This window comes from Bacillus solitudinis, assembly GCF_002797395.1.
GTDB lineage: Bacteria > Bacillota > Bacilli > Bacillales > Bacillaceae_D > Halalkalibacter_A > Halalkalibacter_A solitudinis.
In genome coordinates this window covers 3,182,651-3,413,336 of the sequence record NZ_KZ454943.1, presented here as the reverse complement: position 1 = coordinate 3,413,336, position 230,686 = coordinate 3,182,651, and the positions used below count along the sequence as shown (strand labels likewise).

At 36.4% G+C, this 230,686-nt stretch carries 226 protein-coding genes, 7 pseudogenes and 8 riboswitches (2 of these 241 cut by a window edge); of the genes and pseudogenes, 45 read left to right on the top strand and 188 right to left on the bottom strand.

Features of this window, described 5'->3' with window-relative positions:
- From CEF19_RS16755 to CEF19_RS16690, 14 genes are all read right to left on the bottom strand, one after another.
- On the bottom strand, nt 1-588 hold the start of the coding sequence (locus CEF19_RS16755; protein ID WP_100407110.1) for a spore germination protein. It extends 888 nt beyond the left edge of the window; 588 of the gene's 1,476 nt are visible here — the first part of the coding sequence; its start codon is at nt 586-588; its stop codon lies beyond the left edge, outside the window.
- Complete coding sequence (locus CEF19_RS16750) at nt 572-1,147, bottom strand: stage V sporulation protein SpoVABEA (protein ID WP_319830080.1); 576 nt, start codon at nt 1,145-1,147, stop codon at nt 572-574. Before CEF19_RS16750 ends, CEF19_RS16755 begins: the two co-directional genes overlap by 17 nt.
- A gap of 8 nt (nt 1,148-1,155) precedes the next feature.
- Nucleotides 1,156-1,506 (bottom strand): stage V sporulation protein AE, encoded by a 351-nt coding sequence (spoVAE, locus tag CEF19_RS16745; RefSeq protein WP_100407108.1) that lies wholly within the window; start codon nt 1,504-1,506, stop codon nt 1,156-1,158.
- A gap of 3 nt (nt 1,507-1,509) precedes the next feature.
- Nucleotides 1,510-2,517 (bottom strand): stage V sporulation protein AD, encoded by a 1,008-nt coding sequence (spoVAD, locus tag CEF19_RS16740; protein ID WP_100407107.1) that lies wholly within the window; start codon nt 2,515-2,517, stop codon nt 1,510-1,512.
- A gap of 11 nt (nt 2,518-2,528) precedes the next feature.
- Nucleotides 2,529-2,981 (bottom strand): stage V sporulation protein AC, encoded by a 453-nt coding sequence (gene spoVAC, locus CEF19_RS16735; protein WP_198510374.1) that lies wholly within the window; start codon nt 2,979-2,981, stop codon nt 2,529-2,531.
- Nucleotides 2,982-2,998: 17 nt separating this feature from the next.
- A complete protein-coding gene (locus tag CEF19_RS16730; protein ID WP_100407105.1) occupies nt 2,999-3,418 on the bottom strand; it encodes a stage V sporulation protein AB in 420 nt (139 codons plus the stop codon).
- Nucleotides 3,408-4,016 carry a stage V sporulation protein AA gene (locus tag CEF19_RS16725; RefSeq protein WP_100408350.1) on the bottom strand — a complete coding sequence of 203 codons (609 nt, stop codon included), beginning with the start codon at nt 4,014-4,016 and terminating at the stop codon, nt 3,408-3,410. The genes CEF19_RS16730 and CEF19_RS16725 overlap by 11 nt, the downstream gene beginning before the upstream one ends.
- A gap of 133 nt (nt 4,017-4,149) precedes the next feature.
- Entirely contained in the window at nt 4,150-4,881 is a 732-nt protein-coding gene (locus CEF19_RS16720; protein WP_100407104.1) for a ZIP family metal transporter, read from the bottom strand.
- 174 nt (nt 4,882-5,055) lie between these two features.
- Entirely contained in the window at nt 5,056-5,823 is a 768-nt protein-coding gene (gene sigF / locus CEF19_RS16715; protein WP_100407103.1) for an RNA polymerase sporulation sigma factor SigF, read from the bottom strand.
- A gap of 14 nt (nt 5,824-5,837) precedes the next feature.
- Entirely contained in the window at nt 5,838-6,278 is a 441-nt protein-coding gene (gene spoIIAB, locus CEF19_RS16710; protein WP_100407102.1) for an anti-sigma F factor, read from the bottom strand.
- Nucleotide 6,279: 1 nt separating this feature from the next.
- Nucleotides 6,280-6,630, bottom strand: a complete 351-nt coding sequence (gene spoIIAA, locus CEF19_RS16705) for an anti-sigma F factor antagonist (protein WP_100407101.1) — start codon at nt 6,628-6,630, stop codon at nt 6,280-6,282.
- A gap of 133 nt (nt 6,631-6,763) precedes the next feature.
- A complete protein-coding gene (locus tag CEF19_RS16700; RefSeq protein WP_100407100.1) occupies nt 6,764-7,939 on the bottom strand; it encodes a D-alanyl-D-alanine carboxypeptidase family protein in 1,176 nt (391 codons plus the stop codon).
- A 188-nt stretch (nt 7,940-8,127) separates the two neighbouring features.
- On the bottom strand, nt 8,128-9,807 hold the full coding sequence (locus CEF19_RS16695; RefSeq protein ID WP_100407099.1) for an alpha-L-rhamnosidase-related protein: 1,680 nt from the start codon (nt 9,805-9,807) through the stop codon (nt 8,128-8,130).
- A gap of 51 nt (nt 9,808-9,858) precedes the next feature.
- Nucleotides 9,859-10,104: an ABC transporter permease family protein gene (locus tag CEF19_RS16690; protein ID WP_100407098.1), complete on the bottom strand. Its 246-nt coding sequence runs from the start codon at nt 10,102-10,104 to the stop codon at nt 9,859-9,861.
- Between the two features lie 209 nt (nt 10,105-10,313).
- On the opposite strand from CEF19_RS16690, the gene CEF19_RS16685 reads away from it, so the two are divergent.
- Complete coding sequence (locus CEF19_RS16685; RefSeq protein WP_100407097.1) at nt 10,314-10,634, top strand: helix-turn-helix transcriptional regulator; 321 nt, start codon at nt 10,314-10,316, stop codon at nt 10,632-10,634.
- An 80-nt stretch (nt 10,635-10,714) separates the two neighbouring features.
- On the opposite strand, the gene CEF19_RS16680 is transcribed toward CEF19_RS16685, so the two are convergent.
- The 24 genes from CEF19_RS16680 to cobJ all read right to left on the bottom strand — a co-directional run bounded on the left by CEF19_RS16680 (nt 10,715) and on the right by cobJ (nt 36,337).
- On the bottom strand, nt 10,715-11,200 hold the full coding sequence (locus CEF19_RS16680) for a metal-dependent hydrolase (RefSeq protein ID WP_100407096.1): 486 nt from the start codon (nt 11,198-11,200) through the stop codon (nt 10,715-10,717).
- Nucleotides 11,201-11,301: 101 nt separating this feature from the next.
- On the bottom strand, nt 11,302-12,072 hold the full coding sequence (locus CEF19_RS16675; RefSeq protein ID WP_100407095.1) for a DeoR/GlpR family DNA-binding transcription regulator: 771 nt from the start codon (nt 12,070-12,072) through the stop codon (nt 11,302-11,304).
- A gap of 264 nt (nt 12,073-12,336) precedes the next feature.
- Complete coding sequence (locus tag CEF19_RS16670) at nt 12,337-14,406, bottom strand: bifunctional aldolase/short-chain dehydrogenase (protein ID WP_100407094.1); 2,070 nt, start codon at nt 14,404-14,406, stop codon at nt 12,337-12,339.
- A gap of 114 nt (nt 14,407-14,520) precedes the next feature.
- The gene (gene rhaA, locus CEF19_RS16665; RefSeq protein ID WP_100407093.1) at nt 14,521-15,777 is read right to left on the bottom strand and encodes an L-rhamnose isomerase; all 1,257 of its coding nucleotides are present in this window, start codon (nt 15,775-15,777) and stop codon (nt 14,521-14,523) included.
- A gap of 21 nt (nt 15,778-15,798) precedes the next feature.
- Nucleotides 15,799-17,202 (bottom strand): rhamnulokinase, encoded by a 1,404-nt coding sequence (gene rhaB / locus CEF19_RS16660; protein WP_100407092.1) that lies wholly within the window; start codon nt 17,200-17,202, stop codon nt 15,799-15,801.
- Nucleotides 17,203-17,354: 152 nt separating this feature from the next.
- On the bottom strand, nt 17,355-18,314 hold the full coding sequence (locus CEF19_RS16655; RefSeq protein WP_100407091.1) for an AraC family transcriptional regulator: 960 nt from the start codon (nt 18,312-18,314) through the stop codon (nt 17,355-17,357).
- A gap of 331 nt (nt 18,315-18,645) precedes the next feature.
- Nucleotides 18,646-19,431, bottom strand: coding sequence for a VLRF1 family aeRF1-type release factor (locus tag CEF19_RS16650; RefSeq protein ID WP_100407090.1), 786 nt, complete (start codon nt 19,429-19,431; stop codon nt 18,646-18,648).
- Between the two features lie 70 nt (nt 19,432-19,501).
- A complete protein-coding gene (locus CEF19_RS16645) occupies nt 19,502-20,359 on the bottom strand; it encodes a class I SAM-dependent methyltransferase (RefSeq protein WP_100407089.1) in 858 nt (285 codons plus the stop codon).
- A gap of 35 nt (nt 20,360-20,394) precedes the next feature.
- A complete protein-coding gene (locus CEF19_RS16640) occupies nt 20,395-21,171 on the bottom strand; it encodes an ABC transporter ATP-binding protein (protein ID WP_100407088.1) in 777 nt (258 codons plus the stop codon).
- Nucleotides 21,168-21,875 (bottom strand): ATP-binding cassette domain-containing protein, encoded by a 708-nt coding sequence (locus CEF19_RS16635; protein ID WP_100407087.1) that lies wholly within the window; start codon nt 21,873-21,875, stop codon nt 21,168-21,170. Before CEF19_RS16635 ends, CEF19_RS16640 begins: the two co-directional genes overlap by 4 nt.
- Nucleotides 21,872-22,672, bottom strand: coding sequence for a nickel transporter permease (gene nikC / locus CEF19_RS16630; RefSeq protein WP_100407086.1), 801 nt, complete (start codon nt 22,670-22,672; stop codon nt 21,872-21,874). The genes CEF19_RS16635 and nikC overlap by 4 nt, the downstream gene beginning before the upstream one ends.
- Before the next feature lie 14 nt (nt 22,673-22,686).
- Entirely contained in the window at nt 22,687-23,616 is a 930-nt protein-coding gene (gene nikB, locus CEF19_RS16625; protein WP_100407085.1) for a nickel ABC transporter permease, read from the bottom strand.
- A gap of 18 nt (nt 23,617-23,634) precedes the next feature.
- The gene (locus CEF19_RS16620; RefSeq protein WP_100407084.1) at nt 23,635-25,185 is read right to left on the bottom strand and encodes an ABC transporter substrate-binding protein; all 1,551 of its coding nucleotides are present in this window, start codon (nt 25,183-25,185) and stop codon (nt 23,635-23,637) included.
- Between the two features lie 144 nt (nt 25,186-25,329).
- Nucleotides 25,330-26,076 (bottom strand): uroporphyrinogen-III C-methyltransferase, encoded by a 747-nt coding sequence (cobA, locus tag CEF19_RS16615; RefSeq protein WP_100407083.1) that lies wholly within the window; start codon nt 26,074-26,076, stop codon nt 25,330-25,332.
- Nucleotides 26,077-26,090: 14 nt separating this feature from the next.
- Entirely contained in the window at nt 26,091-27,473 is a 1,383-nt protein-coding gene (locus CEF19_RS16610; protein WP_100407082.1) for a cobyrinic acid a,c-diamide synthase CobB, read from the bottom strand.
- A gap of 11 nt (nt 27,474-27,484) precedes the next feature.
- On the bottom strand, nt 27,485-28,567 hold the full coding sequence (locus CEF19_RS16605) for a cobalt-precorrin 5A hydrolase (RefSeq protein WP_100407081.1): 1,083 nt from the start codon (nt 28,565-28,567) through the stop codon (nt 27,485-27,487).
- Nucleotides 28,560-29,354, bottom strand: coding sequence for a precorrin-4 C(11)-methyltransferase (cobM, locus tag CEF19_RS16600; protein ID WP_100407080.1), 795 nt, complete (start codon nt 29,352-29,354; stop codon nt 28,560-28,562). The genes CEF19_RS16605 and cobM overlap by 8 nt, the downstream gene beginning before the upstream one ends.
- A complete protein-coding gene (gene cobI / locus CEF19_RS16595) occupies nt 29,341-30,072 on the bottom strand; it encodes a precorrin-2 C(20)-methyltransferase (protein WP_100407079.1) in 732 nt (243 codons plus the stop codon). Before cobI ends, cobM begins: the two co-directional genes overlap by 14 nt.
- Nucleotides 30,069-31,283 carry a precorrin-6y C5,15-methyltransferase (decarboxylating) subunit CbiE gene (cbiE, locus tag CEF19_RS16590; protein WP_100407078.1) on the bottom strand — a complete coding sequence of 405 codons (1,215 nt, stop codon included), beginning with the start codon at nt 31,281-31,283 and terminating at the stop codon, nt 30,069-30,071. Before cbiE ends, cobI begins: the two co-directional genes overlap by 4 nt.
- Nucleotides 31,268-32,377, bottom strand: coding sequence for a cobalt-precorrin-5B (C(1))-methyltransferase (locus CEF19_RS16585; protein ID WP_100407077.1), 1,110 nt, complete (start codon nt 32,375-32,377; stop codon nt 31,268-31,270). The genes cbiE and CEF19_RS16585 overlap by 16 nt, the downstream gene beginning before the upstream one ends.
- A 3-nt stretch (nt 32,378-32,380) precedes the next feature.
- Nucleotides 32,381-33,031: a precorrin-8X methylmutase gene (locus tag CEF19_RS16580; RefSeq protein ID WP_100407076.1), complete on the bottom strand. Its 651-nt coding sequence runs from the start codon at nt 33,029-33,031 to the stop codon at nt 32,381-32,383.
- Nucleotides 33,032-33,805: a precorrin-6A reductase gene (cobK, locus tag CEF19_RS16575; RefSeq protein WP_100407075.1), complete on the bottom strand. Its 774-nt coding sequence runs from the start codon at nt 33,803-33,805 to the stop codon at nt 33,032-33,034.
- 15 nt (nt 33,806-33,820) lie between these two features.
- The gene (locus CEF19_RS16570) at nt 33,821-34,693 is read right to left on the bottom strand and encodes a sirohydrochlorin chelatase (RefSeq protein ID WP_100407074.1); all 873 of its coding nucleotides are present in this window, start codon (nt 34,691-34,693) and stop codon (nt 33,821-33,823) included.
- A 24-nt stretch (nt 34,694-34,717) separates the two neighbouring features.
- Nucleotides 34,718-36,337: a precorrin-3B C(17)-methyltransferase gene (cobJ, locus tag CEF19_RS16565; protein ID WP_100407073.1), complete on the bottom strand. Its 1,620-nt coding sequence runs from the start codon at nt 36,335-36,337 to the stop codon at nt 34,718-34,720.
- Nucleotides 36,338-36,524: 187 nt separating this feature from the next.
- A riboswitch (cobalamin riboswitch) is annotated at nt 36,525-36,703 on the bottom strand.
- A gap of 287 nt (nt 36,704-36,990) precedes the next feature.
- Between cobJ and CEF19_RS24315 the strand changes: the two genes are divergently transcribed.
- Nucleotides 36,991-37,152: a histidine kinase N-terminal 7TM domain-containing protein gene (locus tag CEF19_RS24315; protein ID WP_227522105.1), complete on the top strand. Its 162-nt coding sequence runs from the start codon at nt 36,991-36,993 to the stop codon at nt 37,150-37,152.
- A gap of 182 nt (nt 37,153-37,334) precedes the next feature.
- On the opposite strand, the gene CEF19_RS16555 is transcribed toward CEF19_RS24315, so the two are convergent.
- The 11 genes from CEF19_RS16555 to CEF19_RS16505 form a co-directional block, all read right to left on the bottom strand.
- Complete coding sequence (locus CEF19_RS16555; RefSeq protein WP_100407071.1) at nt 37,335-37,757, bottom strand: organic hydroperoxide resistance protein; 423 nt, start codon at nt 37,755-37,757, stop codon at nt 37,335-37,337.
- A 76-nt stretch (nt 37,758-37,833) separates the two neighbouring features.
- Nucleotides 37,834-39,144, bottom strand: a complete 1,311-nt coding sequence (locus tag CEF19_RS16550; protein ID WP_100407070.1) for a pyrimidine-nucleoside phosphorylase — start codon at nt 39,142-39,144, stop codon at nt 37,834-37,836.
- Nucleotides 39,145-39,165: 21 nt separating this feature from the next.
- Nucleotides 39,166-39,993 carry a purine-nucleoside phosphorylase gene (locus tag CEF19_RS16545; protein WP_100407069.1) on the bottom strand — a complete coding sequence of 276 codons (828 nt, stop codon included), beginning with the start codon at nt 39,991-39,993 and terminating at the stop codon, nt 39,166-39,168.
- A gap of 15 nt (nt 39,994-40,008) precedes the next feature.
- Nucleotides 40,009-40,824, bottom strand: a complete 816-nt coding sequence (locus CEF19_RS16540) for a purine-nucleoside phosphorylase (RefSeq protein WP_100407068.1) — start codon at nt 40,822-40,824, stop codon at nt 40,009-40,011.
- Nucleotides 40,825-40,841: 17 nt separating this feature from the next.
- Entirely contained in the window at nt 40,842-42,017 is a 1,176-nt protein-coding gene (gene deoB, locus CEF19_RS16535) for a phosphopentomutase (RefSeq protein WP_100407067.1), read from the bottom strand.
- Between the two features lie 104 nt (nt 42,018-42,121).
- Nucleotides 42,122-43,018, bottom strand: a complete 897-nt coding sequence (xerD, locus tag CEF19_RS16530) for a site-specific tyrosine recombinase XerD (RefSeq protein ID WP_198510308.1) — start codon at nt 43,016-43,018, stop codon at nt 42,122-42,124.
- A 20-nt stretch (nt 43,019-43,038) separates the two neighbouring features.
- Nucleotides 43,039-43,269: a YqzK family protein gene (locus tag CEF19_RS16525; protein WP_100407066.1), complete on the bottom strand. Its 231-nt coding sequence runs from the start codon at nt 43,267-43,269 to the stop codon at nt 43,039-43,041.
- Nucleotides 43,270-43,602: 333 nt separating this feature from the next.
- Nucleotides 43,603-44,061, bottom strand: a complete 459-nt coding sequence (gene fur, locus CEF19_RS16520; protein WP_100407065.1) for a ferric iron uptake transcriptional regulator — start codon at nt 44,059-44,061, stop codon at nt 43,603-43,605.
- Between the two features lie 131 nt (nt 44,062-44,192).
- Nucleotides 44,193-44,834 (bottom strand): stage II sporulation protein M, encoded by a 642-nt coding sequence (gene spoIIM, locus CEF19_RS16515; protein WP_100407064.1) that lies wholly within the window; start codon nt 44,832-44,834, stop codon nt 44,193-44,195.
- A 193-nt stretch (nt 44,835-45,027) separates the two neighbouring features.
- Entirely contained in the window at nt 45,028-46,203 is a 1,176-nt protein-coding gene (locus CEF19_RS16510; protein WP_100407063.1) for an endonuclease Q family protein, read from the bottom strand.
- A gap of 4 nt (nt 46,204-46,207) precedes the next feature.
- Complete coding sequence (locus CEF19_RS16505; protein WP_100407062.1) at nt 46,208-46,741, bottom strand: NUDIX hydrolase; 534 nt, start codon at nt 46,739-46,741, stop codon at nt 46,208-46,210.
- A 76-nt stretch (nt 46,742-46,817) separates the two neighbouring features.
- Between CEF19_RS16505 and mciZ the strand changes: the two genes are divergently transcribed.
- Nucleotides 46,818-47,039 (top strand): Z-ring formation inhibitor MciZ, encoded by a 222-nt coding sequence (gene mciZ, locus CEF19_RS24140; protein ID WP_100407061.1) that lies wholly within the window; start codon nt 46,818-46,820, stop codon nt 47,037-47,039.
- Here mciZ and CEF19_RS16495 read toward each other — a convergent pair.
- Together CEF19_RS16495 and CEF19_RS16490 are read right to left on the bottom strand one after the other, a co-directional pair.
- Nucleotides 46,937-48,007, bottom strand: a complete 1,071-nt coding sequence (locus CEF19_RS16495; protein WP_100407060.1) for a DUF3866 family protein — start codon at nt 48,005-48,007, stop codon at nt 46,937-46,939. The genes mciZ and CEF19_RS16495 overlap by 103 nt on opposite strands.
- 245 nt (nt 48,008-48,252) lie before the next feature.
- Nucleotides 48,253-48,774 (bottom strand): TlpA family protein disulfide reductase, encoded by a 522-nt coding sequence (locus tag CEF19_RS16490; protein WP_227522015.1) that lies wholly within the window; start codon nt 48,772-48,774, stop codon nt 48,253-48,255.
- A gap of 183 nt (nt 48,775-48,957) precedes the next feature.
- Here CEF19_RS16490 and uppP point away from each other — a divergent pair, with 183 nt between their 5' ends.
- Nucleotides 48,958-49,791 (top strand): undecaprenyl-diphosphatase UppP, encoded by an 834-nt coding sequence (gene uppP / locus CEF19_RS16485; RefSeq protein WP_100407059.1) that lies wholly within the window; start codon nt 48,958-48,960, stop codon nt 49,789-49,791.
- A gap of 42 nt (nt 49,792-49,833) precedes the next feature.
- Here uppP and CEF19_RS23260 read toward each other — a convergent pair whose 3' ends face one another.
- The 12 genes and pseudogenes from CEF19_RS23260 to CEF19_RS24300 all read right to left on the bottom strand — a co-directional run bounded on the left by CEF19_RS23260 (nt 49,834) and on the right by CEF19_RS24300 (nt 64,884).
- Complete coding sequence (locus CEF19_RS23260) at nt 49,834-50,010, bottom strand: hypothetical protein (RefSeq protein WP_157800986.1); 177 nt, start codon at nt 50,008-50,010, stop codon at nt 49,834-49,836.
- 234 nt (nt 50,011-50,244) lie between these two features.
- Nucleotides 50,245-50,360: pseudogene (locus CEF19_RS23825) on the bottom strand (carbohydrate kinase); the annotation flags it as partial.
- Nucleotides 50,361-50,447: 87 nt separating this feature from the next.
- Nucleotides 50,448-51,938 carry a glycoside hydrolase family 32 protein gene (locus tag CEF19_RS16475; protein ID WP_100407058.1) on the bottom strand — a complete coding sequence of 497 codons (1,491 nt, stop codon included), beginning with the start codon at nt 51,936-51,938 and terminating at the stop codon, nt 50,448-50,450.
- Between the two features lie 102 nt (nt 51,939-52,040).
- Nucleotides 52,041-53,654, bottom strand: a complete 1,614-nt coding sequence (locus CEF19_RS16470) for an ABC transporter substrate-binding protein (RefSeq protein WP_100407057.1) — start codon at nt 53,652-53,654, stop codon at nt 52,041-52,043.
- 20 nt (nt 53,655-53,674) lie between these two features.
- On the bottom strand, nt 53,675-54,550 hold the full coding sequence (locus CEF19_RS16465) for a carbohydrate ABC transporter permease (RefSeq protein WP_100407056.1): 876 nt from the start codon (nt 54,548-54,550) through the stop codon (nt 53,675-53,677).
- Nucleotides 54,551-54,565: 15 nt separating this feature from the next.
- The gene (locus CEF19_RS16460; protein WP_100407055.1) at nt 54,566-55,531 is read right to left on the bottom strand and encodes an ABC transporter permease; all 966 of its coding nucleotides are present in this window, start codon (nt 55,529-55,531) and stop codon (nt 54,566-54,568) included.
- Nucleotides 55,532-55,783: 252 nt separating this feature from the next.
- A complete protein-coding gene (locus CEF19_RS16455) occupies nt 55,784-57,121 on the bottom strand; it encodes an ABC transporter substrate-binding protein (RefSeq protein WP_100407054.1) in 1,338 nt (445 codons plus the stop codon).
- Nucleotides 57,122-57,145: 24 nt separating this feature from the next.
- The gene (locus CEF19_RS16450) at nt 57,146-58,741 is read right to left on the bottom strand and encodes a response regulator transcription factor (RefSeq protein ID WP_227522014.1); all 1,596 of its coding nucleotides are present in this window, start codon (nt 58,739-58,741) and stop codon (nt 57,146-57,148) included.
- A gap of 136 nt (nt 58,742-58,877) precedes the next feature.
- Entirely contained in the window at nt 58,878-60,638 is a 1,761-nt protein-coding gene (locus CEF19_RS16445) for a cache domain-containing sensor histidine kinase (RefSeq protein WP_100407053.1), read from the bottom strand.
- 318 nt (nt 60,639-60,956) lie between these two features.
- Nucleotides 60,957-62,459 carry a glycoside hydrolase family 32 protein gene (locus CEF19_RS24310; RefSeq protein WP_406565393.1) on the bottom strand — a complete coding sequence of 501 codons (1,503 nt, stop codon included), beginning with the start codon at nt 62,457-62,459 and terminating at the stop codon, nt 60,957-60,959.
- A 1,449-nt stretch (nt 62,460-63,908) separates the two neighbouring features.
- Nucleotides 63,909-64,505, bottom strand: a pseudogene (locus CEF19_RS24305) (glycoside hydrolase family 32 protein); the annotation flags it as partial.
- Nucleotides 64,506-64,689: 184 nt separating this feature from the next.
- Nucleotides 64,690-64,884, bottom strand: a complete 195-nt coding sequence (locus CEF19_RS24300) for an ABC transporter permease subunit (protein ID WP_406565364.1) — start codon at nt 64,882-64,884, stop codon at nt 64,690-64,692.
- 735 nt (nt 64,885-65,619) lie between these two features.
- Between CEF19_RS24300 and CEF19_RS23250 the strand changes: the two genes are divergently transcribed.
- Nucleotides 65,620-65,910: a hypothetical protein gene (locus CEF19_RS23250; RefSeq protein ID WP_157800985.1), complete on the top strand. Its 291-nt coding sequence runs from the start codon at nt 65,620-65,622 to the stop codon at nt 65,908-65,910.
- A gap of 292 nt (nt 65,911-66,202) precedes the next feature.
- Nucleotides 66,203-66,565, top strand: a pseudogene (locus tag CEF19_RS16425) (diguanylate cyclase domain-containing protein); the annotation flags it as partial.
- Between the two features lie 41 nt (nt 66,566-66,606).
- Here CEF19_RS16425 and CEF19_RS16420 read toward each other — a convergent pair.
- Entirely contained in the window at nt 66,607-67,245 is a 639-nt protein-coding gene (locus tag CEF19_RS16420; protein ID WP_100407049.1) for an SDR family oxidoreductase, read from the bottom strand.
- Nucleotides 67,246-67,409: 164 nt separating this feature from the next.
- On the opposite strand from CEF19_RS16420, the gene CEF19_RS16415 reads away from it, so the two are divergent.
- Nucleotides 67,410-67,976 (top strand): MSMEG_1061 family FMN-dependent PPOX-type flavoprotein, encoded by a 567-nt coding sequence (locus tag CEF19_RS16415; protein WP_157800984.1) that lies wholly within the window; start codon nt 67,410-67,412, stop codon nt 67,974-67,976.
- Between the two features lie 227 nt (nt 67,977-68,203).
- Here CEF19_RS16415 and CEF19_RS16410 read toward each other — a convergent pair whose 3' ends face one another.
- Genes CEF19_RS16410 through CEF19_RS16395 form a run of 4 tightly spaced genes read right to left on the bottom strand, consistent with a single transcriptional unit; the run spans nt 68,204 to nt 71,244 of the window.
- Nucleotides 68,204-68,725, bottom strand: coding sequence for a 1,2-dihydroxy-3-keto-5-methylthiopentene dioxygenase (locus CEF19_RS16410; protein ID WP_100407047.1), 522 nt, complete (start codon nt 68,723-68,725; stop codon nt 68,204-68,206).
- A gap of 13 nt (nt 68,726-68,738) precedes the next feature.
- A complete protein-coding gene (locus tag CEF19_RS16405; protein WP_100407046.1) occupies nt 68,739-69,350 on the bottom strand; it encodes a methylthioribulose 1-phosphate dehydratase in 612 nt (203 codons plus the stop codon).
- Nucleotides 69,347-70,012 (bottom strand): 2-hydroxy-3-keto-5-methylthiopentenyl-1-phosphate phosphatase, encoded by a 666-nt coding sequence (locus CEF19_RS16400; RefSeq protein ID WP_100407045.1) that lies wholly within the window; start codon nt 70,010-70,012, stop codon nt 69,347-69,349. Before CEF19_RS16400 ends, CEF19_RS16405 begins: the two co-directional genes overlap by 4 nt.
- Entirely contained in the window at nt 70,009-71,244 is a 1,236-nt protein-coding gene (locus tag CEF19_RS16395; protein ID WP_100407044.1) for a 2,3-diketo-5-methylthiopentyl-1-phosphate enolase, read from the bottom strand. The genes CEF19_RS16400 and CEF19_RS16395 overlap by 4 nt, the downstream gene beginning before the upstream one ends.
- A 388-nt stretch (nt 71,245-71,632) precedes the next feature.
- A riboswitch (SAM riboswitch) is annotated at nt 71,633-71,763 on the top strand.
- Between the two features lie 76 nt (nt 71,764-71,839).
- On the opposite strand from CEF19_RS16395, the gene mtnK reads away from it, so the two are divergent.
- Nucleotides 71,840-73,054 (top strand): S-methyl-5-thioribose kinase, encoded by a 1,215-nt coding sequence (gene mtnK, locus CEF19_RS16390; RefSeq protein WP_100407043.1) that lies wholly within the window; start codon nt 71,840-71,842, stop codon nt 73,052-73,054.
- Nucleotides 73,051-74,109, top strand: a complete 1,059-nt coding sequence (mtnA, locus tag CEF19_RS16385; RefSeq protein ID WP_100407042.1) for an S-methyl-5-thioribose-1-phosphate isomerase — start codon at nt 73,051-73,053, stop codon at nt 74,107-74,109. The genes mtnK and mtnA overlap by 4 nt, the downstream gene beginning before the upstream one ends.
- Nucleotides 74,110-74,191: 82 nt before the next feature.
- On the opposite strand, the gene CEF19_RS16380 is transcribed toward mtnA, so the two are convergent.
- Nucleotides 74,192-75,142 carry a CobW family GTP-binding protein gene (locus CEF19_RS16380; RefSeq protein WP_100407041.1) on the bottom strand — a complete coding sequence of 317 codons (951 nt, stop codon included), beginning with the start codon at nt 75,140-75,142 and terminating at the stop codon, nt 74,192-74,194.
- 362 nt (nt 75,143-75,504) lie between these two features.
- Complete coding sequence (locus CEF19_RS16375) at nt 75,505-76,053, bottom strand: DUF2179 domain-containing protein (protein ID WP_100407040.1); 549 nt, start codon at nt 76,051-76,053, stop codon at nt 75,505-75,507.
- Nucleotides 76,054-76,261: 208 nt separating this feature from the next.
- Here CEF19_RS16375 and CEF19_RS16370 point away from each other — a divergent pair, with 208 nt between their 5' ends.
- Together CEF19_RS16370 and CEF19_RS16365 are read left to right on the top strand one after the other, a co-directional pair.
- Nucleotides 76,262-77,290, top strand: coding sequence for a permease (locus CEF19_RS16370; RefSeq protein ID WP_100407039.1), 1,029 nt, complete (start codon nt 76,262-76,264; stop codon nt 77,288-77,290).
- 110 nt (nt 77,291-77,400) lie between these two features.
- Nucleotides 77,401-78,360 carry a TIGR03943 family putative permease subunit gene (locus CEF19_RS16365; protein ID WP_100407038.1) on the top strand — a complete coding sequence of 320 codons (960 nt, stop codon included), beginning with the start codon at nt 77,401-77,403 and terminating at the stop codon, nt 78,358-78,360.
- A 147-nt stretch (nt 78,361-78,507) separates the two neighbouring features.
- Here CEF19_RS16365 and CEF19_RS16360 read toward each other — a convergent pair whose 3' ends face one another.
- Together CEF19_RS16360 and CEF19_RS16355 are read right to left on the bottom strand one after the other, a co-directional pair.
- Nucleotides 78,508-79,446, bottom strand: a complete 939-nt coding sequence (locus tag CEF19_RS16360; RefSeq protein WP_100407037.1) for an aminoimidazole riboside kinase — start codon at nt 79,444-79,446, stop codon at nt 78,508-78,510.
- 113 nt (nt 79,447-79,559) lie between these two features.
- Nucleotides 79,560-80,081 carry a PTS sugar transporter subunit IIA gene (locus CEF19_RS16355; RefSeq protein WP_100407036.1) on the bottom strand — a complete coding sequence of 174 codons (522 nt, stop codon included), beginning with the start codon at nt 80,079-80,081 and terminating at the stop codon, nt 79,560-79,562.
- A 320-nt stretch (nt 80,082-80,401) separates the two neighbouring features.
- Between CEF19_RS16355 and CEF19_RS16350 the strand changes: the two genes are divergently transcribed.
- From CEF19_RS16350 to CEF19_RS16335, 4 genes are all read left to right on the top strand, one after another.
- The gene (locus tag CEF19_RS16350) at nt 80,402-80,485 is read left to right on the top strand and encodes a YjcZ family sporulation protein (protein ID WP_100407035.1); all 84 of its coding nucleotides are present in this window, start codon (nt 80,402-80,404) and stop codon (nt 80,483-80,485) included.
- Between the two features lie 110 nt (nt 80,486-80,595).
- Nucleotides 80,596-80,697, top strand: a riboswitch (purine riboswitch).
- A gap of 102 nt (nt 80,698-80,799) precedes the next feature.
- Nucleotides 80,800-81,393, top strand: coding sequence for a xanthine phosphoribosyltransferase (locus CEF19_RS16345; RefSeq protein WP_100407034.1), 594 nt, complete (start codon nt 80,800-80,802; stop codon nt 81,391-81,393).
- A 17-nt stretch (nt 81,394-81,410) separates the two neighbouring features.
- On the top strand, nt 81,411-82,928 hold the full coding sequence (locus tag CEF19_RS16340) for a permease family protein (RefSeq protein WP_227522013.1): 1,518 nt from the start codon (nt 81,411-81,413) through the stop codon (nt 82,926-82,928).
- 143 nt (nt 82,929-83,071) lie between these two features.
- Nucleotides 83,072-84,034: a D-2-hydroxyacid dehydrogenase gene (locus tag CEF19_RS16335; protein ID WP_100407033.1), complete on the top strand. Its 963-nt coding sequence runs from the start codon at nt 83,072-83,074 to the stop codon at nt 84,032-84,034.
- A 183-nt stretch (nt 84,035-84,217) separates the two neighbouring features.
- Here the strand turns inward: CEF19_RS16335 and CEF19_RS16330 are convergent, their stop codons facing one another.
- Entirely contained in the window at nt 84,218-84,958 is a 741-nt protein-coding gene (locus tag CEF19_RS16330) for an SDR family NAD(P)-dependent oxidoreductase (RefSeq protein ID WP_100407032.1), read from the bottom strand.
- 202 nt (nt 84,959-85,160) lie between these two features.
- On the opposite strand from CEF19_RS16330, the gene CEF19_RS16325 reads away from it, so the two are divergent.
- Nucleotides 85,161-85,604, top strand: a complete 444-nt coding sequence (locus tag CEF19_RS16325; RefSeq protein ID WP_100407031.1) for a GNAT family N-acetyltransferase — start codon at nt 85,161-85,163, stop codon at nt 85,602-85,604.
- 103 nt (nt 85,605-85,707) lie between these two features.
- Here CEF19_RS16325 and CEF19_RS24135 read toward each other — a convergent pair whose 3' ends face one another.
- The 26 genes from CEF19_RS24135 to CEF19_RS16200 all read right to left on the bottom strand — a co-directional run bounded on the left by CEF19_RS24135 (nt 85,708) and on the right by CEF19_RS16200 (nt 113,619).
- Nucleotides 85,708-85,881, bottom strand: a complete 174-nt coding sequence (locus tag CEF19_RS24135) for a hypothetical protein (RefSeq protein WP_157800983.1) — start codon at nt 85,879-85,881, stop codon at nt 85,708-85,710.
- Nucleotides 85,882-85,884: 3 nt separating this feature from the next.
- Nucleotides 85,885-86,244 carry a hypothetical protein gene (locus CEF19_RS24130; RefSeq protein ID WP_157800982.1) on the bottom strand — a complete coding sequence of 120 codons (360 nt, stop codon included), beginning with the start codon at nt 86,242-86,244 and terminating at the stop codon, nt 85,885-85,887.
- Nucleotides 86,245-86,247: 3 nt separating this feature from the next.
- On the bottom strand, nt 86,248-86,607 hold the full coding sequence (locus CEF19_RS24125) for a hypothetical protein (protein WP_157800981.1): 360 nt from the start codon (nt 86,605-86,607) through the stop codon (nt 86,248-86,250).
- Nucleotides 86,608-86,838: 231 nt separating this feature from the next.
- On the bottom strand, nt 86,839-87,039 hold the full coding sequence (locus CEF19_RS16310; protein ID WP_227522012.1) for a spore coat protein: 201 nt from the start codon (nt 87,037-87,039) through the stop codon (nt 86,839-86,841).
- A gap of 110 nt (nt 87,040-87,149) precedes the next feature.
- Complete coding sequence (locus CEF19_RS16305; protein ID WP_100407028.1) at nt 87,150-87,350, bottom strand: hypothetical protein; 201 nt, start codon at nt 87,348-87,350, stop codon at nt 87,150-87,152.
- A 113-nt stretch (nt 87,351-87,463) separates the two neighbouring features.
- Nucleotides 87,464-88,393: an ectoine hydroxylase gene (thpD, locus tag CEF19_RS16300; RefSeq protein WP_319830079.1), complete on the bottom strand. Its 930-nt coding sequence runs from the start codon at nt 88,391-88,393 to the stop codon at nt 87,464-87,466.
- A 417-nt stretch (nt 88,394-88,810) separates the two neighbouring features.
- Entirely contained in the window at nt 88,811-89,194 is a 384-nt protein-coding gene (locus CEF19_RS16290) for a PilZ domain-containing protein (RefSeq protein ID WP_100407026.1), read from the bottom strand.
- Between the two features lie 32 nt (nt 89,195-89,226).
- Entirely contained in the window at nt 89,227-89,538 is a 312-nt protein-coding gene (locus tag CEF19_RS16285; RefSeq protein WP_100407025.1) for an STAS domain-containing protein, read from the bottom strand.
- Between the two features lie 17 nt (nt 89,539-89,555).
- A complete protein-coding gene (locus CEF19_RS16280) occupies nt 89,556-91,637 on the bottom strand; it encodes a FapA family protein (RefSeq protein WP_100407024.1) in 2,082 nt (693 codons plus the stop codon).
- A gap of 12 nt (nt 91,638-91,649) precedes the next feature.
- On the bottom strand, nt 91,650-92,483 hold the full coding sequence (locus CEF19_RS16275; protein ID WP_100408345.1) for a PP2C family protein-serine/threonine phosphatase: 834 nt from the start codon (nt 92,481-92,483) through the stop codon (nt 91,650-91,652).
- Nucleotides 92,483-92,803 carry an STAS domain-containing protein gene (locus CEF19_RS16270; protein WP_100407023.1) on the bottom strand — a complete coding sequence of 107 codons (321 nt, stop codon included), beginning with the start codon at nt 92,801-92,803 and terminating at the stop codon, nt 92,483-92,485. Before CEF19_RS16270 ends, CEF19_RS16275 begins: the two co-directional genes overlap by 1 nt.
- A 41-nt stretch (nt 92,804-92,844) precedes the next feature.
- Entirely contained in the window at nt 92,845-94,104 is a 1,260-nt protein-coding gene (locus tag CEF19_RS16265; RefSeq protein ID WP_100407022.1) for a TRAP transporter large permease, read from the bottom strand.
- A 31-nt stretch (nt 94,105-94,135) separates the two neighbouring features.
- On the bottom strand, nt 94,136-94,711 hold the full coding sequence (locus CEF19_RS16260) for a TRAP transporter small permease (RefSeq protein ID WP_100407021.1): 576 nt from the start codon (nt 94,709-94,711) through the stop codon (nt 94,136-94,138).
- 29 nt (nt 94,712-94,740) lie between these two features.
- Nucleotides 94,741-95,784 (bottom strand): TRAP transporter substrate-binding protein, encoded by a 1,044-nt coding sequence (gene dctP / locus CEF19_RS16255; RefSeq protein ID WP_157800980.1) that lies wholly within the window; start codon nt 95,782-95,784, stop codon nt 94,741-94,743.
- Nucleotides 95,785-95,835: 51 nt separating this feature from the next.
- On the bottom strand, nt 95,836-97,416 hold the full coding sequence (locus CEF19_RS16250) for a methyl-accepting chemotaxis protein (RefSeq protein WP_100407019.1): 1,581 nt from the start codon (nt 97,414-97,416) through the stop codon (nt 95,836-95,838).
- Complete coding sequence (locus tag CEF19_RS16245; protein WP_100407018.1) at nt 97,413-98,906, bottom strand: class I adenylate-forming enzyme family protein; 1,494 nt, start codon at nt 98,904-98,906, stop codon at nt 97,413-97,415. Before CEF19_RS16245 ends, CEF19_RS16250 begins: the two co-directional genes overlap by 4 nt.
- A gap of 2 nt (nt 98,907-98,908) precedes the next feature.
- Nucleotides 98,909-99,139: an acyl carrier protein gene (locus CEF19_RS16240; RefSeq protein ID WP_157800979.1), complete on the bottom strand. Its 231-nt coding sequence runs from the start codon at nt 99,137-99,139 to the stop codon at nt 98,909-98,911.
- Nucleotides 99,126-100,205, bottom strand: a complete 1,080-nt coding sequence (locus tag CEF19_RS16235) for an alpha/beta hydrolase (RefSeq protein ID WP_227522011.1) — start codon at nt 100,203-100,205, stop codon at nt 99,126-99,128. Before CEF19_RS16235 ends, CEF19_RS16240 begins: the two co-directional genes overlap by 14 nt.
- Complete coding sequence (locus CEF19_RS23565) at nt 100,192-101,151, bottom strand: ATP-binding protein (RefSeq protein WP_198510307.1); 960 nt, start codon at nt 101,149-101,151, stop codon at nt 100,192-100,194. Before CEF19_RS23565 ends, CEF19_RS16235 begins: the two co-directional genes overlap by 14 nt.
- A 10-nt stretch (nt 101,152-101,161) precedes the next feature.
- Nucleotides 101,162-101,857 (bottom strand): SDR family oxidoreductase, encoded by a 696-nt coding sequence (locus tag CEF19_RS23560; RefSeq protein ID WP_198510306.1) that lies wholly within the window; start codon nt 101,855-101,857, stop codon nt 101,162-101,164.
- 4 nt (nt 101,858-101,861) lie between these two features.
- Nucleotides 101,862-102,680 (bottom strand): 6-carboxytetrahydropterin synthase, encoded by an 819-nt coding sequence (locus CEF19_RS16225; protein ID WP_100407015.1) that lies wholly within the window; start codon nt 102,678-102,680, stop codon nt 101,862-101,864.
- 15 nt (nt 102,681-102,695) lie between these two features.
- Nucleotides 102,696-103,265, bottom strand: coding sequence for a GTP cyclohydrolase I FolE (folE, locus tag CEF19_RS16220; RefSeq protein WP_100407014.1), 570 nt, complete (start codon nt 103,263-103,265; stop codon nt 102,696-102,698).
- A gap of 91 nt (nt 103,266-103,356) precedes the next feature.
- Nucleotides 103,357-103,441, bottom strand: a riboswitch (cyclic di-GMP riboswitch).
- A gap of 330 nt (nt 103,442-103,771) precedes the next feature.
- Nucleotides 103,772-106,564, bottom strand: a complete 2,793-nt coding sequence (locus CEF19_RS16215; protein WP_100407013.1) for an EAL domain-containing protein — start codon at nt 106,562-106,564, stop codon at nt 103,772-103,774.
- A 348-nt stretch (nt 106,565-106,912) separates the two neighbouring features.
- The gene (locus CEF19_RS16210; RefSeq protein ID WP_198510305.1) at nt 106,913-107,755 is read right to left on the bottom strand and encodes a CheR family methyltransferase; all 843 of its coding nucleotides are present in this window, start codon (nt 107,753-107,755) and stop codon (nt 106,913-106,915) included.
- 12 nt (nt 107,756-107,767) lie between these two features.
- Nucleotides 107,768-111,025, bottom strand: a complete 3,258-nt coding sequence (locus CEF19_RS16205; RefSeq protein WP_198510304.1) for a response regulator — start codon at nt 111,023-111,025, stop codon at nt 107,768-107,770.
- A 32-nt stretch (nt 111,026-111,057) separates the two neighbouring features.
- Nucleotides 111,058-113,619 (bottom strand): EAL domain-containing protein, encoded by a 2,562-nt coding sequence (locus tag CEF19_RS16200; RefSeq protein ID WP_100407010.1) that lies wholly within the window; start codon nt 113,617-113,619, stop codon nt 111,058-111,060.
- 12 nt (nt 113,620-113,631) lie between these two features.
- A riboswitch (cyclic di-GMP riboswitch) is annotated at nt 113,632-113,714 on the bottom strand.
- 271 nt (nt 113,715-113,985) lie between these two features.
- A riboswitch (cyclic di-AMP (ydaO/yuaA leader) is annotated at nt 113,986-114,130 on the top strand.
- Between the two features lie 68 nt (nt 114,131-114,198).
- Here CEF19_RS16200 and CEF19_RS16195 point away from each other — a divergent pair.
- The 4 genes from CEF19_RS16195 to hmpA all read left to right on the top strand — a co-directional run bounded on the left by CEF19_RS16195 (nt 114,199) and on the right by hmpA (nt 118,149).
- Nucleotides 114,199-114,855 (top strand): potassium channel family protein, encoded by a 657-nt coding sequence (locus CEF19_RS16195; protein ID WP_100407009.1) that lies wholly within the window; start codon nt 114,199-114,201, stop codon nt 114,853-114,855.
- A 4-nt stretch (nt 114,856-114,859) separates the two neighbouring features.
- Nucleotides 114,860-116,212 carry a TrkH family potassium uptake protein gene (locus CEF19_RS16190; protein WP_100407008.1) on the top strand — a complete coding sequence of 451 codons (1,353 nt, stop codon included), beginning with the start codon at nt 114,860-114,862 and terminating at the stop codon, nt 116,210-116,212.
- A gap of 144 nt (nt 116,213-116,356) precedes the next feature.
- The gene (locus CEF19_RS23555; protein WP_198510303.1) at nt 116,357-116,515 is read left to right on the top strand and encodes a hypothetical protein; all 159 of its coding nucleotides are present in this window, start codon (nt 116,357-116,359) and stop codon (nt 116,513-116,515) included.
- A 398-nt stretch (nt 116,516-116,913) separates the two neighbouring features.
- Complete coding sequence (gene hmpA / locus CEF19_RS16185) at nt 116,914-118,149, top strand: NO-inducible flavohemoprotein (protein WP_100407007.1); 1,236 nt, start codon at nt 116,914-116,916, stop codon at nt 118,147-118,149.
- A 459-nt stretch (nt 118,150-118,608) separates the two neighbouring features.
- On the opposite strand, the gene CEF19_RS16180 is transcribed toward hmpA, so the two are convergent.
- The 8 genes from CEF19_RS16180 to CEF19_RS16145 form a co-directional block, all read right to left on the bottom strand.
- A complete protein-coding gene (locus CEF19_RS16180; protein WP_100407006.1) occupies nt 118,609-119,475 on the bottom strand; it encodes an STAS domain-containing protein in 867 nt (288 codons plus the stop codon).
- Between the two features lie 491 nt (nt 119,476-119,966).
- Nucleotides 119,967-120,410 carry a HEAT repeat domain-containing protein gene (locus tag CEF19_RS16175; RefSeq protein WP_100407005.1) on the bottom strand — a complete coding sequence of 148 codons (444 nt, stop codon included), beginning with the start codon at nt 120,408-120,410 and terminating at the stop codon, nt 119,967-119,969.
- Nucleotides 120,411-120,730: 320 nt separating this feature from the next.
- Nucleotides 120,731-120,937, bottom strand: coding sequence for a hypothetical protein (locus tag CEF19_RS16170; protein ID WP_100407004.1), 207 nt, complete (start codon nt 120,935-120,937; stop codon nt 120,731-120,733).
- 292 nt (nt 120,938-121,229) lie between these two features.
- Entirely contained in the window at nt 121,230-121,538 is a 309-nt protein-coding gene (locus CEF19_RS16165; protein ID WP_100407003.1) for a hypothetical protein, read from the bottom strand.
- A 338-nt stretch (nt 121,539-121,876) separates the two neighbouring features.
- Complete coding sequence (locus tag CEF19_RS16160; protein WP_198510302.1) at nt 121,877-122,293, bottom strand: hypothetical protein; 417 nt, start codon at nt 122,291-122,293, stop codon at nt 121,877-121,879.
- 77 nt (nt 122,294-122,370) lie between these two features.
- Nucleotides 122,371-123,216: a carbohydrate ABC transporter permease gene (locus CEF19_RS16155; RefSeq protein ID WP_100407002.1), complete on the bottom strand. Its 846-nt coding sequence runs from the start codon at nt 123,214-123,216 to the stop codon at nt 122,371-122,373.
- A 54-nt stretch (nt 123,217-123,270) separates the two neighbouring features.
- A complete protein-coding gene (locus CEF19_RS16150) occupies nt 123,271-124,149 on the bottom strand; it encodes a carbohydrate ABC transporter permease (protein WP_100407001.1) in 879 nt (292 codons plus the stop codon).
- Between the two features lie 67 nt (nt 124,150-124,216).
- Nucleotides 124,217-125,482, bottom strand: a complete 1,266-nt coding sequence (locus CEF19_RS16145) for an extracellular solute-binding protein (protein ID WP_100407000.1) — start codon at nt 125,480-125,482, stop codon at nt 124,217-124,219.
- 718 nt (nt 125,483-126,200) lie between these two features.
- On the opposite strand from CEF19_RS16145, the gene CEF19_RS16140 reads away from it, so the two are divergent.
- The 3 genes from CEF19_RS16140 to CEF19_RS16130 all read left to right on the top strand — a co-directional run bounded on the left by CEF19_RS16140 (nt 126,201) and on the right by CEF19_RS16130 (nt 128,786).
- Nucleotides 126,201-126,791, top strand: coding sequence for a DedA family protein (locus tag CEF19_RS16140; protein ID WP_157800978.1), 591 nt, complete (start codon nt 126,201-126,203; stop codon nt 126,789-126,791).
- 43 nt (nt 126,792-126,834) lie between these two features.
- The gene (locus CEF19_RS16135) at nt 126,835-127,824 is read left to right on the top strand and encodes a hypothetical protein (protein ID WP_100406998.1); all 990 of its coding nucleotides are present in this window, start codon (nt 126,835-126,837) and stop codon (nt 127,822-127,824) included.
- A gap of 629 nt (nt 127,825-128,453) precedes the next feature.
- Nucleotides 128,454-128,786 (top strand): DUF3243 domain-containing protein, encoded by a 333-nt coding sequence (locus tag CEF19_RS16130; RefSeq protein WP_100406997.1) that lies wholly within the window; start codon nt 128,454-128,456, stop codon nt 128,784-128,786.
- A 57-nt stretch (nt 128,787-128,843) separates the two neighbouring features.
- Here the strand turns inward: CEF19_RS16130 and CEF19_RS16125 are convergent, their stop codons facing one another.
- The 5 genes and pseudogenes from CEF19_RS16125 to CEF19_RS16105 form a co-directional block, all read right to left on the bottom strand.
- Entirely contained in the window at nt 128,844-129,074 is a 231-nt protein-coding gene (locus CEF19_RS16125; protein ID WP_100406996.1) for a VOC family protein, read from the bottom strand.
- Between the two features lie 78 nt (nt 129,075-129,152).
- Complete coding sequence (locus CEF19_RS16120; RefSeq protein WP_100406995.1) at nt 129,153-129,818, bottom strand: HAD family hydrolase; 666 nt, start codon at nt 129,816-129,818, stop codon at nt 129,153-129,155.
- A gap of 37 nt (nt 129,819-129,855) precedes the next feature.
- Nucleotides 129,856-130,494: an HAD family hydrolase gene (locus CEF19_RS16115; protein WP_100406994.1), complete on the bottom strand. Its 639-nt coding sequence runs from the start codon at nt 130,492-130,494 to the stop codon at nt 129,856-129,858.
- Between the two features lie 37 nt (nt 130,495-130,531).
- Nucleotides 130,532-130,984, bottom strand: a pseudogene (locus CEF19_RS16110) (DUF2332 family protein); the annotation flags it as partial.
- Between the two features lie 231 nt (nt 130,985-131,215).
- On the bottom strand, nt 131,216-132,115 hold the full coding sequence (locus CEF19_RS16105; protein ID WP_100406992.1) for a YitT family protein: 900 nt from the start codon (nt 132,113-132,115) through the stop codon (nt 131,216-131,218).
- A gap of 231 nt (nt 132,116-132,346) precedes the next feature.
- Between CEF19_RS16105 and CEF19_RS24295 the strand changes: the two genes are divergently transcribed.
- Together CEF19_RS24295 and CEF19_RS16095 are read left to right on the top strand one after the other, a co-directional pair.
- Entirely contained in the window at nt 132,347-132,967 is a 621-nt protein-coding gene (locus tag CEF19_RS24295) for an insecticidal delta-endotoxin Cry8Ea1 family protein (RefSeq protein WP_100406991.1), read from the top strand.
- A complete protein-coding gene (locus tag CEF19_RS16095) occupies nt 132,934-133,395 on the top strand; it encodes a hypothetical protein (protein ID WP_100406990.1) in 462 nt (153 codons plus the stop codon). The genes CEF19_RS24295 and CEF19_RS16095 overlap by 34 nt, the downstream gene beginning before the upstream one ends.
- Before the next feature lie 194 nt (nt 133,396-133,589).
- Here the strand turns inward: CEF19_RS16095 and CEF19_RS16090 are convergent, their stop codons facing one another.
- The 12 genes from CEF19_RS16090 to CEF19_RS16040 form a co-directional block, all read right to left on the bottom strand.
- The gene (locus CEF19_RS16090) at nt 133,590-134,396 is read right to left on the bottom strand and encodes a DUF3231 family protein (RefSeq protein WP_227522103.1); all 807 of its coding nucleotides are present in this window, start codon (nt 134,394-134,396) and stop codon (nt 133,590-133,592) included.
- Between the two features lie 418 nt (nt 134,397-134,814).
- Entirely contained in the window at nt 134,815-135,207 is a 393-nt protein-coding gene (locus tag CEF19_RS16085) for a thiol-disulfide oxidoreductase DCC family protein (RefSeq protein WP_198510301.1), read from the bottom strand.
- A gap of 171 nt (nt 135,208-135,378) precedes the next feature.
- A complete protein-coding gene (locus CEF19_RS16080) occupies nt 135,379-135,702 on the bottom strand; it encodes a putative quinol monooxygenase (protein ID WP_100406987.1) in 324 nt (107 codons plus the stop codon).
- Between the two features lie 257 nt (nt 135,703-135,959).
- Nucleotides 135,960-136,424 (bottom strand): DinB family protein, encoded by a 465-nt coding sequence (locus CEF19_RS16075; RefSeq protein WP_100406986.1) that lies wholly within the window; start codon nt 136,422-136,424, stop codon nt 135,960-135,962.
- A 22-nt stretch (nt 136,425-136,446) separates the two neighbouring features.
- On the bottom strand, nt 136,447-136,995 hold the full coding sequence (locus CEF19_RS16070; protein WP_100406985.1) for an HPP family protein: 549 nt from the start codon (nt 136,993-136,995) through the stop codon (nt 136,447-136,449).
- 178 nt (nt 136,996-137,173) lie between these two features.
- Nucleotides 137,174-137,746: a CGNR zinc finger domain-containing protein gene (locus tag CEF19_RS16065; RefSeq protein ID WP_100406984.1), complete on the bottom strand. Its 573-nt coding sequence runs from the start codon at nt 137,744-137,746 to the stop codon at nt 137,174-137,176.
- Between the two features lie 280 nt (nt 137,747-138,026).
- Nucleotides 138,027-138,686 (bottom strand): class I SAM-dependent methyltransferase, encoded by a 660-nt coding sequence (locus CEF19_RS16060; protein WP_198510300.1) that lies wholly within the window; start codon nt 138,684-138,686, stop codon nt 138,027-138,029.
- 164 nt (nt 138,687-138,850) lie between these two features.
- The gene (locus tag CEF19_RS16055; protein ID WP_100406983.1) at nt 138,851-142,027 is read right to left on the bottom strand and encodes a PAS domain S-box protein; all 3,177 of its coding nucleotides are present in this window, start codon (nt 142,025-142,027) and stop codon (nt 138,851-138,853) included.
- A gap of 315 nt (nt 142,028-142,342) precedes the next feature.
- Nucleotides 142,343-142,427, bottom strand: a riboswitch (cyclic di-GMP riboswitch).
- A gap of 335 nt (nt 142,428-142,762) precedes the next feature.
- The gene (locus CEF19_RS16050; protein ID WP_100406982.1) at nt 142,763-143,473 is read right to left on the bottom strand and encodes a class I SAM-dependent methyltransferase; all 711 of its coding nucleotides are present in this window, start codon (nt 143,471-143,473) and stop codon (nt 142,763-142,765) included.
- A gap of 83 nt (nt 143,474-143,556) precedes the next feature.
- Entirely contained in the window at nt 143,557-143,739 is a 183-nt protein-coding gene (locus CEF19_RS16045; RefSeq protein ID WP_100406981.1) for a hypothetical protein, read from the bottom strand.
- A gap of 106 nt (nt 143,740-143,845) precedes the next feature.
- Nucleotides 143,846-144,016 (bottom strand): hypothetical protein, encoded by a 171-nt coding sequence (locus tag CEF19_RS23230; RefSeq protein WP_157800977.1) that lies wholly within the window; start codon nt 144,014-144,016, stop codon nt 143,846-143,848.
- Nucleotides 144,017-144,214: 198 nt separating this feature from the next.
- Nucleotides 144,215-145,093, bottom strand: a complete 879-nt coding sequence (locus CEF19_RS16040; protein ID WP_100406980.1) for an alpha/beta fold hydrolase — start codon at nt 145,091-145,093, stop codon at nt 144,215-144,217.
- Between the two features lie 271 nt (nt 145,094-145,364).
- On the opposite strand from CEF19_RS16040, the pseudogene CEF19_RS16035 reads away from it, so the two are divergent.
- Nucleotides 145,365-145,517 (top strand): annotated as a pseudogene (locus tag CEF19_RS16035) (lactate/malate family dehydrogenase); the annotation flags it as partial.
- A gap of 104 nt (nt 145,518-145,621) precedes the next feature.
- Here CEF19_RS16035 and CEF19_RS16030 read toward each other — a convergent pair.
- The 12 genes from CEF19_RS16030 to CEF19_RS15985 form a co-directional block, all read right to left on the bottom strand.
- Entirely contained in the window at nt 145,622-146,074 is a 453-nt protein-coding gene (locus tag CEF19_RS16030) for a GNAT family N-acetyltransferase (protein ID WP_100406979.1), read from the bottom strand.
- A gap of 276 nt (nt 146,075-146,350) precedes the next feature.
- Complete coding sequence (locus CEF19_RS16025) at nt 146,351-146,710, bottom strand: hypothetical protein (protein ID WP_100406978.1); 360 nt, start codon at nt 146,708-146,710, stop codon at nt 146,351-146,353.
- A 67-nt stretch (nt 146,711-146,777) separates the two neighbouring features.
- Nucleotides 146,778-147,386: a transglutaminase-like domain-containing protein gene (locus tag CEF19_RS16020; RefSeq protein WP_100408341.1), complete on the bottom strand. Its 609-nt coding sequence runs from the start codon at nt 147,384-147,386 to the stop codon at nt 146,778-146,780.
- Between the two features lie 4 nt (nt 147,387-147,390).
- A complete protein-coding gene (locus tag CEF19_RS16015; protein WP_406565363.1) occupies nt 147,391-147,765 on the bottom strand; it encodes a GNAT family N-acetyltransferase in 375 nt (124 codons plus the stop codon).
- A gap of 344 nt (nt 147,766-148,109) precedes the next feature.
- On the bottom strand, nt 148,110-148,163 hold the full coding sequence (locus CEF19_RS24290) for a hypothetical protein (RefSeq protein WP_406565392.1): 54 nt from the start codon (nt 148,161-148,163) through the stop codon (nt 148,110-148,112).
- Between the two features lie 5 nt (nt 148,164-148,168).
- Nucleotides 148,169-148,315 (bottom strand): TipAS antibiotic-recognition domain-containing protein, encoded by a 147-nt coding sequence (locus CEF19_RS23225; RefSeq protein WP_157800976.1) that lies wholly within the window; start codon nt 148,313-148,315, stop codon nt 148,169-148,171.
- A gap of 230 nt (nt 148,316-148,545) precedes the next feature.
- A complete protein-coding gene (locus CEF19_RS16010) occupies nt 148,546-149,430 on the bottom strand; it encodes a GNAT family N-acetyltransferase (RefSeq protein WP_100406976.1) in 885 nt (294 codons plus the stop codon).
- Between the two features lie 95 nt (nt 149,431-149,525).
- Nucleotides 149,526-149,876, bottom strand: coding sequence for a VOC family protein (locus CEF19_RS16005; protein ID WP_100406975.1), 351 nt, complete (start codon nt 149,874-149,876; stop codon nt 149,526-149,528).
- Between the two features lie 99 nt (nt 149,877-149,975).
- Nucleotides 149,976-150,665, bottom strand: a complete 690-nt coding sequence (locus CEF19_RS16000; RefSeq protein WP_100406974.1) for an HAD family hydrolase — start codon at nt 150,663-150,665, stop codon at nt 149,976-149,978.
- 98 nt (nt 150,666-150,763) lie between these two features.
- Complete coding sequence (locus tag CEF19_RS15995) at nt 150,764-151,216, bottom strand: GNAT family N-acetyltransferase (RefSeq protein WP_100406973.1); 453 nt, start codon at nt 151,214-151,216, stop codon at nt 150,764-150,766.
- A gap of 207 nt (nt 151,217-151,423) precedes the next feature.
- Entirely contained in the window at nt 151,424-151,921 is a 498-nt protein-coding gene (gene dfr / locus CEF19_RS15990; protein ID WP_100406972.1) for a DfrD/DfrG/DfrK family trimethoprim-resistant dihydrofolate reductase, read from the bottom strand.
- Between the two features lie 86 nt (nt 151,922-152,007).
- Complete coding sequence (locus CEF19_RS15985; protein ID WP_100406971.1) at nt 152,008-152,370, bottom strand: VOC family protein; 363 nt, start codon at nt 152,368-152,370, stop codon at nt 152,008-152,010.
- A 576-nt stretch (nt 152,371-152,946) separates the two neighbouring features.
- Here CEF19_RS15985 and CEF19_RS15980 point away from each other — a divergent pair.
- The 4 genes from CEF19_RS15980 to CEF19_RS15965 all read left to right on the top strand — a co-directional run bounded on the left by CEF19_RS15980 (nt 152,947) and on the right by CEF19_RS15965 (nt 157,342).
- Nucleotides 152,947-153,336, top strand: coding sequence for a GntR family transcriptional regulator (locus CEF19_RS15980; RefSeq protein WP_100406970.1), 390 nt, complete (start codon nt 152,947-152,949; stop codon nt 153,334-153,336).
- Nucleotides 153,329-154,228 (top strand): ABC transporter ATP-binding protein, encoded by a 900-nt coding sequence (locus CEF19_RS15975; protein ID WP_100406969.1) that lies wholly within the window; start codon nt 153,329-153,331, stop codon nt 154,226-154,228. Before CEF19_RS15980 ends, CEF19_RS15975 begins: the two co-directional genes overlap by 8 nt.
- Nucleotides 154,203-156,197 (top strand): DUF6449 domain-containing protein, encoded by a 1,995-nt coding sequence (locus CEF19_RS15970; RefSeq protein ID WP_100406968.1) that lies wholly within the window; start codon nt 154,203-154,205, stop codon nt 156,195-156,197. The genes CEF19_RS15975 and CEF19_RS15970 overlap by 26 nt, the downstream gene beginning before the upstream one ends.
- Before the next feature lie 359 nt (nt 156,198-156,556).
- Nucleotides 156,557-157,342 carry an alpha/beta fold hydrolase gene (locus CEF19_RS15965; RefSeq protein ID WP_100406967.1) on the top strand — a complete coding sequence of 262 codons (786 nt, stop codon included), beginning with the start codon at nt 156,557-156,559 and terminating at the stop codon, nt 157,340-157,342.
- A gap of 67 nt (nt 157,343-157,409) precedes the next feature.
- Here the strand turns inward: CEF19_RS15965 and corA are convergent, their stop codons facing one another.
- Nucleotides 157,410-158,366 carry a magnesium/cobalt transporter CorA gene (gene corA, locus CEF19_RS15960; RefSeq protein ID WP_100406966.1) on the bottom strand — a complete coding sequence of 319 codons (957 nt, stop codon included), beginning with the start codon at nt 158,364-158,366 and terminating at the stop codon, nt 157,410-157,412.
- A gap of 273 nt (nt 158,367-158,639) precedes the next feature.
- Between corA and CEF19_RS15955 the strand changes: the two genes are divergently transcribed.
- The gene (locus CEF19_RS15955) at nt 158,640-159,548 is read left to right on the top strand and encodes a hypothetical protein (RefSeq protein WP_100406965.1); all 909 of its coding nucleotides are present in this window, start codon (nt 158,640-158,642) and stop codon (nt 159,546-159,548) included.
- Between the two features lie 65 nt (nt 159,549-159,613).
- Here the strand turns inward: CEF19_RS15955 and CEF19_RS15950 are convergent, their stop codons facing one another.
- The 3 genes from CEF19_RS15950 to CEF19_RS15940 form a co-directional block, all read right to left on the bottom strand.
- A complete protein-coding gene (locus CEF19_RS15950; RefSeq protein WP_100406964.1) occupies nt 159,614-160,198 on the bottom strand; it encodes a hypothetical protein in 585 nt (194 codons plus the stop codon).
- Between the two features lie 294 nt (nt 160,199-160,492).
- Nucleotides 160,493-161,092: a CBO0543 family protein gene (locus tag CEF19_RS15945; RefSeq protein ID WP_100406963.1), complete on the bottom strand. Its 600-nt coding sequence runs from the start codon at nt 161,090-161,092 to the stop codon at nt 160,493-160,495.
- 467 nt (nt 161,093-161,559) lie between these two features.
- On the bottom strand, nt 161,560-162,291 hold the full coding sequence (locus CEF19_RS15940) for a YqcI/YcgG family protein (RefSeq protein WP_100408340.1): 732 nt from the start codon (nt 162,289-162,291) through the stop codon (nt 161,560-161,562).
- Nucleotides 162,292-162,792: 501 nt separating this feature from the next.
- On the opposite strand from CEF19_RS15940, the gene CEF19_RS15935 reads away from it, so the two are divergent.
- Entirely contained in the window at nt 162,793-163,569 is a 777-nt protein-coding gene (locus CEF19_RS15935) for an STAS domain-containing protein (protein WP_100406962.1), read from the top strand.
- Nucleotides 163,570-164,043: 474 nt separating this feature from the next.
- Here the strand turns inward: CEF19_RS15935 and CEF19_RS15930 are convergent, their stop codons facing one another.
- The 9 genes from CEF19_RS15930 to CEF19_RS15890 form a co-directional block, all read right to left on the bottom strand.
- Entirely contained in the window at nt 164,044-164,361 is a 318-nt protein-coding gene (locus CEF19_RS15930) for an outer membrane protein assembly factor BamD (protein ID WP_100406961.1), read from the bottom strand.
- A gap of 200 nt (nt 164,362-164,561) precedes the next feature.
- Nucleotides 164,562-165,320, bottom strand: coding sequence for a DUF3891 family protein (locus tag CEF19_RS15925; protein ID WP_100406960.1), 759 nt, complete (start codon nt 165,318-165,320; stop codon nt 164,562-164,564).
- A 23-nt stretch (nt 165,321-165,343) separates the two neighbouring features.
- Nucleotides 165,344-165,943: an SdpI family protein gene (locus tag CEF19_RS15920; RefSeq protein ID WP_100406959.1), complete on the bottom strand. Its 600-nt coding sequence runs from the start codon at nt 165,941-165,943 to the stop codon at nt 165,344-165,346.
- Nucleotides 165,940-166,209, bottom strand: coding sequence for an autorepressor SdpR family transcription factor (locus CEF19_RS15915; RefSeq protein ID WP_198510372.1), 270 nt, complete (start codon nt 166,207-166,209; stop codon nt 165,940-165,942). Before CEF19_RS15915 ends, CEF19_RS15920 begins: the two co-directional genes overlap by 4 nt.
- Before the next feature lie 251 nt (nt 166,210-166,460).
- Complete coding sequence (locus CEF19_RS15910; protein ID WP_100406957.1) at nt 166,461-166,793, bottom strand: aminoglycoside phosphotransferase/kinase family protein; 333 nt, start codon at nt 166,791-166,793, stop codon at nt 166,461-166,463.
- Nucleotides 166,794-166,796: 3 nt separating this feature from the next.
- Nucleotides 166,797-167,093 (bottom strand): hypothetical protein, encoded by a 297-nt coding sequence (locus CEF19_RS15905; RefSeq protein WP_100406956.1) that lies wholly within the window; start codon nt 167,091-167,093, stop codon nt 166,797-166,799.
- A gap of 596 nt (nt 167,094-167,689) precedes the next feature.
- Complete coding sequence (locus CEF19_RS15900; protein WP_100406955.1) at nt 167,690-168,130, bottom strand: NUDIX domain-containing protein; 441 nt, start codon at nt 168,128-168,130, stop codon at nt 167,690-167,692.
- A 253-nt stretch (nt 168,131-168,383) separates the two neighbouring features.
- Nucleotides 168,384-169,574: a cation:proton antiporter gene (locus CEF19_RS15895; protein WP_100406954.1), complete on the bottom strand. Its 1,191-nt coding sequence runs from the start codon at nt 169,572-169,574 to the stop codon at nt 168,384-168,386.
- A gap of 935 nt (nt 169,575-170,509) precedes the next feature.
- Nucleotides 170,510-171,097 carry an NAD(P)H-dependent oxidoreductase gene (locus CEF19_RS15890; protein WP_100406953.1) on the bottom strand — a complete coding sequence of 196 codons (588 nt, stop codon included), beginning with the start codon at nt 171,095-171,097 and terminating at the stop codon, nt 170,510-170,512.
- Nucleotides 171,098-171,591: 494 nt separating this feature from the next.
- Here CEF19_RS15890 and CEF19_RS15885 point away from each other — a divergent pair, with 494 nt between their 5' ends.
- The gene (locus CEF19_RS15885; protein ID WP_100406952.1) at nt 171,592-173,328 is read left to right on the top strand and encodes a methyl-accepting chemotaxis protein; all 1,737 of its coding nucleotides are present in this window, start codon (nt 171,592-171,594) and stop codon (nt 173,326-173,328) included.
- Nucleotides 173,329-173,391: 63 nt separating this feature from the next.
- Here CEF19_RS15885 and CEF19_RS15880 read toward each other — a convergent pair whose 3' ends face one another.
- The 3 genes from CEF19_RS15880 to CEF19_RS15870 all read right to left on the bottom strand — a co-directional run bounded on the left by CEF19_RS15880 (nt 173,392) and on the right by CEF19_RS15870 (nt 175,065).
- Nucleotides 173,392-173,598, bottom strand: coding sequence for a helix-turn-helix transcriptional regulator (locus CEF19_RS15880; protein ID WP_100406951.1), 207 nt, complete (start codon nt 173,596-173,598; stop codon nt 173,392-173,394).
- A gap of 368 nt (nt 173,599-173,966) precedes the next feature.
- Nucleotides 173,967-174,560: a DJ-1/PfpI family protein gene (locus tag CEF19_RS15875; RefSeq protein ID WP_100406950.1), complete on the bottom strand. Its 594-nt coding sequence runs from the start codon at nt 174,558-174,560 to the stop codon at nt 173,967-173,969.
- Between the two features lie 49 nt (nt 174,561-174,609).
- Nucleotides 174,610-175,065 (bottom strand): 2-thiouracil desulfurase family protein, encoded by a 456-nt coding sequence (locus tag CEF19_RS15870; protein WP_100406949.1) that lies wholly within the window; start codon nt 175,063-175,065, stop codon nt 174,610-174,612.
- A gap of 355 nt (nt 175,066-175,420) precedes the next feature.
- Here CEF19_RS15870 and CEF19_RS15865 point away from each other — a divergent pair, with 355 nt between their 5' ends.
- Nucleotides 175,421-176,032 carry a cell wall hydrolase gene (locus CEF19_RS15865; RefSeq protein WP_227522010.1) on the top strand — a complete coding sequence of 204 codons (612 nt, stop codon included), beginning with the start codon at nt 175,421-175,423 and terminating at the stop codon, nt 176,030-176,032.
- A 285-nt stretch (nt 176,033-176,317) separates the two neighbouring features.
- Here the strand turns inward: CEF19_RS15865 and CEF19_RS15860 are convergent, their stop codons facing one another.
- Complete coding sequence (locus CEF19_RS15860) at nt 176,318-177,988, bottom strand: ribonuclease J (RefSeq protein WP_100406948.1); 1,671 nt, start codon at nt 177,986-177,988, stop codon at nt 176,318-176,320.
- Between the two features lie 481 nt (nt 177,989-178,469).
- Nucleotides 178,470-178,552: riboswitch (cyclic di-GMP riboswitch) on the top strand.
- A gap of 49 nt (nt 178,553-178,601) precedes the next feature.
- Here CEF19_RS15860 and CEF19_RS23220 point away from each other — a divergent pair.
- On the top strand, nt 178,602-178,919 hold the full coding sequence (locus CEF19_RS23220) for a hypothetical protein (protein ID WP_157800975.1): 318 nt from the start codon (nt 178,602-178,604) through the stop codon (nt 178,917-178,919).
- Nucleotides 178,920-179,102: 183 nt separating this feature from the next.
- On the opposite strand, the gene CEF19_RS15855 is transcribed toward CEF19_RS23220, so the two are convergent.
- The 6 genes from CEF19_RS15855 to CEF19_RS15830 form a co-directional block, all read right to left on the bottom strand.
- Nucleotides 179,103-180,155 (bottom strand): tetraprenyl-beta-curcumene synthase family protein, encoded by a 1,053-nt coding sequence (locus CEF19_RS15855; RefSeq protein WP_100406947.1) that lies wholly within the window; start codon nt 180,153-180,155, stop codon nt 179,103-179,105.
- A gap of 162 nt (nt 180,156-180,317) precedes the next feature.
- Nucleotides 180,318-182,702: a beta-glucosidase gene (locus CEF19_RS15850; protein WP_227522009.1), complete on the bottom strand. Its 2,385-nt coding sequence runs from the start codon at nt 182,700-182,702 to the stop codon at nt 180,318-180,320.
- 253 nt (nt 182,703-182,955) lie between these two features.
- Nucleotides 182,956-185,007 carry a catalase gene (locus CEF19_RS15845; protein WP_100406946.1) on the bottom strand — a complete coding sequence of 684 codons (2,052 nt, stop codon included), beginning with the start codon at nt 185,005-185,007 and terminating at the stop codon, nt 182,956-182,958.
- A 328-nt stretch (nt 185,008-185,335) separates the two neighbouring features.
- Nucleotides 185,336-185,821, bottom strand: a complete 486-nt coding sequence (locus tag CEF19_RS15840; protein ID WP_100406945.1) for a hypothetical protein — start codon at nt 185,819-185,821, stop codon at nt 185,336-185,338.
- A 244-nt stretch (nt 185,822-186,065) separates the two neighbouring features.
- Nucleotides 186,066-187,034 (bottom strand): NAD(P)-dependent alcohol dehydrogenase, encoded by a 969-nt coding sequence (locus tag CEF19_RS15835; RefSeq protein ID WP_100406944.1) that lies wholly within the window; start codon nt 187,032-187,034, stop codon nt 186,066-186,068.
- A 385-nt stretch (nt 187,035-187,419) separates the two neighbouring features.
- Complete coding sequence (locus CEF19_RS15830) at nt 187,420-187,941, bottom strand: DUF421 domain-containing protein (RefSeq protein ID WP_100406943.1); 522 nt, start codon at nt 187,939-187,941, stop codon at nt 187,420-187,422.
- Nucleotides 187,942-188,088: 147 nt separating this feature from the next.
- Between CEF19_RS15830 and CEF19_RS15825 the strand changes: the two genes are divergently transcribed.
- On the top strand, nt 188,089-188,634 hold the full coding sequence (locus CEF19_RS15825) for a CBO0543 family protein (protein ID WP_100406942.1): 546 nt from the start codon (nt 188,089-188,091) through the stop codon (nt 188,632-188,634).
- Nucleotides 188,635-188,688: 54 nt separating this feature from the next.
- Here CEF19_RS15825 and CEF19_RS15820 read toward each other — a convergent pair whose 3' ends face one another.
- Nucleotides 188,689-188,922 carry a hypothetical protein gene (locus tag CEF19_RS15820; RefSeq protein WP_100406941.1) on the bottom strand — a complete coding sequence of 78 codons (234 nt, stop codon included), beginning with the start codon at nt 188,920-188,922 and terminating at the stop codon, nt 188,689-188,691.
- 85 nt (nt 188,923-189,007) lie between these two features.
- Here CEF19_RS15820 and CEF19_RS15815 point away from each other — a divergent pair, with 85 nt between their 5' ends.
- Entirely contained in the window at nt 189,008-189,367 is a 360-nt protein-coding gene (locus tag CEF19_RS15815) for an FBP domain-containing protein (RefSeq protein ID WP_100406940.1), read from the top strand.
- 180 nt (nt 189,368-189,547) lie between these two features.
- Here the strand turns inward: CEF19_RS15815 and CEF19_RS15810 are convergent, their stop codons facing one another.
- From CEF19_RS15810 to CEF19_RS15735, 14 genes and pseudogenes are all read right to left on the bottom strand, one after another.
- Nucleotides 189,548-190,450 carry an AEC family transporter gene (locus CEF19_RS15810; protein WP_100406939.1) on the bottom strand — a complete coding sequence of 301 codons (903 nt, stop codon included), beginning with the start codon at nt 190,448-190,450 and terminating at the stop codon, nt 189,548-189,550.
- Nucleotides 190,451-190,675: 225 nt separating this feature from the next.
- Nucleotides 190,676-191,650 (bottom strand): GntR family transcriptional regulator, encoded by a 975-nt coding sequence (locus CEF19_RS15805; protein ID WP_227522008.1) that lies wholly within the window; start codon nt 191,648-191,650, stop codon nt 190,676-190,678.
- Nucleotides 191,651-191,807: 157 nt separating this feature from the next.
- Nucleotides 191,808-192,572 (bottom strand): annotated as a pseudogene (locus CEF19_RS23805) (6-phosphofructokinase).
- 88 nt (nt 192,573-192,660) lie between these two features.
- Complete coding sequence (locus CEF19_RS15785; RefSeq protein WP_100406935.1) at nt 192,661-193,476, bottom strand: carbohydrate ABC transporter permease; 816 nt, start codon at nt 193,474-193,476, stop codon at nt 192,661-192,663.
- A 17-nt stretch (nt 193,477-193,493) separates the two neighbouring features.
- Nucleotides 193,494-194,369: a carbohydrate ABC transporter permease gene (locus tag CEF19_RS15780; RefSeq protein ID WP_100406934.1), complete on the bottom strand. Its 876-nt coding sequence runs from the start codon at nt 194,367-194,369 to the stop codon at nt 193,494-193,496.
- Nucleotides 194,370-194,421: 52 nt separating this feature from the next.
- Nucleotides 194,422-195,693 (bottom strand): ABC transporter substrate-binding protein, encoded by a 1,272-nt coding sequence (locus CEF19_RS15775; RefSeq protein ID WP_100406933.1) that lies wholly within the window; start codon nt 195,691-195,693, stop codon nt 194,422-194,424.
- 378 nt (nt 195,694-196,071) lie between these two features.
- Nucleotides 196,072-197,280, bottom strand: coding sequence for a Gfo/Idh/MocA family protein (locus CEF19_RS15770; protein ID WP_100406932.1), 1,209 nt, complete (start codon nt 197,278-197,280; stop codon nt 196,072-196,074).
- 228 nt (nt 197,281-197,508) lie between these two features.
- On the bottom strand, nt 197,509-198,942 hold the full coding sequence (locus CEF19_RS15765; protein ID WP_227522007.1) for an aldehyde dehydrogenase family protein: 1,434 nt from the start codon (nt 198,940-198,942) through the stop codon (nt 197,509-197,511).
- 20 nt (nt 198,943-198,962) lie between these two features.
- Nucleotides 198,963-199,853, bottom strand: a complete 891-nt coding sequence (locus CEF19_RS15760; RefSeq protein WP_100406931.1) for a class II fructose-bisphosphate aldolase — start codon at nt 199,851-199,853, stop codon at nt 198,963-198,965.
- A gap of 99 nt (nt 199,854-199,952) precedes the next feature.
- A complete protein-coding gene (locus tag CEF19_RS15755; protein WP_100406930.1) occupies nt 199,953-201,119 on the bottom strand; it encodes a diphosphate--fructose-6-phosphate 1-phosphotransferase in 1,167 nt (388 codons plus the stop codon).
- A 14-nt stretch (nt 201,120-201,133) separates the two neighbouring features.
- Complete coding sequence (sftI, locus tag CEF19_RS15750) at nt 201,134-202,483, bottom strand: sulfoquinovose isomerase (RefSeq protein WP_319830078.1); 1,350 nt, start codon at nt 202,481-202,483, stop codon at nt 201,134-201,136.
- A 78-nt stretch (nt 202,484-202,561) separates the two neighbouring features.
- The gene (locus CEF19_RS15745) at nt 202,562-204,607 is read right to left on the bottom strand and encodes an alpha-glucosidase (RefSeq protein WP_227522006.1); all 2,046 of its coding nucleotides are present in this window, start codon (nt 204,605-204,607) and stop codon (nt 202,562-202,564) included.
- A gap of 25 nt (nt 204,608-204,632) precedes the next feature.
- Nucleotides 204,633-206,405, bottom strand: coding sequence for a solute:sodium symporter family transporter (locus tag CEF19_RS15740; protein WP_100406929.1), 1,773 nt, complete (start codon nt 206,403-206,405; stop codon nt 204,633-204,635).
- Nucleotides 206,406-206,436: 31 nt separating this feature from the next.
- Entirely contained in the window at nt 206,437-207,099 is a 663-nt protein-coding gene (locus CEF19_RS15735; protein ID WP_100406928.1) for a DUF4867 family protein, read from the bottom strand.
- A 300-nt stretch (nt 207,100-207,399) separates the two neighbouring features.
- Here CEF19_RS15735 and CEF19_RS15730 point away from each other — a divergent pair, with 300 nt between their 5' ends.
- Complete coding sequence (locus CEF19_RS15730; protein ID WP_100406927.1) at nt 207,400-207,930, top strand: GNAT family N-acetyltransferase; 531 nt, start codon at nt 207,400-207,402, stop codon at nt 207,928-207,930.
- A 331-nt stretch (nt 207,931-208,261) separates the two neighbouring features.
- Here the strand turns inward: CEF19_RS15730 and CEF19_RS15725 are convergent, their stop codons facing one another.
- The 8 genes and pseudogenes from CEF19_RS15725 to CEF19_RS15695 all read right to left on the bottom strand — a co-directional run bounded on the left by CEF19_RS15725 (nt 208,262) and on the right by CEF19_RS15695 (nt 217,805).
- A complete protein-coding gene (locus CEF19_RS15725) occupies nt 208,262-209,800 on the bottom strand; it encodes an extracellular solute-binding protein (protein ID WP_100406926.1) in 1,539 nt (512 codons plus the stop codon).
- A 550-nt stretch (nt 209,801-210,350) separates the two neighbouring features.
- Nucleotides 210,351-211,037: a FadR/GntR family transcriptional regulator gene (locus tag CEF19_RS15720; protein WP_100406925.1), complete on the bottom strand. Its 687-nt coding sequence runs from the start codon at nt 211,035-211,037 to the stop codon at nt 210,351-210,353.
- Between the two features lie 281 nt (nt 211,038-211,318).
- A complete protein-coding gene (garD, locus tag CEF19_RS15715; protein ID WP_100406924.1) occupies nt 211,319-212,854 on the bottom strand; it encodes a galactarate dehydratase in 1,536 nt (511 codons plus the stop codon).
- Nucleotides 212,855-212,953: 99 nt separating this feature from the next.
- Nucleotides 212,954-213,256, bottom strand: a complete 303-nt coding sequence (locus tag CEF19_RS15710) for a hypothetical protein (RefSeq protein ID WP_100406923.1) — start codon at nt 213,254-213,256, stop codon at nt 212,954-212,956.
- A gap of 272 nt (nt 213,257-213,528) precedes the next feature.
- Nucleotides 213,529-214,992, bottom strand: a complete 1,464-nt coding sequence (gene gucD / locus CEF19_RS15705; RefSeq protein WP_100406922.1) for an alpha-ketoglutaric semialdehyde dehydrogenase GucD — start codon at nt 214,990-214,992, stop codon at nt 213,529-213,531.
- A 51-nt stretch (nt 214,993-215,043) separates the two neighbouring features.
- The gene (gene kdgD, locus CEF19_RS15700) at nt 215,044-215,979 is read right to left on the bottom strand and encodes a 5-dehydro-4-deoxyglucarate dehydratase (RefSeq protein WP_100406921.1); all 936 of its coding nucleotides are present in this window, start codon (nt 215,977-215,979) and stop codon (nt 215,044-215,046) included.
- A gap of 833 nt (nt 215,980-216,812) precedes the next feature.
- Nucleotides 216,813-216,968, bottom strand: coding sequence for a hypothetical protein (locus CEF19_RS23215; protein WP_157800974.1), 156 nt, complete (start codon nt 216,966-216,968; stop codon nt 216,813-216,815).
- A gap of 209 nt (nt 216,969-217,177) precedes the next feature.
- Nucleotides 217,178-217,805 (bottom strand): annotated as a pseudogene (locus tag CEF19_RS15695) (DUF1349 domain-containing protein).
- A 152-nt stretch (nt 217,806-217,957) separates the two neighbouring features.
- Between CEF19_RS15695 and CEF19_RS15690 the strand changes: the two are divergent.
- Entirely contained in the window at nt 217,958-218,260 is a 303-nt protein-coding gene (locus CEF19_RS15690) for a hypothetical protein (protein ID WP_198510299.1), read from the top strand.
- Between the two features lie 96 nt (nt 218,261-218,356).
- Here the strand turns inward: CEF19_RS15690 and CEF19_RS15685 are convergent, their stop codons facing one another.
- Nucleotides 218,357-219,358 carry a pectate lyase family protein gene (locus tag CEF19_RS15685; RefSeq protein ID WP_100406920.1) on the bottom strand — a complete coding sequence of 334 codons (1,002 nt, stop codon included), beginning with the start codon at nt 219,356-219,358 and terminating at the stop codon, nt 218,357-218,359.
- Between the two features lie 548 nt (nt 219,359-219,906).
- Here CEF19_RS15685 and CEF19_RS15680 point away from each other — a divergent pair.
- From CEF19_RS15680 to CEF19_RS15665, 4 genes are all read left to right on the top strand, one after another.
- Nucleotides 219,907-220,752, top strand: a complete 846-nt coding sequence (locus CEF19_RS15680) for an ABC transporter ATP-binding protein (RefSeq protein ID WP_100406919.1) — start codon at nt 219,907-219,909, stop codon at nt 220,750-220,752.
- Entirely contained in the window at nt 220,703-221,629 is a 927-nt protein-coding gene (locus tag CEF19_RS15675) for an iron-hydroxamate ABC transporter substrate-binding protein (protein WP_100406918.1), read from the top strand. The genes CEF19_RS15680 and CEF19_RS15675 overlap by 50 nt, the downstream gene beginning before the upstream one ends.
- 69 nt (nt 221,630-221,698) lie before the next feature.
- Entirely contained in the window at nt 221,699-222,709 is a 1,011-nt protein-coding gene (locus CEF19_RS15670; protein ID WP_100408333.1) for a FecCD family ABC transporter permease, read from the top strand.
- Nucleotides 222,706-223,713: a FecCD family ABC transporter permease gene (locus CEF19_RS15665; protein ID WP_100406917.1), complete on the top strand. Its 1,008-nt coding sequence runs from the start codon at nt 222,706-222,708 to the stop codon at nt 223,711-223,713. The genes CEF19_RS15670 and CEF19_RS15665 overlap by 4 nt, the downstream gene beginning before the upstream one ends.
- Nucleotides 223,714-223,794: 81 nt before the next feature.
- Here the strand turns inward: CEF19_RS15665 and CEF19_RS15660 are convergent, their stop codons facing one another.
- The 4 genes from CEF19_RS15660 to CEF19_RS15640 form a co-directional block, all read right to left on the bottom strand.
- Nucleotides 223,795-224,235: a redoxin domain-containing protein gene (locus CEF19_RS15660; RefSeq protein WP_227522101.1), complete on the bottom strand. Its 441-nt coding sequence runs from the start codon at nt 224,233-224,235 to the stop codon at nt 223,795-223,797.
- A gap of 134 nt (nt 224,236-224,369) precedes the next feature.
- Nucleotides 224,370-225,236: an HAD family hydrolase gene (locus CEF19_RS15650; RefSeq protein WP_100406914.1), complete on the bottom strand. Its 867-nt coding sequence runs from the start codon at nt 225,234-225,236 to the stop codon at nt 224,370-224,372.
- Between the two features lie 115 nt (nt 225,237-225,351).
- On the bottom strand, nt 225,352-226,641 hold the full coding sequence (locus CEF19_RS15645; RefSeq protein ID WP_100406913.1) for a voltage-gated chloride channel family protein: 1,290 nt from the start codon (nt 226,639-226,641) through the stop codon (nt 225,352-225,354).
- 10 nt (nt 226,642-226,651) lie between these two features.
- Nucleotides 226,652-227,263, bottom strand: coding sequence for a DUF421 domain-containing protein (locus tag CEF19_RS15640; RefSeq protein WP_100406912.1), 612 nt, complete (start codon nt 227,261-227,263; stop codon nt 226,652-226,654).
- Nucleotides 227,264-227,560: 297 nt separating this feature from the next.
- Here CEF19_RS15640 and CEF19_RS15635 point away from each other — a divergent pair, with 297 nt between their 5' ends.
- Both CEF19_RS15635 and CEF19_RS15630 read left to right on the top strand, forming a co-directional pair.
- Nucleotides 227,561-228,259 (top strand): YetF domain-containing protein, encoded by a 699-nt coding sequence (locus tag CEF19_RS15635; protein WP_100406911.1) that lies wholly within the window; start codon nt 227,561-227,563, stop codon nt 228,257-228,259.
- A gap of 149 nt (nt 228,260-228,408) precedes the next feature.
- Nucleotides 228,409-228,594 (top strand): hypothetical protein, encoded by a 186-nt coding sequence (locus CEF19_RS15630; RefSeq protein ID WP_100406910.1) that lies wholly within the window; start codon nt 228,409-228,411, stop codon nt 228,592-228,594.
- A gap of 332 nt (nt 228,595-228,926) precedes the next feature.
- Here the strand turns inward: CEF19_RS15630 and asnB are convergent, their stop codons facing one another.
- Nucleotides 228,927-230,686: the 3' portion of an asparagine synthase (glutamine-hydrolyzing) gene (gene asnB / locus CEF19_RS15625; RefSeq protein WP_100406909.1), read on the bottom strand. 88 nt of this gene lie beyond the right edge of the window; 1,760 of the gene's 1,848 nt are visible here — the last part of the coding sequence; its start codon lies beyond the right edge, outside the window; the stop codon is at nt 228,927-228,929.

Genomic DNA, 230,686 nt, shown 5'->3' with positions numbered 1-230,686 from the left:
AGGATCTGCTATGCCCTCAATATAAGCAATACAAATATCTGTTTTGGAACGTTCTCCGACTTTTATGATTTCATGCCTCAAACGCTCATCACGTATGCGACGACGAGTTAAGGCTGTATTTAAAATAATGTTTTCCGTATAGCCATCCCGTGCTCCACGAACCACACGCTCTGTATCCGGTTCCTCTGGTCCTCTACCAGGATAACTTCTCACATCAACAACAAAGGCTTCATTCTCACCATCAACTAAAATAAATACAAGCCCAGAAAGCATTTCCGTGATAGCTTTATTCATATCATCAGTTGTTTCAACCTGAACATTAACTAGATGATTTTCAATTGTTTGCCTTGTATTTAAAGAAGATGTTTTTCCTACACGACCATGTAAATTTAATAATTCTCTGATGAGATCAATAATATATTTATCATCACATAAACCATTTACAAAATATATTTGAACCTCATGGTCAAGTATTTTTAACTTGCGTACACCAACATCAAATGACGTTCCAAAACCAAGTCTTTTTTTGATTCGCTCTTCATTTTCTATGATATCACGAGAAAAGGGTTCTTTAGTTTCCTTGTACATGGTATCTACTCCTTTCTAATATAAGCTCTATTGCCTTTTTGGTAATTGGCGCCCCTTTCTTCAGAGTATCAAGACCTGCCATTTTTCCAATATCACCGACCCCTACCACAAAAGGGAGATTTAGTTCATCTAAAATATAAACAGTATCTCCATTTATTCTGCCAATTTCCAAATCAGGTAATCCGCTCTTATCTACTCCAAATTCTGTTAAATGTCCATATCGGTCAAGACTAATATCAACATGAGTCCACTCCGTCGAATGGGTTGATGAAGCAACCGCAATCGCTCCGATTACTTCAATATCAGCATGTTCAGCGACATATCTCATGGCCATTTCACCAGTTCCTTCATTTCTAGATCCGCAGTCATCAAACATAACAAGGACGGGATCATAAGGAGTCTTAAGAATAAGAGAAACAATTTCTTCACCATTTAATTGTGTAGGATTTCCCCAAGATTGCGTAATACAACGTCCTCCAATTTCTTTTGCAGCATGTTCGACCGCTTTTTTAGCAGACTCGTCACCATCTGTCACGAGAATGACCTTCCGTTTAGTCATCACACCTTTCACCCCTTTGGTTTAAAAAATAATGCGACTAAAAAACTAAATAAAATCGTCGAAGAAATCCCAACGGAGGTAACCTCAAATACCCCCATACCCACTCCTAAAAAACCAAAGCGTTCTCCTTCTGCTATTGCCCCGTGAACGAGAGAATGTCCAAAACTCGTAATCGGAACAGTTGCCCCAGCGCCTGCAAAATCAATGAGTCGGTCATATAAATGAAAACCATCAAGCAAAGCCCCAGCAACAACTAAAGTACTAAGAGTATGGGTTGGTGAGAGTTTGCCAAGATCTAGTAGTAATTGACCAACAATACAAATTGCTCCACCGACAACAAACGCAATGATGTAATCCATTCGCTAACCTCCTGCTTCGAAACTTACCGCGTGAGCAATACAAGGAATCGATTCTTTTTGTTGGATCATTAGTGGGCTAAGAAGAGCGCCGGTCGCTACGACAAGTAACTTTTTAATTTTCCCTTGCTCCATTTCCTTCATTAAATGTCCGTATGTAACAACGGCTGAACATGCAGGTCCACTACCTCCCGAAAATACAGGCTGATTTGGGTGGTAGAGCATTACCCCGCAATCCTCATAATTATTTTTAAACACAATCCCCTTCTCTTGAAGAAGCTTACGAACAATTCCACTTCCTACTCGAGACAAGTCTCCTGTCACAATAAAATCGTAATACATGGCATCACGACCGGTCTCATTTAAATGAGCCTGTATCGTTTGAGCCGCGGCTGGAGCCATTGCCTCGCCCATCTGAAAAGGGTTTGAGATGCCCATATCAACCACTTTTCCTATTGTCGCTTCATTTATAGCTACTTTAGCAGGGGATGTGCCAATTAATATTGAACCAGCACCTGTAACTGTATAGGTAGAAGAATCAGGTCGTTGTCCTCCAAATTCGGTTGGATATCTAAATTGCCTCTCAGCCGTTGCATTATGACTACTCGTTGCTGCTAGAACCAAATCACCGTAGCCTCCGTCAATCATCATCGCCCCGAGAGCTAACGTTTCCATTGATGTAGCGCACGCTGAAAACATCCCTAAAAATGGCACTTCCATCGCCCGTGCAACATAATTCGAAGTCACCGTTTGATTAAGTAAATCACCAGCTAAGAAAAAATCAATATCGTTCCTTTGCCGCTTTTTCTTTTTTAAGCAAATTTCAATCGAATCCATCATAAGCCTTCTTTCAGCAAGCTCCCAATTATCTTCACCACAATAAAGATTGTCATAGACTTGATCAAAACTATTAGATAATGGTCCTTTAGATTCAAGTGGGCCAACGACCGTACCAGTCGCTTGAACATAAACAGGATTCGAAAATTTCCATGTTTGTTTACCTAATCGCTTCACCGCTATGCCCCCTACTGAATTATCATTTTAATTAACAACCGAGTTAAACTTACAAGATAAGCAGATAGAACACCAAAAGCAATAACAGCCCCCGTTAATTTAAACATATTTGCACCAATCCCAAACACAAGCCCCTCACTGCGGTGCTCTAAAGCTGCACTAGTCATCGCATTCGAAAATCCCGTGACAGGGACAAGAGAGCCAGCTCCGGCAAACTGACCGATCCGGTCGTATACACCAAATCCAGTTAATAGAGCTGCGATTAAGATAAGCGTAGCCAGAGTTGGACTCATTGCTTCTTTTTGTGACATTGGAAAATACGTTATATAAAAATTATTAATAAATTGTCCAATTGCACAAATGGCACCCCCAACTAAAAACGCTTTTAAACAATTTTTCACAACATGACGTTTTGGTTGGTAAAGTCCGATGTTTTTTTGATATTGTTTTTGCTCATCTGTCAGCACACTCCCAAGCCTCCTTAGTCAACAAAATAAAGCCATTGAAACAGGGACCCTATTATCTTTCCAAAAACAATGGCCATCAACAAGGTAATCATACGCTCTGCAATACCTACTCTTTTTGCAAGTATAGGCAACACATTTAAAACCTCTGTTAGCGCAGCTGCAAGCATTCCTATAAACATCCCCGCAGCTAAACCAATCGGAATGGTGAGTAATGCAGACCATTTCAATTCATAGTTATAGAAGCTTGACCACGTACCAAATTGCACTCCGATAATAAGCGCCCATTCATAGAAATGAATATATCGCTGTGTTCGTGTAAGTTGCGTCAACCTTGGAACGATACCTAACATTGTTAAAAATGCAACAAGTCCACTACCTACAGCTAGCCCTCCACTTAGCCCAAGAAATATCACAAAGAGTGATTCAATCACCATCTACTTTTTTAAAGCTCTCTTTGTTTTCATGAAGGCTGACATACTGATCAATATTCTGCTGGTAATTAAACATTTCTAACTCAAGTGGACTTGGCTCCTCATTAATTCTTTTTCTAAATAGATGATTAAAAAATAAAATCATCCCTAAGCCCAGGCCAATTGAATACGGCACTTGAAGCATTAGTGGTTTTGCAAATTCATTTCCTGTAATCATCTGAAAAATGCGCATGTGAACGGCTTGCATGCTAACATCTTCATGAAAATTCATAATCGCTAACCCTGCCCCAATAAATAGCAAAAACCAGACAAAGGCCACATACACAGGCCCCATACGGTGTTTTTTGGCTTCTACTCTAATGATGGTTTGAGGTGGTCCGACCGTTTGAATATCTAAAGTAGGTTGAAATAAACGAATGATCGCAATTACCGTCATGACATCCACGATAATGACATTGTTATCCTTTGGAGTAATGTCATGAAGAACTGCCTCTGTAATACGATCACGTATTGAATCATCAGCAATCACTTGTGCCACATCACCAATAAGAATACGTTGTCCATTTTTTGCTGTGACTCTATGTCTCAATCGAATGTACATGACCTCATCTGGCACGTTCTTCGCCACCTTTCGTGAGTCTCATTACGATGTAGTATGGTTGATATTGGTCAATTTCATTCAAGCTTTACTATTTCACTGTATAAAAAAAGAACTCAGGCTAGGCAAGAGTTCTTTAACCAAATATATGACTAATATAAAGCATAATAATTAAACCGATAATAAAAGAATAGGTGGATTCTCTTTCAAAGCCGTGTCCATGACTTTCAGGAATTAACTCCTTGTAGACGATAAACATCATCGCACCTGCTGCAAAAGCAAGACCGTAGCCAATAAGCGGTTCCACATAGCTTGCCGCAAAAAATCCTATGACCGCTGCCACAACTTCAACAAGAGCCGTTAAGGAGACAATGAAAAATGATTTTAATTTGCTGACATTCGAATTAATTAGGAAAACAGCGAGAATTAGCCCTTCTGGCATATTCTGAGCTCCAATAGCAATCGCGACAATTGGACCAAGGTTCTCATTTTGACTTGCATAACTAAACCCCATACTCATTCCCTCTGGAATATTATGAATAAATAAAGCGATAATAACCAATAATGATTTCGAGTCAAAATATGCAATTCCAGACTCATTTTCAACATCAATATGCGGAATATTTTTTTCAATTATATCTAAGACGATGACCCCAATTAATAATCCAATCGTTAACACTAGGATCCCTGACTCTGCTAGTGCTTGTGGCATCAAACCAAACGTTGAGGCGGAAACCATAATGCCTGCGGTAAATGCCACTAAAATATCCTTCCATTTTTCTGATAATTCTTTAACTAGAAATAGGGGAACAGCCCCTATAACTGTAGCCATTGCTGCAAGAAAACTACCTACTAATGCTTCCGTCATTATCATTACCCCTCAAAGATTTTGCTTTATAAATAAATCATCATGGATTGAAGTTAGATTAAATCTATTCTAAAGTCAATATTATTTTATGTCTAAGACGACAGATTCATTATTAAATTAGTGATTTTTAATAAAAAAAACAGTCCAGTTTATCACTGGACTGTGATGGTGCAATTATTGCTCTTCCATTTCCTGCTTCATATGTTCGAGAATCTTCTTTTCAAGTCGGGATACTTGTACTTGTGAAATTCCCAGTCGAGTGGCCACCTCAGATTGGGTTTGATCCTTATAGTAACGCAAGTAAACGATTAGGCGTTCTCGCTCATCCAAATCACGAATCGCTTCTTTTAAAGCAATTTTATCAAACCATTTTGTTTCTGTTTGATCCGCTATTTGGTCAAGGAGCGTAATCGGATCACCATCATTTTCATAGACTGTTTCGTGAATAGAAGACAATGAACGACTGGCCTCTCCGGCAAATACAACTTCTTCAGGAGTAATCTCCAGTTGTTCGGCTAGCTCATTAATGGTCGGAACACGTCCTAATGATTTCGTTAAATCATCTTTCATTTTACGAATCTTATTTCCTAGCTCTTTAATCGAGCGACTTACCTTCACTGTGCCATCATCTCGGAGGAATCGCTGGATTTCACCGATAATCATTGGGACTGCATATGTTGAAAATTTGACATCGTAAGTCAAATCAAACTTATCAACTGATTTAATTAGTCCAATACAGCCAATTTGGAATAAATCATCCGCTTCATAGCCTCGATTCATAAAACGTTGAACCACCGACCAAACTAGGCGTGTGTTTCGATTTACGATTAAATCCCTAGCTTCCATATCACCTGTTTGACTTCTAGCTATTAATTCTTTCACTTCACGATCGGAAAAATGGGCTTTTTTCCTTTGAGTTCCTGGTTTAACCTCTACATCCATATAGGCAGAACCCCTTAATTACAAATCGCTTTGTTATTTGTTAGGTGTTTTTTTAAATACACCGTCGTTCCAATCATCGGCTCAGAGATCACTTTAATCTCATCCATGAAATTCTCCATAATCGTAAAGCCCATTCCCGAACGTTCAAGTTCAGGTTTTGTTGTATAGAGAGGTTGGCGAGCCTCTTCGATATCGGAAATTCCCATTCCTTCATCACGGATGGTTAATTCAATAATTCCCTCTGTAATGGTTACATGGATATACACCATACCATCAGGCTTGTTATGGTATCCATGAATAATTGAGTTCGTCACCGCTTCTGAGACGACGGTTTTGATTTCTGTCATTTCATCCATAGTTGGGTCTAACTGAGCAATAAATGATCCTACTGTTACACGAGCAAATGATTCATTCTGACTTAATGCTGTAAATTTTAAATCCATCATATTTTGCATGTTAGGCCACCCCCAACGTTTGCAGAGCGAATTGTTCACTTTCCTCTAACCGAATAATTTTAAACAATCCTGACATTTCAAATAATCGTTTAACAGCAGGAGAAATAGCACATACAACCATCTCCCCTCCGTTTCCTTTTATCTGCTTATATCTTCCTAATATCACACCTAGACCAGAACTATCCATAAACGATAACTGCTCTAGATTTAGCAAAATATGCAAAATATCAGCATCTGCAAGATGGGCTTCAATTTTTCCTCTAAGCTCTTCAGCGGTGTGGTGGTCTAATTCACCCTCTAAACGAACGAGCAATACACTTCCTTTTCGCTCTAAATCGATGAGTAAACTCACATTCTTCACTCCCTCTAGGTAAGTTTCACAGGTTCCCCTGCTTTTCTTGATAGAGAGAGTTTCGCCTTTTAGCTGTGAGTTCCCTGCCCGGTGACAAAACTAGTGCTCTTTCTCAAAATGTAGCGTTCTTTCGTTATGCGGCTCCTCCAAAATTCGATAATACTCGTTTAAATAATTTCCACCAAGAAGCATCAAACACATCTTCACTAGCGACTAAAGCTGTTTCACTTAAAATTTTACCTTCACGTTCAACAAAGAGTGTACCCAGACGATCCCCTTTTTTAATTGGAGCTTTCACCTCTTGGTCAATTTCAAGACGTTCAGCGACATCATCAATGTTGACACCTTTTTTTGTTAAGATAGAAACAGACTCAGCGGTTGCCACTGGAACTTTATTTTGCTCCCCTTTGCTTACTTTCACATCTGCTAAAATATGATCGCGTTCGTACAACTTATGTGTCATAAATTGGCTAAATGAATAATCAAGCATGCTTGTGATTTGAGCATTTCTTTCCTTCGGTGAAGGCGCCCCCATAATTACAGAAATGACACGCATTCCATTTTTCTCTGCTGTAGCTGTTAAACAGTACATCGCCTCACGAGTAAAGCCGGTTTTCAATCCATCTACACCAGGGTAAAACTTAACGAGCTTGTTTGTATTAACTAGCCAAAATTTCTTATCGGTGTCTTCCCGGAGATAGTCTTCGTAAATGCCAGTAAATTTTGTGATATCTTCATATTTTAATAATTCCTTTGAGATCATCGCTAAATCATAGGCTGTTGTATAATGATTTTCTGCTGGCAAGCCATTCGAATTCACAAAATTCGTATTTTCTAATCCGAGCTCCTTGGCTTTTTCATTCATCATTTCTACAAATTCTTCTTCCGTGCCAGCAATATGTTCAGCCATGGCAACTGATGCATCATTGCCTGAGGCGACTGCTATCGCTTTTAACATTTCAGTTACGGTCATTTCTTCACCAGGCTCCAAAAATATTTGGGAACCTCCCATCGAAGCAGCGAATTCACTTGTACGGATTTTGTCTTCATAAGTAAGCGATCCATTATCGATCGCCTCCATAATTAGAAGCATCGTCATAATTTTCGTCATACTTGCGGGCGGTAGCTTTTCGTGACTATTTTTATTAAATATAACTTCACCCGTATCCCGCTCAATGACGATTGCCGATGATGCCTTTTCCGCTAATTTTGCTTGATTTGCTTGCTTTTCCTCTGCACTAACAAATGGTGTCATTAAACTCATAACAAGTAGTGCACTTAGTAAACTGGATAGAACTCTCATCTCCATCCGACCTCCATCTCATTATAGTCGTTCCTAGGGACGTAAGAGAAAAACGTCACATAAGTATGCTACCTACCATTTTTTCCAAACATTTCTTTTTTATACATTAAAATAAACAGAAAAAGAGGTTGCCTTTAAAGATTGATTTTCTAACCTTTTGGGGCAACCCCTAATCATTTAAAATATTCGTTTTATTAGCAAACCGCGATCTCATCTGGCACGTGAACCTCTGTTGCGATACTTCCATCTGTTTGTTTCATATGTTTAACAGATATTGGACCGAACGGTGTAGGAAACGTTCCTTCTACCCACTCTAAATCACCAAGGTGCGGCGAAATGCGAACCTTTCTACAACCAGATTCAAGGATTTCAATTCCTAATACATAGCGAGACAACCATGCTGTAGGACCAGAAGCCCAACCATGGCAAAAGCTGTGTCGATACCCGACGTAGCAGTAGTCCCCGTATTGACCATGAACATCTACTTTTCCTTCTGGTGTTAATTCATCAATGCTCGCTGCATTCTTTAACCAAGAAATATCAAAATCCTCCCAAAACGTTGTGGCTCCAAGACGTAACATGCCGCCCCAGTATTCACGAATGCTATCTAGACCAGATTGAATATCTCCAGCCTCTGCCTGAGCCATAAGCATATAGTATCCATAGAAAGTGGAAAAATCCTTTACACCATCGACGCTAATAACACTAGAACTAGCTTCCTCAGCAGACATAAGTCCAGCCAATGCTAGCAAAGCTGCAGCCTGTTTACTATTTGCATGGTTAGGGATATTTGAACGCAGCCTTTTTTCTGCTTTGTTGCACTGTTGAATTGTTTCTTTTTCCTCTAATACCGTACAAAGCTTCGCACCATTCATCATCGCTAATGTAAACAAAGCATGAATTCCTGCAAGAACTCCTTCTTTATTCGAGCTAGACGGCCAATCTAAAAAAGGATTAGGAGCGGTAACATTTCCTTTCTCATCAATGTAATCAGCTAACTGCTTCAACAACCCAATTAAATACTCTCTTTGTTCTCTCAAATATTCAAGGTCTCCATACTGCATGTACCAATCATGGTGAATGATTATCCACCAAATCGAATAGCTTGGAAACGTATTCATCCAAATCGGCAGGGGAGAACAATCTCTCACAAAATCAAGGCTTTCCTTCACAATATCGTGATTTCCAAATACCGCTTGAATCGTTGACGTTTCAGGATGCATATCACCAATCCAAACCAATCGATCCCGCTTGATACCATCCCATAAATAATCCTGCATATTTAAATGAACCGTATAGGCACCCGTTTCCCAAACTTGATTAAGAACAGGGTCACTACTATGAAAACTTCCTATATATTTCAAATCACGATGAAGAAAGACTGCACGAACACTTTTCAATTCGATATAGTTCCCTTCATCAAGCAGGTCTATCCGAACAAAACGAAACCCTGTATTTCCAATTTCCGTCGAACCAAGTCTACTGACTTCGATGACTTGATCACGCATGGCATGGTCATTCGTTGCCGTATTGTTACTACCAACCTCGCTCATCGCTTCCATTGCAGACTCCCCGAAGCGCACACGAATTTTTGCGGAGCGAGGAACAATGCCACATTCCCATACGGCTATTTGTACGCCACCATAAATCTCGACTCCATAATCGAGTAGAATACTAGCTTCTTCGCCTCTGTTTCGTAGAACACAAGCATTGTCTGCAGAGAGAGTAACTTGCCCATCACAGTTCTCTAATAAAGCTTGAGGATTTTCAACGACTGATTTTTTATTGTTTGAGGTCCAAAGTATTTTTACAGGTGACACATATTCACGCACCCGCGAATCTTTCACACTATTTTTCTGGATGACTTTTATCATTTTTTCACCTTCTCTTTTATGATGATAAAATCGATATTTCAGCTCTCTTGTTTATCCTTTTACGGAACCTGCAGTAATTCCTGCAATAATATACCGTTGAAGAAAAAAGTACATGAGTAAAACTGGTAAAATACCAATAAAGATTATCGGAAACATATGCTCCCAACTATTCGAATATCGGCCAATGAAAGAATAGATTGCCACTTGAACAGTACGTAACTCTTCGGTGTTTAAAAAGACAACAGGTAAAAAGAAATCATTCCAAACAGCTAGGACTTGGATAATAACTGCTGTCATTGTAACAGGCTTAATTAACGGTATGATTTGAAAACAGTTTTCCCTACAAAATGGAATGATTAATGATGATAATACGTTTTCTTATTTATCATTTGAGCAATTTCAATCAACCTTTCTGAACATTGATATGATTACTCAGAAATTGACAGATATTGCTTTAACTCTTATTGAAGTAAGTAACCAAAAAAAAAGACAAATCTAATTTCTATGTGATAGAAAAAGTAAAAACTTTTATTCATCAAAATATTAATAAAAACCTTACATTACTTTCAGCAGCCGAACACATAAGTATGAACCCTAATTATTTAAGTGTATTATTTAAGCAAACAACTGGTCAAAATTTTATTAATTATGTAATTAATCAGAGAATGGAACTTGCGAAACAACTTTTAATGGAGGATAACTTAAAACTATATGAAATTACAGAAGAGGTTGGTTATCAAAGTTCTAAACATTTTACCAAACTATTCAAAAAAACAGTCGGAATGTTACCATCAGATTTTAGGCGTTCTAAAACAATAGAACATTGAGAAGTCGTCATTCAATAATTAATTAACTATTGAGTGACGACTTCAACCTGTGAAGCTTTTAGTTCTTAGCCGTCTATCCCTCACAATTTTCCTCCCGTTCCGGAAATCACAATAAGAATATAAGCACAGAAACCAAGAAAGATAGCCGATTCCACTACTCCTCCTGTTTTTGTATACAGCGGTAGACGAATTTTCACCGAAAAAGGATAAAATAATTGAACGCCTCTTGTCGTAGCCATATCTAATACAATATGACTTAGAAGTCCAACGAGCAGACCATCACGAATTAGCATAGCCTGAGGAAATACAATATGTACAAATAACGTTAGTAACGCAACAAAGAGAAGACTATGTGTTAATGTACGATGGCCAAACAACATCGAAACAAAATAGGAAAGAATCGGAATCCTCCTTCCAATTTTTGAGCGTCTATGGCAAATATCCGGTAATAAAGAACCACCAATTCCTGCAAGATAAAATAATGGAGACCCCGTATATGTGGTTAGCACCGTATCTACGAGTAGGCATGCGGAAAGTCCACCTGCAATATGTGTTTTACCAGTCAAATTCTCAACCCCTCATATGCTAGTGGAAAACTTTAATATTCTACCACAATCTCCCGCTTTAGAAAACCAGTTTCCTGATTTAGACAAAAAGATCATCCTATCTAGGTACTTAGGCACGATGGTTTACTGCTACTCGGAATTAAGGCTTTGTAGCTGGTAAGTTGTTCCTTTGTTGTACTTGAGTCAGTAATCATCCAATCAACCGATGCTAATGATGATATATGTGCAAATGAATTGATTTCAAATTTCGAATGGTCAGCTAGCAAGAAGACTTGATCAGAAATGTCAATTGCTCTCTTCTTAAACATCGCTTGCTGTTCATTCGACTCACTAATCCCTCGTTTTGAATGAATACCGTGACAAGAAAGAAATGCTTTATTTAGGTGATACTGCATCAGTCCTTGTTCTGCTAATGGACCAACAAATGATAAAGATTTTGCGAGCAACGTCCCTCCCGTGGTCATGACTGTAATGTGTTCTCGCTTTGATAACTCCATTACAACTTTCATCGAATTCGTTAACACAGTTAACGGAATATCAGGTATGATTTTTGCCATATACCACGCAGTCGAACTGGCATCAAGCATAATACAGTCATGAGAACAGATGAACTTTACCGCTTCTTTAGCAACTTCTTCTTTTTCTTTTATATTTATAATTTCACGTTCAAAAAAAGGGGATTCTACTTGTGCGGGAATACGTACTGCTCCGCCGTGACTACGATTTAACTTGCTTTCACCTTCTAGTTTTTCTAAATCTCTTCGAATCGTCTCTTCTGTTAATTTAAAATACTTGCTTAAGTCAGAGACACGAATACTATCTTTCTCATTTACTATTTCAACAATTTTTTTGTGTCTCTCTGAAACAAGCAATATGTCCACTCCCCTTTATAACAGGCTTTCTCAACCTACTTTACAAATTGCTAAAATGTCTGTTCAAAAAAAGAGTGTTTTTTCCGTTATTGTACAGACCAAGCCGTAATGAGCGTGTATCGAATGAATTAAAACTCACTATATATGAGGCTCTCATCGCTTGGCGTTCGGGGTGCGGCGTCTTTGCCACTCTTTTGACTATATTTTTGTCTCTATAAAGAAAGGGGTCAGACTCAGTTGAGTCTAACCCCCGTTTCGATGTAATTAACGAGTAAATGCAGCAGGTACTCCACCATCAACAGTAATCATACATCCTGTTGTTCTATCTGATTTGTCAGATGCAAAGAATGCAATTGACTCTGCAATATCTGCTGGATAAATATTAACAAGTAACGTTGTACGCTTACGATAATGCTCTTCTAGTTGGTCTGGATCGATACCGTATGCCGCAGCACGTTCTTCACGCCATCTAGAACCCCAAATTGCAGAACCTTGAAGGACAGCATCAGGAAGTACAGAGTTAACACGGATACCAAATTCCCCACCCTCAGAAGCAATACATCTAGCAAGATGTGTTTCAAGCGCTTTGACTGAGCTGTAAGCTGAAGCATTTTTCCCAGCATAAACAGAGTTTTTCGAACCAATGAAAACCATGCTTCCGCCAATTGCTTGGTCCTTCATTTGCTTGAACGCTTCACGAGCAACTAAGAAGTAACCTGTTCCAAGAACCTTCATGTTTAAATTCCACTCGTCCAATGATGTCTCATCAAATGGGCTTGATGTTGCAAGACCAGCATTATTAACGATAATATCAACACCACCGTAAGTTAAAGCCGTTTGTGCGTAAGCAGCTTGAACTTGCTCTTCACTTGTAACATCCATTTTCACAGCAAGGGCACGACCTTCACCAGACTCATCGTTAATTTCAGCAGCTACTTTTTCTGCACCTTCAAGGTTTAAGTCAGCTAACACTACGTGAGCACCTTCAGCTACAAGACGACGAGCTGTTGCACTTCCGATACCACCAGCACCACCTGTAATAAAGGCAACTTTTCTAGAAAATTCAGCTTCAGCTGGAGCTAGAGAAAGCTTATAAAGCTCTAAAGGCCAGTATTCAATATGGAATGACTCATTTTCATTTAATGATACAAATTCTCCAAGTGCTGTCGAACCTTTCATAACTGAAATCGCACGGTGGTATAGAGCACCACTTACGTTAGCCATTACAAGGTTTTTACCTGAGTTTACCATACCAAGACCTGGAATTAAGATGACACGAGGAGCAGCTTCAAACATTACATCGCCCTCGCTCTTATTGCGGTCAAAATATGCTTTATACTCTTCCTTAAAGTTATTAACTCCAGCTTTAATTGCTTCAATTAATGCACTCACATCTTGGGTTTGTGGATTCCAATCAATGTATAAAGGAACACGCTTTGTGTGAACCAAGTGGTCAGGACAAGCTGCACCAACTTGAGAAAGCTCAGGAGCGTTATGGCTATTTACGAATTCAAGTACTTCATCTGCATCGTCATAAGTTAAAAGCATTTTCTTCTCATCACTAACTGCGCCACGGATAACTGGCATTACTGTTGCTAATACATTTTTCCGCTCTTCTTCTGAAAGAGACTCATATTTTTGGCCACCAAAAATATTGTTTGCATCTTGCTTTGCAGCAATATATTCAGCCGCTTCATTAATAACAGAAATGGTTTTATCATAACTTTCTTTTGCTGTTTCTCCCCAAACAACTAGACCATGTTTTTCCATTAAGACTAGCTCGGCGTTTGGATTATTTTTCACACCCTCAGCAATCATTTTTGAAAGTGTAAATCCAGGACGAACGTAAGGTACCCAAACAAAACGGTCGCCAAAGATTTCTTTCGCTAATTCTTTACCGTTATCTGCACAGCAAAGACTAATAATTGAATCTGGATGCGTATGGTCTACATGTTTGAAGGGCAGAAAAGCATGTAAAAGAGTTTCAATTGAAGCTCGAGGATGCTTACTATCAATCATACAATGGCCAAGATATGCCACCATTTCTTCATCAGGCATTTCATCGCGCTCAATTAAAGGACGAATATCTTCAAGAGCTAACCCAGTGAAATTTTTAGCTCCCATTGTTGCAAGGTCAGATCCGCTTCCTTTTACCCACATTACTTCTATGTCACGGCCTCTAAAGTCCTTTTCAATTGTCTTCATTGATGTGTTACCGCCACCCCAATTACAAACAGCACGATCGGAACCAATCAAATTTGAACGATAAACTAATTCGTCTAATCCAGCATTTAATTTGCTAGCTTCTGCTTCTACCCATAAGTTTTTAACCATAATTACCTCCGAATTTATGTTTTTTTATCTGTTTTAATCATAACACATTTTTGTTTATGTTTGTTATTTTATTTTTACTTTTGTTTTAGAGAGGGTACTTGAATGTTTCTTAATTTATGAACGTTTAGATAAAACTTCTTTCTCATATTGCTTTACATCTTCTAACCAGTTTTCTTGAGCTGGCACACCCATTTTTTCGCAATAATAGTTCCAAATTGCTCCGAACGGATACGTTTTAAATTCTTCGATTAATGCAAGTCTTTCAGTGAAATTCCCTTCTTCTTGCAGCTGCTTTAAATGGTCATTCGGTGTAAGCATTGCATACAATAATGCTTTAATCATATTACGAGTACCAATTGTCCAAGCAGCAATGCGGTTAATACTCGCATCAAAGAAATCAAGTCCAATCATAACTTTGTCTAGTGCATCATTACGAACAATTTCAAGGGCAATTTCGCGAAGTTCGTCATCTAATGTAACAACATGGTCGCTATCCCAACGAACTGGGCGTGATACGTGTAATGCGAGTTTATCCGAGAATAACAGCATCGCTGATATTTTATTAGAAACCATTTCTGTTGGATGATAATGTCCTGTATCTAGTAAACAAAGCTTGTTATTTTTCAAAGCATAGCTTAGATAGAATTCATGAGAACCAACAACGTAGGATTCAGAACCAATCCCAAATAATTTACTTTCAACGGCATCAATATTATGAGTTTCATTTATATCAACACTGAATATCTCATCTAATGAGTTTTTCAATCTCTTTCTCGGTGTTAAACGATCGCTTGGTACATCCTTGTAACCATCAGGAATCCAAATGTTTGTAAGACATGGTGTGTTTAATTCTTCACCAAAATAAGCACCGATTTTTCGACTTGCAATACAATGATCGATCCAGTATTGACGAATCTCTGGGTCTGGATGAGATAATGTTAAGCCTTCTGAGGATTTTTCATGAGAGAATAATGTCGGATTAAAATCTAAGCCAACACCTTGTTCCTTTGCCCATTCCACCCAATTTTTGAAATGCTTTGGTTCTAGTTGGTCTCGCTCAACAACTTCTCCATCTGTTTCCGCGTAAATTGCATGTAAATTAACTTTATGCTTACCAGGAATAAGTGATAATGCCTTTTCAAGATCGCTACGAAGTTCGTCTGGTGTACGTGCTTTACCAGGATAATTTCCTGTGACATCAATCCCACCAGATAATTCATTTTGATTTGTTTCAAATCCACCTACATCATCGCCTTGCCAGCAATGTACGGAAATTGCGACTTTTTCAAGTTGCTCAAAAATTTCCTCTACATTAACTCCCCATTTTTCATACTGCTTTTTTGCATCTTCAAATTGACGTTGGTTACTCATAAAATCCCTCTTTTCTTAGAATTAGTTTGCGACATACTTCTTCACTTCAAACGAGTTCTTAATAATTGTTCTTGCGTGCTCAATATCTTTTATTTCTCCAAGTGACATTAATTGGACAGCAATATTTCCGATGGCTGTTGCTTCGACTGGTCCTGCATACACGTCTTTTTTTGTCACATCAGCGACCAGTTGGTTTAATAATTCATTTTGACAGCCGCCGCCAATGACGTTAATTGTATTAAATTTTCTCTCGAAAATATCCTCAATTTCCCCTACAGCAGTTTGATAACTATGTGCTAAGCTATCAAATACACACTTTGCTACTTCACCTGGTGTTTCAGGAACAGGCTGTTCTAATTCCTTGCAATAGCTTTGAATTTCTTCAATCATATTCTCAGGCAGTAGGAATCTAGCATCATCAACATTTACCGTTGAGAAAAAGTGTTCAGCATCTCGACTTAATTCAACAAGCTCAGCAAATGAATACTTGTCATTGTACATTCGTTTCACCTCTTGAATCATCCAAAGACCCATTATGTTCTTCAAGAAGCGGAAGCGATAATCAACACCGCCTTCATTTGTGAAATTATAATCAAGTGCTTTTGTGACACAAATTGGGAAGTGATTTTCAACTCCAATAAGGGACCATGTCCCCGAACTAATATAAATCGTTTCATTTAACTCAGGCACAGCCACCACCGCAGATCCAGTATCGTGAGTTGCCGGTAACACGACATCCATATCAAAACCAAGTTCTGCAACTAGCTCTTTCTTAAGTGAACCAACTACGGATTTAGGGGCCTGAATGTCTTGGAACATCTCGGTTGGAATACCAAGTTGCTCAAGTAACTGTTTATCCCATTTTTTTGTGAACGCATTGACTAATTGTGTTGACGTGGCATTTGTGTATTCATTAACCTTTTTCCCTGTTAAAAGAAAATTAAAATAGTCAGGAATCATTAAAAATGTTTTGGCTTTCTCTAGTACTTCTGGATTCTTTTGTTTCAAAGAATATAATTGATAAATCGTATTGAATTTTTGAAACTGAATCCCCGTCTCTAAATAAAGACGTTCCTTGATAATTTCTTTTGATACTTCTTCCATCATGCCATCGGTTCTTGAATCGCGATAAGCCACAGCATCCGTAAGAAGTTCATCATTTTCATCCAATAGGACAAAGTCAACTGCCCATGTGTCAATGCCAATGCTGCTTGGCTTGACACCATCCTCTAAGCATTTTTTTATTCCTGTTTTTATTTCTGAAAACAGTTTATCAACTTCCCAACAAAAATGATTATTCTTTTGAACAATTTTATTTTTAAATCGGTGTATTTCTCTTAGCTTTAACTGTTCTTCTTCAAGATGCCCTAAGATGAGTCTTCCGCTTGAAGCGCCGATATCAACGGCTAAACTATATTTACCCATATTGTCTCACCCCTATTAGAAAACGCTTACTATCATCTATCTTATACAAGAACAAGCGATTAAAATATAACGGCATTTATCTATTTATTGTCCTTATTTGCAAAAAACACAGATTTAACAGAAAAAAACAAAAAAGCTACCGGGCATTTGCCTCAATAGCTTTCTCTATACTTCTTAGGTGTTTTACCATATTTTTCTTTGAAGATTCGATAAAAATAACTAATGTTATCATAGCCGATTTCTTCGACAATTGACGAAATCGGAACACTACTGGTTTCGAGGAGTTCCTTTGCTATTAGTAGCCTTCTTTCCTGTAATAGCTCTTTAAAGGTATGCCTTGTTGCCAATTTAATCATTTTGCTAACTAAATAATGGGGTTGATTTAAATGTTCTGACAATTCATACAATGATGCTTTTTGATAATTGGAGTATATATATTTTAATGATTCAATGACCAGCATATGCTTCATCGACTGATCTTTGGTTTGCTCCACTTTATCAGAATGCTTAATTAACTCCACAACGAGCAAACCTATATAGAGCTTAATTGTAGATTCAGACATAAAAGTCGGATGCATGATTTCATTAATAATTTTATGGATCAGCTCTTGAATGCTTTCTACCTCAGCTATTTTAAAATATAAATAATGTCCGTCCTGAGTATGATTGTAAAGACTATTCACTAAAAAGTTACTAACCTTATTTTCTGTATTTAAAAAAGAGAAAACAAATTCAAAAAAGCGAGGCTGAATGATAAAATTCATGATAATGTCTTCTTCCTGACAAGCCTCAATTTCATGCTCAATATATTGGTTTAAAAAAAGTAATTCACCCTTTTTTAGTCGTAACCTTTCCCCTCCTACCGTTTGATTCAAACTTCCATGAAACACATAATTCAGTTCAATATAATTATGCTTATGCTTAGGAAAATCAATAAAACGAGTATGCTTACGAACCATAATCATAGTATCTGGATTAAGAAACTTCTCACTCTCAATAATGAAATCTGCTTGAGATGTATAGGTATCTTTTGTAATCGTTTTATTTGTCTTTAAAATTTCTTTTTCCTCATCTGTTAACTCAAGTAATTCCTTTAATAAATTCGTACTCATCTACTCACCTCATGAGCTATCTACTTCCTGTAGTATATCACACTAGAAAAGCTGTGCAGCAGAGGGTACTGAAAAGGATACGATTTTTTTACCTTTTTCAGTGCCTTAAGCAAGGAGTGGAGACGTCGCTATATTATAAGCTCGTTATGAGCGGATTTCTCATAACTGGCGTGCGACATCGGAGTCATTGCCGCTTCTTTGAAGATTTAAAAAGGTTCGGTTTCAATGGCTTTGCGCAGCAGCTATTCTTTTTAGCAGCGAAGCCAATCAGGTCTTTGTAATTAATAGAAAAGAGTCAACCACGTTTGGCTGACTCTTTCATCATTTGATGCTAAGAAGCAAGAACTTCATTTACTATTTCTTGAGACTTAAAATTCGTTAAGTTTTTCTTGAATTTTTCCACATGCTTATAAGTTAGATGCTTACTAAACTCTGTCAATATTTCTGGAGCACCGACTAAATAAATGCTCGTCCAACCTCTAAGCTTTGCTTCCTTCTCAACTAAGGACGCCAGCTCCTTATACCATCTTTGCTGATTCGCCTCAAAGCGTTGCTCGAATTGGTCTCTATGATTTGCACCAGAGGCATGTCTTTCCGTTGCTGCAACACCTTCATATTTTCTCCAATCCTCTGTTTCCAAGTCCCAAGCAAAACTCACTTCATTAGTTATTTCACCAAGTACTGTCTCAACTGAGAGCATATTAAGCTTTTGAATGAGAAGAACGCCTGATACTGGATAAAGTTCTTCCAATTGGTGCAGTTGGGTTAGATTAGGCTCTATTTCCCAAGAAAAATCGTTCTCAACTTTAACTTGTAGTTCCTTTACGTACCATTCTCCATCTGTTGTACCGATAAACAATATACTTTTTGGTAATGACGTTTGCATGTCAGTAATTTCTTTTAAAGCAAATTTCTTTATTTTTTTAAAAGCTTGTAACTCGTCTGAATTACTGGCCTCAATATATTCTTCAAGTTTCTTTAGTCCATTTTTTAACCTTATTTTCCATTCACCCTTTTTTTGATCCATGTTAGATTGGTCGGTATTTAAGTAAATGGTGACATATCTTTTCGATTCCGTCTTCTCTTTTAATTGCTGGAGTTCTTTTACCTCAATCATTAAATAGTCCTCCTTTAATTTAGAAGATGAATATCTTCGTATGTAGGTATATAACCGTTTTGATTCTCTATTAAACATGTATCGGGAAACCCAGATGGGAGCTAACTGGCTGCCAATCAATTAACGCAGCATAAAAAGAATGAGTATAATAATAGGTTCCATCTTTTTCTTCGATATATGGAAGAAGCGACCTTTCGATAAGCTTTGAATCAATCTGGGTCGCTAATCTTACTGAATTCTTAGCGATTAATTGTTCATACGATTGAAAGGTATAGGTTTTTTTTAGAGGAATCATGGTGCAATTGGCATAAATCCCGAGTTCATAAAGTAAATGATACAAATGGAGATAATCACGCTTTGGGTAGGTAAGCTTTACCCCATAATCTCTTGCTAAATCTAGATAATGTGGGCGCATCGGAGCAGTCGTCATTCCAATAATCGCACGTTTTGAAGAAATTTGATTCATCAATAGCAACGCTTTTTTTATATCAAACATCCGGTAAAAGCAATTTATACCTACAACCACATCCACTTTTTCATCGCGAGAATAATCTTCCCATTTCTTTTGGACAAATGATATTGAATGCTGGTTGAGTTCACTTACTTCCCGTAGAAATTGTAAACAACTCTCAGAAGGCTCAATGCATGTTACATGATTTGCTTTTTTCGCAAGTGTAAAGGTATAGTTCCCCCAACCTGGACCAATTTCAATAACAGAGTCCGTTTCCTCTATATATGTGAGTAATGCTCTAGAAACATCTATTGTATAGCTATCGATGAAATCATTATGAGATCTTTTACAAATATGCTGATTCCAGAAATTTTCTTCGAGTTTATCATCGATCATTCGCTTAGGAATTTGACCGTTATTATCTTTCATTCCTTCTTGCCAGATATGCTCCATTGAAAGCAGCTTTGTTTCTCTCATTGTACGAACTCCTTTACGACTAGTTTATGTAGACGTTAGTCCATTAAGGTTTGAAACAACAATTTGGAATAGGGATGTTGAAATTGATTCACATCCCAATCACTAAATATTTCAACAATCTCTCCTTTATACATCACAGCTACTCGGTCACATAATAATTTCGTGGAATGAAGGTCATGCGTTATAAAAACATAGGAAATCTGTTGTTTTTCTTGAATTTTCTTTAACATAGTAATCATCTCTAACTGAGCTTCTTGGTCCAAACCAACTAACGATTCATCAAAAATTATAAGTGTAGGCTGAGCAGCCAAAGCTTTTGCAATGCAAACTCTTTGCTTTTGTCCGCCACTTAATTGATGAGGGTATCTTCTTAAGAATGAGGAATCAAGATTGACTTGATTCATTAAGATTGAGCACCTTTGTTCCACATCTTGTTCATTTGGAAAATAGTTCTGAATTGGTTCTAACAAGATATCTCTCACGCACATTTTCGGGTGTAAGGATGATGAAGAATCCTGTAATACTATTTGTAATTGTTTATAAAGAGATCGACCGTTCATGTTCTTATCGTTAATATGGTGCCCATTTACGTAAATGCTGCCCGCCGTTAAAGACTCAAGCTTCATCACTAACTTCGCCAATGTACTTTTACCACTCCCGCTTTCACCAACTAGCCCTACACTCTCACCTTTCTTTAAGGTTAGATTGACTTTCTTAATCGCTCGGAAGGTCGGCCTCGCCTGAAACAATGGTTTTTTTAATCTTCTTACAGGATATTCTTTTGTAACGTTAATTAACTCTAGGACTGTCATGATACAGTACCCCCTTGACTCATTAGAAAGACGCGGTCTGCAAATTTTTTTATGCGCCTTTGATCATGAGAAATGAGCACGATCGAAAGCTCATAAGCCCGTTGCAGTTTTTGTAATAATGATAAAACCTTCTCCCGGTTAATAAAGTCTAGTGCCGTTGTTGGTTCATCAGCTATGAGTAGCTTTGGTTCTAAACTCAGCATCATCGCGATTAAAACCCTTTGCCTCATTCCTCCACTAAGTTCGAAAGAGTAAGAGGAAAGAATTTGTTCTGGATCCTCAAATCCGACTTCACTTAACAATGCGTTGAAATACGTATTCACTTCCCCCTTTTTTAACTTTTTCTTTAACTTCAATGTCTCAATCATTTGTTTTCTAATGGTTTGAATTGGGTTTAGGCCATTGATTGAGTCTTGGATAAGTAAAGAAACCTCTTCACGACGTAATTGTTGCCACATTTCTCTACTATTCTTTAAAACGTTGCATTCCTTGTAATAAATAGTTCCATTTGTGACTCGCATTCCTGGGTCAAGTAAACCAACAATTGCCTGTGCAGTTAAGCTTTTACCACACCCACTTGGACCAGTTAAAGCAACGATTTCACCACGATTCACTTGAAAGCTTACATCATTAACAAGTTGAGTATGTTGATGGGCAATGCCTATCTGATCCACACGTAATATAATATCTTTCTGCTCTGTCATTCTCTCTCACCTAGCTTTCCCAACCTTTCACTCACCAATTGACAAGCTACTACAAAAAACAAAATCGCTAGACCTGGAAAAATCATCACATGTGGTGCCATTTGAAAATAACTTGTCGCATCATGTAACATGACTCCCCACTCTGGTGTTGGCGGCTGTGTCCCTAGCCCAATGAATGACAACCCCGCAATCAAAATCACAATTCTTCCCATATCGAGTGCTCCAAAAACGAGCATTGGCGAATATATTTGCGGAAGAATATGCCTCCACATAATCCGTACATGAGAATTTCCAGACATCCGTGCTGATAGAATATAATCTTCTTTTTCTACTTTAATAACCAAACTACGAATAAGACGAACATAATTCGCCCATCGAACCAGGATAATCGCAACAATCATATTAAAAAAGCCCGGTCCTAGTATGCCAACAATAGCAATCGTGAGAACAATGTCAGGAATTGCAAAAATTCCGTCAACGATTCGCATCATAAAATGATCGGTGCGTCCTTGAATATAACCACTTACTAGCCCAATGGGTAAACTTATCAATAAGGTAAACATCATAATCAACCATGCGGAGGTGACAGTAGTTCGAATACCAAAAAGTATTCTTGATAATAGACAACGTCCAAGATGATCCGTTCCCAAAGGATAGATTCCCCCAGGAGGAGATAGTCGTTCATTCAAATTAATGGTTAACGGATCGTGAGGAGAAAGCCAAGGTGCTGCAAGACCTATAAGGATTATCGAAATGAGTAGCCCAATTCCGAGAAGCAAGCTAATGTTATTTTTCATCCCATTGTTTCCTCCTAACGAACTCTTAAGCGTGGGTCTAGAACTGAATAGATGATATCAACTAGGAAATGTATCGACACAAACAAAAAAGTCGCGAGGATAACATAGCCCTGAATGACTGGATAGTCTCGAAGCTTTATCGCCTCGATGATGTACTGCCCAAGACCTGGCCACGAAAAAATGGATTCAACAATGATACTTCCACCTAACATAAATGCAAAGCTTGTACCGAGCATTGTCACAATCGGTAGAAAAGCATGTTTCATCAGTTGAAAAAGAATAATCTGTCCTCTAGAGATGCCCCTTGCTCTCGCCGCTTTCACGAAGGGTTGGTTCATCATCTCAAGAAGATTCGTTCGTAAAACACGAGCATACACTGTCCCTAATCCAACACCCAACGTAATAGCTGGTAACACGAGATGCTTCCAACTCCCACGCCCCATTGAAGGAAACCAGTTATATTGAACTGAGAAGAAATAAATAAAGAGAAGTCCTAACCAAAATGATGGCATCGCGGCACCAAGCATAGCCATCCATTTTCCGAGACGGTCTACCCAGCTATTTGAATAAATAGCCGTACTCACCCCTACTATACAAGTAATAACAAACATCACGAACAAACCAGCTACTGCAAGTTCGAGTGTCGCCGGTAATCGTTGTGTTAATTCCTTTAATACGGGATCATCGGAGACAAACGAGTTCCCCCATTGCCATATGAATATCTCTTTTAACCAATGAATATATTGACTAATCAATGAATGATTTAAGCCAAGTTCCTCTCGTAATGACGTTAACGCTTCCTCTGAAACGGGAACACCATGCGTTGATAATAAAATCGTGGCAGGATCCCCCGGCGAAAGTCGCAATAGTAGAAAAGTGAGAGTTGTTACACAAAATAAAACAGTACATAGCTGAAGGAGACAAATTAAACAAAAACGTAACATCCCGTTTCCCATCCTTATTTAATTTTTTTCCACTTGCGAATGTAGATAATAATATTCAATTGGATGTGGAATAAATCCCTCCACCTCTTTTTTTGCTGCAAAAATAGTAACAGGGTGAACGATAAATGATTGTGGTAAATCATTATTTATTAATTCCTGGGCCTCAATCGCTAATTCGTTTCGCATTGTTGATTCTGTTGTTGTATTAAGCTTGTTTATTTTTTCATCAATTATATTTGAGGAGTAATGACTGACATTTGAAAGACTGCTAGACTTGTAGAATACATTTAAAAAGTATTGTGGGTCACCCGTATGTGCAGTTAACATACTATACATCGATATATCCCATTGATTATTTGCAAGGGCATCATCAATATTTTCAACTTGGTGAATTTTGACTATTATCCCCTCATTCATTAGGTGATTTTGAATCACTTCACCTATAATTGATAATTCTGGTCGTTGCGGAAAGGTTAGCATTGTCACCTCAAACACCTTGCCCTCCTTCTCCCAGTAGCCATCTGAGTTTTTCTTCCAACCCTTATTCTCAAGTAACTCGTCCACTGTTTCACCTTCGGCTGTTTTCTCTACTAGACCAAAAGGAAGAACATCAGAGAATGGACTATTTGCCACACTTCCAAAACCTTTCATTATTGAACGTATAATGTCATCTCTCGGAATAGATAAATCGACGACTTTTCTTAGATTAATTTCCTCAAAAAAAGGTGAGTGTAAGTTATATAGAAGCATATGCGTACGAAGCGATGGCGCGGTTAACACCTTAAGGGATTCGTCCTTTTCTATTAACTCAATTGAATCAATTGGAATATCTGTTGCTCCATCTATTTCTCCAGCTTGCAAAGCCATTAAACGTGTATTTGGATTAGAAATAAAAGAAATGGTAATATTTGATAAACGTGCTGGTTCTCCCCAATAGTCATCAAATCTCTCGACCACAAGTGACTCGTCTTTTATAAATTGCTTGATTGAAAATGCTCCAGTTAAAGCAGGGTAACTGGTTTCTTCATCAATCGTAGTCGTATCAACAATAATTGTTGAAGGGTCAGCTAAATTGGAAATTAGCGCCGGATTCACTTGCTTGGTGACAATTTTTAATTGATTTGAGGATAAAACCTCTATTGTTTCAATTTGTAATAATTCATTCGCTCGTTGATTTTTCTCTAAAGACCGTAACAATGATTCTTTTACACTGTTAGCATCCATCGGTTGTCCATTATGAAAAAGAACGTCTTCTTCTAATGTGAATAACCATGTTGTATCATTCTCCTGTTCCCATTCCCTTGCAAGCCATGCGGTTGGCTCTAATCTTTCATTTAAACGAATTAATGTCTCAGCTACCCCCGCCCGCATCACTTCCCAGCTAGCGCTACCATGCGGATCTAAGCTTCCAGGACTCCATGTAAACGCAAGATGCAATGTATCCTCATACGTATCTGTTGTACTTGAGATTAGTTCATGAGACTCCACTTGTTTCGTTGTATCTGCACAACCTACAAGAAAAATGATAATGATACCAACTGCAAACGAAACCCATTCAATTCTGCTCATTCATCTGTCCAACTCCTAACCCTTAAAAAATGAAAGCATTTCTACCTCGCCTTAAAAAAGGTCAGAAATGCTTTATTAGAGAATATTCAAAAGCATGGGTTTTACAATTTCTCACACCCTCGAAACTATAAATATAGTGGGAATTTAACGTTCGGTCCCCCACCATGTTAATTCTTCCTGTAAACTAACCACATCTCCGACTATAATAATGGATGGGTTTTTGATTTTCTGTTCAGCACTCACTTCAACAATCGTGGCAAGTGTCCCTGTTACCACTCGTTGCTCAGGCATTGTCCCCCACTCAATTAGAGCTGCTAATGTCTCTTTTTCTTTCCCATGTTCGATTAACTTTTCAGCAATGACTGGTAAGTTCTTAATACCCATATAAAAGACAATCGTATCAATAGAAGTGACCAAGCCTCTCCACCGTTCGTCGCTCATTTCTGTAGCGAGGGCATGTCCAGTAATGCAGGCAAAGGATGTACTATGATCACGATGAGTAACTGGAATTCCTGCATAAAGAGGGGCAGCAATTCCTGCTGTAATACCTGGGATCATTTCGTACTCAATGCCATGTGTTCGGCAATATGCAGCCTCTTCCCCTACTCTTCCAAAAACCGCAGGGTCCCCGCCTTTTAACCGAACAACCACTTTACCTTCGTTCGCCTTTTGGACAAGCACTTCATTAATCTCATCCTGCGTTAATGTATGATGATGTGGAAGCTTTCCACAAAATACGGTTTCAACATCTTCTTTCGCATGATTTAGTAATGTAGGATTCGCTAAACGGTCATACACAATACAGTCAGCCTCTTGTATACATTCAAGACCACGGACGGTGATAAGCTTCGGGTCTCCAGGTCCAGCCCCCACAAAATACACAATACTCACGTTTACACCCTCTTCTAGTTCATCAAAATTCGTTTACTTTGATACGTTTTGCATGCCTCTACCCAGTTACTCGCAATCATAGGGTTCGAACCGAAATGTAGATGAGTATAGCCTGCCACAAGTTGATTCTGATAAAAGCCTTCTTGTTTTACTCCACGTAATCCACTTGTTTCATAAACCGGCCTTTGCTTCCCTTCATACATAGCGGTCGAGTAATGGAATTCATGACCACGAACACCTTCACTTTTATTTAACAAAAACGTATCTTCAAGTGAGGTGACCTCTCGATATCCGAGTGCCGCACGTTTCTTTTGCATTTGTACATCCATTGGAATAACACCAACCATCTGAAAGAGTTGCTCATCCGAATTTTTGATACTTTCTCCTAAATACATATAGCCTCCACATTCAGCTAGTGTAGGAAGACCTTGCGTAACGTGAGAACGAATATCCGCTTTAAGTTTGATGTTTAGAGAAAGTTTCTCTGCAAACTCTTCTGGAAATCCTCCCCCAATATATAAACCATCACATTCAGGCAAGGTGTCCCCAGCTAATGGACTAAAGAAAACCAATTCTGCGCCAGCTTGACGTAATAACGTAAAGTTTTCCTCATAATAGAAATTAAACGCCAAATCACGAGCTACTGCTATTTTAACTGCCGGTGTAGAAAAGCTTTTTGAAAAGATGTCCGTTTTGGAACTTAAATCCGGTGCTGATTGGGCAAGTTTTTTCACGGACTCTAGGTCAACTTGCCTACTAAAAACTTCAGCCAATTCAGCAAACATCTCTTGATGCTCTCCCCGTTCGAGCGCAGGAATTAACCCTAAATGACGGGAGGGAATTGTCGGCACATCACCTTTTTTCAAATAACCAATAACCGGGATGTCACATTCTTGCTCAATTGCCTGCTTGCAAAGATTAGCATGCCGGTCACTGCCAGCTTGATTTAAAATTACGGCGCCGATATTAACGGCTGGGTTTAAAAGCTGATAGCCCTTGACAATTGCTGCGGCACTTCTTGACATACTCGCAATATTTACCGCAAGTAATATAGGTGCTTTAATCAGCATGCTAATTTCTGCTGTACTCCCATTGTCATGAAGAGGAGACTTGCCATCGTATAATCCCATAACCCCTTCTATCAACGAAAAATCCGCCCCTTGACTTGCCTCAATAAAAATATCATTTACGAATTCAGGAGAAAGCATCCAACTATCTAAATTTCGAGACACACGTTTAGTGAGCGCTGAATGGTAGCTCGGATCGATATAGTCGGGACCACATTTAAAGCCTTGAATGATGTGACCTTCTTTTTTAAGAGCAGCCATTAACCCTAATGTGATGGTTGTTTTGCCAACACCACTATTGGTTCCTGCGATAACTAGTCTTGCTTGCATGCTATTCACCTCTACACATTTCTGATTGCAATCGAAATCGTCACATTCCCACTTTTCTTCTTTTCAACTCGCAGTGCATTAGCTCCTGACGTGCGGAGTGATGCCGGTTCACTTACTCCATATGCCCCCGTAAATTTAAATACGGTATCGGAAGGATTGGGGATTTCAATTTCATTCAATTCCTCAGGGGAATAATAGATAAACTCCCACCCACGATTCTCACATACTTCTAATAAGCCTTCTTCATCCTTTTTTAAATCAATCGTGCTAACGCTATGAACCGATAATGGGGAGAGTTCTTGCTCGGCCAACGTTTCTAGAATAACAGCCTCAATTTCTTCATCAGAGGTGCCGCGATTACAGCCGATACCTAGACAAATCGTTTTTGGACGGTACAGCACGCCCTTTGTTCGCAGAAGATTCATCCATTCATCATTCAACACCTTATCGGAGATTACTAGTGCTGCGCTGAATGCATGATAATCTGCTTCTCTAAACGAATCAACAACGGTGAATGTGTTAGGAATTGGCTTTTCATGCTTCCACCACGTTTTTTCACCAGACTCCTGAACGATGAGAACGGGCTCTTCATTCACAACAGCTGCACTAACCGGGGTAACCGCGCGGTCATCTTCAATCGTCCAACCGAATTCTCTTCCAAAAATATCAACAGGAATTGTTTTTTGAACATCGGAAGCGGTTGTAATAACAGGTGTGGCTCCCATTAATCTTGCAAGCTTTGTCGTTAATTCATTGGCTCCACCGACATGTCCTGATAGTGCACTTATTACGAATTGGCCACGATCATCAATTACAACAACCGCAGGATCTACTTTCTTTCCTTTTAAAATTGGGGCAACCATACGAATGACGGCTCCTAGTGAAATGACCATAACAATGCCATCATATTTTTCAAATAAGGCAGGTAACTGTAAACGAACCGACCCTTCAAATGTCGTAAATCCTCGCTGGACTTCATCCCCCGTTGCATGTTTGCTCATGTAATATACATCAGCAGTTGGTACTTGCTCATGCAGAGTACGAACCATTTCCGTTCCATGCTTGGTTATTGCAACAAGAGCGATGTTATCCATTAGCTGGCTCCCCTTTGCGATAGCCGTGCGTAAACGTTTTATCATAAAGCTTTGATTCATACTTACCTTCTTCGTCAAGCAAAGCCGGATCAGCTGCCTTACTAATAATTACCATTGCCTGCTTACGGATCCCTGCTTTTCTCATTTCCTCATCAACTGTTCCAAGTGTAGCACGAACGACCTTTTGATCAGGCCATGATGCCTTATAAACAACAACGACAGCATCTGATTCCTTCCAGCCCGCTTCTAAACATTCACGAACGACCTTTTTCATCAGTGTCGCACTTAAAAAAAGAGCCATTGAAGCTTGGTGCTTTGCTAAATCAATTAGCTTTTCGCCATCTGGCATTGGTGTGCGACCTTCTGCTCTTGTTAAAATCAGCGTTTGCGTAAGTTCTGGAATCGTTAATTCAATTCCTGCAGCGGCGGCTGATGCAAAAACTGAGCTAACGCCTGGAATGATTTCGTAGGCAATGTTTAGCTTTTTCAAATAAGTCATTTGTTCAAAAATAGCACCATACACAGCCGGGTCTCCAGTATGAACACGGGCTATACTTTTTCCTTGTTGAATTTCTTCACGCATGACATCAATGATTTCTTCTAAATTCATCCCTGCCGTTTTCAAGACCTTCGCTTCTGGTTTCGCTTGCTCAATGAGTTCAGGATTAACCAATGAATCAGTGTACAAAACAACATCAGCTTGCTGTAATATACGCTGTCCTTTCACTGTGATTAAGTCAGGGTCTCCAGGTCCTGCACCAACGATATATACTTTAGACTCCAGCATTCATATTCGCTCCCTTTCTTACCAGCATCAATGTTAAGTATTCGAGTTCAGCGGTCTTTAATTCAGTAACGTCTCTCCAAATGAATTCTTCGGCTGAGGTCACCTTCGTAACCACAGCAGCGCTCTTTACGAGATTTAGCTCTTCTAGCAACTCAATCATCATCGGTAAGACTTTTGCAACTTTAATAAAGACCATGCCATCATGCTCGAGTAGGGCTTTTTTCATTTGCTCGCGGTCCTCTGTTGCTGGAATAATCGCCATCCAGTCATCACCATCAGCAAGGGGAATATTTAATTGGGATGCCACCCCGTTAATTGATGAAATACCTGGAATTGACTTCACGTTGACTTCAGGATGAGCTGCCGCCAATGTCCGTTGTAAGTGAATGAAAGTGCTATAGAGCATCGGATCTCCTTCTGTAACAAACGCAACGTCTTTTCCTTCTTTGACTTGATTAAAGACATCCTCGGTAATTTGTTCCCACTGATCCTGAAGTACGTCCTGATCCTTCGTCATTGGAAAGACAAGTCCAAGCATTTCTTTTTCTTGGGGGTCAACAAATGCTTCAATAATTTGATAGGCATAGCTTTTGCTTCCATGGCGCTTTTTCGGATAGGCAATTACATCTGCTTCCTTTAACATCCGGTAAGCCTTAAGCGTTATTAATTCAGGGTCTCCAGGTCCAACCCCTACTCCATACACTGTTCCGAGAGTCATTCGCTCTCCTCCTTCTTTGTTGCTGTAATAATATAAATTGGATTTAACGCATCAAAACGCGTCATATGTAGAATCGGCTTACTTCTTGATAACTGAGCGAGGGTAATGTCAATATCCATACCGACTTCTTTAAAGGCCGCCTGTGCGGTTGCTAATGTTTCAATTGTTACGGCATTTAAAACGATGCGGCCATTCTTCTTCAACCGATGCGTACATAATTGGATAATGTCTTTCATTTCTCCACCTGTGCCACCAATAAAGACCGCATCAGGGTCTGGCCATGTATCCAAATACTCAGGTGCTTTCCCATGAACCGCTGTAAAATCCGTCCGGAAAATTTTCATGTTTTCAAAACAGTTTTCAAGGTCTGCCTCGTTTTTTTCAATCGCAAACACTTGACCTTCCTTGGCAATCTTCGCTGCTTCAATTGAAACCGAGCCAGTGCATGTACCGATATCCCAAACCGTACTCGCTTTGTTAATCTTCATTGCTGCAATGCTTAAAATCCGAATTTCCTTTTTCGTAATCAACCCTTTATCAGGCTTGCGTTGCTTAAATAAGGAATCGTCAATCCCAAGTGGATAAACTGGAGCGTCTTTCATTTTTTTGAGAACGACAATATTAAGTGGATTCGCTTCATACTCAGTTAATTCTTCAAGACTGAACCAAGCTGTTTTCTCACTTTCTCCGCCAAGTGCTTCAGCTACAAAGGCTTTGTACTCTGTCATGTTGAAATCCAGTAAATAGTTCGCAATCTTAGCTGGTGTATGCTGCTCATCTGTTAATAAACAGACCTTATCAAGTCCATCGATTTTTTGAGCGAGTCCTACCATTGAACGACCATGCACGCTAATAAAGGTTGCATCATGCCAGCTTTCCTTCATTTTTGCAAATCCTTCTTGTATTGAACTTAAAGATGGATAAATTTCAATGTTATCGAGCTTACTAGCTAAGTAGCGGCCAATCCCAAAGAAAAGTGGATCTCCCGAGGCAAGGACAACGGTTTTTTTATCTGATTCTAGCAGTTGGTCAATCGTTTCCTTTAATCCGCCTTTTAGAACAATTTTTTCACCCGTATATTGAGGAAATAGCCCAAGGTTGCGCTCTCCTCCAACCATTCGTTCACTTTCTTCAATCCATTTTATGTATAAAGCAGGTAAGGCAGCAGGGCCTTGTTCACCGATACCTACTACTTTTATTGCTTCTCCCATGTGACAGCCTCTCTTCCAAGTAACTCATTTTTCATTGACATCAAGATCGTTTCAATTGACATGCCACCTTTAATTTCCTTCAGTCCCTCTTCTGATGCTCGCAGGCAAAGTTGCTCGAAAAATGATGTATAGCCATGTTCATACATCATCGTCCCAACTTGTGATGCTGTGTTAGCATTTATAATTTCTTGATGAAATTCCTCAGGCACGCCACTTTGCTTCGCAACCTCTGCTAAAAACTCAAAGCTGACGGGTGCACTTTTTGAGTGAACATTCATCACCCCTTGGGCAACCTTTGAAAACTTCCCCATCATTCCAACAAGCGTGACATGTTTCACTTTTCTACCTTTGCATTGCTTTAAGGTAAAACCAACGAAATCCCCCATCTCGATAAAAGCCTCTTCAGGTAAATCAGGAAATAGTTCCATCGCGTATTTCTCGCTCCGCCCTCCGGTTGAACAAATCAGGTGTTCACAGCCTCCGTTTACCGCTACTGAAATAGCTTGGGCAATGCTTGCACGAAAGGCAGCGGTGGAAAATGGCACGACCGTTCCTCGTGTTCCAAGAATTGAAATTCCACCGATGATGCCAAGTCTTGCATTCAAAGTCTTTTTCGCAATTTCTTCTCCGTCCGGTACTGAAATGACAATCGATATCCCTCGCTGCGACCCAGCCTCCTCCAATACCTCTCTTACCGTTTCACGAATCATCTTTCTTGGAATCGGATTAATGGCAGCTTCGCCGACTTTAACAGGCAGACCAGGCTTTGTCACCCGCCCTACACCAATACCACCATCCAACAAAATCCCGTCTTGATCACTCCAGCGAACAGTGGAAACAATTCTCGCTTTGTGCGTGGCATCGGGATCGTCGCCGGCATCTTTAATAATCGCTACTTCTACAGAATCATCTGTTATTATTACAGATTCCATATGAAAAGTTACAAAGTCTCCAATTGGCAAACGAATGGTGACTGTTTCGACAGGCTCCTGCCGTACGAGCGACAGAAGTGCTGCCTTTGTTGCTGCAGTCGCATTCGATCCAGTCGTATACCCATGACGCATATCCTTCGGGTCTTTTGTTTCCTTTTTCATCGTCTATCCTTGTTGTTGAGCCATAATCGATAATGCATTAACTGCGGCAACTGTTACTGGACTTCCACCTTTTCGACCGATATTCGTAATAAACGGGATATCAAGCTTTGCTAATTCTTCCTTTGATTCGGCTGCAGAAATAAATCCAACAGGCATTCCAACAATCAGTGATGGTTTCGCCTCCCCATTCTTGACCAAGCGAATTAATTCAAGTAAGGCTGTTGGTGCATTTCCGATAGCAAAAATAGCTCCATCCGTTTCCTTAATTGCTTTACGAGTTGAAACAATCGCCCGTGTTGTGTTCAATCGTTTCGCTTCCTCCATTACATCTGGATCAGAGATATACACATGGACACTTCCCCCGAATGACTCGATTCTTGGCTTACTAATTCCACTTTGAATCATTTGCACATCGGCAATGACCTTTTTCCCAGCACGAATCGCTGCAACCCCTGCACGTACGGCATCTGGGTGGAACAACACACTACGACCTAAATCAAAATCAGCGGATGCATGAATGATGCGCTGTACGACTGGGTATTGCTCCTCCGTGAAATGATGCTCACCAAGCTCCTTTGTAATCACTTCAAAGCTTTTGCCTTCAATTTCTTGAGGTTGTACCGTTAGTGGTTTAAATTCCGTTTGAAAGTCCATCTATGTTTCCTCCAATATTGTTTTAGTTGTTTGAATGACTGCTTCTTTTGTATCTACCACATAACCCACATGCTGTTTCGGTCGTTCGATAATGACCACTTCGAGGTTTAACTCCTTCGCGGCTTGAAGTTTATCATCCACCGAGCCAATTTTTCCACTTTCCTTAGTGATCACAAGAGTTACGCCATATTGCTTATATAGAGCTGCATTAAGTTCGTGGGAAAAGGGACCTTGGATGGCCACAATATTTTTTTGCTCGACACCTAGTTGACTGCAAAGCTCCATATTGTCTTGCCGTGGAAGCATACGCGCGACCATTCTCACATCTGGCAATCTAATAAGCTTGTTGGCAAAAGTGGCCAATGTTTTACTACCAGTTGTGAGCATAACTACACCTTTATGCGCTGCTGCTAAATCTGCTGCTGCCTCATATGATGAAACAAATGTAATTCTCTCGTTTTCTTCAATCGTTGATGATTGACGTTCATAGCGAATGTAAGGAACATTTGCTAGTTTTGAAGCTGTAACCGCGTTTTTCGATGCCTCTTCAGCAAATGGATGGGAGGCGTCAACAATTAGGTATGCTCCTCTTTCTTTAACCAAGTCGCTCATTTCTTCTGAAGTTAATCTTCCTACACGTGCTTCTAATCCTTCATCTACTAAGCTTTTCGCTCCACTTTCGGTCACAACACTTGCTAAAACCGAATACCCTTCCTCTTTTAATGCAACCGCAACTTCCCGTGCATCGCTTGTTCCTGCTATTACAAAAATCATTGTCTCCCCATCCTTTTACACATGAGAGTGGTCATGATGATGATGGTCGTGTCCGTGGTCATGGTCGTGGTTATGCTCTAAATCCATATGTTCCTTCGCGAATAACCGATATTGGCAATTATCACAATTTAAAGCGGCAAGACCAGCTAATGCTTCCTCTGCGCGCTCTTTGAAAATATCAACAAGCTGCGGATGGAACCCAACAAAGTCTGTCATCACAAACGAAACCTCTGCGTAGTCATGTTTAAATACTTGTAGCTTCTCTTCCATTCGATCCATTAGGATACCTGAGAAAAAAAAGTAGGGAATGATGTAAATGGATGAGGCACCGAGCTTTTTACATCGTTCAACCCCCTCCTCAACTGTAGGCGAGGTGACACCGATAAACGAGAGTTCAACATTGACACGATTTAAACGCTCACTAAGGATACGTGATATTTTGTATAATTCGCTATTTGCATCGACATCACTACTGCCACGTCCAACTAAAAGTAAAGAAGTTTCTTGATTCTGTTCCGCGTCTTGGAACCCTGCATCTTCTAATCTACCTTTTAAAATATCAACCATGACTGGATGAGACATAATTGGTCGTCCGTACGTGAAGGTAATAAGTGGATACTTACTTTGAGCTTTTTGAATCATATCAGGAATATGAATCTTTGAATGCCCCGCTGCAAAAAACATCATTGGAACTAAAGCGATACGCGTCGCACCTTTTGCCACACAGGTCTCAATTCCTTCTGCGATAGAAGGCTGGGCGAATTCCAAAAAACATGTTTCAACAACGTCCGCTTTAATATCTTCCTTCATGCCTTCAACAAATTGCATTAGTTGCTCATTTCCTTCATATTTTCTACTACCGTGTCCGATGAATAAAACTGCATTCATATTAAACACCTCCGTTTTATAGTTTTAGTCTCCACAGGCCATGTCAACTGGAATAGGGTCTGGAACATCCACAAATCGATAGCCTTGTACTACTTGAACCCGTTTGAAAAATTTATGGAAACGCTCATTTGGTAAGCCCCGTTCTTGAAATTCACGAACGACGTTGACGACTGTTTCAACAAGAGTCTCACCACTCATTCCTTCTGCTACAAGTTGCCCAACATGCGCATTACGCCCAGTAGTTTTCGCTCCCAAAAATAAATCAAAACCTTTTTTACGATAAATGACGCCAATGTCATTGGTTGGCGCACCGTAGCAGGCCATCCCACATCCGTTAAAACCAATCGCTATTCGTTTTGGAACGGGTTGGCCGCCGATTATCTCATGAATTTGGTTAAGCTCGGGAATTGATTCCCCTTTGTCACCATCACAAAAATCACATGCCTTAATCGTAACCACATCCCCCACTGGATGAAGCATAAAGCCTTTTGCTTCGAGCTCTGCTGTGACTTCGTTTGCGTCCGAGGTTTTCATTTCAACCTTCAATTGATGATCCGTTGTATACTCGACCTCGCCTTGCTCACCAATAATTTCAGCAATCAATAATAATTGTTTCGACGTAATTTTCTTATTTGCTAATCCAGGTGAAACGGCAAATTCAAAAATCGTTTCCTGCTTAAATAGGACGTCCTCTTTCTTGTCAATTACCCTTGCTGGTTTCTGCTTAATGTTCAACTTGCTTAACGCTTCATCCGCTAGATTTTTTAAATTTAAAGGAGGCATAGCCTTTTGCTCTACTTGTTCAGTACCTTGGTGCAAAGCCCAAGGCTCATGTTCTTCTTTTAAACGTTGATGTGGCTTTAGTGATTGTTTCTCAGCACCCAGCGTGTATTTTCGTTGGTATCCACGCGGGGTAATCATTTTCCCATCATACATAAACGTAGATCCGTTTCCGACGACAACCGTCGTTAGCATACCAATCTCATGATCTAGCATTTCTTTTAAGTTTGTCATAATGATATGCTGACGATCGCGATACGCACTTTTAACTAGACCAACAGGTGTATCTGGAGAACGGTATGACAGCAAAATTCGTTGGGCTTCCTCAATTTGCTTTGTCCGTCTCCCACTTTTTGGGTTGTAAAATGCTATCACAAAATCTGCTTGAGCTGCTGCATCAATTCGCTTTTTAATCAATTCCCAAGGTGTAAGATGATCGCTTAAACTTATCGTACACGCATCATGCATAATCGGAGCGCCAAGAAGCGATGCTACCGAATTAATTGCTGAGACGCCTGGAATGATTTCCACCTTCACTCCCGTTTCCTCTTTCCAGCCTTTTTCTATTAAAACCTCGTAGACGAGACCTGCCATTCCATAGACACCTGCGTCACCACTTGAAATAACCGCTACCTTTTTTCCTTCTTCCGCCTGACGAACGGCTTCCTGTGCCCGACTTACCTCTTCTGTCATACCTGTTCTTACGATGGTTTGATTCGTAAGTAAAGGCTTGATTAAATCCACATATGTATTGTATCCAATGATGGAGTCACTCTCGATAATGGCTTCTTTTGCTCTTAATGTCATATGTTGCTCATGACCCGGTCCAAAACCGATAATAAGCAATGCCCCTTTTTGACTCATACGTACTCCCCCTTTGAAAAATCTAATATATCGATATCGTTGCAGCCGGCGCGACTATAAAAAAAGTCTCTAACCCACAGTAGGGTTAGAGACTTATATTTTCGTTTAAAAACCAAAAATATCCATTAGAGGTTGATATAAAAAGTTTACCTCTATCTCTAACACCTCCCCATATCCCGTAGGTCGATCAGTGCCGTCAGAAAAGGCAGGTCTCCTGGCTTAAGGTTTACTCTTTTGTACCTTCCCATCTTCTTCAGACAGTGGTCTTTACAAAAGAAACCCTATTACAGTGGCGGGACCGCGTTGGATTTTCACCAACTTCCCTTTTAGAGAGCTCTCACTCTCACCTTTCCTCAAACTATTCAGTTTCGCTGTCTTTTACACTAAGGAAAAAAGTTACAAAAGTCAATATTTTTCTATTATATGCTTAGGCGTTCCTTACATATCCGTTCTTTTTCAAAAATAGGAATTTAGTACTTTTTTAATTATTGGTTTTTGGTACAATTGAAAGAAATATTAAATGAAGGAGATAACCTATGATTTTACTCGATGGGGTATCCTTTTTATTTCGTGGTCGCATTTATTTTTACATTATTGATTGCAATATTCGCTATTAAATATCGCTCATTTCCGGGTTCTAAGTTCTTTATGTTATCGTATTACTGGCATCTTTCATGTCTGTAGCCTCGGTTTTCGAACTCACTTCAAGCAGTTTCCAAACGAAAATTTGGTGGAGAAACTTACAACAATTCCCACTCTTTATTATGCCAATTTTCCTATATGCTTTGATTATGGAATATCTAGGTAAAGACTGAGCATCTATATAAATGTGCTGATGATTCTTTATACCTCTCAAAAAATACAGGGAAAAATAAGGTTAGTTTTTCAATCCCTTCATAAAGCTTGGAAATTGACGCTTCACCCTAAACGTCCTATTTCAGACCTTTTTGGCGGCCACTGAAAAGGCTATTTCAGTGGCCTCTTGTTTCGGTCCTTTTTAGTCAGCTGTCACTTCTAATTCTACGTCAATATTTCCACGTGTTGCTTTTGAATAGGGACAAAATTGGTGGGCTTTTTCTACTAATTCTTCGGCTTCGGACTGTGAAACTCCTTTAACATGCGCTTTCAATTTCACACCGATTTTAAATCCATTATCTTCCGAATCCTTAAGTAAACTTACCTCTGCTTGAATAGTTGACTCGATCTCTTTCTTTTCTTTAGATGCTATTAAATTAAGCGCACCATCGAAGCAAGCGGAGTAGCCAGCGGCAAACAATTGCTCAGGGTTTGTTGCGTCCGTTGGAGTTTCACCTGATTTAGGCATTTTTAGGTTAAGATTAAGTACCCCATTATCAGAGGTGACTTGTCCTTCTCTTCCTCCGTGTACTTTAGCTTGTGCTGTGTGAATTTTGTCTGCCATGTCTATCTCTCCTTTTACCGATATAATTCGTTCTCTTTATATATAGACATCTTAGACGATTCCTAAACATTGGCACTTATCTATCACTTGTTATTGTTGAATAGATTAGAGGTGGAGCACTTACTATTTCGGTTGAAATTCTATACGCACTTCTGACCATTTCAGAAATTTCCGGGACATGGTTATTTTTACTATGAAGGGTAGCTATCGATTCTCCTTGCATTACTTTATCACCAACTTTTTTGTTTAAAACAATTCCAACAGATAGATCTATTACGGATTCCTTTGTTGCCCGACCTGCCCCTAGGATCATCGCGGCTGTTCCAATCTTATCTGCTACAATTCGTTCAATTATCCCTGAGGTTTCTGCTAGAACATCAATTTGATAGGGAGCTGCTGGTAGCTTTGATGGATTGTCTACGATCGATGAATCACCCTGCTGATTTGCAATAAAAGTTTTTAATGTCTTAAGAGCCTTACCACTACTAAGCACAGTTTCAAGTTGCTCTCGGGCCAATTCAACCGTCTCAGCTTTTCCTGCTAAATACACCATCTGACTTCCTAAGGTAAGACACAGTTCTTTTAAATCTTCTGGTCCCTCTCCTCTCAGTAAATCAATTGCTTCTTTTACTTCTAAGGCATTACCGACAGTTCGACCCAGCGGCTGGTTCATATCTGATATGATAGCCACCGTTTTTCTTCCAAGGTTATTCCCGATCTGAACCATTGCTTTAGCGAGCTCAATCGACTGGTCTAATTCCTTCATAAATGCACCTGAACCCGTTTTAACATCAAGAACAATTGCATCTGCTCCAGAAGCGATTTTCTTGCTCATAATGGAACTAGCGATAAGAGGAATCGAGTTGACTGTCGCCGTCACATCACGTAATCCATAAAGCTTCTTATCTGCTGGTGTTAGATTTGCCGTCTGACCAATAACTGAAATTTTATTTTTATTAACAAGCTTAATAAATGTTTCTGTATCAATCTCAACATTAAATCCTGGAATGGACTCAAGTTTGTCAATCGTTCCACCGGTATGTCCTAAACCTCGTCCTGACATTTTCGCAACCGGAACCCCGAGTGTGGCAACTAGTGGGGCGAGAGCTATCGTTGTTTTATCACCAACACCACCGGTTGAATGTTTATCTACTTTAATACCTACAATTTCATCTAAATTTATTTGGTCGCCAGATTCTACCATAGCCATTGTTAAATGAGCACGTTCCTCAGATGTCATATCCTGAAAAAAGACAGCCATTGCAAAAGCTGCTACTTGGTAATCAGGGATTTCGTCCTTCGTATATCCCTCAATTAAAAACGTAATTTCCTGTTTTGTTAAAGCTTGACCATCTCGTTTTTTCTCAATTAAATCGACGACACGCATGTTTTTCCACATCCTCTTAGCTTAGAGCTCGACTTGGGATACAATTTCTTTTATAAGTTTAATAAAGGTTGGTTTCGTGCGATTGGCTACCTCAACAACTTCCGCGTGTGTTATCCCCGAAATTTCTTCTCCAATTGCCATATCTGTTACACAGGAAATCCCAATGACTTTCATGGAGGCATGACGAGCAACGATCACTTCAGGAACAGTCGACATCCCAATTACATCTCCACCTAGCTTTCGTAGCATGATGAGTTCAGCACCACTCATATACGTTGGACCTGTTACTCCTGCATATACCCCTTTTTGTATGTTAATCTTGTGCTTCTTAGCGATTTCTTCCACAAATGATATATATTCAGGAGTATATGCATGACTCATATCGGGGAATCTAGGGCCTAGCTCTTCTACATTCGACCCAATTAATGGATTAGACCCCGTCATATTTAGATGGTCAGTAATAATCATTAAATCTCCCGGGTTAAAATCTTTGTTCATCCCCCCACATGCATTGGTTACAATTAATAATTCAACACCGAGCTGCTTCATCACACGGACAGGGAATGTCACTTCTTGCATCGTGTACCCTTCATAATAATGAAACCTTCCTTGCATAGCTATTACATCTTGACCATGAAGCTGGCCCAAAACTAACTGGCCTTCATGTCCTTCGACAGTCGATACTGGAAAATTCGGTATCTCCTCATATTGAATTTTTACAGACTGTTCCACTTCGTCTGCAAGCTCTCCAAGCCCAGATCCAAGGATTAAACCGATTCTCGGTTTTTTTGATAGTTTGCTTTCAATATATGTAGCGGACTGTTTAATTTTCTCTAATAAATTTTCCATTATGCACCTCTTTCATTAGATGGTTAATACGATCCGTTTGACAAGCGTAAGAAAATCTTCTCTGACCCGCTCTGTCGTTTCAATTACCTCTTCATGGCTTAGTGGTTGCGGTAAAATACCAGCTGCCATATTAGTAATACATGATAGTCCTAGCACTTCCATTCCGGCGTGTCTTGCAACAATAACCTCTGGTACAGTTGACATTCCCACGGCATCTCCACCCATTTTACGAATCATTTTTACCTCAGCAGGTGTTTCATAACAGGGACCAGTATTTGCTACATAGACACCTTCTTGTAAGGTAATATTTAATCCTGCTGCTTCGTCTTTAGCAATGGTACGCATTCGCTTCGAATATGCGTTTGACAGATCTGGAAACCTGACACCCTCTGTTTCATCATTTGGTCCAATTAGTGGATTTTGATTCATATTGTTAATATGGTCCTGGATTAACATTAAGTTACCGACTTCGAACTCTTCATTTACTCCCCCGGCCGCATTGGTTACGATTAATTGTTTGACACCAAGTTGTTTCATGACACGGACAGGAAATGTTACAGCATCAAGCGGATACCCTTCATAAAAATGAAATCTTCCTTGCATCGCAACCACTTGCTTCCCTTCTAGCTTTCCGAAAACTAATTGACCAGCGTGTCCTTCTACTGTTGAAACTGGAAAATTTGGAATAGAGTCATATTGGATTTTAACTGGTTGTTCAATCTCCTTCGCTAACACTCCAAGACCTGATCCTAAAATTAATCCGATTACAGGTGCATTTTCAGCAAACTCCTGTATATAATTCGTTGCCTCGTTTAAAGCCTGTTTGTTCAAAAGACATTCCTCCTTCTTTAATAAAGTTCATGTAAAAAACTGCTTCCATGCTTTGGTAATTTAACATTGAAATTGTCAGCTATAGTCGCACCTACATCTGCAAAGGTTCCTCTTATCCCCAAATCATTTGATTGCTTTTGATTCGGATGAACCACAAGTAACGGAACATATTCACGTGTATGATCAGTACCTTGATGAGTGGGATCATTTCCATGATCGGCCGTAATGATAAGTAAGTCTTTCTCCACTAACTGTGACAAAACCTTCTCTAATTGACAATCAAATTTCTCCAAAGCTTCACCATATCCAATGGGGTCACGTCGATGGCCATATTTGGCATCAAAATCAACTAAATTTATAAAGCTAAGTCCTGTAAAGTCTCTAGCCATGCATTGAATGAGCTTTTCCATTCCATCATCGTTTGATAGGGTACGAATCGACTCCGTTATCCCTTCACCATCATAAATATCTGAAATTTTCCCTAGAGCAAGTGAATCTAAACCTGCATCTCTTAATTCGTTCATGACCGTTCTTTCAAAAGGCTTTAATGCGTAATCATGGCGATTTGGAGTTCGTTCCCATTTCCCTGGCCTTCCAATAAAAGGTCGCGCGATTATTCTTCCGACTTTGTATTCCGGGTGTAGGGTTAAGCTTCTCGCTTTCTGACAAATCTCGTACAGTTCTTCTAACGGAACGATTTGTTCATGCGCGGCAATTTGCAAGACGGAATCTGCAGATGTATAAACAATCAAATCACCGTTTTTCATATGTTGCTCACCAAGTTCATTAAGAATTTCGGTCCCCGAAGCCACACAATTTCCAATTATTTTCCGACCGGTCTGCATTTCAAGCTCTCGTATTAACATATCTGGAAACCCATCTGGGAAGACTTGAAAAGGCTCTTGAATATTTAGACCCATCAGTTCCCAATGTCCTGTCATCGTATCTTTTCCTAGTGATGCTTCTTGCATCATTCCATAGTGAGCAAGTGGTGAATTGACATGTTGTACACCTTTTATTTCTTTTATAACACCAAGTCCCAGTTTCTCCATAACTGGTAATGATATCCCCCCCATACTCTCTGCAATATGACCAAGTGTATTTGCTCCTTTGTCACCAAATAGTTCAGCATCAGGTGCTTCACCGATCCCTACCGAATCCATTACTATAAGAAATATTCGTTTAAATTTCATTGACGTACCCCCTATAACACTTTCTAATTACTATTCCCATTTTTCCCACCCTACAATAAGAAACCTAGAGGTAGGAAGTCTGACCTCTATAAAAAAAAGAAAGTTTATGCTCTAGGATGATATAGGGCATAAACGTCTTTTAGGCGTGTTTTAGTTACATGAGTATAAATCTGTGTTGTAGAAATATCAGCATGTCCAAGCATTTCCTGAACTGCGCGTAAGTCTGCACCATTTTCAAGCAAATGTGTAGCAAAAGAGTGCCGTAGTGTATGAGGCGTTAATTCTTTATTTATACCGGCTACTTTAGAAAGCTCTTTAAGAATCTTCCAGAAGCCTTGTCTAGATAGAGGACGTCCATGATGATTAACAAACAAAATGTCATGTCTTTGTTTTTTTAATAGCTTCGGTCTTGCTTTTTCTAAATAGCCCTCAAGTACTTTCGTTGCTGTAGATCCTAGTGGGATAATTCTCTCTTTGTTTCCTTTACCCATACAGCGGATAAATCCCATATTTAAATGGGTATCAAGTAATGTTAAATTCGTGAGTTCCGATACACGCATTCCTGTTGCGTATAATGTTTCAAGCATCGCTCGATTTCGTAGGGCTAGAGGTTCTTCACCTTTTGGAGCTTCTAAAAGTGACTCTACTTCTCCTAAGGATAATACCTTAGGTAATCGCTTTACAGATTTTGGAATATCTAAGTGGACTGAGGGATCATGATCTGAATACCTCTCTCTTAAAAGAAATTGATGAATGGCACGAATAGACGCAATCGTTCGAGCTACTGTTGTTTCTGCCCGACCTTGTTCTTTCAAAACGAATAAATATTGAACGATTCTAGACCGATCCACTGCTTGAAATGTTTGGATACCTTCAACTTTTTTCAGATAGTTGACATATTGAAGTAAGTCTCTACGATACGACTGGATTGTATTATCTGCTAAACCTCGCTCCACACGTATGTATTGTAAAAAATCTTCTATTTGCGTATCCAATGGCATTCGCTCCCCAAAAACAATCACTATTCACCAATTCGATAAAAAAGCATCAAGCGTTGGACCCATGTTTCCTCTTGATGATCATGTTCCATATTTATAACCTTTACGGCTTTTCCTATAGGTTCATCATAACGGTGATAGCTTTCATATTCTGCACTTATCCATAGAATACCATAATAAAAGAGGATTGTGCATCCCGTAAATAAGAGAAACACCTTTATAGTTTGAAGTACGACGGCAAACCATGATTTCATGGAAACACGCCTCCTAATTCAGCATTACCTTCTCTTACAAGCTATGCCAAAAACAATAGAAAATATACCTTATCCTCTTTATTTTTCACTGATTTGTAGCAGCCAATAAGTTGTCAGCTATCAAAACCTTTTTAGACCCTAGCCTCTACCAGCTGTCAAACCTTTTAGACCCTTTAAAATCCTAGCCTCTCTGCGTTCGGCTGTCGCCGCCAACGAGTTGTCGGCTATCAAACCTTAAACCAAAACCTTGAGCCTCTCTCCGTTCGGCTGTCGCCGCCAACGAGTTGTCGGCTATCAAAAAAACCTCCTCACTTGGTGAAAAGGTTTTGCTAATTATACTGTTTCTTCTTGTTGATTGTCGTGGCAACGGTGGCAGATGCCGTGGAATGTGAGTCGATGATCTTTAATTTTGAAATTCCAATTCTGCTCGACAATTTCCTCAACATCCTCAAGTAAATCCTCTTGAATTTCATCAACTGCTCCGCACTCAATACATACTAAATGGTGATGGAAATGAGCTGCACCTTCTTGGCGAAGATCGAATCTTGATACGCCGTCTCCAAAGTTAATTTTATCAACAATCTTTAATTCAGCTAACAATTCTAGTGTACGATATACTGTAGCTAGTCCAATTTCAGGTGATTTATCTTTAACGAGGAGGTACACATCTTCTGCACTTAAATGGTCTTCCTCATGTTCAAGCAGCACACGAACGGTAGCCTCCCGCTGTGGCGTTAGCTTGTAACTTTGTGAGTGCAAGTGTTTTTTTATCCGTTCTAATCGATTTTCCACCTTAACCCCCCCTTTTTACCGTTTACCTCCTCTCATTATAGACATCTCCAAAAAACGTGTCAATTGATAATTATTATTATTTAATATTGAATAGTTATTATTATTTTGTAGTGATTATTAAGTAGTTTTCATTACATCGTATTATCAATGACAAATTTCATTAATGTTGGCGATACATAGGCTTCAAAAGCCGATGCAAAAGCAAGCGCAGCGCCTACACATAAAATTAATAGCGAGTACTTTATGAATTGAGGGAAAATTGGCTGACTCGACTTTTTCATAAATTGCTGTCGAATCATTTTTAGGCAAAAGGATACACTTGCCGTTCCTACAATAATAAAGGCTGGTACTAGAATAAAATTTTGGGGCATGATTGAAACAAAGGATAGAAAAAAACCAGACATACCTATTTGATTGACAAGAAAACCAACTGTAAAACCAACTACCACTCCTTTTAGAAACAATAAAACTAAAATAACTGGTAATCCGACAATCGATAAACCTAGAATCCACATGAGTCCAAAATACTTCGCATAATGAGCAAAGCTTTGGCTAAACATCTCAGATGAATTCGCGACTTGCCCTTCGGAAACTTGTCCAAAAAACAAACTTAAATACATATATAAATCATGCTTTTGTGTAAGACTTAAGCTATTAACGACAATCGCTCCAAAAACAATTCCTATTAAAAACAACACAGTTGTAAACAAATAGATGGGTCGATTTTCTTCAATATGAACACCGATAGTTTCTCGCAACCCCATTTTTAACATGTCAAGCCCTCCTCGTCTACTCTTACCTCTACTCTATGAGATAGTAGGAGAGTCTATGACTAAGAATGCTATACAACAAAATCTAATACTAATATCTATTCAAAAAGGGATGTCTTTCTCTCCTTTTGAATAGACACTAAGCAGTGAGTGAATCTGCGGAATCTTTATATCCAACTTGTTTGAACACACTCTACTAGAGTCTTTCATTCACTATTTTTCCATACCTGCCACCTCCACCTTCTTGAATCATCAATTCTCCTTTCCGTGCAGCGATAATCGCCTTCGCAATTTCAGGAGAAACAGTTTCAGTTAATTCTTCCTCTGTTGCAGAATGAATCATATTCATATCATTCCCAAAACGATTTCTGAGCTTCTCCAACGTTTTTTTTCCGAGTTTTGGAATGAACTCTAATGGGATTTGGTGGATATATGGTGGACGTGCTTTAATTTCACCTTTTTCAGAAGAAAGCTCTTTAAGTCTTTCAGAAACTCCCTTGATCTTCTTCTCTGATCCACAGGAACAGGGCTGATTTGCAACCACTTCAAGTTGGCAATTTGCACAGATTGTTCGATGATATTTGCCTAGCTTCGGATTTAATCCATAGTTCGCAATAATCCCTCTCCCTTCTTCTTGATTTAATGCTTTGACAAATTCCAAAAAAGTCGGTTGCTTCATTTGAATGACTTGGTATTCTCTAGCCATCTTCTCAAGGGAATGAGCATCCGAATTACTTAAATACGGATAGTGACGTAACTCTAGTAGTTGGTCTGCCATTTCTGTATCTGAACTTAATCCTAATTCAACCGCATCAATAAGGTCTGGGTCAAACACTTCTTTTAATGATAGTTTAACTCCCTTGCCATATAAGCTTTTAAACGGTGTAAAGGCATGGGCTGGGATAAAGAGTCCAGATAATTCGCGGACCTTCCGTTGAATGATGTACGCCTTTTCGTATATCCTCTGTGAACTTAATGTTCGATTTTTCATACGTTTCCCTAACCACTCACTAAATTGCTCCATTTTTACCAAGGTTGGGAAAAAAGCCAGAACGTGCACAGGACCTTGGCAGTTTTCATCATTTATCTCTATCTCCGTTCCAAGAAAAAGCGTGACACTCGGAAAGCGAATGCCTCCCTCTTCATCCTCATATGCTTCACCATTATCTATTGCTTCACGTAGTTGTCCCAATATTTCCGGAACATGGCAATCAATGACACCAACAATATCAATACCCTTTTTAGTTGCCGCAAAATCAATAATTGCTTCTAAAGTCAAAGTACGAGCAGCTGTAATTTTAACAGCTGCTCCTGATTTTGTCCGCCCTATATGTATATGAAGATCTGCCACATAATTGCGAAGGCCCGTCATGTTATCAACCTCTCATTTTTAAAAATTGTACCGCATACACTGTTTTTGCATCATGAATCCGTTGATCCTCGATTAATGATTCAGCTTCCTCTATGGTCACCTCAAGAACATCTAAGAATTCATCTTCATCCGTGTTTGCTGTTCCTTGCTCTAAATCCTCTGTAAAATAAAGATGGATTAGTTCATCCGCAAATCCAGGTGATGTATAGAAAGACACAATAAACTTTAAGCTCTCTGATTTATATCCTGTTTCTTCCTCTAGTTCTCTTTTTGCACATTCAAGCGGTTCTTCTCCTTTTTCTAGTTTCCCTGCAGGAATCTCAATAATTGTCTTATCAAGTGCCTTTCGAAATTGACGAACGAGAACGATTTTTCCTTCTTTTGTTACTGGAATCACAGCAACCGCGCCTGGGTGTTTAACAATTTCTCTTGTACTTTTTTTCCCATTTGGAAGCTCTACTTCCTCCACTTTCAAATCAATAACTTTTCCACTAAATATCTCCGTCGTCCTAACTGTTTTTTCATATAAATGATCCATGATGTATCTCCCCTGTTCTTTTTTTCTTTTTATTTACATAAAAGTGTAACATACCACCACGGAAGGACGAACTCATTTGAAAATTTATGTTCGTGAAGATGGACTCATTTTAGCTGGAAAGGCATGGGAAGTTAGAGCCAAACTAAAAGAAGCAATGAAACGATATACTTATGTCAGTGAATGGAGTCAAGCGGTTCATCGTACACACGTACGAACGGCTTCCCCGACAGCAAGAAAGAATGCAGGATCGTCTTTATATTCTCTCCCCATTGTACGTATCGGTAAGGAAGAAAGCTGAAGGGCCTTTTCTACAATCAGGGATGAATCTTCATCAGACCAATTAATGTAATGGCTTGTCTTCATTGGATTTTTTTCAAGCTGATTTTCAATGATTGTTCTTTGTTTATCCCCAAGTAACGGAAATGTGAGAATGCTTTTGACAAAAGTAAATTGACTAAGAGGTGTTAAGGTATGATGGCTAATACCATAATGGCGATTCCTCTCTTCAGCAAAAGACAGCCTTGGAATCCATACCGGCCTTCCTCCCAGCGCCCCAATCGTGTTGGCCCAATTAGCAAGATTCATTCCAGTAAAGCCATAAGGCGTGCCTGTGCCTACAACCCCTGGTCCAACAGAAATTAAAATAATGTCTGCTTTGAGGTATTCCATTGAAAATTGTAGAGCCGAAGGAATTGTAATAGCTTCATATGTACCGCCAAAAGCCTGGCCAACTGTAATCGTTGTTAACCCTGGTTCTTGTGCAAGGCACCTCATTTGCTCACTTATTCTGAGTGGTAAGGAGGCTTGATCGTCAATTATCACACAAACGCTCAACTTCGGATTTAAAGCTTTACTAACATAAAAAGCAACCGGAATCATGCTATGTAATTCTGCAAGTAAAATTTGCTTATTTTTCATTAAAAAAGGGTGTTGAAAAAGTGAATGATAAGGACTTTCCTGTGCTTCAATGGCTAGAACACTATGCTGCATCGGTGAATACCGTAGCTTCATAATATGACCATCCCTTTTCGTTCCATACGAATATTCGGTTCCAGAACAGTTAGCCTTAACAATATCAAATCCACCTGAACCAAGGGAAAGCTCTGTCGCAGTTGTATTAATTAGAATTTCGTCCCCGGTAACTACTGGAGGAATAAATGTCTTATAGACAATGGCTTGACAAGCACCCACTTCAGTTTCAATAATTTGGATAGAATCGTCCTCATAATAAATCGATAGTACAAGTGATTTTTTTTCTCGATACACGCTTACTCACTCCTTACTATCACAAATTATTTTCTATACCTATTTTAACCAAAGAGGACCGAAGTTATTGAAATAAAATAAAAAGAGCTCTTTCAATTGAAAGAGGGTAATGAAAAGATGAAAGAGGGTAATGAAAAGATACGTTTTTCGAGGCCACTGAAGAAAGGTGTAAAACCACCTTTTTCAGCGCCTTGAAAATCGTACATTTTAAGTGAATTTACGATTTCACCTTTTGCAGTATCCTTTTAAAGGAGTGGTTTGATAAGTTTCTCAAGACCCTCATAGGTGACTTCACCTGGGATTACAGCTTCTATAACACCTTCTCTATTAATAACATACGTCGTTGGAAAATTACCTACTTGATAAGAATCAGCTAAACTTCCTTCCTCATCGAAATAAACAGGAAGAGTTAATCCAATTTCTTCAATAAATGTTGTCGCATCATTCAACGTCCGTTCATAGGTTTGCATATTAACCATCATTATTTCTAATCCATCGGCGCCATATTTATGTTGGAGCTCCATTAAAGCTGGCATTTCATCGCGACACGGTTCGCACCACGATGCCCACATATTAATAATGACCACTTTCCCTCTATGATCCTTTAATTGGCCTTCATCCCCTGTATTCATTGGCAAACGAAAATTCTCGGCAATCATTCCAACTTTATTTCCAATTTCTTCATTTTCGTTTGTAAAGACCATCATAATTATTAAAATCAATGCGATTGCTAGAACAAGCATGGTTGCTATTTTTTTCATGGGCATTATAACGCTCCTATCCAAAACTGATTTCTTTCATTATAAAAACAATTTTCGTACCTTCACAACAAACAAGCGTGAACATCTCGTTAAATTTTATCTTATACTATCCGAATCTAAAAATATTTGCTAGAATAGAGCAGTTATCTCGTTTACACTATTAATCTTTCTAAGAGGAAGGGAGTTCTTATGTCTTTTATTGAAGCTTTAATATTTGGTATTGTTCAAGGAATAACCGAGTTTCTTCCAATTTCTAGTACAGCCCATATCGTTATTACACAATTACTACTTGGTTATGAATTCCCTGGCTTTGGATTTGAAATCTACTTACATATTGCATCGATTTTAGCAGTAGTGATTTTCTTTAGACAAGACATCATTGAGGTTATTAAAGGATTCTTTGCATTTCTATCAAATCGTTCGCCTGAAAATCGTGTTCACTTTTACTTTGCGTTATACATTATCGTTGCAACTGGTATTACAGGGGTTCTTGGTATTCTACTTCAAGATTTTATCAGTGACCATTTAAAAACACCACCATTTATTGCATTAGCTTTAGCGATGACAGGATTTTTCCTTATCATTATTGAACGCTTTCACAAATATGGAAATCGAAAAGAAAAACAAATGACATTTGTTGATTCTATCATTGTAGGGCTCGGGCAATCTTTAGCGCTTATCCCAGGAATATCTCGCTCAGGTTCTACTTTAATTACAGCTCTTTTTCTAGGTTTAAATCGAGATACAGCTGTTCGCTATTCCTTTTTACTATCAATCCCTATCATTTTAGGAACTTCAGTTTTAGCGATTGGTGATTTAATGAATGGTTCACTTGTAGCAGAGGTCGGAACACTTCCACTAATAGTCTCATTTATCGCAACCTTTATTTTCTCTTGGTTGGGTATCGTCTGGCTTATTGATTTCTTAAAAAAGAGTAAGCTTGTTTACTTTGCGATTTATTGCTTTGTTGCCGCTATATTCGTCTACTTTTATCTTGATAATAGTATTATGATTGAATTATAATAACGTGAGTGCACAGCACAGTGCTTTTAAAAAGACTGTGCCTCAGCACGTTGTCGTTCTTACCTGGATCCTGCTGCCTGTTTCTTCTTCTCCAACAGAATTTTTTTTTGTTCTATACGTCTCTACTTTCTCAGTAACAACCATTTTATCTTGATTTTGAGTTAACATTTTTACAAATACATCTTCAACCTTATAGCAAAGCTTTTGATATACTCCCATAAAACTCCCCCGCCTCAACTAATCATTTTTTTAGCAATATAAAACCGTCATCTAAGCCATCCAAAAACATCGGTATATGTTTGTCATGTAACGCATACACTTCTAGTCTACCAGGTGTGCCATCCAGTAGACTAGAAGTGATACCATATTTTGTAGTAAGACTATACCCTACTCCTGCCTCTACTACTTCTACACTTACACTTGTATTAGACGACCAGGTAGAACTAACCTCTTTGCAGGTGCTCCCCCTGCTTGTTTTTCAAAATTCTGGCCATCAACTAAATCAATGATTACATCTGTACAAAAAAGTCAATTAACAGCTCTCCGATGCAAATGATTGATGAACTCATGTAAATTCCACCTTCCTTATGAGATTCTTAACAAAAATAAAGCTCTAATCACTTACTCGATTAGAGCTTTTAAAATATATTTTTAGTTTACTTCCAAATTGATTCTAGTTCAGTTACTTTTAATGTTGAGATATTTGTACTTCCACCATTCGAGACCAATGTAAGACTTTTGCCAATCTCACTCGGGAAAATTAAGCTAGTCATGGCAATCTCACCATCATTTGCAAATAATTCGATTGATGATGTATCAATAAACAGTTGAAGCTTTATTTTATTATTTTTCATCTTTAGTGGGGCTTCTTGTATTGCTGGGAATGATGTTGAGAAACTAATTTCTCCTGAATTCGTTCGATCTACTAGTAGCGAACTATTCCTAACGTCATAGCTAATAATGGTTTTTTCTGTCTCTGAATGCTGAATGAGTAAATCAAATTTCGATAAATTTATTTGTTCCAATTCAATTTCAATCTCCATTAACTTATTGTTCAAGTCAATACAAACAGGATTGTTCGAGTCAATGACGATTTCTTTATGAATATTCGTCTCTTTTCTTATTTTATTAATTTCTGATACAAGTTTTTGAACTAAGCGAACTCCTTCCTCGGTAGAAATCAATGACAACTCTCTTGGAAGTGTCATTGCACTTCTCCACTCATTCGTTGGTACTTGATTCGCATATCGCCAGTTGCTCATCCACCCAATATAAATTCTCCTCTCGTCTGGTAAATCAGACCAGGTAACACCAGCATAATTATCTCTTCCATAATCTAACCATAGGATTGTATCATCGTCATTGTCATTTACAAAGGTTGTTCCATCAAATTGACCAATGAAATATTGTGTTCTAGAACCTTCCTTAAATTCAGGGTTATCTCCAATACTTACTAACATAGCCCATTTCTGATAGCTCTTGTCATCATCTATAGGTAATTGAAAGAGATCCGGGCACTCCCAAACCCCCTCATGTGAACCAGCTTTATTTCCGAATTCACTTGCATACTCCCAATCTATTAAATTAGGAGATGTGTAAATGGTCACAGATTGTCCAGTAGCTAATACCATAACCCATTTATTTGAATCATCGTGCCAAAATACCTTAGGATCACGATAATCTGTTATATTCACATCTGAAAGTACTGGATTACCCTTGTATTTTACCCAAGTTCTTCCATTGTCCGAACTATAAGCTAAACTTTGTCTTTGGCGAGGGCGATCAGAATCCGGATAGTTATCAGCACTTGTATAAATAGCTACCAGTCCTGGTTGTTCATCGAAAAATCCCGAAGTATTATACCAATCAACAACAGCACTACCTGAAAAAATCGCTCCATTTTCGTCTGGATATAATGCAATCGGAAGATGCTCCCAATGGATCAAATCTTTACTAACCGCATGGCCCCAATGAATCGGACCCCAAGTTGTCCCAAATGGATGGTGTTGATAAAACAAATGATATTCATCATTGAAATAAACCATACCATTAGGATCATTCATCCAATTTTCTTCTGGTGTAAAATGGAATTGAGGACGATACTGCCCTTTATATTTATGTGCAACTTTATTAGATTTTTGTGTCATACTTTTCACCTTTTCTAGTAATATAATTCTCTAAGATTATCCAAGTGACTGTTCAATGCCAATGCAACGTATAGCCACAATATCTATTTAATACGAAATCTGTTATTTCTGATTTCGATCATAACCTGCTTGTTTAATTTCCAACCATTCTTGTAATCCAAGTCTGTCTAACTCTGCTAAATGAGCATCCCACTCTTCTTCAACCTTTCCATTTGTGATCCATTCAGCTTTTTTTCTTTCAATATATGGAAACAAATTTGCTTCAATTGTAGAAAGTTTATCTAATTCTTCTATTGAGAAAAACACTCTTGGATAAATATTTTCTGCTTTCATATCAGGAACCATAACTTCCTTCATTAATCCTAATCTCCAAGCAGCATCATCTGGTTTAGTCGTAACTTTGCCATAATACTCATCTAAAATTGCTAATGGTCCACCAATAGATGTCTTCTCTCTCAGTTCAACAGGAGCAGTTCCATTTAATGTAAGATGTTTTAACATATTAGCATTTTCATCAAATTCAAAAATATTTTGTTGTGTTTCATCACCATACGTACCCCAGTTGTTTTGAACAGATTGAAGTGGGTCATAGAGTTGATCGATCCATTTTGCTGTTAATTCCAAGTTTTTATTAGCACTTGTTATAACCATTCTTCCTCTGTCAAAGCCCATCCCATTTGTTCTTGCAACATTTTCATGTCCATCGGGACCTTCTAGAGCAGGCATTAAATCATATTTATCATTCATACCCGTGATATTTGCTTTATCCCATGTAAAATATAATCCAAAGCGCTCTTCTTTTCCTTTTGCGAGATACGTATTCCAATCTTGCTCAAATGCCTCAATATCTATTAAACCCTCTTCATATAGTTCATTGAAGAATTTGCTTGCTTCTTTATAGCCCTCATCTGCAGCTGTTAGTTTTACTTCTCCCTCATTCGTTACAACAGTATGATCCCAGTTTTCACCTAGACCAAATGAACCAAATAAGAATGATAAATCCTCGCCACCATGATTAATAATAAAAGACATTGGAATTTCATCTGCTTCCCCGTTACCATTTGGATCTTGAGTTTTAAAAGCAATTAATACTTCTTTTAATTCCTCAGTAGTCGTTGGCATTTTCATGCCTAAATTATTCAACCATTCCACGTTAATCCAAGGGAAATCGTCCACTGAATGGATACTTTCTTTCCCTGAGCCTAGTTCCTCAATCCAAGGAAACGAATAAATATGTCCATCAGGTGCAGTCATCATTGCTTTATACTCAGGTGCAGCATCAAGCACTTCTTGTAAGTTAGGCATATGTTGTTCGATTAATTCTTCAACTGAAACAATTGCTCCATCTTTTGCTAGTTTTAATAATTCATAGTCATTATAACTTGCATTTAATATTGCATCAGGCAGCTCTCCGCTAGCAATGGCTAAATTTCTTTTTTCAACAAATGTATCCGCTGTATAATTCGTCCAATCAATATGAACCCCTGTTTCTTCTTCCAATCGTTGGTAAACAAGTTTTTCATTTGGATCTTGAGGAGCTAACGGAGAACTTTGTGTCATCATTTTTAATGTAACCTTCTCTTCTAATGGAAACGAAATATCTTTAAGCTCTAAAGCCTCCGTTGAAGCACTTTCATTGTTTTTATTACTACATCCCGTAGCAACTAACATTCCAGAGAGCAATAATGCAGACATTGTTTTATACATTTTTTTCATAGTAAACCCCCACTTTTTTATTATTTTAAAGACCCTACCATAACACCTTTTTCAAAGTATTTTTGGAAGAATGGATACATAACGATTAATGGTAAGCTCGCAATAACAATCGATGAATACTTGATCATTTCGGAAATCTTTTGTAACTCGGCTCTTGCAAGTTGATCACTAATCATTCCAGGTTGTATTTCGTTTTGAATTAAAATGGCACGTAATACTAATTGCAATGGATAGAGATTTCGATCTTCAAGATAAATCATCGCATCAAAATAAGCATTCCACTGACCGATAAAAGCATATAAAGCTAGAACAAAAATAATTGGTTTAGATAAAGGGAAGACAATTTTTAGGAATATCTTGAATTCAGATGCACCATCTATTCTTGCTGCTTCCTTTAACTCTTTTGGAATCGATTTAAAATAGGTTCGAGCTAAAATAATAAACCATACATTTATAGCATTTGGAACAATTATCGACCAAATTGTATTAAGCATTCCTAAATCTCGGACAACTAAATAGGTTGGGATTAATCCCCCATTAAAAAACATTGTAATGAGAAAGAATACCATAATTATTTTTCTACCAACTAAACCTTCTGTGGATAACGTATATCCCGCAAGTATACAAACTAATACTGTTACAATTGTAAATCCAGTTGAATAGAGAATTGAATTCATGAACCCTTTCACGATGGTACCATCAGTTAAAATTCTCTTGTAGCCATCAAAAGTCCAATCAGAAGTATTTATCTTAAATCCTTTGTTAAGTAGCGCATTAGGTTCTAAAAAAGAAGCGAGCAATACATATAAGAGTGGAAATACAACAATCATGACAATGACACTTAACAGAACTTTATTAATAAGCAGTATTAATTTATCAGTTTTTGAATTATTCATTCTTTCTCCTCCTTTCTATAGAAGACCTTCACCTTCATTTAGCTTTTTCACCACTTGATTGACAAAGACGAGTAAAATCACATTAATAACAGCGTTAAATAACCCAACTGCTGTTGCAAATGAATAATCGCCTGCTTGTAACCCTCGTTTATATACATAGGTTGGAATAATTTCAGAACTTGGCAGGTTCATTGATGTTTGTAATAGGTAAGCCTTTTCAAAACCGATAGCCATGATGCCTCCAGCAGCTAAAATAAATAGCACTGCCATAACTGGTTTCAATGTGGGAAGGTCAATATGCCAAATTCGTTGTAAGAGTGATGCCCCATCAACTGTTGCTGCATCATGAAGTTGCGGATCCACATTCGCAAGTGCTGCAACGTAAATAATTGACGCCCACCCAGCACCTTGCCATACTCCAGACCAAATGTAGATCGTTCTAAATGCTTCTGGATTAGACATAAATGATATAGGCCTGTCTAAAAAAATAGATAATATAGCATTAATTGGACCTGTCGGTGATAAAAACAAGAAAACCATCCCTGAAACAACTACTACTGAAATAAAATGTGGTGCATAAAGAAATAATTGAACATTCTTTTTTATTTTTGCTCTTCTCACCTGATTTAACATGAGAGCTAAAATGACGGGAATCGGAAATCCAATGAGAAGTTCAAAAGAACTTAATTTAAGCGTATTCATAAAAATTTCCATAAAATTAGGTGATGTTAAGAAGCTTGTGAAATGCTTAAAACCAACCCATTCACTGCCCGTGATTCCCTTAATCGGACTAAAATCTTTAAATGCAATGGTTGCCCCATACATTGGTATATACTTAAAAATAATCGTAAGGATAACAGCAGGAGCAAGGAGCAAATAAAGAATGTAGTTCTGCTTAATATACTCAAATTGACTCTTTATTTTAGATGCAACTTTGATTTGTTGTGCTGTTCCTTTGTTTGCCTTTACTAATTCTTGCAATATATTAACCTCCTTATTTGAAAATAACCACTATTGGTAACGATTTCATATTTACGTGTGAATAATGTGAAATGTATGATGCTCATCCATTTGTTTACCCCTCTCGTTGTTTTGTTCTCTCTCTGTGATTTCTACTATAACAAAGTCGAAACTTATAATATTTCAAAATTTTTGGTTGTGAATATTTAATTTCTTTGGTTGTTATTTGACGAAAAAAAATCCCCTAGCATAAAAACTAGAGGATTAGAAGTCTTATGGATTTTGAATATCATTTAAACTATTATTAATGTTCTCCACAGCTTCTGTTGCGGAAGCCTCTACATTTTTCCCGCCTATACCAACATCCTCAAATAATGTCTTAATCGCTTCACTTACAGCGGGATAGACAGGTGTTACTGGTCGGTTCTTAGAGTATTTTTGAGTTTGTTGTATAAATATATTTTTCGGGTATTCATTAAGTTCAGGAAATGCATTGACTACTGAGAATCTCGCAGGTAAATCACCTGTCATTTCAACATATTTTTTTGAGCCTTCAAAACTTGTAGCATATTTAATAAATTCCCACGCTTCTTCAGGATATTTAGATTGTGCTGAGATCCCAAGAGCCCAACCACCGTTTGGCGTAACTTGATTTCTCTCCTTTGGTAACGGCGCAACTCCAAAATCTTCCCCTAATTTAAAGTCAGGAAAATTCTTTTCAAGGTCTGCAAATACCCAAGAGCCCATCACCGTCATTGCAAGCTTTCCCGTCTCAAACGGATTAGGTGGTAATTCAACCGCAGCAACTTTATGTTTGTGATAGAGATCTTGATAAAATTGTAATGCCTTTAAAGCTTCATCCGAATTTAAGTAGCCCTCTGCAGATGTCTCATTAGGATTAAGAACTTCAGCTCCAAACTGCCATAGGAGTGGAAGTTTAAAGTAAGCAGGAGCTTCACCCGCACCAAATCCCTGTGCTGGATCAATTCCATACACACCATTCTCAGAATTCGTTATTTTTTTTGTAGCCTCTAATACCTCATCCCAAGTCATCGGTTTATTAGGATCTTTAGATGGGAATGGCACTCCAGCCTCTTTAAATAGGTGCATATTATAAAATAAGGCTACTCCAGATTCCACCATTGGTGAAAGGTAAATTTCATCTTCATACGTTAATCCCTTCAATGTAGCAGGAGGTATATCTTCAATATCACCTTCAGCTTTCATATATTGATCAATAGATAAAAGAGATCCTGAATTTGCATAAAGAGCTAAGTATGGGGTATCAATTGCCAGAATATCAGGTGGATTTCCTGCAGCGATTTCTGTTCTCAACCTTATTTCATAGTCTGCATATGGAATAGATACCATCTTAATTTGGATGGAAGGGTGTGACTCCTCAAAAGTTGAAATTAATGCTTCATAAGCTTTATTTTCTGATGTAGTTCCCTTATTTCGCCAAAATGTTAGGTGAATCTTATCTAATTCATCATTTTCAATCTTCCCTTGTCCTTTTTGGTCATTTGAGTAGGTATAAAAAAAAGACAACGTATAACCAGCTAGTATCATAAAAATAATTAAAAAAATAATAAATACTACTCTCTTTTTCATACGGTTCCCTTCTTTGTTACGAATTTATCCATTCAAATTTTGCGATTTACGGAACTCAACTGGTGTTTGACCAAAGTGTTTTTTAAAAACAGTACTAAAATAACCTGAATTTGAAAAACCCACTAAGTGAGCTACGTCAATTATTTTAAGTTGTTTATCTTTTAAAAATGCTTGAGCATGAGCCATTCGTAAACTGATCAGATAATCACTAAAGTTTTTCCCAATGTTGTGTTTGAAAATTTCAGACAGATACGTACTATTAATATGGAACTTATCTGCCAAATTAGTAAGTGAAATTTCATTTGCATAATGCTGATCTAAATACCGACGAACATTTTCTGCGATTGCTACCCCATTTGAGGAGCTACGGTCTTCATGTACCTTTTCAATGATAGAGTGCGCCAAATGAATGAGCTGTTCTATGACCCTGTTTTGAGAGTTAAGCTCCCATATCCTCTGTTGGCAGTTCCATATCTTATTATTTATTTCAATCGTATCAATATCATACTTTTTTGCTAAAGAACCTAACATAAATAGCACTCGATTGGCAACAAACGAAAAGGACATAATCGATTGGTTATTCATTTCTCCCAAAATTGAATAAATAGTTTTCTTAAAGTCCTCATGATTTTCAGTTTCAATCGTGTTAATTAATTTCTTTTCAACATCAGCTGTAAACTCAAATACTTCCTTATTCGTTGTCTCCTCTATCACCTGTGATTGTGAGCCTAATTGGCTTTGACTCCAAGAAAGCAATGCTGATATATAACCATTCTTACATTCTGTCAGACCAGTAACAACCTTTCCAATACCTATCACTGTTTCTATGTTCATGAATTCCTTTACATGTCGTTGAATTTTTCTAATTAATGGAGATTTAGAATTTAACTGGTTGGAATCTACTCTATGGATAAAGTGAATCATATTTGCATAACTTGCATCATAGAAAGAATAAGTTCCATCGTGTTCTTTAGCTATTTCCTTGCACAGCATTCTAAAAGGAAGCCACAGTTCCTTTATATTAGATTCCCGTTCTGTTCCTCTTACTTCCACCGTTACAAACTGAAAATGTACGTCTTCATTCGCAAAATCATTTAACTGCAATTGCTGAAGCCTCTCAATTGTAACTGTGAGTTCTGACCACTCTTCCTTAACCAAATGGAGCAAATATTGTTCCCGCATTTCTTCCACCTGGTTGTGAACAAACCTTTTCATTTGATCAGATTCGAGTTGTCTTTTCTTTTCTTTCTCTATTTCCGTTCTAATTCGTCCCAAAGCTTCTACTAATTCATCGGGAGCGACTGGTTTTAAAAGGTAATCTTTCACACCTTCTATCATCGATGATCTTACATACTCAAAATCGGAATAACCTGATAAGACGATTACTTTAACATTCGGATGTTCATGATGACATTGTTTCACAAATTCAATACCATCCATAATTGGCATCCTTACATCTGTAATGACAACATCTATCTTCATCTTTTTTAACAAGTCTAGTGATTCTTGTCCATTCGAAGCTTCTTCAACAATTTGAAAACCTTCCTCTTCCCACTCTACTTTCATTCGTAACCCTTTTCGAATTTGTATTTCATCATCAGCAATGATTACTTTCAACATGTATATTCCCCCAATAACTTGATCGCTTGTTGAAATATCCTTTTTAAACTTAAATGGTTTATGGAAAGTGATAAAATATACCTTCTCGAATAAAGCCTGATAATCTCTCTAACCATATGAGGAAGAAAAATCCACCTTACTGATGGGAGTTTCTTTTTATACAAAGAGTAATTTTTGTACCCTTATCCTTTTCAGATTGAATGTTATAAGAGAAGTTTTCACCATAGTATAACTTCAAACGGCCTAATACATTTTTAAGACCAATACTGCTACCTTTGCTTTTTAACACATTGCTTGATTCATTATTTAATTCTGTATCCAGTAAGTCTGTAACGGCCTCTTCAGTCATCCCTATTCCATGATCTTCAACGATAATAAATATTTCATCTCCACAGTTTTCCGTTTTTATTTTTAATTGGGCAAACTGTTTATTTATAAAACTATATTTTACTGCGTTTTCAACAATAGGCTGTATAATAAATTTAATAATTGGCACAAATTTTGTTTCTGGATCTTCTTCAATTTCTACAGTAATCGCATCTTCATATCGAACCTTTAATATATCAGTAAAATCTCGTATATAAGCGATTTCCTCACCTAATCTCACGACATCACTTTGAGTATTTAAAGAATACCTCATCATTCGGCCTAAATGAATGCTTACATTCATAACCTCTTTGTTTTTACCCTGAGCCGCTAATCCCCCAATAATTTCAAGAGTATTGTTAAAAAAATGAGGATTAATCTGTAATAATAAAGCTTTGTATTCCGCATCTTTTCTACGAATATTCGCTTCGTATTCTGTTTGAATTAAGAAATTTAGTTTGTCGATTGTATGATCAAATACTTTTATAGCATAGCCTACTTCATCGTTATAAGATTTAATTGCTTGCATAAAACTTTTTGCTCCAGAAAAATCTCCATGTTCAATAAATTTCATTGCTTTTGTAAGCTTTCCTAAAGGTCTTACAATAGTAGAGGAGAGAATATAAGATGCAATTATCGTTAAAATAAAAATTAGAGCACTTGTTATCAACAAGTTCTTTTGTAATGTATTAATTTTTAAGAACAATTCAGACTTTGTAATCTCACTAACCAGAACCCAATTACCAATTTTTAATTTTTGAAAAAATACAAGGTATTCTTCACCTTTATGATCGGTTTCGATTAGACCTTTATTTTGTTGACCATTTGATATTTCTTTTAAACTTTTATTCAATACATAATTCGGAGTCGTGATTTTTCCGGATAATACTTTCGCTCCTCTACTATCTACTAAATAAACACGACCCTTTTCACCAAGTTTGATTTTACTCAATGCTGTTTCAAGCAATGCAGATGGAATATTAACTTTAATTACTCCTGTTAAATCAAGCGTATACAAATCAAATAGCGGAATAAGATAACTATTTACATTTTCTGCAATAACGTCATTATGGGTTTTTACCCACCGCTGGTCATTTTCAATAAAATTTTTGAACCACTCTGTATTCTGTAATGTTGGAAGATCCCCCCATACCCCGGTACCATCATTAAGAAAAACAGATATGGACATAGATTTAGAATTGTTAATCATTATGGAAGATAACTGTCTCATCACCTGATTTTTCATTAATAATCGCTGAGCACTTGTTACATTGGAATCCTCTGTTTCGGACTTCATCCATTGTTGAGTCGTATGATTAACAAGAACCTGTTTCCCTAGGTCCTCTGCTTGTGAAGTGATTGAATCAATATAGATAGAATACTGGTCCATCATTTCCACTGTTGAATTCTTCGTTTCTTCCTCCATAATTGAAGTAAACCAACTTGGAATGATAATGGATAGAATAAGAAAAGGGATCGTTAATAATAAAGTAAAAATAATAAATAGTCGATTCCTTAATGAAAAAAGCATATAGCCTCCCAGAAAATAAAAACCTTCTTAAATTATGTAATAAAAACAAGAACTTTCTTTAACCTATTCAAGGCAATTGTAATTCTTTTTAATCGATTATAGGCTTTTTCATCATACCATATAGTTTTGGATCAATTAATCTAACCAGTGTATTGTTCATTTAATCAAATGCACGAAAAGAAAGGAAATATATAAAAGAATCATTTAAAAAGAGCGACTATAGTAGCCGCTCCCAAGATAAATAGAAAACTACAATGAAAATGATATAGAATCTTTTTAAAATTAATCTTTATCTATCTGATTCCTTAATCCCTTTCTTCATTTTACCTTCACTTTATTAAATACAACTGTTGAACTCCAAACATTTAATCCAAAATACCCTTCATTAAACGTATCGTCTTTCTTATTAATAATGAGCTTGTTGTCTAAATAAACTTTAATGTGACTATCTTCCGTAACAACTTTTAGATGATACTCTTTATTTGTCATTAAATTTAGCCGTCCATCATCATTATAAACTACCAGCTCATATCCAATACCATTAACAAACTTAATGAGTTTCACGACATTATTTCTTACATCAAGATTCAGAACATACGAGTTTTTCGCGGTTGAATCTGAGCGAAAAACCAAAGCACCTGCACCAACTAAGTTTCCAATTGTATCTTTTTCAGAGTCATTTGGATGTGAATCAGTATCAAGTACCTTAATATCCGCTTCATACGTAAAGTCTTTACCAGACTCCTTAGCTAAAATGAAAGCATCACCATCACTTTGTCCCTGCTTTCCATTTATTGTATCTGTCCAATTGCCATTAATCGTCGTCCAGCCTGACAATTTTGATTTAAACGGACTATTTTTCTTCCATATAGTCTTTAAAGGATATATTTCAAGAGATTTTAATGTAACCTTTCCATCCTTACTATAAAGCTCTAATTCTTTACTTAATGGATCTGGGAAGATTTGATCTGTAATCACTGTTTCACCATTATTTCCGAATACCTCAACAGCGGATCGGTCTACAAAAATATGCATTTTTACAGTGCCATTAGAGTCTGTTAGTGGTCCCTCATGTTTGCCTACTACATTGCTTCCATAATCAAAGCTTCCGGAATTTGTTCGGTCAACGAAAAGCTGCTTTGTGCTAACATCATAACCAATTGTTGTATATTCCTTAGCTCCTTTACGAACCTTGAACCCGAATTCAGTTGCATCTATATCCTTTATATCAAATTCAGCGATCATTTCAAATGTATCTTCTGACAGGTTTGATAAAAGATTACGATCACTTGATATCACTTTATTCGTAAATGAAACTTTCCCTTTTCTATCACGAATACTATTTAAAGAGACTGGAGTTTGTTTTAAACGTAACCCATCCTCTGTTTGAGTGAGCTCCATCTTTCTCGGTAATGTCGTAGAGCTTCTCCACGTTGAAGTGGGTGTATGATTTGCATATTGCCAATTGCTCATCCATCCAAGCCAATATTTTTCACCGTTTTCTCCTTCACTCCCGCTCCAATCAACTGCAGCATAATAATCAGCTCCATAATCAGCCCATAATACTTTATCCGCAGGATTGTCATTTTTAAACGTTTTACCATCAAAGCTACCTACAAAATATTGCATACCAGACCCACCTGCTGGAGCACCGTCATTAATACTAACTTGTAGGACCCATTTTGTTTTTGTTGGGTCACCATCGATAGGTAATTCTATTAACGTTGGACATTCCCAAATTCCACCATTACTACCATTTGTAGAAGGTATCCACTCTCCAGAAACACCAGTCCAATCTGTAATGATCCCACTCTGTTTCATTTCTCTTTTTGCAGGTTTCTTTACAACTTGGTCAACTTCATTTGGTATTGATCCCTCATTATAAACTTGAACATCATCAATGTTAATATGGCCCCAGCCACCTGTCGCATTGTCAACAGCTTTAATATATAAGACTTCTCCAATAAACTCAGAAGCATCCCATACGTATTTTTTGTACTTTTCATCTTCAAATTTTGTATTAGCTTGACGAATTAACTCTTGATCATCAGAAGCTCTTACTAATGACACATAGCGGTTATTAATATCATTACCGCCTCCAATTAATAAATTGATCTCTCCTGAGCCGCCTAATTTAAAATAGGAAGAACGCAATTCACCTATTGCATCATCTCCTTTGTGAAGATCAGAAAATCCCCATAAATGATAGGTTCCTTGATGATCGAATGAACCACCCCAGAAAGATGTCGCATCTGTCAGATGATCTTTTGTAAAAGCATTCCCTTGGATAGGAGTCCATCCAGTTAAATCACCTGACTCAAAATCATGGTTGATGATGTTTTTCTCATCAGTCATGATATTTTTTCCTAATTGGACATCTTGAAAAAGAACAGAAGAATTTGAAACATGTAACCCAAATTGCCCTTTCGAGAACGTTGAATCATTTACATTATGGATAAGCTTACCATCTAAATAAATCTTAATATTCTGATCGTAAGTACTAACTTTCACATGATAATTCTTATCTGTTTTTAGTGATACTGTTTTTTCTGCTAGTTTGGAAACGTTTCCATTTTCTATTTTCATAATGTTTAATGTATTGTTCAAAGAATCAAGAGTTGCAAAGTAACCATTTTTTGTATTAGCATCTGCCCGGAAAACAAGTGAACCTACTCCATTTTCACTCTTTGATAGATCAATAGTAGCTTCATATAAAAAGTTATCCCCTGACTGTCCACTCATGGTAAACGCATCTTCCTTAGCGGTTCCACTTTTTCCATCCAACGTATCTTCCCATATTCCATTTATAACTGTCCATTTTGATAGATTAGTTGCAAAGTTAGATGAATTTTCAAACTCTACATTCCGAAATGTAGCAGTTGAATTCCATGCAGATAAACCAAAATATCCGTAATTAAATTCATGATCTGCTTCTTTGATAACTGCTTGTTCATTCACAAATAGTTGAATCTCTTCATCTTTCGTTACTACTTTGACATGATAGGGTGAAAACGTATCAAGAGTATAAGTTTTTCTCGCCAATTCCTCCTCTTTTCCGTTAACAAGTTTACTTAAAGTAATCACATTATTCTTTGCATCTAAGTTCGCCACATAGCCATTATTTGCACTTTTATCTGCACGAAAAACTAGACCGCCGGCACCCTCTCGACCATTCTTTTCGTTTAGTGTTATATCACCTTCATAGCTAAATGAACCTCCTGCTTCTGAGGATATCGCATACGAAGTTTGATCAAGACTATTTGCTTGGATCCCACCATCTTGACCAAATTCACTTGCATACTCCCATTCTTTTAAATTTGAAGATGTGTAAAACATAATTTTATCCTTTGCTGCTAAAGACATCACCCACTTATTTGTATCATCATGCCAAAAAACTTTTGGATCACGCCAATCAGGAATAGGGGGATTTGGCATGACCGGGTTACCTTTATACATCTCCCAATTTCTTCCTTTATCTATGCTATAAGCAATACTTTGGACTTGACCTTTTTCCCCTGCATGAGTGAAGATCGCAACCATTGCTTCTTTCCCAAAGCCCGCTGTATTATTCCAATCAACCACAGCACTACCTGAAAAAATTTGCCCATTTTCATCAGGAGATAATGCAATCGGTAAATGCTCCCAATGAACAAGATCTTCACTTACAGCATGTCCCCAATGCATCGGTCCCCATGTTGTTCCATATGGGTGATACTGATAAAACAAATGATATTCTCCTTCGTAATAAACCATCCCATTCGGATCATTCATCCAGTTTGCTTCAGGAGAAAAATGAAATTGATTTCGATATGGCTCTTGATAATAACCAGGATTTTCAGCAATACTAGTTAATGGTATACAAATCATTATGAAAGAAATTAGTAACATACTAATTATTTTCTTCATTTACCCACACCCCTTTTTTAAAAGCTTTTACTATCATGCTAGGCTTTTTCCTCTTAATCAAACAATTAAGGCAGCTACTACAATCACTCCGCCTTTTACAACTAACTGCCAATAATAGCTCACATCCATTAGAGTTAGCCCATTACTACTCACTCCCATAATTAAAACCCCGATAATTGTTCCTTGTATTTTTTCCTTTTCCGCCTGTTAAACTTGTACCGCCTAAACCAGCAAGTAAACCACTAATCGAATAAACATTAATTAAAGACCTTTCAACCTTGTTCCCTGTTAGTCTTGCGGCTTCCTCATTACCACCAATTGCAATATGGCGATCAAACATTGTATATTAAAGAATGGCAATCATGACAGCATACACCAAAATCATAAGATAAATTGGTATCGGTATTCCTGAAAGCTTCCTCCACCAATTGATATAAATGTTTCATTTTGTAAAACAAATGGATATCCACCACTAATGACATAGGCAAGCCCACGAACATTCACCTAAAGTCTGTTCAGAAGATTGGTTTGTATTGCTACATACAGTCATTAGGCCAATTACCAACACCATAAAAGGAGCACCTAGGCTTCTAAGATTCTTGTTCATACTTTTTCACCCCATTTATTATTAATAATTTAAAATAGTAAATTATTTCATCTTATATACTCTACTATCGCACCACCTCATGATCGTTCCTATATAATCGATTTACAGGATTTAAATAATCGGTCTATATAGGTACGTAATGTCTTACCCCTAAATATTTGATAGCGCTTTCAATGATGTGTAATTAATCTACCAAAATTTACACTCAACTTATTTTAAAATTTTCGGAACTTATCCTTTGAAATTTTTGGGTGTTTTATTTTTCTTTGTACTTATTTGTTATTACACTCAAGATATCAATCACAAAGATTAATTGAACTTAAAAAATTTATTCAAATCTCTTCCATAGTAGAAAGACTACAAACCTCTTATAAAGAACATTTACATTTAGTTTATAAATTATATGAGAATGTTAATGAACTAAGAAAGGACTTCTCTAACAAATATTTAAATCAAGGAAAAATTGAGGTGACATCCAAACTGGATATAAAAATATTAGATGATTTATTCTATGCCCTTCTTACTAACAAACAGAAATTTGCCCAATTATTAGGCGTAACTATGCATATATCGATGAATGTGACAGCAAACAATAAGTCAATAACACTAAAGAAAGTCCAACATTTAAGTATTTTAATGGATGAGTTAATTCTTTTACTGTTTGATTCTAAGATGGAACAAAGCAAAGAAATATCCTTCCATTACTCAGCATCACCTACTTCTATCTACTATGAATTTTCAAATCGAGAGCAAATCTAAAATTCAGGGAATAACCATTAGTTACCTTTTATATCAACAAACACTTATCGGTTGAAAAGTTATTAACTAATTCCAATTTCAGCTGCTGCTTTGGCTAATGATAAATTTCTTTTAATCTAGCATCTTTTACTGCCTATCATGACCCTTTAACCGGTTTAGGTACTCGTACTTATTTTTATGACAAAATCAATGAATTATTAATGAAGACAAAGATAAACCATTCAATTGTCCGGTCATTTTAGTTGATTTAGATAAATTCAAATACATTAATGATACGTAAGGTCATTCAGCTGGAGATCGAGTTCTTCAGCATATTGCAAATCAAATTCAACTCTCTGTGCCAAAAGAGGCGAGCGCTTGTCGAATGGGAGGCGATGAGTTTGCGATTTCTATACCTGCTGAGGATGCACGACAAATCGTAACCATTGTTGAAAAGCTACTAAACAATCTAACTGTACCAATTACAATTAACGACAAGTATTACTCTCTTACCGGTAGTATCGGTCTTAGTATCGCATTAAAAGATGGCAGTGATGCAGATACCTTATTGAGTCATTCTGATAAAGCAATGTACCACGCCAAACATGCTGGCAAAAACCAGTACCGACTCTATATTAGTGACATTGAAACGTCCAAAAAGGCCTCAGAGGGTTAGTACTCCTCTGAGGCTCCCGTTATGTGTATGTGAACTAATTTTTAAACTGAATCTAATGCTTCGTCAATAGGCATTGATCCATTGAGAATCTCAAAGGTTTTTTGATACGTGTTTTTCCGATCCAAGACGCCCGCTAATACTTTGGCAACATCTTCTCTTGTAATCGTATTGTCTCTGACTTGAATTTCTTCTTCAAGCTTTATTAACCCTTTTGCTTCATCCGTTGTTAAGCTACCAGGTCTGACAATTGTATAAGAAAGACTTGAGTTCTTTAAATAATCATCTGCCACTTTCTTTGCGACTAAGTAATGACGAATTCTGTCACTTTTATCTGGATCAACAGTTCCCATCGAGCTAAGCATCACAAACCGTTTAATCCCCTTATTCATTGCGGTATCAACTGTTTTCATCGCTCCCCACAGATCAACAAGAATCGTTTTATCCGCTCCAGTTTTTCCACCTGAACCCGCTGCAAAAATAACTGCATCTACATCTTTAAATGCATGAGTTATGTCTGCTTCTAAATCGGCAATAACTATCTTCTTCGCTCCTAATCTCTTCAATCCTTCTCCTTGATTTTCATTACGAACCATTGCAACTGGCTCATGTCCACGTTCAGCTAATTCCCTCACCGTGAGTCTTGCTACTTGACCATTGGCACCTACAACTAATACTCTCATTTCTTTCTCTCCCTTCCTTCATTTTATTATACCCAGTTAACCCTTTTAGAAACGTTTAACAAATCTGACACACAATTTATAAAATCCTCATGCTTAAGCCTATCAACCTTTTTACTTTCTTGATAAACTATTATATATAACTAGATAGAGTGGAGGTGGTTCAATTGACTTCCTTTATAAACAACCAAATTCAAACAGAAGAAGAACTAAGAGACATAGTTGGGCAGAAAAACCCTTTCCTTTCTCAAAAGGTAAGAGATTTTCTCGATGAGGAATTTATCCATTTCTTATCCCTTTCACAATTTGTCGTTATCGCTACTAGTGACGATAAAGGGAATTTTGATGCATCTCCACGAGGCGACTCTCCTGGATTTGTTCATATTTATGACGAAACTCATATTATTCTTCCAGAACGAACGGGAAACCGACGAGTGGACTCTATGGTGAATCTCATCCATAACCCCGGTATCGGGTTGATTTTTTTTATTCCTGGTGTAGAGGATACGTTACGAATTAATGGGAAGGCTGTGATTACATCCGACCAAGAGCTTTTAAAACCAATGACTCAAAAAGGAAAAATCCCTTCACTCGGCGTTGTTGTAACAATTGAAGAGTGTTTTATTCACTGTTCGAAATCCTTTAAGCGGTCTAACTTTTGGAAGTCAGAAATGTTCGCTAACAATAAATTCCAACGTTTCACAACAGCATTAAAATTTAAAGGAAAGAAATAAAAAAAGCTGCGCCAGCAGTTTTTCTTATAAACAAGGAGCGGATCCACACTGTAGCTTTTAAGTTCACTACAAGTGTTCTTCTTGTAGTGAACACACAGTTCTATAAACAAGCTTTCATAATCCTTCGAAACCCCAATGAGTCATCACTTGATTTTCTTATCTTTTTAAAAAAAGGGGGTCTTAAAAGGTACAAACCCTTTAATGACACCCCTACATTTCTTAACATTCTATTCTTCCTTTTCGTATACTGGTACCCAGCCCTCTTTCGTGATAAAAATACGAATTGCCACCACTTGGCGATCCTCCATTAACGTAAAATAGTGACGATAGTATTCTGGAACAGAAATCAAATCTCCAGGCTCAAGCTCAACATCAAAGTAGCGGCCATCCTTACCCTCAATTGCAAAAATGCCATGTCCACTTACAATAAAGCGTACTTCATCATCTGTGTGGTGATGCTCTTGTACGAAGTTTTTCAATAAATCATCGAGATTTGGTGTGCTTGGCGATAGTGAGATGACATCTGCTGTTTGATAGCTACGACGTTCAGAAATATCTTTAATTTCATCCGCATACACAGATAAAATCTCCTCTTTATTCTCATCTGTTAAATTAAAATTTTCAACGAGGTGACTTGGAAGTTTATCAGTACCCCATTTTTCATAGATTACACCCTGTTCATTTAAGTATGTAATCATATCTTCTCCTACTAGTCTCTCGTTATTATCACGAAAACGTAGCTCTGCCATGTATAACTCCTCCTTAAATTGATTTTAATGTTAATTGTCGCAAATGAAATGAGCATAGGAATTCGAAAGCTTCTAAATGTTTTTTCGCCTCAAATCCATTTCTGCCCCAAACTGTAATGCCATGATTTCGAATTAAAACCCCTTTAATGTCAGGAGTAATGACTTCACCCACAGCCTTCGCAAGAGTCGGAATATCAGCGTAATTCGGGACGATTGGAAGGACAATTTCTCCATCTTCTTCCCAAATGTTGAACGCTTTAATTAACTCTTGATTTCGGAAAATAACCGATCCCTTATCTCCATATAAATCCGAAATAAGATTGTTGTCAAGTGTATGAACATGCAAACTGCAACCAGCATCAGTCCGCTGATAGACTTCGGTATGAAGAAGTGTCTCCGCTGATGGCTTAAGAATTGTGGTCTCAACCGGCTTCCCTTCAAGATCAACAAGCAAAAAATCATTCGCAGTTCGTTTAGTTTTATCTTTTCCACTAGCTGTCACTAAAAATGTAATCGGATCTTCACTGACCTTCATCGATAAATTCCCACTTGTTCCCGGAAACCAATCTCTAGCAGCAAGTTCATCCTTTATATCAGCAAGCTCATTCCAGCGTTCCTCTCTCATCCTTTAATACCTCGTTCCTTTAAATCGTTTATTACATCATGAAAGCTTTCAAATTCCGTATAGGCGATCGAGAGCTCTGCGCATTTTTGAATCAAAAAGTCTCGTGCATAAACCAAATCTGCCAGTTTAGAAGCTTGTAAATCTGTAATGGAATCACCAATGACAATTCGCGTATATTCTGACGCTGGAAAGCGTCTCATTACAGTTGTTTTACAACAACCGCACTCATTGTCACACTGATCGTCACATGAATTCGGCCACGTAATTTTAATCTTGGGACCATGAAAATCACTACCATTACAGTAAATATGTTCAGGATCTAGTTTAAAAGGATGTAGTAATGGCTCAACAAAAAAGTCAATGCCCCCACTCACTACATAAAAAGGAATGTTCTGCTCTTTCGCAAAATCTAGCATTTCACCAAATCCATCGCGAATTTCTGAATAATTCAATAAATATTCAACGAGTTCGTCTTTTAAATCAGTAGATAGCAATTTAAAGAGGTCACCCACTCCTTGTTGAATACTCACCTTTTGGGCAAGGATATCATCTTTAATTGGATCCCATTCAGGTGGAGCAAAACGCTTCATTAAAGCGATAATATTATCTGTCTTTGTAATTGTTCCGTCAAAATCACAGAAAATAACTGGTTGTTTGGTCATGCCTTTACATACCCCCACGTATCAAGGGCGATTTGAAGAGAAGGACTTTCCTTTGCTGTTTCTTCTAACGTCCGACCTGCTACAACACCATCAATCGCATCTCGGAAGGCTTCCCCCCCTTTTGCTGCTCCTTCAGGGTGACCATGGATGCCCCCACCTGCATTAATGACAGAGTCTATGCCAAAATCGCGAATAAGAAGCTCTGTCATTCCTGGATGAATACCTGCTGACGGGACTGGTAAGACAGGTTTAAACTGTGCATCTTCTTTGCGAAGCTCCTCTGTAATTGCTAAAGTTTCGCTCTTATCCATAGCAACACTTCCATAAGGAGAAGGGAAGAGAACAAGGTCTGCTCCTGCCATTCGCAACAATTTACCTAGTAATAATTGATTTGAGAAGCCATGCTTTGGTGACATTGTGAGCGCACCAGCAACCGCAGGGTGTGCCAGTATTGGTACATCAATTTCTTTATCGTCACGTAACGCTTGCAAGACATCAAGTCCATAGGCAAACACGTTAAACAACAGCGCAGGCGCTCCGAGTTCAATTGCTTGCTTAGCACGGTCTTTTAATTCAAACGTTTTCCCTGTTATATTTACCGCATATAATGGCTGATGCCCAGTTTCCATTGCCGCTTCAGCTATCGCCGCAAGACCGATTGGTACACGTTGCTCTAGTGGGGTCAGGTTGTTTTCAAAGAGGATTTCATCATCCTTTACAAAATCAACGCCACCAAGAGCTTGCACGAGCATTTGTTCATGTAGTGAGTCAAGCGGTCGACCGATTGCAGCTTTAAAGATACTCATCAGCAACGGACGGTCATACACGCCTGTTAATTCTCTAATACCTTCTATGCCATGCCGTGGGCCTGGAAACTGTCTTTTTAATTCCTCCGAAAAGTCTAAATCAATTAACTTAATATCACCATCTAATGAAAGTTTTCCAAACGTCGTCGTTAGAATAGCTGGTAAATCCGCACTGAAATTTTCGCTTGGATAGGATATGGAAACAAGTCCACTTTTCCCTGTTGGGTTTGCTTTTAGAAAGGCCTCGTCTGCTGGAACCTCTTTCACAGACACTACAGACCCTTTATGTGCTTGTAGTTGTTCTTTTTCAAGTTCTGGTAGGTTCGTCCATGAGCCAACAGTTAAACCAATGGCAATGCCCTCGGCTTTTTTCTCGAGTTGGCCTTTTGGATCTTGAAGTAAATATGTAGCGGTAACATGACTCATTACCTTTAGCCTCCTTTAGCTTAACGCATTTGCTGTTTTAATATTATGTATCTCTCTTTGGGTACCACCGTTGTAGTTGGCAACATAAGGAACGTCTCGTTGCAAGGGAGAAGGGGCAAGATAAAACCTGGTTGTCAGGCTTCTAAGGCCTCTTCCTTTCACCAACCTTGAAAGAGTTTCTTACTTAAATTCTTGTTCCCTCTCATGCCAGTCCCGTCTCTACGGTTAAACACCGTAGTACTTATTATAAAGGAAGAAGAACACGAATCAAATAATCAAATGAATAATTTAATAAAACGACACAACCAGACATTTTCAGCAAATAATAGTTGACGGAAGAGCATTCTTCCTATATAGTTTTTTTCGAGTCCAGATCAACAAAATATGTCTCTTATCAAGAGTAGGCTGAGGGATTTGGCCCCATGACGCCCAGCAACCGACCTTAAATCACTTAAACTATTTGTTTTCTCGTAATGGCACGGTGCTACTTCCAACAGACGTTAGTCTGGCAGATAAGAGTGGCGAAGCTTAACCACTCCACCTCTTTCCTGCTGCGAAAGAGGTTTCTTATATTTTCTTGGGAGGTTTAACAATAATGAGTTCAACATTAACTGAATATAAAGAACTAACTCTTGAAACAGCAGAAGCTTATTTAAAGACACTCGGTTTATTTGATGAATATGCTATACTTCAGACAAAGGAAATCGGTGATGGTAACTTAAATTACGTCTTTCATGTTCAAAACCCAAAAGACGGAGTATCCTATATTATTAAACAAGCCCTACCTTATGCAAAAGTTGTTGGCGAGAGCTGGCCTTTAACACTTGACCGTGCACGTATTGAAGCAGAAGCTCTTAAGTTAGCCGCGGAGTTTGTACCAACTCTTGTCCCTAAGGTATTTCACATTGATCGTCGTATGGCGATAACAGTTATGGAAGACTTATCAAGTTTTGTCATATTGCGAAAAGGATTAATTGAAGGCCAAGTGTATCCAAATCTTGCAGCTGACATTGGTACATACATGGCTCACACCCTCTTCTTCACTTCGACTTTTGGTTATAATCAACAAGATGCTAAAAGGCTCGCTATCAATTATTCAAATCCTGAGCTTTGCAAAATAACAGAGGATTTAGTATTTACAGATCCATATTTTGACCATGAGACAAATAATTTTTCAGAGAACCTTCGTCCTACGGTTGAGAAACTTTGGACCGACGTTGAATTAAAGCGAGAAGTTGCCAAGTTAAAGCATGCTTTCCTAACAAAATCAGAAGCATTGATTCATGGAGACTTGCATACTGGTAGTATCTTTGTGACAAAAACAGAAACGAAAGTTATCGACCCTGAATTTGCATTCTATGGTCCGTTCGGCTTCGATATCGGGGCATTTATCGCTAACATTTTACTAAATAATGTCGCTCAAATTGGACACATTGAAGATAACACGAAACGAACAAGCTATGAGGAATACTTATTTTCTGTTATTCATGATATTTGGGGAACTTTCGAAAGTGAATTTAAAGCTTTATGGGAGAACCATTCAGTGGAGGTGTTTACATCGCTTCCTGGTTACGTAGATGATGTGTTAGCAGGGATTTGGGAAGATGCACTTGGCTTTGCTGGGTGTAAAATGATTCGTCGTATCATTGGCCTTGCACATGTTGCAGACATTGACAGCATACAATCTACTACAACTCGTTTAATCGCTCAGCAAACAGCAATTAAATTAGGACGGATCCTTATTCTGCAACGTAAAAATATGAAAACAACCGGTGATTTAGTCAAAGCCGTGAAGGAGGTTTTATCATGAGTTTATCTCCAATCGAATGGAAGGATGACCATGTTGTCATTCTTGATCAACAAAAGTTACCACATGAAACACTCTTTGAAAAACTAACAACGATTGAACAAGTATGGGATGCGATTACGTATTTAAAAGTTCGCGGAGCTCCTGCTATTGGGATTGTCGCGGCATATGGTCTTGTTCTTTGGGCACGTGCCAAACAGTCGAATACACTTGAGTTGTTTCTTGATGAGTTCCATAAACAACGAGACTATTTAGCTAGCAGCCGTCCTACAGCCGTTAATTTATTTTGGGCCATTGACCGCATGGTTCGTAAAGTTAATACGGCAAAATCTGTCGTCGAAGCAAAAACATTTGCATTACAAGAAGCGCTAGATATTCAAGCAGAAGATGAAGAAACATGTAGAAAAATCGGTGAGTTTGGTTATGAATTATTTGAAGATGGAGATACCCTTTTGACAATATGTAACGCGGGTGGAATTGCAACGGCTCGCTACGGTACAGCATTGGCTCCTTTTTATATTGCCAATGAAAAAGGGACAACGCTAAATGCGTTTGCTTGTGAGACACGCCCCGTGCTCCAAGGATCCCGTCTAACCGCTTGGGAATTACAGCAAATCGGTACGGATGTCACGTTAATTACTGACAATATGGCTGCACACGTCTTAAAAACAAAACACATCGCAGCTGTTATAGTTGGCGCAGATCGTATTGCAGCAAACGGAGACTCAGCAAATAAAATTGGCACATACGGTTTAGCATTACTTGCTAAAGCGCATGATGTCCCTTTCTATGTTGCTGCGCCATACTCAACGATTGATACTGATACAAAATCAGGAGATGATATTCCAATCGAGGAAAGAGCTGCTGAAGAAATTACTCATCTTTCAGGAAAAGCCATAGCGCCCGAAGGAACAAAAGTGTTTAATCCAGCATTTGATGTGACACCTCATGAATTCATTACGGGCATTATTACCGAACATGGTGTCATTAAAGGGAATTATCTTGAACAACTAACACACGGTGCAAAATTGAAAGAAAAGGTAACGGCTGAAGTATAAACCTTTGGTATATACCTCTAAAAAGGGAAAGACAAAAGCATATTGCTTGTCTTTCCCTTTTTTTGTTCCACGTAAACGTTGCTCATTTCGCCCTGAATGAAGAAAACTCCTTTAAAAACCCTGCCTTTAACCTCTCTTCCTGAAGTTCTGTACCGATTAGTATCACGCAATGCTCCCCTTTATCTACTGGCGTCACCTCTAGGCGTTTCGAAGCGTATTGAAAGGAGAAAAGTTGATTTGACCCTTCTAGTTGAATGAATCCTTTTGCTCGTAATAGCCTGTCCCCTTGTTGCTGAAGCCATGCTTCAAATTGTCGTTGATTAATAGCATGAAAGCCTGTTACTTTTATAGCTTGAAACGGATGATGATGGTGGTGGTGAGATTTTTCTTCACTAACATCGACATACTCCATGTTGATGCGTTTCTTAAGTAATTGGTCAAAGCTTGTTTCTCCAAACACCGTCTCAATCATCGGTGTTTGCTCCTGCTTTAATGCATCCACTTTCTTTTTCACTTTGTTAAGTTTCTGCTCATCAATCAGGTCTATTTTATTTAACAAAAGGAGGGAGCTTGAAGTGATTTGCTGCTTCAGCATGTTCCTAATCTCCTTTGAACTTGCAAAAAGGCTTTGATACTCTAAATAATGACTTGTATCAATTACACTAATCACTGACATAATTTCAACTTTATCAAACAATTCTGGATGTGTTAAAACATCAATCACCTCTGTAGGATTTGCGATGCCTGTCCCTTCAATTAACACAACGTCAACATTAGGGTTATCTTCTAAAAAGAAACGTAATTCCACCCTCATATCCTCTTGAATCGTACAACAAATACACCCATTCAGTAGTTCAAGCATTGTGTCATCCTGAAAAAGCGATTTCTCTACATTTTCCTCTCCTAACTCATTAAAAACGATGACTGACTTTTTCCCTTGTTCTTTTAAATTAGCTAGTACCTGCTTTAAAACGGTAGTCTTACCACTTCCTAAGAAACCTGAAAATAGGTATGTTGGGATTCGTTTCTCCATTATCTTTGCCCCTTCCTTTCCTAAAAGATATCATAGCTTCTTCGTTGCGACAATTAAGAATAATTACGATTTGTTTTTTACAAAAAGTTTGTAAAATGGATAAAATTCACTTAAGATTATATTTAGATATTATCTCTTTGATATAAGGAGGGGGGAAACGTGACAAAAGAAAATCAGACGAAATATGCTCTCCTTGGTCTAGAATCCCAATTTTTTTAATTAAGTGGTTTAGATAGCTATTAATGGTATGTTAATTTGTAATTTTTAAGTGAAGATTTCCAACAAAAAAAAGGTTGTGTCATAAGGCTAAAACCGCCCTTATGACACAACCTTCTTAATTTACTCCTTGTTCCTCTATTTCATTATGCATTCACCTTTTTACGTGAATATTTTTCTTTACGTTTTTTCATTGCTTTTGTAATATAGCCACCTTTAAAGTTTCTCGGTTCAAAGGAAACGATAAATGCACTTGGTTCATAGCTACTGACAATATTAATAAACTCTTGTTCCCTATCTCGTCTCGCAGTGCAGTCAAGACGATAACGTGTTGAATTCATTCCTTGAACCTCAGCGGTTGATACACTAAAACCTACCTCTCGAAGACGTTGTGTTAAGTCTTCATTCCTTTGCAAAATATTAACTTCTAATGTAACAAAACCGATTGCTAATTTTTGTTCAATGATTGTTCCTATATATAAACCTACACCAAAGCCCACAGCATAGGCAGCCATGTTTAAATAATTTGATAAGTCACTGAATACAAGCCCAAGTGCCCCAACATAAATAATCCCTTCTAATATCCCCATTGCCCCTGCTTTCTCTTTCATTCCCTTTACCATCATAATCGTTCGAAGCGTCAACACTGGGACATAGAGTAACTGAGCAACAAAAATAATTAATGCTTGAAGCATGTCAAACCACCTTCCTTCAAAATATGCAACTACGCTAGTGTAACAGGAAAAGGGACTTCTTACTAGTAGGTTTTTCGACCTGTTTTTTACCACATATTTCATTCATATAACGAATATCGCAAACAGGCATTATTAAAGGGGAAATATGATAAAATGACTAAAGAGATTAATAGTATTTAAATTTCATAGTTAGGAGAATGAAGGTGTTATGAAGGTAAATTCATATTTAAATTCCTTAGGCAAAGATTTTCTCGGATTTATCCTTTTACTTATGTTTTTAGGATTGTTTTTCACAATCGATTCTTTTAAAAATCAAGAAGCTGGATTAGCTATACCTGAAACGTGGTTAAATGTAAATACTATTTTTCTAGGGATTGTTCTAGAAGCCATTCCTTTTATTCTATTAGGGGTGTTCGTTTCAGCACTGATTCAGGTATTTGTGAAGGAGGACATGCTTCACCGCTACTTGCCAACTAATGCGTATTTGGCTTTAGTACCAGCGGCAGTACTCGGTGCTATTTTTCCGATTTGTGAGTGTGCGATTGTTCCCATTGTTCGAAGGCTAATAAAAAAGGGCATGCCTCTTCATGTCGGTGTTGTCTTCTTAGTTGCTGCGCCTATTTTAAATCCGGTCGTCGCAGCTTCTACTTACTTTGCATTTCGAACTGAATTAACCGTTCTTTATGCTCGAATGGGTCTAGCCTTCGTACTGGCTATTTTAATTGGAGCGATTTTATATATAATTTTCAAAAATTCAGATCAATTAAAATGGACAAAGAATGAAATGATTGGAAAGCAAATGGTCCTTACTGAAACAGGACCACGTAAAATGAACCGCTTGAAACAAACGTTATACCACGCTTCAGATGAATTTTTCTTAATGGGAAAGTATTTAATTCTAGGTGCATTTATTGCTTCTTTATTTCAAACATTTTTAGACCGAAGTGTACTGCTCTCAATCGGTAGTAATGAGTGGTCCTCTACGTCTGTTATGATGGCTTTTGCCTTTTTGCTCTCCCTTTGTTCTGAGGCTGACGCTTTTGTCGCTGCATCATTTGGGAATACCTTTTCTACTGGGGCTCTAATCGCATTTTTAGTCTATGGCCCAATGCTCGATTTAAAAAATACAATTATGCTTCTCGCTTTTTTTAAAACTCGATTTGTTCTTATATTTATCACTGTAGTAACAACAAGCGTTTTCTTGTCTATCATGCTCTTGCAACTATTTATTCTCTAAGTGTCTCTGTTCAAAAAGAAATTCTTTTGAACAAACTGTTTGCAATAATCGAAGCCCAGCACAAGCTTCGTAATTACCCTCTTGAATACAACCTTTAAAGGAGAGATTAGATGAACACTAAGGTGGATCTGGGATTTCATGCGTATATTCGCGGAATTATCCTGTTCGGTTTTGCTTTGTTAATGCTCGCATTTATTATTACTGGAAATATTCGTTACTATATTGCTCCAACAATGATGCCATTTATCTACTTTGCAACAGTTGTATTTCTATTTCTAGGTGTTATTCAAATTATTAGAAGTACATCAAAAGGTCAGGATGAAGAAGAGCTTTGTGACTGCGGGACAGACCATAGCATGGAAGGATCAATACTAAAGAAACTCCTGGTTTATTCTATTTTCGTTGCACCGATTGTTCTTGGCTTTGTATTACCTGACCGAGCACTAGATAGCCAAGTTGCCGCTAATCGAGGAATTCAATATGGTTCGGGGATATTGACCAAACCTACTGCGGTTGCAGAAGACCCACAGGCGAGTGACACCTCTAGAGCCGAAGCCTACTTGGAAAACCCAGAAGCTTATCTAGATGAATTAGACAAAACAACGACATCAGATGAAGATAATTTCACTGTTGAAGATTTCTATACAGAAGAAGGATTTAACACATTTTACAAGGATCTTGCGGCGGAATTACTACAAGAAGAAACGATTGTTGTTACAGAGGAAAATTACCTAGATATTATGACAGTACTCGATATTCACCTCCAAGAGTTTGTCGGGAAGCCAATCGAGATTCTTGGCTTCGTTTACCGCGAACCAGAATTTGAAGAGAATCAGTTAGTCATAGCACGCTTCGGAATGACCTGTTGTGTAGCAGATGCTTCGGTTTATGGAACAATGATTGAAACAGAAGATGCAGCTCAATTTGAAAATGACATGTGGGTTCGGGTACGAGGAACGATTGATCGGACCAAATTTAATGAATTTCATATTCCACTCATTCACCTTCGTGAATTTGAAGTTGTTGGTGAGCCTGATAATCCATACGTGTTTCCGAGCTATAATTATTAACTGAGAAAAAAAGCTTCTCTATAATTATTCTATTAGTCAGCGATTCTATAAATGAGATGGGAAAATACAAGGGCACTGAATGAGGTAATAAATTTCACCTTTTCAGTGCCCTCTAAGCGATCCTATAGTGACCCGCTTTATTCTTTTTTACACTTTTTCTTGTACCTCATCTAACGTAGGTAAAGCGTTCATTGCTCCGCGCGTCGAAGCCGCTAATGCTCCTGACACAGAAGCGAAACCTACGATTTTTTTCCAATCGTCTAAAGAAATATCGATTGGTTTCCGTCCATCCTCACTTAGCTGATATAAAAGACCAGAAACATAAGCATCACCTGCCCCTGTCGTATCAACAGTTTCTACATCTATCGCAGGGACATGAGTAATCTTACCGTGTAGACAAATATAGCTTCCTTTTGCCCCAAATGTAATAAGTAACACTGGAATTTCATAAGACTCTAGTTTCTTTAAAGCCTTTTCAACTAACGTTTCTCCTGTTAAAAATGTCATCTCTTCATCAGATATTTTCGCAAGGTCTGTCTCTTTGAGCATCGATATAATCGTATCTTTTGCTTGTGACTCTGACTCCCATAATCCTAATCTTAAATTCGGATCAAATGACACTATCAATCCATTCTTTTTCGCTAAACGAATGGCTTCTAAGGTTGCTGATTTACTTGGCTCACTAATCATTGATATGGTACCGAAGTGAAATACATTATGAGATTTAAACAATTCTTTCTCAATATTTTCCGCGGAGAGAAAACGATCCGCGCTTGGGTTTATGTAAAAACTAAAATGACGCTCGCCTGTTTCGTCTAACGTAACAAAGACAACACCAGTCCGAGCTTCCTCCGTGAGAAGCATGGAATCCACATTCACTCCGTGTCCTTTTAAAGTGTCACGCATAAATTCTCCGAGAACATCATTCCCTACTTTTCCTATAAAAGTTGAACGAGCACCCAGTTTCGCCACCGCAACAGCTACATTAGCCGGGGCACCTCCAGGACTTTTCTGATATGTGATGTTGTCTTTATCCAATGGAATGAAATCAATAAGCGCTTCTCCTAAGCTAATAATTCCTTTCATCTGTTCACCTCTTTCGATAATCAGTTAAATTGGAAGCCACTGCAAAAGGTGGGTTTTAAAGGCCGCTAAAAAAAGCCAGTTTTCACCTTTTTTCAGTGGCCTTAGTATATATCTTACTGCTTTAATTTAAGTATGAGAAGAGGTGTCTCCCCTGCAATTACTTCCCTTGCTTTTTCCTTTTCAAAACTATCCACATCATCAAAATTGGTAATAATAACTGGTGTGATTGTGCTTACGGCTTTTTCCTTTACAAGCTCTAAGTCAAAATCCACTAAAGGATCACCTGTTTTTACTTGGTCTCCTTGTTTTATATGTGCTGTAAACCCTTCTCCCTTCATATTAACAGTCTCGAGACCGATATGAATAAGTAATTCAAGTCCTCCAACCGTTTTTATACCGATAGCATGTTTCGTTGGAAATACTTGAACTATTTCACCTGATACTGGCGAAACAACGTGACCATTAGATGGTTCAACAGCAAAGCCATCACCCATCATTTTTTGAGAAAACGTCGGATCTGGTACTTCCTCAATCGCAACGAGTCTTCCACTTAAAGGAGATAAAACAATTTCTTGTTCTGGTTGTACGCTTTCTGCCTTTTTATCTTTGTCAAGTCCAAATAGTTTTTTAAACACAGCTTCATCACCTCTTAAATTTGATTAGAAAAAATAACCTAAATAAAGCGAGAATACCCACTTTATCTCACCCAATTTAGGTCATGGCTGCTTGTCTTTGTTACAATCCAACCTATATTTTCAGATAAAATAATCATAGTGTTGTGCATGACGTTGTTTAATTAAAACACTATGCTTCCTTGTTCATAGTATACCCTGTTTGTATGTGCTAAAACTCCAGATAAAAACCAAGCCCACTTTTCAACATTATTGCATTATGAATTCCTCTTTTTAGACTCTTACATACAATATAGAGACTTCACTGAAAGGAGTTGATTAATATGGGCGGATATAAAAGTGGCTTTACATTGCTGGTTGTTCTATTCATCCTACTCATTATTGTCGGTTCAGCTTACGTTTGCTAATTTAACAAACTTTATTGAGCAAAATACGAATGAATATTTTGAACATTTATATTTCGTTCGCTTTTTGCACAAAAAGGGTTCTCAATTTATGTCGAATCAACTATAATCTAAGCATACAACTAAACGTTTCTCGTATAATCGCGGAAATACGGTCCGCAAGTCTCTACCAAACTACCTTAAATAGTTTGACTACGAGTGATACTGGCATGCAGGATTACTTTTTTAAAGTATTGAAACCGAATGTCAAGGTCGCTTGTTATCGGATCTTGACATTTGGTTTTTTTACATTTTACAAACATCAGAGGAGGAGAAGAATGGATCTTCTAAAACAGGCGATTCGCGAAAAAGGAAATGTACTTTCAGAAAACGTGTTAAAGGTCGACACATTTTTAAACCATCAGATTGATACGAAGCTTATGGGAGACGTTGGTAAGGAATTTGCTCGATTATTTAAAAGTGCTGGAATTACAAAGGTGCTTACGATAGAATCTTCAGGCATTGCACCAAGCTTTATGGCAGCAACAGAACTCGATGTGCCACTTATCTTTGCCCGTAAAAAGAAATCTTTAACAATGACTGATAATGTCTACAGTAGTCAGGTGTATTCATTCACGAAACAAGAAACGAATGAAATTACCGTTTCCAAGGATTTTCTGAAAGCGGGAGATCAGGTTTTAATAATTGATGATTTTCTTGCGAACGGACAAGCTGCCTTAGGATTAATTGACATTGTCCATCAAGCGAATGCTCATGTTAGCGGACTTGGAATTGTGATCGAGAAATCATTTCAAGACGGTCGTAAGCGTTTAGAGAAATGTGGCATTAGGGTTGAGTCATTAGCACGTGTGAAATCCTTAGAGAACGGAAATGTTACGTTCGTTGACGATTTTGTATCAATTAATTTATAAAGAGAAGAGGAACTTTAATGTCTACCATTCATTATCCGCTTTATAAAAGAGAAGACACGGATGCATTTTTTGCATTATTTCAAAATAACTTAGCGAACTTTGTTGTCATTGCCGTTTCAATGCTCGGGATGGGATTTCCAGCTAGTATTGTATTTGGAAAGGTAATACCTGGTGCAGCCGTTGCTGTAATGGTTGGAAATTTATACTACGCATATATGGCAAAGCGCTTAGCTGTGAAAGAAGGAAGAACAGATGTAACGGCTCTCTCATACGGGATAAGCACACCTGTAATGTTTGTATTTTTATTTGGGATTTTAGCCCCTGCTAACGCATTAACTGGCGATCCAGAGCTTGCATGGAAAATTGCAGTTGGGGCTGCCTTTTTAAGTGGGTTAGTCGAAACTCTTGTTAGTTTAACAGGCAACTGGGTTCGTAGTCATTTACCGCGTGCAGCAATGCTAGGTGCTCTAGCTGGGGTAGCAATTACCTTCATTGCTGGAGAAATGCTTTTTAACACATTTTCACTCCCTGTAGTAGGACTGGTTTCCCTTGCGGTTATATTAGTTGGAGTCGTTGGTAAAATCACCATGCCATTCAACATTCCAGCTTCATTATTTGCTGTTCTCATTGGAACTGTTTTAGCATTTACACTCGGCTATCAATCGCACTCTGCTATTTCTGAAGGATTAGCAAATGTTGGCTTTTATCCGATTTTACCAACTCTCGCTCCATTTGAAGGTATGTCTTATTTATTCGGTACGTTAGTTGGTTTGCTTGCCGTCCTTATTCCGATTACTTTATACAATGCAATTGAAACCATGAACAATGTCGACGCCATGTCAGCAGAAGGCGATAGCTATGATGTACGCGAATGCCAAGCGGTTGATGGTGTTGGTACAATGATTGGTGCGATGTTCGGTGGCTTATTTCCAACCACTGTCTACATTGCTACAGTCGGTTCAAAACAAATGGGTGCAGGCCGAGGATATAGCATATTAAACGCTATTGTCTTTGGAATTGCGGCAATGACAGGAATTATTGCTGCGTTTTCTGCGATTATTCCACTAGCTGCCATTGCCCCTATTTTGGTCTTTGTAGGGATGTCGATGGTTGCTGCACCCTTTAATTCAACTGATAAAAAGTATTACCCTGCCGTTGCAATTGCAATGCTCCCCTATTTGGCGAATTACGTGATGACTCGATTTAATAATGCTGCGGGAGAAACAGTTGCTGGAATTTCTGAAGGAATTGTTCCATTAGGACAAGGTGCGATGTTTACGGCGATTTTACTAGGAGCGATGACGGTGGCTATTATTGACCGAAACTTCAAGCAAGCCATCACCTTTTCCTTAATAGCCTCTTTTCTTTCCTTTACCGGGTTCATGCATGCCCCAGCGTTAGCATTTAATGCCGCACCAGACTTTACGCTTGGCTATGTGCTCGTTACGGTATTCTTTGCCTATTGTTTCCTCACACATGATGCACGTGGCAAAAAAACAAACAAGACCCCTTCTATACAGAAAGCTGCTTCTTGAAAAATTTGAAGAGGATGACAAAAAGGTTCACTACCTTCTGTCTTCCTCTTTTTATTTTTTAAAAATAAATTAAGTCAATCTTCATGGATGGTTTTCCTACTTCTGTTAAACTTAAAGAAATGTGGTTAGGAAGGGAGTCTACTATGAATAAACGAAAACTTTTTATCACTCATAACATTGCAGAGGATTTAGTACATAAGATAGAAAACATCATCCCCGGCTGGGAGGTTATTAGTGGAAAAGACCGAATGACATGGCAGCAACATGGAAACGAAGCTGAGGTGATTGCAGGCTGGACAAATACGCTAACAGAACCATGTCTGCGCGATGACTCGAAGCTTCGCTGGGTTCAGACGTGGAGTGCTGGAGTCAATAGCTTACCCCTAGAGTCATTTCACTCGAGAAATATTCAAGTAACAAGCGCTAACGGAGTACATGCTTACCCAATATCTGAAACCATTTTCGCATTAATGCTTGGCTTAACAAGAAAGATTCATGCATATGTTAAAAACCAACAAACAAAAACCTGGCATCACTCAGATTTAAAGCTCGAAATGCATCAAAAGACTATTGGGATTATCGGTGTAGGTGAAATCGGGAAAGAAACAGCAAAAATTGCCAAGGCGTTTGGAATGACAATATTAGGCGTACGCCATTCAGGTAAAACGGAAGAATTTGTAGATGAGATGCACAAACCTGACCAATTAGCTAGCGTTCTACCTCGATGCGATTATGTTGTTGTCACCTTACCACTAACAAAGGACACCTATCACTTTTTTGGTACAGAACAGTTTAATCAAATGAAGCCATCAGCATTTTTTATTAATATTGGGCGCGGTGAAGTTGTCGTAGAAAGAGAACTTATTGCCGCCTTACACTCAGGACAACTTGCTGGTGCAGGACTCGATGTGTTTGAAACAGAACCACTTGATGAAGCTAGCCCGTTATGGGGATTTGAAAATGTAATTATCACTCCCCACACCTCGGGATCAACTGAATACTATGATGAACGTGTTATCGAGAATATATTCATCCCTAATTTAAAACAGTATATAAATGGAGAGTCTCCAACAATTAACGTCGTTGATTTTACCAAAGGATATTAACGAAATAATTAAGCATTGGAGGAGTTATCTCAAAAAATAAAACGATATGGCAATGGCTCAGTTGTCTTACCCGCCTTATGAAGGAAAAACCACTCATCCTCAAAAATCTGGCGACTCCTCACATTGCTTAAGCTTAGGTGGGCCATTAGGTCAAAAAGTGACCTTATGGCTCACAACCTCCTCTTAATGCTCGTATATCATTTTTTTGGTCATTCCTCCATCGAGAGTGATGTTTTCAGCAGTGATAAAGTCATTTTCTGGATTCGTTAAAAACAGACATGCTCTGGCGATATCACTAGGCTTGCCAACTCGCCTTGATAAATGTTGCTCATGGTCAATCTCTCTCAGTTCATCTTCGCTTCCGGTATGAATCCAACCAGGGCTAATCGAATTAACTTGAATCCGGTATTCTGAAAGCGAAGCAGCTGATGCATGCGTTAGTGCAATGAGCCCCCCTTTTGAAGCGGCATATGCCTCAGAGTTAGTCTCTGACATAAACGCACGCGTCGAGGCAATATTGACAATGGAACCACGACTTTTCTTTTTCATCACCTTCGACACTTCCCTCGTACATAAGAAAGCACCTCTTAAATTTGTATTTAATATATCATCCCATTGCTGCAGTGTTAACTCATTAGGATACGATGCCTTTGAGATTCCGGCATTATTAATTAACACATCAATGTGTTGAAATTGATGTTCAATCTGTTGAACCATTTCAATAATATGGTCTTCTTTTCTTACGTCACATTTAACAGCATGAACATCTAATCCTTGCTCTATCAATTCTTTTTCAAATTGACTAACAGCCTCTCCATCGATATCTGCAGCAATAACAGAGTGACCTTTTTGCGCATAAGTTAATGCAATTTCCTTACCAATTCCTTGAGCTGCACCTGTTACAATAATAATCAATTTATCCATTTCAACTTACCTCCTAAAAAGTTTACCTGTGACTATCCTGTCAGTTTCACCGTTTTGAACAAATCCTTTTCTGTTTTTCGAACTCTTGCCCATTGATTGTTTGATATATATAAGTTACTAAATTATCAGTATTGCATAAATTTTCATTTTAATGTAAATTTATGCAATATAATAATAAAGAAAAAAAAGGAGAAATGCCAAAATGTCCCTTATAATCAGAAATACGAAACAAGAAGATTATCACCAACTTTCCAATTTAATGAACCAATATATTGTGTGCTTTTACAAAAGACCTAAGCCACCGATTGAAAAGCAACAAAATTTATTTGAGACTTTATTAGAAAAAAATAGTGGTATTCAATTCATCGCTGAAAAAGAAAGTACAATTGTTGGCTTTGCTACCTTATATTTTAGTTTTAGTACAACAAAAGCAGACAAAATCACTATCATGAATGATTTATTTGTAGTTGAACACTTAAGAGGTTCTGGAGTAGCCCAGGAACTATTTAAATCATGTGAAGATTTCACAAAAGAAAATGGGTATGCACACATGGCGTGGGTAACTGCACCTAATAATAACCGTGCTCGACGATTTTATGAAAAAATGGGAGGTTCTCTTGGAGACTGGTTAAATTATACGATTTAAGTCAATTTCAAGAAAGTTGAACGGCCTTTTCCTACTAGTAGGAAAAGGCCGAAGCTTAGCTTAATATATACCATGGTGAAGAGTGTCCACCTTCCACAACATCTTATTTAGTTTCTACTATTGTTACTATTCCCGTTGTTGTTGCTATTGTTGCTGTTGTTTGTTGTAGATTGGTTTCCAGAAGAATTTCTTCCACCTTTTTGACCAATTTCTTCAAAATGTTCCCTGTCATGTCTTCTTGCGTTTTCTTCTCCGCCTTTTCTACCTGCTTCCTCACGACTCATCGTTCCGTTAGAGTTATTGTTGTTTTGGTTTGAATTGTTGTTGTTGTTGCTGTTGCTGTTGTTGCCGTTGTTGCTGTTGTTGTTGCTATTGTTGCCGTTGTTGCCGTTGTTGCCGTTGTTGCTGTTGCTGTTGTTGCCGTTGTTGCTGCTGTTGCTGTTGCTGTTGTTGTTGCTGTTGTTGCCGTTGCTGCCGTTGTTGCCGTTGTGGCCGTTGCTGCTGTTGCTGCTGTTGTTGTTGCTGGTCGTAGATTGGTTTCCAGAAGAATTTCTTCCACCTTTTTGACCAATTTCTTCAAAATGTTCCCTGTCATGTCTTCTTGCGTTTTCTTCTCCGCCTTTTCTACCTGCTTCCTCACGACTCATCGTTCCGTTAGAGTTATTGTTGTTTTGGTTTGAATTGTTGTTGTTGTTGCTGTTGCTGTTGTTGCCGTTGTTGCTGTTGTTGTTGCTATTGTTGCCGTTGTTGCCGTTGTTGCCGTTGTTGCTGTTGCTGTTGTTGCCGTTGTTGCTGCTGTTGCTGTTGCTGTTGTTGTTGCTGTTGTTGCCGTTGCTGCCGTTGTTGCCGTTGTGGCCGTTGCTGCTGTTGCTGCTGTTGTTGTTGTTTGTCGTAGATTGGTTTCCAGAAGAATTTCTTCCACCTTTTTGACCAATTTCTTCAAAATGTTCCCTGTCATGTCTTCTTGCGTTTTCTTCTCCGCCTTTTCTACCTGCTTCCTCACGACTCATCGTTCCGTTAGAGTTGTTGTTTTGATTTGAATTATTGTTAGCCATTTCAATCTGCCTCCTTGGAATCTTTGGTTGGGTGCTGCATTATTTAAATTACCACCTCTATTATTCTTTTAAACTGTTTTCATTTTACTATTTTAAAATAGTAAAATGAAACTAAATTTATAATATTCTTATGATAAAAATTAGAGATGGAACATTTTCTTTTAGATAAATTCTGCACTTTAATTATTTTCTGTAGGCATTTCTAATGCCACATCAGCTTTTTTAAGATCATGCTTAATTTGCTCTTTGATATCATAAGCATGATACATCTCATTTTCAATCATGTAAGTAGCAATTTTGTGATGAGCCTCTATCGCCTCATCCATTTGTTCCTTCAATGTTCTATGGATTTCTGGGCTAGCGGTTTCCGTTATCGCCACCGCATAACAGCTTTTGCGGAAACTAAAAGATCCGTAGCAATTATCTCATCAGTGATTAACTCTTTGTTGTTTAGTTTATCTAATATACTAGTCACCTTTAATATACCTCCTTATTTGGCCTCTTCTAAAATAGCTTTTAGTTGTTTCACTGCCTTTTGCGACATTCTTGCATCATCTTCAAGTAATCCTTTCAACTTTTTGTCAGCGGCTAAACCTTGCATGATAGAAGACTTTGCAGCACAAACATTTTTAATCGTGAGAATTTCATGCACTTCAAGTACTTCGTGAATAGCAAAATCCTTTTGTGTCATATTCTCACCTCCTTTATAAAATTCAATCTAGAATTACGCAGCTCTTTATTAACGATTTTTGCCAACAGTACTTTTCATTCGCCTCTCTTCCCAGCTTCTCTATCTATCTTTTATTATCGGCTGAACATTTCCGTTAGTAGCCCACTTTTAGGTTCAATTGGCTCAAAGCTTTTTCTGTTAGCTAAGAACTCTGGTCTTGGTGCTTGTCCTGAAAACGGCTGTACTAGTTTATTTTCAACCGAGTTAAAGACGAAGAAAACGTTACAACGCGGATATGGGGATAAGTTTCCATTAGAACCATGCATTGTATTACTATCGAAAAATAATACAGAACCTGCAGGACCTGTCGCTCGGTCAATCTTTCCACCCGCTTGTTCGGTTAACCATAATAAACTCTCTTCATCTGGTGTACCCGCCACTTGCTGCTTTAACGAAGATTTGTAGTTATCAGCTGGTGTTTCTCCTGCACAAGAAACGTACCATTTATGAGAGCCAGGAATAAGCATCAGCGGTCCATTAAATTCATAGTTATCTGTGAGGATAATTGAACAGCTGAGGGCGCGCATATCTGGCATCCCATCTTCTGTATGCCACGTCTCAAAATCCGAATGCCAATAAAACTCTTTCCCTTTAAACCCTGGTTTAAAATTAATTCTCGATTGGTTCATATATACTTTACTGCCGAGAATTTGCTCTGCCACTTTTGTAATGCGGTCATTTTGGGCTAATCGCTGAAAGAATTGTCCATCCTTATGGACATCGAATACCGAACGGATTTCATTGCTAGTTGGCTCTTTAATAACCCCTTCGCCTTCATTCACATTTTCTTTCATTGTTTGAGAGAGTTCTGATTTCATAAGATCGACTTCTTCACTATTAAACACATCTTTAAGAATAATGTATCCTTTGTCTTCATAGCTCTGTAACTGGTCTTTCTTTAATGGACCCTCTACTCCCTTTGAATATACGATTGGAGAATTTCTTTCCATTACCTTTGTTTTGTTTCCTTTTCGAGACGGATATAAATCCTTATTTAAATTCAAGTAAAACACCTCCTGCAGAAATTCAAGTTCGTACAGTCCATGTTTTACCCGCTTGCTTTTTAACCAAACATAATTCAAAAAAATTTTTTATCTAATTGTTTGTGATGGGTATGACGCCAGGACAATTTGAGGAGGTAAAAGGAACGCTTTATGTCTAGAGGAATGAGGATCTTCTATGGGAACAAACTCCTTATTTGTTTTTTCACCGCAAATCTTTCAGCTAAAAAAGCATCGACTCGGTCTAGGGCGAGCGATGCTTTTTCATTCATTAAAAAGGTTGAACCCACTCTATAAGTACGAGGCGATTCAACCCTTTATGCTATGTCTCATTATTTGGAGTATCAGAAAGAAGGTTTCTTAAACCAACATCTTTTTCTCCATCTATTCTGAAATTCTTCAAACTTAGAAACCCAAGACTTAATTATTAAGACATTTATTAGATAGTGACCGAGAAAAAAGTTTCAGTTCCTCCATCAGCTCTTGCTTCACACTTGTATCTGCAGATAAATGAATGCCATATATAAGTTCCCCAAGTTGTTCTTTACTCCAAACGATTCTCCCGATTAGCAAATATTCATTTTCATTTAATGAAAAGCGCACAGAGATTTTTACTTTGTTTTGCTCAGAAATTGGGATTCTTAAAGAAGTATTTAATTTCATACCATTAGGACTTAAGTCAATTATTTGAGCTTTACCTTCTGAAGTGTCAAACAATTTTCCATTCACTTCAATGATTGAAAAAAAAGCAGAGATTGGAACTTCAAATAAAAAACGAAAAGCTTCACTCCTTCTATGTCTCATAAGTTAACACCTCATATCGTTAACATATATCTTTACACAAAAACTCCCTCTCCAAGTATTTCTGGGATTTGTAACAATTCAAACACTTCCATCACGTCTTCCCTTACATCCTTAATTGTTACGATTATTTCTTTTTCGTGCAAGGTTTTTACTAAAGTAAGAAGTAAGCCCATACCAGAGGAATCAATAAATTGTACTCTAGCAAAGTCTACACTCACAGATGAATGTTTTTCCATAATCGGCATCAAATTTTCTTCAACCACTTCTGTACCTTCTATATCTAAATCTCCCTCTAATTTCACTTCAAGATGTTCACTAATTTCTTCTGTTGAAAAACTAAACATAGTAATTCCTCCATTCATTAATCAAGCACAATTTGTTCTTTTTCATCTAGATGAGCTCTTACAAGATATCTCGTTTCTTTAAAGGTATACTTCACATTACCTATCTTAATTGAGGTACCTTCCATTGCTTTATTAATCTTTATTTTCTGGTCACTTGGGACAGCGATAACCGTATGAGTTCCAATTTCAGACCCGGCCTCATTAATTTCAACACCCGCCTTCCCGTATACTTCCCCACCACGAATTGTGCCAATGATATTTAACAATCCTCCTGCATGAACCTTAGTATTCACACAACCATCCTCAGTAATCATAACATCGCCACTTGAATATAGCGTACTGTTCAATGCATTTGGAATTCTTATAAAGGAATTAGGTTCAATTGGAGTTTTACTGATTTCATGCAGTTCTTTCATTTTATCTGACAAATGAATGATTCGTTCTAAGGAGGTCGCCTCTTTAGTTAACAATAAGAAAAGTTGCGTTAACAAAACCGCTATCTCTTTCCAATCCTTATCTACGGAATCCCCTCCTTTTCTTACAGCATCTACATATTTCTTTGCCAATACAGGGAAACTTTTGAACTTTTTCTCTATTAATATTCGAATTAACGGTTGTAAACCCCCTTTAGCCAAATCATTATCTTTAAATGCAGAGGCTTTCGTTAGTTGTTGGATAACTGCTATCATATTTTCAGATTGTTGATGAAGGATCCCAAGTAACTGTCCCAATTCTGCTACTAGTATATTATTCTTACCAGCTGAGAGGTCTGAACTAATGATATTACCTGATGTTATAATCGATCCAGATGAGGTAAGAGATCCATTATAGACGGTTTTATGGACGATAATATCTCCTTCAGCTACAACGACCATTTTTTCCTCGACCCCACCGATAATTTCGATATCACCCATAAAACGCAAATTTCCAGAACTTAAATCTACATTTCCTGGATGAATTAATTTTGGAATAACAGTAACTTTAATGAGCTGACCCCTTTTTTCTAATTGAGGGCGTCCTGATTCGGTTGCAACAACCATATTGTCAATAATCGTAGCCCCTATTCCTGCTCTAAGCACGATAGCAAACGTTTGTTTAGCAGGAAGGACTTCATTTGTTACCGTATATCCTGCTTCCCCCGGAATAGGTGGATGAACAATAGCAATTACTTCTCCTCTTTTAACATTTGGGATTGTTTGAATTTCTCGAAAGTCAATTAGACCTTTTTCATCTTCTTTTAGTCCTTCTTCTCCTTCGATATCAACTTTTAATTCAATCCAACCATCTTTTCCTGGATTAGGTTTGATGCCTGTTGCAATTTCAAATGCTCCCGATTCTTTTGTTTCAATTGCTTTCATTATTTGATCATGGTTGTAATATCCCTTTGTGACACTTAATCTTTCTAACTGTTCAATTACGCTCTCATAATTGAGAGAGTTATGAAGTTCTTTCTTTTCTTCGACTACTAATTTAATATGGTGTTCTGGCTCTATATCAGGAATTTCATGAATAAGATTGTAACCAGGCTCTACATGCAGGATAACTTGTAATTTATCTCTGTCCACTGTGGTTTTCCATTTAGTGTCTATCTTTTCATTTTCCACTTTCACTTCTAAAAAATCTTTCTCAGATATGATAAATGTTTTTTCTTTTACGATTTGATTATTCTTTAACACCTCTATGTCTTCACTGATCGTGACTAGTGGATACTGATCCTCTGATGATTGGTAACAAATTTGGCCATTCTTTACCCAAACCTTCCCTTCAAGTGACAGTGTTTCATGATTGTTTGCATTAGTATTTTCCAATTCTTGGTCCTTTGATGTCGTAACTCGTTCTGTTTCTTCATCAACTATTGACATGACTAGTTGTTCAGCAATATCAAATGAATCGGTTTTAGAATTGGCTTCTTCGCGTGGAGTGCTAGCTTCAAGCTTGGTAAGTTTCACAATCGCTTCTTTAGAGAAAACACCTAAAAAACCTTTCGTATCTTGTTGAATAATTTCAATGTTCACATTTTTTCTTGTCGTCTCCATTAAATCTAAACCTAACAATATCGCTTCATTTATATCTCTACCTTTTGAAACAATACTTTGCATCCTTGTATCCCCCTATCTCATTACTGGAGAATTTAAACTAGTAATATCAGATTTTTGTTTTCCTACTTTTAAAAGAACCATAGTAATATCATCTTTTTGAGGCACGCCATCAGTAAATTGATTTACCGAGTCCATCACACTCTGTTCCATTTCCCCAACAGCTTTTTCATTATTGTTAAATAATGTCTTTTTCAAACGCTCTAATTTAAATTGTTCACCGTTTTTATTAATCGCTTCAACAATTCCATCTGTATAAAAAAAGGCCGTATCTTGCTCATCTAGCTGAATAGAACCTTCTTTATAAACTTGGTTTGGTAGACCGCCTATCATAATTCCTTTTACTTTTGGAAACTCTGTGATCGAGTTGTCTTTCTTTTTTAAATGAAGAGGCGGATTATGACCAGCATTTGCAAAAGTTAGGATTTTAGTTACCGGATCCCAATCTGCACAAAATAACGTGACAAATGATTTTAATGTTCGTAAATCTTGATATATCGCATTATTTATTGCCGATAGCGTATCACCTGGACTTTGTGTACTTTCTGCTGCACTCCGAAAGGCACCTCTCGTTAAAATCATTAGCATCGCAGCAGGGATACCCTTCCCCATCACATCACCGATTACCAAACGGATTTTCCCGTTAACAAGAGGGTAAAAGTCATAATAATCGCCACCAATTAATCTAGCAGGGAGCGATGAACCGCAAACTTGTCCTCCTTCAAATTCAGGCGTTTTTCCATTTAAAAGCTGAGATTGTATATTTCTAGCTAGGTTAATTTCTCTTTGTAGTGTTTTATCCATTGTAGTAGACACTTCAGTTGAATAACTAAGACTATCTTTAAACATCATACAACCTCCCCCTGTATCGCCTCTAAAACTGTATATAGCCCTACTAATTCAAAAACTTGATGAGTTATTTCATCAATCCCTTGAAGTCTTAATTTGAAATTTTTCTCCTGGGATAAATGAATGGCATTCATGATTGAGCCAATCCCGGTGGAATCAATAAATTCTAATCCACCAAAATCGATATTTAGGCTAATTATCTTTTCATCAATTTCTTCCAAGTAAGGGTCAATAAGATTGGTCGTCGAAATATCTAAAACACCTTTAAGTTTTAACGTTACTTCTATTTCACTTTTTATCACTTCAACTGTAAGCGTCATACCATTCCCTACCTTTCATTTACGTACTGTCATTCTATTTCTTATTTAAATAAATTCGGCAGCCATAAAGTTATCGCAGGCATATATGTAACAATCATTAGTATAATGATAGAAACTGCAAGAAAAGGTACTAACGCCCGCGATAATTTTTCAATCTTTACTTTGCCTACTGATGAAGCAATAAATAAAGCAGTTCCGACAGGTGGCGTGATTAATCCTATCGTTAAATTTATGCAAATAATGATACCAAATTGAATAGGATCAATTCCAAAACTAATGGCAACTGGTAACAATACAGGTACTAAGATGATCATAGCTGCAATTCCTTCTAGAACCATACCTACTAGTAAAAACAATATATTGGTCAATAGCAAGAATACAAAAGGGTTGTCAGATAACATTATTAACGATTCCCCAATAATTTGTGGAACTCTTTCTATAGCTAGCACCCAGCCAAATATATTAGCCATCGCAACAAGAAATGTTACAATAGCTGAATTCATAGCCGTCCTAACTAATATTTCCGGAATATCTCTAAACTTTAATTCACGATATAAAAATACTCCTATTGTAAAAGCTATTAAAGCAGCAACCGCAGAGGATTCTGTTGCGGTAAATGCCCCAGATAATATTCCTACTAAAATTATACTTGGAACAGCTAAAGCCGGAATCACAGAAAATAAAGCTAGAAGTATTTCTTTTAGTGTTGATTTCTTCGACCTTGGAAAACTCTCCTTAATAGAAATAAAATAGATAAGAATCACTAAACTCAAACCAATTAGAATTCCGGGAATAATACCTGCCAAAAACATTTTTGAAACAGAGGTTTCGGCTACCACGGCGTAAAGAATAAACGCCAAACTCGGAGGAATAACTGGTCCCATAAGAGAAGCTGATACCGTAACAGCAGAACTAAATTCTTTTGTATACCCCTCTTTCTCCATAGCAGGAACCATTACTCTGCTCATCATGGCTGTTTGTGCATTTGCAGACCCTAATATAGAAGCTAAAAACATATTGGCTGCTATATTTACATAAGCTAAGCCTCCACGAAAATGTCCTAATAATACTTTAGCGAAATAAATTAAACGATTTGTAATCCCACCTGAATTCATTAGCTCTCCAACCAAAACAAATAAGGGAATTGCTAATAAGCTATAGTTCAAGGTGCCCGAAAACATACGTTGCGGGCTTGATAATAACAAAATTGTATTATTGCTTACAAACATATAAATGACCGAAGTAATTCCTAAGATGTATGCAATAGGTACGCCAAGCAATAACAATCCCAGAAATATCATTAATATTATTACCACCTAAGTTCATCCCTTCTTATGTTTTTCTTTCAACTTGTAAATGCTTTTTAACTATGTTTTGTATGTTATTCAAGCAAAAGATACACGTTGTAAACATTGAAAAAGGAAAAACTAGATAAGGTATCCACATTGGTAGGCCTAAAGCTGCTGTTGTATTGTTTATTACATTTGGAGATGTTATCCATACGTATGCATACATTAATAGTAGTAGAGAAAATAGTAATATTAAGGCTTGTATAAAGGCTTGAGCTATCCAATAAAACCGACCAAGTCGTTCTATCAAAATGGTAACTGCTACCATTTCATTTCGTTTTACACTTAAACTTGCTCCTAAGAAAGTGACATTAGCTAACAATAATAACGCTAGTTCATCTGCTACAATGATCGGTTTTTGGAAAAGATATCGCGAGAAAACTGCCAAGATCAGGTCGAGACAAAGCGTCCCAACCGTCATCATACATAAATACATAATGATGCGTTCAAAGAAACAACTAATTTTCCCTAAGTATGTTGTATGGTCGGCAATGGTTCCAAACACTTTAACATCATTCTGGATTGTTGAATTGCTCGTGGTTCGTCCCTTCATTGCCATACGTTACCTCCTTTTTATGGTAACAATAATTAATTAGGCCTAATTTCTTTCGCTTTTTCAATGAACGCTTTAATTTTCTCATCGCTTTCTGAATATTTATTATTAAATTCTTCTGCCTTCTCATAAATAAGTTGTAAATCTTCAATTTGACCAATTTTGCCATTCTGAACCTCAAATTCTGCAAAACTCTCACGCTCTAATTCTTCGCTTAATTCGAAGTTATACTCCTTCGCGACATTAAAAGCGGCCTGGATAAGTTTTTGATCCTCATTAGATAAATTGTTCCATATCTTTTCACTAACAAAAGAGACACCTGTGAACATCATATGATTTAGTTTCGTCAAACTTTTTCCTGACTCATATAAATTACTAGTCATAACACCGATTGGACCAATATCAATACCATCAATTACGCCTGTTTGTAAAGCTGAGTAAACATCAGGTAACGGAATGGGAGTTGGTGCAACTCCTAATGATTCCCACCAAGAAATAATGACCGGGCTTGGTGTGACACGTATCTTCTTTCCTCTTAATTCGTCTACATCATTTACTAAAGAATCCCTCATTAGAATATGTCTTGTTTCGATAAAGGTATACCCTAAGGCATGCACACCTTCATCTTCACTAAGAGAATCAAGAATAGCTTTTGCCTCATCAGTTTCAGTCATAATTTTAGCTGTATGAGTATCTTCTAAGAGAAATGGTAAAAACCATGCATTAAAACTACTAGAACGATTGGTTAATTCTGCTGCAGTAATAAAAGCCATATCAAGAGAACCGGTATTCATTTGTAACATCAAATCAGGTTCGTTACCAAGAACTGCATTTGGATATAATTCTAAACTTAATCGACCATCTGATTGCTCTACTAATTCTTCATTAAATTTAACCATTACCTTTGTCCATATATTGCTTTCAGGTCCAATATGGGCAATTTTGAAAATATGGACATCTTCTTGTGAAGCACTGACCATATCCGAAGATGGACTTTCCCCTTGATTTGTCCCACAACCTATTAAACTTAGTGTCATTAAAATCATCATAATTAATAGGGACACTCTTGCTTTTTTCATAACGTCTCTCCTTTTTTTAAAAGTTTCCATACTTTCCTTCATTATCCCTGACTAATTTAATTTAAATTTCGATATTTTTTCGAGTAAATTATTCGAAATGTCTGACAGCTCGCTGGATTGCCCATGTAATGACTTAAGTAAATCTGACAGAGTAATAGTCATACCTGTTGTAGTAGAGGTCCGCTCGTTCGCAATGACTTTCATAGCTTCTACTTGTCCCAAGGTTTTCTCAACATTTTCATTATCATTATAAGGCTGAAGCACTTGTTCAACCCCTTCTAAGAACTCAATAATCTCGAATAATTGTTCTCTTGCTTTAGTAGTCGTTTCAGTCGAAAGCTCGTACATCTTTTCAACCGATTGAGAGGCTTCGGTTTCTAATAATACGGAAAGATTTTGGGTTTTCGTTGCTTGCTCTTGTGTATCAGTAACCAACTTATTTAGCCCTATTGCCGTTCTGTTCACACTTTCAGATAATCTTCCTAATTCACTCCCATCTTCTAAACCGTTCTGTGGAGTTAAATCTCCATTTTCTAGTTGTTTAATTTGAGATTTAATATGTGAAATTTTCTCGTAAATTTTATTAAAAAAACTTGCAGTTATTAAAAATAAAGCAACGAGTGAGACTAGACCTGTTATTAATAAAATCAAAGAATGACGAATAAGAGGACCACTTAAAGCACTGTAATCTAAACCGATATAAACTACTTTTCCCTCTTTAGTAGGCAAAAACATTTTATAAACTTTTTCACCGTTATAGCTTCCAATATAATTGGAGCTTTTCGGTTTTTTTATCATATTTATTAAAAGTGATTCATCTTTTGAATCTTGATAACTATATTCTCCGTGTACAATTTTCTTTAATGGTGGAAACAACTTTGTTTCTAACTCTGGGTCTTCGAAAACACGTGGATCTAAAACTGCAATTTCTTTAACAAAGAGATTTTTGTCTTTCATACGTTCAATCCAAGAATCTGGGCCTACCTCTTTAATAAAATGATAGATTTCATTTGATTCAAGATAAGCATTAATGATATAAGTACTATCTGGCTCCAGATAATAAGCATATTTAAAGAAAATAGGTTCCTGTCCATGAGAACCAGATTGTGTGATTGGCAATACAAACATATTTTTTGTAGAGTAGGTTGCTCCATTTGTTACTAGTTCATTTTCATATAGCATATTTAAAGCATCAAAACCTGCTGGGTATCCTATTTTCTTAAAGCTAAATCCTATTTCTGTTTGATCCGTAGATTTCACTCCCACGATATCATCTTCTTGCTTTGCGAAAAGTGTTATGCCTGTAAGCTCAAGATCATCTCGAATTTTGACAAGTTCTTCTGTCGTTATGTTATCCAAGGGCTGACCTTCAAGTTCATCGGCAATTCGTTTTGAATAAGACTCCAATCTTAAATCAATTTGATGTTCTATAGATTCAGCTGCTAAATTCGTTTCTTCCATTCCTTGTTCAATGCCTTGTGCTAAGACGATCGACTTATTTTCAACATTTTCAGCAATCTGTTCTTTCATAAAATATAACTGCAGCGCACCGGAAATGAATGCAATTAGCAATACAATAATTAGTAACCTAGATAAGAATTGTGTTCTCAATGTAGTCGTTTTGTTCTTCATTCTCTAGCGCCCCCTATTTCTAATGCCATTTTCCCCAAAGTAACTTTGTCTAATTTCCCTTGAATAATAGGCATTTCATTGATTTCTATAATTTTACTAGGTACCTTAAAACTAGAAATCTTCTCCCTTGTGAATGAATATAATTCTTGTAAACTCAGTTCGGGCTCAGATACGATAAAAGCTATTATATCTTCCCCATAAGTAGAGTGAGGGATACCAACAACAGCTGATTGTAAAACCATTGGGTATTGATTTAAAACCCGTTCTACTTCCGCGGGAATTACTTGTACACCGCCTTTTTTAATCATCTGTTTCTTCCTACCAATAAGTTCTATCTTGTTCTGATTATTAACTCGCACTAAATCTCCTGTATAAAACCAACCATCTTTTGTGAAAGAATCTTGTGTCAATTCATCATTCAAATAATATCCATCAAATCCAAAGGAAGTCTTAAACATAAGTTCTCCACTACCATCAGATGAAATATCATTTACTTTAAATTGGTTTCCGTTCCCTTCCACAACCGACCATTCTACAACATCACTTCTTATGTCATTTGAAAACATTAAAACTCCTTGCTCAGACAAACCATAACTATTTTTCAAACGACAACTTTTAAACTCTTTCATTAGTTTTATAAAGTCATCACTAACTTGTTCACCAGCTAGACTACCTAATTCAAAATGCTCCAAACTAGCTGGGCTTATTTTATTAGCAAACATAAAAATCCCTTTAAAAAGCGAAGGCGTGGTAGCAATTTTATTACAAGGGTATTCTTTCAATAAATTCATGACAATTGGGATATCAAAACCTTCAGGTATGACCATCTGAATTTGATGTTTAAAACAAGTTAGCAACCAACAAATTCCATATGGGGTTGTATTAGGAATGGTTAGAAATATACGATCGTTTTGCTTTAACTCTAATCCCCATAAAAGACCCTCTGTCCAATGGTTTATTGCATTTGCTTTTAATTTAATTCCTTTTGGTACACCTGTACTACCAGAAGTACAGGCAATAAAATCGACTTTTTCATTCCTTAACCTATCTTCATTACCAGGTATTACTTGCTTATTTAATTTACCTTCATCGTAAAAAAAAAGGACCGTCTTCGCTTTCTTACTCTTAGCCCACTCACTTATCATTTCTTTAAACGGAATACCATTTTGTGCTTTCACACTAATAATGATATTAGGGGTAGTAAGGTTAAGAACATTAGCTAAATCCTCACTTCTATATTGATGACTCAACGGAATAAACGTACCACCAAGCTTATTTACTGCTATTAATAGAGAAAAGTACGTTGGTAAATTTGGTATTAACGAAGCAACTTTCTTTCCGTTTATGTCCCCTTCAGCTTGTAAAAGGTTTATAAATTTATCAACCATCGTATGCATGTCGCGAAGTGAATACCCTTTTACATTAGTAATTAATAATTCCTTATCCCAAATTTTTTTCTCATCAAAAATCAAATCATAAAATGAACTCATATTTAATATCCCCTCAATAAGGATCGATACAAGTTACCAACAGTTGCAAGATCTTCATTGCTTTCAATGCTAGTTAATTGAATACCAAACCTAGTTGTAATCTCCAAAATTAGATTAACCATTTGTAAAGAATCAATGTCTAAATCATCTTTAAATGAAGATTGTTCATGTATCTCTTTTAAAGGAATATTAGCAATCTCCGAAATGACTTCTCTTAAATTATCTACTGTCATGTTCCACAGTCCCCTCTTGTAACCATTCCATTGCCAATTGACGAATCTCAGGAAGTTTAAAGTTACAACAATGTCCTTCATCTTCGTATTCAATCAATTTTTTGCCTGCTGGCAGTTCCTTATATAAGTTATAAATATCTTCAGTAGATACCATTACGTCCTTTTTTCCATGTATTAAGTAAACCGGATGCTGAAAAGATAATTGTTCAAAAGATGGAAGTATTTGATTTTCACCTTTTTCTAAAACGTATCGTGTTCTTTCTATAAAATAGTCAGGCAAACGTTTATCTTCACTTATAAACGCAGGTGACACTGCAATAACTTTTGAGACGTTAGGGTTACAACTCCCATAAATAGCCCACGACGCTCCTGAGCTTGTACCAAATAAATGAATATTCAAACCAGGAAAATGAAGATATGCGTACTCAATTAACTCATCAATAAACTGCTGCCAACGTAGAGTTGATCCTAGTAAACCTTGATAAGCATAAGTTTGTCCTTGACCAGGCCCATCAAAACTAACAGTTATATATCCATTATTGACAAAATCCATTTCATAAGTGAAAAGTTCTTCTTTGGTGGAATCAAAAGGATTTACAATGACGATTACGGCTTTTGGATTTAATGGAATCCGAATTCTTCCAAAGCAATAATGGTTTTCTATTGGAAGTTTAGCGTATTTTGTCTTTATAGTAGAAATACGGTCTGCAAGTTCGCATACACTTAAACTTATATTCAACCATTCTATTTTTGCCTCTTCTCGTTCAGGTAGGAGCCATTGTACTAATTGATAATAAAGTGCTGCTGTTCGAAACGCGTATTCAGCTTCCCTATGATTGTTGATTCGTTCCAATTTACCAGCTTCTGAAAACGTTCGCTCAGCTATCTCTCTCCAGCCGCTCACCCATGTTTCTTTTGTTAAATATGCCGAACGCATGGTAGCTAAGTCTGATCTATCAACACCATGAACTATCCATCTCTCCCAAAACCCATCGATTAAATTGGCCGTTAATAGAGTTTTATTAATGGTCGAGATACCAGTTTGTTTCTCGTTACCCACCAGCACTTAAATCACCCTTTTCCTTGTCAGCTTCAAAGACTAAAATAATAGTTGACCCTGTTGAAGAAGTGCATAATAGTACTTGTTTGGCCATTTTCATCATTAATGTAAAACCTTGTCCCATTGATTTTTTCGTTGAATACCCTGCCAAAAGCGTTTTCTTTGGCAACTCTTCCAATGGGAATCCTGGTCCTTTATCCTTAATCAAAAAACGAACCTCATTCTTCTCCTCATCATTGATTAGGGTCATTTGACCTTCCTCAGCGTGTTTAATTGTATTCGTAATCGCTTCAGATAAAACTAACAACCATCCGACAAACTTACTTTTACTGAATCCAAGTTGTTCTAAACTTTCTTTCGCCTTATTACGACACAATGGTATATCGGTACGCTCTTTTATCGTTCCTTCACAAAAGACATTTCCTGTTGCAAAGTTACTAATCTCTTCCTCAGAAATAAGTAAAAATTGTCCTTGAGTTGCAGCAAAGATAACATCGCGATATATTTCCCATTCAGTAATATCTTTATCCTTAAATGATTCGACCTGTTTATGGTTTGACTGAGGTGAGGATGAACGAAATAAGTCTTGTTTGTGCATATCGTGTGCTTTTAACAAAGCATTTTTTAGATGATTTTTTATTTCTAATTCTTCAATTTCCTTCTGAACATCCTGTTGTTGTTCATGCCATTTCATCATTTTTTCACTCAACTGAAGGAGGAATTCACTATCATTATCAGACTGTAAAAATGATGATTCTCTTAAAGATTGATAACAAAGCCTATTCCCCTCTTCGTCAGTTAAATCAAGATATTGACTAAGTTTTCTAGCAAGAAAGCCCCTTGTGGTTCTTTGATTGAATTCCGAAAAGGTTAAGTCAGAAGGAAGAGACGGAATATCAAATAGGTTTTCTTGTGATGGTAATTTTAAAACTTTATCTAATAGCCGTCTCATTTAATCCCTCCTATAAAATTCCAAAAGGAGGCATGATCGTGATTTCATCAATAAATGTCCCGGGTGGCTGATTAACTAGGTAAAGCAGATGTTTCGCAACCGTTTCTATTGGAATCATTTTTGACATATCCGGCTTTGGATTTATATTTTCCCAAAAACTACTACTTACAGAACCAGGCAGCACAGCGGTGACTTGAACACCTTTTTGTCTAAGTTCAGACTGCAGCACTTTCGTTAAACCTAATGCACCGAATTTTGAAGACGAGTATCCCCCACACCCAGCTAAAGCTGTATTTCCTGCGATTGAAACCAAGTTCAGTATATGGCCTTTTTCCTGCTCAGCCATATGTTTTCCAAAATATTTACACATGAGATAGGTTCCACGTAAATTAACTGAAATCATCCTATCAAAGTCTTCTGTTGACGAGGAGATGACACTATCAAACATGCCAACCCCTGCATTATTTATTACGACATCTACTGTTTTAAAATGTATTAACGCAGAATCATAAAATTCTTTTATAGATTGTTCATCACTAACATCTAGAGGAAGTTTCAACACATTCCCTTTATATTCTTCCTTATTGCTGCGGCTTCCGAGTACAAGGTTTGCTCCCGATTTTTCAAAAAGTAAGGCTGTTTCTTTTCCAATTCCTTTGCTAGAACCTGTAATAACTATTGTTTTTCCTGCAAGTTGTTTTTCCATCTGCCTACTCCTTGTCTAATCCATAGTATTCAAAGTAGTTCTTTTCTGTTTCATACAAACCAATTTTGAACAAATTTGCTAGTTTATCAGAAAGCAAATCCCAAATCACGACAGCAACATTTTCTGATGTTGGATTTAAATCTTTAAACTCTTCTGTATCTAAATTCAAATGTTTATGATCAAATCTTTGTGAAATTTCTTGATCCACAATTTGGTCAATGTCCGCAATATTTGCGATCATACCAGTAACCGGATCAGGTTTCCCACTAACAGTAACCTCCAAATAATAATTATGACCATGACCATAAGGATTGTTACATTTACCAAAGAGTGCGACATTCTCTTCATCGCTCAGGTATTCGCTGTGTAAACGATGAGCTGTGCAGAAATGGTACTTTCTTGTTAATCGAACCATTGAAGAATCCTCCTTCTCCGAATATAGGAATTCATTTTCATGTAAACGAATTTTATGAAGTGTACAGTGGGCAATTTCTCCATCAAGCGAGTCCCATAAATATGAAACGATGTTTTCTGTTGTCGGAATGTTTTCTATAAAATAGGAATTTTCCTTATTTAAAAACCTACCGTCTAATTGCTCTTGAACGAGTGATTTCACAACCTGATCAATATCTGTGATATTAACGACAATTCCTGATTCGCGATTTAATTTCCCTTTAACCATGACTTCTAGCGCATAATCATGACCATGGCCATTTTGATTACTACAAGGCCCAAAGACAGCCTTGTTTTTTTCTTCGCTCCATTCATCAATACGGTAGGAATGTACTGCTGAAAAATATAATTTTCTAGAAAGGTAAAGCATAAGAAAATCCCCCTATCACGCTCTTAAAAGTGCTCTCTCAAATTCCTCAGCTAAAGAGACATTCTCTTTATAAACGCCCTTTTTTACGGTAGTTATTGTGGAAGAACTAGGTTTTTTCACTCCTCTTGCACACATACAAAGATGCTGGCCCTCAACACTTACGATAACCCCCTCGGGTTGCAGTACGTTCATTACAGCATCAGCAATTTGTTGAGTCATTCGTTCTTGGACTTGCGGTCGCTGGGAAACAAGCTCCACCAGACGAGCAAATTTACTTAGTCCTACGACTCTTCCATTTGGAATATAGCCAATATGTGCTTTTCCAAAGAACGGAATGAGGTGGTGTTCACAAAAGGTATAATAGGTAATATCTTTTACAAGAACCAATCCGTTATAATCTTCTTCAAAAGTGGTCGTTAACGCTGTTTCAGGATTAACTCCTACTCCAGCAAAAACTTCACCATACATTTTGGCCACACGTTTTGGTGTATCTAATAGTCCTTCTCGATTTGTGTCTTCACCAATCAAATCCAAAATAGCGCGAACGTGCGTTTCTAATAATTCCTTCTGTAATTTAACGGTCATGCTTAAACCCCCATAAATTTGTATTAAAAAAGCCCACCAAAAATTGGTGGACAGGTAAAGGGTTCTTTAACCCTTTTAATAGCCAACCCTTTTCGGTAACCCGGCGGCCATAGAGAAAACTCCTTAGGTCCGTAGCTTTGCGTCCTCAACTTTCATTGAGTTTGCCATTATCGTAGGTACTGATTAATTATTACTGCTCTCAGCGGAAAGCTACTCCAATAAACTATCCGCAAATTAATATCTCAACTCCTTTAATAGGTATTTTGCACTTACTGTTAACAACCATTCTATTTTTCATCTCTATAACAGGACCTTATTACCACTACTTATATAACTTATTTAATATTATTTTACTATACTTATGCCAAAAAGCATATCTTTTAAAAAAAAGAGGACTATTAGACTGTTCTTTGTTACATAGACTTTTTAAATTAATCTTTCTAGTAGTTATATCGTAATTTAATTCATTGTTTATAGTGGAATTTTCCCCCAAACGCCCATTTGTTTTAAGATAACGGTAATCTAACCTCTACAATCGTGCCTTTGTTTTCTTTGCTTTTAATATGCAACAGACCCTTATGCTGCCAAATAATTTGTTGACATAGCATTAAACCAAGTCCTGTTCCTTTCTCTTTAGTACAGAAAAAGGGGGTTCCCAAATGTGTCAGTCGTTCCTTGCTCATCCCTATCCCGTTATCGGTAACCTTTATTAACAAGTTTGAATGTTCTATCTTCACATGAATACACACTAATCCCCTCCCTGCAATAGCTTCAATGCTATTTGTAACTAAATGAAGGATAACCTTTTTTAGTTGTGCAGAATCACAAGAAATCAGTGGGAGATCAGGCTCAATCACTTGGTGAATATCGATATTATTTCTTTTAAGGTCCTTCACATCTATCTGTTCCTTAACATTATCTATCAAACATTTTATATTGACTCTTTTTTGTTGAAGAGGTCCTGGGTTTGAAATCGCTAGAATTTCTTGAATGTACTTCTCAATTGAATTAAGTGAAGAATAGATATGATTAAAATAGTCACCCTTAATAGATCCTTGCTCAAATAGCTGAATAAATCCCTTAATCGAGGTAATTGGGTTTCTTATTTCATGTGCGAAACATGCTGCAACTTCACTGATGACCTTGAATTTTTCAGATTTCAAGTAAGAATCCTTTTTTTCTTTATCCCAAAAGCTTGTCTTTTCAGACCGTAAACCCTCTTGCTCCAATTGAGTAATCCCAAAATCTTTAGCTACATGACTGATTAGTAAAACCTCTAATTCATTTGCAGGCTTAGGTTTGCTAAAGAAATATCCTTGACCTTCGTTACAAAGATGTTGCTGTAAGAAATCTAGTTGCTCTTTAGTTTCAATTCCTTCTGCAATGACTTTTAAGTTTAAGTTGTGCGCCATTGAGATAATCATTTTAACAATCATCTCATCACTTGCATTATTAATTAGCTCCCGTACAAAAGATTGATCAATTTTTATTGTATCGATTGGAAATTGCTTTAAATAATTGAGTGAGCTATACCCTGTTCCAAAGTCATCGACGCTTATCTTTACGCCAATTTTTTTCAGCGCATTTAAAGTAGTGATGGTATGTTCAATATTCGCGGTCATACTTTCAGTAATTTCCAATTCTAGGAGTTGTGGTTCGAGTCCTGTTTCTTCAAGAATTTTTGTGATGGAATGAACTAAATCCAATTGAGTAAATTGTCTTACCGATAAATTAACAGACACTACATTTGTAAACCCATTCGCTTGCCAAAGTTTATTCTGCTTGCAAGCCGTATATAACGCCCACTCGCCAATTGGAATAATTAATCCGGTTTCTTCTGCAATTGGTATGAATTCATTTGGAGCAATCACACCCCACATAGGATGGATCCATCGAAGTAAAGCTTCTATACCAACAATCTTCCCTGTTTTCAAATCTATCTTTGGTTGATAGTATAATGTTAGTTCATCCCGTTCGAGTGCCCGGTGAAGCTCCATTTCTACTTTTAAAGAGTTTCTAAATTCATTTTTACTTTCCGAGAAAAATCGGTAGGTATTTTTACCACTTTGTTTTGCCTTATACATGGCCATATCAGCATCTCTGGTTAGGTGTTCACTAGAGGTCCCCCCTTCAGGAAACATACTAATTCCAATGCTAGCGGTAGTGTAAATTTCCAGGCCATTAATTGTAAAAACGTTTGTTAATGTTTGAAGAATTTTATCAGAAACCTTTGCTACGCCTTCTCTATCAACATCAGTAAGAATAACGAAAAATTCATCTGCACCTTGTCTAAATAACAGGGCTTCTTCACCAATGCATAATTTCAAACGTTCGGATACTCTTTGTAATAAGAGATCTCCAACTTTACGCCCGACACTCTCATTAATTCTTCTAAAGCGATCTAATCCAATACAAAGTATTGCTAGTTTCTGATTATTAATGAATGCCCTTTTAATTTTTTCGGAAAGTTGTTTTTCATACATCTCTAAGTTTGGTAAACCAGTTAAGTAATCATAACATTCATGCTTTTTCCTATCCGTAATGTCTCGATAATTAACGACCATTCCATTTACATTGTCATCATCTAAAAGATTTGTTACAGTTACCTCGCAATACAACCAATCACCATCAGATCTTTTAATTCTAAATTCTGCACTTTTTGTTAAATTTGGAGTATTTGTAACAGAAAAAAATAAATCTCGTGCAATGTTTAAATCTTCTTTAAAGATAATGTCAAATCCATTCGTGCCAATTAACTCTTTCGGTTTATACCCTAGTACTTTTTTTACAGAAGAACTTTGATACTTTATATACCCATTACAATCTAATATCCCAATGACATCCGTAGAATGCTGAATCAATGCTTCAAAACGACGTTCACTTTCATTAACAAAATTTTCTTTTATGATAGTAATATCTTTTGCTATCCCATAAATCCCCAAAATTTCTCCATTAATAGTTGAAGGAACAGCAGTTACACTTATATATTTAATATCTCCATTTTTGTGAACAACCCTAAATTCCTTTTCTTCTAAAGTGCCGTCTAGGGCCTCATTAAAGTATTTTATTACCTTGATTTGGTCAACAAAATAAATATAATTGGTGAAAGATGAATAGAGTAGTGCATTCTTTGAGTAGCCAAATAGTTTCTCAGTATCACCGCTTACTTCGATAAATTCACCAGAAGCATTCACAATAAATGCAACATTACGATGGTTAGTAAATAAATCATTAAACATACGTAGATTAGATATCTGTTCTGTATTTTTCTTTTTCCAAATGTTTACCACCTTTTCCATCTTTTCACCTCTTTCAAGTTCTTGCTTCAACCCACTTTATGTAATGCCATATAGCCAACTAGCGTTTGACGAATAATTTATGATAATTTCATTTTGCAATAAATCTTGTTTGCCGTATATCACCTGTAGTTCTTATTTATTACTAATTTATGATTTTAGAAGCATCCTATTATTCCTACTAGGTACTACTTTCATCAAATAGTAAGAGATTATCTGATTTCCACTAGGAATGTCTTCCTACTTTTAAGATAATTGTTAAACAGACTTCCTATTTTCTAAATCCATACAAAAAAGGATGCTACCAGCTCATCTAATGTTGAGAGTACGGTATACATCCTAAAATTTTGTTTATTTTATTTTTTTGTAAATTTTTTGACTCGCACTAATTTGTTCATAGTAATTTCGCTCATTTGTATAAGCAATCGTTTCCTTATCACCTAGACCAAGTATTCCAAACATCCCTAAACTTTCATAGAAAAGGTTGTGAACTTTCTGTTGTAAGGCGTTATTAAAATAAATCAATACGTTTCTGCATAAAATGACATGAAACTCATTAAATGATCGATCCGTAACTAAATTGTGTTGAGCAAAAACAACATTTTTTGTTAGGTCTGAGTGAAACTGGACTCTGTTATTAACTACATTGTAATAATCTGAAAATGCTTGTTTACCACCCGCTTGGATATAATTACTTGTGAATTTTCTCATATTTTCTAAAGGATACAACCCGGATTTTGCTATTTTCAAGACAGTAGCGTTAATATCCGTTGCATATATCTTGGTCTTATCATAAAGTCCTTCCTCTTGGAGCAATATTGCCATAGAATAAACTTCTTCACCCGTAGAACATCCAGCATGCCACACTCGTATAGAAGGGTACGTTCGCAAAATTGGTACAACTAGCTCCCTAAAATTCAAAAAGAAAACCGGGTCTCTAAACATTTCCGTAACGTTGATAGAGAAATCTGATATTAATCGTTTTAAACAAGCTGAGTCATGTAAAATTTTTTCGGTAAGCCCTGTTATACTAGAGAGTTTTTCCGCATGAACCCGATACCATATTCGTCTTCTGATTGAATTAAAAGCATAATTTCGATAATCATAACCACACCAAGCATATAGACCTTGTAATAGCAAATCGATTTCAATCTTTTCTAGATCCTCATTGGAGTTATCTTTATATTCATTCATCCTGTACCTCATTTATGAAAATCCTTCTTGTTGGTGAAGCCATACTCGTATTAAAGAAATGAGCTTAGTAGGTTGAACTGGTTTTATGAGATAATCCGAAGCCCCTACCTCGATACATTTTTCTCGATCTTCTTTCATCGCTTTCGCTGTTAAAGCAATGACAGGTAGTTGATGAAATTGTGGGAGAGATCTTAAGCGTTGAATCGCTTCGTACCCGTCCATTTCAGGCATCATGATATCCATTAATACTAAATCAAACGTAGAGTCTCTCTCCAATATTTCTAGTCCTTCTCTTCCATTTTCTGCAAATGTTATCTTCATTCCATAAAGCTCTAAAATACTTGATAACGCATAAACATTGCGGATATCATCGTCAACTAGAAGAATCTTTTTACCTTCAAGTCCTGACATTAATTCCGGTTGTTCTACTTCAGATTGGTCTAAACCTTCCTCTTTATCACTCTTTGTATTCAAATATAGTTCAAGTTCATCTTTTAAACGTGTTGGAGAATGCACATCCTTTATAATAATCGTGTGTGCATACTTCGTTAATTGAAGCTCTTCTTTTGAAGTTAAGTTACGACCAGTATATATAAATATCTTTAGGTTATCATTATCAACGTTTGTTTTTATTTTTTCAAGTAATTCAAAACCCGTTGTATCACATAATCTTAAATCTAAGACCATACAATCGAATTGATTAACTTTCAACTGCTCAATCGCCTCGGCACCAGTAGATACTGCTTTTAAAATGACATTCTTATCACCAATGAGTTCCATTAAGCTATTGCGGTGTTTTACATCATCATCAACAATTAATAGTCTCTTAATATTACTATTTGCTTCGTAAGATTGGGAGGCTATCGATTTAGTCGCATTGCTTTCATCCGTGGGTTTATGTTCCACGTTTTTTTCGTTTGTTGCGGCGACTTCATTTAATTGCTCTTGTTTATCCTTTTCTTTATCTTCCTTATAATCACTTACATAAAAGGTAAAAGTGCTCCCTTTCCCTTCATCACTTTCTACTACAATTTCTCCACCTAAAAGGGAGGAAAGCTCTCGACAAATAGATAAACCCAAACCAGTCCCTCCATACTTACGACTGGTTGTCCCATCCGCTTGTTGAAATGCTTGAAAAATAAGCTCAAACTTCTCTTTCGAAATACCAATTCCAGTATCAATAATTGAAAACGAAAAAGATGGCTTGTTAGGATGTTTAGAGGAAGAGCTACTAACTTCTAAAGTAACCCCTCCTTCAGCGGTAAACTTAAATGCGTTTGATAAAAGATTTTTTAAGATTTGCTGTAAGCGTTGTTCATCGCTGTAAATAAAACGCGGAAGCTCATCTTTTAAAATGATATTAAAATCTACCTTCTTTTCATTTGCGATCGGTCTAAAACTTTTTTCAACGAAAGCTACCAAATCTTCTAAATGGACATTACTTGGATTCACTTCAGCTTTTCCCGATTCTATTTTAGCTAAGTCTAGGATATCATTAATGAGAGTTAATAAATCATTACCGGAAGAGTATATAGTCTTAGAATATTCAACTTGTTTACTTGAGAGGTTCCCTTCATGGTTATCTGCTAGCAATTTAGATAAGATTAATAAACTATTTAATGGTGTACGAAGTTCATGTGACATATTTGCTAGGAATTCTGATTTATATTTTGAACTTAATGTAAGCTGCCTTGCTTTTTCTTCAAGCTCAGCTCTAGCTCTTTCTACTTCCCTATTCGTCAGCTCAAACTTTTTATTCTGCTCTTCTAAGTTCTTTGCCTTTTCTTCTAACTCAGCATTGGTTTGTTCCAATTCTTCTTGCTGAACCTGAAGTTTCTCCTCTGAATGTTTGAGTGATTGGGTTTGCTCTTCCAACTCCTCATTCGTCACTCTAAGTTCTTCTTGCTGAGATTGTAATTCTTCAGATTGGGCTTGGACTTCCTCCATTAATTGCTGTGACTCCTCTAGCAATCTAGCTAATCTGATTCTTCCCATCACACTGTCAAGGATAATCCCAAGACCACTTACCATTTCCTCTAGCAAGGTTTGCTGCTCCGAGCTAAACGAATGAAAGGATGCTAGTTCTAAAACGGCTTTTACATCCCCCTCGAAACTGATAGGTAATACATATAGATTTAGCGGTGGGGCTTCACCAAGACCTGATGTTACACGGATATAATCTGAGGGAACATTAGTTAGGATAATCGGTGATTGTTCAAGGGCTGCTTGGCCCACAAGCCCCTCACCTAAGGCAACTGTATTAGAATGATGCTTTCTTTCTTTAAAAGCATACGTTGCAAGTAGCTTAAAAAGCGGTTCATTCTTTTCTTCTCCCGCGTCTTTCACATAAAATACCGCCTGGGCGGAATTCATTAAAGGAACTATTTTTGAAAGAAATGTTCTTGATAAGGATTCTAAATCATGTAAACCACTTAAACTTGTTGTAATCTCTGCTATATTTGATTTACTCCAATTTAAACTTTGCTCCTTATTTATTTGTTTCTCTAAAGACAGCACCATTGTATTAAATGATTTTGCGACCTCGTCAATCTCGTTATTTGATTTTACTTCAACCCTTGTGCTCAAATCTGCATTCCCATTTGCAACACTTTTCATAACATTAGAGACATTATTTAATCGTCTAACGAGCGCCCAAATGGTACGAATCATAAAACCTGCAAGTACAAGAATACCAATGAGTGCAATGAGACCACCAATTAATATTTGTTGCTTGAAATTTTGTAGCATCGTAGTCAAAGAAGAAGCTAAGGTTGTTTCGTAATAGTTTATATTTGCATAAATGATTTCAGTGTAATCAGCTTGAAATTGGTGGCCGTACATGTTCATTAAGTCAATTGCTTCTACCTTGTTTCCAGCTGCTACGAGTTCTAAAAGATTATCTTTATAGTGACCATACTTTTCATTGATATTTTTAATATCTTCAAGTAATTCCGCTTCTTCTGATGTATTCACATTTTTATCAAGTAAAGAAATATTGGTTTTAATAGAATCGCTTTTCATTTGTAATATAGTTAATTCATTCTCAATTGCGACTTCATCATCGAAAATGACAAGATTCCTTAAACTAATTGCTTCATCTTTAACATCCCGATAGATTTGTTCAGTTAAAAAAGACAATTCATAATCCCTTTGGGCAGAATCACTTATTTTATTAAGACTTTTAAGCTGGTACCAATCTGTAATTGTAAGAAGTAATATAAGAATAGGCAATGCACTAAGTCCCAGTAATAATTTTGTTTTAATTTTCATTCCTGCTGCTCCCTGTAGTGAATTTTTCATAGTTATATGGACTTCTTTTTAATTAAAGAGAGATTTCTACCTTCTTCAATACAGGATTGATAGACCATCGCCATCGCCTGGAGGCGGTCACTCACGTTTAGTTTTTGAAAAATATGTGTAATATGATTTTTAACGGTATGTTCGCTTATAAATAATTGATCTGAAATTTCTTTATTTGTTAAACCCTTAACAATCAACGAAAAAACATCCATTTCACGATTAGATATAGAATGTAATTCTTTAGTCCGATGTAATGCTGCATTAAGAATATCCTGATTTTGGCCAATGTCAGGTTCAACAGCGAGTTCCAAAATATTCGCATCAGAATTGGTGATGGAATGAATATCAAAATCGGAAAGTTCTTGTTTTTTTAACAAGAATTTTTCAAATTCCTCTGGTGGAACGGGCGGACTAAATAAATAACCTTGAACTACCTCACACTGATGATCTTTTAAAATATTCAACTGTTCTTCTGTTTCTACGCCCTCTGCAATTACGTCCATCTTTAAACTATGGGCTAATGAAACAATCGTTGATATTAGGGCTATGCTATCAAACTTATTATTTGAAATATCCTGAATGAAGGATTTATCTATCTTTAGAGTATCAACCGGAAAGCGTCTTAAATAATTGAGTGATGAGTATCCGATACCAAAATCATCTATACTTATACAAATCCCCATTTTTCGTAATTGTTTAAGGGTTTTTGTAATAAGCTCTTCATTTCCCATAATAACAGACTCTGTAATCTCAACTTCCAACATCTCTGGGGTCACCTTAGCTTCTGTTAGTATACGTTTGATGGTATCAACTAAATCCTTTTGTAAAAATTGTTGTGCGGAAAAGTTTACAGCTATACGTATTGAAGAGTATCCAGCTGCTTGCCACATTTTAGATTGTTCACAAACTGATTTAAGAACCCATTCACCAATTTCGACAATTTGACCTGTTTCTTCCGCTAAGGGTATAAATTCTAAAGGTTGGATAGTTCCCCAGTTTGGATGATTCCAACGTAATAACGCCTCCGCACTACTAATCATTCCAGATTCAATATCAATACGGGGTTGATAGACAAGGGCTAGTTCCTCATGTTCAATCGCCTTACGCAAATCATTTTGCATAATAAATGTTCTAAATGACTGGATATTCATCCCAGAATGGAACACCTTATACTTATTTCTACCTTGTTCTTTTGCACGGTATAATGCAGCATCCGCACTCTTCATCAATAGTTGTGAATCCTCCCCATCATAAGGAAATACACTGATTCCAATACATGTGGTGATAAATAATTCATAATTGTCAATATATAATGGTTTTTTAAAAGCATTCAATAGATTCTCTGCAACCTCTAATGCACTCTCTCTACTCGTATCCGGTAAAATGATATTAAATTCATCCCCACCTATCCTCGCTACAAAGTCCTCATCACGTACAGATTCTTTCAATCTTTTAGCAATTTCCTTTAGTAACTTATCACCCATAATGTGACCTAGTGAATCATTTATGTATTTAAAACGATCCATATCTAAATACATAGTCACAAAAGATTGATTATCTTGCTTTGCCTTGTTTAATGTAGAAGTTAATTGCTCATTGAATCGTCTTCGATTTGGCAAATCTGTTAAACTATCATAATAAGCCATATGTGTAATCATTTCTTCGTACTGTTTCTTTTTCGTAATATCACGTATAGTACAGGCAACGATGCATTTCCCTTGGACGTACCGTTTTCCGATTTGTACCTCAGCAGGAAACGTCGTTTTGTCTAGGCGTGTAAGAGTGAGTTCCTTCAAATTCCCATAACCGACTATATTCTCTATATTGCTAATTACCTCTAGAATATTAGTAATATACTCTTGAGCCTTCTCACTAGAAAATAACAAGGTTATATGTTCATTTAAAATTTCGGATGGAGTATATTTAAACATTTCCTGAACCATTGGATTAACTTTAAGAATATAGCCATCCTTGTCAAGGATTAACATAGAATCAATGGATGATTCACTAATTACATTGGCTAATGCCTCTGAAATACGTAGCTCAGAAGTAGTATGAAATAGTTCCAGATTAGCTTTTTCTAATTCCTTTTTCTTTTCTGATAAAATGTTAGCTTGTTGAATCAATCTTTGATTCAATTTGAACATTTCTACAAATCCTTCAACCTTTGCTTTTAAAATAATAGGGTCGATCGGTTTTAGCAAATAGTCAATAGCACCTGCTGAGTATCCAGTAAATATATGATCCGAATCCATGTTATTGGCCGTGATAAAAAGAATCGGGGTATTTTTTGTTTTTTCACGAGCCTTTATGATTTTGGCCGTACCAAATCCATCTATACCGGGCATTTGAACATCCAATAATATCGCAGCAAAGTCATATCTTAGTAAGAATTTTAGAGCCTCTTCTCCAGAATAAGCTTTTACTAAATGATAATCATCCCGTTCAATAATTGCTTCCAGCGCTAATAGATTCTCTGGGCGATCATCCACTAATAAAATATTGATCTTATCCTCAGCTCTCTGCGGAGGTAATTCATTCGATGAATCCATTGCTTTATCCAATTATTTTCTCCCCTTTGTAGCCCAGCCGTCGTAGTATTAACGTTAGACCTGTGGCTTTGAGTCATCGTCTTTCAACGATTTTTCCTTTATAAAGGTAAAAATTTATTATTTTACTGAATCTTATCATGCTTTTATACTATGTGCACGCTATTCCCGCATCTTTTTAAAAGGAAATATCTTTGTTTTATCCTACATTGGCACCATATGTTATTCTGAATTTGTAATAATAAGGGATAAGGAAAGGAACTGTATTTTCTTCGAAGGGATCTTAGTACGTTTCCTAAAACACTGCACATTTAATTTTATCATCTCACCTATTGACGTATCAAAAATAGAGGAGTAAATTAGAGCAGTATTCAACTATACACCTTTTAGTCGCTGAATCTTTTTGAGCGGGGGAACCAAATTGGTACATAATTTGTATCTTGGGGTGAATCTTATGAAGATAAGAAGGGGTACTCTCAAATCCCTAATCCGACAGCTAACCTCGTAAGCGTTGCTTTTCTATCGAGAGAAAGGTCTGCGATATTAGACCATTCTTCGGAGTGGTTTTTTTGGTGTAAATAAAGGAGAAAAACAATGAAAAAACAGTTTGCAGTTATTGGGCTAGGACGATTTGGTGGTTCTGTTTGTCGAGAACTTTACCGGATGGGGCATGAGGTATTGGCAATTGACAGGAATGAAGATAAAGTAAATGAATTTGCAAACGTCTCAACGCATTCAGTAGTGGCTGACACCACTGATGAACGAGTACTTATAAGCATTGGTATTCGTAATTTTGAAAATGTGATTGTTGCCATTGGTGATAACATTCAATCAAGCATTTTAACTACACTCCTTTTAAAAGAAATGAAGGTAAAAAATGTATGGGTTAAAGCACAAAATCACTATCATCACAAAGTGCTTGAAAAAATCGGTGCTGACCGGATTATTCACCCTGAATATGATATGGGTGTACGAATTGCTCAGCATCTCGTCTCAGAAAAAATTATTGATTACATTGAATTATCGGATGAATATAGCATCGTTGAGCTAATTGCAACTGAAAAAGTTGCAAACAAATCCTTGATTGATCTGGATATTCGCGCGAAATACGGGTGTACCATCTTAGCGATTAAACGTGGGGAAAGCGTAAATGTATCACCCTTTCCTGACGACTTAATTTATGAAAATGACATTATTATTTTAATCGGCCCCAAACGTGATTTAAAGCGTTTTGAGGAAGAAGGAATTTAGGAAAATGAACTCTTCTAAAAAAACCTATCAAATTAATTTGACTTCAGTCCAACTAATCGTTTTATTTTATTTGGGGGCAGTGATGATATCTACACTCCTCCTAAGTTTACCACTAACACATAAACCTGGAGTTGAATGGACATTTATCGATGCTTTTTTCACAGGAGTAAGTGCGATTAGCGTGACGGGATTAACGGTTGTCTCCACTGCTGATACCTTTAATACTTTTGGTGTTTTTGTATTAGCATTCATTCTTCAATTTGGTGGTATTGGTATCATGACGCTCGGAACATTTATTTGGTTAATGCTCGGTCGTAAAATTGGCTTAAAAGAAAGACAATTAATTATGACAGATCAAAACCGTGGAACGTTTTCTGGACTCGTTGACTTAATGAAACAAATCCTGACGCTTATTTTAATCATCGAAGCAATCGGCGCACTTTTGCTGGGCACATACTTTCTAAGGTATTTCCCATCATGGCAGGAAGCCTTTTTACAGGGCTTCTTTGCTTCCGTGAGTGCGACGACAAACGCAGGTTTTGATATTACCGGTCAATCATTAATTCCTTTTGCTAATGATTATTATGTACAAACGATTAATATGGTACTACTAACTCTCGGCGCGATTGGTTTCCCTGTCTTAATTGAAATTAAGGAATTTTTAAAAAAGGGGCCAGGTCAGAGGTATCAGTTTTCACTTTTCACTAAAATTACAACAGTTACATTTTTTAGCTTGACTGTTATCGGCGCACTTCTTATTTACTTGCTTGAACGAAGACATTTCTTTTCGGATATGAATTGGCATCAAACCTTATACTACTCAATGTTTCAATCGATAACAACGCGCAATGGCGGTTTAGCGACGATGGACATAAGTGAGTTCTCTATCCCGACATTACTCGTGTTAAGCATTTTGATGTTTATTGGTGCCTCACCAAGTAGTGTGGGAGGCGGTATCCGTACAACGACATTCGCTATTGTCTTACTAACTATTTTCTCTTTTGCTAGGGGACGTCAAACGGTCAAAGTATTTAGGAGAGAACTTGACCCAGGTGATGTGATGAAGTCTTTTGTCGTGATGAGTGTGGCTATGTTTATATGTGGTACAGCAGTCATTACTTTATCGATAATTGAACCGTTCCCACTGATGCCAATTATTTTTGAGGTATGCTCGGCTTTTGGAACAACTGGACTTTCCATGGGGATTACTCCCGAGTTGAGTACAGCAGGGAAACTGATTATAATTATTCTGATGTTTGTCGGCCGAATTGGAATTTTCTCTTTCTTATTCATCATAAGAGGTAAACTAAGCGAAGAAAGCTATCACTATCCGAAAGAGCAAGTAATTATTGGGTAGTACTTGTGTATAGGGGTAGTGTCATAGGAGGTTTAACCTTATGTCACTACCCTTTTTACTTTTTTAAGTTAATATTTCCACTTATGTTTTACAATAAACCTTAGCATACTAATAACGATAGCGATAAGAGGAGGATGAATGAAGATGGAGCGAAAAAGGAAGCATGATGTTGAGGAGCCAACAATAGCCAGTGGTATGGATAATGATGAAGAGCTAAGTCAAAGCGCCACTCCCGAAGAAGTTAAAAAAGGTGACTATACAAAAGTAGTGTCACTAAGATACGATGAAAATCCTCGCTTGTAATATATGGATAGTACATTTGAGGGTGTACCTCACTCTTCAATTTTCTGTTATGCCTCTTGGACATTGGCGTTATTTCATTATTTGTAAGTGATTCTTGAATTATACTTGATGGGGCACCGACTTTACGTGTACTTACCTAAAGTTAGATGAATTAGAATCAATCTGATTCCATCTTGAATACAACATCATCTTTCACGAATTACAAAAATATCTTAAATAAAAAGATAAAGAGACATGCAGGGAAAGCACCCCTTCGTGTCTTTTTCATTTGTCGTGTTAGATTGCTTCAAATATGTCTATTTTTCAAAAGATGTATTTTATATATTGCTTTGAAAAATCTTAAGTGGTTTAATAAACATGTATTTTAAATACATGTTTAAAACATTGGAGGTTATCTCATGACTACAGCCACTTTAAGTCCAAAAACCATTGAAATCATCAAATCGACGGTACCAGTTCTTGCCGAACATGGTGCTACAATAACAAATCGCTTTTACGAGATGTTATTTACAAATCATCCAGAGCTTCTAAACATTTTTAATCATGCCAATCAAAAACAAGGAAAACAACAACAAGCACTTGCTAACACAGTTTATGCCGCCGCAAAATACATTAATAATCTTGAAGTAATTATCCCAGTTGTAAAACAAATTGCCCACAAGCACCGAAGTTTAGGCATTAAAGCTGAACACTACCCAATTGTCGGGGAACATCTTTTAGCTGCGATAAAAGATGTCTTAGGCGATGCTGCAACAGACGATATTATTAATGCATGGGCCGCGGCTTATGGTCTCATCGCTGATGTATTTATATCTGTCGAAAAAGAAATGTATAATGAAGCAGCGAATAAAAAAGGTGGTTGGAAAGGATTACGTAAGTTTGTTGTTGCTAGAAAGGTAAAGGAAAGTGATGTGATTACATCTTTCTACCTAAAACCAAAGGATGGCAGTGAAATCTCTGATTTTCAACCAGGTCAATATATTTCAGTAAAGGTTGTCATTGATGGGGAAGAGTACACTCATATCAGACAATACAGTTTATCTGATGCACCAGGAAAAGATTATTATCGTATTAGCGTGAAACGCGAAGATGAACGAGGAGAAGCACCAGCGGGAATCGTTTCAAACTATCTTCACAATCAGATCGCTGAAGGTGACACTTTAGAGCTTACAGCGCCTGCTGGAGATTTTGTTTTAAATACAGAAAGTACTCGTCCGGTCGTCCTAATAAGTGGCGGTGTTGGACAAACGCCACTTGTTAGCATGCTAAAAACATTAGCAGAAAAATTCCCGGAAAGAGAAGCTACATTTATTCATGCAGCCATTAACAGTTCTTATCATGCACTTAGAGAAGAAGTAACAAACCTAGCAAATGAATCTGAGAAAATAAACTACTTATTATGTTATGAATCACCTACTGAGGACGACAAAAAAACAATACATTATGATAAAGAAGGGCATATTGACCTTAACTGGTTGCAATCCACTTTAAAAAGTAACGAAGCTGATTTTTATTTCTGTGGTCCTTTCCCGTTTATGAAAGTAATAAACAAAGCCTTAAAGGAATGGAACGTAGCACCGGAATCAATTCATTATGAGTTCTTTGGTCCTGCAGGTGATTTAGAGAATGAATAATAATCTGCTAGATTAAATAGTGCAAGAAAAGGGTGCTAAATGGCTCGCACGTTACCCCCTGCTATTGAACTTTTTACTGGTAGCACGGAACACAGGAATTTAAAAACGCCTATATTCAAGCCCCCGATAGAGATAACATCGTTTTAGGTGCAATGCTTGAATTTCGAAAAATTAAGTGGAGGAATAGGGATTAGCAAGTTAGCTCTTACTATCCCTATTAACCCTTTTTGAATAATCCCTTTTGCAATCATTTAATCAAAGTTCCATTTAATTTTCTTTTTCATGAAGACTTTTCTCAGTTATATTAGGCGTTCTCTCTAAATTTGTTCAATCGTCTATATAGATTCAAATAACATACTAATCATCGAGATAAATGCTAAACCGTGTTCTATTTTTAAGCTAATAGAAAAAGATAAACCTCCAGAATAATCATCTGCAGGTTCTCTTAATATAAAAAGATTAATTTGTTTTATCAAGAGCGCCATAGTCACTTAACGCTTGTCTTAAGTTACTTACTACTTTATACGAATTTAAATTAATTCCTAAAGACACAATCGTTTGTGACATTTCAGGACGAAGACCACTTAGAACAGGCGTCACCCCTAATATTTTCAACGTATTCATAAAGTCTAATAGCCTGCTTGCTACGAACGTGTCTATGATAGAAACTCCAGAAAGATCGATAAAGATGAGGTCTAGCTTGTAGTTAACAACTTGTTTAATTGTGGTGTCCATTAAAACATTAGCACGCTCTTCAATTAATATCCCAATAAGGGGCAATATTGCAATATCTTTTGTTATTGGAACGATAGGAGCTGAAATTTCATTGATGCATGCGTTTTTTTCATTGATTTTTTTCTCCTGATAGGTATTAAAAGCTATAGAAAAGACAGTAATTGCTTCATCAAGAAGATCATTTAAAATAAAAGAAGCAGTAAATATAGTTTTACTTAGAACCTCCTTTCCCTCTGTCCAATCCTCTATTGTTCCCCATAAAACCTTGCGGTAATGTTTTGTAATTGGTAGTATTCCAGGTAGACTTACACCTTTGGAAATTGCATAAGATGCTAGCGCATTCGCCCATTCTTCAATCGACATTTCACCTCTTATGCCTCTAAAAACATTTGCACACATTTCCACAAACTCATGTCTAATTTTAAATATCTCATCGTTTGTTACAAGTCCCTGTGGTCTACTTTTTTCATTATCATCTCTCGTTAAATCCGATATTGCCGTCACTATCTTATTTTTGTTATTGCTAATCGCTTCTCCTATTTGTGCGAGTTCATTAATAACAATCGGGTCTTCTATCTCATACTTTCTCATAAGTGTTCATCTCCTAAAAAAAGAATTTAAATTAAATATACTGTTTAAATAAAAAATACAGTAAAAAATCCATGCTATCTCTAATAAAAGTTGCCGACTATAAGATACTCTGAGTATAACATCTTGTATTAATTAATACTTTATGAAAATTATTGAGGGTTCTCTAGATTAATAACTTAATAAATATTCAAACTACTATTAATTCATAAAAATAACTTTACCATATATCCCCTTAAAATCAAAAAAAACCTAATAATTTCAGGGGCAATGAGCACGGCCGTTGCTTCATAAAGAAAAACCCTGCTATGAGTGGGGTTCTCATAGCAGGGCGCGCAACGTGCGGAGTCATTACTTCTTCCTCGAAATGCTTTCAATGGGTTTTTCAGTGACCTCACATTTTTACCTTTTTCAATGGCCTTTGGTTTTTAATGGCTTCCTTATTTCACTGGAGCTTTCGTACTTTACCATAAGAGTAATCGACCTCGGTCCTCTTATCTAGTAGATAGGTTTGACCACGTTTCCTCTAGCCATTTATCAAAATCAATGCCTTTCTCGCCTTCATACGTGTCATATAAATCAACACGCGTCTTTTTCACTTTTTCTTTGAAGTCTTTATAAGAATGATTTTCAGGTAAACTCTTTTTGATCCGAATGAGAATTTTTTTGGTTCCCTTAATTGGATCTTCGTTCTTTCGCTCTGGCATTGTAACATCCTCACCTAAAGCTTTCAGACTACGGTAAGCCGCTTCTTGAACTTTATAAACAGAGTCTCCTGCCATACTATACTTTAATAATTCAATTGTCTCTCTACTTTTGTACTGACCCAATTCTTCTACTGCGTCTAAACGTTCTCTCCAATTAGACGTCCTATTAATCGACTTTTTTAATTGATCGAAATTCTCAGGTAAAGCTGCTTTTGTATCGTTATGACTCAAACTATCCAATCCCCTTCATGTATGAAACTTTTGTAAATACCTATCCTCTATTGTACCATTATAAACCAATTTACATACCTATTAATTCGCTTTATAAGGAGACCCTTTTAATTAATTTAACTTAAAGCTTAAATTTAGCTACTTCATCTTTCAAATCCTCTGCCATTTTTGCCAGATAAGAATTCTCTGGACTAAAGAACTCAACATCGCGTTGACTAACTGACGATCTGGTGTACCTGTATCCTTTAACCCTTGCAACGCATAAGCCATCGACCTTGCATAATCTAAGGCATGCTAGGGAAAAGGTTCGATTTGATGTCCTATATTTTTTTATCTACACGCCGTCCTTTTTGTATACTTTCACTTTCTATATTTCTAACTCGACTATTTAACTCTCTTAATTCAGATTTCAAAATTTGAATCTCATTGGATTTATCAATTCCATTACGTACGGCAAAAGTAATGATAAAATACAGAAAGAAAAAGAACGGAACGCTCATATAGAATCCTATCATATATAACTCCATACCATGGGCCCCCTTTTCTATCAAATTAATTAAGAAAATTTTCGCAGAAACGCCATTAATTATTTCATAGTTAATGGATTAGCCTTGCTTTTTTATTGCTTTTTTTGTTTCCCAAAAAATATATCGCCTGATTTCCCCCAAACCTTTCTACGCTTTGTTTTATTTCCATTCCTAATTTTTCTAAAAGTTTGCAAGATGCAGGATTAGTTATTTGGGTCTCAGCAACTAACTCTGTTAAGTCACTTTTTTCGTAACACCCTGTTCTAATTTTTCAAGCCTACATCGAGTTGTTTCAAGCAAAACTCTTGAAACGCATGATTAAAAAGCTAACAAAATAAAAAATACTTATAAGACCGTACAGTGAAAAGATATCTGGCATGGCCACCATAAAGAAACTCATTGGTAATGACCATAAGAAAGAAGTGAACATCAACTTTTGATTTGACGTTAATGAGGAGAAAATTGCTAAAGCTGCGGGTAGAAACAACAATAAAAATGGAGATGGCATCGCCCCTGCTAAAGTTGGATTATTATATGAATTAATAATAGTAAAATTGCAACATAGTAAAATCGAGGAAATGCCTGCTATTAATCCAATCAAGGATGCTCTCTTAAAAATATTGATGCACCTCCTGTATCATTTTTAGGTGATAATACCAATGTCGGGCAGGATACCTGAACGTCTGGCCCCTTTCTTAATTTTAACTCCCTCTGAAATACTTTAATTCACCAAAGTCCAACCGTTTATTTTTACCACTTTTTCGTAAAGTTCTCAATACTCTTCTTCGTTCATTATTTGAATTCCTCTTTTAACCTAGATTTATCGAATTTTTAAACCGTTCAATCATTTAGTTATTACTATTCTAACAAAAAAGCGCTGCCCTTGAACAAGGCAGCGGATAAAACCTAAAGTTTAGTTTGGAATAAAAGACATAATATTTAAGCAACTTGTGCCATCTTTACAAGTCTAATTGCTTTGTTTTTTGCTAAATATACAACAAATGCAATTAAAAAAATAGCAAAACCTATTAAATCCATAGAGAATAATTGAACAATCCCCCATATTCCAATCCAAATTAATACTTTGTATTGAATTTCATTATCTTTCATTTTTACTGCGATAAGAAAGGTTACGATAGCACCAACAAACATTATTAATCCAAACATTAAAATTACTTGTAAGATATTATTTATCATATGTGACCCAGCTATCATCGTATTTAAATCAGTATTTTCTAGTCTTTGGACACCTTCTTTTTCAAACCAAGTATAGTAACTGAATATTGTTATTAGGGATGTAACTAAGTTCCAAACTGAACCTACTATTAATAATTTCCTCTCTAGACCTCTACTCATATTCTTCACTTTTTCCAACCTGAATCATTCCCTTAATAAAGATACTATGGTTTCTATCTTAACAACTTAAGAGTTTTTTATCCTTTAATTCCTGCATTTAAGTTTATTGCTTGAACAAAGTATTTTTGTGCGAAGAAAAACAGTAATAGCGTTGGAATAATCGCTAATATTGCAGAACCCATTAATTGCCCAATCATACGATAGTTTCCATAAACATCTTGTAATAAAAGCAAACCCGCTGTAACAGGCATTTTTTGTACATCCGTATAAACAATAACCGGCCAAAGGAAATCATTCCATGAACCCACAAAGGAAAATAACCCACATACAATTAAAATAGGCTTGATTAATGGTAATACTATCTTTGAAAAAATAACAAAATCACTCGCACCATCTATGCGAGCAGACTCATCCAATTCCTTTGGTATACCTTTCATAAATTGTCTTACTAAAAATATATTCCCCATTCCCGCTAACCCGGGAACGATCATCGCCCAAGGCGTATTAACCCAACCTAATATATCGATAATTTTATAAGAAGGGATTAAGTTAACAACATTAGGGAAGAAAGAAATCCCCAACAATGTAAAGAATAAAACATCTCTACCTTTAAAATTCATACGTGAATATCCATATCCTGTAATAGAAATTACCACAACCACCAATAGGGTATGAATTGTCGCAATAAATATAGAATTCCATATCCACTGCATTATAGGTGCCGTTGATGTGTTTTCTAAAATACTAACATAGTTATCAACTATCCAATTAACCGGTAATAACCTGAAACCTTCATTGACAACCTCTGTTTGAGAACGAAATGATGTGGTAATTCCAAAAATAACAGGAATAACCCAAATCGCACTTACAATAATCAGAAAAAAATATGCTAAATACTTTGATACATTCATACTTTTTAACATTTGGTTATGCCTACCTTTCTTGTTTCCACTTAATCAATCAAGCTTATAGTTTTCTTAAACAGCATTACGGTTCATTAAATAATATTGGATTGCTGAAATAATTAAAATAACTAACCCTAGCAACACTGCCATAGCTGAAGCAATACCAGCTATCGATTCACCATGACTAAAAGCTAAATCACGAATATACATCATCAAAACCGTTGTACTTTGTCTCGGTCCACCTTCTGTCATCATTAGAGGTTGAGCAAATACATTAAAAGCACCAGCCGTTGTCATAACGAGGGTATAGATTAACGGAAAACGAATGGAAGGCAACGTAATACTAAAGAATTTCCGGACTGGTCCTGCACCATCAATTTCTGCTGATTCATACAAATCCTCTGAAACACCATTAATAGAGGCACGGTAGATAATCATGTTTCCACCAATTCCAGCCCAAATGGTAATCACAATAACTATAATCCAAGCATAGGGTTGATTTGCCGCCCAAACAGGTTCAGAACCGAAAACGTTACTAACTACTCCTAACTGTTTATTAAATATTAATGACCAAATAAGCGCAGCAGCTGAGATGGATATTAATCCAGGTAAATAGATAAGTGTCTGAAATAGATTTTTAAATTTCACATCTTTATGCTCCAATGAAGCCGCAATCAATAATGGAACAATAATCATCAATGGCACGCTTAAAAGAACAAAAATTAGAGTGTTTTTCATACCATTATAAAATTGACGGTAAAAGGTCGAATCCGAGTCAAATAAAATCGTTCTATAGTTATCCATCCCTACCCAAACGGGATCACTTACTAAGTTCCATTTTGTGAATGATGCATAGATACCGTAAATCGATGGTAACAAAATAAAAATAACAAATAAAATGACATGGGGACCGACAAAGAAAATAGGTGATAAGTTCATTTTCTTTTTCATCGTTATACAAACTCCTTTGTTTAAAAGTAATGTACCAAAAAAAGCATGGCACATTACTTTTTATTATCTATTCTCCCTCTTCTTCGGTTACCACGTTCTCTATATCTAACGCGCCTTCAGATACTTTATCTTCTACAAAGCGTTGCATTTCCGCTAAGCCTTCATCAATCTCAATTTCACCATGAACCATATCTGCTACATAACTATCCAATGCTTCTGCAATATATGGATAGTGTTCATATGTGTAAATGTATAAAGACTCCGTTTGTTTTTCACTAGAAGTAAAGAAAGACTGCATAAAATTGTCATATTCGGGACTTTCAATAACATCGACACTTGCTACAATTTGACCAGCTTCTGCCCATTCAAGAGAATGTTGACGGATAAATTCTAAAAATTCACCAACCCCTGCTTCTTTCTCATCTGTTCTATCTTCATTATTTAACATAGCGAACAAGTGGGAAGAAGCCCTGTTATGGAACGTATCAGGCTCAAAAGCGTAAACATTTGTTACACCAAAGTCCAAGCTTTCAACACCTGCATGGCCTAATGAACTCCAAGTTCCATCTGTTGAAAATATTACATCACCAGATTGGAACATTAAGTAACCATCTTCACCATAAGGAGTCATTAAACCAGCGTCTTTAAGTTCTTTAACAGCTTCAATCGCTTGTTTCATTACAGGGGTATCGACAGCAGGAACTCCATTTTCATCTTGGATATCACCGCCTAAGTTTTGAATCTGTGCAAAAATTACCCAACTTAATAACGCGTCATTAAGAACGTATTGTCCCTCATCAAGTTGACCTTGTAAAGATAACATCTCATCGAAAGTAACGACATCATCGTCCAAAAAGTGTTCTACTCCATATTTAGCAAGCAAGTCTCTATTAAAATACATAGCACTTCCATGAATATCTAACGGAATCGTATACTGTGAACCATCGACGTTACCTGAATTCCATGCTTCAGCTAAGTAATTCTCGGCATTTAATTCAGGTTGTGCAGCCATAACCTCAGTCATCGGCTCTAATAAATTTTGTTTAACAAAATTAGGGACACGATCAGCATGGATAATTGCGAGATCAGGAATACCATTACCTGAATTCAAGACTGTATATAATTTCGTATACATATCAGATGTGATAACATGATTTACTTCAAATTCAGGTTCTGTTGCATTGTAGTCTTTCACAAGCTGATCCATATAGGCACCATCATCCCCTGTTAACGGTGTCCAAAACTGAATCGTATTTTCATTTCCACCACTACAACCAGCTAAAAGAATAATAAATAAAGTAAACGACAACAAAAATCTCAATCTGTTTTTCATTTTTTTTCCCCCTTGTTTCTAAAGTTTTCAGCTTCCTCAATTGTCAAGAAATTGATTTATACCTTAAAATGCATTTACTTGCTTGAAAATCAAAGTTGATAATCCCATCACTAGTTTCTAGCCCCCCTCTATACGTGTATCAGTTCCAATATAAACCGCTTACACAAATATTAATAAACATATTTATTAACTTATTCACCAATATATTTACTAATAAATACATATTACTAAAAATAAGGAACGCTCTCATGAGAAATTTTTCCTGTTTTCAATGAAGATATTTTCAAAAATTTATTAGATTAAAGAAACAAATGGAAAAAGTAACACTAAAAGGCCTATTAAATTACATATTAAGTAAAAAAATAAGTCTTTAAGCCTCTATTTAGGAATTAATTGTAATTTTTTTTGGCAATCTTCCCCTGAATAGTATGAGTGAGGTAATAGAAAAAAATATAATTTTTTTTATTACTGTTTTATTACTGACTTACTATCTTCTGAAAAAGCACAAAAGACAGTTAAAAACTCCTCTAAGAAGTAGATTATATAATGTTAACAAAAACCAAATTGAATTTTAAAAGCATTAATATTAGCATGGAATCTGAAGACTTAATAGGATGTATAAATTTACTTGCTCCATTTCAATGTGGTGCTGTTTCAAGTAGAGGAATCAGGGTATCTAATGTATACAACGATGAGGCAAACAAGGTGGTGGGGACAAATGATTGAGTTTATACTGGACTTGTTGAAAAATTTAGGTTGGATAGGTTTGTTTATCGGAGTTGGCATTGAAGCCATATCGATTCCTTTTCCCGCTGCATTATTTGTTCTTGTATACGGTTATATCTTAGATCCGAGCTTGCCTAAAATGCTTATGCTCGCAATTGGGAGTTCTATTGTTTATGTTTCTTTAAGCTTTATTCCCTACTGGCTGAGTATAAAATATGAACCATTTCTTAGAAAAAAACTACCTAAGAGGAAAGTAAGAAAAGTAGAAAGCTGGATAGAAGATTACGGAGTATGGATGATCGCTGTAGGTAGAATACTCGGGATGGGGTATATTGCTTACATAGCTGGATTCAGTAAAATTCGTCCCCTCTCTTTTGGTTTCTTTACATTTTTAGGGTTTTTTCCTGTTTCCCTGTTACTGTTTTATCTCGGGACTCTCGGGGACCTTGAAAAGGCGACAACGTGGTTGCAAAATGCTCAGTGGCTTATAGTCAGTGTTATTGGAGTGACCTTAGCAAGCTATTTTGCATTTCGTTGGTTCAAACGAAAAGAAACCCTTGTCGGAAAAAAAGAGGAAGGATAATTTTTAATTTCTCCACTTTACTAATCGAAAAAGGTGATATAGAATGCCATATTTCAAAATCATTTTCACAGGCTTTGCAAGACTTCTCAGTAAAGTATTCAGTATGGCAACTTTAACTTTTTTCGGTAGAATCCCTTCACGAGATAATTCAAAGGTTGGCTTAATGGGGTTATTATCTCTTTATTGGTTATATGTCTTTATGTCTGTACTTTTTCCTGATTTAGCGGAGGTGTTTATTCCCTTCCTTCCTGATGATGACACCCTCGTTCGGATTATATCGATTTCAATATTCATTATTTTACCTCTCGTTGTGGGTTATCTATCCACGAGAATGGAAAATCAGAGAGAAGATAAATCGATAGCTAGTGAGATCGCAATGGGATACCTCTATGCCCTTACGCTGGGAGTTTTATCTTCGTTGCTTTTGATTATTATTCCCCTCATTAAAATTCCGCAATTTTTAAAAATGCACGAACAAACACAATTCGCGATTATGATCAGGAAAGGGAAATACCAAGATGTATTGGAAGAACTGAAAGACATTTTAAAGGGACACAATTTGCAGGGGGATGTTCACTCACCCAATAAATTTATCTGGACATGCTTTAATACGCTCTCTTCTGTGCTAGAAAGAATATTTAACCGAAAAATTGCAAAAGAGATGAAATACATAACCGTAACAGCAGAAGGTCAAAATGTTGAAATCACTTTGCATGCAACGGATATTTCAATCATTGGCCCACGAAAACACGTGTATTTTATTAAGCATATTCTCTCTGAAGAATTAGAGCCAGAGAATGTCTATTTTTCCTGGGACGATTCAACACAGGAAATGGAGGATAAGATTTACACACTTAAATGCAAATTGCAAGAAGAGGAAAAGGTTAAATGGGAACAGATTTCCGATATTGCACACAATCTTCGCCGAACGGCTTTGACAAACGAAGACTGGGATGCCGTTCGACGACAACTGTATAAGCTCGAGCGAGAGTACTTTAAACAGCTTTACCTCACTTCACAAAAACAGGGATGAGACGGTTTCAGTAATTGAACAACTTTCTCGCCAACATCTATAAATAGTTTGACATTAAACAGTTCTTTGTGTAGAAAAGATAAGCCCAAGTGACAAAACTTTTGTTACTTGGGCTTATCTTTTTCTATTCTTCTTTTTCTATTTTTAATTGTTCTATCAAATTAAAAGGCAGCTTTTCATACATGTTTGTAATTAAGTGAGCAACAGTTTGTTTATTGGTTGATTCAGCAATTTTTATCGCCTCTTTTACATCCTCTTTAGCTTTTTCAATAATCCGAATCCTTTTTTCCTCATTCTATAGATTTTTGAACATCTATCTCTCGCAGACATTGAATTTCTAACAACGTAACAACAGTCATTTAGCAAAACATAAATAATCCCACTTTATACAAGGTAGCAGACGTACCCTCCGTACAGTTGGATTGTTTATCATTGTTATATCTATTCTCTTACTCCCTACTTTTAATACAATTACTTTATACTAATGACATTCATACTATGCAAATCTATTTACCATCATCCCATTCGTGACAAAATTTCATACAACTTACGAAAGTTCACATGTTTACCCGAGTGAAAAAAGGGAACACATCTACTGTAACCAAATTTTCAAAAGGAGCTGAGTGAGAATGGAACACAAAACAAATGACAGTAAGATTGGCAGTAAAGTGAACGAGCATCTTGCGGATATGTCATCGGACAAAAAAGAGGATATCCTATCTAACTTCGAAAGCTTCAAAGGATATTTAGGGAAAAAAGTAGCGACCGCAGATAGATTAGGAATGAATGAAGAACAAATGGCACGTGCAGCTCAAAAAACTGCTGACTATCTAGCATCCCATGTAGAACCAAAAAATCGTGAAGAAAAACTATTATACGAACTATGGAAAGCCGGTAACAAAGACGAGCAGCATATGCTTTCACATATGCTAGTGAAGCTTGTTCATAACGAAAACAAATAAACGATTAAATAGGGGGTGTGTCATAAGGTCTGTTATTGACCTTATGACACACCCCCTTTACAAGATAGAGGGTCGGAACACCAACCATACTTTCTCCTTGAAGTTGGAGCATTGCTGTTTGTTCATCTCGATGGACCCTTTTACCCCTAAGACCTTACAGTACCAAGACATCGATCGCTCTAAATTAGTTACTGGAATTTCCATCGTGGCAATTCGAGGTACAATCCGCCACATCATTTCTTCTTCAAATTTTTTATCCACATTACTTTCACTGGACATATCTACCATACCTTTAACAACTCCTTCTATTATTTTCTCTAAGTTTTTTGGCTCTAAGAGATATTTTAACTAATAAGTATTAATAGGTTATTTTCTTAACTTACCAATAATTGAAGGCAATTCCGCCAAATCATCAACAATAAAATAAGCGTCAACACTGTTCCATTGTTGATTCTTCTTCCAAATTCCTTTCAACCCTATATTTTGAGCAGCTTTCACATCATTTTCTGGATGGTCACCAACAAATAAGCTTTCGTAAGGTAAAACATTAAGAGCTTCTAAAGCCTTTTCAAATATTTTCGGATCAGGTTTTTTTATTCCTTCCCACTCTGATATTAGAAGAGTATCAAAATACTTTTCTATACCTAATGCCGTAATATTATCCATTTGAAATTGTCCTTTTCCATTTGTAATCATTCCAAGCATGAGGTTACTACTTCTTAGTTCTTCTAACATCTCAATAAGATTAGGAAAGGGAATACAGCTATTTTTAAATTCAAGCATATAATCATCAAGTAGTTCTTCCCAAGTTATCTCAGTCACATTGAATTCTACGACTAACTGTTGATATACTTTATCTTTCCAAACATATCCATGGTTATCTAATTCAATGAATCTTGTCACATACACCTCTTTTGAAATGTGACCTATAAATCTACTCAATCTATCATATTGCTTTTCAATAACTATTTGGACTGACTCATCTCTATTTAACAATGTACCATCTAAATCAAATAGAACTGCTTTAATCATTTTGAACCCCCTCTCCTTCAACAAATCATGATTCCTACTAAAAACTTTTTATAGTTATTTCCTTTACTGATTTAACAATTTGATCAGCTACGGACAAATCCTGATTTCCTGAATTTAGATTTTGATATCCAATACAACTCATTCCAGCGGCCTTTGCTGCGATGACACCATTCCTAGAATCTTCAAGTACATAACAGCTTTGAGGTTCAACACCCAAAAGCCGAGCCGTCTCCAAATATACAGCTGGGTCAGGTTTTCCTTTTTCAACTTCCTCTCCACTTATAATGCAAGAAAAATAATGAGTTAAATTGAATTTTGATAAAACCTTCTCAATAAATTCCCTCGGAGATGAAGAAGCCAAACCAATCGGAATGTTGAGCGTTTGAATCTCTTCAATAAGGTCCCTTATTCCATTGATTGGTTCTATCGTTACTTCATCGAGGATTGCAAGCTTTTTGGATAGTTGAAAATCAATAATTTCATCAATTGATTGGTCTACTTTAAATTTTTGTTTTATTCTCCCCCACATCTCAGGGTTAGTCATCCCAACATACTTTTCAAGTTCATCCTTGGTGAGTGTTACCCCAAAAAATTCTAAGGTTTCTAAATCAACCTTAAAATGAAGTGGCTCACTGTCAATAATGACTCCATCCATATCAAAAATAAATGCCTTCATTATTATCACTTCTCCTATTTTTATAATTTTTTAGTATCTAAATCATATTCGATTCATTTTGAAACCTAAATTCAAATTTCCCAAGTAAACCATCGTCCATGTCCATCCGTTTTTCCAATCGTTTTAAAGTATTCTGTTCCATCAATATTGAATAACTGTATTCGTCCCACAAAAGTTGCAAGCCTGCACTGTTCCAATTTTGATTAAAGCTAATGGCTAAATTATAAATATAACAAAAGGCAGGATATAAGTATGAACACCGTCTGGCTTCATTGGTCTGTACTAACTTAGTTTCAAGGATCGTTTTAATATCGTCAGTGTATTGCTGACAGAAATCCTTAAAGTAAATCATTGACCTATTAATTTCTCGCGGAGTAGGCTGAGTAATGCTAGGATAAAATTCTTCTATTTTATGAGTTTTTCCTTTTAATAATAAATAATGAACAGCACCAAACAATAAATTTGGAGTAGGTTGACCCTCTGGTGCGTATGAGACTAATTCGAGAGTTTATCATAATTATTTTAAAATACGATTCTTTTAACAAAAGTGAGTATTTTCAAAGAAATCAACTTCTACTCTTATCCTTTATTTTTATGTATAATCTCAATATACCATATATTGTAATTAATATATGGTTTCTATTTCATTTCTTTCATGGGTTAGTTTTAGAAATTCAAAAAAGAACCAAAGCTATAAGCTCAGGTTCTAGAGAGTCATTTTTTAGTGGATATCCTTTTTCTTAAACCTGCCTCCACGAACTTCATTGATATCAGCAACGGCTAAAAATGCTGATTCATCTATTTCCTCCACAATAGACTTTAATTTTGCTTCCTCAAGTCTAGTAACTATACAAAAGATAACTTTTTTATCATCACCTGAATAGCCGCCTTCTCCGTTAAGATATGTAACACCACGACCTAAGCGTGCTAATATAGAATCACCAATTTCTTGGTATCTCTCGCTAATAATCCAAGCAGATTTAGATTCATCAAAACCATCTATAACAATATCAATCGTTTTAAAAGCAATGACATAAGCTAATAGGGAATACATCGCTCGATCCCAACCTAAAACAAATCCCCCCCACCCAAAAATAAAAACATTAAAAAGCATGATAAATTCGCCAACCGAAAAGGGAAACTTTTTATTTAATAATATAGCCAGTATCTCACTTCCATCTAGCGCTCCCCCATAGCGAATAACCATACCAACACCAGTACCCAGCACAATCCCACCAAATACCGTTGCTAATAACACATCTTGTGTAAATGCTGCTACATGGTGAAGATAGTTTGTTGTAATAGAGAGAATAGTAATTCCAAATATAGTAGAAATCGCAAAGGTTTTTCCAATCTGTTTATACCCTAAAAAGAAAAACGGAATGTTTAATACAAAGATAAATACCCCAAGTTTGATTCCAGTTAAATTAAATAAAATAATCGAAATTCCAACAATTCCGCCATCCATAATCATATTAGGAACTAAGAAAACTTCAATTCCTAAAGCCATTAAAATTGCACCCAAAAATATAAAGAATGCTCGTTTAATCACTTTCTTTTTACTTAATCTCTGATGTCGTAATTCTTTTTGAACTTGTTGTTGTAATACATTTTCCTCCAAATTAGAATCCTCCTTCAAAAATAACTATGTTTAGTATAGCATTTGGAACGATAAATAAGATAAATCAACCCTTATCGACGGACAAACCATTATTAAAATATTATAAAAATCACCCCAACAATTACCACAATTTGTGATAAAATAAAAATGTTAAATATTGTATAAAAGGAGGAGCAAAACAGGTAAATAAAAAGCAATATAAAAAAACATAGAAAGTGGGGCATCATCTAAATCGCAACCAACTCTTCTTCGTTCATTCAGGACCTCTCCTCAGTAGAAGCTGTCGAATCAATCATTTCGGAGCAGCTAAAGTACGAGATTGATTTTAACTATGCTGCACAAGTAATCATCTCCACTGGCCTTGGTCAAATACCTACTGTTGGTTTTGTGCTCAGCGCACTTACCAATATTTTATGGCCATCCACGCATCAGGATGTCTGGTCGGAAATTAAGGAAAAAGTTGAAAAGCTCATCGACGAGAAGCTCGATCATTTAGTGTTCCAACAGGTGCAGGAAAGCCTTGAGGGCCTTCATAATAACATTAATGAATATTTTGATCCAACGAAATATCCCGACCCTATAAATGTCTATCTTGATAGAGAAATCTACTCCGATGCTGTTGGAACCGCTGATAATAGCGGACCGATAACTCTTCCTTCTCCCTCTACAAAGCCCATTACCAAAATTGAAGTATGGGCGTGGGATCGAATTGATGGGTGCCAGGTTTCATATGAACAGGGGGCGGACCGAATGGGGTCACCCATACTGCGCGCATGGGCGATCAAAATGGAGGTAGCTCAAATCCTCCTCATGGAGGTGTGTTTGACCTTAATACACACGGATCGGTTGTAGAAGTAACAACCCGGACAGGAGACATTCTCAATTCTTGGTGGCTTACCTTTAAGGACGGATCAAAGAGTAATATGCTTGGTGGAAACTATCAAGGTGGAGGAGATCACCACTTCAGCTATCCTGATGAAATCCTGTCAAGCATCAAAATAATGGGGGTTAGTCGCTTTTATGGTAGTGCAGATTGCGCCGTATTTGGATTCAAGTTTGTTGCTGAAAAAACATTGCCTGACCCTGCTGTGCTTCGTTCCATATACGTTGCTTCCCCTTTAAAAGTAAGTCCAGAGGAGCTGATTCAGTACACGGGGGTAGACAAACAAGAAGAAATGGCAAAGAGAGTTCGAGAATGGATCAGGGTTTACCAATGGGACGAAATACGTCAAAGACATTGGGAGACAATACGGGTGAATATTGAGTCAGATTCTATTTAAGTAGCGCTAAATTCTGCCTTTTTTCTACTTAAAAAGTACCTTATTTTAAAGCTGTTTAACTTCTTCTAAACTGATGAACAATCAATCAAGGCAATCAGCATAGTCCTCTTGACAGTTGATTGCCTTTTCCTTCGAACTACTAATTATCAAATCTCAACATCTAATCTATCCGCTAGAACCTTATTACGAAATAGCTAATTCAATCTATTACCAAGTGAAAGCGAATTTAAAGATAATACCTGAAACATCATAAGTTTATCAGAAAAAACTTGAGTGGTTGCGTCCGTTACCTCGGTATCCCAAGTCGTAGGTGAAGGAAGGGAGCTCTCTTCAAATAACAGCTTTAAGGAATCTACAATTTTTCGGGACAACTCAATACCTCTTAGAAAATAATCTCTCACTTTTTTTTCTTGAGCTGTTTGCGCAAACCCCATTAAAAGGGCTTTTCCGTAAACGTTATTAGCATAGTTCATAAAAATATGGGAAATCTCCTCAGCTGTAAGCGTTCGCCTTTCGCCCATCCAACCGTTTAAAAAACTTTCCTTTTCCACATAACTAACCTCATGAGGAGAAGATAAGTATGGAGGACGCACAAACACTCCTTTTGAAAGCATCACACTCTTTGCATCGTCTTGGATTTGTGTTGAGGCATTTAAATAACCTAAATACAACTTTCTAATATCCTCTCTAGCTAAAAATGAAAAAGCTAGCCCATTTGAAGCAATACCTGCTTTGCCCATATTCCTTAGATAAACAAGCATATAAATATCCGAATACAACCTTGGTGCATTAACATTTACATCTTCATCAGAAAAACCAACAGGAACGTGGTAATCTTCTTTTTGAAAGACACCTGCTAATTCAGCTAGATTCTCTTTCGATGTTTGTAATGCTTTTTCCATTAAAGCTTTTATTTCTAAATCTTCTACCTTGGTCGTGAAATATTTAAGAGCAGGAATTGTGGAACTTTCCTGCATATAGCTTGCCCATAATGCCCCTATTTTCCGCTGAGGTTAATTTAATATTTCTCCCTACCATATAGACCTCCTGAAATACTTGTATAGTAAGTAGTTTTCCTACATATTTACAATTTATGTAATTTTATTTAATCAAATGTTATTTACCACCAAATATGCTAAATACAAGGTACTAAGAAATACACCCATGCTTTTGTATTTACCAGTTCAAATGCAATTTGAGTTCCCCCTCTATAAACGACTTATCATTCGTTTCACTTATAGAGGATGCCTGTTTCAATGGGAAAAACCATCCCTTTTGCAGGTTTTGTGTAACGAAAAAAAGACGAAGAAGTTTGTCCCTTAGGTTTGAGATTAAGGTCTTGCTCAGTTCTGCTAAGTCGATCCATTAAAGGAGCGTGGGTTGATTAGTTAATCAATCCACGCTCCTTTATGATTAAACCTATAAAAACCGTTTTCTTATTTCGGGTGTCGGTAGCGTACAACTATCTTTCTTGCCAAACCATTTATATCGATTCTTTGCAAGAATTCCATAGAAGTAATCTCGAATTGGCTTTGGTATAATTAATAAACAATAAAGTAACTTCCAACTACTCTTTAAATTCTTACAAATTTTTAATGCTGCTGATGATTTATAGTAGCATCTATTATTTTCAATAAGAATAAAACTGTCTATATTAGCAGGTATATTGAACATTCTTAATATCTCTTGTCCAGCATCACTCTGAAAAGATGCAAATTTATAAACAGTCTTTTTGTCTCTCTTAATAATAAATTGAACACTATGGTCACAGAAATTGCAAACTCCATCAAATAAAATGATGTGATTCACCATTCTCCTCCTTTAGACTCTTCATTCAATTTTTTGTTAAATTTTTTCGAGGAATTTTTTTTAGCACACGCTTCATTTTCCGCAAAGTCTTCTCCCTCTATTCCTTCCGGTTGCATTTTTCTATCTCTATTTTCTGTTAAGAATATTCGCTTGATAAAAACTTCTTTAAATTCTCTATATCTTATTATTAATGGAAATACCCTTACCTCCCATTGGTTTCAAGGTACTAATTCTCTCCATTCCCATAATGATTGGCTGTGCCCGTTTGATTAACGTTTGAGTAGATTCAAGTGATAAGGATGCTTGATGAGCATCTTCATTGCTCCACACTTCATAGACAAATACAGAATTAGGTTCAGTGTCAGAAATATTCACAAGATATATCTCGCATTCAGCTAAATTTTCCATCGATTGTGCTGCTTCTAGCAAAATATCTACTAATGTATCACGGTCGTCTTCTTTTACTGTGAATCTCCCATATAAACTGAATTTGCTCACATTGTGTCTCCTTCATTAATGAACTCATATTTCTAGTTAATATTCTACATCATTACTCACTTTTCCTGTGATTTCTACTATGTAAATAATAATGCTTTCTTTACTAATCTCGAGGTTGGTGGAAAAATAAGTGGGTATGTCATTAGATCCGTTTTTGACCTTATGACATACCCGTTTAGTAATGTAGCACGGAGCCATTGCCAAATCCTTTTATGCTTTTGAGACAGCTCTATCGATTGCTAAAAAAATTTTTTTATTTATATTAACCGTTTGATTGATTTGATCGCATCAAAATGCATGCCTTCGTGGTATAAGCAAAAGCTTAGGAATTCTTCTACAGTTGACAATGTAAGACCCATGGACGTTGTATACGGCTCTTCTACAGTTTCTTTCATCCTAAGTTCCAATCCTTTCTCAACCCGATTAACTTGATTTGTAAGCAATTGAATTAATTCATGGATTGATGGCACTTGCGCCCCCCAATTGTTTGGGTTTGTTCCTGGACTAAATAACTCAGGAAAATGGGCCGGTATTATTAATTTTTCTCCAATAAAGTGAAAGGCGAACTTTTCTTGTGCAATATAAATATGTCCCAAATTCCATTTAATATTGTTGTTAAATCCTTTTGGTATAATAAGTGACTTCTCATCATTCATTTCCGCCACATGACCAATCGTTTGTTCCCGAACAAATCTTAATTGTTTAAAAATATAATGTTCCATTTTATTCTCCTCCTAAACATTCTTATATCCAAAAAGTTGGATATTCTCGGTTATTGCGCAAATTATTGATTATCAGCGCTAAGAAAACAATAATTATTGACCCGATTAAGACTGGGGCAATTAAGTAACTCCAACTGTACGCGCCCAACATAACAACGAGTGGGTCTGCCCCGGCTGGAGGATGAGTCGTTTTTGTGATCATCATCATTGCAATCGCTAAACCGACAGCTAAACCAATCGCCCAAGGTTCATTACCAAATAAGTGATATGTGACTAATCCTATCAATGTTGAGACAAAATGACCCCCAATAATATTTCTTGGCTGTGATAACGGAGCGTTCCATGCACCAAATACCAAGACACAACTCGCACCAAAGGGAGCCATTAACCATACGGCCGCTGTTATATTTGTTAAAAAAACTAGAGCCAAAATAGTCAAAAACCCACCAATAAGGCCTGTTATTATGTCTTTTACATTTACTTGTAATGGACTTCTTCCTTTTCCTTTCATTTTAGATAGAAAGCGTACGTAATGTACCTCTTCTTTCTTTGCAACCGCTGGCTGTTCCATTATTTTCCTCCTTTCATTTACATTTATCTTACATGAACTCAACTAACCTGTAAATATATAATTTTCAGGTTAGATAAAAAGGCATAAATAAAGAACTAACTTTAAATAGTTAGTTCAGAATTTCAACAAATGTATGCTATTGATACTGAGGATCCTGACAAAGAATATACCTACCCTCTCAGGACCCTCTATGAAACCGTGCTACTTTGTTTCTGTTCCCACATATTTTCATGGAACACCATTTACGTCTTCCACTCTCATCAATAAATAATAGTACGCAGTCAAGATTCGCACATCGTTTGAGATAATCAAGCTTATTTTCTGCGATTAAACTTATAGCATCAAAAGCAATCAATGAGACTAGAATATCCTTTACCTCCCCCACAGGAATAACAACTAATTTTTGATTCATCAGTTTATAAGTAAATGGCGCTGCTTCGATTTTTTTTTCTAAAAAAGCGATAAATTGATTTGGAATAGCCTGCCCTCCTGCTACTAACTCATAATTTGCTCTTAAGACATTCCGCACTTCAAGGATAGATTCAAAAATCTGATCGGTGCTCTCTTCAAATTCGAAGAGTAGTTTGTCACAAAAAAAAGAATTCCCTTTGTTCATCACATGAAGCCAGTCCAACACATCTCTTTTCGAAAGTAACAAATCTTCCCTTTGACCACGTCTTACTAGTTCTGTGTTCACTAAATCAAGTGAAAGATACCCGGATATAAGTGGAAATTTATTATTTTCATTCATTAAATATATCTCCTATTTCTATTAAATTCTTTATTTGTTAAATTGCTTGTTAAAGGTTTATAGGATTATTATACCTCATGCAACACTTTCAAGATTTTTTAGTCGCTCAATACTTCATACATTCCTTTTTTCTTGCTTTAGCAAGTATTACTTATTGCGGTTACACCAACAGTTTCCGATTTCTGCTTCGCTCTTTACACTAAAAAAAGTCGATACCCCTCTATACCTTAAGGAACCGACTTTTTTTATGATGTGTTATTAAACACCTTCTTTGAAGAAATTACTGAGCGTTAAGAATCACAAAATACAATTTCTTTGGAAGTGCTCCTTCTTCAAATTCAATGATATGTTGTAGTTCAAATCCTTTTGATAATTTTCTTATCATGGTTTCATCAAAGAAATTTATGATGAAACCTTCAATCTCATACATATTTCCACCTCGATGGATGCCAGTTTTATACATTGGATCTTTTATGTTTCTAACTGTATACATGTTCATCCCACCTGGTTTTAAAACTCTTTTAATCTCATGTGATATTAAATCCTGTTCTTCATCAGTAAACGCCATACAATACAGCATATGAGAAAAGCAACCTTCAAACCAATCATCAGCAAAAGGAAGAGGATTTCTAACATCATGCTGAGTTGGGATAATGGATTCTGATAATCCCTCTACTCGTGCTTTGTTACGTATTATTTGGATTCCCTTTTCCGTATACTCAAGAACATAAACTTGAAACCCTTGTTTAGCTATATAAATTGTATCCCGTCCTAATCCTCCACCTAATTCAAGAACCTTCGTTATTCCTCTTTCCTTGAACTTTTCAACCGCTAATTTAGCAGCTTCACTCGGAGATTCAGTGATTTTTTCCATATCACCCCAGTGGTTTTCCCAATGTGGATGTTGTAATTCTAAGTCCTTTTTACGATCGTTTCCCAAAATTAATCCCCCTTTTTCGAGCAATCACCAACATAAGAAAGGAGGGATCTCATTCAAAATCCATTCCCTACCTAAGGAGTCATGCCCGCACTGGTTGGATCCACGGCAAAACTCTGACTAAGACGAGTGAACAATCACTTTTTAGAATAGTAACATCTAGGTACTCAATTTACATTATTGCTTTTTTTTAACAACTCGTCGAAGACCGATGCTTTTAAAGGTCTGCTTAAATAGTATCCCTGTGCTTCATCACACTTTGAATCGAGTAATATTTGTAAATGTTCCCCCGTTTCTACACCTTCAGCTACAACTTTTTTGCCCATTTGATGGGCAATCGAAATCAGTGAATGAACAATGGATGCATTAAAATTATCCTCATGTAGGTTTAAAATAAAGGATTTGTCGATTTTCAAAAAGTCAAATGGGAGCAAACGAATGTGATTCAAGGAAGAATAACCTGTCCCGAAATCATCCAGAGAAATCGTAATACCTAGTTGCTTAAGTTCCTCCAATTTTATAATAGCAGCGTCAATGTCTAATAACGGTACACTTTCTGTTACTTCTAAATTCAAGTAGTGCGGGTCAAGATCAATTTCTTGCAATATTCCCGATATCATTTCAATTAGATCGTGTTGCATAAATTGCCTAACCGATAGATTAACCGAAATGTTAAAGTGGTAGCCTTCGCCAATCCATTTCTTCATTTGCTTGCACGCAGTACGAAGCACCCACTCGCCAATCGGCAAAATAAGTCCTGTCTCCTCTGCAATTGGAATAAAATGATCCGGTCCGATAAAGCCATGGACTGCATGTTGCCAACGTAATAGCGCTTCCGTGCCAACGATTTTTTGTTCACGAATATCGTATATCGGCTGGTAACATAAGTAAAGCTCCTCCTTGACAAGAGCTTTACGAAGGTCATTGCTCAGCGTCATTTTCTCGTCATTTTTATCTTTCATCGCACTGCTAAAAAAAGTGAAAGTGTTCCCGTTTAATACCTTCGTTTCGTAAAGGGCAGCGTCTGCCTGTTGAATGAGCATATCAATATCACGGCTGTCATGTGGATACATGCTAATACCAATACTTGGGGTTACAAATAATTCTTGCCCATCTACAATATAAGGCTCTGATAATTCCTGGATTATTGACTTTGCTATCTGCTCTACACCTTTTCTAGACTGCCCGGGAAAGAAAGCCGTAAATTCGTCGCCCCCTTGACGCGATAACAAACCATTGTCAAATTTCTTAAGTCTGTTGCCCACTTCAATTAATAGGAGGTCACCGATTCTATGTCCGAGCATATCATTGATAAATTTAAATCGATCGAGATCAATGAAAAACATGGCGCCAATCTTATTTTTTACCAAACTATTTTTTACTTGTTTATAAAAACATTCTCGGTTAGGAAGCTTCGTTAGTGAATCGTGATAAGCCATAAACTCAATTAATTGGTCCGACTGTTTGCGTTTTGAAATATCCCGAAAGATGATAAGCGACATTGACTTTTTATTCATTTCAAAACGCGTCCCTGTCATTTCAGCGTATGCTTTAGAACCATCCATCCGGCACATGATAAATTCTTGAGCCTGTTTTACGAAGCCTTTTTTTTGAATTTCCTTTTCTATAAGTACAGAAACCTCTAATGATTCAGAATCAATGAAATCGCTAATCGTTTTACCTATAAGTGAAGTGTCATTTTCCGCCCGTAAGCATTCCAGAGCCGATTGATTTACATATTCAATTAAACCGTTATGATGAACGATAATTGGATCGGGGGAGACTTCTATAAACTTACGATGACGCGCCTCACTTTCATAAAGCTCCTGCTTTGCACTTATTAATTCCGTTAGGTTCTTTGCAATGCCATAAACGCCTACAATATGACCATTTATATATATTGGGATATTTGTGATAAACAAAGTTGAATAAAAGTCTTCATTTTTCCTAAAACATCGTACTTCATATTGTCTAATTTCACCTTGAAGTGCCGCGAGAAACCCCTCCATCGTATGAGGGAGATCATCCGGATGAACAATTGGTTCAAAGGAGGTTCCTATTAATTCCTCTGCAGAGTATCCTAAAACTTCTTTTATAGAATGGTTACAGCTTTCAAAGCATCCTTCACGATTTATTGTATAAACTGCATCAGGATTATAATTAAATAATGATTTGTAGCGTTGCTCGCTTTCCATTAATTCCTTTTCTGCTTCCCTAAGCGGAGTCACATCTTTTGCAATCGCGTAAACACCTATGATTTCATCGGTAACTTCAATGGGAAGGTTTGTTACATTCATCACAAAGTAATCTCCTGAAGTTCTGTGCAAAACACGTATTTCAAAATTCATAGCGTTACCTTGTAGCACCCTCTGTACATTCATAGCTGTTTTTTCGACATCATCTGGATGACAAAACGAGAGGATTTGTTGACCTAATAACTCTTCGGGAGTATATCCAGAAATAACAGTAGTCCTCTCATTAAAGCTCATTATTTCTCCTTGTGGGTTAAATGAAAAGACGGCGTCCGGGTTGTGATAAAATAACGACTTGAACCTTTGTTCACTTTCAAATAATAACTGCTCATTTACTTTATGTACGGTAATATCGCGGTACACTATAGCTAAGGCAGATATATTTCCATCTCGATCTCTTAAAGGTGAAATAGAGAACGATACGTCTAGTTGAGTTCCGTCCTTGCAATGACGCTTGGAATCAAGATTCTTTGTTTTCGACCCACTATATAAAAGACTAGTAATCATCTCTTTTTCATGTTTTTTATTTTTAGGAACGAATGAGTAGTCATCATATAAGTTGTTGCCTGCCAGCTCCTCATTGGTCCACCCGAACAACTCTACGAAGGCTTGATTAACTTGGTGTACCTTTATTGAAGTATCAAGTATAATGACGGGTTCATTTAAACTATTGAGAAAATCATCCGTAGACTGCGGATACTTAATTTCAGCTTTTTCACGCTGCTGCTGCTTGTTAACCTTAAGCTCTTCCGCGAAAAGTGAAATATACGCGCAACTTCCATTCTCATAAGAAGGATAAAAAGAGAGTTTGCCGAACGTTTTTCCGTTTGGTATTTGAATATTCCGATCAACTATATAAAGGGCATCCCCCTCATTAACTTGGCGATACGCTTGAAGGAAATGAGGAACGATTACAGCTGGAAACACTTCTCCTACCGGCTTACCAATATCTTCTTCTTTAATCAGTCCAGACCTGAACGAGGCATTGTTAGCATAAACAATAACAAAATGATAATTTTCTTCTATTTTAATAATTGTTATTGGATCAGTTGTTTCGCTAAATACCTTCTCAACAAGTGGTTCTATAATCATTTGGATTCATCCCCTCCATAATATCAGTTAAGACGCGGAGAATAAGCACTTATTTGCACCCTGCATCCCATGTACTTTTCTAATATATTTTTACTTTCATTCATAAATGGTTTGTTCTTCTAATATTTTGTGTGAATACTTTATCAATATTCTTTGTTCGGTAATTCTCATAAATCATCTACTTCTATTATCTAGGCCGACGTTTCCTTGAAGAAATCATTTTTTCTACGAAACAGGTATGGTAAAACCAGAAACCGTAATAAAAACCTAAAAAAGCGACTGTCGTTTGACAGCCACTTGTGGTTACAGTTCATTTGTGGTAACCCGGCTACCTTAACAAAATTGTCTTAGGCCCGTGGCTTTGCGTCCTCACCTTTGGGTAAGTTTGCCTTTATCAGCTCTTACATTTATATTATCAAGCAAACACTTTCAAATCAACAAATTTCTACAAAGACTTCTATAAATCAGCATAAAAAAAGCAGCATGAGCACTCTAAATTAAGTATCTTTTTTTGCTTGTTAGTATTACACTTTCTACACTAGCCACCAATTAATAAATAGCTCTACTGATAATACTTTTTGCTGCATCTTCCCCATAAAGGAAATGTCCCCCAGAAAAAGAACATTAGTCGCAAATCAATCTTGGGTAGTTCATCCCCCCCTCCTACTCATCCATCAGAAATATATCTCCAAGAGTAGAAAAGTAATAATAGTTTTTTCATGACAATCTAATAAATCATTTGAAATTTTTGCTTACAACGTACGTTATGGCATTGGTTTTTAATATTACTTTTCGTTCGTTTCGAACAATCTCAAAAGTTAGGGGTTTAACAATTTCTTTTAAGGTTTCCCACCCCTCATAAATTTTTTTAAGTTTATTCAACATTTCCTCTGTTGGTAGATTTACCTCCATCAAGGGCTCTAATACCTTACTGGTTTCATAATCTATTTCTTCAACCTCTGAATTAACAATGATGCAATTAACTCCATTATCCTTAGTGCCCTCTGCCATTTGTTGAAGTACTTTTTCAAAAATCTGTTCTGATTGAACATGTTCTAAACTTGAAATCGCTATAATGTAGTTAAATTCATTAGACTCTATATCAAAATTACCTATATCTGCTTTTACAGTATGAATTACATCATTTACTTCATATTCTTCACTATATTGATTTAATTTAACTAAAGCTGAATCTAATAAATCAACACAAACGACGTTCCCATCCTTTTCTTTCACCGCTTCAGCTAGAGGAATACTATTCCTTCCTACCCCACAACCTAAATCTAAAATATTAAGGTTTTTCATACCATCAAATAATAGAAGAGTTTCCATTACTGTTTTTACAGGTTTATGTAACCATGAACCCTTTTCAAATAATTTATAATTATCGTAACAATAATCATGATACTTTTTCTCTTCTTCCCTTATGTAGTCAATTCTGCTCATGGTCTCACTCCAAACTAAATTTAAGTTTAACTTCAACGCAGAAATATAATATAGAGGAACAATAACCTTTTGTTGTGCCCTACTTAATGGTCTATATTATTGTTTTTATTACTAGCATTCCCCTGTATTAATGAGTAAACAGCGATGATAATAAAACCTATCCCAAGACCAATAAACATACCAGGAGCAGGGTTATTTAACGCTAAACCTATTCCTAATCCAATTAAAAAGCCGCCAGGAATTAACAACATAATGCGCTTTTCCAAAATCATCACTCCTCAAGAAATTTAACTCAATTAATTGTTATTTCTATTCCCTTAGATTAAGAAGCAAAAGAAAGTAAAGTTCCCTTGCTGGGGGATAAGCATAGTATTATTCTCTTCTTTCAAGTGCTTCTACACGGTTTTTTAAGTGTTGAATTTCATCGTTTTCTTTGTTTGTAATATTGTTAAATTTGTTTGCTTTTACTTTTAATATTATAACCGTTCCAATTACTGCCAAAATAAATAGGAACGACAAATTTGATAAAATAAAATCTAACATTATGCCTCCTTTATAAATAACAATATAATGCATTATTTGCTCATTTTAACATAAAATTTTAATATAGTAGTTCATTGTTTATAATCAACTATTCTGCGAAACTAGAGGATAAGAAAAAGAGTTGCGCGGTAGCAACTCCAACTAAAATGACATTTTCTTTAAAACATCATAAGGAGCGTCTTTCCCAAAGAGAGATACTTAGTAATGATCTCTTAAAAACTCTTTAATCTCACTGTTAATCTTTATTAAATATTCTTCCGAGGGGAAATGTCCCATATCGAAAGTTTTAAATGCTATTAAATTTGGAATAATGACTTTAGCTGCTTTATTTAATCTACTTTCCGGAAAGAAAATATCTTTTTTTCCTGCTATGATTAAAGTTGGTGCGTTGTACTTTATTAGTTCGTTCTTCTCTGTTAATTTAGGCATTTCTTGTTCTAACTTTATGTATTTAAATACATCACCAATAATTTTTTTGTCGATGGCTTTCATGGAATCGTCTGACATTCTTCCAGTAATATTATGAAGATGTTTTTCCGATGAAGTCGCTTTGAATAGCACTAAGGGAAGTAATATATCCTTAATCATTTTAATTTTAGAACCCAACTTTATTCCTGCTGGAGACACTAAAATGGAACAATCAATTTTGCCGGGCATATATGTTGCTAATCTTAAAATAATTCCAGCCCCGTATGACGGACCAATAAATGCACTACTTTCAATATTAAAATAATTCATCAGCTCTTCTATCCAATGAGCAAAACTATCATCCTTTGCTGAAATCCTATTTTCGTCACTAAATCCAGGATGACCAATAGTATCTGGTGCATAGATTCTATAGTTATCTATCATTGGCAAAAACCAAGACAATGTCATGGGGTTAATACAATTCCCACCTTGGAATATGAACAAAGGTTTTCCATCTGGGGGACCTGCTACAAGCATATGAGTTTTGCCGTAAGTTGTCTTAATATACATTCGTTCGACTTCAAACTTAAATGAATCGAGATAATTTTCATAATGTTGTGCAATATCTCCTTTTCCTTTTTCACTTTTATAAATGGTTTGTTTATTCATTTCACACCTCCACCTTATTTTCTATTGGCTGTCTCTCCAATACCCTAATTCTATGCTTTCTTTTCTTCATTCGTTGCATTGTTATTTTGTCCAAAAAACTTTTACTTTTTTGCTGACTAATTTACACACCTATAATTTTAAAATGAATCGAGCCATTTTACAAATTTAGACACTTTTGGATGTGAGTTTAACTTCGGATTTTTGAATAAAGATTGTTAAATTTAAAAATAAGTAGCATTATAAGTTTACGAGCAGAAGGAATGACCGGATGATGACGAATCAGAGAGTTAGACGTGTAGCTATTGGTACTGGATTTGTAGGATCAAGTTACGCTTTTGCGTTGATGAACCAAGATATTGTAGATGAATTAGTTATGGTTGACGTTAATAAGGAAAAACCAATTAGTGATGTCATGGATTTAAATCTCCTTGGAAAAGACCCGTATAACGTTTCTCTATTAGGGTTAATATGGTATGTATTCATGGATATCCTTATCTTTTAATATGAATGAAGCCTCTAGTTTCGTGATCATAAATCTTGAGATAAGCGAATCATATCCCTGCACTGGATACCATTCTCAAAAATTTCTTCTCGATAATGCCTAACAAAGAAGTCTCTATCAATACTAATCATGCGAAAGTTACACTTTTGATAAAAAGCTAACTGTCCTATACTTGAATTCCCAGTACCTACTTCAATCGTCTTGTATCCCCTTGTCTTGGCGGTTTGAATGGCATCAATTACTAACTGTTTCCCTATTCCTTTACCATGACTCTCCTCTACAACTGCAAGATTCACCAATTCCACCGTACTGGGTCTAGTAGGAAGGAGTACATAAACTCCAATAACTTGTCTATCCACTTCAGCTACAAAACATTTCCCCCTATTTACATATTCCTCAACAAGTTTTCGAGAAGGGTCCGCCAATAACAATAATTCCATTGGTGGCTTTTCATCTATATATAGTTCCCTAATATTCATATTCTTCTCCTCTTTTTAATTCGAAGTTAACTAGAGCCATTTCCCCTATTTGACATGAGATGACACAATAAAAGGACGATTGCAAATAAGATAATAGAGACTTTTCCAACTTACCTTACCATAATAATACAGTTAATTTCTGTCTTTTTAATTGAAGAACATAAAAAGAACTGTTGTATTAATGATACAACAGCTCACTTTCGATCGAACCTACGCCAATCACATTAATAAATTTAGGTAATGCTTGTGAAAAATTTCTCGTTAGTTTCTTAATGATTAATAGTAAGGGTATGGGTATGGGTATGGGTATGGTGCGGGATAAAGATATGGGAATAATGATAATGCCGCTAAAGTGGCAAGCGGAAAAAATTGACGTCTAAATCGTCTAAACCGTCTTCTTGGATACCCATAACCATATCCGCCATAATACCGCTCATCCTGTTCACTTCGCTCCATCACATCTTCGCCAACTAATACATTAATTCCATCCGTACCAACATTTTCAATAATCCCATCAACAGCACTTCCGTCTTTCATTGTTAAAGTCACATGGTGAGACATATAATTTTTACATTGCTCATGCAGTGCTCCCGTGTTTCTGTATTCATTCTGATAATCATAACCCTGTATATTCATTTTCAACCTCTCCTTTCAACTCCATGATATTCACCTAGAAGGAAAGTGTGACTCCAGAATTTTTAGGTTATAATTTATCAGGCAGATGATGTTTATACATTTCGATTGTATTAGTATTCGTCTCTAAAGTAGCGATTGTTTTTGGATGAGGCTTCGTATAAATAGTAGGAAAATCGATTTCGTCAAACTCTTCTTGAACCGGAAATGCTAAGATTTCTTCATTTATAGAAAACTCTGCTTGAATTCCAGGTTTGTTTCCCCGTGCATCTATTCGTATCCAGCGGTTTACTGAACGAAGAAACACTCCATTAAGAGTATGAAGTGCACATCCCTTCTCTGGTAAATCGAATATCATCAGCCGTTGATAACAAAAACCAGTCGGTATTCCTTTTGCTCTTAGTAATGCCGCAAGCAAATTTGATTTTGCATAGCAGATACCTTCCTTGTATTTAAGTACATCTGAAGCTATACAAGTAACTCGTATACTTTGAATGTCCCATGAATGATAAATTTCATCTCGCACAAATTGAAAAGCGCTCTTAACCTTTTCAATTTCTGACTGCTCCTCATTGAATAATTCAGCAACAAGTTCTTTAATTAAAGGATGCGAAAAATTGGTGACCTCTAATTCTTCAAGATAGTCTTCGAGATTTTCAGACTCAGTTAGCAGCTTCATCATATTAAATCGCACCTTTACCTTTTATTTGCATAAAAAGACTAGGTTTATCTAGAAGACTAAAACCAAATTGGGAATAAAATGACTGGCCATCTTCCGTGCAACACATCAATCTACGTATGTTTAATTTCTCATCATTAATAATGATACCGAGCAACCACTTTCCCAATCCCTTTTTTCTGTATGAACTTAGAATAAAGACATCCTGCAAATAAGCATGAGTGACTAAATCTGAAATGACCCTTGCAAAGCCTATTTGTTTCTTTTCTTTATTAATCGAATTTAGATGATATACCCCAAAACAAAGAGCAGAATTATTTATTGATTTCATAACATCTTCTCTTGAAATGCCTTTTGACCAATTTGACTCATAGCACAAAAAATTATAAATAACATCTAGTTCTAAATCTTTTTTATATCAATTATAATTAGATATCTTCATGTTCCCATCTTGTGTTATTCATAAATCCTCCCTCCTAAAAATAAGGTTTTGCATAATAATACTACAATGAGAATATTTATACAATAATAAATATAACTTTTTTCTTAACTAAATTTCCTTTCACCACCACAGAAAAGGCTTTTTCGTACTATAATATAAACTTAGCTATAATTCTTCTTGCATTAAATAGAACATTTAAGAATGCTCTTTTCATATTATTCTTTGTTACTATTTGCAAAGTGCTCCATAGCCTTAGCCATGAATTTTGCTAAACCTTCGCCCTATTGGTCAATATTTATGGTGAAGCGTTCGTCACCAATATATAATTGCCCCAATCCTTTTAAAGCATCAAGGGATAATTTCCAAAGTTGTGATTTAAACAATCAAACCATTCTTTAATTGCTGCTTGTGTCACTTCTGACTTAGGAGAGGCATGTCGGATTGCCACAAGTTTTTTATAAATTTCATTTACTGCTTCTTTAGACATGCCCGCTACTACTTTAGCATTCGACTCATTAACAGTCTCAATTAATGTAACAAGTTGATTGTTTCTCTTTCAACAATTTTTGATGTCACGTGAGAGTCAATCAAAAAATTTAAGTTTTTTGCCTGCTCCGTTTTTCTAAACCAATTCAACTTCTAAAAAAAAGCTGTCTTAGCGACAACTCCTTTCTTTTAATCCCGGTGACCAATATGAACAACACATAATCGTTTGACTTATGCTTCCGAAGTAATAGGATGCTTAACGTATTCCGGAAAAATATTTTCATCATTTGTTTTTACAAACAAAGCTCCATCACGCTTTAATTTGTTACGTTCAAATAATACTCCCTTATAGTCTGGAGTGAAGCCAAAAACGATTTTAGTAGTACCTTCACCAGAAATTCCCAATAAAATATTGTATATATTCACTGGGGTTTTACTGATAATATCAAAAACCTCAACTTGATTCTCGCCTTTATTAAAAATAACAATAGCATCTTCTGATTCATGATAATACATATTATCGAAAAAGACATTTAAGCAATAATACATTAAAATACTCTGATCATTTCCTGTAGCAAAACGCCTTGAAACAGGTATCCTTTCATTCGACATTACATAGATGAAATTAAGGTCATCCATATTTAGTATGTCTAACTTCCGAAGTTTATTTTTGGGTTTGCGTTTAGTCGAAAACTTCGTAGAATATTGATATTCTTCCACTCTTTCAAAACCAAACTTCGGATAAAAGTCTAAGACACTTTGATTGGCAAAGAGATATATGAAATCGCAGGTATTTTTATATTCCTCTAAAACTTTACAGAGCAATCTACTAGAAAGTCCCTTGTTTCGGTAATCGGGATGTGTCATAACTGTTCCCACCTGTAGGGCGCGATGTTGCTTGCCATGAATGATTAAATCAATACTATTAATTGAGACATTGGCTACTACCTTATCTTCAACCACATATGATAAGGGTATATAGCTCTTTCCCCAAAAGCCTTTTTCATACCAACTTTGAAAATTTAAGCCAAATATACTGTTAGCGAGCTCGAAAAAGCTTTCTCTGAGTTGCTCATTTTCTCTATAATCCTTATAGAATTGTTCCTTTGTTACCAAGCACTTCTCCTCCAGTAGCAAGTAAATTCTTCTGCACCATCAAAGTAAAAGAAGGCGCTCCATACTGAATAACTCTATTTGTTAGTGAAACAAGATTAACACTTGCACACCATTAATTGGTTCCCATCAGGGTCTTTGAAATTAAACCAATGGTTATGCTCAATTTCTGTTGTTAACTCGACATTCTTACCCTTCATATACTCGTACGCTTGCTCTATATTGTCCGTATTCAAATGAAAAGCTGGAGCTCTAAAAATATTGTTCTCTGAATATATCTTGCTATCTAATACTATTCCTGTTCCAATCATAGGTACCACATATAAATGACCAAATAATATCTCCCCATCTGCTGGTAACCCAAGGATATCGCAATACCAGTCACGAGCCGCTTCAACATTACTTACAGGAATAAAAATTGTCCCGATTTGATTTAATATAGGGTTCATACGCTACCTCCAAAAATGAATTTTTTTATATTAGTTTACTAATTCCTTCTTGGGCTCCCATGCCAATAAATTTAGCTGAATAATCTTCGGAAAAACAGTTTAGATTTTGACGAGTGTTGGAATCTTTAAAACATCAGCTAATGTCGTAACCATAAAATCTGGTTGGACTTTACCATTGTGTTTTTTATTACTCCTATTTACCCACACACTTTTAATCCCTACATTTTTAGCCCCTGTTACATCACTTGATAAAGAGTCACCAACGTGTATTACTTCTTTTCGGGATAAATTACATTGCTTTAAAGCGTATGTAAACATTTCTGAACGAGGCTTATACGATTTCACATCTTCGCTTGTAATGACTTCTTTAAGTTTTAATTGATGCAGGTTAATAGCTTTCAAAATATCTGAGCGGTCGATATTTGAGAGTATGTAAATTGGAATCGTATTCTCTTTAAAGAATTCCAACGAATCATTAAAAATTGCGGGTTTCATCCAGTGATTAAACAACATTTCACTTAATTCATTTTCTTTTAATGTAGAAGAGTAGTGGTTTAAAGTATTTCGTAAAGAAATTCTTTCTAATTCCCGTTGAGTTAAAAATGAATCACCATAGCTTTCTCTAAACAAATTATAAAATTCATCCCACCAAAAACCTCCAATTTTAGATGATGTAACTTCTTCTTTATTGGTATTTGTTTTTATTTGCCTACAAATATCTGAAATAATTTCTCCATCTTCGTGTACTACAGTTCCATAAAAATCCAAAAAAATAGCTTTAATAGTCATAATTCCTCCCCAAGCCCTTATATTTTTATTGGGATTCTACAAAGGTAATTTACCTTGATGATATTCCTCCTCAATATTTTATTATTAGTTCTAACCACCTAGCTATAACATTCGGACTTACTATTTAATGACATCTGAAAATGATGACAAGAAATATCTAATCCACCTTTGAGGTAAAATCGATGGGCATCGTGTCTATGAACCCCAGAATCTAAATGGAATTGTTCACATCCATTTTCCCTAGCTTGATTAATTAGCCAATCCCATAATACTTTCGCATACCCATTACGACGACTAGCTTCATTTGTAATTAAATCATCCAAATAAAAGTATTTTCCCCAGGCTAAAGATTCGTTAACCTTATATCCAGCTACTGCTTTTACTTCATTATTATCCATAAGTGCAACTAAATTAAAATTATAATTCAGTTGTAAACGTTTGATTCTTTCTAAATAGTTATCTACTGTCAAATGTGGACGTAGCTCGTTGACTGTACTAAAAGTAGAGAGGATTTCTGAATCAGATTTCATTACTTTTACCTTTATCCCCATTATTTCATCTCCTCTTTGAGTAAATATTACTAATTAGGATCTTTATTCGACTATTCTCCAGGGGAATTAGGGGTGATTCCCCACGTAAAGTATATTTTTATTGAAAATTGCAAAAGAGAGTGACTTGAACTAACGACATAAATTTACTACAAAACTATAGTATCAATATTTAAAGTTATGAAAGGGAAGTAAGTGGGGTGGATTGCGTTAACTAAATAAAGTTTTTCTTCTATAAATATGAAAGTAATAATCATAAGGATTTTTCTCATTCCTAACTCCTTTTTCAACTGACACTTCTTTCCATTCATCGAAATTAACTTCTGGAAAGAATGTATCTCCTTCAAATTCATGGTGAATTTTCGTAATATAAATTTTTTCAACGTAGGGCAAGAATTTATTATATATCTGTTCTCCTCCGAAAATGAAAACTTCATCTTCCTCTTTACATAAGTCAAAAACATCTTCGATTGAATGAGCAATTTCACAGCAGTCAAAGTTAAAATCCTTGTCTCTTGTCAAAATAATATTCCTTCTTTCTGGCAAAGCCCTTCCAATTGACTCAAGGTTCTTTCTACCCATTATGATTGGACATCCTTTTGTAGTATTTTTTACATACTTCCAATCTTCTGGGATTCTCCATGGGATATCATTCTCTTTTCCAATTACTCTATTCTTATCCATCGCAACAATTAATGAAATCCCCATATAAAACACAGCCTTTTAAACTATTTTAATATGTAATTTTATTGATTTCCTCTGTTCCGCTAAATGCTATTTTAAAAAAGCAAATTCTAAATTTCTTTAATAATCTCTACTCTATTACCAAAAGGATCTCTAAACTCAAAACGTTCATTATTAGGAATGGGCACAGAATCTAAAATATCAATCCTATTTTCCTCTAACAATCTTCTCCAGTATGAAATATCTTCTACTTGATACGCCAAGTGTGCTTTTGTTGTTAATCGATCAAATCCTTCTTCTGTACCTATATGAACCTCTATGTTCCCAACTTTCAGCCAAAAACCTCCCCGTCCTTTTAGAGTATCTGGTTTTTCAATTTCCTCTAAACCTAATACATTGCAATAAAACTTCTTACCTTCTTCTTCAGTCCCCTTTGGTATAGTGATTTGTGCGTGATGTAATCCAATAATCATATTCCTTCCCTCCTTAATAGGGATAACCTGAGTTCCTTACTTGGTCTACAAGGATAAGATAAACTAGACGATGAAAAAAACAATTACTTTTCAATCTTCCTTACTTGCTGCTATAAAGTCTTTACTACCCGTTTCACTAATTTGTTCATTTGAATAATAAGCTTTATTTCAGATAGTTCACTATAATGTCTAAAAAAAAGCCATACTTATTGCCAGCGCTAAAGGTATTAATTCCTTTAGTTGATGTTACTTCCATAAAAAAACGTCCAACCAATTATTTCTCCAAGTCCAGCATAGAAAAATAAAGGGATATAAAATAAGTAAAATTAATAAAACTCTCATTTATCATTCATCCTAAAGAACCTAGTAATCTGATATATATGTACTTTTTATTTTACCATAATTAGCCTATTTCTAGGATAAAAAAGGTATTTTTTTAGAATTTCCCTGGTCTTAAATAGTAACTTTATTTTCCATTTTTATAAATTAGTGTTGCATAATCATTTTCACCGTATTATATTATGTAATACAGTTAGTCTGATTAATAGGACACATCCTCATTGAAAGGAGGCCCATATGTTTCAACTAGACATCAGAAGCAGAGTGCCCATTTATGAACAGTTAGTTGGTAAATTAAAGGAACTGATTATTCATGAAGTGTATCAACCAAACCAGCAACTTCCTTCTGTAAGAGTACTTGCACAAAAGTTAACAGTTAATCCCAACACCATCCAAAAATCTTACCGTGAGTTAGAATTACAAGGCTATATTTATTCGATTCCAGGGAAAGGGAAATTTGTTGCTCCTCAGGCAACAACCACAAATAATAAGAAGGTGACGAAAATGAAACAAGAATTGCTAAAGTTATTATCAGAAGCCCTCTACCTTGGTATAGACAAAGAAGAAATTCTTTCATTGATTACGATTGCCGAACAAACAACGAAAGGAGTGAACCAAGATGATTAATGTGACAAATCTCAAAAAAGGATTTGAAGGAGTCGAGGCTATAAGGGACCTATCTGTTGATATACGCAAGGGGTCGATATATGGTCTTCTTGGTTCTAATGGAGCTGGAAAAACGACATTTTTAAAGATGCTTGCTGGGATTTACAAGCCAAACCAAGGAGAAGTTCTTATTGATAATGAACCAGTATTTGAAAACGTAAAAATAAAACAAAGAATGATTTTCCTCGCTGATTCTTTGTATTTTTATCCGAATACGACGATACAACAAGCAGCACTTTTTTATCAATCGATGTATCCTTTTTGGAACGAAACGCGATTTAAGATGTTACAAAAAGTATTTCAAATCGATGTGACAAAAAAAATCCATCGACTTTCAAAAGGTATGCAACGCCAAGTCGCTTTTTGGCTAACCTTATCGGCGATGCCAGCTATCTTGATATTGGATGAACCATTAGATGGGTTAGATGCTGTTATGAGGCAAAAAATTAAAAATCTTCTCATTCAAGATGTCGCAGAACGTGAATTGACGATTTTAATTTCCTCTCATAATTTACGAGAAGTGGAAGACCTTTGTGACAATGTTGCCATTATGCATGAGGGAAAGATTATTATTGAGAAAGATTTAGATGATTTGAAATCAGACGTACATAAAATTCAAGTGGCCTTTAAACAAGATATACCATCTGCCTTTTTAAATGATTTTTCTATTCTTTATAAAGAAGAGCGTGGCAGTGTCCTTCTCTATATAGTACGAGGGAAAGAAAGCGATATTGCCGCTCATGTGTTAGCCCAGAAGCCGGCTATATTTGATTTACTTCCGTTAACCTTAGAAGAAATATTTATCTATGAAATGAGGGATGTTGGCTATGAGATTGAAAACGTTATTGTTTAATCAAGGAATCTTTATACAAGACATTCGTAATGTCGGATGGGTTAGTTTAGGCTATTTTCTATGTTTGCTGTTTGCTTTACCTTTGCAACTTCTAATGGCTTATACAAACGATAATCAATTTTATCAGTATATCCCCCCTAAAAGTTTATTTGGTCTTTCACATGAATTTCAAATTTTCTTAACTTTTACCTTACCCGTTTTATTAGCTATTTTTTTATTTCGATACATTCAAGTAAAACTTTCTAGTGATTTTACGCATAGCCTGCCTATTAAAAGAGGCCACCTCTTTAATCAACACGTTATAGTTGGTTTACTTGTGTTAGTGATTCCCGTTTTTATGGTGGGTATCGTTTTATTAGGGTTAAGTCAATTTATGCCCTATGATGAATTATTGTCAGTTCAGTCTATTCTTAAATGGATGAGCGTTACCACACTTTTTAATGTTTTTGTCTTTTTAGCAGGAGTATTTGTAGCAATGTTTACAGGAATGTCCGTTTTACAAGGAGCCCTAACCTATATACTCTTTGTTTTTCCTGTAGGAGTTACGGTTCTATTCCTAACTAATTTAGAATTTTATTTATTTGGTTTTGCAGCTGATTACTATTTGCATCAGCAAATCGATAGAGTCATTCCTTTTGTAAGGTTAGAACAGTTGGAACGTATACCGCTTACCCTTAGCGAGGTCCTTATTTATTTGCTACTAAGTCTCGGCTTTTACCTTTGCGCGCGTTTGGTTTATAACAGAAGACATACTGAAACAGCGACTCAAGCCATTGCCTTTGAATCATTACGCCCTGTTTTTTTGTATGGAACTACCTTTTGCACGATGCTAGTTGGTGGACTCTATTTCGGTAGCTTACAAGGTGGTATTGGTTGGATCTTATTTGGTTATATTACAGCATCTCTTCTAGGTTATTTTCTCTCAATGATGATTTTAGAGAAAAGCTGGAGAGTTTTTTCTAAATGGAAAGGATATCTTATTTATTCGCTTGTTGTTATGATTTTAGGATTCTCTTTTCAGATTGATATGTTTGGTTTTGAAAGAAAAATACCGAACAGCGATGAGATAGAAGGTATCTACTTTGGGGAATCCATCTATTCTTTAATAGAGTTGGATCAAAGCATTGAAAATGTTCATTATAATAAACGCGATTATATTGAGCAAAGTTATTATTATGAACAAAGTGAAAGCATTCAAAACATTCGCAACTTTCACGAACAAATTATAAAAGATCAGCTTAAACCTTTGTCAAATCAAAGTAATTCTGTCGCTGTTCGATATGATTTAGAAAATGGTGACCAAATAGTTAGGAAGTATGATATCTCTCCTCAAGCTTACGATAGCCAATATAGAGAGATTCTCGAATCTACAGAATACAAACGGAATCAGAACCCTGTTCTTAAGGTCGAAGAATTAACAAACCTTGATCATATTACAATAAATGCACATCAGTCAGGGACTCGTGTGATTTTAACAAACCAACAGGACATTGAAGAGTTTCATCATATGTTACAAGCTGATGTATCCGAGCAGACGCTAGAGGAAATCCTCGATCAACGTTATTGGCGGTCAGATATTGAATATGAATTTAAAGATAATAAATTTCTTAATATCAACTGGAAAAAATCGTATTCTCATATCGAAGAATGGCTAGAGGAAAAAGGTCTTCTCTCACAAGCACGAGAAACAGCCGACGATATTACTTACGCGTATGTAATGAAGAATGAAGAAAATCGGGATTTGTATGAATTTATTCATGAGAATAATTTGGAATTGAATTTTGAACAAAGGGAAGAAGCTATAAAACTAGATGACCCATTAGAATTAGAAGAAGTACTTAAAAAATCAAGTGGAAACCATGACGGTGAGTATATTATCGGCTTTTACTATAAGCAGAGTTCATATCCTGATTTCCAAACAATTAGTCTGGAACAAGTACCAGACTTCATACTTAAAAAACTCCCATGACTTCTGAAAGCCACTGAAAAAGGAAAAATCGACCTTTTTTAGTGGTTTCCACTTCTGTCATGGTTTTTTACAACGCCAAGGTCTTTGGTTAAATCTATTCTTTAATAGCTTGCTTATCTATTACTTTAACTGAGTGTTACCCTCTGGAATAAGTAGTAATCAACACACTCTCTGCACCTATTTTTCTTTTTATTATATGATGAATTAATTTTTAAATCGTTCCGGTTTTCCATTAATGGGTGAAACTACTCCGAATAATAAGGGGAAAGTTAAGGAATAGTAAGAATAAAATTATTCGTATAGGCTTATCACTTGGTGTCCCGTTCTAGGCCAAGCGTGGAAGGAGATGAATAAACCAGATGTCGTTTGCAATAGAAAAGAATCAACCCTCTATTTACTATGAAACCATCGGTAAAGGAACAGCGGTTATTCTCATTCCTCCACCTGGTGTCGGACACCTAACGTTTCGATATCAAGTTGGGTTAATGGATGTATGTAAGCTGATTACTTTTGATATAAGAGGTGATTGTCGTAGCGGTCGGAGTTCTGAACCGATGACAATGACACAACTTGCTTATGATGTGAAACGGGTGTTAGATGCCAACCGAATAGATAAAGCTGTAATTTGTGGTTACTCAAACGGAGCCTGTATCGCCCAAGAATTTGCACTCATCTATCCCGAACGAACATCTGGCCTTATTCTCATTGGTGCCTACTTTGAAGTAAGAAGTTTTTTATTGGAGAAGGAATATAAGCTTGGTATTTGGGCTGCCAAAAATGAGTTAATGACTCTCTTAGCAGGGGCTCTTGCCAAAAACCATTTTTCTAATAACCAAGCAGCGGAAGAATTGTATAGAGAGATCAAACGAACAGATCCCCAAATGTTAGCAAACCAGTATCATGTTGGCTTAAAATACAGTAGTGCCGATCGGCTTCACAGAATAAAAGTACCGTTATTTTTAATTTACGGTTCCAGAGATTATTATATTCAGTCCTATCAATATCTTTTTCGCCGGGTAATACGTGAAACGGAAGTTGCGTATATCCAGCAAACAAAACATCAAGTTCCTACAAAGGCTCCACACGAATGTAATGCTTTAATTAGAGAATGGATGGGCAGAAAAAAGTTAATTCCTTCTTATTAAAAAAGGTGCCTAAATAACACCTCTGTAAACACCTTTTTATCGTTAGAAAAATACTTCCAACCCAAGTTCATTTAAACCAGCCCTTTCTCTTAAACCAGAGATACATTAATAATCCTACTATCCCCATAAATCCAAGGGAAAGCAAGTAACCGTATTTCCACGTTAATTCAGGCATATTTTCAAAATTCATTCCGTATATCCCCGCAATAAAAGTTAAAGGAGCGAAAATAGAAGTAATTATGGTAAGAACTTTCATCACATTATTTGTCTGATGAGAATTCAACGATAGGTAGCTGTCTCGTATATCTGCTGTGATTTCTCTATTAGACATAACCATTTCTGATAATTTCAAAAGATGGTCATAAATGTCCGAAAAATATTCTCTTCTCTCCCTTATTCCGCTTAAATGGTGAGAATTCAACATCCGGTAAAGTAAATCACGCATTGGATTAACGGAATGCCTTAAATTCAATAACATATATCTTGTATCAAACAATTCATTCATTAAATAGTCCATAGATTTATTTTGTGTATTATCTTCAATTTTGTCTAAATCATCTTCAATTTTATAAATTAGAGGGAAGTAGTTATCTACAATCTTGTCCAAAACTTGATAAAACAAATAATACGTATCTCGTTTTTTAAAGCTTTTCTGAGACAATAATTTATCCCAAACGTGATTAATTTCCTTTGCTGGTTTGCGATGAAATGTAACAATAAAGTTTTCTCCGATGAAAAAGTCTAATTCTTCTTTTACAATTTCTTTCTCTTCTTCTCGAATAATATGTGTCACATAAAAAGTATAGTCCTCATAATAATCTAATTTTGGACGCTGAAGTCTCTGTACACAGTCTTCAATAGCAAGTGGGTGGAATTGAAACGTATCAGCTAAATGTTTTACCTCTTCTTCAGTTGGTTCACTAAAGTCAACCCAATACCATTTATATTTAGTGGAATTTAGAGAATCTATAGAAATATCTGTTTCCAAATTATTTTCATTTGTGATTCCAATGAGCTTTATCATAGCTTACACCTTCTTAATAGAGACTTATAATAGTTTACATCCTCCCTGAGGTCGATATAATTCAACTTTACCACAATTTAATTTATCCCAGTCTTCCTATCCTCTAACGATAGCAATCTTGTTCGTTTATGTATGCCATTTGCAAGGAAATAATTTAATTTAAATTAATATTAGGATTAAAAATAAATATAAAAATAATTACATATATGGTAAAATACTGTATGTTATACATTGTTATTTCATGAGGTACTTAAAATCCGAAGGGTGAGATTAATGAGTAAAATGGCTAAGTTCATATTTTCTAGACAAGAAAAACTCTATCTCTCAGTAAAAGATGAAAAAGTGATGGCCTGGATAGGGATTCTTGGAATTGTTCTGGGTGCTATTTGTCTAGTTATTATACTTTTTAAAGGTTCTGTTACTCCTCCGGAGGGTGATTTGTTTAAAGCCGTTTCGTTCAATGTAGCCCTTGGTATATTTGCCATAACCACAGCATTTCTCTTGCCGTTTTCCACTTTCAGACCTAAAAGCAGGAGTATCTTACGTTGGTCAATTATTTTTCTAACCTTATATAGTTATAGTATTGAAACCATTCAACACCTTAGGGGTTTAAATCCACGTTTCAGTACTTCGGCTGGACCACTTGATATTATTTTTGGTGCCTTATTTGGACTGTTTTCTATAGCAATTGTTATTTATTATGTAATAATTTCAATCAACTTTTTTCGAAAAAGAACAAAGGTAAGTCGACCTCTTTTAGTAAGTGGCATTCGTTACGGAATGCTGTCAACATTTATTGCATTTATAGGTGGCCTTTGGATGATTGCTTTACAAGGTCGATATTTCGGTGATAGTGGAAACATTATTTGGTTACACGGCTTGGCTTTCCACGGATTGCAAATAATCCCCCTAATCGCTCTTCTAACAGAAAAAACTATTTTATCAGAAAAGCTAAAAAGAAGGTGGATTCATATTAGTGGCGTTTCTTGGCTATCTGCGCTACTTATAATTGGAATTCAAACAGGTATTGGTATATCCATTTTTCAAATCTCAATACCTAGTGTTTTAGCTCTTTGTTTGATAGGTATAACCGCTACTATCTTCTTACAATTACTTCGGAGCGTTATTATAACTAAACATATCAGTGTGACTGAAGGTAAAAAGGAATTCACTGAAGGCTAATTCCCAAAACAAGACTTTTTAATCATCATACTAGGTATTTTTTCCGGAAAATAACTAGTATGATGCTAAATGGCAACTTTATTATCTATTCGGTGCTTGCGCATCCGTAGAAATAATTTTGTTAATAGGTAAGCCAATATAAACAAGACGATGTAAATTAAAAATATTAGAAAATAATTGACCCATTTATACTTTTTAAATAAGTCGAGACTTACTAACAACGGTTTAAATCCAAAGCCGAAAATGAGGGCCGTTATGGTCGCATAAAGGTAAAAGTTCTTTTTTGGGTTTAAAGTCCATTGGAAAACTAACATAATCGTAATCGGAATAATTGATGTATCAAGTGAAAAACTTGGGAGAAACGGCAAAATCTGATATGGATATCCCCATAACCCAAATCGAATACCACTTGCATCTGTATAAGCAAATAAAACATGGACTGCAAATCCAAAAAATCCTATTAAAAATATGTTTTCTCGATCTATTATAAAAAATAAAACGATTAGTGGACCTATCAACAAAAGGAGAACCACCCAAAATTGCCATGTTCCAAGGTTTGAGTATTGCTGCCAATATTGTATACTTTCGTTTGTAAAGATCTCTTGAATAGAAACTAATTTCTCGAAATATTCATGTTGGTGGGTATCCAAAAAAAACTTCCTAAACTTCAGCTTTTTGAATAGTTTTCCCATGACGAGGAATTTTATTCCCACACTGCTCTTATGTTTTCGATTATAATCAGAAACTTTTATGGCTTTACGGTAAGTTTTCCAAGTGAAGAACTTTTAAATTAGTTCACGTTGATTTACAATTCCTTTTTTCTTATACGTTCTTCGTAAATCCTTACTCGTTCTTCCGTTTCTGTAAAATAAGGAGTCGGCACCACCACATTAATCGCTATTAGAACAATTTCTACTGTAACCGTCCCCCCCTACTCTCGGTTGCTATTTTAAAGTACCTACGTAATAACCGCCAAGGAAAATAGTTACAATGAGGACAAAATGTATAATGAACCATCCGACTTTTCCGTAATGAAGATGTTGAATATTAAGTGGTTTACGTAAGTGGTCAGGAACGATTTTACCTCCTAACCATTCAAATAATAGTAAATAAATCCACCACCATGTATATGAGTCCCAAAAGTCCCATTTAAAATTGTATTCAATAATACGTGTATTTTTTAACACGAGTGTCTCAAAAAACATCCCTATATGGATAATCACCCAATAAAAGGGGATTTTCCAAGCCCAAATTTTAGGACTGTATCTCACCCCGATTAAAACAAGCAATGGAAAGGAAGTAGTTACCGCCGTAATAGGCATTGTGGACAATCTCGGAAAAAGTCGATAAGGATATGAGTAAAAACCCAATTTCACGAATAATAAACAAATGATATTACCGACAAGGGCACTTATTAAAAACAATAGCCCAAAACGTTTCCAGTCTAATCTTAAAAAATATATTAGCCCAACTACCCCCACAACAAAAACAGCTAAAAGAATAAAAGTTTCTATATTAGTACCAATATTTATGTATTGGTTCATATACATATTTCTCCTTTTCATACACTCTATGATTTATACCATTATCATCTCCCTGCTATCCCTTTACTATGTAAAAATCTTACAACACAACTGAACTATTTCCTTACTCGTTTTAAGGTAATGCTGCGCCGTTTGTTGAAGAAAATGTTAGGTACACCTCATTATTTTCTTGACTGTTTCCTGACTTCTTAATTTTTTCTTTAAAAATTCAATCGCATGTTCTATTTCTTTCTCATTGTTAATGTGGGGCGAATAATCGTGCAGGAGTACCAGATTCACGATATGCTATCCTTCAGCAGTAATCGAAAAGCGGTAAGTATGATAAGGAAGCGATCTTGCCAGAAAACAAAAAAAGATTGCCAACCTTATCGGGAGATTCGGAGTGGATGACAATCTTGTCTTCGAAATAGGATTGAATCTATAGTGGGTTTGAGTACAAAAAGATTGTAATGATAAAATGGCGTTTTTTAGCTGTCTTTATGTTGGAAGGGACATTTTCCCTGAATTGGCTCACTGTCATCACCAATAAAGAATTGTTTCCATTCATTGTGTTCTGGATCTCCAAAATGTGAAATATCAGGATGCTTCGGGAGATTGTCCCACTTTTCAACCCGTTCTCTGACCTTTTCACGTGACATAATTCCTCCTTTCTCGGTTCCTTCAAGCCCCTCAAAAATCTTCCGGGGTTGGAAGCCAAGGACTAGGCTATTCCCGAGATCACGGGTTTTTCGTTGTTTGTAGGCGGGGGCATTTCCAAAGATAAAGATTGGTTCTCCTGCGAAATGAAAGTCCCATAAATAATGCTCAGGATTCTTCGGCTTCCCCTCTGGCCATTTCTTTGGATCATTTTCATGCAAATTTTGCAAGATGTCCCAAAACCTTTTACGGTAGTGTTCAATATCTCCTTCTTCTTTTTCGGGTTCAACAAAAACAAAAAGGCCATGACGAATATACGGCGGTTCCCTAAACAACGTTAGGAAATCTTCGAGTGCCTGCGGCAGATTTGAACAATCGTTCTGGGTGATATAGGCATAGCGCAACTCACCCTTATTCTCCGCATTCATGCCAAAATAGCAAGGAAAGGTCTTATTAGTGACGGTTCGATGAAAGGTCTTGTATTCATTTATTACCCAATTAGGGACTACGTTTGGATCGGTCATATCTTCTTTTGTCAGAAGCTTTTTTACTTTGGCTAACATTCCAATTCTCCCTTTCTCTTTCTCTTCATCTTCACTTTGTATACAGATACCCTCATGACAATTACTTAAAACTTCACATTCATTCAATGTAGTAATAGTGCCCATTAATACGAAGCGTGGGTTTATAAAACATAACCTAAAAATTAGTTTCTCTTTCAACAGGTATTTTGAAATAAAGTAAGAGTAAGAAAATATGATAATTCAAGCAATATACTATGTAATTGATTAAGGTGTTCTTAATCATGTTAACCCATTACACCCTAATACCTATTATATTTCTTCAAGAACAACCCAAATGACACCAAGAACAACAAATACAATTCAGAACAGGAGCGGCAATGAAATACATTCATAATATATGTTGCTGAACCGAGAACTAATATGTTGTTTTATCAATTGACTTAAAATAGATTAATAGTACTTGACTGAGCTTAACTTTCTTGTAAAGTATATTCCCCTGTTATATAATTATTTAAATTCTATCACAAGGTGGACAAGTTCATGAATCGACAAATACCAATTAATATATCGGGAACTGATGCTTTGAATAGTATAGGAGAAAATATTATTATTTCCGATAGAGACTATAATATTACATGGATGAATTCGAAAGCAACCAAGTCCTTATCGGCCATTGCTCCATTATATGGGCTTAAAAATGCAGATGACTTGATAGGATTAAAAATGGACTTTTTCCATAAAAAACCTAACTATCAAAGACGTGTTATGGCCGAGCTTGAGGATGGACATAGAGCTAGAATTAATATTCAAGGCAAGTTTGATGCCGATATCGTCGTAACCCCTATTAAGGGCAATGAAAATCCCGAACAAATTGAAGGTTATATGGTTATGCTAATGGATGTAACCACCCAAGCCGAAGAAGAAAAGAAAAAAGAGAAATTAATCCAAGATTTATCTGTTCCTATACTAAAAATATGGGATAAGACGATTGCCTTAACCCTTGTAGGTGAATTAGACTTGCAGCGTGGAGAGACTGTAATAGCCACTGTTTTAGAAGAGTGTGTCACAAAGGGCATAGAATATGTCGTGATAAGTCTAATAGGAATTAATAGTTTTGATGATAGTGTTAGACAAAACCTTCAAAAGTTATATGATTCTTTAAAATTGATTGGTGTAGAATGCATTATTGTTGGGATAAAACCAAAACTAGCAATGAATATTCGAGAATTAAGTAATATACTTACTTTCAGCGATGCTAATGCTGCACTAAAGTATATAATAGGGCTTCAATATAAGAAATCTGCAAAGAAAAATTAGCTATAATGACTTACTTGAATAGACTTATTAGTAAGTAAAAAAGCTCTCAAAAAAGGGCTTTTTTTCATAATCTTTACTATCGATATAACGTACTACTATCACTGTTCCTCAGATTTCAGCTACCTTATAAGGGGATTCTATAAAGTTCCTCCCCATTTACCGAATACTTATCTATTGAGATTTCCTCTTTTTAAATTCATTCTTTTTTAAATTAACATAATTCCTAACTAACCGATGGGAGCCCCACCGCTCCACGCCTTTATTCGAATACGGAATGTAAGTAGAGTTGTTATTGAGGTCTCTTATTTTGGATAATATTATAATGATAGTTGCTTCATCTTTCTCAAAACCACTTCCAGAACCCATTTGTCTTTAAATATTCATCCCTTTCTGTATTAGTTATTCCCTATGATCTCTGAAGTATATTGATTAGCGTGATATCATCAGAAAATGGCTACTGTTTTGCAGACATATCTATTCACCTGGCATATTTGTATCCGAGTCAACAAGTATGACTGGTGTACTAACTTCAACATTCTTTTTATCTTCAAAGGAAACAGATATCACCTGTTTCCCTTCATATCTGTTATCAAATAGCTCATAGCGCTCATCAGCAATGCTATCAGTGACTATCGCACCTTTCCAATCTCCTTTAGTGGTAGCATCCCAACCTTTTTGCTCAATAAATCCCCAAGCAAGTTCTTTTATACTTTCATTCTCATCTCGATTATTTGAACAACCAACTAGCAACGAAATTGAGAATAACGCTAATGCTAAAGATATAGATTTCATAGTTATCGCCTCCTTTACTTAAACGGTTAGAGATTATTTAAAGTTTCAAACTTTAATTTCTTATCACTATTCTAAAAATATCCAAATCGTCTTATTAGAATCTTCAACAATATGGTCTAAACGAAAAATAAGACATTTCTCATTAGGGTTAATGTCGTTATTCTATATAACCATTTCTTGAGACTAAAATAAGAAAGATATTATCTCCTCACAAATTTATACTCCCTAATTGTATGACTAGTTTGATTATAAGCTGAGTGTATCCCTATTTGCTCCCTTAAATCCTTTGAGACATCCTTACATTTCAACGTAGCCTTGAAATTATCCGTAAAAGGGAAAGGGTCTATCTTTATTTCAGTTTGGCTTAACCATTGTGCCGTAAATTTCTGATTATCTATCAGTGTTTCAAACCCATCTATATACCAAGGATGTTCTTCTCGTTTTTTTGAACCTTCCTCATTTAGACATACGTAAAGGGAAAGTTCATCACATAATTGCAATAACTTAAAATGTCTTTGAATTATCTCTTCATTTGGATAATGTAAATCATCCATTAATCTTTTTTGTCTCTTTCTTTCATGCTGTATATAATTTATACAAGCCTGGTGCTTTGAATCTCGAAGGTGTCCAAAAGACGTATAGTGAATACTACAAATTAAAGCTGCATATTTATTTATCTTTTCAACTTCATTGATTCCTTTGGTGTACATAACTATCTTTGGATATAGAGGATAATCCATAAAAGAAAAGGGGACATTTTTCTGATCATTCCATATTGGAATATCATCTAAACCAATCCACGCCCTATCATGCTCCCTTATCGCTATTAAAACGGACTCTTTATATTGTTCTTCCATAAATAAATTCTCCGAAAAGTACTTGGCCATTTCCCCTGCAAAGATTGCATGATCGTGTTGCGTTGTCATTTTAATATATTCCTTGGAATCTACAATTATCATAATTAAATCTCCCTTATACCATTCTAATTTGCTGTATTTTTATACGCTTTATAAGAACATAATATGGATACAAATAATGTACAAGCAAGGATGGTAAAGAAAACAATAAGCATTAGCACCCCTGGCAAAAATACGCAAAATAACATTACTATACCACCTATAAATAATGGGAGAGAAAAGGGTCGGATCACCGCATTCCACACTTGGTTAGTTGACTTACCTAACTGTGACGCGTTTTGATTTAATTCATATTGAAATCTCGGCAGTGTGTTGGCTGTGGTAATAAGTACAATTCCAACGCTAATTGGTATAAGTAGTAGCAAGTTAACCTCTATCCCTTTAGTTTGAAGAAGTAACCCACAATGAAGTACAAATAAGATAGTGGTAAGTGCTAAATAAATGTTTTCAAGTCCATTTTTAAAGCGATCGTAAAAGCCTTGCAGTTTAGTCATTTTTGGAAGGATGAAAAGGTTGCTAATTACGAGAACCATTGTAAATGGGATACTAAATAAAAGTACCTCACTTGAACCATACATTCCTTCTTCAATAGTAATATTTGAGGTATAAAGACTCACGCCAAAAGCTAAAAAAATTAAAAAAATCATGCAACTTTTTTTTATCACGATTTCTCCCCCTTGGAACTAAATTGAACAACCCACTGTAAAACATCCTGGAAAACCGTTGAATTTAAAGAATAGTAAACATACTGCCCTTTTTTTAGTGAATACACTAAATCAGCATTTTTTAAGATTGATAAATGCTGTGATACCCCAGGTTTACTCATTTCAAAATGTTTAGCAATATCCCCAGCTGTTAAATCTCCGTTTCGTAATAAGTCTAATATCTTCCTTCTGTTCTCATCGGACAAAGCTTTAAATAATTCATTTATTGGCAATCAATACTTACCTCCTTTACGGAATTAATTAAGTAATTACTTAATTAATTAAATTATAACAAGTTGGATTAAAATGTCAATAAAATTGTGCAAGGATTTATTGTCTCCCATTGACTGTAGGCTTTAATATTAATAATGACCCAGATACAATTAACAAACAACAAATACAGTATTTGACAACGTACTCTCCTACTGTATTTATATTTACCATTATCTCAATCGAAGCATGCCATAATTTTTTAGATTTATTTATCAACCATTTCAAATGAAAAACGATAGCCATCGATAATACCGCAAAGTTTAATTCGGAGATCGATGAGCCAATCGGGATATTCGGTCGATTCTTCAATGTCAACACTTCTTATCAATATTGCAAAGGAAACTAATTTGTGCAACCTCTCGAATCCCCACGCTTTTTCAAGTATGTTTAAATCTAAATTAGTTTCACTTCTATACCCTTCGATGAATTTTTTTATAATAGGAGATTCAATATTAAATTCTCCTACCTCTCTTAGTGCATAAACAATATCCGCTACATACCAATGGCTAGCACAATCATCAAAGTCAAGCATTCCCATCTGCTAGTTTTCAATAAGGACATTATCAAGTTCAAAATCATAATGAATCAAACCGAAGTTCTCTTCCGTAACACTTAATCCTTCCGCCCAATTTGAACCTCTTTCACACGAATCATTAAATCTTAAATAGTATCTTTTTCCCTCTTTCTGAAAAATAAAAATAAAATTTGCACTTGCTCGCAAACAAAATACTGAACCTTTATCATATCCCCATTTTTCTAAAATTAGATCTGCTAACTGGCTTTTCCATTTACTATCAACCGTTTCAAATACTTTTTTCATCGTACTGAGTTTCATCATAAACTTCGCCTCGTTTTTTATTTAATTTTTGATTGAATTGTCTTTTTTTTACTTTTAACTTCTTAAGTTCTAGTAACTGTTTTTAATAACAATCAAATCGCCGCTGGATTATTGACTCAGTCTCTAGTGCTCCTTTGTTTTTCCACCATCTAGCATTCTCTTTTTAAATTTTCTCCTTCCTGAAATAGGTAACTTTTTCACATAGGCATTTTCTCTTGTAAAAAAGTTAGAAGCACCAATTGGAAATTAAATTATGGAGCTCATTTGGTTAAAATCAGACAAAAAACCACAGAGTTATATAAAATAACCCTGTGGTTCAAATGTTTAATTCAGAGTAAAAAAAGCTCATGCTTATTACCTTGATCTAAACATAATGTTAAATCATTTTTTCCTACTGATTTATACCGTATGAGTGAGAGACAATAATTCAATTCCCAAGGTTAACTTCATTAAATTTGTGAACTGCATATTCTCACCCCTTTCCATATCAGTAGGGATATTTTACCTTTTATTTAATTTAAATCAATTACTTTATTCAAACTTTCTAAAACAAATCGAAATCGTTCTACCACAGGTTACTTTTTATAATAATTTCATTACCTAATAAACGCCAATTCGTTATTAGCAAGGGCATCCTTTAACCACCTGGGATGCATTTCCAATAAGTCTTGAGGTAACTTCTGCTGCTCAAAAAACTTAATTTCCTGTGACTCAGAAGAATTACATTTCAGTTCCCCACCAGTAATTTCAGCAAGAAAGCAAGTTGTTATAAAGTGGATTACTTTCCCTTTTGGGTAAACAAAGACCTGAGAATTAGGGTCAGAGTATACACCAATAAGCTTTTTAATTCTTATTTCTAAATTGGTTTCTTCTTTTACTTCTCTGATAGCAGCTTCAGAGACGGTTTCCCCTATTTCGATATGGCCTGAAGGGATACCCCACAGTCCTACATCGGTCCTTTTTTGTAATAAAACTTGATACTCCTCATTAAAAATAATAACTGCAACCCCAGCTTTCACATCATCAATTCTTTTCATGTGATAAACTAAACCTCCTTAAAAGTAATAAAAAAGTCCGAAGAGAAAGATTTCAACGTATAACAAATACGCTGAACCTTTCCCCTCGGACCTTTTATGTCAATAGGTGCCTTTTACATATCGTAAAAGATGTAGCCCTTGGTCACGGACCTAACTAAATAGCGGAGCCCTAGCTACAATTTTCCAGTTCATCTTTATTTTACAACTAATACTCAAATAATGAAAGATACTCTTCAAGTTAACTACAAAGCCATTATTCGTGCTCCAACCACTTCAAAAGTGGGTAAATTCCAAGGCTTTGCAAGACAAGAGAAATAAACACAACAGAAAACGCGAGCGAAAGTATTGTGTTTGTATTGTCTGTCGCCATGGCATCCAAACTTAACAATAAAAACACGGACATTGTACCTCGGATACCCGCCCAGGAAATTAGGGAAGCTTTTTTCCAGTCCATCATTTTTCGCCATTCGTTAAATAAATTCATCGTGGCGGTTATCACAAGGAAGCGAATAAGAATAGAGAGTACAAATATTCCCATAGCGAGACCCCAGGGGGCAGACGACAAATATTCTGGAGCTCGAATTCCTATTAGTAAAAACAAGAGCGATAGCAGTGTGGGCTCGACCACTCCCCAAAAGCCAGACAAGGCTTCATAGTAATGATCCTCTTTGTTCATATGGGTAAATTCCCATGACAGCACGATCCCAGCAGCGACAGTCGCCAATACACCGGAAAAACCGAAAGCTTCAGCAAGCTGAAAAACTCCATAAGCAATCACGATACTAAGCATTATTTGATATTCACGATGATGTGTAATGTGAACAGCTTTGCTTAGTATCCAGCCTGCTATAATCCCAAGCCCCGTACCGCCAATAGAGACGTACGCAAATTCCCCTAAAATAGACCATAAATTAAATGCATTTTCATTTATGTACATGCCCGATAGCACACCAAATAACACAACACTTGACGCATCATTAAACATCGACTCACCTTCCACGATATCGACAATGCTTTGATCATGTACTGTTTGTTTCAGTATTGAAGTAACTGAAACAGGGTCATTTGGGACGAGGATGGCAGCTACCACCAATGCCCCGATAAAGGAAACAGGTAAAAACAACCCTCCTATATAATAAATCAATAGCCCTAGAAGGACTGCGGTCGTAACTACCCCAACCGTACTGAGTAAACCGATGATTCCTCCAATTTTCCGTAATGCTTTTGTAGAAAATTGATAGGCTGCTATAAATAATAAACCTGGTAAAAAAACATTATATATCATATGTTCTGTTACCTCGACATCGGAAAAATAAGGAATAAAAGATAATACGATTCCGATTAGAAGAAGGATGATCGGTACAGGAAAAAATTCTTGTTTTTTATCAATCGTAAAGATAAAATAGCCGATACATAATAGAATAATAACGAGTGTTATAGACATATGGCTCACCTCCAGAATGAAACTGCGATTGCGCCGTCCAATTTTTTACTATCCTTTAGTCCTTTAAGATCGTATAAAAAATATAAAGATTAGTAATGAGCCCACAAGCTGTTTACTCATTATTTAGAATATGTCCTAAAAACTTCTCCAGTTTTCTTATATATTCCTCACAAGCTAAATTGTAAACACTTGAACTCATTTCCCTTGTTCTTACTGTCTCCATCAAAGTTTGATGAGAAAATAGCCAGTAGAAACTTAATTATTCATGAAAGTCTTATAATTACCCACTGTGCTTACTAAACAAGAAAAAAGCATTACTGTTTTCCCGGTAATGTCCCTTTATATAATGAAGAAGGTGAAATCCTGTTACAATGCTTTTTTTCTTAACTCTATTATAGTGTTACCATACTCTCCCTACGATTCATGGTTTCACTATATTCTTAAATGTTAATTTTTCTATACTAACTTGTTTACAAGTTATTCATTCTGGGAATCGTTTATTAGACCGGACGAAAGGGAGGATACTAAATCATGCTAAGAACTATTTTAATGATCATCGGAGCAATTGTAGTTATCGGTATCATTATTTCTCTACTGTAAACTATGAAAAACAGAACCAAGGAATCGATGCTACATAATGGGACACACTTTAGGGTAAAGAACCTTTTTTATTATATTCAGATCAATTTTACACTCGGTCGGATGATTAGTCTAAATACTATAAATTTAGGATAATAATATAAGAAACCCTTTATAGTAGTAGCTGCATTAACTAAAGTACTGAGGGCGATTCATCCCACTCGATTAGGTTGGTGATGAATCGTTTTTTATGTGGTTTAAAATTAATTCAACAATTATCTGAAAATAGCGAAGGCTACACCCATAACATCGAGGTAGCCTTCGCTTAACTAATTTAATTTGGCTGTTTTAGTGCCTTATTTGGAAAAATGTAAAGCAATTGTATCCCTAACTTCCTTTAACATACCTTTGTAGGCTTGTTCATCAAGGGAACCGATGCTTCCAAATAGTAAATGGTCAACAGGTTCAATGCCAGTGAACTCAAATATCCCAATGTCGGACGTGACTTTCAGACCTGCTGTCATGCCATTCTCATCGTATACATCTTTAGGTGTACCGTGTGTATTGATAGTAAAACCTTTTTTACCTTTCAATAGCTTAATTATACCTTCTTTACCAATAGCATAAGCATAGCCGTATGCGAATACTCGATCTACATATCCTTTAAGAATTGCAGGGAGACCAGTCCACCAAATAGGGTAAATAAATGTAATAACATCTGCTCCATTAATAAATTCTTGTTCCTTTTCAATATCCTTTGGAGTTTGTCCTGCTTTCATAGATGCCGTGTCTTCTGGTTTTAATACAGGTTGAAAATCAAGAGCATACAAATCACGTACAACAACTTCGTGACCGATTTTCTTTAATGTGTGTACCGTAGTATCCAGGATAGCGTGATTTAAACTTTCGGGGTGTGGGTGAGCATAAACAATAAGATGTTTCATATTAAATTACCTCCACATATTTTTATTTTATCAACACCTATATCACCTACCCATTGTGCAACAACACTAATCGTGATTGCACGGGTTGCTTTGTTACTATCCGAGTTTAATAGGTAGAACTTTCTCTTAAGGAAGATAACGTATCAATTTTCTGTCTTAGAAGGTCATAACAAATTGACTTTAGGGGGCTTCGGAAACATAAGGACAATGTTTAAGGAAAAACATACAAAACTTCTAATATAGTACAAATGACATAAAAGTTATAGAAATATTTTCAAACCCTAAATCTAGGTTTATCATCTGTTATAATCTCCTTATTCAAGCGTTTTTGAGAATACCCGACATGATCTTCGCTAAAATAATTTATTATTTCACTACAAGAAAAATAACTATCTTAATAAACAAAATAATAGTATTAATTAAGTTATTCTAATGTTAAACTACCATTAAGAAAGCGCTTTCTTCTATATTAAAATACAAAAAAGGGGATTTTAATGAAACTCACACTTAAAACAAAGCTTACGATTTTTTCTTTACTTTTACTAACGATACCACTAATCGTCATTGGGATTTTAAATTATCATTCATCTAAAAATGCATTAGACGAATCTGGGAAAAATGAGTTAAAAACGAATGTTCGAATGACCATAGAATTAATTGAGTCTTTAGATGTACTAGTACAAAGTAATGTTCTTACCTTGGAAGAGGCACAAGAAAAAGTTAAAACTCAAATACTTGGAAAAAAAGCAGCCGACGGTACACGCCCTATTAATCCAGACATCAAGATTGGTGAAAATGGATATCCCTTTGTTATTGATGAAAATGGACTATTACTTGCTCATCCATCCTCTGAGGGTAATAACATTTGGGAGTCCGAAGATCCAAATGGCATTAAAGTTGGTAAGGAAATTGTAGAGGCTGCGCTTAATGGCAATGGCTACTCCTACTATAAATGGCCACTCCCTTCTAATCCTGATAAAATCGCACTCAAGGTCACATATGCAGAGGTCGATCCCTATTGGGGTTGGGTTCTAAGCTATGGAACATATATGCAAGATTTTAATGCGAAAGCAAACCAAATCTTTACAGAGCTTCTTATAATTTTAGGAATCTCCCTTGTTATTGGTATTAGTGCAACCTTATTATTTGCAAAAAGATTAGTAGATCCAATCCTTAAACTCTCCACTCAAGTAAACGAAGTCACAAGTGGTAATTTACAAATCAAACCATTAGTAATTACAACAAGCGATGAGGTAGGCAAACTTACGGAGAATTTCAATTCAATGACTTCTACTTTAAGAGATATTATGGGGAAAGTTTCCTCTTCAGCGCAACAAGTGGCCACTACATCAGAGGAATTAAATAGTGGTGCTGAAGAAAACAGTAAAACAATTGAACAAATAACACATGCAATTCAAGAGGTAGCAACTGGCACCGAAAAACAGTCAGACAACTTCAAAAACTCTGTTGATGTTGTAAACAGAATTTCAGATGATACTCAAGTTATTTCTCAACGTGCAAATATAGTTTCCGAAGCTTCCAAACAAGCATCAATGTCCTCGGATAAAGGAGAAAATATTATTAGTCAGCTTATTAATCAAATGAACGAAATCACTGATAGTACACAAGACATAAGTAGCATCATTAATGATCTCAATACAAAATCTCGCGAAATTGGTAAAATCATCTCATTAATCACTGGTATATCAGATCAAACAAATTTACTTGCCTTAAACGCGGCAATTGAGGCCTCACGTGCCGGAGAGCAAGGTAAAGGTTTTGCTGTAGTGGCAGAGGAAGTACGGAAATTAGCAGAACAATCTAATACATCTGCTTCACAAATTCAACAGCTTGTAAAAGAAATACAGGGAAAAACCGAAACAGCCGTTAATTCAATGACTACTGGAGAAAAAACAGTAAGGGAAGGAAAATATTTGGCCGATCAAGCGGGTTCTTCCTTTAAAGAAATTTCAATATCTGTTGATGAAGTCTCAAAGCGAACAGTGGAAGTAATAGACTCAGTCGAAAAAATTAACGAAGAAATGACTAAATTAAAATATTCGATGAATGATATGAACAATATCTCAGAACAGAATGCTGATTACTCACAAAATGTTGCTGCTTCGGTTGAAGAGCAAAATGCCTCTACACAAGAAATTATGGCGTTTAGCGAAACACTGGCAAAAATGGCCGAAGATCTTTCAAATTCAGTTAAACAATTTAAAATATAGTTTTCTAATGGGGAGGGTCATTAGGTCGTCTTGACCTAATGACCCTCCCCATTCTAGCTAATCTTACTCCCCCACTATAAAGAGGTCTTCTACTGTACATTCAAAAGCCTTCGCTATTTTTATCGCCAATCCTACGGCTGGTTCATATCTTTTTTTTTCAAGAGAAATGATTGTTAATCTTGTAACCCCCACTTTCTTTGCAAGTTTCTCTTGAGTGTACTTAAACCTTTTTCGATATTCGCGAATCCGATTGTCTGTGTTATTTTTCATTCTATTTATTGCTTCCTCTCACTGTATAGAAAACTATACTTTTATATTGTATACTATATTCATTTTTATATATTAACTATTACTAACTTTTCATATAGTAGAAAGGACACCAAATGAGGAAAAACCTACTAATGTTAAAATGAGGATATGAATACTAATATTTTACACGAAAAAACGTCACTCTCGGAAAAATAAGTGACAACCCTCTAATTATCTGATAAATAAGCTGCACAGTATCAGTGATGATCTCGCATTCTTCAATGTATTAATCCCTTGTTATTTGGGTTTTTTTAATGAGATATATTCTATTTACACGCAGCACTGCTTCGATTCTGCATCTAATTGGGTAGTTCTATGTAAAGAGGTAATTATAAGTCAATTTCAAATTCCATCCTTTTTGCTGTCTCCATTGAAACTTCCTTACCATGAAGCCTAGAAATCAAATGAAAGGACATATTAATTCCTGCTGAAATCCCTCCAGAAGTTATAATTGAATCTTCATCAACAAATTTAACATCTCGTTGTACAGATACTGAGGGAAATTCTCGCTCTAACCTTTCAATGTCCAGCCAATGTGTTGTTGCTTTTCGACCATCGAGAATACCCGCTTTAGCGAGTAACAGTGCCCCTGTGCAGACAGAAGTCATAAATTCTACTTTTATATATTGTTTTGCTATCCACCTAATTACATTTGAATTGTTAATTTCAGTCTTTTCAGCACCCTCTCCCCCTGGAATTATCACAATATCTAATTTAGGATGATTAGAGAAATGAAAATCCGGTTTAACCTTTAAACCATTCCTAGCTGAAACCATCTCTCCATCTTCAGAGATAGTTTTCACATTAAAGAGTTTAACATTTGATTTAGGTAAAGTTGCTAAAGAAAAAACTTCAAATGGTCCTGCAAAATCTAATACTTCTACCTCGTTAAAAAGTAATATACCTACAGTACGTTCAGACATTTAATTCCTCCCTGAAATTGAAATTTCTGCATTCGTTGAACTAGAACTTCTATTGTAATTTTGTAAATTGCTCTTCTGAAATTACGTGTAACCCATTTCTTTTAAGTAACGCAGAAGTAACCCCATTTCCAACGATTTTCTTACTCATAAATTCACCATTATAAATCATTGACCTGCCACAGGATGGACTATTCTCCTTGAGTATAACTATTTTCGCGTTTATCTCTTTTGCTTTTTTTAATGTTTCATATGCTCCTTTTATGTAAAGCTCCGTAACATCTTCCCCCGTCTTTTCTATCACTTTAGCCTTCCCATCCAAAACATCTCTGCCGCCGCCACCTACTATTTCTGCAGGTTCCCTTGGGGTTAAAAACCCACCAAGCAATTCAGGACAGATAGTTACTGCTTTATTTTCTTCAACCAATTTTCGAACACTATTATTTAAACTACTCGTACTATCATACCTTACCTCTAACCCTGCTAAACAGGAACTCACTAATATCATAATCCACCTCTTCATTATGAATTACTTCGCTAAGAAATCACTTTAAAGATACTATACACATTCAATCTATTTACGAATATTCCTCCCTTACCTAATAAAAACATTCGTCTAATACATGTATTTAAGGATTTGGCTTATCTAATAAAATGCTGATAGTTTGTTTGGGTATAGTAGATTCATTGTCAACTAGCTTTTATCTATCAAAGTCAGATAAAAGGTTTATGCGAAAAGTACCTTTAATTGTCTTAAAAATTACATAAAGATTCATAATTTAGGATCATATTCTCAATTTATATTAAATCTCCTAAATATGCCTTTTTTTATGGTTTAATAATTAAAAAGGAGTGTGTTGTGAATGAAAACTTTTTTTCTAATTGCGTTCTTTTTGATTGTCATGGCGTTTCCTTTAGAATCGCATGCTGAACAGTCCCTTCTACAAAAAGAGGACCGCGGTGAAAGTGTTGTGGAATTGCAAGGGAAATTAATTTCGATGCAGTATTTACATACGAATACGACTGGTTACTATGGTGACCTGACTGAAGAAGCGGTTCGCCAGCTTCAACGAGATTTCAATCTAACACCAGATGGCATTGCTGGCCCGAATACTCTTTACCGTCTTCAAGAAATTGAGAAGCTTGCGAGAATCGTTAACGGCGAAGCAAGAGGAGAGCCATACGAGGGACAAGTTGCCGTGGCAGCGGTTATTAAAAATCGTCTGTTGTCATCTGAGTTTCCTTCTACGATTGAAGAGGTCATTTATCAACCTAATGCTTTTACAGCAGTCTATGATGGGCAATATGAGTTAACGCCTTCTTCTGATTCCTATAAAGCAGTGAGAGATGCTTGGACAGGCCAAGATCCATCTAAAGGCGCTACTTATTATTACAATCCTGCAATAGCAACCTCCACCTGGATTTTAACGAGGACCCCGAAGTTTACGATTGGGAAACATTTGTTTGCTGAGTGAGTCGGCATACATACTTGCAAGCTAAAAAAGACTAAAATAAGATACAAATCAAACTACTTATTTTTTTCTTCTTATCCACAATCGAAGGGGGAAAGAGTTGCAGCGATAAATTCTTCAATTTCAATTTGCGAGAGCATCTGTCACTACCTCTACCTTTGGTAGATGCTTTTCGCATTGAAGAAGTATTTAGGCTTTTACCTTCTTTGTTTATCCTCCCCCTTTAAACACAAACAGACCCCCCGAAAATTTTTCAAGTAGCGTCTGTTTGGTGAGCAATTTCCCTTTTTAAATTTCAATAATAATAGGAACGATCATTGGTTTTTTCTTCGTATGAGAAAACAAGTATTGTCCTATTGATTTCTTTAACTGTTTCTTTATAACATTCCATTCGTTTCTATCTGCTTCTAATAGTTCATTCACGTTTTTGGTAATAAGCCGATTAACGTCATTTCTGAGTTCGTCGAAATCATTATACGCGAATCCTCGAGAAATAGTGTCCGGTCCAGAAACAAGTTTTCTTTCCGTTTTGCTCATGGTTAACACAATCACAAGCATCCCATCCTCTGAAAGCTGTTTGCGGTCTCGTAGCACCATATCCCCAACATCACCAACACCAACACCGTCTACGAAAGTGTTCCCTGTTGGTACTTTTCTGGTCTGACGGGCAATGTTGTTTTGAATATCCACAACATCACCATTATTGATGATAAACGTATTTTCTTTCGCTACTCCAACTGATTCCGCTAATAAACTATGATGGTGGAGCATTCGATATTCACCGTGAATTGGAATTAAGTATTTCGGTTTCATTAACGTTAGCATTAATTTCAAATCTTCTTGATAGCCATGTCCAGAAACATGCATTCCGGATGTACTTCCCGATCCATAAATCACATGAGCTCCAAGGGCAAATAAATTATCAACGATTCGTGTAACATTTCGTTCATTCCCAGGAATTGGACCTGCTGCAAAGATAATTGTATCCTCAGGTAAAACCTCAACGCCTCGAAAGCTTCCGGTAGACAGGCGAGCGAGCGCAGCCATTGGTTCTCCTTGACTTCCGGTGCATAAAATCGCCACCTTTTCAGGATCCATACTGTTGATTTGATTTTGGTCAATTAACATACCATCGGGAACTTCTAAATAACCACGTTTCATGGCCACCTCTACAACATTCACCATACTTCGCCCAAGCAATGCAAGCTTTCGGTTTGTTTTACGGGCTGCTTCAACGACCTGCTGAAGGCGACTAACATTTGAAGCAAAAGTAGAGAGAAAGACTTTGCGCTTGGCCTTCATGAATGCTGCTTCCACATGTTCACCTACTACTTGCTCTGTTGGGGTAGACCCGGGACGTTCAGCATTGGTACTCTCAGATAATAAAAGCAAGATACCATTCTTGCCGATATCTGCTATTTTGTGAATATCCGAATGCTCGTTATTTGCAGGAGTTAAATCAAACTTAAAGTCACCCGTATGGACGATAATCCCTTCTGGGGTGTGAAAGACAATCCCCAGGCAATCTGGAATGCTATGGGTCACTTTAAAAAAGTTCACTCGTATTTCCCCGAATGATAGCTCTGAGTTCGAGTCAATCTCAACGAGCTTGGTTTCCCTCAGAAGTTTATGTTCTTTTAATTTCAGTTCAATTAAACCTAATGTGAATCGCGTTGCGTAAACGGGAACATTTAATTTTTTGAGAAAAAACGGGATACCTCCAATATGATCTTCATGCCCATGTGTAACGATTACGGCGCTGATTTTATCTTGATTCTCTACTAAGTATGTAATGTCAGGAATAATCAAATCAATGCCTAATAAACTTTCGTCAGGAAACTTATTTCCACAGTCGATAATGATAATATCGTTCGAGTATTCAATTGCATACATATTTTTTCCGATTTCATTCAAGCCACCCAAAGCAAAAATTGATAATACATTCTCTGTTGTGCTCAAATTTATACCCTCCCTCGTTGAATAATATCCATAGTATGTCCTTTTGTTATTGTTTTATAAGAGGGAGACGATTTTATAAATAGAAAATAAAAATACCATTAGATAACTTAATACTTTGTCTAATGAACAAATCGATTCGCCATGTTCTGTTATATTTAGGGCGTTTGTTTACTTCTGTTAACTTTATTGTTAAATCTCTTACTGAAAAGTCCACCTTAATTGAAAGTGGTAAAATAATTTCACTAAAAAGAGAAAGAAATTTATACATAATACGACTTTTTTTGATTTTTATACTAATCGAATGCTTTTACTTACCTCACTTAAGTACAAAATCCTAGTTCTTTTAACTCTTTTTTTATTTTTTTACATTTTCTCATTAAACAAACTACAATAATAGGTTAAAATAACTATGATAATATGTATTTTATATTGCTTTTTATCTATCTAAGATCTAACTTATTTTCGTTAAAACCATTTTAAAAAAAGACAATGGCAAACTTACTGAAAGGTAAGGACGCAAAGCTACAGGGACTAATGGGAAACCGATGTCAGCCAGCTGCCTTCAGAACCTCTTCTGAAAGCGCTGCATACTTTCAGAAAGGAAGACAAAAGTATGGAAAAGTATAATAAAGAATTAAGTGAAGCCTTAAAAAAATTTGAAATCGTTCTTCATAATACTCCGGATGAGCCCAACTCCGTCTATATCTTTAATAATTTCATAAGATATTTCATAAGAGTCAAGCCAGGGAGATTCACCCTACCCGCATCGGAAATTATGGCAATTATTCAACACGAAAAGCCTTTAGTTTTCAGTTTGTTAAGAAAACAAGACAGCCCATATCTTTACTATTTAACTAATATTAATTTAGACTTTAATGAAGCAAAGGAAAAAATAGAAACTCTAAAACAAAAAGTAGAGACCCGTAAATAGAGTAAATCGAAATTTCTAAAATAATCAAAGCTACTTTACTACACCACTCTCGATTATGTATCGAGAGTTTTTTGGTCTTTGGGACGGTACTGATAAATCGGTTATTTTAACGATGATGTTATCAATAGAACCCACCTAAAGGTTCAATCACTAGCCACTAGGGTAATAAGTGAATAATTCACTTTATGCTCGACGGTAAACCCAACTATTCAAATAGAAAAACACAGTAGGTAAGCCCCCAAATTGAATAAATCGTTTAGCCGTTCTCTTTAATTCTTTATGGGCTTGGACTTTTTCATCGGCCAAATAGATGGCGATAAGACCTTTGTTTATAAGTTGGTGAAATTTCCGGTCAGGCAAACTTCGCAGACTTTCTTCCGCGCTTTCTTTTACATGTTTAATTCTTTCAACCATTTTTTCTTCATTCTCATAATAAGAAATAAAGTTTAAATCATCTTCTAACAGATCTTCTTCTTGATCAATAAAATAATCAAGCAAAATATGAAGACCTTGAACCCAAGGGAAATACCCGTTTTTCAACACCTCGACCCGTTCTAGATCTAACGGTCCATTCGCAGCATAGCCTGCAAAACAATAAATTCCTAGTGTAGAACCTGAACAAGCCGAAAACTCATACCAAGTCATAACAGGCAATTCATGCTTGTGTTTGTCATACCAATTTTCTAATAATGCCACCCGCTTATCTTTTTCTACATGTTTATATACCTGCAAATCACAAAAGTATCCCGCTAGTTGATACATCGTAGACTGGGTATCCTTAAAACCAGGAAGTTCTTTAAGGATATTTTGACAGGTGCGAACAAGCGAAGCCAGAAAACCACCATCATCCTGATCGTTCCGGTATTGATAATAATTTATAGGTTCCTCTCCAGGTTTCAAGGCGTGAAGCATTGATTTATGGAGCTCTCGAAAATCTCTTTCTTCTAAAGAAGTGCTCCTATCACACAAGTTATCTAAATAATCACTAATGGTTTGATACGCAACAATAAACCGAATGATTTTCTGGCGATTTCCCCCAGCCAATAAACCATAAACAGCCCCTCCCTCACAATGAAACGCTTTTTCTTTAATACTCGAAAGCGCCTGTTCACGAAGTTCTATATTGGGAATGTGACTCGCCTTTTCCCTCCATTCATTTAAAAAGGAATGGACCTCTGGGAGAATTTCACGATGAATTTTGTATAGCAATGTCCAAGGTGTCGTTGGTACTCTCAAAGCGTGACCTCCTAAAGTTTATACTTGTTATAGTATGTCCTTTAGGAATTAAAATCCTTCACTGATTTTCGGCAACTAAACTTATTATTCACGTTGTTGGATTTAACTGTTGTAAAAAAGACCTTTCTTCGATACGAAATTCCAAAAAATAATTGTTTCAATTTACTCGTCTTTTGAAAACCTGTTTATTTCTAATTGTGGTGCTACTACATCATTTACTTTTTCTACAATGATATCCTTTTCTATTTCGAATTTTGCTATTTCATGGATGTTTTCTGAAGAAGATCCTACATTTATTTTATATATACCTTTTTCAATTATCCATGCTGATTTTTCTTCATCAAATGAAGCAAGGTCTTTTGTAAAAAGATCAAATTTCAATAATTGATGGTGATTTGGTTTTAATTCTTTTGTTTTTTCGAATGCTTTTAGTTCTAGTGCAGGTTTTTCTAGTTTTCCATCAGGTGCTGATAGGTAAACTTCTACAATTTCTCTCCCTGGAACATTCCCCTTATTTTTTACGGTCACATTAATCGTGATTTTATCTTTTCCTTTCTGTACTAACAGGTTTTGATAATTAAATGTTGTATAAGATAATCCATAACCAAACTCATAGGCGGGCTCTACTTGAAAAGTTGAATAGTAACGATACCCTAAATAAATATCTTCTTCATAAATAACAATTGTAGGATTCTCAACCGGAGTACCTGGAAAATTATGGGACGAAGGGACATCATCGTATTTCATAGGGAATGTTGTAGAAAGTTTACCAGATGGATTCACATTACCTGATAATACATCAGCTACTGCATGCCCCGCTTCCTGCCCAGGTTGCCATGCTAAGAGAATTGCATCGACTTTATCTCTCCAGCTAGCTACTTCTATTGGTCCCCCAATGTTAAGAACCACCACGACTTTTTTCCCTTCAGCATGATATTGCTCTGCCACATCTTCAATTATTTCTTGTTCATTATCAGTTAAGAGAAAATCTCCTTTTTCATTCTTTCTGTCTTCAAATTCTCCTGATATTCTGCCAATAACGATAACACCAAGATCAGTTTCTTTTTCAACCAAGGTAATCTCGCTCGCTTTTAGCGGCTTTTCTGGGATGGTAGGGGTAACAAAACCAAAATCAATTCCTAACGGGTCTGGTTTGATTATATATTCTTCCTGTTGTCTTAAAGTTGAAATATATGTCTTATATTTGTTTAAAAGTTCCTGATTTAAGTGAAATCCCATTTCCTCCAAACCTTCTACAATAGAAACTACATATGCAGAGCGTACATTCCCACTTCCTGTACCACCTTTGATTGTTTCAATCTGTGTGTTTCCGAACAATCCGATTTTTGCATTTTTATTTAATGGCAAAGATTTCTCCTTATTTTTTAAAAGCACCATTCCTTCCGCAGCTGCTTGTCGTGCTATTTGTGCGTGTGCTTTTAGATTGGGATTATTAGAATGGTGATAGCCTTTGAAACTCGGTGTCTTTATTGCACTCCTAAGAATATGTTGAATATTCCGGTCAAGAATCGCTTCATCAAGCGTTCCATTTTTTACAGCATTTATAATTTGAATACTAATTTCTTTTTCTCCTGGCATAATAAGATCGTTTCCAGCTCTCATCTGTGCAACGGGATCAAAACCAGCAAACCAATCCGTCATCACAACCCCCTCAAAATTCCAGTCTTCTCTTAATATTGATGTCAACAATTCACTGTTTTGAGAAGAAGGAATCCCATTAAGCAGATTATATGCACTCATCATTGACCAGGGGTTGGCTTCTTTTACAGCTATTTCAAAGCCTTTTAGATACAATTCTCTTAAGGCTCTTTGTGATACGATTGTATCAATCTCACTCCTGTTTGTTTCCTGGTTATTAGCAACAAAATGCTTAACTGTTGCTCCAACCTTGTTAAATTGGACACCTTTTACATAGGAAGCACCCATTTTTCCTGTTAGTAAAGGATCTTCAGAAAAATATTCAAAGTTTCTTCCACCCAATGGATTACGATGAAGATTCAATGCTGGAGCTAATAAAATGTCTAGACCATATTCTTTAACTTCATTGCCTAAGGCTACTCCAACAACTTCAACCATTTTCTTATCCCATGTTGAGGCCAATGCAGTCTCTATCGGAAAAGCCGTTGTATAATATGTGTTTGAATCTTCTTCTCTAATTGGACTAATTCTTAATCCAGCTGGGCCATCGGCAAACAATAATATTGGAATTCCTAACCTAGGGATTGCATGTGTCACGCCCACTGCACCCGCTACTTCTGCTGTTGGGTTTCCAAACATTCCAGGCATACCTCTACCAACAACCAAATTTGCCTTTTCTTCTAAAGTCATTGCTTTTATTACCTCATCAATTGACGCGACATCTACTAATTTAGGATCTGTGTGTTGATTAGACTCTTTTTGCCAGAAGGAACTATTTGCTGCAAATGCAAATTGATTACTAAAAAGTCCACAGAATAGTATGAGACCAGTAATAATGATTAATATTAGGAGCTTTCTTCTCTTTATTTTTGTCATTCTTGTTAGCATGATTTGCTCCCATCATTTTCAAAATTGAAATCCTAACTTATAGAAAGGAAATACTATAACTAAGCTTAATATGGCACCAGTCGTATAAAATTATCAATTCGAAATTATTCTCCCAAAAAGTGATTTTCAATAATAAGGTTTTTTTATTCTGTAAATAAAAAAATGAGGTTATGTCATAAGGCGATTTTAACCTTTTGACATAACCCTTTATACAGCCTATTTTCATTTATCCTTAACCTATCTTTATACAAACTTACACAACTTTACGCTCCCAGTGTCGATGATGAGAAATCGCCTCGATGAACCTCTCAGCGAATTCCTTTATTTTCCCCCCATAAACAACACCCGGACTATTTTCGATATTGTCTATATTTAGCAGCACTTTCCCCTCTTGAGTAGTACCAATTGGCTTATAATGGGAAAATGCTTCCTGAATAAAGTAGGTAGCTTGCTTGTAAAAAGCATTGTTCTCCTTACATGTGCCAACAACATAAACCGCATCAAACAAAACTGAGTCTGCTGTTAAAAAGGTATGATCGACTTCTAACACTACTCCATCCATGCCTTTTACCGCTCCTAGTTTCTCACTTACAATCTCAGGCTGAATCCCTACTTCTTTTAAAGCATCTAAAACAGGTTTGACCTCTGTTCCATTAAAGCCACTGCTAATGACCACTGCAACTTTACGAGTAGCAGGCTTTCTCTTCGTATTTTCCTGACTTAAAGCGGGTGAAGATTTTGTAACCCCACTGTCTTTCCCTTGCGGAGGATTTGCTCCAATTGCTTCTGCAAAACCTGTAGCCAACTCCGTGCTAACATGACCGAACATATCAACCACTTGTTGTTTTATAGATTCACTCTTTACTTTCCCAAGTTCAAAACTGAATGCATTCATGATATGCTCTTTTTCTGCCTTACTCATGCTGTTCCAGAATAAGGTCGCTTGAGAAAAGTGGTCTTCAAAGCTTTGACTTCGTCTCCGTACTTTATGTCCTTCGACTTTCTCTTGGTAATGTTTAAATCCACCTTCTTTTTCACTTGCTGGTTCAGGTGTATTAGCAGCAAGTGAATTTTTATGATAGCTTACCTGGCCTTTATTAATCGTTTGACGACCGTATCCGTCTCGTTGGTTGTTATGGAAGGGACAAACAGGGCGATTAATCGGCAGCTCGTGAAAATTAGGACCACCGAGACGAATTAATTGTGTATCTGTGTATGAAAACAACCGACCTTGTAATAAAGGATCATTGGAAAAGTCAATCCCTGGAACTACATGCCCTGGGTGGAAGGCCACTTGTTCTGTTTCTGCAAAAACGTTGTCAACATTTCGATTCAATGTCATTTTCCCGATAAGTTTTACCGGGATTTCTTCCTCGGGCCAAAGCTTTGTAGGATCAAGGATATCAAAGTCAAAATTAAATTCCTCATCTTCGGCAAGAATTTGTACTCCTAATTCATATTCTGGATAATCACCGTTCTCAATAGCTTCCCATAGGTCACGACGGTGAAAATCTGGATCCTTACCATTGATTTTTTGTGCCTCGTCCCATACGACCGAATGAGTTCCAAGTACAGGCTTCCAATGGAATTTAACAAAATGGGCCTTACCTTCCTCATTAACAAAACGAAAAGTGTGGACTCCAAATCCTTCCATCATCCGAAAGCTTCTCGGTATCGCCCGGTCTGACATCGCCCACATGACCATATGGGCCGATTCTTGATTATTCGCGATGAAATCCCAAAAAGTATCATGTGCGGATGCTGCTTGGGGCATTTCATTATGTGGCTCTGGTTTTAAAGCATGGACCAAATCAGGAAATTTAATGGCATCTTGAATAAAAAATACTGGGATATTATTACCGACTAAATCATAGTTTCCTTCTTCTGTATAAAATTTCGTAGAAAATCCACGAGCATCCCTTGCCAACTCTCCAGATCCCCGTGAACCAGCGACGGTAGAAAAACGAACAAATACCGGTGTTTTTTTGGAAGGATCCTGCAGAAACCTCGCTTTCGTATATTTCTTCATCGAATCATATACTTGAAACTCCCCATGAGCGGCAAAACCACGGGCATGCACAATTCGTTCAGGAATACGCTCATGATCAAAATGAGTCATTTTCTCTCGGAAATGAAAATCTTCCATCAACGTTGGCCCACGTTCGCCAGCCTTTAAAGAAAACTCGTCCTCAGACACTTTTAAACCTTGATTGGTCGTTAGTTTCTTTCCCTGATCGTTAATTGTATAACTCTCCAACTGTTCCTTTTTGCTATTACTTTCTTTGCCTTTGTGTTCATCTCTCATTCACTTGCTTCCTCCCTTTGGAAAATAAGTAATATATTAATCTGGTATAATTAGTTACTTCCCGAATGAATGTGAGAACAAACCTAGTTTATATTAACTTTTTGATAACCAACTTTTGTACCTGGAAATTGACTTTTTTAGTATCACATCAACCATAGAGTCAACGAACCAGTAACCTCGGCCTTAACTATCCTATACTAATTGGTTAATAGTAAAAAACCTGATGCGGTATTACTTTTACCACAACAGGTTAGCAGATATATTGTGACAGCCTTAAACGGAAGTTACCTTTTTTTGTAATTATGTGCTTAAAAACCTCACAATTAACCTACAATGTTTCCTCTACATCCGTCTGTTCGTTCTCGTTAACAGACTTATTAAAATGTCCTTGATGACTGCCCTTGAATCCTTTTTCACCTAATGGCATGTTAATTCCTAACTCTTCCATTTGTACTTGTGCTTCTTCTTCTGTGATTTCTCCGGCTTTGACCTGCTCTGTGATTTCTGCTAGCTTCGTACGGGTTTCCTCATCCAGCTTGGCGAATCCTCGTCTCTTTCCTAATGAGAAATCAATTCCTAACTCTTCCATTTGTTCACTAGCCTCTTCCTTAGTTAGCTCCCCTGCTTGGATTTGCTCGCGAATATTTTTAAATTGTTCTCGAGTCTCTTCGTCTAATTCTTGTATCCATGACGCTTTTTCAAATGTAGACGTACTCTGTTCTGCCTCTACGTTCGAATCCGTTACCATCATGGATGGAACCGCGACTCCTACCGCTAACAGTGTTACAATTTTTGTAGAAAGTACATTTAACATAAAAATCAACCTCCAAGTTTTATTTGACCTTACAAATCCTATAATAATGCTCAAATGTGTCAGGACAATGTCAGGACAATGCAGGACAAAAAAACTTGGCTACTCAAATATTCTAATTACTACGTTACCCTTATAAACACCATTGTCCTCTTTCTATGGAATCTACTCTAACAGAACCAATGGTTCAGGGATTTATATAATTAGCTGGTTAATTCGATTAAATTAAATATCAGGTTGTATTATTCTATTCTAAAACAATGACAACCTTTCCTTGAATGTGTCCTTCACCAAAATATCGAAGCGCTTCAGCCACTTCACTTAACGGGTAACGTCTATCTATAACAGGAACGACTTTCCCTGATTCGATAAGCTCATTTATAAAGTTTAAATCCTGTTTGTTTGGTTTGTGCATCAGCAAACCCATTTTCTTTCCTTCGGTCATTGAAATCCATGGTCCTATGAATAAAATTTGAAGGATTCGAGACGTTAGACCTCCAATCATGACATAATTGCCTTTAGGATTTAATACACGCTTATAATCGTAAATTGAACGACGCCCGACAACATCAAGAATCAAGTCGTACCGCTTCCCCTTTTTGGTGAAATCTTCTTGGGTGTAATCTATCACATGGTCTGCACCAACCGATCGGATCAATTCCAATTTCCTCTCGCTGTCTACGCCTGTCACCTCAGCCCCGAAGGATTTGGCCATTTGCACCGCAAACGTACCTACCCCACCACCCGCACCGTTAATCAACACCTTTTGTCCTTGCTCAATCTTTCCTTTATCGCGAAGACCCTGCAAGGCGAGCACAGCTGCTTGAGGTATAGCTGCTCCTTGTTCGAATGTCATACTGAAGGATTTATGAGCCAATGCATTTTCAGGAACACATACATACTCGGCAAACCCGCCCCAACTACCGCCAGATATGTCTCCGAAGACTTCATCACCTCGTTGTAAAAGTTTTACGTTTCTGCCAACCGCTTCTACCCGCCCTGCTATGTCAGCTCCTAATATCTTGTTTTTCGGTTTTAGAAATCCTCCAAGGCGGACCAAGAACGGGGTACCTCTTAGGAGATCCCAGTCCCATGAATTTATGGATGCCGCATGAATTTTTATCAGCACTTCATCGTCCTTGGGAGTAGGCTTTTCTACTTCTTTTAATTCAAGCACATCGGTAGAACCATATTTGTGATAGACAATTGCCTTCATAGGTATACCTCCAAAGTTATACTTTTTTCTTCTTGCTTATTGACGACCGGAGTAGGTTTTTTCCAACGTTCTAAATTGAAGTTCGTTAGGTGAATCCTTTAACTATATGCCAAGTCGATTAGAACATTCTGGATTAACTATACAGTGATAACTGGGGCTCTAGTTCTGATAACTGTTATTACTTAAACGTTAAGATTACCAGTATATAAACCTTTTTTTCAGAAAGATTACTTTCAAACTCCCTACTGCATATAAGCTTCAACTAACTCATAACTTCTCTCTTTCGTCGGTCTTGCTTGTGAGCTTATACTGCATCTCTAAGGCCTTTATCAAAAAAAAAGGCGTCCATAAAGAGAACTTGTGAGCATCAGTCCGATAATCTATGTTACTTTTTCTCCTCCTTATTCTTTACGTTAGCCAACGTTAAATGAGTAGTGGTATCAGATTTTTGAATAACAGATATGTTTCCATCTGTTTCTAATATAACGGCCCTTACCATTTCCATGGAATCCAGACCATTTGAACGAGCTGCCTGCAGAATTTCTATTTCGACTACTCGCTTTTCTTTCATGGTTTCCCTAAAAAACTGCCCATTATAATAGAGGAGTTCAGGGGTCGACTTTACCATTTTACTTACCTTGCTTGACCTGACTGACAGCCATGCGATAAGATACTGCATTCCAACTAACACCAGAAAAGCAGTCATACCTTCTGCCAATGCGATCTCCTTGCTTAATAGAATCGTTGCTAAAGTAGAACCAAGCGCTATCGTGACAATTAAATCAAACGCATTCATTTTTGAAAGCGTACGTTTTCCAGAGATTCGTAAAACTAAAATTAATCCTATGTAGGCTAAAACACCGACGATTACCGTTCTTCCAATTGTTTCCCAGTCGTTGAAAAACATATGGGCCCCCTTTTTCTACTTGACGTTAATTTTCATGTTCCCTCCTTACTAAGTAAACAAACGAACTCTTTCAAATTTCATTTTCTTTATAAAATTTATTTGTTTGGTAAAAGCTACAAAAGAAATAATTTATGAAGGGGCGTCAGTATGACAGATATTCAAATTTTCGATGAATTGTTTGTAAAGGAAAACCAGTTAATGACTGAAAAATTTCAAATCTGGTTAAAATATTCCCTATTCACTTGGCAGTGGTGGTTTGGTTTCATATTGTTCTTTATTGCTATTATTTTTTGGATGAATTTCAGAAAAAAAGAAAGTACAGACCGATTGTTATATTCTGGTTTTTTTGTTGCGATTTCTGCCTCGGCTCTTGATTTAATTGGTGATTCTCTTGGTTTGTTTCATTATCACTATGAGGTTTTACCTTTCACCTCGAACTATGTTCCATGGAGTATTTGCATATTACCGATAGTAGTAATGGTTTTTTTACAAATAAAACCTAATTTAAATCCGTTTTTAAAAGCTGCTATCTTCTCTACTCTTGGTTCCCTGATAACCTTACCTTTTCTTAGTCTAATTGGAATTTACCACGCCGTGAAATGGAACTATTTTTACTCTTTTATCATTTTAGGTGTCATTTACTTGATTGCTCATTTCTTTGTTCAAAGGAATCATTTTGAACAAATCAATTGAACGCTTCTTTGCACTAATAAAAGCCGCTTTCCAAATCCGGAAAACGGCAATAAATTAAGGTATTTCTATTTCAAACTCTTCATATAGTATTGGTTTTGGGTGCTTATAAGATTTAAGCTGCAACCCATTTATCTCCCTCATTGCAAATTCCTGCTTAAAGCGATTACCTTCAATTCTTTCGGCTAATGGATTTTCCACTAACATTAAATTATGTCCGTTCCCATCCTCTACCCATAAAGAATGGCTTAAAGCATGATTATCAACAATGACATCACTTTGGAAAATCAAAGTAAACGATCATCTTATCCTTTTCATAAGTAATATCTATAATGGAAACCTTCCCGGAACCTCCTAAGTCAAAGACACAGAACAAATGGTAACAAAGTTATTTCCTAAATCAAAGAAAATAAATTCTCCTCTTGAAAAGCTAGATTTTAAGAAAATCTCTTATTTGGGTTGGTACGATATACGCTCAGAGAGAAAGTATCTCATTGTTGATTACAAAGATAAATTAATCGGATTACAGGGAACATTTAATAGTAACGGTAAAGGAATATGTGCATTATGTGGGGGCCATGAAAAAATCGGGTTGTTTATGTCCAAAGTAAAAAGTGGAGTAGAAACCTACACAGATAGAGGAAACTATATTTGCGAAGACAGTCAAAAGTGTAATCACAACCTGATTAAATTAGACAGATTAAATTATTTTATTTCGCATTTTAAAAAAAACTAAGAAACTTTAGAACCTAGTAAACAAGGTGAGTTATACCTTGTTTACTAGTCTTTTTAGCAATAAGTGCCCCGTTGCTGCTTCCTCGAAATACTTTAAAAGATTTGTTTTTGTTTTTTCCAGGCCCTTAAGATGAATTCTCAGTTTTTAGATTATTGTTTTCTGCCAATCAGAAAAATTTAATTATAGTAGTATCCATAACCATATCGGTAATGTAATTAGACTAAGCAACGTACTAATTAACGTACTACTAGAAACTAAATCAGGCTCCGTCTTAAATTGAAGGGAATAAATCGTCGTATTTGCCGCTGTCGGCATCGCAGCCATTACGATCATCAGCTTAGCTAACACCTCGTCAATAGGCAATACTAACGTAATCGCATAAGCAATAACTGGTGAAAGAACAAGCCTAATTGTTAAAGCAATCGAAACCTTTTTCACTGGAATTCTTTTTAAAGAAATAGATGCCAGTTGCATACCTAGTATAATCATTATTGTAGGAACCGTGGCATTCGCAATAAAATCAATCGCCACAAAAATATATTCTGAAATCTCGACATTGGTTATTTGAAACAGTAGACCACCAATAGCCCCATAAATGATTGGCATCTTTAATACAGATTTCAAAGCTTTTTTTATACCTACTTCGCCACTACCTCCTTTTGCTGCATAATATAAACCAACAGTACTCATTAAAAACGTTTGTAAAACCATTAAAACAACTGCATAATCTAGACCTATTGTGCCAAACGCAAACAAGGCAACGGGAGTTCCATAATTCCCGTTGTTCATAAATGCCGACGCTAGAATGGTCCCACACTTCTCAGAATGCGTGTATTTCCCTATACGACCAATAGCTTTGACCCACACTATTAGAATAAAACATAGCACAACCGAATAAAAAAGCATGTATAAATACTTCTCATCCAAGGGTGTTTGATAGAATGTCCTAAAAGATAGAAATGGAGACATTAAGTAAAGAGCCATTACAGAAAGAGCACGTACATCGAACCCTATTTTTTTTTGACCAATATATCCTACTGAAAAAATGATAAAAATCGGTAATAGAATTTGAATAAAAATCACTGAGACCACCACTAAATTTTAATATATTTTTGTTACGCTGATTAAACTTCCAATGAAAACTAGTCCTTGTTAGCTGAAAAAAAAAGACATACTAACATTATAACATCCCTCATCAAGGTAATAATGTAACGACCTATTAGAATTACTAAATAGAGTTAAGGTCCAGTCTCAATATGGACTAGGACCTTCCTAGTTTGCTGTAGCTATTGTATTTACATTTTGGGTTTATCTATTTAATTCTACATTATACTGATAACGATCCGAACGATACTTTGTTTGAGTGAATTCTATTGGTTCATCGTTAATCCCATAGCTCAGACGAGTCATTTCAAGTAAAGCTGTACCAGCGCTCACCCCTAACAAATCCGCTTCGTAAGGTGTTGCATTTACCGCTGATATCGTTTCACTTGCTTTTTTTAAGTAAATCCCATTGTCTTCTAGAACTTGATAGAACTTGGCTCCATTTAAATCATGTTTAATTAAAATGTTACCTATTTCCTCAGGCCAACTTGTTTTTTCAAAGGCAATAGGCTCATCATTTGCAAAACGAATTCGGTGAATAAGTAATATCGGTTTATTGTCTGGGATATGGAGCTTTCTCTTTTCGGTAAACAAATCATCTCTAAATTCCGATCTTAATAATTTAGATTTAGGCAAATATCCTTTTTCCATAATTTCTTCAGCAAAACCCGTTAATCTACCTAAGGTTCCTGTGAGCTTCAAGGATTTTACAATCGTGCCTTTCCCTTGTCTTTTTTCTAGAAGCCCCTCATTAACAAGGGTTGTTATAGCCTGCCGCAAAGTTGTACGACTAACGTCAAATTCCTTCATAAGCTCAATCTCAGTAGGAATCAAATCCCCTGTTTTCCAATGCTTATCAGTAATTCTTGCTACCAAAATATCTTTAATTTGATGGTAGAGTGGAATTGGGCTATTATAATCCAGTTGAGAATTTTCCATTATCAATCTCCTTCCTATTAAAGAGGGGGGAAACGACTGTAACCCTTCACCTACCAAAGGTTGAAGCCAATTATAATAACTATCAAAATTATAAAATCGTCTAGGAAATCTACGCTCCCCACCTTCAGCAACTTCGCTTAAAGACACAGTGGTTAATTTATAATTATATCCTGTACCTTCTATACGAATAATTGATATCATTATACCTGATTCGTCTTTGGCTACAAGTGCGGCAGCCATCTTCCAACTTCATATGCTTCTTTATAATCTTGCATTGAGGTATAAGCTTGAGAGCATCTCTGATGCATGCCTAAGAGCTCGCTTCTACTTTTTAGGCCTAATTCAGTTTGAACTAATTCCACAAGTTGAGATGAAACGCCCCCTAAAACATTACCATTCAATTCCCCAATGCTAATAGGGAACCTCCATTTAAACCGGTTCCTTCACTAATAACAATTGTAGCATATCCATTCTCCTGAACAACCCCACTTATATTTTTAAGGAATTCCTCCACATTTAATTGATTTTCTGGTAAATAAATTTTATGTGGGCCATCATTATCATTTTCTCTCAATAAACCACTCGGGGCAGCTAACCAACCAACGTTCCTACCCATTGTTTCAATGATTCTTACTTGTTCAAAACTCTGCATTGCTTCTAAGTCTTTACTTATATCTCTAACAGCGTGTGCTATATAACGCGCCGCACTCCCAAATCCTGGGGCATGGTCTGTTTTGGCTATATCATTATCTACGGTCTTAGGGATTCCTATTACTTGCAGCTGATATCCTTGGTGCTGTGCTGCTTTTTTAATTTTATTTAGTGTCCACATGGTTCAATTCCCACCGGAGAATACTAAGGTATGAATCTCATGTTTTTTTAAATTTTTAATGATGGTATGGAAATCATTTTTCTCTAATTGATATTTACCTGAACCGAGGTAAGCTCCAGGAATACGTTTATATTCTTTTGCTTTTAATGCTAATTTACCTTCTAGCAAGAACAAATTGCTTTCAACAAGCCCTTGAAAGCCACTAATCACTCCATAAACTTTTGAATCCTCTATTGTATTAAGAAAACCGACCAAGCTTGCATTTAAAACCGACGTAGGCCCACCAGCCTGACCAATCGCTATATTCTTCAAGTTCCCTCTTTCATTCATAACTCCCCTTGAAATTACGCTTCCTAAGCCCCCCAGGGAAAGGTTATGGTATACATAATAACGTTATAACCTTTTGTCCATTATAATATTAACCTTTCACCGAACCTGCAGTCATCCCCGCGATAAAATATCTTTGTAGGAATAGGTACGTAAGAACCATAGGTGCTGACGCAATCATCACCCCTGTAAATAGCATTGGATAATTGGTTAAATATTCTCCCTGAAACTCAAGTAGGGCAAGGGGTAGAGTTTTTTTATCATCGTTCGTAATAAAAAGAAGGGGGTACAACAAATCATTCCAGTGCATAACGAATAAAAAAATCGCTGTCGCTGAGATAGAAGGCAGAGATAGAGGGATAGCCATCTTTCTATAAATTAACCAGTTGTTTGCTCCATCTATAGTACATGCTTCAAAAAGTTCTTTTGGTAAAGTCTTCATAAACCCTGTTAAGATAAATACTGCAACTGGTAAGGTTACAGAGATATTAACGATCATTAATCCTACTAAACTATTTGTTAAACCAAGATTATAAACTAGGTTATAGAGTGGAATCATATTTACTTGAGCTGGTACCATCATCCCTAGTGCAAAAAATGAGAAAGTTAGACCACCAAACCATCCTCCCATTCGAGTGATAGCAAATGCAACTAGACTCGCAAAAAATATTGTAGCAAAAACTGAGACTACAGTAACCATCAAACTATTTGAAAAGTACGTTGCCATATTCTGATTTTCAAAAAGAGAGAAATAGTTTCCGAAATCAAAGGAGTTTGGCAATCCCAATGGACTTTCGTACATTTGAGCCGTTGTCTTGAAGGTCGTTAGAAAAATCATAGTTACAGGAACTAGAATGAGCAACGCAAAAACAGCTAACAAGATATATTTTATCGGGTTTGACTTCATAATGACATTCTCCTTACTTAGTAGTTTACACGATTAGCTCGTAGTATCCTAAATTGCATAATAGTAATAATCGCGATAATCACCATAAAGATGACGGATTGGGCTGATGCATAACCGAATTCAAACTTTCTAAAAGCCGTATTATAAATCAAAGTCGCTAAAATTTCGGTGGAATAATTGGGTCCCCCTCTTGTCATGGCAAAAATAAGGTCAAACGCTTTAAACGATTGAATCGTCGTATAGGCCACAACAATTGTTGCAGCGGGAGCAACTAATGGCCAAGTGATTTTCCTGAAAACTTGCCAACGATTAGCTCCTTCCACTTCGGCCACTTCATATAAATCTTTCGGGATGGCCTGTAATCCGGCAACAAATATAATCAACATTTGACCTGTGTGAAACCAGACCTGAACAATGGCTATGGAGTAAATCGCAATATCTGCATTCCCAAGCCAATTTTGGGATAAAGAGGCTAAGTTTAATTGAGCCAATACCGTGTTGATAAGTCCTAATGAAGGGTCATACATATAGGACCATATAAAGGCTACAGAGACAGAAGATAAAATAGTTGGGAAAAAGTAAATTGCTCTTAATAAGACATTTGCTTTTGTATTTTTCACTAAAAACAATGCGAAAATCAATGAAAATAACGTCTGAAAAATAACAACAAACAACATAAATTTCATATTATTACCTAATGATTTTTGAAAAATATAATCATTTGTAAAAATTTTTGTATAGTTTTCTAACCCTACAAAATTAAAAGCAGGTGTTAATCCATCCCAGTCAGTGAATGAGTAAAATATTGCACTTAATGTTGGGAAAATAAAAAATATTGAGTAAAGAACAAAGCCAGGTATTAAAAATAGGACTATCATCTTACTCTGTTTCATGCCTTCCTCCAATCTTAGATTGAAGAGGGAGATAGTGCTCCCTCTTTAACTATTAATTAGTGTTTTGATCTACAATCTTTTGGGCTTCTTCTGCAGCCTTTTCAACTTCAACTCCCCCAATAACTGCTTGAATAGAGCCAGTAACAGAATTCATGATATCAGGGTTTGAAAATAAATAACGCGGTTGAAATCTTGTGTTTTTCTCCATCCAAACGGCTGTGTTCATTAATTCCTCGGATGTGTATTCTACATCATTTACAGTTAAATGCTGTCCCGTTTCATTCGCATAAAATGATGCATTTTCTGCGTTGCTAAGAAATTCAATAAAGGTCTTTGCTTCCGCTTGATTGCTAGAATTTGCATTTACACCTAGCATAAATGTAGTTGTATGAATCCCTTCAAATACGGCTTCCGATGCAGAAACTGTAATTGGTGCTAGTAAATTTAACTTAAGATTCGGATTTTGTTCCTTAATACTCGCCATAGCATATGAACCAGTTGCAAGCATTGCCGCCTTTTCTTGGGCCATTAGTGCAATTGCCCCATCATGACTAGTGCCAAGTGAATCCGCTTGTAAGTACCCTCTATCATTCAATTCTTTGAATTGTTCTAGAGTCTTCATCCACCACTCATCTGTCAATTTAGCTTCACCATTTTCAACCTGTGCGACAATCTCTTCATCTGGCGCATTGTTCATCATCATACTATTCATAAACTGACCGGGTCCAATATCCCCTCCAGGGAAGGCGATCGGAATATATCCATTTTCCTTCAACGTTTCACACATCGCCAAGAATCCTTCCCAATCCTCTGGTGGGGTTAACCCTAATTCTTCAAAAATAGCCTCATTATAAACCGGTTGATTGTAAACAAGTTGGAATGGTAATGCAAGTTGTTTTCCTTCATGTTTTCCAGCTTGAATGAGATTTTCATTAAAGTTACCAACAAATGATTCATTCGTTAAATCAGTAAACAATCCAGCACGATTAATTATTTCAAATTGGGAACCAGGGAATGCAGCAAATACATCTCCCGTGTTACCATCTCTTAATAAAGTCTGTGCTGTTGATTGATATTGTTCAGATGGATAAACAGTCATATCAACTTTAATACTAGGATTCTCACTTTCGAATTTGGTAATTAATTCTCTAAAAACCTCGGTATCTTCACCTCTCCAGTGGACGAAGCTAATCTCTTTTTGATCAGTTGATTCACCCGAGACAGAATCTGAACTACCACCAGTCTCGTTTGCAGAAGAACAACCTATAAGTGCTAAAAACATCATCATTACAACTGCAATCGTTCCTATACTATATTTCTTCATAAAATACCCTCCTCATAGTTTGTTTACACGTCAATACAACATTATCTTTATTAATAACATCACTACCTTTAAGTGCGGTTTAAAATATAACCCCCTCCTTTCAATCTTACACTCTACTATTATGTAAGCGGTTACTTTTTATGATATCATCAAATTTTTAGGTTTTCAATTAATTTCAATAAAGAAACTTATTACATTTTTTCTACTAAATGTACAGGTCCTTCTTCTTTAAAACTATTCGTCATATTAATAATTGCCATCTCTGCCATCGCCAGTCGTGTTTTGAACGTCGCACTACCGATATATGGTTTAAAATAACGTTAGGAAGCGTATACGAGTAACATCTACCTTTCTCATATTTTTCTCCTCTACCTACTACTATTTTAAGTCAATCCCTCTATTAGTTAAAAGTTCTTCAACTAGTATGGCATTTCCCTGTTTAAGAGATTCTTCTGCGGCAATTCCCACAACAACAGACCAGAACCCTTCTTCTACTGAAGCGGTTGACGTGCTCGTTCCCTCGATATTGTCAACAAAATATACATGCTCGTAGTAAGTTCCACCACCATGACCACTTTCCTCAATATGGATTGGATAACACGGAGTAGTTATTCTTGAGGGTTTCCCTTCCCCCCTTAAAATCTCTAAATGATTTCTAGGCCGTTTAGTCGGTAGAAAATCTTCATTTTCCGATGCCTTCAAACGTCCCTCATCTCCACATATGACTAGTTCTTCATAAAACAATGGGGAAAACATGCACAAATTGAAATTTGCACGTATTCCATTGTCATACAAAACCGTCACAAATGCATTATCAATAATATCGGACTTCTCACCCTTATATTCAAAATCGGTAAAATTAACAGCCATACTTCCACTCGCGTAAACCTGGACTGGTTTTGCTTGTGCTAATAAATTCATTAAATCAAAATAGTGACAGCACTTTTCTACTAAAGTCCCTCCTGAATACTTCGAAAATTTATTCCACTGGTTTACCTTATCTAAAAATGGTACTCTATGTTCCATAATACTTATAGTTTTAATGGTACCAAGTGATTTCCGTTCAAGTGTTTCATGGATCGCTTCTTCATAAATCGCTTTATAGCGATACTGTAAGCCGATCTGAAAGATAGATGTGTACTCTTTTGACATTCTCACAACTTCGTAGGCATCCTCAAGATTAGTAGTCATCGGTTTCTCCAGCATAATATGTTTGCCGGATTTAATAGCTTCTTTTACAACCTCAATGTGAGTAAAATTCGGAGTGCAAATAATAAGACCATCCACATCAGGATCATTGCATGCCTTTGCTAATGATTCATATTCAACAAGGTTAGTTTCTTGAGAAAGCGTGGCAAATTGTTTTTTTACCTGATTTATACTTTTAGGGTTAGGGTCATATACTCCATGAATAATAGCTCTACCTTCTAACATAGTAACCCTCATATGTTCAATACCCATATTTCCACAGCCAATCAGATTAAAACGATACTTTGCTTGTTCTGAATAAGTTAGATACCGGTCAGTATTAGGCAAATAATCAAATTTGGGATTATTAGAGATGTACTTTGTTTTTAATTCATTCAATTTTATTCTCCTCACCAAGTAAATTTTTAAAATGTCATCATAGCAATATAACTTCACAAAACAACTTGGGTATCTTTATTGTTCAAGTTAACAAAATCCTTAATTAAAAGTAAGCGTTTCCAATCATTTTTATAAATTTTAAAAATTATCAGTGTTTATCTAGACTTGTCACAAATCGTCAGTAAGTATCTGATAATTAAGGGGCCCGGTGATACGGACCCTACTTTTCTAAAGATTAAAGACGACTATTCTTTCTTCTGTCATTTCCTCTATAGCATACTTTGGACCTTCTTTACCGGTTCCACTTTGTTTTACACCACCATAGGGCATTTGGTCTACTCGATAACCTGAAGTGTCATTAATAATTAGACCGCCAACTTCAATTTGATTCGCAGCTTTCATTGCGAAGGTTAGGCTATTAGTAAATAATCCCGCTTGCAATCCGAAATCCGAGTCATTAACTCGATTGATTACTTCTTCTTCATCACTATATACATCAACCGCAACGACTGGACCAAATACTTCTTGTCGACAAACTTTCATATCATCATGCACGTTCGTGAGGATAGTTGGTTTATAAAATACACCCTCTCTCTTTCCACCTGTTTCTACTTTAGCACCTTGAGATACTGCTTCATTCACCCATTGTTCTACTCTAATGGCTTCTTTTTCAGAAATCATCGGCCCTATATTTGTTAACTTACTTTTTGGGTCTCCGACAACAAGAGTGTTTGTTACATCTCTCATTTTCTGAATAAATTCTTCAAATATATCTTTGTGAACATAAACGCGTTGTACTGATATACACACCTGTCCCGCATTGTTAAAACTTTTTTGTGCTGTAAGTGTTGCAGCATGTTCAATGTTTGCATCCTTGTGGACAATGGTTGCTGAATTATTCCCTAGTTCAAGCGCTACTTTTCTCAGTCCAGCTTTTTCCCGAATGATTTTGCCCACACGCGGACTACCTGTGAATGTATACATATTAACATCCTGATTATTTAACAACCATTCCCCAGTGTCCGATCCTTTACCAGTAATAAGATTCAATCTACCCGTTGGCAAGCCTACACCTTCAAATATTTCTGTCAAAATAATCGCAGACATCGATGTTACTTCTGCTGGTTTTAACACAACACTATTCCCTGCTGCAAGCGCCGGACCTACTTTATGACATACTAAGTTCAGAGGAACATTAAATGGTGTAATGGCTGCAATGACACCAACTGGCACGCGTCTTGTAAATGCTTGACGATTTTCAGAACCTGGTGCAGCTTCTACTGGAATACCCTCTCCATGTATCCGTTTTGCTTCTTCTGCTGAAATCTCTAATGTTTGGGCAGCTCTCTCTACTTCACCAATGGCTTCCATTATTGGTTTACCAACCTCTTCAGCGAGAATTTCACCAATTTCTTGTTTACGCTTGAGTAATGTTTCTGATACTTGCTTCAAAACAATGTAACGCTTATATGGAGGAAATGTCGTTTTTAATGATGTCTTTGCGGCTTGAATGGCATCATTTACGTCCTGCTCATTTGCGTACGAAGCTTTGGCTATAGGTTCATTTGTGTATTTATTAAGTACTTCAAATGTGTTAATTTTTTTTCGCCATTCCCCATTAATAAATAAACCAAATGTAGAGATTTTTATATTCATTTTCATTACTAACTCACCCCTTAAGATTATAACGTTACTACCTTTTGATTTTCCAATAATTCATTTGCTCTTCCATTACTGCCGAACACTCTAATTTTTTCTTGAACTTTACTTTTCATTTTCTCTTTTCCAGACCCTAATGTATCTGCAAGGACAAAGTCATCGTTATTAAGTTGAAACGCCTCTTGCACACCTCTTGTAAATGCTTGACGAAGTTCAGTATCAACGTTAATTTTCGCTACGCCCAAAGAAATAGCACGCTTCACTTGTTCATCTGGAACATCTGATCCTCCATGAAGGACAATCGGTCTTCTCACTGCATTAGCGATTTCCTCTAAACGTTCAAAGCGAAGTTTAGGTGTTTCTTGATAAATTCCGTGAGCCGTTCCAATTGACACAGCCAAATAATCAACGTCCGTTCCTTCTACAAAGGTAATTGCCTCTTCTGTTGTGGTAATAAGTGCATCTTTCTCATCGACTGTAATGTCGTCCTCTGTTCCACCTATTTTACCAATCTCTCCTTCACTACCAATCCCTAATGCTCTAGCGACTTCGACTACCTTTTTCGTAATCGCAATATTTTCTTCGAATGATAGGGAAGAACCATCAAACATCACAGATTGAAAACCTACTTGAATGGCTTCCATCGTTTGAGTAAATTGTCGACTATGATCTAGATGAATCGCAATGGGAACGGTACTGGCCTTTGCTAATGAATCAATTAGTACCTTCATTGGCGCTAGTCCTATCGTGTTGATTACCTTTTGACCAACTTGAATCATAATTGGTGATTGCTCTTCTTCGGCTGCTTCAATAATTGCTTGAATGGTTTCAGCGTTATGAGCACTAAATGCCCCAACCCCGTATCCGTTTTGACGAGCATGTTCCAACATTTCTTTTCCATAAATGAATGGCATAATGATTCTCCTTTCAATACGTAATTGCATATTGTCTTATTTTTGTTCCTTTGATTACTTTATATAAATTCATAATGACTATATTATTAAAAATAATTATTACTGACTGAATTGAATCTGTCTTTGATTAAGAAATGGTGGATAGCGTAAGGCACTGCCACCTACAATAGGATTCAACCACTCATAATATTGGTTAGGGTTATCAATGAAATGTTCAGGCATCATTCGTTCTCCTGCTTTAACAACATCTTTTAAGTCCATAGGTTTAAAACGAATCTGATAATCAATTTCTTTTGTTCGTTCGATCGACACCATCACATCACTCTTCTCCTCTTTGACCCAATTTCCTCCTTTAACGCCTACCATGTAAGCTTCATACTGGTCTACTGAGGAAACAACGGAAGAGAAGCTTCTTTGGTTCATCCCTAATAACTCAGAACGGACCATTAAATTTAATTTATTTTTTAAATAATGCTCGATCTCTTTTGAAATCCCACCGAGAATAGAGCGTCCATCTATCACTTCTTTTTGAATTTGAGCTCCTTTATTCCACAGAACACCCTCACTAACAACAACGATTGCATACCCATAACGAGAAACAGCTGTCTCTACAGAGCTAAGAAGTTTGTCATGATGAAGCTCTCGCTCAGGCAAGGCAATAAAATGTGGCCCTTCTTCCTCATACGTTTTATAGAGACCAGAAGCAGCCGCTAACCAACCAGCATTTCTTCCCATCGTTTCTAAAACCCGAACTTGTTCAAAATTTTTCATCGAATGCAAATCCCTACTTAAATCTTTTAGCGTATGTGCTACATATTTTGCAGAGCTTCCAAAACCTGGTGCATGATCAGTACATCCAATATCATTATCAACCGTTTTAGGGAGCCCAATTATCTGCAAATCATAACCTTGTCTGCAAGCTTCAGTTCCTACTTTAAATAAAGCCTCCATTGTGCCATTGCCACCAATAAATACTAGAGCATCAATTCCCTTTTTACGAAGAATGTTTACTGATTCCTGAATTTCTTCTTCTGAGAAAGGGTACCGTCCTGAACCTAAGCATGCCCCCGGTACCTTTTGATGTTGAATAACCCAATTTACTGTATTCTCATTACCTTCTATAAAATCTCCATGAACTAAACCATCATATCCATTTTGTATAAAAGTTAGTGAAAAGTTATCCATTGTTTGCTTTACAAAACCAACTAATGTAGCGTTGATTACTGAGGTAGGCCCGCCCGCTTGCCCTATGGCAATTTTCTTCATATTACAGGCTCCCTTCAATCTTTGAAAATAATTGTTTCGATTCCAAGTTGCCGTCCAAGTTCAATCAACTCCTCGGCTACATCATCGTAAACGATCGCATAATGTGGCTCAAAGCCTTCTTCCATTAATTTATATAATGTCTCACTTACATCTGTTTCTAATTGCACTTCAACCGACGTTCCATTAAAACGTTGTGGCGTATCTAACGCATAACCACGCATGATAAGGAGACGATAACCATCAGACTTTGTATAACCTAATCTGAACAATGTGACACGACCAGGCTTTAGACCAAATTCCATCGTGAAACCTAGCTTTCTATTAGGATGAACTCCCACTTTTGCACCTGTTTCTGGATGAGCTAAAGAGTAAGCACCTGCGCCACAGTGCCAGAATACTGCAGAGTTACTAGCTTCATTTATATGCACCATGTCACCTAGATAAGGAGCACTTCCATTCGAGAATTCTCTCAGGATGAACATCGAAATGGCCCCATGAATATCAGACTCACAGGATGACACTAAGCCGTCTTCTGTGAATTGAGATAATGTCGAACAGGCAGCCGCACCTAGTTCATTAAAGAAGTCAGGCCAACATCTTACTGCAATCGCAGTAATCCCCTCCTTTTCAATGACATCTTTTACATACGTAGAAAACTGTGCAAACTTTTCAACGGTTTCATCCGTTCGATTTAGCCCAATCACTTGCTTTTGTGCACTTTCCATCATCCCCTCCCATTTAGAACGAGGGAGCTTGACACATTCTTCAAAGGCGGTATGCAGATCAAAATACGTCACAGTAGGACCTAGTTGCTTTTGTAATAATTTATCATTGGTATCGGAAAAGAAAAATCCAGGTGGATGCTTTCCTACAACACCAATTTTCAATAACTGTAACTGTCTTGCCACTTGCTGAACAGCTAATTTCACCTTGAAACTTCTTTGAACGTGGCCTTCATCTACATTACCAAATACAAAGGAATACGCGTGTTGTTCAGAACGAAGAACATGACTCGAGCTATTTCCTCCTGTCAAAGAATTTAATCTTAATCTACCACCAACGCTTGGCTCCCTTACAGACCAAACAACAATAGGTGCTTTCACCTTATTGATGACAGAAAGGACAAATTCTCCATCAGCAAAGGTTACACTTTGGTAAATAGTTGTGACAATCGTTTCTGTATCGACATTCTTTAAAAATCCCTCTAACTCATCAGGTGATGTAATAATATTTTCTGGTTCAACAACTTCCTCTACCATACTATTAAGGAATGCGGAACTTTGTTTTCTGTGTTCCTCGGCAGCTTCTAAGTCAAATGTCTTTCTTCCAATAGGTAAATAAAGTACTTTTGTTTTTAGCAACATGGTCACCCCTTTTTATATTATTCTATTATTATTTAAACCATATCATAGATAGTGATGTTTTAAAATACATAGTTACCTTTATGATGTTAGACTTATATTTAAACCTTCAAATAACTTTTTATACATTGACGTTTTTTTATAAAAAACCGGAGGCTGACCAATAGGTGCTTCCACTGTATATGTCCCACCTGAATATTCATGTCCACTCCATAAATGAACCCAATCGTCTTCGGGAAGATAGACTTCCCACTTGTCTTTGCCTTGTTCATAAACGGGTGCAACAAGTACATCCGAACCTAACATATATTGATATTGGATCTCATACGCATGTTTGTCTTGTTCGTATTCCATAAATAATGGTCTCTGAACAGGAATTCCTTCCATTGCATTTACTGACACAAGATTTTTTAGGTAAGGAGCAAGACTTACATATACATTTGTCAGTTTTATAAAATGATTAAATGTTTCTTCATCACCATCAAATTGGAAACAATCATCAGGCCGATTCCCTTCATGGGTTCTCATTACCGGCGTGAAGGCGGCCATTTCAACCCAGCGAAGCAACAACTCTTTTGAGCGTTTATTTCCATGTAAACTTGTGTACCCACCAATATCGCTATGAGAAATCCCGCAACCTATCATTCCAGCGGATAATGCAGCGGGAATAACCGAGGCTAAACCATCATCCAAACTCCAGTCCACACTTTGATCACCTGCCCATAATAGTGGACAGTATGCTTGATTTCCCGTATATCCTGCTCTCATAAAATAGACGATCTCTCCCAATTTACCAGACTCTTTCAAGGCATCATGATTCACTTTTGCCCATATTGCTGGCCAAGCATTATGCATCATTGTAGCAGGTATTCCATTTGATAATTTCACATCAGTTGGTAAATATTCGCCAAAGTCAGCCATCCATCCATCTAATCCAAATTCAATAAGGTTTTCCTTAATTACTGAGACATACCATGTATAAGCATCTTCATTTGTAAAATCAACAACGCCACAATAAAACTCACCAAAATCAACGAGGTAATCACTTCCATCCTCTTTCGTTGCTAAATACTTTTTAGACTTTGCTTCATTATATAAATGACCTTCTTCGGCAACATACGGATTAATGTATCCTAGGAATCTAATCCCTTGTTCCTTCCATTCATGAATTTTCTTATCAAGATTTGGATATTCCTCTGGATTCCACTGCCAGTTCCACATTAACCTTTTTCCAAAGGAAGTAATACGCTTTCCCTGCCAGTCCTGACACCAAACGGCCCCTATTTTCAATCCTTTTTCCAGTGCATAGTCAAGCTTTCTTTGAACAACATCCGTACCTCCTTGAATTCCTAACCAAATACCATTATAAGTCCAGTCCGGAAGCTCAGGCTGTCTACCAAGTCGAGCAGTCAAACGTGTCACTATATCCTTATAAGTAGATCCACTTTCAAACAGAATCGATAAAGGAACCTCCCAAATTTGCAGCTCATGAAAATCTTCTTTACGAAAATCAAAGTCTGCATACGCAGTTGTTTCTACATGACAAAAGTATTTTTTCGTAGAAATAAACGTTGGTTGTGGAAAGTTGGTATTATAATAGTCCCCCCCAGCTTTGTCTTTTACATCAGCCTGCCACGTTGTATAGGTCTTCTTGTTCCTCCCCACTCCTGGTTCAGAAGTCCAAAGTGGAAAGTTCTTACCTCTTAAATTCAAATAAGATAACTGTTCTCCACACCCATAAATTTTCTCTTCTTTCTCTGCAGCGATACGTAACCAGAAACGGTTAACAGACGAATCTTTGAGTTCAAATGATATTCTCATTCCTTCTTTATCTTGCTTGAACTGCAGTGTAAGGACAACCTCATCCTTCTCAAATCTTCTTAAATGAGCTTCAAACCCATCACTATTTTGGGTTAAAGACGCGTAACGTAGAGGCACGCGCTCCTCAATATAATCATTAATATCGAAATTCCCACGATACATGTCGATGGACTCTTTTCCACTACCGACAAAGATAAATGGATTCTCTGAGGTATGTTTAAATAGAAGACTCCCGTTTAGAAATACATCAAATCCGTTCTTGTTTTCAATCATCTTAATAGGATTTATTTCTGTGTTTATCGTCACTTAGCTTTCACCCTTCCTATAAATATCAAACGACTATTTTATTTTTTACATTATGCCCATTTCTTCCATGCCTTTTCTCCATAAACTTTGTATACTTGTTATTCCAACTTCTAATAGCTCTAAAATAGAGGATAGATGATATAATTACAAGTCCGATTATAGATGGGAAAAACCAAGGAGACACAATTCCTCTAGCATAGGCTACACCGATTGGAGAGAATAATAGATACATCCCCACGACAAGACTTAAAAGAATTACAGTTACTGGGATTGCATATTTCCATGGCACCATATTAACCTTTGGGTTAGGTTTAAATTGATACGGTGTTTCAAGTGGCTTAAGTTTACCAACGACAATCATAATCCCTACTTCAATAACAAAAAGAATAGCTGAAATATGGATGAAATTCATTGTGATTTCAATATCAAAAAACTGATTAAGTCCCCATACCAACATATAATAAGTAATCACGTGAAAAAAAATAGCGATTTTTGCACCAATTGCCGGGATCCGTTTAGATAGAATCCCAACGAGAACAATAGCGATAATTGGAATGTTGAAAAAGCCGGTAAATCGACGGATTAAATCCCAAAGACCATCTGGTGCATCCATCAACATTGGCGCTATAAAGAATGAGATTAGAGCAAGAATACTTCCAAAATATTTACTCATGTTAATTAGTTGGCGATCTGTCGCTTCTTTATTAAACCCTGCTTTGTAGATATCAAGAGCAAACATGGTTGAAGCACTATTCAACAATGAATTAAAACTTGAGAATACAGCTCCTAGCAAAACTGCTAGGAAGAAGCCGGACATAAAGGTTGGCAGTATATTAGTGACAATTGTGGGATAGGCTAAATCAACAGGATCCATCGTACTTCCATATAAATGATAGGCAATTACTCCAGGAATCATCATTAAAAATGGGACAGTTAGTTTATAAAATCCTGAGTAAAGGACGCCTTTTTGACCCTCTGCTAAATTCTTAGCGCCCAGTGTTCTTTGAATAACGTATTGGTTTGTCCCCCAATAGAACATATTCATTAATATCATACCTGTAAAAATTGTACCAAAAGGCACCGAGTCTGTACTCGATCCAATCGCATTTAATTTATCCGAATGTTCGATTGTTATCGCTTTCATTCCTTCTAGCATGTTCCCATTCCCTAGAGCAATAAATCCTAGTATCGGTACAATTAAACCAATAATAATTAGACCAATTCCATTCAAGGTATCAGATATAGCAACCGCTTTCAATCCACCGAATATCGCATAAATGGCACCAATAATACCAACAATCCAAATAACTAACCATACCGAATTTTCAAAGGAAATCCCTAGTAATGTTGGAACATCAAATAACCTTAATATCGCAAGGGCCCCAGAGTACAACACTGATGGGATTGTTACTAATACATAACCTAACATAAATAATATAACCGTGTATCTTCTTACCCCTTCATCAAACCGCGTACTCAAAAATTCAGGGAGTGTGGTGAATGCCCCACCCAAGTATCTCGGTAGCAGGATTAATGCACAAATAACAATGGCGAATGCAGCTGTCACTTCCCATGCCATATTTGATAAGTTAGCTCTATATGCTTGCCCATTTAATCCTATTAACTGTTCCGCTGATAGATTCGTAAGTAATAAGGAGCCCGCTATAAAGGTTCCCGTTAATCCCCGTCCTGCTAGAAAGTATCCATCTGAATCATTCGTAGAGTTTTTGGATTTTTGATACGAAACCCAACCTACTAACGCCATAAAGAAAACACAAGATAACAGTGTAAATAACATATATTTTTCCTCCAATATTCACTAAAGAATTTCAGGTCGGATATTTCACCGCAATATTTTCTCCTGTAATCCCTGGATAAGCACCCTGAGACATAAACCTATCATTTTCAGGATGAGAAAGTAACCACTTGTTTCTCATAAACAATAATTCATCGTGTTCTTTTTCTTCTTCTAATAAGGCGGTGTTTGTACCAGCTGGTAAGATAACAACACATTTAAATCCCTTATTGGTCAGTTTACATGGGGCAAGATGTAACGTAGTTTGAAACATCTCAATTGCTGTTCCTTTTGGGAGAAAAAAGCCTTCTAAATGATTAACTGAAAACTTTCCATTCATAATATCATTTACATGCCCAAGCAATAGTACAAAATCGGTAATAGCTATATTAATTTCACTTCCCTTATGATATTCTAATCCATTTAGATTAGAATTCTTTCCATTGCAATAGCCAATTTGAATGCTCATTCCCCCGTAATATGCTTTCTCGACATAGGTTTTTAATGAACCTTCTTCCCAAGACTTAATAGAAGGAACATAAACATTTCCACTTTCAGGGATTCCTGTTTCTTTCATTAATTTTTCTATTTCATTAATAGGAAAGTTCTCAAGCACTTTTCCAAATCTCTTAAATGATTCATCTCCCACATCTGCTAGTGGAAGAGTTGAATTAAGCGTTTTCAATTGTTCAATCATACAAATCCTCCTTTTCAAATAGTACTGCCAATTCGATAAACGTTACTACCTTTATAAACTTCATTATAACCTTTAGAGTATTTATTTCAAGTTCTTTTTACCAATTATTTTTAATTTCTTTTTTCACCAAATTTTCTTTAAAGAAATAAAATTGCAAGGTCTACACATTATTTAAATTATGGTGTTTGTAAATTGTTAAAACTTGTATAATAATAGGAGACTAAATAACGAAAGGACTGAACGATACACAGATACTCAATATTTTTTACTCACCTAAAATACAAATGGGAGGTAAACCTATTGATTACAGACTTATATACTGAAAGATTACATTTAAGAAAAATGACAACCGCTGACTCACTTAGCTTATTTAAAATATGGTCTGACCCTAATGTGACAAAATTTATGAACATAGATGGTTTTTCTAATGAGGACCAAGCAAAAGAAATAATCACTTATCTTGATAAACTCTCTCAAAAGAATAAAGCGATTCGTTACTCTATCGTCGAATTAACATCAAATGAAATTATCGGTTCCTGTGGATACAATGTCTTAGATTTTGAAAATGCTTTAACTGAAATTGGCTATGACCTAGCTAGGGCTTATTGGAGAAAGGGCTATGCAACAGAATCTGTCTCAGCTCTATTAAATTACGCATTAGATTCATTAAACCTTAATAGAGTTGAAGCCAAAGTAGAACCTGAAAACATAAATTCTATTAAAGTCTTACAAAAGCTAAACTTTACTTTCGAGGGCACGTTAAGGCAGTGCGAAAAGTCTAAAGGAAGATTTATTGATCTCAGTGTATATTCTAAATTAAAGATAGATTAACTTTTTCAGCCTATATTTCAGAAATATAGGCTGTTTTTAATTGTAGGAAACTTAAATTAAAGATTTCCTAACTCGACAAATATGTCCCTATTATTTTTTGAATTCTCTCCCTTGTTAACCCATAATTCGTCAAATTGATTTCATCAACAAAGAAGAGCTTAGAATTCTAAGCTCTTCTTTAGCCATATGGTAATGAAGTATCCTATTGCATTGCCCTTCTTACCAGTTGGATATAGAAAAAGCCAACGATGAGGTCGCCTTTATCCTAAATAAGAAAGTGCCTCCATCCAATAAAAGGGGCTGTTTCGATTTGAAACAGCCCCTTTTATTACTAATTAATCTGTTGGTAGTGAGTATTAAATTCCTCAATAACTTTATCTCCACCTTGATTCTTCCAATCCGTAATCGCTTTTTCAAAACCTTCCTCATCAATTTGACCTAGAATATATTTATAGGTTGCATCAACCATTATTAATTTTAATCTTTCGGAGTTTTGTATAAACGTTTCTGAATCTAGTGTGACGGTTGGATTTTTAATGAGGTAATTTTCATTATCTTTGATTAATTCTTCAGCTTTGGCTTTAACTTCATAAGTAAAATATCCTTCATATCTACCACTAGTTTCTGGTTCACCAATCTCCAGCGATAAATATGGTCTTACTTCTGTGTCAATCTTCTTTTGATTATCTGCATTTGGTAATGCGCGTCCATCCTTAACAGTATAATGTTCTCCTTCAACTCCCCAAACTAGAAGGTTTGCGACCTCTGGAGTCATTAACTGGTCATAGAAACCTAATATCTTTCTCAAATCATCTTCCGTTTCAATTTCGGATTTAGGGAACAATAAAATACCATTAAATCCTGGAATCGACCACACCCCAAATTCACCTTGTGGTCCTTCTACATAATTCTGAACGTCTAATTCTAAATCAGGATTAAGAGTAATTGCATCATTGTATAGACCTTCTACATCTGCCATTGAACCAACATAGACACCTGCAGTTCCATTTTTAAACAAGGCTTGTTGATCGGTTTTACTTGTTACAGGGAAATCTTGGTTTATATAACCATTGCTATGGACCTCTCTTAAGAAGTTCAATGTGTCCATGTAAGCAGGAAACATGAATTCAGGTAAAAGCTGACCGTCTTTTTCTCCCCACTCATTAGGTGTACCGTACCAAGAGGCAACGGTTTTAAATGCACCATAAATCAAATCACTACGATCCGTTAAACCAATCGTATCATTTGTACCACTCCCATTAGGATCATCTTCAGAGAAAGCTCTTAACATCTCATAGAATTCATCTGTATTTGTTGGAGCAGAAAGTCCTAGTTTGTCAGCCCAGTCTTTTCGATAAATCATACCTTGGCGAGATAGTGGCCTTCCTTGATATAAAGAATAAAGCTTTCCATCAACCATTGTGTTAGCTAAAATTTCCTCTTTTAACTTACTTAAGTTTTCAAATTCATCTAAGTAGGGTCCAACTTCCCAAAACTGGTCTGCACGAATAGCATCTTTAAATTTCACAAATGAATTAAAGTTCATTGCTACAACTTGAGGGAGTGACCCTGTTGCAAATGCTGTACTTAGTCTCTCATCATAGTTATTGTCTGGAACCCATTGAATATCTAATTTCGTATTTGTTGCGTCTTCCAACAATTTAAGTAATTTTTCATTAGGTGTTTCTGGCGTATGAAGTTTCGCCATAATCGAAATTGTATATGGCTCTTCTTGCTGACCATTTTTATTTTCATTTGCGTTTTCTTCTATACTATTTGAAACATTTTTATTTCCATTACAAGCAACCAACACAATAAATATAAGAGAAAGAGTAACTATAAAATTTAAAAACTTTTTTGTTCTAAACATATTATTAACCTCCTAATTTTTGTTTACAATCTTAAGGTAAGTCAACTCTTCAAATACTAGGGAACAATTCTTAACGCAACCACTTTTTTTAAAACGCTTACATTTTGTAGTAATACTTCATTCCATCTTATATGATGTCGCCTCTCATCCCTCCTTATAAACATTCCCTCCTCCAGTAAGTTTTTCCTGCAAGTTTTTTGTTTGTTTATTTATTTGTCTTACAAATGTAATTATAGTTTAGAATTTCTCGCACAGTCTATAATCAATAGCTCACATATGCATTAATTATCCCTTTATAAAGAGCTTATTTTCCGAAAAACAACATATTGATTATCCACTTTATACAATCTAAAAAACAAAAATTCATTTAGGCTAAAAATCGATTATTCAACGGTAAAAAAGAACTTTTTGATGAGAATTATAGACTCAATAAAAGAGAATATTTCAAACCATAAAGGGATATGGCAATACTCGGTACGCTAAATTACTAAGGGTGTGTGTCATAAGGTTAGAAACCAACCTTATGACACACACCCACTAACCTGATTTTTTATAGACTTAAAATCTTCTCCCTTACGAAATTAAGATGTCGATACATTTGCTTGAATGATTCTTCTGGATCACGTTTTAATAATGCCTCATAAATCGCTAGGTGATGCTCAACAGTAAGATTTTTTTCTCTAATTTCAATAAGACTATCTGTTTTGCTGTGAGTGAGCAGTAGCGATACAATCATTCCCTCTACTATTGGATTGTTTGCACTTAATGCAATAATTAGATGAAACTCCTTATCAAAAGCACCATAATTATTGTCAGGACAATTTATTATTTCATCTATAGATTCTTTTAGCTCTTTAAGCTGTCCATCGGTAATTTTTTCAGCAGCCATTGTAACTAAACCTAACTCTAAAGCCATTCGCGCTTCGATAATAGCTGGAAGATTCTCAGAAGATAACGCTATCATAACGGAGAATGGTTTGCTACCTACTTTATTGTTTATATACGTGCCATCCCTTGTTTTTCGAGTAATTATTTCCATGGTTTCAAGTGAACTTAAAGCTTCTCTTAAAACTGGACGACTAACACCTAACTTCTCCATTAGTTCCATTTCAGGTGGTAATTTATCTCCTGGTTTTAGTTGTCCGCTAACGAGGAGGTGAACAATTCGCTCAACTACTTGTTTAGATAATGTATTCCGACTGAGCGATTTGAGAAAAATATCCTTTGAGTCATTCATTTAACTTCTCCTTTAATATTTGACATCATCTATACAATAGTAAGACAATTATTTATTATTACATTATTATAACACAATGCAACTCTAACCTTCGATAAAATGGAACCAAACAATCTCCATAAGTTATGAATTTGTAGCAACCAATATAAATAGCGTGGTCACTGCAACCACGCTATTTATATTATTATTTGATGATAATGTTTGATAATATGCTTCTGGTTTCAGTTAAAAATGCAGCTTTTTTCAAAGCTTCTACATAAAATTACAAGCCTTTGAAACAATTACGTAATAGGCGAAGGGTTAAATAAGCTTAAGTCATTGTGTAATCCCCAATGCTCAGCCCATGTTTGTTTTCGACCACTCGCGATATCTATAATAAAATGGAATAATTGCCATCCGACCTCTTCAATTGTTGCTTCACCCGTGGCAATTGTTCCGGCATTTATATCAATTAAATCCTGCCACTGCTCTAATAATGAAGTACGGGTTGATACTTTAATGACAGGAGCCATTGCTAATCCATATGGCGTTCCTCTCCCAGTCGTGAATACCTGCATATGCATTCCAGAAGCTAACTGTAATGTCCCACAAACAAAATCACTTGCTGGAGTAGCCGCAAAGATTAATCCTTTTTTATTCACTTTTTCACCCGGCGCTAGCACTCCTGAAATAGGACTCTTACCAGATTTTGCGACAGAACCAAGCGATTTCTCAACAATGTTAGCTAAGCCACCTTTTTTATTACCAGGTGTAGGATTTGCACTTCGATCAACCCCTCCATTTTGCAAATAAGTATCATACCATTTCATCTCTCGAATTAGATCCTGACCTACCTTTTCATTAATAGTACGTGGTGTTAATAAATGAACAGCATCACGCACCTCGGTTACTTCTGAGAAAAATACGGTCGCGCCTGCCCTTACTAATAAATCGGTTGCATATCCAACAGCGGGGTTGGCTGTTACTCCAGAAAACGCGTCGCTTCCTCCGCACTGTGTCCCAATAACCAAATCAGCAACAGGACAAGTTACCCGCTGCCTACTATTTAATTTCACTAATTTTTCTTCTGCCATGTTGATAATTGTTTGAATCATTTTTTTAAAACCTTGCTGATCTTGAAGTGAGACGACATTTCCTCCATTCCCCTCTGGTACAATACGTTCAGGTAATAACTTTTCGCAACCTAAACCAACAACCATTACTTCCCCACCGAAATTTGGATGAGTCGCCATACTCTGAATCGTACGAATTGGGATAATAGCTTCAGGTGCATTAATTGCAACTCCACAACCATACGTATGGTTTAGAGCCACTACATCATCTACGTTCGGGTACTTTGGCAGTAGTTCTTTTTTGACCCGTGCTACTGCATAATCTAGAACGCCAGCAACACATTGTACACTTGTAGTAATACCAAGAATATTTCTGATACCAGCACTACCATCCTCATTCCTGTATCCCTCAAAAGTATACCCTTCAAGAGGTGGAAGCATTTCTGGCACCTTACTAGCAATTGATAGATGGTCTAGCTCTGGAGGAATAGGAAGTATTAAAGAATCTTCATTAATCCAACTTCCTTTTTTTATCGATTCAATCGCATATCCAATAACTACTCCGTACCGAATAATTGCCTCATCCTTCGCTAAATCTGTTAATGCTACTTTATGACCTTGAGGCACACGTTCTTGTAAAATTAAGCCGCAAGAAAACTCTGTCCCTTCAGGTAAACCGCCTGAATTTACAATAATCGCAACATTATCTTCAGATTGAACTTTAATGTAAAGAGGAGCTTCCTTCGTATTCTTATTTATAAACATTTGATTTCACCCTTTTTCATTTGAAATTATCCACAGTTTAGAGGTTGTTCCAAAAAGGAAATTCCGCCTTTTCGAACAGAGAGTGAAGCCGCTTACCGGCTATGAGAGGATTACTATAAGCGACAACTTATTTTGTACCTGTGGTGGACCACCAATGGAGGTGTTATTTGAACTCTCTTCTACTTTACTTGCTAATTTTTTATACAACTTTAATTTTTCGGTTTTTTGAACAATTAAATCAATACTTAATATGACTTTTCCACGCGCAGTTGAAGCTGAAGTGAAACACCTAGAACCTACTTTTGATAAAGTGGATGTTTTCGGGTGAAAGGTACTGAAATACATAACGATAGAGAACAACAGAAAGGAAATACGAGAATATGAATTACTGTTTTTTTCCATTACCTATATACCTCCTTTAACTTCTTTAATTTATTTCTAGTAGAGTTTGTTCCAAAAGATTGGTTTCACTATCTAAACAAGAGTGAAACCACTGTCTCGCTTTAAGTTAACTAGGAAAAGCCAATATTAGAAGCTATTATAATGAGTGCTATACTTTCTTTACTATTTAGCAGACACATCATTAAACGCTTGCTTTTCTTCTAATACTGGATTTTCACAGCTTTTTCAGGATGACTAAAAGGGAGGAGTGAGACCCTCCTTCCTTCTAATTTTCATTTTATAAAAACTGTCTTAATGGAAGTGAAAAATTCTTTTGCCGCTTCCCCTTGTTCTCTTGAATGGGAACTTGACTGTTTCATACCACCAAACGGTGCTTGAAGCTCCACACCAGCACTTTCTGAGTTAATTCTCACAAGACCTGCTTCCATTTCGTTAATAAACGATAGCATTTTTTGAATATTTGTTGTAAAAATAGACGCACTTAGACCAAATTGTACATCATTTGCAACTTCTAATCCTTCTTCTAGACTATTAACTTTAATAAGTGAAATTAATGGACCAAAGACTTCTTCTTGGAAAATCGTCATATCTGATGTAACATTCTCAAAGATTGTTGGTTCTACAAAGTATCCATTATCATAACCTTCACCTGTTAATTGTTTTCCACCAGCTAGTAAATTAGCACCTTCTTCTAAACCTTTTTCGATGTAAGAAAGAACTGTATTGAACTGGCTTTCATTTGCGCATGGCCCCATCCAAATACCTTCTATCATTCCACCGCCAATCCTAATTTCTTTTGTTTTTGTTAGTAGTTTTTCTTTGAATGACTCGTAAATTTCGTTTTGAATAATCACACGACTTGTTGCTGTACACTTTTGTCCAGTTGAACGAAATGCACCACTAATCGTTGCTTCAACTGCTAAGTCGAGATTTGCATCTGCCGCCACAATGACCGGGTTTTTCCCACCCATTTCTAGTTGGTATTTCCCACCGCGTGCTAACACACTCTGACCAATTCTTTTTCCAACACCATTTGAACCGGTGAATGTGATTGCATTTACATCCGGATTATCGGTTAGCGCTTGACCAATTACACTACCGGAACCAGTTACCACGTTAACAACCCCAGCTGGAAGTCCAGCTTCGGCAAAACACTCTACAACTTTTAGCGCTGTTATTGCAGTATCTTGTGCTGGTTTTAAAACTACTGTATTCCCATAGATTAGCGCAGGTGCCATTTTCCAAATGGGAATAGCTACTGGAAAGTTCCAAGGAGTAATAACACCTACAACTCCTAAAGGGACACGAGTTGTGAACATTAATGCACTACTGTCTGTAGATGGTATAACATCACCAACTTTACGTAAACCTTCTCCTGCATAATAGCGAAGAATTGCAATTCCCCTAGCAGTCTCACCTTTCGATTCTGGTAATGTTTTACCCATTTCGCGTGTCATACACTCAGCTATCTCATCAATACGACTCTCTAAAATATCTGCAACTTTAAATAAATACGTGCCTCTATCATGTCCAGATAATTTTTTCCATGATTGTTGGGCTGCTTTCGCTGCTACTACAGCTTGATCCAATTCTTCTTTTGTCGACATTTGTACATATCCGACAATATCTTCTTTATTTGCAGGATTAATACTTGCTCCTACTTTGCCGCTAGAGGAAGCAATCCACTCTCCATTAACAAAATTTAAGAATGATTCTTTTTGTGTTTGTACAGTCATGTTTATCCTCCATTTCTAATTTAACAATTTCTTTTCACGAAATGTATCTAGTTAGCTTCTTACTTCTTCTTTAACAATTGGATATTTTTCTAAAGTATTCTTTATAACAGCCTCTAATTGATGATAGTGAGCCTTTTCAAGTTCAATAACCGGTGGACGGACAGTACCCCTGACGTCCATACCCATAATTTCCATTCCTGCTTTTATAAGGGATACCGCATAACCTTTTCTTGCCTGACGTATACGGTTAAGCGGAAGCATAACATCTACATAAATTTGGCGTACAAGCTCCTTATTTCCACCAAGCAATGCATCGTAGTAAATCCTTGATATATGTGGAATGTAATTTGACATTGCAGAAGAATATGAATTAAACCCAATATTTGCGTATGCAGGCATTGTAATTTCAGCAAACGGCATACCATTTAAAAACTCAATTCTATCTCCAAGCGTCTGCGTAAATTCAAGAGCTAATTCCATATTGCCATATCCATCTTTAAGTCCGACAATTTGTGGAAAATTATCTACTAATCTTTGAACTGTTTCTAAGGAGAAGATTGCATTATCTCGTTGGTATATAATCGCATTTAATTCACTTGTTTCAATGACTGCTTTGTAATAGTTATAAAGACCTTTTTGTTCACCTACAATTAAGTAAGGAGGGAGAATTAAGTACCCATCTGCACCTAAATCTTTTGAAAGCTTTACTAATTCTATAGCTGTGGTAATGTTCCCACCTACCCCTGTGTAAATAGGAACTTTGCCATTAACAACTTTCACTGCAGTCTCTACCATAACTTGATATTCGCTTTTGTTAATTGCATGAAATTCTCCAGAACCACAAGCAATAAAAATTGATGACAAACCTTCATCTACTAAAAACTGAATGTTTGCAGCTAATGCGTTTTCATCTAACACTCCATTTTCTTTAAAAGGGGCTGTTGGAAATCCTAAAATACCTGTTGGTGATTTTCGTTCAATAGTCATAATAAATTGCCTACCTTCCATATGATTATTTAGATTTATGAGATTGTTCAACAAGCTACTGACTGAAGATTCTTGAGAGGAAGATAAAGAAATTTATAATTATTGCAGCTAGTGTAGAAAACGCTTTATTTTTCAATTTACTAATTTATCTATACCAAGTTTTTACTCTCGCCCTTACATTTCTTTCCTCTTAGAAAATGGTCAACTTCAATCAAATTTACAATTTGTCTTACAATTAGATTACTTTCCAATTGTAAGACAAATTAAATTGAGTGTCAATTCATATTATTAACTTTTTTCTTTATTAATATTTTCTTTATTCTCTTTAAACACTCCTTTCCCCATGCAAATATATAAGTGAATTCTAAGACAGCATTTGGACAGGAGAGATTACAATGAAAAAAGTGGGGAATTGTAATACTCGTTGCAATCATATTTGTAACGAGTGTTTTAGTAGATATACATAAGACAACGTCTGGAATTAAGCCATTAACTGACTATGCTATAAAGGATAATCAAGAAATGTACTATGTAAAAACAGAAAATATAGATTATGAAAAGCTGTGGAATGGTAAATATCGCTATACATTTTCCAGGGTATCAGGAGGACGGTGATCAATAGCGGGTTGTAACCGTCATTGATAGAAGCTGCGTCAAGATGCTTTGCTTATATTATAATTTCTGCAGAGGGTAGTTATGTTGAAGGCTGTGGAGAAGTAGTAGAAGGTGATTACCTAAGGGGATATTATCATAAAGCAATTTAGTCTAAAAAGAACAGGAATTGTCCATAAGAGACAGATTCCTGTTCTTTTATATTCGATGGGTTAACATACCTATTCTAATTTCTTCTGATGGAATTTTTGGTCTACTTCGGTTTCATTTGGAACATATACAAATCCATATCCTGTGGAACTTATTTCTAAAGTTTCTTCATTAATCTTTTTTTTCAAACTTAAATTTAAATCATCTTGACTTTTATCTTTTTCCACCGTTAGACCTCCTGTTCATTTGATTACTCTGTTTAATTATAAATCACCTAGAGTAACGCTATCGTTTATATAATTCCACTTTTATAAGTAGACATACTGAAAAACACTCAAGTTATTTTCTTCTATTTAAAAACAAAGAAATCAAACTCACTACCACCATTATCATTGTAAAGATAGTAACTTCAATAAATGCATTATTTTGTTAATGGTTAATATACTTTTGTTCCATTATCTATTTTTTCAATTTTAATAAAGTCAAACTCAGCTTCGTAGCCTTCTCCTTGTGGACAGCAAGCATAGATACCAGCTTTAATATTATTTGTCTCTTCAATAAGGTGGGTTATTCTTATTTGTCTCCACTATAGACCGTCTAATGAATAATCAACATAGTAATTATCTTCTCTTCTTGTTATCCGATAATAAAGTGAATTTTGCTCTTCTAAAAATTCCTGACTTGACCAATCAGAATAACCTTGATTAGTCACAACAACACCTAACTTACTATGTCCATCAGGTATATATTCAACAGATGTTTTTAACCAACTATTACTTGAAAAACGCACCATTAAACCAGCTTGGTCATATCTATTCACTGGTTCAGAATTCACTTTAGTAGTTAATCTAAAATCTCCGTTTACTTCATAATACAAAAAATGTCCATTATCTACTTGAAAACCATAATGTGTTATTTGCCAAAAATCTGTTTGTTTTTTGTTTTAATAATTAATTTTGAGGTTTCGCAATAAGATTCCACTCATTAGGTGGGAAAAGCCATTTTAAGTTTTTTTCTAGTTTTGTTTTGTGGAACTCCTCTTTTAGTATGATCATATCGCCCATAACGATTACCACCTTACTTCTTATTTATTCTTCCAATAATCTTGTATCAGAATGTTTACAATTTTATGATAAAATAGTTACTTAATTTTTTATAAAGATATTGGATAAATTATTGATAAGTACACAGTCTAGGATTCAGGAGGTGAAGAAAATTGTCAAATCAGAATCGTAATAATAATAATCAACAAAACCAACAGAACCAACAGAACCAGCAACAACAAAATCAACGAAATCAACAAAATGCAACCCAAACTGTTGCAAACACAATTAATAATGGAACTGATGTGGTTTTTGATGCTGTCCAAAATACTCTTCAAGCAACTGAAAATATCGCTACGAATGCTGTTAATCAAACTGCTCAAGCCATTAGTAAGACCACAAACTCTATAGGTAATGGCGGCTCTCAAAAACAAAATAATCAACAGCAAAATAATCAACAAAATAATGATCAATAAACGTAGCTCATTTCTAACGTTTTAGTTCTTGAGAAGCCAAAAATTTTTGGCTTCTTTTCAAATAGAAATAAGCCGCCCGGTGGACGGCTTACTAACCTATGGTTGAATCACACCTGTACCTGCATATTGCGTAACGATCGATTTCACATCCTGAACTGGAGTAAGGGGATAACTATAAGGTACGGTATAGCTTGTCGTCGATGATGTCGGTTGACTTCCTGTACTGTTAACGTATAAGTTGTTTGATACATTCCAGTATCCAGTTGAACTGCTATACCAGTAGCCTAATGGATTATTTGAATTTTCAAAGAAGTTATTTTCGACAAGAAGTTCAGCTCCCATACGTGCATTAATCCCTGATCCCTCAATATTTTCAAAGTAGTTATTATAAAGGTGGCCTTTTCCATAGCGGAAGCTTGGAACACGTGAGTTTAAATTTTGGAAATGGTTATGGTGGAACGTGATATTTCTGTCAGCATTATCGCTGTCAGATGATCCCATTAACATGGCTTTCCAACCATCATGAACATAGTTCCATGAGAAGGTAATGTTATAGGCACCACGCTTCACATCAAATAAACCATCATAATAATCTTTATGCACATCTAAACTAGCATAAAGTTCATTATGATCCACCCAAATATTACTTGAAGGCCCTTCAATATTGATTGCACCTTTATCACCAGTGTTTACTTCATGAATGGTAAGGTTGCGTATAATTATATTATCTGCTCTCCAAATTTTAATACCAATACCATCAAATTCCCCATTGGTTCCCACTCCCAAAATGGAAACATCAGATACATCTTTAATGTCTATTTTACTATTTGAAGTATTATTTGGAGTAATCGTACCATCTACATAGATAGTTAATGGTGTATTTTTGTTCTTTGAGGATAATGCCTGTAGGAGTTCATCTCCAGTGTGAACAGTTACAGTATCACCACCCGCGCCTCCAGTCGTTCCACCATTAAAGGTAGCAAAACCTTTCATGCTAAAGTCTGGCGAACTAGCATGGACCGGTTGTAAGGACAAACCTACAAAAAAAGTTAACATTAAACTACACACAACCATTTTTAACCAACTTGCTTTCATCATCTACTCACGTCCTTTTTTTGAATTCGAATTCAATGGGCCTAGTAATTCTAGATGAATTAAACTGTAAACAGGTGCAAAATAAATATAGCAGACCACTTTCTTCACAAACAAAAAAAACTGTCTAAATTGGGAGAAATAAGACTCCCGATTTTTTTATCTATTAAGCTTAGTCTGGACCACGTTAATAGTATTAAAAAGGTGATTTTTTAATAAATCTTCAGTGGTTCATTGTAGTCCCTAAAAAGATAAATATGTGCAAAGGCAAAAGTGACATAAAAACCTCTTTCGTTCCTTGATTCATGAGCTCATCACACTTTTTTCAGAATCTAAAACTTAAACCTCAAATCTTTCTAACCATTCTATATTAAGCTTTATTCTTCCCTTCTCTTACAAATTTCTAAGGTTACTTTCTTAATTAAAACCTGTGATGCTTTCCTTTTTTTCTATAAAAAAATTTATTGACAGCAAATTAAGTTAGTTTTATAGTAGGAACATGAGTGATATTGATAATTATTATCAATTATATGGTAAGAAATGGAGGTTGTAAAATGTTTCGCCTTTATACGGATGATTTAAACATTGGCTACGGTGAACATCTCATTGTAAAAAAACTCAGTGTTGAGATTCCTGATAAAAAAATAACGACCATTATTGGACCGAATGGCTGTGGTAAATCTACCTTACTGAAAGCAATTACTCGAATCATTCCCTACCAATCCGGTAAAGTCATTATAGACGGTGAAAGTATTTTGAAAGAAAATACGAAAGTGCTTGCTAAAAAAATGGCGATTCTACCGCAATCACCAGAAAGTGCGAGTGGATTAACTGTCGGCGAGCTCGTATCTTATGGTCGATTCCCTTATCAGAAAGGGTTGGGACGTTTAACAAAAAGAGATTACGAAGTGATAGATTGGGCACTTGAAGTAACAGGAACGCTTGACTTTAAGTATCGACCCGTTGATGCCCTATCAGGAGGTCAACGTCAACGAGTGTGGATTGCTATGGCACTTGCTCAAGAAACAGAAATCATTTTTCTTGACGAACCCACTACCTACCTTGATATGGCTCATCAATTAGAAGTACTTGAACTGTTGCAGAAATTGAATGAGGAACAAGGACGAACAATTGTTATGGTCCTTCATGATTTAAATCAAGCTGCCAGGTTTGCTGACTATATCATCGCTCTAAAGGATGGTGAAATAATCAAGGCTGGTACTTGTATAGAAGTAATTAAGCAAGATGTGTTAAAGAAGGTTTTTCATATTGACGCTGTCATTGGAAATGACCCTCGAACAAATAAACCAATGTGTATAACTTACAATTTACTAAAAGGAGATTCTACAAATGAAGAAAAGATTAGTCCCATTTATTCTGCTCTTAGTGTTAATTATTAGTGCTTGCAACAATGAGTCATCTGCAAATTCAAACAATGAAGATACCAAGGAAGACGAAAAACCAGAATTTATTACATATGAATCCGAAAATGGCCCAATTGAGGTTCCTAGTGATCCACAACGTGTGGTTGTATTAGCAGCCTTTAATGCGGGTAGTGTTATGGCACTTGATGTGAATATTGTTGGGGTTGATTCATGGGCAAAAATGAATCCACGTTACGAGCCCTATTTAAAAAATGCTGAAGAAGTAACCGACGAAAGCTTAGAAAAAATTATAGAACTAGAACCAGACTTAATTATTGCCTCCCCTTCTAATAACAACCTTGAGAAATTAGGAGAGATTGCTCCCACTATCACGTATACTTATGGAGCCGTTGATTATTTAACGCAGCATTTAGAAATTGGTAAGCTTCTAAATAAAGAGGCAGAAGCGCAAAATTGGATTGATGATTTCAAAGAACGTGCTCATCAAGCAGGCGTTGAGGTTAAAGCAAAAATTGGTGAAGATGCTACAGTTTCTGTTATTGAAAACTTCGATAAGCAGCTATATGTTTTTGGCGATAACTGGGGCCGTGGGACAGAGATTCTTTATCAAGAAATGAAATTAGCTATGCCTGAAAAAGTAAAAGAAATGGCATTAAACGAAGGTTATTATGCATTATCCGTTGAAGTACTTCCTGAGTATGCCGGTGACTATATTATTTTGAGTTCTGATGGGGCAGATATTTCGTTCCAAGAAACGGAAACGTACAACAATATCCCAGCAGTTAAAAATAATCGTGTGTTTACTGCAAATGCAGCAGAATTTTATTTTAATGACCCGATTACCTTAGATTATCAATTAGAATTCTTTACAGACAGCTTTCTTGGTAACTAACCTGCTTGGAGGAGTTCTTCTATGAAGAATTTCTCCTCTTATTATTTTAAAAGAAAAGAAGAGAATCAGATGAAAAATGAAAAACAGCTTACCATTCCATTTATTTTAAAATTTCTGATCGGCCTATTGATTTTTATTGGTATATTTGTTACCGCTATGATATTTGGGGCTGCTAAAACCGGGGTCACTGATATATGGTTAGCCCTAGTAACAAATGAAACTGGCCCTACACTCTCTATGCTCCGAGAGATACGCTTCCCTCGTGCTGTTGCTGCAATCTTTGTAGGGGCTGCATTAGCAGTAGCCGGGGCAATTATGCAAGGGGTAACAAGAAATCCATTAGCTGATCCTGGTTTACTTGGCTTAACTGCTGGATCGAATCTTGCACTAGCCATGACGATAGCTTTTATACCATCAGCTAATTACTTCATTCTGATGGTGGCTTGCTTTATTGGAGCTGCAGTAGGTACGCTGATGGTGATCGGTGTTGGGTTGCTTAAAAAAGGCGGTTTTTCCCCTTTTCGAATTGTATTAGCTGGTGCAGCTGTTACAGCTTTTCTTTCTGCCCTTGCTGAGGGTATTGGTATATATTATAAAATTTCAAAGGAAGTTTCTATGTGGACAGCAGGTGGGATGATCGGCACAACATGGGACCAGCTTCAAGCGATTGTTCCATTTATTTTGATTGGTCTACTTATATCCCTTTTCCTTTCTAAACAGTTAACGATTCTAAGTCTCAGTGAAGAAGTAGCCGTTGGTTTAGGGCAAAATACGACTTTAGTAAAAAGCGTTCTCTTTACTGTAATCATTATTCTCGCTGGTGCCGCCGTTGCTCTTATTGGGAATATGGCATTTATTGGATTGATGGTGCCCCATATAGTTCGAGCAATTGTTGGGAATGACTATCGTTCTATCATACCGATGTCAGTGCTTGTGGGATCTAGCTTTATGCTAATAGCAGATTTAGTTGGGCGTACCATTAGTGCCCCTTATGAAACACCTGTTGTTGCGATTGTATCCATTATCGGCCTGCCATTTTTCCTCTTCATTGTTCGTAAAGGAGGGAAAGGATTCACATGATTCATCCGGCGTTAATAAAAAAACAAAGAATGATTGTCTCTATCTTAATAGCTTTGATTATCATAACAGTTGCTATCAGTATCAGAATTGGTTACTCTCCTCTTTCTTACGATAGAATGATCCCTATCTTTCTCGGCCAAGGTAGTTTTAATGAGGAGTTTATTTTGTTTTCCGTTCGATTACCCCGAATCATCGTTACTTTATTAGCAGGAATGGCATTAGCCTTATCAGGTGCTATTTTGCAGGGAATTACTCGAAATGATTTAGCCGATCCCGGCATAATTGGGATTAATTCGGGTGCCGGCGTTGGGGTAGCCGTTTACTATTTGTTTTTCCCGGTTCAAGAAGGAGCCTTTGTTTACTTATTACCTATTGTGGCTTTTGTTTCTGCCTTATTAACTGCCAGTGCTATCTATTTATTCTCTTATAGTAGGACAACAGGTCTTCAACCAGTTCGTTTGGTGCTAACAGGTATTGGTTTTTCTATGGCACTATCAGGTGTAATGATTCTTCTCTTCTCTTCTGTTGATCCTTTTAAAGTGGATTTTATCGCAAAATGGTTAGCCGGGAGCATTTGGGGTTCTGATTGGCCATTTATTTGGGCAATCCTTCCTTGGTTAGTGATTCTAATTCCTTTTACTTTATATAAAGCGAATCGTTTAAACATTCTAGGACTTGGTGAACCAATCGCAATTGGTGTCGGTGTTTCACTTGAGCGGGAGCGTATTGTCCTTCTCTTAACAGCAATTGCTCTCGCTGCTTCAGCCGTATCAGTTACAGGAGGCATTGCCTTTATTGGTCTTATGGCCCCGCATATTGCCAAATCTTTGGTTGGACCTAGTAATCAATTATATATCCCTGTCGCCATTTTAATTGGTGGTTGGCTTTTAATACTTGCTGACACAATCGGCCGTAACTTAGTTGAACCTGATGGAATTCCAACAGGGATCATGGTCGCATTAATCGGGGCCCCCTATTTTATGTATTTATTATTAAAAAAGTGAAATACCGAGGCCATTGAAATACCTCTCTTTTGTATACCAGTCGACTACATCAGAAAGACCCTCTTTTCAAGAGGGTCTTTCTCAAACTAACCTTTCAAGCTCACTAAAAACCGCCTCATAATCTTCTTTTTTATCAGCTTTAAATGAGGTGTTTAAGAAAGTAATGATTCCCTCTTTATTCACCACAAAGACAGAACGGTATGCAGTTTCGCCTTTTTCATTAAACACGTTGTAGCATTTCACTGTTTGTTTAAGCCAATCTGACAATAAGGGATAAGGCAATCTTCCCATGCTTGCTGCAAAGACATGATGAGAGTGGATGTGATCCACGCTAATGGCCAGTACTTCAGCACCTAATTCTCCAAATCTTTTGTAATCCTCTTTCCAAGAGGCAATTTCTTTGATTCAGCCAGGTGTAAAGTCCATTCCATAAAAAGCCACTACAATACTCTTTTCCCCACGATAATCAGATAATGCGATTTTTTCTTTTGTCGTCGCAGTTAACGAAAATTCAGGGGCCATATCGCCGACCTTCAACATCGTTCCCAAGATAATTCCTCCTTTAGGACGGAAGTAAGAAAATACTTCCCCTTTAGTATTCTCTCCATTTTCAGCTAATCTTAGACTTTGGTGAAAAGGTACTTCTAATCTTGTCTCTAATGCCTTGAAGTGATTTTTAATTTAGATTTAAGATAATGGTACACTCCGTCTTCATCACATGTAAATTCCGTTACGTCATCAACAATTTCTTTAATATGGTCTGGTGCATTCTTCATAGCCACTGCATAACGAACAAACTGTAACATCGGCAAATCATTGTTACTATCACCAATAGCCAGAGTTTCATCCTCCGATAAATTAAACCTCCTGAGCATCTGTTTAATTCCTGTTGCTTTGTTCACATTCGCAACCATTACTTCGACATTATGCTCAGAAGATGTAGAAGTAGTAAAATCCATTTCTTTCTTTAGTTGATCAAGCTCATTTTTCCATCTGTTGATATGTTCTTTCGTTCTAGCAAAGAAATAAAATTTCGAGAACTTGGTTCCTTCTATGTTATCCTTCCAAACAATTTCCTCTTGAATCGCTTGTTTACGTGAAAGCCACTCATTAATTCCAACATTGTCTGGCTTTGGATCGCTAATTTCTTCTTCAACATATTGTTTATCTTTCTTTAATGTAATGCGAGACCTTCCATATGGGAAAAGTTCATAATACACTTTGTTTTTGCTAGCTTTTTCAATAATGGTTTCTACCAAGTCGAGCGTAAGTGAGTGTTCAAATACTACTTCTTGCCCTACATATCCAGCCATCCCATTTGAAGTAATTAGCCCATCCACTTCAAAGCCATCGGGTACGACTCCCTCTATTTCCTCAACCGATCTACCTGTAGCGATAAAAACAAATATTCCCTGTATTCGTAAGTCATCAATAATTTTTTTTGTATGTATACTTACCTTATTGTAATGATTTAATATCGTACCATCCATATCTAAGAAAATTGCCTTAGGTTTCATTTCCACTACAGATCCCCCTTACTTTTTTAAAAAGAGTTTATTTGGTAAGTATACACTTTTTATGCCTTTATGGATGTACTTCACGTCTAGCGCTAACATTATTTCTTGCAGTGATATTCTTCTAACGTTTTTTCTTTTTTTCAATGGATCCAATCGATTCTTCGTTATCAATACTATATAATCTGCTCTTTGGCTCATATATTGTTTGAGAAGGCCAAAGTCCGTGATGTCCTGAAAAGATATAACTGGTTAGACATGCTACAAAAAAAAACTCAACTCCTTTTCCGTCAAACATTTCAAGCGCTAATAGAAAGGCTGATATTGGAGTATTGGCACCACCACAAAATGTAGCAATTAATCCTAAAGCAGCAAGGAAGGACATTGGTAAATCAATGAAGTGATATAAAGTATTTCCTAAGGTTGCGCCCATGAAAAATAGTGGAATGGCCTCTCCACCTACAAAGCCAGTTCCAAGTGTAATCGCTGTAAATATCAGCTTGGCTAGAAAAGCAAAGGGAGGAACATCTTCTTTAAAAGATTGTTCAAGTAAATCTAAACCACGACCATTATAATCTTGTGAACCAACTAAAAATGTTAATGCTACTATGATGATTCCCCCAACAAAGGCTCTTAACATATGGTTTTTCTTTAAATATTTTTCAGAAACCCTTTGTATACCATGTCTTAATTGGCAATATAAAACACTTACAAGGCTAAAAATAACGGACAGCAGAATAACTTTTGTATACGAAATGACTGAGAGTCCCGGCAAAGTTTGTATAATAAATTCTTCATGTTTAATTCCCCAGGCCGTGGTCACATAATGACCGAGATAGCTTGCTACAAGACAAGGGACAAATGCTTCGTATTTCATCTTCCCTAAAGCGACCATTTCCATTCCAAAAATAGCTCCCGTAATAGGTGTACCAAAGGCTGCTCCAAATCCAGCACTTATTCCACTCATTAGTAAAATTTTTGTATCGATTAAGTTTACTTTAAAGAACTGGTTTAAAGCTTCCGCTACACTCCCTCCCATTTGTACGGCTGCCCCTTCTCTTCCAGTTGACCCGCCTAAAAGGACTGTGATAAATGTTCCTAAATAGATGATAGGTCCCATTCTCCGCAGCACTTTAGATTTACCATGAATCCCCTCTATAACGAGATTATTTCCTTTAGCAGAGTCGTTTCCAGCGTTCTTGCCGTAGTTCATATATATATAGCCTACGACTATGCCGCCCAAAGGTAGTAAAAGAATGAGCAGTGAATTACTTTCTCGAACTTCTCCTAGATAATCGTTTGTATTTAACAAGAAGGCCGTTGTGGATCCAATGATTACGCCAATAATCCCCCCAAAAAATATCCATTTGGAAAGGGTTATAATTAAAGTTTTATATTTGTGATTTGCTTTCATTCTACTCTCCTCACTTCAAATGTTCTGGAGGTTCTTCTATGTGCTTATTATGTTTAACCTCTTTAAATATATTTTCTGAAACAGGTGACTTAGCAACTGGTGTTTGGACAGGTTTATTAAGCATGTTCGCTTGAATTTGTGATATCAGCATCTGAATATCTTCTTTAGTAGCGGATTGCTTTTCCATTTTTAGCATGTAACCTAATTGTCCATTTGATTCTATGGTAGCCCATTGTAAATCACTAATCCTTTGAATACTTTGTTGTCTCAAACGTACTTCAAGCATATCCACGGTTAAACGTAATTTTTTTAAATTCCTTTCATTAATCTGACCATTCTCTACCACAATGATCGATTTGCTGTAAAAAAAACGTTCGAGCTTGTCAAATTTCAATACGATATACTCAATAAAAATGAGGGTAAGCACAAGTAAAAGTGTAATTAGTAAAGTAACCCAAATATTTCTGTCGCCCACAGGCTGAATAATCAATGAACCAACGGCAACCATCATAACGGTCTGAGCAACGGTCAGTTGCGAAATCGATTTTCTTCCAGCCAATCGTAAAATAAGGACCCCACCAATAACAATAACAACAGCTTTCCATATAAAATGTAAATCCATGTCAAAGCCCTCCTTCCAAAGCTTTCTACGGCTACTTTTTTCTACCATTATCTTTAACTAAAGTTAATTTATATATGTAGGATGACTCATCTTTATAGCTTTAGAAAACATCTATCCAAACTTAATATAAGCTTATTCTTTTAAATAATTTGGTCCAAATACAAATAAAGCGCTAATCCTTTTTCAAAGATTACGCCTGGTTGGTAGGAGAAAGTTATGAGCGAATAATTATTCCTAAAAGCTAAATAATAGAAAAAGCCATTTTTGTTAATTTGCTTAAATTAAGGAGGTTATTTGATGACGGTATTAGAGTTAGCACTAAGGGTCGTTATAGCTTTTATAACTTTATTAACCTTAACTAGAATTATGGGTAGAAAAGAACTTTCACAAATGACCTTTTTTAATTATGTTTCTGGGATTACAATAGGGGCAATTACTGCCGTCCTAGTAATGGACTCAAGTGTAAGTATTCGAAATGGCATCTTAGCTTTAGTGGGGTGGACAACAATTACAATTTTATTGGGGTTTATTGACATAAAGTCTAAAAAGGCCCGTGATATTATAGAAGGACAACCAAGAATCCTTATAAAAAAAGGAAAAATAATGGAACATGAACTTCGTAAAGTGCGTCTAGATATAGACGCTTTAAATGCTTTATTAAGACAAAAGAACGTGTTTTCTTTTTCTGAAGTTGACTATGCAATTTTTGAAACGGATGGAAACTTATCTGTTATGAAAAAGGAACCTCAACAATCTCTAACTAAATCTGACCTGAAAAGAAAACAAATCAAATCAAACATTTACCCTATTTCTACTGAAGTTATAACAGACGGTTTAGTTATTACCTCGAATTTAGAAAAGTTAAATCTTGACGCACAGTGGTTGGAACAACAATTACAAAAAGCCGATATTAAATCAATTTCTGATGTTTTTTACGCAGAGGTTCAAAAGGACGGTACATTGTATGTTGACATCAAGAATGATGTTTTACACTGATGGAACTTTTCTTTGAGGGAAGAGAAATTTATACTAACTTTAAGAGCGATATGACCATTTGGCTTTAATTTAAACCTCCCCATTTTATAAAAAGCCTAGTATGCAAACTTTAAGTTTTGGGCAAATTAATTTTTAGGGAGGTGATACATATGGCTAATAATAACAATAACAATAACAATAATGCTGCAAACCGTAACAATCGTAACAATAACACAAATCAAGAATTAAACGTTGATAATGCAAACGTTGAACTTGCAAATGAAAATGACGCTCAAAACCTCAACAATCGTAACAACCGTAACAACAACAACAACAACAATAATAATAACTGTTAAGAAGCCCTGCATACCCACACTGAAAAAATGCGGGATGCCACTTTCTAAAACTTCTCTCCCAGTAACCAACGAGACCTCTGTTAAAGAGGCCTCGTTTTTCTTACTTAGTTAGGTAGTTGTTTTTTAGGATGCTTGATGAGGCCAAAGCTTCATACATCATCACTAGATGACCCGCCTCTGCCTTTTCTTAGTGCGTATTCTTTTGTCAACAACCCCATTTACCTCTAATAATTTCCTGTTACTTATTAATTTTTTTCTCTATATTAAACCTTAAGAGGTGGACTCTTTCACATCAAAAAAACACCCTCACTTTTTATGAGGATGCTTCATTCCTACTCTTTAATCTTCACTCCATACTCATTCATCCAAAAGTCCATTTGAATAAAGTGTGCAAGCAGCTGTGGTCCGGCCATCAGCTGACCGAAATATGGGGTTCCGGTTGCTAGACCGTTGCTCTCGGCAATTTTTCGGAGCTTATCTTTATTGATAAATTCAAAAATTGGTGCATCTTTTTGTGCTAACACATCTTGCATGCCTTTTTGGACTGCTGCTGTGTAGTTGGGGTGATGGGTTTTGGGGTACGGGCTTTTTTTACGATAGAGAACGTCATTAGGGAGATAGCCTTCCATCGCTTTTCGCAAAATCCCCTTTTCTCTGCCATTTAACTGCTTCATTTCCCAAGGAATATTCCAGACATATTCGACAAGGCGGTGATCCGAGAATGGCACACGGACTTCCAGACTTGCTCCCATACTCATTCGATCCTTTCGATCGAGCAAATTGGTCATAAACCATATCATATTTAAATAAGAGATTTCTCGACGTCTAGCTTCCTCTGGATTGTCACTTTCAAAGCGTGGTGTTTCTCTAATCGTTTCTTTGTAACGACCATAGACATAGTTTTTTAAGTTGATTTTCTCTTGCCATTTATCATTTAACAGTTCTTGACGTTCATCAATCGAACGCATCCATGGAAAGCCATCAATATTCATGATTTCAGGTTTATGGAACCAAGGGTACCCGCCAAAAATCTCATCCGCGCATTCTCCTGAAAGACCAACTGTGACATCTTTTTTGATTTTTTTACAGAACCATAGTAAGGACGAATCAATATCTGCCATACCTGGTAAATCACGAACGAGAACCGCTTCTTTTAATTGGTTTGCTAATTCATCAATAGAAATAATGGCGTTATAATGAATTGTTCCTAAGTCCTTTGAGATCTTCTTAATCCATGGTGCATCTTCATTTGGTTGAAAATCATTTGCTTTAAAATATTTATCATTCTCATCGTAATCAACTGAATAACTGCGTACGGGTCCTTTGCCTTGCTTTTCGTACACTCTTGCCGCTAAGGCTGTTAATGCGCTTGAATCGACTCCACCAGACAAGAACATTCCTACTGGTACATCGGCAAATAATTGTCTCTCAACGATATCCTCCATTAGTTCACGGATGTATTGAGCTGTTTCTTCGGTTGTATGCTCATGCCTTTTACATTTTAATGACCAGTATCGGCTAATTTTTGCCCCGTTCCGATCATAAATCAATACATGCGCCGGTCGTAATTCATTGATATCCTCATAGATACCATGACCCGGTGTTCTTGATGGACTAAGGCCCATAATTTCAGACAAACCAGATTGACCAACAATCGGTTCAATGTCTCGATGAGCGAGAAGTGCTTTTAGTTCTGAACCAAACATTAAACAGCCATTTTTAACCGTATAAAATAAAGGTTTAACGCCTAAGCGATCTCTCGCCATAAACAAACTTTCGTCTTTATCGTTCCAGATCGCAAATGCAAAAATGCCATTGAGCTTCTCAAGGCATTGATATCCCCATTCGATGTATGATTTTAATAGCACTTCTGTATCAGAATGCCCATTAAAATCGTGACCACGTACGAGAAGCTCTTTGCGAATGTCCTCGGTGTTATAAAGCTCCCCGTTATAAACGATGGTATATGTTTTGTCCTTATGTGTTCGACTCATTGGTTGAACGCCACCTTCTGGGTCGACGACCACTAATCGAGCGTGACCAAATCCTACATGCTGTGCAGTCCATACATTTAAGTCATCGGGCCCTCGAC

Excerpts from the sequence above, each read along its gene's own strand:
- CEF19_RS16750 (WP_319830080.1), bottom strand. The coding sequence starts at position 1,147 with ATGACTAAACGGAAGGTCATTCTCGTGACAGATGGTGACGAGTCTGCT.
- spoVAE (WP_100407108.1), bottom strand. The coding sequence starts at position 1,506 with ATGGATTACATCATTGCGTTTGTTGTCGGTGGAGCAATTTGTATTGTT.
- CEF19_RS16730 (WP_100407105.1), bottom strand. The coding sequence starts at position 3,418 with ATGGTGATTGAATCACTCTTTGTGATATTTCTTGGGCTAAGTGGAGGG.
- CEF19_RS16725 (WP_100408350.1), bottom strand. The coding sequence starts at position 4,016 with ATGTACATTCGATTGAGACATAGAGTCACAGCAAAAAATGGACAACGT.
- CEF19_RS16720 (WP_100407104.1), bottom strand. The coding sequence starts at position 4,881 with ATGACGGAAGCATTAGTAGGTAGTTTTCTTGCAGCAATGGCTACAGTT.
- sigF (WP_100407103.1), bottom strand. The coding sequence starts at position 5,823 with ATGGATGTAGAGGTTAAACCAGGAACTCAAAGGAAAAAAGCCCATTTT.
- spoIIAB (WP_100407102.1), bottom strand. The coding sequence starts at position 6,278 with ATGCAAAATATGATGGATTTAAAATTTACAGCATTAAGTCAGAATGAA.
- CEF19_RS16700 (WP_100407100.1), bottom strand. The coding sequence starts at position 7,939 with ATGGAGATGAGAGTTCTATCCAGTTTACTAAGTGCACTACTTGTTATG.
- CEF19_RS16695 (WP_100407099.1), bottom strand. The coding sequence starts at position 9,807 with ATGATAAAAGTCATCCAGAAAAATAGTGTGAAAGATTCGCGGGTGCGT.
- CEF19_RS16690 (WP_100407098.1), bottom strand. The coding sequence starts at position 10,104 with ATGACAGCAGTTATTATCCAAGTCCTAGCTGTTTGGAATGATTTCTTT.
- CEF19_RS16670 (WP_100407094.1), bottom strand. The coding sequence starts at position 14,406 with ATGGTTAAAAACTTATGGGTAGAAGCAGAAGCTAGCAAATTAAATGCT.
- rhaA (WP_100407093.1), bottom strand. The coding sequence starts at position 15,777 with ATGAGTAACCAACGTCAATTTGAAGATGCAAAAAAGCAGTATGAAAAA.
- rhaB (WP_100407092.1), bottom strand. The coding sequence starts at position 17,202 with ATGGGTAAATATAGTTTAGCCGTTGATATCGGCGCTTCAAGCGGAAGA.
- CEF19_RS16655 (WP_100407091.1), bottom strand. The coding sequence starts at position 18,314 with ATGAGTACGAATTTATTAAAGGAATTACTTGAGTTAACAGATGAGGAA.
- CEF19_RS16650 (WP_100407090.1), bottom strand. The coding sequence starts at position 19,431 with ATGATTGAGGTAAAAGAACTCCAGCAATTAAAAGAGAAGACGGAATCG.
- CEF19_RS16645 (WP_100407089.1), bottom strand. The coding sequence starts at position 20,359 with ATGAGAGAAACAAAGCTGCTTTCAATGGAGCATATCTGGCAAGAAGGA.
- CEF19_RS16640 (WP_100407088.1), bottom strand. The coding sequence starts at position 21,171 with ATGACAGTCCTAGAGTTAATTAACGTTACAAAAGAATATCCTGTAAGA.
- CEF19_RS16635 (WP_100407087.1), bottom strand. The coding sequence starts at position 21,875 with ATGACAGAGCAGAAAGATATTATATTACGTGTGGATCAGATAGGCATT.
- nikC (WP_100407086.1), bottom strand. The coding sequence starts at position 22,672 with ATGAAAAATAACATTAGCTTGCTTCTCGGAATTGGGCTACTCATTTCG.
- nikB (WP_100407085.1), bottom strand. The coding sequence starts at position 23,616 with ATGTTACGTTTTTGTTTAATTTGTCTCCTTCAGCTATGTACTGTTTTA.
- CEF19_RS16620 (WP_100407084.1), bottom strand. The coding sequence starts at position 25,185 with ATGAGCAGAATTGAATGGGTTTCGTTTGCAGTTGGTATCATTATCATT.
- CEF19_RS16610 (WP_100407082.1), bottom strand. The coding sequence starts at position 27,473 with ATGCAAGCAAGACTAGTTATCGCAGGAACCAATAGTGGTGTTGGCAAA.
- CEF19_RS16605 (WP_100407081.1), bottom strand. The coding sequence starts at position 28,567 with ATGGATAACATCGCTCTTGTTGCAATAACCAAGCATGGAACGGAAATG.
- cobM (WP_100407080.1), bottom strand. The coding sequence starts at position 29,354 with ATGCTGGAGTCTAAAGTATATATCGTTGGTGCAGGACCTGGAGACCCT.
- cobI (WP_100407079.1), bottom strand. The coding sequence starts at position 30,072 with ATGACTCTCGGAACAGTGTATGGAGTAGGGGTTGGACCTGGAGACCCT.
- cbiE (WP_100407078.1), bottom strand. The coding sequence starts at position 31,283 with ATGGGAGAAGCAATAAAAGTAGTAGGTATCGGTGAACAAGGCCCTGCT.
- CEF19_RS16585 (WP_100407077.1), bottom strand. The coding sequence starts at position 32,377 with ATGAAAAAGGAAACAAAAGACCCGAAGGATATGCGTCATGGGTATACG.
- CEF19_RS16580 (WP_100407076.1), bottom strand. The coding sequence starts at position 33,031 with ATGGACTTTCAAACGGAATTTAAACCACTAACGGTACAACCTCAAGAA.
- cobK (WP_100407075.1), bottom strand. The coding sequence starts at position 33,805 with ATGATTTTTGTAATAGCAGGAACAAGCGATGCACGGGAAGTTGCGGTT.
- CEF19_RS16570 (WP_100407074.1), bottom strand. The coding sequence starts at position 34,693 with ATGAATGCAGTTTTATTCATCGGACACGGTAGTAGAAAATATGAAGGA.
- cobJ (WP_100407073.1), bottom strand. The coding sequence starts at position 36,337 with ATGAGTCAAAAAGGGGCATTGCTTATTATCGGTTTTGGACCGGGTCAT.
- CEF19_RS16555 (WP_100407071.1), bottom strand. The coding sequence starts at position 37,757 with ATGGCAGACAAAATTCACACAGCACAAGCTAAAGTACACGGAGGAAGA.
- CEF19_RS16550 (WP_100407070.1), bottom strand. The coding sequence starts at position 39,144 with ATGCGTGTCGTCGATTTAATTGAGAAAAAACGAGATGGTCAAGCTTTA.
- CEF19_RS16545 (WP_100407069.1), bottom strand. The coding sequence starts at position 39,993 with ATGGAAAATTTATTAGAGAAAATTAAACAGTCCGCTACATATATTGAA.
- deoB (WP_100407067.1), bottom strand. The coding sequence starts at position 42,017 with ATGAAATTTAAACGAATATTTCTTATAGTAATGGATTCGGTAGGGATC.
- xerD (WP_198510308.1), bottom strand. The coding sequence starts at position 43,018 with ATGCCATTGGATACGCAAATAGAAGATTTTTTACAATACATACGTGTG.
- CEF19_RS16525 (WP_100407066.1), bottom strand. The coding sequence starts at position 43,269 with ATGAAATCATGGTTTGCCGTCGTACTTCAAACTATAAAGGTGTTTCTC.
- spoIIM (WP_100407064.1), bottom strand. The coding sequence starts at position 44,834 with ATGTTAAAAATGGGGTTGCGAGAAACTATCGGTGTTCATATTGAAGAA.
- CEF19_RS16510 (WP_100407063.1), bottom strand. The coding sequence starts at position 46,203 with ATGACGGGCCTTCGCAATTATGTGGCAGATCTTCATATACATATAGGG.
- CEF19_RS16505 (WP_100407062.1), bottom strand. The coding sequence starts at position 46,741 with ATGGATCATTTATATGAAAAAACAGTTAGGACGACGGAGATATTTAGT.
- CEF19_RS16490 (WP_227522015.1), bottom strand. The coding sequence starts at position 48,774 with ATGCCCATGAAAAAAATAGCAACCATGCTTGTTCTAGCAATCGCATTG.
- uppP (WP_100407059.1), top strand. The coding sequence starts at position 48,958 with ATGTCTTTTATTGAAGCTTTAATATTTGGTATTGTTCAAGGAATAACC.
- CEF19_RS23260 (WP_157800986.1), bottom strand. The coding sequence starts at position 50,010 with ATGGGAGTATATCAAAAGCTTTGCTATAAGGTTGAAGATGTATTTGTA.
- CEF19_RS16475 (WP_100407058.1), bottom strand. The coding sequence starts at position 51,938 with ATGACACAAAAATCTAATAAAGTTGCACATAAATATAAAGGGCAGTAT.
- CEF19_RS16470 (WP_100407057.1), bottom strand. The coding sequence starts at position 53,654 with ATGAAAAAAATGTATAAAACAATGTCTGCATTATTGCTCTCTGGAATG.
- CEF19_RS16465 (WP_100407056.1), bottom strand. The coding sequence starts at position 54,550 with ATGAATAATTCAAAAACTGATAAATTAATACTGCTTATTAATAAAGTT.
- CEF19_RS16455 (WP_100407054.1), bottom strand. The coding sequence starts at position 57,121 with ATGAAAAAGAGAGTAGTATTTATTATTTTTTTAATTATTTTTATGATA.
- CEF19_RS16450 (WP_227522014.1), bottom strand. The coding sequence starts at position 58,741 with ATGTTGAAAGTAATCATTGCTGATGATGAAATACAAATTCGAAAAGGG.
- CEF19_RS16445 (WP_100407053.1), bottom strand. The coding sequence starts at position 60,638 with ATGCTTTTTTCATTAAGGAATCGACTATTTATTATTTTTACTTTATTA.
- CEF19_RS24310 (WP_406565393.1), bottom strand. The coding sequence starts at position 62,459 with ATGAAACAGAGTGGGATCATTACAGATTGGACTGGTGTTTCTGGAGAG.
- CEF19_RS24300 (WP_406565364.1), bottom strand. The coding sequence starts at position 64,884 with ATGTTTGATCGCCATATTGCAATTGGTGGTAATGAGGAAGCCGCAAGA.
- CEF19_RS16420 (WP_100407049.1), bottom strand. The coding sequence starts at position 67,245 with ATGAGAGTATTAGTTGTAGGTGCCAATGGTCAAGTAGCAAGACTCACG.
- CEF19_RS16410 (WP_100407047.1), bottom strand. The coding sequence starts at position 68,725 with ATGGCAGAGCTACGTTTTCGTGATAATAACGAGAGACTAGTAGGAGAA.
- CEF19_RS16405 (WP_100407046.1), bottom strand. The coding sequence starts at position 69,350 with ATGAGAGAGGAACGCTGGAATGAGCTTGCTGATATAAAGGATGAACTT.
- CEF19_RS16400 (WP_100407045.1), bottom strand. The coding sequence starts at position 70,012 with ATGACCAAACAACCAGTTATTTTCTGTGATTTTGACGGAACAATTACA.
- CEF19_RS16395 (WP_100407044.1), bottom strand. The coding sequence starts at position 71,244 with ATGAGTCATGTTACCGCTACATATTTACTTCAAGATCCAAAAGGCCAA.
- mtnK (WP_100407043.1), top strand. The coding sequence starts at position 71,840 with ATGAGTTCAACATTAACTGAATATAAAGAACTAACTCTTGAAACAGCA.
- mtnA (WP_100407042.1), top strand. The coding sequence starts at position 73,051 with ATGAGTTTATCTCCAATCGAATGGAAGGATGACCATGTTGTCATTCTT.
- CEF19_RS16380 (WP_100407041.1), bottom strand. The coding sequence starts at position 75,142 with ATGGAGAAACGAATCCCAACATACCTATTTTCAGGTTTCTTAGGAAGT.
- CEF19_RS16375 (WP_100407040.1), bottom strand. The coding sequence starts at position 76,053 with ATGCTTCAAGCATTAATTATTTTTGTTGCTCAGTTACTCTATGTCCCA.
- CEF19_RS16370 (WP_100407039.1), top strand. The coding sequence starts at position 76,262 with ATGAAGGTAAATTCATATTTAAATTCCTTAGGCAAAGATTTTCTCGGA.
- CEF19_RS16365 (WP_100407038.1), top strand. The coding sequence starts at position 77,401 with ATGAACACTAAGGTGGATCTGGGATTTCATGCGTATATTCGCGGAATT.
- CEF19_RS16360 (WP_100407037.1), bottom strand. The coding sequence starts at position 79,446 with ATGAAAGGAATTATTAGCTTAGGAGAAGCGCTTATTGATTTCATTCCA.
- CEF19_RS16350 (WP_100407035.1), top strand. The coding sequence starts at position 80,402 with ATGGGCGGATATAAAAGTGGCTTTACATTGCTGGTTGTTCTATTCATC.
- CEF19_RS16345 (WP_100407034.1), top strand. The coding sequence starts at position 80,800 with ATGGATCTTCTAAAACAGGCGATTCGCGAAAAAGGAAATGTACTTTCA.
- CEF19_RS16340 (WP_227522013.1), top strand. The coding sequence starts at position 81,411 with ATGTCTACCATTCATTATCCGCTTTATAAAAGAGAAGACACGGATGCA.
- CEF19_RS16335 (WP_100407033.1), top strand. The coding sequence starts at position 83,072 with ATGAATAAACGAAAACTTTTTATCACTCATAACATTGCAGAGGATTTA.
- CEF19_RS16330 (WP_100407032.1), bottom strand. The coding sequence starts at position 84,958 with ATGGATAAATTGATTATTATTGTAACAGGTGCAGCTCAAGGAATTGGT.
- CEF19_RS16325 (WP_100407031.1), top strand. The coding sequence starts at position 85,161 with ATGTCCCTTATAATCAGAAATACGAAACAAGAAGATTATCACCAACTT.
- CEF19_RS16305 (WP_100407028.1), bottom strand. The coding sequence starts at position 87,350 with ATGACACAAAAGGATTTTGCTATTCACGAAGTACTTGAAGTGCATGAA.
- CEF19_RS16290 (WP_100407026.1), bottom strand. The coding sequence starts at position 89,194 with ATGAGACATAGAAGGAGTGAAGCTTTTCGTTTTTTATTTGAAGTTCCA.
- CEF19_RS16285 (WP_100407025.1), bottom strand. The coding sequence starts at position 89,538 with ATGTTTAGTTTTTCAACAGAAGAAATTAGTGAACATCTTGAAGTGAAA.
- CEF19_RS16280 (WP_100407024.1), bottom strand. The coding sequence starts at position 91,637 with ATGCAAAGTATTGTTTCAAAAGGTAGAGATATAAATGAAGCGATATTG.
- CEF19_RS16275 (WP_100408345.1), bottom strand. The coding sequence starts at position 92,483 with ATGTTTAAAGATAGTCTTAGTTATTCAACTGAAGTGTCTACTACAATG.
- CEF19_RS16270 (WP_100407023.1), bottom strand. The coding sequence starts at position 92,803 with ATGACGCTTACAGTTGAAGTGATAAAAAGTGAAATAGAAGTAACGTTA.
- CEF19_RS16265 (WP_100407022.1), bottom strand. The coding sequence starts at position 94,104 with ATGATATTTCTGGGATTGTTATTGCTTGGCGTACCTATTGCATACATC.
- CEF19_RS16260 (WP_100407021.1), bottom strand. The coding sequence starts at position 94,711 with ATGGCAATGAAGGGACGAACCACGAGCAATTCAACAATCCAGAATGAT.
- dctP (WP_157800980.1), bottom strand. The coding sequence starts at position 95,784 with ATGAAAAAAGCAAGAGTGTCCCTATTAATTATGATGATTTTAATGACA.
- CEF19_RS16250 (WP_100407019.1), bottom strand. The coding sequence starts at position 97,416 with ATGAAGAACAAAACGACTACATTGAGAACACAATTCTTATCTAGGTTA.
- CEF19_RS16245 (WP_100407018.1), bottom strand. The coding sequence starts at position 98,906 with ATGAGTTCATTTTATGATTTGATTTTTGATGAGAAAAAAATTTGGGAT.
- CEF19_RS16240 (WP_157800979.1), bottom strand. The coding sequence starts at position 99,139 with ATGACAGTAGATAATTTAAGAGAAGTCATTTCGGAGATTGCTAATATT.
- CEF19_RS23565 (WP_198510307.1), bottom strand. The coding sequence starts at position 101,151 with ATGAGACGGCTATTAGATAAAGTTTTAAAATTACCATCACAAGAAAAC.
- CEF19_RS23560 (WP_198510306.1), bottom strand. The coding sequence starts at position 101,857 with ATGGAAAAACAACTTGCAGGAAAAACAATAGTTATTACAGGTTCTAGC.
- CEF19_RS16225 (WP_100407015.1), bottom strand. The coding sequence starts at position 102,680 with ATGCTTTACCTTTCTAGAAAATTATATTTTTCAGCAGTACATTCCTAC.
- folE (WP_100407014.1), bottom strand. The coding sequence starts at position 103,265 with ATGACCGTTAAATTACAGAAGGAATTATTAGAAACGCACGTTCGCGCT.
- CEF19_RS16215 (WP_100407013.1), bottom strand. The coding sequence starts at position 106,564 with ATGGAAAAGGTGGTAAACATTTGGAAAAAGAAAAATACAGAACAGATA.
- CEF19_RS16210 (WP_198510305.1), bottom strand. The coding sequence starts at position 107,755 with ATGAATGAATATAAAGATAACTCCAATGAGGATCTAGAAAAGATTGAA.
- CEF19_RS16205 (WP_198510304.1), bottom strand. The coding sequence starts at position 111,025 with ATGAAAATTAAAACAAAATTATTACTGGGACTTAGTGCATTGCCTATT.
- CEF19_RS16195 (WP_100407009.1), top strand. The coding sequence starts at position 114,199 with ATGAAAAAACAGTTTGCAGTTATTGGGCTAGGACGATTTGGTGGTTCT.
- CEF19_RS16190 (WP_100407008.1), top strand. The coding sequence starts at position 114,860 with ATGAACTCTTCTAAAAAAACCTATCAAATTAATTTGACTTCAGTCCAA.
- CEF19_RS23555 (WP_198510303.1), top strand. The coding sequence starts at position 116,357 with ATGGAGCGAAAAAGGAAGCATGATGTTGAGGAGCCAACAATAGCCAGT.
- hmpA (WP_100407007.1), top strand. The coding sequence starts at position 116,914 with ATGACTACAGCCACTTTAAGTCCAAAAACCATTGAAATCATCAAATCG.
- CEF19_RS16180 (WP_100407006.1), bottom strand. The coding sequence starts at position 119,475 with ATGAGAAAGTATGAGATAGAAGACCCGATTGTTATTAATGAACTCGCA.
- CEF19_RS16170 (WP_100407004.1), bottom strand. The coding sequence starts at position 120,937 with ATGGAGTTATATATGATAGGATTCTATATGAGCGTTCCGTTCTTTTTC.
- CEF19_RS16160 (WP_198510302.1), bottom strand. The coding sequence starts at position 122,293 with ATGAGTAGAGGTCTAGAGAGGAAATTATTAATAGTAGGTTCAGTTTGG.
- CEF19_RS16155 (WP_100407002.1), bottom strand. The coding sequence starts at position 123,216 with ATGTTAAAAAGTATGAATGTATCAAAGTATTTAGCATATTTTTTTCTG.
- CEF19_RS16150 (WP_100407001.1), bottom strand. The coding sequence starts at position 124,149 with ATGAAAAAGAAAATGAACTTATCACCTATTTTCTTTGTCGGTCCCCAT.
- CEF19_RS16145 (WP_100407000.1), bottom strand. The coding sequence starts at position 125,482 with ATGAAAAACAGATTGAGATTTTTGTTGTCGTTTACTTTATTTATTATT.
- CEF19_RS16140 (WP_157800978.1), top strand. The coding sequence starts at position 126,201 with ATGATTGAGTTTATACTGGACTTGTTGAAAAATTTAGGTTGGATAGGT.
- CEF19_RS16135 (WP_100406998.1), top strand. The coding sequence starts at position 126,835 with ATGCCATATTTCAAAATCATTTTCACAGGCTTTGCAAGACTTCTCAGT.
- CEF19_RS16130 (WP_100406997.1), top strand. The coding sequence starts at position 128,454 with ATGGAACACAAAACAAATGACAGTAAGATTGGCAGTAAAGTGAACGAG.
- CEF19_RS16125 (WP_100406996.1), bottom strand. The coding sequence starts at position 129,074 with ATGGTAGATATGTCCAGTGAAAGTAATGTGGATAAAAAATTTGAAGAA.
- CEF19_RS16120 (WP_100406995.1), bottom strand. The coding sequence starts at position 129,818 with ATGATTAAAGCAGTTCTATTTGATTTAGATGGTACATTGTTAAATAGA.
- CEF19_RS16115 (WP_100406994.1), bottom strand. The coding sequence starts at position 130,494 with ATGAAGGCATTTATTTTTGATATGGATGGAGTCATTATTGACAGTGAG.
- CEF19_RS16085 (WP_198510301.1), bottom strand. The coding sequence starts at position 135,207 with ATGGTGAATCACATCATTTTATTTGATGGAGTTTGCAATTTCTGTGAC.
- CEF19_RS16075 (WP_100406986.1), bottom strand. The coding sequence starts at position 136,424 with ATGGAACATTATATTTTTAAACAATTAAGATTTGTTCGGGAACAAACG.
- CEF19_RS16070 (WP_100406985.1), bottom strand. The coding sequence starts at position 136,995 with ATGGAACAGCCAGCGGTTGCAAAGAAAGAAGAGGTACATTACGTACGC.
- CEF19_RS16065 (WP_100406984.1), bottom strand. The coding sequence starts at position 137,746 with ATGAATGAAAATAATAAATTTCCACTTATATCCGGGTATCTTTCACTT.
- CEF19_RS16055 (WP_100406983.1), bottom strand. The coding sequence starts at position 142,027 with ATGATTATAGAACCACTTGTTGAGAAGGTATTTAGCGAAACAACTGAT.
- CEF19_RS16050 (WP_100406982.1), bottom strand. The coding sequence starts at position 143,473 with ATGAGCAGAATTGACTACATAAGGGAAGAAGAGAAAAAGTATCATGAT.
- CEF19_RS23230 (WP_157800977.1), bottom strand. The coding sequence starts at position 144,016 with ATGTTAGATTTTATTTTATCAAATTTGTCGTTCCTATTTATTTTGGCA.
- CEF19_RS16040 (WP_100406980.1), bottom strand. The coding sequence starts at position 145,093 with ATGAATAAACAAACCATTTATAAAAGTGAAAAAGGAAAAGGAGATATT.
- CEF19_RS16030 (WP_100406979.1), bottom strand. The coding sequence starts at position 146,074 with ATGAATATTAGGGAACTATATATAGATGAAAAGCCACCAATGGAATTA.
- CEF19_RS16025 (WP_100406978.1), bottom strand. The coding sequence starts at position 146,710 with ATGAATATACAGGGTTATGATTATCAGAATGAATACAGAAACACGGGA.
- CEF19_RS16020 (WP_100408341.1), bottom strand. The coding sequence starts at position 147,386 with ATGAAGCTGCTAACTGAGTCTGAAAATCTCGAAGACTATCTTGAAGAA.
- CEF19_RS23225 (WP_157800976.1), bottom strand. The coding sequence starts at position 148,315 with ATGTCTAAAGAAGCAGTAAATGAAATTTATAAAAAACTTGTGGCAATC.
- CEF19_RS16005 (WP_100406975.1), bottom strand. The coding sequence starts at position 149,876 with ATGAACCCTATATTAAATCAAATCGGGACAATTTTTATTCCTGTAAGT.
- CEF19_RS16000 (WP_100406974.1), bottom strand. The coding sequence starts at position 150,665 with ATGACTATTAAAGCTATTTTTTTGGATTTTTATGGAACTGTAGTACAC.
- CEF19_RS15995 (WP_100406973.1), bottom strand. The coding sequence starts at position 151,216 with ATGGGGATAAAGGTAAAAGTAATGAAATCTGATTCAGAAATCCTCTCT.
- dfr (WP_100406972.1), bottom strand. The coding sequence starts at position 151,921 with ATGGGGATTTCATTAATTGTTGCGATGGATAAGAATAGAGTAATTGGA.
- CEF19_RS15985 (WP_100406971.1), bottom strand. The coding sequence starts at position 152,370 with ATGATTATTGGATTACATCACGCACAAATCACTATACCAAAGGGGACT.
- CEF19_RS15980 (WP_100406970.1), top strand. The coding sequence starts at position 152,947 with ATGTTTCAACTAGACATCAGAAGCAGAGTGCCCATTTATGAACAGTTA.
- CEF19_RS15975 (WP_100406969.1), top strand. The coding sequence starts at position 153,329 with ATGATTAATGTGACAAATCTCAAAAAAGGATTTGAAGGAGTCGAGGCT.
- CEF19_RS15970 (WP_100406968.1), top strand. The coding sequence starts at position 154,203 with ATGAGATTGAAAACGTTATTGTTTAATCAAGGAATCTTTATACAAGAC.
- CEF19_RS15965 (WP_100406967.1), top strand. The coding sequence starts at position 156,557 with ATGTCGTTTGCAATAGAAAAGAATCAACCCTCTATTTACTATGAAACC.
- corA (WP_100406966.1), bottom strand. The coding sequence starts at position 158,366 with ATGATAAAGCTCATTGGAATCACAAATGAAAATAATTTGGAAACAGAT.
- CEF19_RS15955 (WP_100406965.1), top strand. The coding sequence starts at position 158,640 with ATGAGTAAAATGGCTAAGTTCATATTTTCTAGACAAGAAAAACTCTAT.
- CEF19_RS15945 (WP_100406963.1), bottom strand. The coding sequence starts at position 161,092 with ATGAACCAATACATAAATATTGGTACTAATATAGAAACTTTTATTCTT.
- CEF19_RS15940 (WP_100408340.1), bottom strand. The coding sequence starts at position 162,291 with ATGTTAGCCAAAGTAAAAAAGCTTCTGACAAAAGAAGATATGACCGAT.
- CEF19_RS15935 (WP_100406962.1), top strand. The coding sequence starts at position 162,793 with ATGAATCGACAAATACCAATTAATATATCGGGAACTGATGCTTTGAAT.
- CEF19_RS15930 (WP_100406961.1), bottom strand. The coding sequence starts at position 164,361 with ATGAAATCTATATCTTTAGCATTAGCGTTATTCTCAATTTCGTTGCTA.
- CEF19_RS15925 (WP_100406960.1), bottom strand. The coding sequence starts at position 165,320 with ATGATAATTGTAGATTCCAAGGAATATATTAAAATGACAACGCAACAC.
- CEF19_RS15910 (WP_100406957.1), bottom strand. The coding sequence starts at position 166,793 with ATGGGAATGCTTGACTTTGATGATTGTGCTAGCCATTGGTATGTAGCG.
- CEF19_RS15905 (WP_100406956.1), bottom strand. The coding sequence starts at position 167,093 with ATGATGAAACTCAGTACGATGAAAAAAGTATTTGAAACGGTTGATAGT.
- CEF19_RS15900 (WP_100406955.1), bottom strand. The coding sequence starts at position 168,130 with ATGAAAAGAATTGATGATGTGAAAGCTGGGGTTGCAGTTATTATTTTT.
- CEF19_RS15895 (WP_100406954.1), bottom strand. The coding sequence starts at position 169,574 with ATGTCTATAACACTCGTTATTATTCTATTATGTATCGGCTATTTTATC.
- CEF19_RS15890 (WP_100406953.1), bottom strand. The coding sequence starts at position 171,097 with ATGAAACATCTTATTGTTTATGCTCACCCACACCCCGAAAGTTTAAAT.
- CEF19_RS15885 (WP_100406952.1), top strand. The coding sequence starts at position 171,592 with ATGAAACTCACACTTAAAACAAAGCTTACGATTTTTTCTTTACTTTTA.
- CEF19_RS15880 (WP_100406951.1), bottom strand. The coding sequence starts at position 173,598 with ATGAAAAATAACACAGACAATCGGATTCGCGAATATCGAAAAAGGTTT.
- CEF19_RS15875 (WP_100406950.1), bottom strand. The coding sequence starts at position 174,560 with ATGTCTGAACGTACTGTAGGTATATTACTTTTTAACGAGGTAGAAGTA.
- CEF19_RS15870 (WP_100406949.1), bottom strand. The coding sequence starts at position 175,065 with ATGATATTAGTGAGTTCCTGTTTAGCAGGGTTAGAGGTAAGGTATGAT.
- CEF19_RS15865 (WP_227522010.1), top strand. The coding sequence starts at position 175,421 with ATGAAAACTTTTTTTCTAATTGCGTTCTTTTTGATTGTCATGGCGTTT.
- CEF19_RS23220 (WP_157800975.1), top strand. The coding sequence starts at position 178,602 with ATGGAAAAGTATAATAAAGAATTAAGTGAAGCCTTAAAAAAATTTGAA.
- CEF19_RS15850 (WP_227522009.1), bottom strand. The coding sequence starts at position 182,702 with ATGCTAACAAGAATGACAAAAATAAAGAGAAGAAAGCTCCTAATATTA.
- CEF19_RS15845 (WP_100406946.1), bottom strand. The coding sequence starts at position 185,007 with ATGAGAGATGAACACAAAGGCAAAGAAAGTAATAGCAAAAAGGAACAG.
- CEF19_RS15840 (WP_100406945.1), bottom strand. The coding sequence starts at position 185,821 with ATGTTAAATGTACTTTCTACAAAAATTGTAACACTGTTAGCGGTAGGA.
- CEF19_RS15835 (WP_100406944.1), bottom strand. The coding sequence starts at position 187,034 with ATGAAGGCAATTGTCTATCACAAATATGGTTCTACCGATGTGCTTGAA.
- CEF19_RS15830 (WP_100406943.1), bottom strand. The coding sequence starts at position 187,941 with ATGTTTTTCAACGACTGGGAAACAATTGGAAGAACGGTAATCGTCGGT.
- CEF19_RS15825 (WP_100406942.1), top strand. The coding sequence starts at position 188,089 with ATGACAGATATTCAAATTTTCGATGAATTGTTTGTAAAGGAAAACCAG.
- CEF19_RS15815 (WP_100406940.1), top strand. The coding sequence starts at position 189,008 with ATGGTAACAAAGTTATTTCCTAAATCAAAGAAAATAAATTCTCCTCTT.
- CEF19_RS15805 (WP_227522008.1), bottom strand. The coding sequence starts at position 191,650 with ATGGCTGCCGCACTTGTAGCCAAAGACGAATCAGGTATAATGATATCA.
- CEF19_RS15785 (WP_100406935.1), bottom strand. The coding sequence starts at position 193,476 with ATGAAGTCAAACCCGATAAAATATATCTTGTTAGCTGTTTTTGCGTTG.
- CEF19_RS15780 (WP_100406934.1), bottom strand. The coding sequence starts at position 194,369 with ATGAAACAGAGTAAGATGATAGTCCTATTTTTAATACCTGGCTTTGTT.
- CEF19_RS15775 (WP_100406933.1), bottom strand. The coding sequence starts at position 195,693 with ATGAAGAAATATAGTATAGGAACGATTGCAGTTGTAATGATGATGTTT.
- CEF19_RS15765 (WP_227522007.1), bottom strand. The coding sequence starts at position 198,942 with ATGAAAATGAATATAAAAATCTCTACATTTGGTTTATTTATTAATGGG.
- CEF19_RS15760 (WP_100406931.1), bottom strand. The coding sequence starts at position 199,853 with ATGCCATTCATTTATGGAAAAGAAATGTTGGAACATGCTCGTCAAAAC.
- CEF19_RS15755 (WP_100406930.1), bottom strand. The coding sequence starts at position 201,119 with ATGAAGAAAATTGCCATAGGGCAAGCGGGCGGGCCTACCTCAGTAATC.
- sftI (WP_319830078.1), bottom strand. The coding sequence starts at position 202,483 with ATGTTGCTAAAAACAAAAGTACTTTATTTACCTATTGGAAGAAAGACA.
- CEF19_RS15740 (WP_100406929.1), bottom strand. The coding sequence starts at position 206,405 with ATGTTATTTACACTGTTATCTTGTGTTTTCTTTATGGCGTTAGTAGGT.
- CEF19_RS15735 (WP_100406928.1), bottom strand. The coding sequence starts at position 207,099 with ATGATTGAACAATTGAAAACGCTTAATTCAACTCTTCCACTAGCAGAT.
- CEF19_RS15725 (WP_100406926.1), bottom strand. The coding sequence starts at position 209,800 with ATGTTTAGAACAAAAAAGTTTTTAAATTTTATAGTTACTCTTTCTCTT.
- CEF19_RS15720 (WP_100406925.1), bottom strand. The coding sequence starts at position 211,037 with ATGAATGACTCAAAGGATATTTTTCTCAAATCGCTCAGTCGGAATACA.
- garD (WP_100406924.1), bottom strand. The coding sequence starts at position 212,854 with ATGTTTATAAATAAGAATACGAAGGAAGCTCCTCTTTACATTAAAGTT.
- CEF19_RS15710 (WP_100406923.1), bottom strand. The coding sequence starts at position 213,256 with ATGGAAAAAAACAGTAATTCATATTCTCGTATTTCCTTTCTGTTGTTC.
- gucD (WP_100406922.1), bottom strand. The coding sequence starts at position 214,992 with ATGACTGTACAAACACAAAAAGAATCATTCTTAAATTTTGTTAATGGA.
- kdgD (WP_100406921.1), bottom strand. The coding sequence starts at position 215,979 with ATGACTATTGAACGAAAATCACCAACAGGTATTTTAGGATTTCCAACA.
- CEF19_RS15685 (WP_100406920.1), bottom strand. The coding sequence starts at position 219,358 with ATGATGAAAGCAAGTTGGTTAAAAATGGTTGTGTGTAGTTTAATGTTA.
- CEF19_RS15680 (WP_100406919.1), top strand. The coding sequence starts at position 219,907 with ATGTTTCGCCTTTATACGGATGATTTAAACATTGGCTACGGTGAACAT.
- CEF19_RS15675 (WP_100406918.1), top strand. The coding sequence starts at position 220,703 with ATGAAGAAAAGATTAGTCCCATTTATTCTGCTCTTAGTGTTAATTATT.
- CEF19_RS15670 (WP_100408333.1), top strand. The coding sequence starts at position 221,699 with ATGAAAAATGAAAAACAGCTTACCATTCCATTTATTTTAAAATTTCTG.
- CEF19_RS15665 (WP_100406917.1), top strand. The coding sequence starts at position 222,706 with ATGATTCATCCGGCGTTAATAAAAAAACAAAGAATGATTGTCTCTATC.
- CEF19_RS15645 (WP_100406913.1), bottom strand. The coding sequence starts at position 226,641 with ATGAAAGCAAATCACAAATATAAAACTTTAATTATAACCCTTTCCAAA.
- CEF19_RS15640 (WP_100406912.1), bottom strand. The coding sequence starts at position 227,263 with ATGGATTTACATTTTATATGGAAAGCTGTTGTTATTGTTATTGGTGGG.
- CEF19_RS15635 (WP_100406911.1), top strand. The coding sequence starts at position 227,561 with ATGACGGTATTAGAGTTAGCACTAAGGGTCGTTATAGCTTTTATAACT.
- CEF19_RS15630 (WP_100406910.1), top strand. The coding sequence starts at position 228,409 with ATGGCTAATAATAACAATAACAATAACAATAATGCTGCAAACCGTAAC.